The following is a 230,686-nucleotide window of genomic DNA, read 5'->3' as shown; positions in this document are numbered from 1 at the left end:
TTTCTTTGACTGTTTCAGAAGCCTTTTTATGCGTTTGCCACAGATGAAAAACCAGACAAATAAAAATAATTGAGCTAACCGCAAGCACTAACGCTTCATTATAGATGCTATAAAATGAAGTTTGTGACGCTACTATTTGAGGTGCGGGTTGCGTCTTAGCCGGCTGAGGAGAAAGATAAATCCAGCGCTGTTCAATTTCATCTTTTTGCGCGGCTGAAAGCATAGCGAGAGATTTATCTAAAATATCGCGCAATAAAACAAGATCGCCTCGTACCCCCATGCGGCCAATAATGGGTAAATTAGGGACCTTACTTGAATAAAAAAGTATGCCCCGGTACTTTGTCTTCATTAAATGATGAAAATTCATGCCAAAGCCTAACGCTGCATACGCCTTGTTTTTGGCTACAGCGGAGAGCGCGGCTTCTGGCGAAGTCACCTGTAATACTTTGATATCGGGGTGATACTGACGCAACCAGTACGCGTAAAATGCACTGTTACTAATGGCCACCACATGGCCGGCGAGTTGGCGCAGATCTCCGGTTACCGGGGTCTCACCCTTGGTAATCACAACACTTGAGCCGCTAAAATAAGGACGCGTGCAACGCACATAGCCCAGCGCCTCATCAACCTCAGGAAAGCCATAAGCAACCGGCAATAGATCAACCTGGCCGGCTCTTAATTTTTTGAGCGATGCTTGCAAAGAGCGGGTAGGGACGAGCTGAAACTGTAAGCCGCTGATTTGTGTAATAGCCTGTAGGTAGCCAGCGGTTAAACCTTGATGCTGGCCATGCTCAATAAATTCAATCGGCCCCCAATCCGGCGCTACCGCGATCCGCACTACTGGGCGCTGCTCAAGCCAAACCCGCTCTTCAGCAGAAAAGCAAATTTTTTTCTCAGCGCTATACACGTGAGTCGAGATTATCAAGGTAACCGCTAACCACAACGAGTAGCAAAGTTTGCGGTCCAAATATATGCTCATTCGAGGTGTTTGGGGAGAGATTTGCGTAAGAGCCAAAACGCTAGAATCTATAAGCAAAGGGCAGGATCATACCGGAGAGACGGCCAATGCAGTATGCATTAATTGCTATATAACAACAATCTTTTGTTTGGGGTGGAAGTTATGGTTAAGCGTGAGTGGGTTGATACTTGTTTAATGTTGTAGGGAGATAATCTAATTCGGCTTCGTTTACTTTCGAACCATTATTTTAAGTTAGAGTTTAAGCTGACATGAAAAATTAAAAAATATGGGCAATATGTTAAGGTAGATTAATATTGCCCATATCAGAGAACTAGAGAACAAAAAAATTAAATTTTATTTGATATTTTTGATCAGACTTTAGACGGTACCCATATCGTTATAAAATCCAGTTTGTCCAGGCGGTACTTCAGAAGCAATTGGTAATCCTTCATTTCCCTCATCTGAATCATGCACACTTGAATCAGGTACTTCAGGTATGTCAAGCATGTCTAATTCTTCATCTTCTTCATCTAAATTATTTATATTAATGGGAGCGGTTCGAAAAGTACTTGCTATTGGCAGAGAACTTGAAAATGGAGCAGCACTCTTAGTCGCTTCCGATATATCATTTTGCATTGAAGGAGAAATATAAATATTTCCTTTTTTTAAATCTTTTTCTGGCATGTATGCTTTCAAAATTGACTGGAATTTTTCATCAAAAAATAATTCATCAATTTTACGATATTCTTCCGCTATTTGATGCTCATTATATTGCCTACCCTTAAGCATCGATTTGCGAACTTTTTCAATATCAATATAATTATGTTTCCTAACTCTATTCTTATAAATCCGATCGGCAAGCGTTGCCACGCGTAAATTTATCAAATCTGAATCTTTTTCATGCTTACTTTCTGATTCTTTTTTTATTTTCCATTTATTCAGCGCCTTTTTCATTTCCTTGTCAAGGGCAGACGGTTTTTTAAAATGAGCGGCAAGATAACTGTTACCAACAGAATAAATAGCTCTTCTCCTAAGTTTTTTTAAACCCATTTTCAGATCGCGTCTATTTTCAGATACAGCCTTCTCAGTTTTTTCCCTAATCGAAGAAAGATGCTCACTAGCGCGCGCTCTCAAATTATCTAAACCGATTTTCAAACTATCTATATTTTCAGATAAATTGTGTTTAATAGAAGAAAATTTTTGACTAGCTTGATCAGTAATTTTTTTTGTATTCTTTTTTATTTTTTTAAAAAAAATTGAAGGTTTGCCTTCTTTTGCAAGATCAGCAGCTTTAGAGCAATCAAATGAATCATTATCTTCGCCATTACCGCCATTCACGCTTTTGGTAGAGCCTGAATTAGGTCGCTTATTTGCGGAAGAGTTTTTTCTGGTTGATGAGCCTGGGTTTAAGCGAAAAGAATCGGGTACATAAGAACTAACATCTATGACCTTGTCGTCATCAGCTGCTTTATTTTTACCTTTATTACCTTTATTACCTTTATCTGACTTTATACGCATCTTAAAGAATAGCCCTTTTAATGGGCCGCCGGCGTTACTATCGTCGCTATTTGTAGGTTGGGGCCCCTCTTTTGGGCCTGATTTTTTCTCTTTTTGCTTTGAACTTTGGCCCGATTTGGATCGAATACTAAAAGATAAATGAGGCGCTCTAAACATCAATATACTCCTATAAAAATCGCAACTTTATATAAATAAGAGAAGGAATTTAGCAAACAATGCGAAGTAAAGTCGTATAAAACGAATCACCATATAGATGTTTCTTAAAAATTAGAAAAAAGTTAGCAAGTAGGCGCCCGCATTCGTTACTGATCGCGATATCAAAATCATTCCTGCCGATCAGGAATTCCCTGCCAGCGATTTAAGGGGTCAATCCACTGTGTTGAACGGCGTGAACGAAATGCTAACGGACTTAGCATGCGCAAGATTGCGAACGAACTAAAGGTATCAGTTAGTACGATATTTTACTGCGGAAAAAATCGTACGTTAGTAGAACGCTACGCCAGTACGATGCTTGCGAGGGCATACCAAAACTAGTCGTTTCGTGTTTGCTCGTAGTAAGTAGGGTATCAGGGAGAATCGTCCGTAAACACACGCAAAATACCTTGACAAATTTATTCACTAGTCAAATCATTAAGGTGGAGATTTATGTGCGCTATTTCCTCTCATGAGCTGGAAAGTTTTACAAGTCGTTTAACAAATTAAGCACAATATTATTTTGCGTAAGAGGACTTTAATGCCATTAGACCTTAATGCTTGGAAACAGCTTGAAGCAAAACACAATGTTGAACTGGTAGTTCCTATTTTCCAGAGTATTGATTCAGATTTCACTTACAAGGAACTTGAAGCAACGGGAATACGCTTGGGTTATTGCGCTGGACTAGCCACCCTTTGGATTTCGAAGCATTTCTGTCCAGAAAACGCCAAGTTGTGGGACACTTATGTTGGAATGAGACAACAAGAAGTACAAAATAGAACTGATCCAGACAGCCATAATAGCAATAATAATTCGGGTAGTCCGATCAGTAGAAATTCGAGGGTCCAGATTTTGATGGGTGTGCAAATGCGGCACAACGAACTGCAGCATCGTTACGTAGATGAGAGTAAGCTCTTAGATGCAAAGTATGTGGCGGAGCAGAAAAAGCTGACAGAAGAAAATGCGTTGTCGAATTCGCTATTATCTTGGGGGGCAACACTTATTTCTAATACGTTTACGTCTGATAAAGATACTCTTGATACTCTTTCGCCAGAGTTACAAAAAAAATATGAAGCTGAACATAAAGTAGAGCGTGACAAAATGTTCCGCTCAGTAGTCATTGGTAGCAGTGTTGCAGATTCTCAATACTATTCTCTAAAATCAGAATTTGTCCCGCGCGAACTTTTTCGGAGCGTTGACTTTCGAAACTATTGTTTAATCCGCTTAGTTCTAAGTATAGGGCCACTATCTACAAAATCAGGCCACGCGATTGCGGTTTATAGACATTTAGGGAATAGCTTTTTAGTTGATGCTAACAATGGTGTATGGACAGGAGGATGGTATAACATAGTTAGCCTGTTCGAAGAAATTTGGGAAACCCATTATAAGCCATACTGCAAGTTTGAAAATGCGGAACTAATCCATTTTAGTAGACCCGTAGTTTGAAATGGACTGCCGGATTTAACATAAGAAGGACTCCAGATAATTTACCTGTAAGGGCTAGATAGTAATGGCTCATTTGAAGTCCAGGTAACGATCGTTTTTTGGAAAGAATAATCGCAAATAATGTGGGTTTGCGCCGATGGATTGCAGGTCAAGGAGTTTTCAATTGCAGTTTGCTAGTGTGTCACAAATGTGTAGGGACGCGAGCCTCGGTCGCAATGCTGTATCGAAGATGAGGGCAGGCCCCTCGGAACCGGCGTACGGGCGAAGGTTCCAAACTACCTTGAGCTGCATCGGTAAAGGCATTCTTAACTGTCATGCAGCAGCACACCGACTTTAACGACTTGGCGAACAGGAGCGCGCTGGGTGTCGACGGCCTCGAACGACAAGTGCAAGCAGCTGTTTCTAAGATCCAAGAGATGCACCAAGCCCGCGACGTTCAGCAGACCCAGCAACAGGAGGAGCACAAGGCTCTAGTGAAACGTAAACTTAGCTGACTGTTGATGTTGTGTCCAAAACACGTCAAAGTGCCCTCTATCAACGGAAGCTGCGGCTTTTCGTGCTCAATGTACCGAGCAAATGAGATAAATCGACCAGGCGCTTGGCGACCAGATGGGTGATACTGCCTTGTCGCTGCCATACGCCATCTGCCGCAAGTAGCGTTGCATTAAGCGCTGCGTTGCGCTGACGCTCAAGCAATGAAGGCCATACAATCACGTTGACTTGCCCGGTCTCATCCTCAAGCGTCACGAACATCACCCCTTTGGCCGTGCCCGGACGCTGGCGTACTGCCACAATACCGCAGGCGCGCACAAGCTGTCCGTTGCGACACTGTGCCAGTGTTGTCGCCGGCAGTAAATTGTGTTTCAGCAGCCGGGTGCGTAACAACGCGAGCGGATGGCGGCCCAGCGTCAGGCCCAGCGCACGGTAATCGTGAGTGATTGTTTGTCCTTCGGTAAGCGGTGCGAATGCAGGTGTCGCGTCATCGATAGAGGCGTTGCGTAACAGCGCTGAATCAGGGACTGCCGCCATGGCGTGCCATAGCGCCGCGCGCCGATTACCGGCCAGCGAAGCGAGTGCATTGGCTGCGGCCAATGCCTGTAAATCGTGGCGACTCAGTGCGGCACGCCGCGCTAGATCCGCCACATCAGTGAAAGACTGGACTGCGCGCGCCAATTCGATGCGCGCAGCGGCTTCGGCCTTCATGCCGCGGATCAGGGACAGACCGAGTCGCACGGGCGCGCGCGTCCACGCGCCTTCGAGGGTAGAGTCCCAATGGCTGACGGTAATATCGACCGGCAAGACTTCGACCCCATGACGACGGGCGTCCTGCACCAACTGCGAAGGCGTATAAAACCCCATCGGCTGACTGTTGAGCAGCGCGCATAAAAAGGCAGCCGGTTCATGACATTTGAGCCACGCGCTCGCATAGACGAGTAGTGCGAAGCTCGCTGCGTGGCTTTCCGGGAAGCCATACTCGCCAAAGCCCTGGATCTGCGCAAAAATCGCTTCAGCAAAGGGCCGATCATAGCCGCGCGCGATCATGCCGTTGACGATGCGATCATAATACTGCCCGAGTCCGCCCTTGCGGCGCCAGGCCGCCATTGCGCGGCGTAACTGGTCAGCCTCACCAGCAGAAAAACCGGCTGCGAGCATTGCGACTTGCATCACCTGTTCCTGAAAGATTGGTACGCCGAGCGTGCGGGCTAGCGCCGTTTTCATCGCGTCGCTCGGATAGGTCACGGTCTCAAGCCCCTCGCGCCGGCGTAGGTACGGATGCACCATACCGCCTTGCATTGGACCCGGGCGCACCAGCGCCACCTCAATCACCAAATCGTAGAAACAGCGCGGACGCAAGCGCGGCAACATGCTCATCTGCGCGCGCGATTCGATTTGAAATACGCCCACGGTGTCGGCGTTGCACATCATGTCGTAAGTCGCCTCGTCCTTGGCCGGAATGTCTTGTAGCTCGAACGGTTCGCCCCGCTTCTCGGCAATCAGTTCGAGCGTGCGCCGGATGGCGCTGAGCATGCCGAGCGCTAAGATGTCGATTTTTAGCAGCCCAAGCGCGTCGATGTCGTCCTTGTCCCACTGAATGATCGAGCGATCCGGCATCGCCGCGTTCTCGATTGGCACGAGCCGGCTCAAGCGGTCTTGGCTGATCACGAACCCGCCGCTGTGCTGCGACAGGTGCCGCGGAAAGCCTAACAGCGCCGTGGCCAACGTCGCCCACTGCTGGATCATCGGCGCTTGCGTATCCAGCCCGGACCCGGCAAAGTGCTTAAGCAAATCGGTGCGGCTGTCAAACCACTGGTGCGACTTCGCTATGCGATCGACGATTAGCGCATCGATGCCCAGCGCCTTGCCAGCGTCGCGCAAGGCGCTGCGCGGCCGATAGGTCGTGACTGCGGCAGTCAGCGCTGTGCGCTCGCGTCCGTACTTACGATAAATGTACTGCATCACTTCTTCGCGGCGCTGGTGCTCGAAATCAATGTCAATATCGGGCGGTTCGTTCCGTTCCTGGCTGATAAAGCGCTCAAAGAGCAAGCTCGAGCGCGCCGGATCGACTTCGGTCACGCCGAGACAGTAGCACACTGCGGAGTTCGCCGCGGACCCGCGGCCTTGGCAAAGAATACCTTCGCTGCGCGCGAACGTAACAACGTCATAAACAGTTAAAAAGTATGGCTCATACCGCAAGCTCTCGATAAGCGCCAGTTCGTGCTCGAGCTGTTGTTGTACCGTAGGTGGGATACCGCTGGGAAAGCGGCGATGCGCACCGATATAGGTTTCCTGGCGCAGATAAGTGCTCGGCGTGTGTTCAGCGGGAACCAGCTCTTGGGGATATTCGTAGCGCAGCTCGTCCAATGAGAACTGGCACTGGCGGGCGATGCGGGTGGTTTCTTCGAGCGCATCGCGCGGATAGAGGAGGGCTAGCCTAGTTCGCGTGCGCAAATGCTGTTCGGCATTGGGCGCTAGTTCATAACCGCACGCATGCACAGGCTGATGGCGCTGGATGGCGGTCAGCATGTCCTGCAATGGCTTGCGTGAGCAAACGTGCATCAGAACTGCGCCCGTGGCGACCATGGGCACATTGTGCAACGCCGAAACGCGTTGCACGACGTCTCGATGAAGGTCGTCCAGCGCGCGTGCATGTAGCGTGAGCGCGACCCACGCGCGCGTGCCAAAAAGTTTCTTAAACCAGGTGAGTTGGTCGTGAAGGCGCTGCGCATTGGCAGGGTATTCTGGATTCAAAATGACCACACAATCCGGTAACGCGTGCAAGTGGGGGACATCTGCGTTGAGACAATCTAGATCCGCTTGGAATAACTGGTATTTGCCCTTCTCACTGCGCATGCGGCCCAGCGTAATGAACTCGGATAGATTGCCATAGCCATTGCGATTCATCGCCAGCGCTGTCAACGCGAGCGGATCGTCGCCATTCGGTTGAGTCAACCGAAAGTACGCACCCACAATCAACGGTAAACCGATCTTTTTTGCTTCGAGGTGGGCACGCACGATGCCGGCAAGCGAGCATTCGTCGGTGATGGCGAGTGCCGTGTAAGCAAGTTGCGAGGCGCGCGCGACCAGCTCCTCCGCATGCGAGGCACCCTGCAGAAATGAGAAGTTCGACGCACACTGTAGTTCTGCATAGTCAGGGTGTGCGCCGTATGCTGGCGTGTCCATACGCTAGCCAAATAGCCCATGGAGAAACCAGCGCGGTGTGCGCGAGGCGTTCACGCCCACCCGTTCACAATACACCCAGTAGTGCACATGATCCTCGGATTGCGCGACGTAATAGTCCCGCATCACAACGTGCCGGTCGTGCCAGCCCGCTTCGATCCGCTCGGCTGAAGAGATAAGGCGTAACGGCGTGCCGTAGAAAAGCCGATTGCCGCGTAGCATGATCTGGATCGGTTCTTTCAGTAGCCAGGCTGGACGCGGTAATGACGAGGGCGCAGAGATGAATGTCTTATCCACGGGTACCCAGCGAGAGGCCAACTCTGGGCGATGATCGGCGAGCGGTAAGGGTTGGAGTACATTCTCGCGGCCCAGGCGTGCGACGAGCAGCTCGAGTAGTCGCGCATGGTCGGTGGCTGAGCCGCCTGGCTCTGAAAAAAGCGTGTCGCTGTGCAACTGCACTGTGCGCACGTCTTTTGCAAGCAGCCGTATAGCGATAACCGGCGCGCGCAGTTCGGTGCGGGCAAGCCGCTCTTTGAGCAGGCGCACGAGGTGCGCATCGTGCCACATGGGTTCGCCCAGCGCGACCTCGATGATGCTCGGTTCGATCGCAGACCGGCCACGTTCGTGTTCGAGTACGACGGCAAAGCGCACGACGGCGAGCTGCTGGGCGGCGAGCCAGCCCGTCATCTGTAGGAGCAGCCGGCGCGTGGCAAAGAGCGCCGCTTCTGCTTGCTCGATTCGGTCCGGTAAATCGATGCGCGCCTCAAACTCGGGCGGGGCTTGTAGCCACTCGTACGCTTCGGGTGCGGTACCCAGTGCGCGATCGAGCACATCGAGCAGCGCGGTGCCGCACCGCTTATTCAGTCCCGCGCGTGGCAGGCAGCATAGATCCGCCATCGTGCGGCAGCCCAGACCCTCGAACCATTCAGCGTACTGTTGCGCCGGCGGCAAGATGGCGAGCGGTTGGCGTCCCAGCACCCGGCTGAGTGTCTTGAACGACAGCGCGTAGCCACCCCCTGAGCGCGCGAGCAGCCACGCGGCCTGACCCGTTGGGGCGACGGCCCAATGGGCCGACACGCCGAATGCCTCGATGAGCGCGCGCGCTCCGCGCTGCAACGCACGTATGCCCCCGAAAAGCCGAAGGCTTGCATACACGTCGAGTATCACGCTTGTCTCATCGGCCAGCACAACGTGCGGTGTAAAGCGCAGCAGCGCGAGCGCCGCGCTGCGCTGGAGAGTATGTTCGCGTGCGGGGTCACGCTCGCGTATCTGCGCGTGCGGCGCGAGCGTGAGTACCCCGCCGCGACGCATACCTGGCACGACCCCCAATGCCCGCGCGACGGTGTCGAGTTGCGCGACACGGTCTTTTTCCAGCACCACCCAACCCCGCGTATCAGAGGGAGACCACAATGGGCGGAATGACTCAAGCGGTAGGCAAGGCAGATGCATGCCAATCCACACACGCATATCAACTCAACAAAATAGGGCAGGGACTCAGCGGCACGCACAACGGCTCGTCTCGGGGCGAGCCGCGCCGCTTGAGGAGGGTCAGTTGGACGCCAGCGCTCGCGGGGGTTAGGGTAAGCCGAAGCAGGGCGGGTGAAGCGTTGAGCGCCGCGGAAAGCGGGCGTAGCAAAAAGCACAGCGCCTGGCCGTGTTGCGCTGCCAGAGACAGCCGGCGTAGTGCCTCGGCGCGCATGGTGCATTGCCACAGCAGCACCGCGCCGCACGAGTCGGCGCGCAGCGCCTGTTCGGCCGCCCACAACGCGTCAGCCGTCTTTGGCGCGTGCAGCACGCAGAAGGACGCACTGGCAAGACCCCAGTAACCTAGCGCCAGCGGCTGCAATAGGTGTGGTGGATTAATCAACATGACTGGACGGCTGCCCAATGCGCGCAGCGCTGGCACGAGTAGCCGCAATTCGCCGATGCCCGGTTGCTGGACAAGTAATTCCGTGAATGCGCCTTGTGGCCAGCCGCCTCCGGGCAATTCTGCGGTCAGCTCAGGGTGGCCTGTATCGATGCAGCGGCGTGTCGCGTGTGCGCGTTGCGCACCGCACCATAGCGTAGGATGGATGGACTCGGGAGAAAGAGATAGAGCAGGGCTCATGAATGGCATAATACTGTATAAATATACAGGTATACTACCCGTAAAAATGCGTCTTTTCAAGCCGAGGCAAATTTTTGTAGAGGGGCGTAGCGTGAGGTGGCCCATTAATGTGGGACGGCTGCACGCCTATTTTAATAATTATTTTTTAGTCAATTGATGAGAGGCACTATGAGCACTATGTCGCCACGCGTAAGTCAATCCCCTTCTGTAAAGAAAGATTGGTATCTCATGCGAGTTCGTCTCAAAAGTGAATTGAAAGCGCTCAATCTCTTACGAGAATTCATTATGCAATCCGGTTGTCTGGAAAAATTTGGCTCTGTTTTGGTGCCTACTCATAAAGTTAGAGAAATTAAACATGGCCGTAAAAACATTACCGAAAAAATATTTTGTCGCGGCTATGTGTTCATTGAAATGGAAATGAACGATATAACCTCGGCTATGGTACAAAAAACGGTCGAGGTGCAGGGAGTGGGTGACGGCCATCTAAAAGGTTCTCCACTCCGGCCCATTTCTCAGGATGAGGTAGATAAAATTTTATCCCTGATGCGGGCTGACGGCCCTCCCTCTGAATCAATCCGTTTTAATGTGGGAGAAACAGTACGCATTATAAGAGGGCTTTTTGCTCCCTTAAGCGGGTCTATTGAAGAAATTAATTCCGAACGTTTTCACGTAAGAGTCTCCTTCACGTTTGAAGGTCAGACGATGTCGACCGAAGTCCATTTCAAGGATGTGGAAAAGCTTTCCCAGAGCTAATCTTGGGGCAGACGCAGAATTTGGGGCTTAAGGTGCAGTGGAACGGTTAACCAGCATAAGGGTTGTTGCAGAACAATTTCCAGCAATAACACCCATGAATAGGCATGACCGAAACCGTTCCTTTTCGGATGACTTGGCGATCCATGTTTTTTTTGAAGATCTTCCGTATTTCAATGATTTATCGAACTGATTGCCTGTGCGTCCCACAAAATAGGCATTCCACCCCATGACAGGATTTTTTGCAAAAATCATTTGTCCATCGGTACAATTCGGAAAAATTGTGGATGAAGACGATGCGGTCTTTGAGCGGAGTACATAAAATATGCGCGTACTCCCTTATTTTCAGACTTCACCTATTGTTAAAAATCTTAAAAAATTCGGCTTTTCTACGTCGTTCGTTCATTGAACTCAACGGGAGTGAGAAAGTGCTGGCGCAAGGAACCCAATGCTTACACCGATCAATGGCATGTTGTCGAGATCCCATCCTGTTGCCCAGGGACAGCTTCCCTTGCAAACTCCGCAGCAGATACTTGAGCAAGTCGAACTGTATAAAACTTTAACGGATGAGTATACAAAAATCGGTCAGGTTGACGCAGCAGAAAAGCTCTATCAGGCGGCTCAAAAGCTTTTTGAAGAAGAAGCAGAAAAATTGTCTCTTGTCCCTCAGTCGGGAAAAATAATTGAGTCTATTTATTTAAGTTACGGCTTATTGTTAAATGAACAAGGGCGCAGGACCGAAGCAGAGACGCTAGAACAAAAGAGACAGCAACTTTTTGAGCGATATAGACTCAATAACGCTGGCTTTTCTAAAAAGCGACCGGTTGAGAGGGGGTCAAGTAGTTTGCATTTAAATAAGAAAAACCCTCCCGTTGCCATTGAACGACTTGCCGGGGTGGATGCTTCTTTATTCAGCTATCCCAATACAAAGCTCGAAGCCTTCCAGGAGAGTTCAGCTGAAGCCCAAACCTTCTCTTTTAAACCGATATTAACCGATTCAGCCGGTACCGATTATATTGGGGTGGAGACGCTAGTACAAAGCTGCCATGGCACGATTAATGCGCCAGTCCATGGCAAGAATAATACGGTCAACGTGCATTACTACTCACCGAATAGAGAACTTCTGCCGCACATCCAAGAAATCCATACGTCCGTTGGAGAATTAAAAACCGCCTATCTAGATCGGTTTAAAGAACAGCAAGCGCTAGAACTACGCTCGAAGAAAGAACCGCTGGCCATCCTAGGCCGCAATATCGAGGCAGAATATTTCACCGCGTGGGAAGAGCCGGGGGAGATTCAGGATGGCCTAGCGATGTATGTGGCCCCGCAGGCTACAACTGTCACAGACAAAAAGACTCTTTTTGATTTAGACGAAGCGGTAACCGCCTTTTTGACTCAAGCCCAGGATTCTAGCCAGAAAACCCAGGTACTCCTACTACGGGGCGAAGCGGGTTTAGGTAAATCGACTTTTAATCGGCACTTAGCGCGTCGCTTATGGCGAGACTATAGTGCGGCTTCGGGAGAGCGACCGATCCCCCTATACATCTCTTTACCGACGATAGACAGGCCCAACAAGAACTTGATCGGCCAATATTTATCGGATAAATGCGGTTTCTCGCCAGAGCAGATCGACGCGTTGCGAGCAAGCCAGCGCTTTATTTTAATCTTAGATGGCTACGATGAGATTCCTGCGGAACAACGAAATCTCTATGCGGATGAAAAACTTGACCAATGGCAAGCAAAAATCCTACTGAGTTGCCGGCCCGAGTATTTAACGGAGGGCTACAAAAACCATCTGCAGCCGCGAGGACGTTCACGTGTGCTGCTGGAGTATCAGCTTGCACCATTCTCGGAACAGTCGATCGAGGCGTATATTCATCAGTATGTTGAATATACCCAGGCTCAGTGGAGCGCTGAAGACTATCAAGACACGTTAGCGCGTATTCCAAATGTCAAAGAACTATTGGGTACGCCTTTTTTGCTTAAAATGGCTTTAAGCGTGTTGCCTACATTAAACGAAACTCGGCTCGGTCACCTGGCGTTAACCCGAATCAAACTCTACGAGCAGTTTGTGCAGACGTGGTTTGAGCGTTCGTTAGCGCGTTTAGATGCGATTCAGTCTAAATTGACGGATGCAGAGCAAAAGGTTTTGCGCAGTTTAAAAGACGAAGGCTTTATTGAGCATAGCCAAACATTTAATACACAGTTTGCGCTGAAGATGTCATCGGCTAAAACAACCGTAGCGGAATATTCCCCGATCGCTCGCCTAAATATGCCGCAGGGTAAGCGATATGAGACCTTTCTGAGCAATAAGGATGAAGAAAAGAATCTACTGCGTTTTAGCGCGTTACTGACTCGCCAGCAGCAGCAATATCGGTTTATTCATAAATCGATCCAGGATTATTTAGTGGCGCGCGCGGTGTGGGAAGAGCTGGAAAACTTCACGGAATTGGCGGCATCGGATCATTCTACCCCGTTAAACTGGGTAGGAAAGGTGCGGGTGTTATGGGAAGCGCTCAGCCCTCCTGTTGAAGTGGATGCTGCGGCCTTATTGAATACCTTCAATGTTGTGGAGGATTTAGCGATCCAGCGCTTTTTGGTCGAGCGAGTTCAACACAATGGAGGGCTGCTGAAACCGCTGTTGGCGTGGATCAAAGCGTCAACGAGCCAGAATAGCGTGAGCATGGCTGCGGCGAACGCGATCACGATCCTGATTAAAGCTGGGGTGCAGTTCTATGAAGCGGATTTAAAAGGAATCCAGATACCCGGTGCAGATCTGAGCTTTGGGGTATTCGATTCAGCGCAGTTGCAAGGGGCGGATTTAAGCCAGGTCAATTTTCGTAATAGTTGGCTTCGCCATGCGGATTTAAGCGCAGCCAAGATGGCTGGGGTGCGGTTTGGCGAATGGGCTTATCTCCAAGAGGAAAGCGAGGTGTATTCCTGCGCGTATTCCCCGGATGGGGAAAACTGTGCGGTAGGGCTTTGGAACGGCACGATCAGCCTCTATTCGACTTCGAATTGGGAAAAATCCTACACTTTAGAAGGACATACCCTCCATGTTACTAGCGTGGTGTATTCGCCGAGCGGTTTGCAAATCGCCTCGGGGAGTGATGACACTACGGTGCGTCTGTGGGATGCGCACAGCGGCGCGGCTGGACACACCTTAGAAGGACACACCGACTCTGTTTATAGCGTGGTGTATTCGCCGAGCGGATCGCAGATTGCCTCGGGGAGTCAGGACAATACGGTGCGTCTGTGGGACGCGCACAGCGGAGCGGCTGTGCACACCTTAGAAGGACATACCTCCGCTGTTGTGAGCGTGGTGTATTCGCCGAGCGGTTCGCAGATCGCCTCGGGGAGTGAGGACAATACGGTGCGTCTGTGGGACGCGTACAGCGGAGCGGCTGGGCACACCTTAAAAGGACATACCTCCGCTGTTAATAGCGTGGCGTATTCGCCGAGCGGTTCGCAGATCGCCTCGGGGAGTTGGGACAATATGGTGCGTCTGTGGGACGCGGAAAGCGGCACGGCTGGGCACACCTTAAAAGGACATACCTCCGCTGTTAATAGCGTGGTGTATTCGCCGAGCGGTTCGCAGATCGCCTCGGGGAGTTGGGACAATATGGTGCGTCTGTGGGACGCGGAAAGCGGCACGGCTGTGCACACCTTAGAAGGACATACCGCCATTGTTAAGAGCGTGGTGTATTCGCCGAGCGGTTCGCAGATCGCCTCGGGGAGTCAGGACAAGACTGTGCGTCTGTGGGACGCGCAGAGCAGAGCGGCTGGGCACACCTTATGCGGACATACCTCCACTGTTATGAGCGTGGTGTATTCGCCCAGCGGAACGCAGATCGCCTCGGGGAGTAGAGACAAGACGGTACGTCTGTGGGATGCGCAAAGCGACGCGTCTGGGCACACCTTAGAAGGACATACAGACACTGTTTGGAGCGTGGTGTATTCGCCCAGCGGAACGCAGATCGCCTCGGGGAGTTCTGACAAGACGGTGCGTCTGTGGGACGCGGAAAGCGGCGCGGCGGGGCACACCTTAGAAGGACATACAGACACTGTTTGGAGCGTGGTGTATTCGCCGAGCGGAGCGCAGATTGCCTCGGGGAGTTGGGACAAGACGGTACGTCTGTGGGACGCGCAAAGCGGCGCGCCCGGCCTCACCTTGACGGGCCATACCGAGGCTGTTTTGAGCGTGGCGTATTCGTCGAGCGGTTTGCAGCTGGCCTCGGGGAGTAGAGACAAGACGGTACGTCTGTGGGACGCGCAAAGCGGCGCGCCCGGCCTCACCTTGACGGGCCATACCGAGGCTGTTTTGAGCGTGGTGTATTCGTCGAGCGGTTTGCAGCTGGCCTCGGGGAGTTCTGACGATACGATTCGTCTGTGGGACGTGCGCAGCGGAGCGGCGGGTCACACCTTAGAAGGACATACCGACTCTGTTTTGAGCGTGGCGTATTCGCCGAGCGGTTCGCAGATCGCATCGGGGAGTTCTGACAAGACGGTACGTCTGTGGGAGGTCGCTTCGGGTGAATGTCTAAGAATGATTCAAGATTTTGCTGGGAGTGTCACTAGCGTAGCCTGGAAAGCGACGCCAGAGGGCTCCTATCTGTTGACAGGCAGTAGTGATAAGTGCGTTCGTCAGTGGGAGATAGCAGAGGGAGCTGAAGTGCGGGTTCGCCTGAGCTGGATGTCCCCGCATTCTGGATTGACAGTGAAGGGCGCATTAATAGAAGGCGTGGAAGGCTTAAGCGATACGAATAGAGCGCTGTTGAAGCAACGGGGCGCCGACGATGGGACTTTACTATCTGATCTGGAAGAGTCTGATGAAGAAGATTTTTCCGAAGAGGAAGAAGAGTATTCTTTTTGATAAGGGGGTCAAGCGATCAACTGGATGCAGGGGTTTTCCTGCATTTACAGGCAATCAACTTAACATAATCCATATTCTGGACAGTTTGAATGTAGCAGCTAGATAGTAATGTCTCACTTTAGCCAGATAGAAATGTCCTATTTCTAATCAGCCACCTTATGCTAAGCGGCTTATGTCGCTGATCTGAGGTGCATGATGGCTAAACACCATGGAAGCAGCCAATGCTTTTGTACCGCATTTTATTGCCGACTTTAATGCGCGCTTCGCCAAGCCGCCTAAAAATAATTTCAATGCTCATCGGCCACTGCGCAAAGATGAAGATCTCGATAAGATTTTGACATGACGTCAGTCGCGTTGTGTGACGCACTCGCTAACAGTGCAATATGATCGTAAGCGGTCAGCCGGACCACTGTTGACAGGTTATAAAGGAGGCGGTAAAGGGAGCAATTCGTCGATTCGCCGATGAGGCCAAGCAGGTAATTTTTCCAAAGTGTCTTTGAGCCATGCAGCGGGATCAAGCCCATTGAGCTTGGCTGTGGCAAACAGACTTTGAATCGCAGCGGCGCGCCGACCCGCACGTTCAGAGCCTATAAAGAGCCAATTCTTGCGGCCCACGGCAATGGGACGGATGATATTCTCTATGGCGTTATTGTCTATGGGCAGGTTGGCCGAATGGGCAAAGCGTGATAGCGCCTGCCAGCGTCTTAAACTGTAGTCGATCGCCCGCGCCAGCGCGCTGTTATCCGCTACCGTGACGCGAGTCTCCAATAGCCACTGATGGCAGGTCTGGAGTTTTGGAATCGTTTCTTTTCGCCGTAAGGCTTCGCATTCACCTGGACTGGCTCGCGCCCGTTTTTCAATTTCATAAAGCTCCCCAATCATTTCCAGAGCCTGCTGGGCAAGAGGAGATTGATTGGCAGCATAGAGGTCAAAAAATTTTCGTCGCGCATGGGCCATACACCCCACTTCGGCGATGCCTTTGCTAAATAAGGATTTATACCCTTTAAAATCATCCACAACCAGATCGCCTTGCCACTCTTGCAAGAAGGTCTGTGCATGACTGCCTGAACGACTCAATTGATAATCAAACACCGCAATGGGTGGCCCAGCGTCCAGATTATTGCCGCGGTAAGCCCACAGATAGGCGCGTTTCGTTTTGCCTTTGCCTGGATCAAGTTGAGCTACAGGGGTTTCATCTGCGTGTAAAACGGGACGCGCTCGCAATAAATCCGCCAGGCGTTCCGCTAGCGGCTGTAAAGCAGCACCAGTCTGTCCTATCCATTACGCCAGACTTGAGCGCGCTAAATGGACCCCTTGCCGTTCTGCAATAGCTTTGAGCCTCCATCCCAGACCAACAGCTTTAAGCGCGTACCACGCCGATTATGAAAGGCGTAAGCGGTTCCATTACACTGCTTTTTCCCTAGCGCTTGTTGGGCACGTTGCGATAACCCGTCTATCCCCAGACGCATATCCACTGGCTCTACCGCTAGCCATACCTGGCAAGGTTTCAGCATCACCCCAGCTCTCGCAACAACTGCCCTAACCAATGCGGGCAAACCTTCTGGGGCAATTCCAGTTGCCATCTGCTGGCTTCCCACACGGTCAACTTTGGCGACGCTTCATCTGTTTGCACTTTGACTGACACCCAGCTTAATCCTTGCGGGGGCTTAGTGGGCAAACCCCCATCCTTGCGTAACTTGACCACCCAATCTTTGAAGGTATTCAGCTTCAGTCCATGAACCGCGCAATACGCAGCCTGCGTTTGAACACTCCTTTTCCAATTCGAAACATGGCTTGCCCAATGCTCGCGCCTTTGCAATCTTGCCTCTGCTCTCATGCTTTCTTCCCTTAAATTTGGCAAGATTGCACCAGGCTACGGCTAGGATCAACGTGGGGCACACGGACGCTTACGTTGGGCCTAAGCCCTCGGCAGATCTTTCGCAATGGCCCCCCATTGCTACGTTTCCAGCCCCCGCCACATCAAACCGGACAAGCGGTTTTCCCGCATCCGGCTTTCCTGTTCGCTTCTCGTTAAATTTTATGTGACTTATCTTGCTGGGGTTGCTTTCAGCCTGTCTCGATAATCGAACGTCGGCACACTATGGCTTGATCGAAAGCAGACAGGGCAATGCGCTTCATATCAGGGATCTCTATTGTAGACTCTACGCCGACCGCAGTTTGCGACGATCTACGTATAGTCGCCATCATGTATTTGACGGCTTGGCAGCGGTGGTAATAATTCCACTGGATAGTTTTTTTGGTTTCACACTACATGCAATGGGTGAACTGCTGAGTTATGGGTGCTTTGGCCTTTCTTTCTTAGAGGGTTCGGTTTGCAAGACTTACATTCTCTTCGAAATACTTAGCGCGCACCTCTTCTTTGCTCTCCTCCCTGCCCCTCCTCAATCCGGATTGAATTCCATTCAATGACCTTCTAACAGCTAGGGTCAACGATCTTTAATTGATCATCTCAATGCCACCACGATGAGCAACAAAGAACGTCGCATCGGTCAGTGCCAGAGCCGCATGCTGCTCACCTTTGTTTAGCAGCAGACAATCACCAGCATGCAATTCCACTTCGCCAAATTTTACGATTCCTTCGATCATGAAGATTTGTTCCCATCCATTGTGATCGTGCATCGGAAAACGTGCGCCGGCCTCAAAGCGCACAAAATAACTGCCATCGCCATTTTCATCCCACACATTTGAAATGAGCATCCCGTCAATATCTGTTTTATTCCATTGCCGCGCAACCTCTCTTTCTAAAAGCATGATTTTTCCTTAAAGTTATTAGACGAAAAGCTAACGAACGTTAGGTTGCCTTAAGTTTCAAATCATGTCAAGTAATTAGTTGCGTTTACGCTTTTTCGACATTCCCTACTCTGATTGCACTCCGAGTGCGCTAAGCAAGCGCAAGAGATGTTCTTCGAAGATTGATGGCGGGTCAGTTTGCAGCAGTGAGAACGCCATAATGCCTTCTGCCGCTCCAAAGATAATCGGTGCGGCAGCGACGCCGGTAAGTGTCGACACAATACTCTTATCGGATCGCCCAAGCTCCCATGCGGCGGCTAACCAATCCATGTTCTGTGTGGTGAATAGACGAATTTCTTGCATTACCTCTTCAGGTAGTGAGTTGCGCTCGACCGCCAACATGAGTCCGAGACAGAGGCGGCGTTCGTCTTTCAATGTATTATTACTGAACATCTGAACGTAGCGGTGAAGCCGAACATTTCCTGCCGGTGCCTGATCGATTTCTGCCAGGTCCTCTCGTTCCAGCTGAGAATACAAAGCCATTGCTTGAAGGGCGACTGCATTCTTCGAATCGAAATGGCTATAAAGACTTGCTGCTTGTATGCAAGCGGCCTGTGCGAGTTCTCGCAAGCTCAACGCTGAAAAGCCATGTGTCTGCATCATGTCTACCGCTAAGCTGGTCAATACTTCCTTGCGAGAGCCAACCGTTTTATCTGTTTTTTTCATTGATCACTCGACTCATTGTATGAAATTTTATTCCTCTATGCGAATGATACAGATCTAGCCGGCACAAGCTTGAAGGTCTTGAGCCAGCCCTTCAGATTCTTAATATCTTCGAACGCAGCAAGATCATGCTCAAGGGCTCGGATGTTTTGCCGGAAATTTTTGATTTCAATGGCAAGATCTCGTAAAACAATATCTGGAGACAGTCCCTCGAAAGGCCTGATTCCATAAGTATGCCGAAATGTGGTTTCGACATGCAGGATTTCTTGGTCTAGTTCTCGAACTTGCTCTTTCAAAACCTTGTTGTAGTGTTTCAGCCGGTTTTCGCTGATGCCGTTGATCGAATGCTGATCAATATGCTCCAGCTCCAATTGCAGCTCCAACAACTGCAATAAATTATTCTTGGCATAAGCAGCATTGACGCGTTGCATCAGCTTGGTTTTTCGATCACGTTCTCGCGGATCAACTTCGCGATCGGGGTGTAGAGTACTGGCTAGTTTGCGATAGATTTCACGGATAGAAAGGCTGACCTGCGCCTGTTCTTCTTGTGCACGAGCTTCTGCCGCAAGTTGTTTGGGCGATTTTTTTCTTGCCGCCCGGCGTGCTTCCCGCGCTGTAGTTTTGGCTTCCGCTTTCACTTGTTCTTGCTCAATATGCGCCTGAGCATATTGCAACAAATCTTCCGGCGAGTTTATGTCTAAATCATCGCCTAGATCGACACCGAGCATAGCCTCCAATATCGACCTCATATCGTCGACTTCGTTAGCGGTTTCACTGTCGTAGTCGATCGGGTTGTATTTGTTGTAAATCGTTTTCAAGCTCTCCTCTTCGTCGATCAGATCACGCACCCGATCAACGATTACGGCAGCGGTCTTGCGACGTTCTGCTTGGGTAAGTTCCTTTTGGCTATAGGCACGATCAAGGCAATATACCATCTGAATTTGTAAAGCGGTCGAGGCCTGCTCAAGAGGTAGGAGCTCATTAACGTACTGTTGTTGGAACGCGGACGTCACGGTTTCCCAAGTGCCAAGCCGCTTGCGTCGCTTATCAATCTGTTTAATCAGAGAATTGAACGCCTTTTGTTCTTTCGACAGAGCGGAGTTGTTTTGATTCGGTGAAATATTAACAGACCAACTGTTTGTCTCGATCATAAGCCAGTTTTTTGCTAAAAGCAGGAGAAAATTAATGATTGCATAGATTTTAACCTGAATATTTGACTTAGTTGGAGCAAAGCTACAATAAGAAAGCTAACTTGAAAGCCCTATTTGTCCTATGCTATCTGTATTTCTTATGGCGCCCCAGTGCACGGCAAAGCATATTGCACACGAAGTTATCCGGCGCCGCACTGGCTTGATAAGTCAGTATACTTTTAAAGTCTCCAACCGCTTCTAAAGTAGCAACTGCGCAGCCGCGGACATAAATTGAGAGCATCATAAGCCACCACGTTCTCTGCGCAATTCATCAAGAGAGCCCCCAGGCACCGTTTTAATAAAGTAGAGTTCCATGCCAAGTACAGCGAGTACAGCCAGCAATTTACGCGAACCAAATTCGGGGGCATGCCCGCGTTCAAAACGTGAAAGAGATTCTTGGGCGATACCGGACTGCATAGCCACCATACCTTGCTTGAGGCCAAGGGCCCTGCGGCGTGCAGAGACAGCTTCTCCGAGTTCTTGAAGAGTTTTCATTTGATATTTATATCAAAAAATAGGCTATTAGTACATATTTTTGACGAAAATATCAAAATAAGCAAGCTCTAATATTCCGATCACTGCGAGGGGTTCGTTGAAGACATAGGCACATTGCAAAAAACGTTCAATGCGCGCTCACAATTTTAATGGCGAGCTTAGCAACCATGATCAACGCTGTGATAAAGAGCGCTGCCCCGATCAAAGCTGCAATCAATACATGAAACGGGTTGAGACGTTCAGCATCTTGCTTGGAGTCGCGGCTTTTGCGGATGCCCATAAAAGACCAGAATATAGCTTTGCTGGTTGCGCCAAAAGATGTCTTGCGATCAAGCGTTTTTTTCTCTGGAGAATTCATTCTCATCCCTATTTTCGGTTAGCTACAGTTTTAAGCGGCCAGGCACTGCGCCCTATATTGTAAAGTGACTTGGAAACTCATAAGTGTAGCGTAGCGTTTGATAACCGAATCTGGCGCATCATCCAGGACAGTTTTGCATAGGGTATATGCGTGCGCCAAAATTAGAGAAATTTTTCAAATTTTTTGATACATAAAATCTTAAAAAATGGATTCGCTTTACATAACCACTCATCGGCTTTCCAGAAAAAACTCTTTTTTTAAAAGCCAAAATAATTTCTAATTTAATTTTAAGAGCGTATAGGAGAATATTCATGAAAATATTCAGTAAAATTTCTGAATTTATCCCTTCTTCTAGTTTATTTACCTTGGGTCTGCCTCAGAAAAAATATGAAACTACGCCAGCCAAATCTAAAAGTCCATTTTTTTCTATTCCAAATAAACTGACTAATATAGGCAGAGGCGGTAGAGATTTAGACGCAACACCTAAAGCCGGAAAATCTAGTTTATCCTCTAAATTTAAGGCAATCCCCGCCAAAGGAAAAAAACAGGAAGCTAAGAAGCCGCCTTCTACACATGACCAAACTTCTCTGCATGACAACTCTGCTGAGTTTCTTCGCCCTCAGAAAAGTCAAGCCGTGCAACAACGATACGTACATTTCACTCGATTATCAGAAACTGATGTTTATAGCCCAGAACAAAGAATGAGGCTGGCCGAGGAAAAAAGAAAAGAACAAAGCAATGAAAATACAGTTCAATCTAACGCAGCAATCTATCAATATAAAAATTTTTCAAATTCCACATTACCAGAAATTCCGCGCACCGATTTTTATCTGTCTTTCTCAGAAGAATTCGGAAAGTTAAAGAATCGGAAATCTTCTGTTTTCTCCGATGAGTTTATGCAATCTTTTATACAAGAAGATGTTAATTATATACTTGATAAAATGAAGCCTGCTGCGAAGACGACTAGCGCGTCATCACTGAATGATTCACATAAAACAGACAACCCAAAAACGGTTACATTACAGCAAGCTAAAGCCTTTGAACCAAAAGTTATTAATAATTTGGCTCAAAAACAAAATAAGCGAACAACCGTCGAGTTATCCGCCCAGAAAGTTGTTTTTCGCAAGGCAGACGCATTAAAAGTGCCAAATCCTGCCTTAAAGAATAATAAAGATGAGGAAATTAGTAAGAACAGTCATAGAATGACCGTCGCGTCATTCGCAACTCGAGTTCCTATTGAATACGGACAGGAAGCTCAACCCGCAACCGCGGAATTAGTTCAAATAGCCCGAAGCGCATAAAGCCGAAAACGCTTAGCTTGATGCTCAACAGATTTTTGCGACGTGAGGCGCTTCAATCTTAAAAAGCCTAAAGAAATTGTCACTTGTTACGCGTGCCACTTGCTCTTCATTTTCACCCCGCAATTGCGCAACAAAACGGCCAACATGACTGACAAAAGCCGGCTCATTGACCTGCCCCCGGTGTGGCACAGGCGCTAAATAAGGTGCATCGGTCTCAAGCAGTAAGCGCTCTAATGGAACTTTTTGTGCCAGTTCTTGCAAATCTCGCGCATTTTTAAAAGTCACGATCCCGGATATGGAAATATAAAAATTCAGTTCCATAGCCGCCTGCGCGACTTGCCAACTTTCGGTGAAGCAATGCATCACCCCCCCTACTTTATCTGCGCCTTCTGCGCGCATTAAGGTGAGCGTGTCTTCCGCTGCAGCGCGGGTATGAATAATGAGTGGCTTATTCACCGCGCACGCGGCCCGAATGTGTGTGCGAAACCGCGCGCGCTGCCATTCCATATCAGCCGGCGCGCGCCCTTCTAGCCGGTAATAGTCAAGCCCAGTTTCGCCAATGGCGACCACTTTGGGATGCGCCGCCAGCTCAATGAGCTGCGCTACGCTCGGCTCTTGCACGTTTTCATAGTCAGGATGCACGCCCACTGACGCAAATAGATTGTCATGGGCTTGCGCTACAGCCAATACCTCTGGCAAAGTTTCGAGATCAACACTTACGCAAAGCGCATGGCTCACTGAATGAGTGCGCATGTTTTCAAGCAATTGTGGCAGCCGCTCGATTAGGCCTTTAAAGTTGAGGTGGCAATGTGAATCAACAAACATAGGTATTCCGGTTTATATTAATGATTAAACTCTGCGGCCAACAATAATAAGATCATGCTCTGTCTCATTCAGTTTGGCGACCCGCGGCAGTAGGCCCCAGTCAGAAAAGCCAAGGCTATAGAAAAGCTTTAGACTTGGTGTATTGCGCGCAAACACAAAGCCCAGCACAGTACTAATGCCAAGCTCTGGCGCTGATTCAAGGGCACAAGCCAAAAGATATTTGCCAAGCCCCTGTCCGCGCCAGCTTTCTTCAATATAAATACTCAGTTCTGCGGTCGCGCGATAGGCTGGCCGACCATAAAAATCTGAGAAACTGAGCCAGCCTAAAACAGCGTCATCGGCGCTTTCAGGGACTATTACCCAGACTGGTCTGGCCTTTGTTTCACGTTCCTTCAACCAGGTCACGAGACTTTCGACAGTAATTGGCTCTATGTCAGCCGAGATTTGATACGATGACAAAGTTGAATTATAGATAGCCACTATGGCAGGTAAATCGTCAAGTGTGGCGTCTCTAATATAGAAGTTGACTGACTGAGACATACTCTACGCCTATGTCAATGAATTGTAAAAATAGACCGGTACTCTAAAAACAGTTCTTCAAATACTAAACGCGCATTCAATGGATGGTTTTCAGCCACGCGGCGCAAGTTTACCGTACGAGCATAACGAACTAAGCGCAGCGGATTAAGGTGTTGGGCGCAGCGAGCTAAGGCTTGCTGATCAGCTGGGTGGTAACGGATCTGGTTCGCTAAGCGCAGTGCGGTAAGGTCATATAGCCAAGCTTGCAGCCAACTCAGGACGAGCGGAATCGGTACTTTATGCAAATTTGCGCCACAGGCAAAGGGATCGCATGCAATGCCTGCGGCTAGCTGATCGAGGGCAAAACGCCGTAATGCACCATTTTCGTCGCGGGCATCAGCCAATGCCGTAAGCGGTGAGCCGGCCGCATGCGCTAAAGCGCTAGCGGCATCTTCTAAACCCTGTTCGTGTAACCAATCTAACGCTTGAGAGGGTTCCGGTAGATGCATTGGCCAACGGCGACAGCGGCTAACAATGGTCGGCAGGAGTTGCGTAATTTGGGTGCAAATGAGGAGAAAAACTACATTGACGGGCGGTTCTTCTAGGGTTTTTAATAAAGCATTGGCAGCGGCGGTGTTAAGCGCCTCAACTGGGTGCAGTAAAATCACACGCCGACCGCTGCGATGCGAACCCAAGGCGCAAAAATCCAAGAGCGCCCTAACCTGTTCAATTTTAATTTCTTTACTCGGGGCGCGGGTTTTTTTCTCGGGTTCCTGCGCCTCTTCGCGGCTGGGCTGAGTTGCGGCCGTATCGCTGGCCGCGGGAGCCAGATTTTCTGGGCAAAGAATACGATAGTCGGGGTGATTGCCTGCGACAAACCAATGACAAGCCGCGCATTCGTTACAGGGCTGGCCGTCGGTCAACGGCATTTCGCAAAGCAACCCTTGCGCAAGGTAACGCGCAAAGCTAACTTTGCCGATGCCAGCTTGGCCGTGAAAAAGAAGTGCGGACGGCCATTGGGGGCGTAACGCATAGAGCCGCTGCCAGTCTTTGCGTTGCCAAGGGTAGAGGGTTGGAGTCATAAAAATACAATTACTTCATCTAATTTTTGTTGGATCTCTGCAATGCTTTGGGCCGCATCAATCAACACAAAACGCTCCGGCATTTCTGCTGCCCGGCGCAGGTATTCGGCTCGTACGCGGGTAAAAAACACCTCCGATTCGCGCTCAAATTTATCCGGCGCGCGCGCCAAGCCGCGTCGTTGATTGGCAAGCTCAGGGGAAAGATCAAAAAGCACGGTGAGATCCGGCTGAAACTCACCCTGCACCCAAGTTTCTAATGCGTTCAGGCGAGGCAATGCCAGCCCTCGCCCGCCGCCTTGATAAGCAAAGCTTGCATCCGTAAAACGGTCAGACAAAACCCAGTCGCCCCGCTCAAGTGCAGGCTCGATCACGGTTGCCAAATGCTCATAGCGCGCAGCAAACATTAATAAGGCTTCCGTTTCTAGCTGCATAGGCTGATGCAGCAACAACTCGCGTAGCGCTTCGCCTAGTGCCGTACCACCTGGTTCACGCGTGGTTATAACGGCCGCTTGCGTAGGCTTTAATTTGGCTTCAAGCTGCGCGCGAAACCAACTCAGATGAGTCGATTTGCCCGCTCCGTCGATCCCTTCAAAGGTAATGAATTTACCGCGTGCAGTCATTGCATACCTCGAATAAATTTGTCGACCGCGCGATTATGGTCGGCTAAGTTATTCGAGAATTCGCTCGTGCCATCGCCACGCGATACGAAATACAACGCAGCGCTTAGCCCTGGCCGGGTGGCAGCATCGAGTGCGGCTTGGCCTGGCAACGCAATCGGGGTCGGCGGCAAACCTGGGCGGGTATAGGTATTATAAGGCCCATCCATTTTTAAATCTTTTTTGCGCAGGCGGCCAGTATAGTCGTTTGCTAATCCATAAATAATGCTTGGATCCGTCTGCAATGCCATACCGATGCGTAACCGGTTGGCAAAAACCGCCGCAATAAAAGGACGATCAGTTGGCAGGCCAGTTTCTTTTTCAATTAAAGAAGCCACAATTAATACTTGATAAGGTGTTTTATAGGGTAAATCGGCTGCTCGAGTCGTCCAAGCAAGCATTAAACGCTCTTGCGCTAGTTCATAGGCGCGGCGATAAATACCGAGCTCGCTGGCGTTTTTTTCGAAAAAATAGGTGTCTGGGAAGAACAGACCTTCAGGCTGCGTTTCTCGCGCACCAATAGCTTGCATTAATTGCGCATCGGTCAGATCAGCCACATCATGCGTTAAAGCAGGATGTTGCGCAAGTGCAGTGCGCATTTGCGCGAAGGTCCAACCTTCAACCACGGTGGCGGCATATTGGCTGACATCGCCTTGCGCAATCTTTTGCAGCACTTGATACGATGTAACGCCTTGCTTAAACTCGTAGTTGCCCGCTTTCAGTTGGGTCGTCACTTTAAGCAGGCGCGCCAAAATTTCAAATGGCATTGCCTGCACAGGTAAGCCCTCGCTGCGCAACTGCGCAACTATACTTCTCACCCCGCTGCTGGCCTTGATGGTGACATCGAGCGTATGATGGGCGAGCCGTAATGGCAGGTTCGCCCAGATAAAGAAACCGCTTGCTAGCAGCACAGCAGATGTCGTCACAACGCACAAAAGTTTTACGGCATAAAGTCGCAAGCGCTTTTTTCTTTGCTGTTTAATCACAAGCCTCTCGTGCTTCATATTGAAAAGCCCATATAATACTTGCTTGTTTAGATGGAACGAAGTTTAGCGTAATCTTAAGGCAAAAAATGGAGCATATGACAACTTCTGCTGGCTGGAGCGAAGCACCTTCTCCGTCCTTTAAAAATGTTGCGGATCTTACAGCCGGCGCTTTTACGGTACTCGATCAATTTTCCACTTTGCAGGCTACAGGCCCCGATGCAGCGGTTTTTCTTCATGGCCAATTGACCAATAACATTGCAAAACTCGTAACGGAAAAAACCCAATTTGCCGGGCTGTGCTCAATTAAGGGTCGTTTGCTTGCGACTTTCCTAGTTTGGCGCGCAGCTCAACCCAACCCTGAGGCGGCGGCCGAAACGATTCAGCTTATGTTATCGCGTGATTTGCAAGCGGCCGTGCAAAAACGCTTATCCATGTTTATTTTGCGCAGCAAGGTCAAGTTGAGTGATGTGAGTGCTAGCCTTACGCTAATTGGCTTAACCGGCGCTGCGGTAAAGCTTTTGGCCCCGCTTTTTCCCAACCTGCCAGAGCAAGCGCACAGTAAAGTCGAAAGCGCAGCGGGCACCCTCATACGCTTGTCGGATGTGCCGCTTGCAGCTCAAACCCGCTCTTCCGAGAGCTCTGCCCAACCGACTCACTGCGCGCGTTACCTATGGGCTGCGCCGCAGTCTATCTATAATGCGCAGCGCGCTAGCTTGAGCGCAAACCTTGCCTCACTTACGCCGGCAATTTGGGACTGGCTTGAAATACACGCGGGCGAGCCGCGTATTACTGAGGCCACGCAGGATCAATTCGTCCCGCAGATGGTTAATTTTGAGGTGATTGGCGGAGTAGATTTTCGTAAGGGATGCTACCCGGGTCAAGAAATTATCGCGCGCAGCCAATATCGAGGGACGATTAAGCGTCGTATGATGTTAGCGCATACAGATCAGGCCGAACCCGGCGCAGAGGTATTTCACTCCGCCGATCCACAACAACCATGCGGGATGGTGGTGAATGCAGCACCCGCGCCGGGTGGCGGGGTGGATTGCTTAGTTGAAGTCAAACTCGCGATGCTTGATCCCGCAAGCGGCGGCACAATCCATGTAAAAACACTGGCTGGGCCAGTGCTTAAATGGCTTGCGCTACCTTATGCGCTACCCGCTAGTGGCTCACTTTAAGCGGCCCAGTGGCCGTTCTCGCAAAAATTTGAACGTGCCTAACGCTTTAGCTACAAAAGCACCATTATTATCGCGTACTTCGCCTTCACAATAGACCATTGTGCTGGACTTATGAAGTACGCGCCCGAATGCGCACAAGCAACCTTGCCCGGGTTGCATAAAGTTGGTTTTCATTTCTACTGTCACCACGCCGGTATTGGCTGGAGCGACGCTACGCGCAGCTAAAGCTAAGGCGCTATCCAAAAGTGTCATGGTGACGCCGCCATGCGCAATCTTCCAGGCATTCAGATGAAACGGCTCAAGTGGCAAAAGCAGCTCGCTCTCGCCGTTTGCAGCGTGGACTTGCTGAATGCGCAGCAGGTCGATAAATGGACTGGTAGGAGATTCAGCCGGTGATTTCATCCCGCTCTTTAGCCGCTCACCAAATAAGGCCGTAATTTCTCAGAACGGCTTGGGTGACGCGCTTTACGCATACCCTTAGCTTCGATTTGGCGAATCCTCTCACGCGTTACGTCAAATTGCTTACCAACTTCTTCGAGGGTGTAATCCGAGCTCATATCAATCCCGAAACGCATCCGCAGCACTTTAGCTTCACGCGGCGTCAGCGTATCCAATAAATCCTTAACAGAGTCACGTAGGCCGGAATACAAAGCTGCATTTTCTGGGGTGATAGTGTTCGTATCTTCAATGAAATCGCCCAGATGAGAATCGTCATCTTCGCCAATGCGGGTTTCCATTGAAATAGGTTCTTTCGCGATTTTTAAGATTTTCCTGATTTTGTCTTCAGGCATCGCCATTTCTTTGGCTAAAATAGCGGGATCAGGCTCGCGTCCAGTTTTTTGCAAAATTTGCCGCACAATCCGATTCAATTTGTTAATGGTTTCAATCATATGCACTGGAATTCGGATCGTGCGCGCTTGATCGGCAATCGAACGCGTAATAGCCTGGCGAATCCACCAAGTCGCATAAGTCGAAAATTTATAACCGCGGCGATATTCAAATTTATCTACCGCTTTCATCAAACCAATATTGCCTTCTTGAATTAAATCAAGAAATTGCAAACCACGATTGGTGTATTTCTTGGCAATCGAAATTACCAGCCGTAAATTGGCTTCCGTCATTTCGCGTTTGGCCTGACGAGCGCCTAACTCGCCCCGTGCCATTTGACGATTGGTTTCTTTAAGCTCTTTAAGAGGCAAGACGACACGCGCTTGCAAATCGATCAGCTTTTGTTGCAGCTCCTGAATAGCGGGCAAGCTACGCTCAAGCGTGGCGCTATATGGACGCCCTTTAGCGATGATATTTTTTGCCCATTCAAGATCCGTCTCATGTCCCGGAAAAATCGAAATAAACTCATCCCTCGGCATTCCGCATCGTTCCACCACAATCCGTAAAAGTTGGCGCTCAACCACGCGTACTTCTTCTACTTGCGCGCGCAAGGTCCCGCATAAGCGCTCAACCGTACGAGCCGTAAAGCGAATTGAAACGAGCTCAGCTTGCACTGCTTTTTGTGCTTTTAAATAAGCTTTTGATTGATACCCTTCTTTCTCAAAAGCATGACGCATTTTTTCAAACCAGTCGCCGATAACGGCAAATTTTTCCAGCGACTTTTGTTTCAATTCAGCCAACTGCGCAGCATTTGCCCGCTCGGCCGCAGCACCCTCGTCGTCCTCTTCCTCAGCATCTGCTTCGTCAGCGTCGCTGTCTTCAGCCTCGGTTGAATCAACCTCAGTTTCGACCAATTCATCTCCACCTTCGGCAGCTTCATCGACTAGGCCATCCACCAACTCATCGATCCGTATTTCATCGTTAGCCACGCGTTCGGCCATGGCGAGAATATCCGCAATCGTTGTTGGACATGCAGAGATGGCTTGAACCATGTTCTTCAAGCCCTGCTCAATGCGTTTGGCGATTTCAATCTCGCCTTCGCGCGTAAGCAACTCAATCGTTCCCATTTCACGCATATACATGCGGACCGGATCTGTCGTACGGCCAAATTCAGAGTCGACGCTGGATAAGGCAACTTCAGCCTCTTCTTCGGCTTCATCGTCGCTGGCTACCGCCGGCGCATTGTCGCTCAGTAACAGGGTTTCTGCATCAGGGGCTTGCTCATAAACAGAAATCCCCATATCGCCAAAAGTGCTGATAATATTATCTAGCGCTTCGGTTTCAACTAAATCGTCAGGTAAATGATCGTTAATTTCAGCGTAGGTAAGGAAGCCTCGTTCCTTGCCTAATTTGATCAGCGTGCGTAATTTCGCCCGCCGCTCTTCAAGTTCCTCAGTGGTGCCAGGCTGATGCGACGCAAAGGCATCTTTTAATAAAGCTTTCTCTTTGGCGCGACGATCGCGAGCTTTTGTTTTTTCACCTTTGCCGGAACTTTCTTCTTGCTGTAGCTCATCAGTCGCGACATCAGTAATCGGTTGGGCTGGCGCGGCCTCAACCACGGTTTTGCTTGATTTAGCTTTACCGGAGATAGCTTTCTTCTGCCCCCCGGTGACTTTACTGCTCGCCGTTTTTTCGCTTACCGTCTTTGCCATTACCATTCTACCTTTGCTTTTAAAAATAGCCAGCTAAAACCGACTATTTTAACATGTGAACTTATCTTAATTAAGACTTTATATCTTCTCTACTTGCGAAACCGCTAAACGTTGCTTAAGTTCTGCTGTTTGCTGTAACAATTTCGCAAACTCCACCGCTTCTTCAGCCGATAATTTCAATTGTCTGGCTAAATGCTCACGCCGCTCGCACAGCGAGCTGTAGCGTAACTTAATAATCGCCGCCCGCAATTCCACGCCCGCTAAGCGTTCTTGCTCTTGATAATAATCGGTGTCCATATGCGACATATCCGACTTGCCATGCATCAAATCACGTACATTTTCATCATAGACAAGAATTTCGCGAAAAATCTCCTCAAAAGCTGGCGCATTGCGAGAATTTCTCAATAAATCCGAAAGCACGCTAAAATTTGCTGTGCTGCCGAGCGCCTGAGCGTGTGATAACACCTCTCCAAAAAATGTTTTATGGCGCGTAATATGCATCAGTACATGCCGCTCCTCTTCATCTAAAGTATGCGCAATCCGTGGCCAAGCAATCAGATTACGTAACGCACGTTGCTCATTATCTGTCACGCGACGCCGTTCGCTGCGTACCGGCGCCGTGTGAATGGCTTGCGGCGGCGCGTCTTTAAACTTACATAAAGCCGTGACCTCGGCCAGCGGCAATTCAAGCTGGGCCGCTAATCGATGCAAGATTTGGGCGCGCAAGGCATTGGCCGGCAAGCTTTGCAATAATGGCTTGGCGTCAAATAACGCTTGCGCGCGTCCTTCTGGCTGCGCCAGAAGTTTGTTAGAAAGAATTTCGTTCAACAAAAATTGCGACAACGGCAACGCACCTTCAATCTCACGGGTTAACGCTGCGGCCCCATATTCACGTAAATAGCTATCTGGATCATGTTCCGCTGGCAAAAACAAAAAGCGGATGATCCGATTATCTGTTGCATGCGGCAAAGATGCTTCAAGCGCGCGCCGCGCCGCACGCCGGCCCGCAAGATCGCCGTCAAAACTAAAAACAACTTGATCCGTTTGCCGCAGTAGCTTCTGCACATGATTGGGGGTACAAGCGGTGCCAAGCGTAGCGACAACATTGGGAAAACCAAGCTGCGCCAGCGCGACTACATCCATATAACCTTCCACTACCAGTACATAACCTTTATCGCGAATAGCCATGCGAGCTTCAAACAACCCGTATAACTCACTTCCTTTATTAAATAAGGGCGTTTCCGGTGAATTCAAATACTTTGGCTCGCCATTTTCAATCACTCGCCCCCCAAAGCCAATCACCTGCCCCCGCGGATTACGGATGGGAAACATAATACGGTCGCGGAAGCGATCATAACGGCGCGGCTGGCCTTGCACATCGGTTTTTGGGCTATCAATCACCAAACCCGCCTGGCTCAGCTCAGGCGCTCGATATTCAGGAAATACCGCGTTTAAATTTTGCCAGTTAGCCGGAGCGTAACCGAGCCCAAAACGCGCCGCAACTTCACCGCTTAAGCCCCGCTTTTTCAGATAGTCAATCGCTTTAGTTGCGCCACGCAATTGTTTGCGGTAGTAGTCGCAAGCCTGCCGCATGCTATCTGTCAGGCTGCTTGCCAGATTGCGTGGGTTGGTGGCCACGCCCTGAGGGTGGGCATCCGCCCCATTAAATTGAGGTTCATGCGGAACCGTCAGTCCTGCAGATTGAGCTAACTCCGTCACCGCTTCGACAAACGCAAGCCCCGTATGCTCCATCAAAAACCCAATTGCGCTGCCATGCGCGCCACAGCCAAAGCAATGATAAAATTGCTTGGCCGGACTCACAGTAAAAGACGGGCTTTTTTCTGTATGAAATGGGCATAAGCCCATAAAATTCGCCCCCCCTTTCTTTAACTGCACATATTTACCCACCACCTCAACAATATCGATGCGGTTGAGTAAATCTTGCAAAAAAGCGTGGGGAATCATTATAGAACTGACTCCGATTGGATGAGATCGACTCTCTGGTTATCGGTAAGTGATTGATTAAGCGCTAATGGCTCACCTTGGTGAGCATATAGGCAGACGTTTGCCTAAAGAGAATAAGCGCAGCTCGTTAACGTGCGGATACTAAGGCTGACAGCGCCGCCTTAACCTGCATCGAAACTATAGTCATATCAGCTCGACCTGCCAAGCTGCTTTTCAGCAACGCCATCACTTTACCCATCTCTTGAGGGCCAGCAGCGCTGGTTTGCGTCAGTGCAGCTTGCACTTCGGCTGCAATCTCTTCATTCGTGAGCTGTTGCGGCAGATACACTTGCAAGATAGCAAGCTCAGCCTCTTCCTTAGCCGCTAAATCGAGCCGGTCAGCCTTCTGGAACTGAACGATAGACTCTTTTCTTTGCTTAACCAGCTTATCGATAACGCTCAGAACTGCTACATCATCTAGCTCAACGCGCTCGTCAATTTCCCGTTGCTGAATAGCGGCCAGCAGCAAACGGAGCGCTCCTAGCCGACCTGCATCACGGGCTCGCATAGCGAGCTTGATGTCCTCGTTAATCCGATTTTTAAGAATCACGATTCGCTTTCCATTCACAGTTTATTTCATTCAGAAAAGCAGCAGGCCGACAACGCCGAAAAGATTAGTAGAGCTTTTTAGGCAACATCTGGCTACGCAAACGCTTGAAATGGCGCTTGACTGCAGCAGCTTTTTTACGTTTGCGCTTAGCCGTTGGCTTTTCGCGAAACTCGCGTGCGCGCAGCTCAGTTAAAAGCGCATTTTTTTCAATGGTGCGCTTAAAGCGTCGCATTGCTACTTCAAACGGTTCATTCTCTTTAACGCGAATAGTGGTCATGTGTTTAGCGTAGGTTTATAAAATAGGGCCGTACAAAAAACATCGATTATAGCATATTGAAAGTAAAACGCTGACATATCATCTCAGACGATGCTTCAGAGTGATGTACTTAGGGACCAAATTGTTAGCAGAACTGCCTGGCAAGGGCAAAAATGCTCAGTGCTGATGCATCATTTTTGTGATGTCTTCATCAAAAAGGCCGGTCACTTTCTTGACAAAGGAAGATTCTAATCCCTCGGCCAGCATTTTTTTAGCGCTAGCGAGCGCTTTCCGGTACTCACCTTCCTGTCTCAATTTTTCGTTAAAATTCATAATACTCTCCTGCTTCTCAGGTAATGCTGCGCTTCATAGCTTAAATAACTCTTCAGCTGCTTGAGGGTGCTCAGTTTGATCATTTGAATTCATATACTCTCTAGCATAGCAAAAAAGTACGACCCTGTCGTATCAGACAGGGCCATATTTAAGACGTCCTACTTTGCCAACTTATTATCTCAAGACTCTTCCGCCCTGCGCATTAGAAAACAAAAGGTTCATTTTTCTCGCGCATTTGGCTATCATCCGTCATTTTTATGCTCGTTTTTGGCATCGAAAGTTCTTGCGACGAAACCGGCCTCGCATTTTATGATACAGAGCGCGGCTTATTAGCTCATGCCTTGCATTCGCAAATTGACATGCACCGCGCCTATGGTGGGGTCGTGCCTGAATTGGCTTCGCGCGATCATATTCGGCGGATCTTGCCTTTACTCCAACAAATCTTGCAGCAAGCAGCGATTACGCCTGCGCAGATTGACGCGATCGCTTTTACCCAAGGGCCCGGACTTGCCGGAGCATTACTGGTGGGCGCTAGCGTTGCAAATGGCCTTGGCCTGGCATGGGATAAGCCCGTGCTCGGAATCCATCATTTAGAAGGGCATTTGCTATCGCCGTTACTCGCGAGCACGCCCCCGGCGTTTCCGTTTGTCGCCTTATTGGTTTCGGGCGGCCATACTCAGTTAATGCGCGTTACCGATATTGGCAATTACGAAATGTTGGGAGAAACCCTCGATGATGCTGCAGGAGAAGCATTTGACAAGACCGCAAAACTGCTTGGGCTAGATTATCCAGGTGGCCCAGCCGTCTCGCATTTAGCGCTAAGTGGAACGCCAGGAGCGGTTACCCTACCACGGCCAATGCTTCATTCAAAAGACCTCGATTTCAGCTTTAGCGGCCTTAAAACGGCAGTGCTCACGCATTTAAAGCAATCGGACCAGCCACTTCAGGAGCCGGCCAAAGCAGATCTTGCCCATGGCTTTGTCGCGGCGATGGTTGATGTGCTGACTGCAAAATCTATAAAAGCGATGAAACAAACGGGCCTAGCTCGGCTAGTTGTAGCAGGTGGAGTGGGCGCTAATCAACAACTGCGCACCGCACTTACAGCTGCGGCGCAACAGCACGCATTTGAGGTTTATTATCCAGATTTAGCGCTATGTACAGATAATGGCGCCATGATTGCGCTAGCTGGCGCGCTCAGGTTGCAGCGCTGGCCAGAGCAAGCGCGCAAGCAGTACGCTTTTACCGTACGGCCGCGCTGGGATTTAGCTGCTATTTAGAGTTATTTATGCCAGTTTAAACAGATTTTAGCCCACTTTGCCGTTTGTCATGTTCAACCAGCGCGTAAGCGCTATGATTATGAATCGATTCAAAATTTTCAGCCTCTAGCACATAGGCGACAACCCGGTCATCTTGGTTGAGCCGACTGGCGACATCGCGCACCAAATCTTCGACAAATTTCGGGTTGTCATACGCGCGTTCAGTCACAAATTTTTCATCTGGCCGCTTTAAGAGTCCCCATAATTCACAAGATGCGGATTCTTCAGCAATCCGTATCAGATCCTCAACCGGTAGCTGATCATCTTGCAATTCTGCTTTAATAATCAGGTGCGAACGCTGATTATGCGCACCGTATAAAGAAATTTCTTTTGAGCATGGGCACAAGCTCATCACCGGCACAAGCACTTTCATAAAAATCCGGCTGCGCTCGCCCTGCGCTTCGCCAATAAAGCTTACTTCATAATCCAGCAAGCTTTTAACACCTGATATGGGCGCTGTCTTATTCATAAAATAAGGAAACGTGACCTCAATGCGTCCTGCCGTGCTCTCCAGTTTAGTCAGCATTTTCATCAGCATGACTTGGAATCCGGCAAGGTCAAGCACGATAGCGTCCCCCGTCACAGCATCTGCCGTGCTTTCTCCCAAGAGTGCGATAAAACGCGACATATGCGTGCCTTTTTGATTGCTTGGCAAATAAACATCAAGATCAAAAAGGCCAACCGTGGGTTGGCTAGCGCCAGTTGCGCTACGCACCGTAAGCGGATGACGTACCGCTTTGATACCGACCCGTTGAATTGGGATTTGGCGGGTGTCAATACTGCCTTGTACATCTGACATGACAGCCACAGAGTTCAATCCATTCATAAAACAATACTTTCCTGAGTTTTTTCTATGATTAATTCTGGCGCGCTTGGCGCGCCTAAATTTTCTGTTGCATGCGCCAAAAAACGCTGACGAATCGCCTGCGCAATACCGGCGCTATCTAAACCACAATTGGCTAAAAGCCGCGCTGGATCGCCTTGTGCAATAAAATTGTCAGGCAAACCTAATTGTAAAACAGGACAGTGAATACCCGCCGCGAGTAGACTTTCAATACACGCTGAGCCCGCGCCTCCCATCACACATCCCTCTTCAACCGTAACCAGGGCGTCATGCGTCTGAGCCAATTGATGCACTAGCGCTTCATCCAACGGCTTAATAAAGCGCATATTCGCTACGCTGGCATTCAAGGTCTCCGCCGCCGCCAGGCTTGGCGCCACCATTGAGCCAAAGGCAAGAATCGCGATCCGCTGCCCTGCCGGCTGAGTGGACTTACGCCGCATCTCGCCTTTGCCAAGCGGCAATGCCTTCATCTGCTTTTGTGTAGCAACACCCGGCCCAGCGCCACGCGGATAGCGCACCGCCGTAGGCCCCGATTGTTGCAGGGCGGTATACAGCATTTGCCGGCACTCGTTTTCATCCGAGGCCGCCATCACCGTCATATTTGGAATACAGCGTAAAAACGCAATATCATAAGCTCCCGCATGCGTTGCGCCATCTGCCCCCACGAGACCGGCGCGGTCTATGGCAAATAATACCGGCAGATTTTGCAATGCTATATCATGAATCAATTGATCATAAGCGCGCTGCACAAAGGTAGAGTAAATCGCTACCACGGGTTTTAAACCTTCAACCGCCAAGCCACCCGCAAAAGTCACCGCATGTTGCTCAGCAATGCCAACGTCATAATAGCGGTTAGGGAAACGTTGCTCAAATTCAATCAGGCCTGAACCTTCACGCATAGCAGGCGTAATGCCAATCACACGCTCGTCTTGCTCAGCTACATCGCAGAGCCACTCGCCAAACACCTGGGTGTAGGTTTTGCGAACTGCCGGAACGCATTGAATGCCCTCAGCCGGGTTAAATTTTCCGGGACCATGATAGAGCACTGGGTCGGCTTCGGCAAGGCTATAACCCTGCCCTTTTTTAGTCACCACATGCAGAAATTGCGGCCCCTTGAGTTCTTTGAGGTTGTGCAGCGTTGGAATCAAAGACTTCAAATCATGTCCATCAATTGGACCAATATAATTGAAGCCAAATTCCTCAAAGAGCGTAGCCGGCACCAAAATGCCTTTTGCATGCCCTTCCATGCGGCGCAAAAATTTAAGTACGGGTGGCGCAATGCTTAAAATTTGTCCAACGCCTTTCTTTGCCGCCGCATAAAAGCGCCCCGAGATAAGCCGTGCCAGATAGCGATTTAACGCCCCTACTGGCGGCGAAATCGACATTTCGTTATCGTTTAAGATCACGATGAGTGGCAGATCATCATAAATACCGGCATTGTTCATGGCCTCAAAGGCCATGCCCGCCGTCATTGCCCCATCACCAATCACCGCAATCGAAAAACGCTTTTCGCCTTTTAATTGGCTAGCGCGCGCCATCCCCAGCGCAGCCGAAATAGAGGTGCTTGAATGTGCTGTGCCAAATGCATCATATTCAGATTCAGTGCGGCATGGGAAACCAGAGAGCCCATTTAGTTGACGCAGCGTTGACATCGCCTCGCGCCGGCCCGTCAAAATTTTATGCGGATAGGACTGGTGCCCCACATCCCATACAATCCGATCATAAGGAGTGTTAAAAACATAATGCAGCGCGATGGTGAGCTCAACCGTGCCCAGATTAGAGGACAAATGCCCCCCTGTGCGGGCTACGCTATCCAGCACAAAAGCACGCAACTCATTGGCTAGACGCTCTAACTCACTGCGTCTCAGTTTACGGATCTGCGCCGGCTCATTGATCGTATTTAACAATTCACTCATCTTGATTCCATTTTTAATCGAAGCGATTTGTGCTTCTTCTAGCTAGGATCGCTCTGGCTGGGGCTAAAAAATAAAAGCTTAGCAGGCCCGCTCAATCACTAAATCAGCTAAATGAGCCAGCCAATCCGCTTGCTTTCCAAGCGGCGCAAGCGCCGCTTGAGCTTGCTGATGCAATTGTTTAACCAAGCGCTGCGATGCCTCAAGCCCAAGCACTGAGACGTAAGTTGGCTTACCATTTTGACTGTCTTTGCCTGCTGTTTTGCCAAGTGTTGCTGAATTTGCACTTACATCAAGAATATCGTCTACCACTTGAAATGCGAGCCCAATGGCAGCCGCATAATCATCTAGCGCTTTTTTATAAGCATCCGCATTTTGACCGCATAAAGCGCCCATGCGCACCGCGGCGCTTAGCAAGGCCCCCGTTTTCATCCGGTGCATCGTTTCAAGCGCCGCCAACGAAAGTTCGCCACCGACGCTTTGCAAATCGATCATTTGCCCGCCCGCCATACCCTGCGAGCCACTGGCCGCCGCTAACTCACGGACGAGGATTGCTTGCTGCACGAGCTCAAGCGGACTTTGAGTTAAAGTAATAAACGCCTGCGTCTGTAACGCATCGCCCACTAATAGCGCAGTCGCCTCGCCATATTTTATATGCACTGCAGGCTTGCCATGTCGCAAGTCATCATTGTCCATAGCAGGTAGGTCATCATGCACCAGCGAATAAGCATGAACCATTTCAAGCGCTGCGGCAGCGACGTCAAGCACGCTCGAGGGCGCTCCCGTGATTAGGCCCGCGGCGTGACACAGCAATGGACGGATACGCTTGCCATGTCCCAGCAGCGCATACCGCATCGCCTGATGAAGCTGACTAGGCGGCTCAGTGACAGCCGGCAGATAAGTCTCAAGCGCTTGCTCAGTGCGAGCGAGGATGGCCTGCCGCCAGATTGCAAAATCCGTCCCCATTCATACCCCTGAAGACAAGTCGTTCGTCTCAAGGGGCTTAAGCATTTCCCCCTCGAGCACGCGTACTTGCTGTTCTGCTTTTTCAAGCTGCAGCCGACAATAGGCCACTAAGCTTACGCCGCGCCGATAGGCAGTCATAGATGCCTCGAGGTTCAAACTGCCGTCTTCCATTTGCCGAATGAGGACCTCAAGCTCAGCCAAAGCTATCTCATAACTATGAGGCGGCGCCTCGACAGCGCTCTCCCCTACATCGTTTTCAGATTCAGGTTGAGCGGACGGAACTTTAACCATGGGTTTTCAAGTTGGAGTAAATTCCATATTATATGCCGATTGTTTACGCTAAATTAGTTGCCAAATTGTATTTGGCGCGCTTTCTCTTCTATTTGATGCTGAAATTTTGAAACCCATGCCCCAAACTATGGCGCCCACCGCTCTTCGCCCGGCCACAACCACGCCTGATATTGCACTTATCGGCGGTGGGCTGATGGGCCGCTTAATGGGTTGGCAGCTCGCCCGTAGCGGCTACCGCGTAGCGCTTTATGACCGTGGCGATGCAACTGGCGCTCAGGCCGCCGCCTGGGTCGCAGCCGGCATGTTAGCGCCGTTCGCAGAAGCCGCGCTAGCTGAAGTACTGATCGCTGAGCTTGGCATAGAATCACTGGCTCTTTGGCCTGCTATCTTGGCTCAATTACCAGAGCCCGTATTTTTTCAGCGCAATGGCACCTTAGTTGTTTGGCACGCTGCGGATCGCGCGCAAGCCCAGCTCTTTGAGCAAAGTATGCGCGCCCACCTTTCGGCCGACTTACAACAAACCGGTATCGTTAAACTGCAAGGGCCGGTGCTGCAAACCGCAGAACCCGCCTTGGGCACGCGTTTTTCGCAAGCCCTGCTGCTGCCGCACGAAGGTCAACTCGATAATCGGCAGCTCCTCGCCGCTTTAGCGGCAGGACTGGCTCAGCATAAAGCTGAATTGCATTGGGGCGTGACCATTGACGATCTGGCACTGCCTGTAGCTGGCCTGGTGATAGATTGCCGCGGACTGGGTGCCCAACCAAGCTGGCCTGCCTTACGCGGCGTGCGAGGTGAGGTCATTAGGATCCAGGTGGCCAACCTTGGTCTAACCCGACCGCTACGACTTTTGCACCCGCGCTATCCTCTGTATATTGCCCCTAAAGAAAATGGCATATACGTTATTGGCGCTACTGAAATTGAAAGCGAAGATCAATCGGCAGTCAGTGTGCGCAGCGCGCTTGAATTATTAAGCGCGGCTTTTTCAGTGCATCCAGGATTTGGCGAAGCGCGGATTCTTGAGCTTAGTACGCAATGCCGTCCAACTCTGCCGGATCACCAGCCGGCCATTGCCTGGGATGGTGCGCGCGTACTGCGCATTAATGGTTTATCTCGGCACGGCTATTTAATTGCACCGGCGCTCTGCCAGCAGGCGTTAGCCATGATTGAGCCACTTCTAGCCGGTACAATAACCGATGTAGACGCATTTGAAGCTTGGCGTCAGCGAACCCGCTGGCCCACCTTATTCCAAACCTTCCCTCTGCACCCTATAGGTTGACTTATGCAAATTATGATTAATCAACGCCCTTTTGAACTCCTCCAAGGCGCGAGCCTAGATGACGCCCTCGAGGCATTTGCGGCACATCCCCCATTTGCAGCAGCGGTGAATGGGGTATTCGTCGCACAGAGAGATTACCCTCAGCACCTGCTCAAAGATGGCGATTATATTGATGTTGTGCAGCCAGTTATGGGCGGCTAAGCATTAAACAGCCAGCACCCTGCCAAGGGCAAAAAATGTACACTGTCTACTTATCTTTTGAGGATTAAATGAATTCGAGCACCTCTACCGATACTTTAACGATCTATGGGCAGACCTTTAGCAGCCGCATATTCCTAGGCACGGCTCGTTACCCATCATTACAAATCCTCAGTCATTCGATTGAAGCGGCGCAACCTGCGTTATTGACCGTTGCCTTACGCCGCCAGATAAACCAAGCTGGGGCAGCGGATACTGGTTTTTTCACCACCCTTAAAAACCACGTCGTCTCTTTTTTACCCAATACAGCAGGCTGCCATACGGTACAAGAAGTTTTAGCTACGGCTCAGATGGCGCGTGAAGTGTTCGGTACTGACTGGATCAAACTAGAATTAATTGGCGATGATTACACCTTACAACCTGATGTAATAGGTTTGGTTGAGGCAGCAGCTCAACTCACGCGGCTTGGCTTTAAAGTTCTGCCCTACTGCACTGAGGATCTGGTGGTTGGACAACGCTTACTCGATGCTGGCTGCGAAGTACTCATGCCGTGGGGAGCACCGATTGGCACCGGTAAAGGGATTGTTAATCCTTATGGTTTACGTTTATTGCGCGAACGACTACCTGATGTGCCATTGATTGTCGATGCCGGCCTTGGCGTACCCTCTCATGCTTGTCAAGTCATGGAATGGGGGTTTGACGGGGTTCTGCTAAATACCGCAGTTTCTCAAGCCACTTACCCAGTACAAATGGCGCGCGCTTTCGCCGAAGCAGTCCGCGCCGGACGCGTCGCTTATCTGGCTGGGCCCATGCCGGTACAAGAGAGCGCCCAAGCCAGCACGCCCGTGGTCGGCATGCCATTTTGGCACCAAACGCCAACTCCATAAATAAGCATGAACAGGTCAATTTCTCCACACACTGTAGCAGGTCAAACAACATTTTGGCCACTTGATAACGCATTACGCGCAACCGCAACCCGCATTCGCGCTCGTTTAGGCCAGTGGCCATCGCCTTCGATACCATGGCGTTTATGCCGCGCCGTGCCCTCCTCTATTGAAGCGCATGATTTGATCATTCTGTATAGCACCACAGATGCCGCTCAGGCCGAATCGAGCTATTTTTCCGCTGCTGCCGGCGTGCTGACCGTCGCGGACAAAACCATCTCGCTCCAATGTGGCGACAAAATATATTCACTAGCCGGTGCTCGGTCAAACGATTGGCTCGCCGCCTTTGCTGCGTTTCTTGATTGTAATTTTATGCCGCATGATGCGCTTGTTTTGGCCCATGCGTGGCGCACTGATAATCTAGCGGCCAACGACGCCTGGCCCGTTGATTATGATTCTTTTCCGCGCGTGGTAGGGTTAGATCATTTGCGCTCAAACACCCCTTTTGCACCCTGCCCTTGGCAGCTCGGACTCTATCCCGTTGTGCCAAACGCCGATTGGGTTGAGCGTTTGCTTGACTTGGGCGTAACAACCCTTCAGTTACGCGCGAAAAACCTTGAGCACGCAATGCTCCAAGCGGAAATCAAACGGGCAGTGCAGGCCGCACGCCAGCATAATGCGCAGCTTTTTATCAACGACCATTGGCAGCTCGCCATTGAGGCCAATGCTTATGGTGTTCACCTAGGTCAAGAAGACCTCTGCACGGCGAACCTACAAACGATTGCTAACGCAGGATTAAGGCTTGGATTATCGACCCACGGCTACTATGAAATGCTGGTTGCTTACCACTTCCAACCGAGCTATATTGCAATCGGTGCAGTGTTTCCAACCACCACCAAGGTCATGCCGACTACACCGCAGGGGTTAAGTCGACTGGCGCGTTATGTGCAGTTGCTTAAAGAGAAAGTGCCGTTGGTTGCGATTGGCGGGATTGATCATGCTGTATTGGCTGATGTATTAGCGACAGGAGTGGGTAGTGCGGCAGTGGTGCGGGCCGTGACTGAGGCAAGTGATTTGCGGGAAGCGGTTGTGGCGTTGCAACAGGGATTTGCGCCAAATGCTGGTTTGGGCAAATAGAGTAAAGTCTCGATTCTGACGAATATAAATTATTTACGAATCAAACAGAGTATGAAATGCGTTTTTCCAGGGCAAGATTTAAATTATCGAGCAAGCAACGAGCGTTCAAGCAAGCCGATGTGATTGACATACTGATGGAGAAGCGAAAAAACTAAAGCGCAAATACATGCAAAAGTAGAATACCTATTGCAGGTTATTAAATGCCAATTTGACTATAGGGAAATACGTTACAGGGGGCCGAGGAATAACATACTAAACTGAATTAAATTTAGTGAGGCACGCGCTATTAATAAGCACAAGCCACTTTACCTTCGATAGAATTTATAATGATGTGCTCCTTATACAATTGAAAAATCCGGAAAAAACCCTTGCACCTCAATACCAATAAGATAAAAGAAAAATTTGAATGCAAAACCATGTTTACACTAGGTTACCGCCTGGGTCTTCTAGACATAAAAATTTTTTATCAATTTAAAATTAAACATAAGGATTTTTAATATGGAATTTTGGCTTGATACGCTTAATCTGGATATCATAAAAGAGGCTAGCCACCTAGGTATTTTAACTGGAGTCACAACAAACCCATCCATATTAAGCCAAACAGACGCTCTACCAGAAATAACAATTAAACGTCTTTTAGACATACAACCAGGTTATGTTGCTGCTCAGGTTGTAGCTACTGAGCTTGATGGAATAATGACGCAAGCCAGAAAACTAGCACAATTAGATAAACGCATGATTATTAAAATTCCAGCGCATGGCCACGGATTTAGGGCGATGGGATTGCTTAAAAAAGAAAATATCTCAACCATGGCCACAACAATTTTTGAGCCAAGGCAAGTATTGTTTTCCGCAATTGCAGGAGCAAAATACGCTGCGCCTTATTATGGCCGAATAGAAAAAACCGAAGGAAATGCTGACTCTGTACTAACGGCCATGCAAGATATTATCCATAAACAAAATTTCCCTCTGAAAATTCTAGCCGCAGCGATTCATTCACCCGCTCAGCTTTTACATTGCGCCCAAGCCGGGGTTGCGGCCGCTACAGTCCCTGAGAAAGTTTATAACATGCTATTTGAATCAAGCAAAGCAATAGACAACTCGTTAGAAGTATTTGAAAATGCTTGGCAAGCAAATACACTGTGCCGAAATTCAAAGTTGTTTTCTTGATCCTTTTTTCTTTTTAACTGTACTGATTTCAACGAGATCGTACCAGTAAGGCCCTTGCCTACTGTAGAGCCAGGTTGCAGGAGTCTATTTGCAGCGAGTTGAAACTACTAAAAATAACCTCTCTGAAAGACTACTATAAATATCCCATCACCCCCCATACCTTGCGATTTATTGCATCTATTGGAGACTCCAGCTCATCTTCAATTGCATTAGAATAATAATCAGGTCCATTAAATAATCTCTGCATGATACTAAAATAAATTCAATAAAAATATTAAATTGAGGAAAATTCTGAAAAATAAGAATATAAAAATATATTTTAAGCCTTTATCGGCGATCTGTAGGGTCTGAGCAATTGTATAAGAGCTGAGAGGACGGATTTATCTTAAGCAGACTGCATTGTCGTCCTCGCCATCCACAGATTACTCAATGCAAACAATGTGATGATCTGTGCGGTATTCTTCGCCAGTCCTTTATAGCGCACTTTGGTATAGCCAAATTAGCGCTGGATAGCCCGAAACGGATGTTCGACCTTAGCCCGTATGCGGGCTTTGACTTTCTCGAGCTGATTGAGCAAACTATCCACGTTACGGGTTCCTTTAAGGTGCGTCGCTTACCAGAGCGCATAGCGACATGCGATTGGATCTCGAATGCACGGGTTTCTTCGCGTTGCGCAACGCCTTGATATCCTGCAGCAAAGACATTCGTTTCTGCTCCATACAGCAGAACGTGGGCCTATGTGACGTCATGGGCATTCGCTGCTGTGCCGATAACGCTGCGCACAAGCCCCGATATGGCATCGACTTCATGTGTGCTTTTATACCGAAATGCCATTGCTTGCCTTTTTTAGTCGAGTGCATTTTGGAGTCACGTTGTCCTTGATTATTTTTTGTTGAACTCGGTGCTGAAATAAGCGTAGCATCAATGACCGTGCCGCTTTTAAGCATCAACCTTTTCGTACTGAGAATCGTATTAACGGTTTGCAAAATACGCAATGCCAGGTGATGCGTTTGCAGCAAGTGCCGAAAGCGCAGAATCATGCTCTCATCCGGCAGATAATTTATCTTAACTTCCAGGCCAGTGAAGGCTCGATAGAGCAGAAAATCATGCAGCGCTTCTTGCATCGCTGGATCAGATAATCCAAAACACTGCTGCATAAAGTGAATCTGCAACATCGCCCCTATTACATACCCAGGACGCCCTTCTTGACGACCGGCTTTCGGTGCATATGGAGCTCAACCAACGCTTCCAAGGCCGTCTACAGTACTACTTGCTCCATTTCCTCTAGAAATTGCTGTTTACGCATCTTCTTTGGCTTACGTTCGAATCCCGTTAATCCTAGGCTTTATTGTATATCTGATGATTCATTCAAAATTGCTATTGTAGTGGGGATATGAAAAATTTCCTAAAATCCCTCTGCTAAAAGATTTTCGGGTGCGATATTATCCAAGCGGAACCAAACGGTCCGTGCAGGCAGCTCACATCTATGCACAGCGTAACTACAAACTATCGCCCACGCAGAGTTACACCTCGGGCTCGACCCACGGCTATTGCTTACCACTTATAACCGAGCTATATTGCACTCAGTGCGGTGTTTGCGGCCAAGATCATGTCAACCGCACCACAGGGGTTAAGTTCACTGACATGTTATCTACAGCTGCTTGAGAAGTACCTCTGTTGCCATTAGCGATGGTTGATCGTGCTGTACCGGCTGATATATTAGCAACAGGAGTGAGCAGTGCGGCAGAGGTGCGAGCGATGACTGAGGCGGGTGATTTGCAACAGAAGGGGAGAATTTTACAACGAGCGTTTATAAGGAATTGCAATTTGGAGCGATAAATATTTGTTGCATTTGAGGGTATTTCCATTATGCATGATAGCTTCGTCGCTAAGGTCCTCAATACTCTAACTACCCGTCTGTTTAAGATAAAGGGGCAGTCAACCAGTTTAACTAAGAAGATTTAATTAAATGGCATAAATTTTAAATTCAATGATTATGCTCCTTTATATACATCCAATTCCAAGTTAAATTTTTTAAAAGTTAACTGATTCCATCTTAGCATTTATATCCACGTAAAAATTATAGAATTTAGCTTTTAGGGAATTTTAAATAATGTCATTTGAATTCAGAAAAATTACTGAAAACGATATTGGAGATTTTTATGACATTCGCTTTTCTGTAGCAGAAAATAAAATTTATCCGCATCAAGTCCATTTACTCGATAGAAATTTAATTTTAGGTGTGTTCCAGGAAGGCGGCAGCTGGATTTGTCTAGACGCGCACAAAAAAGTGGGAATTTGTTGCGCAACCTTAAATCCTTATCCACATATTTTTTCACTCTTTGTTCGCCCAGAATATGATGGGAATGGAATAGGTAAGCATCTATTAACTTTGTGTTTAGACTGGTTTCGTTCAAAAAATATTGAATCCGTTGAACTTATTACCGATCCTGGTTCTCGAGCGGATGGTTTTTATCAACACCTTGGCTGGAAACGTGGGGAGCTTGACGAATACGGCTGCCAAGTTAAATTCTTATTTGAACTTTGATTGCTATAATTTTTAGGGATGATTCAAAAAAAACCACATATTCATGTAGCCCATGAAATTATGTCTCCCACCAATGCTCCTACTCCATTGCAGACTATCTCCACTGCAATTGCCGTAGCAAACAAGATGGGAATTCCAGCACATATTGCATTGGCAAATAGCGGAGTGACTTTGGAGGATTTACAAACTCCAGAAAAGATGAAAATGGTCACGCATGCGCATGAGCTTACTGTGTTTAGCAATATGCTTGCTGCTTGTGGTGACACATCGATTGGTCTACGCATTGGACAGGCATTAGATATTTATGCTTATGGTATTCTCGGAGCTGCGATGTTAATCGCGCCAACTCTAGGGGAGGCTTTGCAATGTTTATTAGATTTCCCGCTACTGCAAGTTAGTTACTTTAAACAAACGTTAAGAGTTGAGGGTGCGATGGCGGTGGCCACTGCTAGCGGTTATCGTTATCGTCCAGATTTGACAGTAGTCAATACAGACATGTGTCTTGCCTCATGGTACATGCAAATGAGCGGAGTTTTAGGCGAGCCATTGGACGTTAAACGACTCACCTTTGCATATAAAGAGCGCCCTACGCATGAAACTCTTTACTCTAATGTATTTGACTGCAATGCCGACTTCAACTCGCTAGAAAACGCAATATATTTCCCAGCGAAACTACTCACCGCACCATTACGTCGATCTAACCCAACTCAATATCATATGATGCGTGGATATTGTGAGCATATACATCGGGAGTGGGCCGCCCAGCAGATTCATGACGTAACGACACAAATACTATTATTATTTCGCTCTAGCTTGCATCGCTATGGCTCTTTAAATGCAGCAGCTCAAGCGTTGCACATGTCGCCCAAAACACTCAGTCGGCGGCTTAGGCACGTTAATAGTTCTTTTCAAAATCTGTTGGACCATGCGCGACGCGACTTAGCTCTGGAATATCTGGCGCATAGCACGCTGTCGATAGGCGAAATTGCGCAAGAACTCGGCTACGCTGAAACAACTTGCTTCCGACGGGCATTCTTGCGTTGGACTGGCCAATCTCCTATCTACTATAGAGAACGCTTAAGAAAAGAAAAATCACATAAACTTTAGAGATATAACAATCAAAGCAATAGTAAGGATATGTTGCTAATACCTCGTCTTCATCACACGCCTTCCAGGTATCTAAAACATGAATATTTGGGCCATCCTAACGCATAATCGACGACGACTACTTAGTCCAGCAATGCTATTTTTATTAGGCGGCATAGTGCTGCCGTTGTTAATAATGGCAATTGCCTCGATATCAAGCGCTGCTGATTATGGAGGTATATTATGGGGAGAATTCTCAGCAAGTGCCTACACTAAACTCATATTTGAGCAAGATTTTGATGAACAAAAAGTATTCCATTTAGATTATTTGTTTGTTTTCTTACGCTCATTTGAACTGGCGTTGCTAACTACGTTTGGTTGCTTAATTTTAGGTTTTCCCGTCGCCCTTTTCATAGCATTACAGCCTATACACTACCGCAATATGCTGCTTATTCTGATCAGCATTCCAATGTGGGCAAATTTATTAGTTCGCCTCTATGCTTGGATTGTTTTGCTCCAAGATGGTGGTGGCGTTGAGCAATTGCTACATTGGCTTCACCTCAAAAAAGATGTGCTCGGACTACTGTACACCGGTACAGCAACAGCAATTGGTTTGCTCTATGCATTCGTGCCATTCATGATTTTGCCAATTTATGCTAGTTTGGAAAAGATAGATTGGCGCTTAGTGGATGCTGCTAGCGATTTGGGCGCAAATCGTTGGCAAACGTTGCGGCGCATCATCATGCCATTGGCTCTACCAGGAGTAATTTCAGGCTGCACGTTAGTTTTTGTGCCCGCCTTAGGAGTCTATATTATTCCAGACATCTTGGGCGGGAGTAGATTCCTCATGATTGGTAATTTAATTCACCTGCAATATACTAGTGCTCACAATTGGCCGTTTGGCGCAGCGCTAAGTTTTGTTTTGTTAGGATTCGCTCTATTGGGCATACTGTTGTGCCGATTTTGCTCTAGGAAAGCCGGGAAAATATATGAATGCGTTTAAATTACACTCTTTCCCGGGCATTCGGTCCATCACTGCGCTGATTTTTTTATTTTTGTACACCCCAATCATCGTGCTAGTGCTGTTAAGTTTTAATCAAGGCGAGTTAACAACAGTTTGGCAAGGCTTTGGTTTGAATGGATACATAGAAGTTTGGCGAGATCCTTATATCATCCTGGCAGCTAAAAATTCATTCCTCGTGGCGCTAATCGCCACCCTAATTTCGACGCCATCAGCCACGCTCGCTGCGCTTGCTTTATGGGAAGGTCAATTCGCCGACAGATCTATCATTACAACTTTAATTAGTCTGCCGTTGTTGATACCCGGAATTGTGGTTGCCGTAGCAACGCTAATGCTTTTTTCTCTTATTGGCTTAGAGTTAAGTTTATTCACGGTAATTATCGCCCATACTACCTTCTGCATCCCATTTGCATATTTTCCAATTAAAGCATGTTTATCAAAAATTCAATTCAGTTTAATCGATGCAGCAATAGATCTTTACGCTAATCCCTGGCAAGCTTTCTGGCGCGTTACGTGGCCCCAATTATTGCCAGGCATAATAGCAGGGGCACTGTTGGCATTCGTTATCTCAATGGATGACTTCATTATTACTTATTTTATTGCTGGTCCTGGCGCAACAACTCTCCCAGTTTATATTTTTGGAGCCATCAAACAAGGTGTTTCTCACAAAATTAATGCAATTTCAACACTCATTTTAGGAATATCGATACTGTTTATCGCAATATCTTATTTTATTATTCAACGAGGACGGAAATGAAAAAGCTAAAGTTTTCTGTTGCCGGCACTTTACTCTATCTGTGCAATATAGCAAATGCACAAGGTGCGTTGCATTTTGCTAGTGCTGAAAATTACTATCCACCTGAACTATTGCAAAAATTCGAACAAGAAACAGGGATCAAGACAACGTTTGACACCTATGACAGCGATACTACCTTGTCCACTAAGCTTAAAGCCGGTGGTGCCATATACGATGTTGTAATCATTAATCAAGCTCATGTTCCAATTCTGGTTAAAAGTCATCTACTTAGAAAACTAGAGGCAGAAAAATTACCGAATACTAAGAATATTAAACCTGAATATCTCTCCCCGTTGTTTGATCCAAAGCGAGAGTACACCATGCCTTATACCGTAATTCTAACTAGTTTCGCCTATGACTCTGCCCGAATTCCTGGAGGCAAATTGGAGGACAGTTGGGGGGCCTACTTTAAACCAGACAAAGCGCTATGGGGCAAGATCGGGAATCTGAATGAACCTGATGATCTATATGTCGCGGCCTCCTGGTATCTTGGTTTAGATGAATGTTCTGAAAATGCGAAAGATGCGAAAAAAGTGCTGAAGTTATTGAGCCACCAGAAACCGTATGTAATGACCTATAACAATGAAGGAACAATCCCCCGCCTCGTAAACCGAGAAGTTATTATGCAGCAAATATGGAATGGCGCCGCTGTAAGAGTAAGGCCCCAATTACCCACGATTGTATTTGCTTACCCAAAAGAAGGGGTTAGTCTTTCGTGGGATAATTTTGTCGTGCCTCGAAGAGCCAAAAACGTGGATGAGGCTCATCAATTTATTAACTGGATGCTGCAGCCGGAAAACATCGCTCAAGTTTCGAATAAATACAAATATAGTAATGCAATTATTGGTTCCGAAAAATTTACAGATCCTAGATTAGTCAATGATCCTGCGTTTAACACCCCCGATGAATTGCGTAACCGACTTAGACCATATAAGCTATGCTCGCCTAAAGCGTTAGCCTTACGCAGCAAGGTCTGGATGAAATTAAAGATAAATAATTAAAATTAGAAAATTATTATCAAGGTAATCCCCCATAAATTGGTAGGGTTTTAAAGTAAAGCTTTCTCCAATAATAAAGAGGAAAATTCTCAGAAAGCTAAATCATCAGTATCTTGAAGCAAGCAGAAATAGCAACACCGGTACCAGCGCTATGCAGTGAAACTGAGACAAGCTCATCGCTATTTTATAAATGGCGTAGCAAATAAGGTAGTATACATGCCTCAATGATCTAAAGACTTAAGCAGCCTGAAGTAGAAAATTGACGACCACAAAAATGTAGACGGAAAAAAGCTGAGGTCAGAAATTATTCAGGAGGCAATGCAAAAAAGAGAGCCATCTTGGCGCTGCAAGATAACTCAATGGGCGCGAAGCTAAGGACACGAGTATCCGGCTGACTGGTGAAGTGTTTGGGGCGAGCCAAACATGTTATCGTTTAAATCCAAATTTTTTTAAGAAAATAGAAAAATTTCAGATTGGTTGTTAGACTTGAGAAGGGTACAACGCAATTGGGGCTTCGCTTTATACTTTCTTTATCCGTGTAGTGTCAATAGTTTGAGCTGGAATCATGTACGCCTATCGTATCTACCGAGAGCTATGCTCGAATCTCCGGGCCCACAGTATCCTCGGGTACAGTGCACCAACTGAATTTGCAGCGATACATCAATTTAATTCCTCGGACTCTACCCAACTGAAATGTTAATTAGTCGTCGCTGAATAAATCGTTTTGTGAACTAATTAGAACCAAAACCTGAAACCAACAGCAAACGTAGGGCGGAAGAAATCGGATAAAAGTAAAACGTAAAAAAGCCGAAGCTTTCTGAGGATCATCCGTAAGTTATGCCCAGCGCCACAGAGCACAGCGTGTATGGCATCGCCTAATGCCCCTTTGAGCCAATTCCGACCAAGTTTCCCATCCGTCTTCATATGACCGATGATAGGTTCAATGGCACTGCGTCGTTTGATGATAGCACTTAGCGTACGTGTGATACCCCGGCGCATACCTGAGTGATAGATTTTTACGCCATCGACCTCAACCCCTTTGTAACCGCGATCTACGATCGCAACTTCGGGCGTCACATCACTCAGAATTGCGGCTTGTTCTAGTGCTTCAGCCAGCGTGTGACCGTCGTAAGGGTTTCCCGGCATCGAGCGCGCACCCAACACAAGTCCTTCCTGGTGAGTTGTCGTAATCGATACTTTGACACCGAACTCGTAGGGCTTACGTGCCTTGCCCTTGGCTATACACTCCACTTCCGGTGCATGCAGGGCATAAAGTTTGTTTTTATCCTTGGGGCTTTGCGAAATGATTCTTTTCGTACGGGCTATCAACTCTCGCAAGGCATCATGGCTTTTCTCCGCCACCGACTCGATTTGTCTCTCAACATCGCGCATCACTCGTCCCACTCGAGAACGCAGTGTGCCTAACGCTTTGTTCATCCGTTTGTATTGCTTCGCATGCGCATAACGGCTGACTTGGAGTGACAAACGGGGCGCCACTCGGTTGTAATTTTGTCGCAACTGCAAACCATGTTGGGCTGCCGCTTTCACCAAATGCTCTCGACAACGCTCGAGCAATCTGGAATCGGTCGGATGGGCTATCGCCTTCTCCATCACGGTGGTGTCTACGATCACTCGTTTCACGCTCGATGCTTTGATCACATCACTCCGTTTCGCCGCTTCGATCGTCTCGGCTAATAACTCTTCGACTCCCGCCTCGCCAAGACGTTTCCGCCAACGCGTTAGGCTTGATGCATCTATGGGCGCTTCTGTTTGTAAATACTCCTCTCCCGTGAATACTTGCCAATATGGGTTTTCTAGCCACGACCCAACGACTTCTTCATCAGACAAGTTGAACGCATATTGCAAATACAATAACCCCGCTATCAGGCGAGGGGACTTGGCTGGGCGACCTCTCGATGAGGTAAAACTCTCACTCATCGATTCGCTTAATTTCTCCCAATTGATCAAATCTCCTAAACCTACCAACTCATGTTTCAGATTGATCTGCTCTCTTAACGGTTGTCTGAACATATCTGCTTCAATCACTTGCGCCTTCGGTCTCATTCTTTTCTCATCAAAATTTGCAGGCTTTATTTTCTCAATATGCCATTTTCTTGCAATTTATGCCACTACATTTCGCTTAAAAAGTCTTAGCACATAAGGGCTTACGAATTATTCAGGGGCGACTAATTACGGAGAGCCGGTCACATTTTGTCCAAAATTACCGCCTGAATGTCTATTTATGATTCCCTTTCCTCAACCATCATTTGCTAGCATTTGTTTCAATCTTTTAAATGTCTAAAGTAAGTGTATCAGTAGAGATTTTTATTAAACATTTAATTTTCCTAAAAAATCTTTTGAATAGTATGAGACAGGTAATGCAAGTTAAATGGCCACAGGCTTCAGAAAAAAACATTTTAAAAGAAAAAGAATCTACCTCGCTTGCCACCAAGCCTATTTGCCTTACCATCAATGGTTTAAGTTTCTCATATCCCGAACAGACCAATGCTAGGGTACTCGATGACGTTTCATTAAAAATATACGAGAACGAATTTTTTACTCTACTCGGACCTTCTGGTTGTGGCAAAACAACTTTACTACGTCTTATCGCTGGTTTCCAACAACAAACCGCTGGCGAAATTTTGCTTGGCAACCATTCTTTGAACGATAAACCTCCATTTCAACGCCCAATCAATACAGTTTTCCAAAACTATGCTTTATTTCCACACATGACCGTCGCACAGAATGTAGCCTTCGGTCTAGAAATGAAAAAATTCTCTGCGGAGACCATTAAGGAAACTGTCAGTCATATGTTGTCATTAACACAACTGGAAAACGAAGCACACCGTTATCCTAAAGAACTGTCCGGCGGACAACAACAAAGAGTTGCACTAGCAAGAGCTTTAGCCTCACGACCGAAATTATTATTACTTGATGAACCGCTCTCTGCGCTTGATTTAAAACTGCGTAAAGAAATGCAAAGGGAGCTTAAACATTTACAACATGAAACGGGTACTACGTTCTTGTTTGTTACACATAATCAAGACGAAGCACTTTCCATGTCCGATCGTATCGGCGTAATGATAAATGGGAAAATCCAACAGATCGGGACCCCAGAGGAAATATATAACAGCCCTTTCAATCGCTGCGTTGCCGAATTTATTGGAGATATAAATTTTCTAGAGGGCGTTTCAGAACAAAACTCTATTATCCTTGCTGGCGGACAATTACTACCGGTTCAACCAGTTAATGATGGATTCGTCACCCTAGCCTTTCGCCCTGAGCATGCAAAATTAAATCGACAATCTGGTCTCTTGTCTGGCTATCTCAAGGAGATTGCTTATTTTGGTACAAGCACGCTCTACTATGTGGATTGCGAAGGACAGCCATTAATTCAGGTTCGGTCGCAAAATATAACGGATGAATGCACGCCATTTGCGATCGGTGAGAAAGTCCATGTGCAAATTCCCCAACACGCTTTCCGAGTGCTTGCGTCATGATGAATCTTTGGACCAGTTTAAATCCCCCACGGCGGCGGTTCTTGCTGCTTAGCCCAGTCGTGTTACTGCTATTGGGCGGCATGGTGTTGCCGATGGTTATCATGGCCATTGCGTCATTTTCAGGCGCTGCAGATTATGGCGGCGTATTGTGGGGGAAATTCTCGGCAGCTGCTTATGCCCAATTCTTATTTGAACAAGATTTTAGCGACCAATTAGTTTTTAATTCAGACTATCTGTTGATTTTTCTACGTTCATTCCAACTGGCGCTAGTCACCACCCTAGGCTGCTTTCTTTTAGGTTTTCCCACGGCACTTTTCATCGCCTCGCGGCCCATACAATACCGCAATATATTATTAATATTAGTAAGCATTCCATTTTGGACAAATCTGCTGGTACGCATTTATGCGTGGATCGCATTGCTACGCGACGGCGGTATTATTGAACAATTGTTGCACCATCTCCGCATCATAACAGCCCCTTCTCTTGGCTTAATGTATACCAACACAGCTACAGAAATCGGATTGCTTTACGCATTTTTGCCTTTTATGGTGCTCCCCATCTACGCTAGCTTAGCCAGGCTAGACTGGCGTTTAGTCGATGCAGCTCATGATTTGGGTGCGAATGGCTGGCAGGTATTACGCCGGATTATTATACCGCTCGCTCTACCGGGAATTATTTCAGGTTGCACGTTGGTCTTTGTTCCTGCCTTAGGTATGTACATCATTCCTAACCTTTTAGGTGGAAGCAAATTTTTAATGATCGGTAACTTGGTTCACTTGCAGTTTACTAATGCACACAATTGGCCATTTGGCGCCGCCCTTAGTTTTGTTTTGTTGGGATTGGCTTTACTAGGAATACTAATGCGCAGAGTATATTTTATAAAAGCTGGGGAGCATACTCGTGAACATGCTTAAATGGCGCACCTTTCCTGGAATTCAAGCAACCGCTGTGTTTGCCTTTTTATTTTTATATACGCCAGTCATCGTACTTGTATTTTTAAGTTTTAATCAAAGCGATCCAACCACCATTTGGCAAGGTTTTAGCTTCAATGGATATGTGGAAATTTGGCAAGATCCTTACCTCCTCCGCGCCGCCCAAAATTCATTAATCGTAGCCTCAATCGCCATGTTGGTTTCAACGTTAGCGGCAACGCTTGCTGCACTTGCGCTACGGGGACATGATTTTATTGGTAAATCAATCATAGCCACACTGATTGGCTTACCGCTACTTACGCCAGGGATTGTGATTGCCGTGGCCACCCTTATGTTTTTTTCTTTCACTGGCTTAGAGCCCAGTCTGATAACCGTCATTGTCACGCATATCGTTTTCTGCATACCCTTTGCTTATTTGCCGATTCAAGCACGTTTATCCAGAGCGAACCCTTATTTAATCGACGCAGCAAAAGATCTTTACGCCAATCCTTGGCAAGTCTTTTGGCGCGTTACTTGGCCACAACTAATGCCTGGCGTAACCGCCGGGGCCTTACTTGCATTCATTACGTCAATGGATGATTTTATTATTACATATTTTGTTGCGGGACCCGGCGCAAAAACTTTACCCATTTACATTTTCGAGACTATCGGGCGTAGTCTCTCACCCAAAATTAACGCCGTTTCAACCCTCATTTTAGGTGTATCCGTACTATTTGTTACATTGGCTTATTTTATCGGGCGGCAAAAACAGAAGTGACATTTTTTAGGGACTTCTATGAAGTTATTGAAATGGTCTATTGCCAGCATATTAATCTATTCATATCACGTTACAAATGCAGCAGGCAAGCTTCATTTTGCTTGCGCACAGAATTATTACCCCGCTGAGTTGTTGCAAAAATTCGAGCAAGAAACAGGAATAAAAATAACACTCAACCCTTATGATAGCGATGGTACTTTGGCCACTAAACTGAATATAGGCAGGCAAATGTACGACGTTATCGTTGTCAATGAAGCTTATGTGCCAACTCTAATTAAAAATGGATCTATTAGAAAATTAGACAAGGAAAAACTGTCTAATTTGAAAAATATCCAGTCCGAATACCTCTCCCCATCATTTGATCCAAAGCGGGAGTACACGATGCCTTATACAGCGATTTTGACTAGCTTTGCCTATGATTCCGCCCGTGTTCCAGGAGGCAAGCTAGAGGATAGCTGGGGGGCTTTTTTCCATCCAGATAAAGTATTCTGGGGCAAAATTGCTAACCTGGATGAACGAGATGATCTGTTTATCGCCGCCTCTTGGTACCTTGGCCTAGACGAATGCTCGGAGAACCCTAAAGATGCTGAAAAAGTGCTTCAACTACTACAACAACAGAAGCCATATGTTATTACCTATAGTAATGACAGGACGACTGCTCGTATGGCGAACAGGGAAGTTTTTATGCAGCAAGTATGGAATGGTGTTGCTGTACGAGTAAGGTCTAAACTAGCAACGACTATATTTGCTTATCCTAAGGAAGGAGTCATTCTCTCGCGAGATAATTTTGCAATGCCAGATAAAGCTAAAAATGTGGATGAAGCTCATCAATTTATTAATTGGATGCTACAGCCAGAGAATATTGCTCATGTTTCCAATAAATACAAATATACGAATGCAATTATAGGATCAGATAAATTCATAGATTCTGATTTGGTGAATGACCCAGCATTTAACACTCCCAAAGAATTCCGCAACCGGATTAAACCATTTAAGATCTGTTCGCCCAAAGTATTGGCTTTGCGTAACAAAGTTTGGGTGAAATTGAAAAAATCTGGAGGAAGTTAAAAACTATTTGTCATAAAGATTGCTCTGGCCAGATGCTTGGAGGCTATTGACCAGAGCAGCGCCAATCTCTCTTATTAAGGAAAGGGTAAGCAAAATGTATCATAGCATAAAGAAAGATGATCTATTTAATCTCAGTGATGCGCCACCGAGCGGAGCCCTCGAAGCTCTGGGTCTTTATACTACAATTTCCGTCCCTCCCCCAAATAGAGCTCGCCAGGCACCACTCTTATTTCATCCCCCCCGCGTAGAAAGCCAATGGCAACAATGGATGAATAAAAGCATCGGCATCATTCCACTACCTATTTTCTACATACTTTCTGCTAGCCTCATCCTCCTTCTTAGCATAAACGAGTTCTCAAGCGAGATCTCTCTGGTCTTCGCAGCGCTTACTGTACTAGGTTTTAGTTGTGCTGAATTAGGCGCGCGCTTACCCGGTTTGCGGCACATCGGTGGGACCGTTATCTTAACGATTTTGCTGCCGTCTTTCCTGGTGCACCATGCACTTCTGCCCAGCAAATTAGTGCAGTCGATTAATAACTTTTGGCATACAACAAATATTCTTTACTTGTTTACCGCTGCCGTTATTGTCGGCGGTATTCTCAGTATGGACCGGCGGCTTCTGATTAAAGGCTTTGCTAAGCTCTTTATTCCGCTGACGGCAGGTTCGATTGCCGCAGTTATCGTGGGTACCCTGACTGGCATAGCATTTGGCTTTAGCGCACACCATGCTCTTTTTTATCTGGTGATTCCAATTATGGCCGGCGGTCTTGGCGAGGGGGGAATTCCACTGACCTTGGGTTACGCTACAATTTTAAATGTACCGCAACCCCAACTATTTGCGCAGATTGTACCGCCCGTCGTATTGGGCAATTTAACCGCCATCGTATGCGCGTCCATCCTTCATCAACTCGGTAAACGTTATCCTCGTTATAGCGGAAATGGCGAATTACTGCGCACTTCTGACTCTGAGTCGCCGCCAGAGAACCATGCGTTTTCTTTTACGATTGAAACCCTGGCGGCGGCTGGCATGATTGCGATCAGTCTGTATTTAGTCGGCGTTGTAATTTATCATTGCACCGGTTTGCCTGCGCCATTGGGTATGCTATTGCTCACTGTAATCATCAAGTTAGCGCGTATTGTTCCGCCTAAATTTGAACATGGCGCTTATGCTATGTATCGTTTTTTCGCTGTCACTGCGGCCTATCCTATGCTGTTTGGAATTGGTTTGATTCTGACGCCTTGGGAGGCATTTTTAGCCACGTTAACACTGGGCCATTTTGTCACGATCCTCGCTACCGTAGCGACCTTAACTACGGTTGGTTTCATAGTTGGGCGCTGGACGGGTTTGCATCCCATTGAAAGTGCGATTGTGAATGCTTGCCACAGCGGCATGGGGAGCGTGGGGGATCTGGCGATTCTAACTTCAGCGCATCGCATGCAATTAATGCCATTTGCGCAGCTCGCAACCCGCATTGGCGGAGCCTTAACGGTCATGGTTGCACTTCTTATTTTTAGTCAAGTACCGGGCTAACGAACAAATCAAAATTATTCCGAATTACGGGGGCGTTGTTCGCTGAAGAGAGCGGTATAATTGCCGACTTTTTTAACGAAAAGTAGATGTTTAATCTGAGCAGCGCCCTGCCCAAGTTATCCTGCGAGCAACTCCCTGTTAGTGCTTATTTTGATGAGGCGCTTTACGAGCGCGAACTTGCAACGCTTTTTCAGCGCGGGCCTCGCTATGTCGGCCATGAATTGATGGTGCCTGAGGCTGGCGCTTATTTTACGTTACCCTGCGAACGTAATGCACGGGTGCTGGTGCGCCAAAAAAGTGGCGCGGTTGAGCTTTTATCAAATGTGTGCCGTCACCGCCAAGCTATTTTGTTAGAGGGCCAGGGGCAAACAGAAAATATCGTCTGCCCGCTGCATCGCTGGACCTACGCCTTAAATGGGGAGTTATTGGGCGCACCGCATTTTCCTGATCGTCCCTGCTTAAACCTGGATCGTACGACCCTGCATAACTGGCGCGGGTTGTTATTTGATACGAATGGGCGCAACCCGCTGCATGATCTGGCGATGCTTTCTAACTCTCATTTGGATTTCTCTGGTTACTTATTTAACCATGTTGAAGTCCACGAATGCAATTACAATTGGAAAACATTTGTCGAGGTTTATCTAGAAGATTATCACGTTGCGCCGTTTCACCCTGGGCTGAGTCACTTTGTATCTTGCGACCAATTAGAATGGCAATTTGGCGATTGGTATAGCGTGCAAACAGTGGGCACCCACCAAGCGCTTAGCCAAGCGGGCAGTCCAGCCTACCGAAAATGGCAAGATGCGCTTTTGCGTTTTAACCAAGGCAAGTTGCCGCAGCACGGCGCAATTTGGATGATGTACTACCCTAATCTGATGATTGAATGGTATCCACATGTGCTGGTGGTCTCAACGCTGATACCACGTGGCCCTCGGCATACAACCAACATCGTCGAATTTTATTACCCGGAAGAGATTGCACTGTTTGAGCCTGAATTAGTTGCGGCTGAACGCGCAGCGTATATGGAAACCGTAACTGAAGATGATGAAATTGCCAGGCGTATGGATGCTGGGCGTGCCGCCCTTATGGAACGCGGCATCTCTGAGGTTGGGCCCTATCAAAGTCCGCTAGAAGATGGAATGCGGCATTTTCATCAGTTTTTACGGCGCCAATTAGGTAATATAGAGGAGAGTTTAGCTGCCTAATGGGACCTTTTTATGTCTACTCCTCGCTATACAACATTAATCAGCGCGGCCCAGCTTGCAGCGCTGATAGCAAGCAAACCCGAAACCATCATTATTTTTGATTGTAGTTTCGATCTCACTGACGACACTGCGGGCAAACGTGCTTACAACACTGAGCACTTGCCTGGCGCGCATTATCTCCATCTTGGCGAAACTCTTTCCGGTCCTCGCACAGGACACAATGGACGTCACCCATTGCCTGAGCGCACCACACTGGCGCAGGCATTAGCGTCCTATGGCCTGCAAAATCAACATCAAGTAATTGTATATGACACCCAAGGCGGGATTTTCGCAGCGCGGTTATGGTGACTATTACGGTGGTTAGGCCATGCAGTAGTAGCTTTACTTGACGGCGGGTTACAAGCCTGGCGCAAAGTTGGGTTACCGCTTTCTGATACATTGCCCGACCTGCGTACAGGAGACTTTAAACCTGCTACGCCGCTAGCGCAGACAGTCGATGTAGCCACCGTAATGCGCAATCTGGAGACGCGTGAATACACACTTATCGATGCACGCTCTGCTGGACGTTATCGGGGTGAAAACGAAACGCTAGATGCGGTTGGCGGCCATATTCCGGGAGCGCTCAATCGGTTTTTTCAAGATAACCTGACCAGCGATGGTCATTTTAAATCAGCGCCTGTTTTACGCGATGAATTTAATGTGCTATTAGGCGACAAACCTGCGCAACAGGTTATCTTGCAGTGCGGGTCGGGGGTGACTGCTTGTTTGCATGCGCTAGCAATGGAGATTGCAGGTTTGCCTGGAGCAATGCTGTATCCTGGATCATGGAGTGAATGGTGCAGTGATCCCGAGCGGCCCGTGGTGACTGCTTCATCTTAATGCAACCTGACCCTTGTCATGAATCGAAAGACTCGAGGTAGCTATAAAGCGACGCCACAGCAATAAACCTGTAACCCCAAAACCAATACTGCGGCCAAGCCAAATTCCGTTTTCTCCCCAGTTTGCCCAATATCCGCATGCAACCATAGCTGGGATTCCTACTAGCCAATATCCGACAGATGTGTTTATAAGGCCTGTTTTGGTATCCCCAAGACCACGCAGCAAACCGATACAGATATTTTGCGAGCCATTAGCAAATTGGTGAGCGACCGCAAACCATAGTAAGCTCATAGCAACGGTAAACACGGCGGCCTCGCTAGCCGACCCTAGAAATGGAAATAATATCCATCTCGGCGCAAGCAGGTAGAGTATGCCAACGATCATCAAGAAGGCAAAGCTTAATTTGAACGTTCGACCTGCGATCCCGCGAACTTCATGATACCGATCATTCGCAACTGCATGACTTATAAGAACCGAAGAGCCGTGAGACAAACCAATGTTAATCTGATACACAACGGTGACGAGTTGATTAACCACATTTGAGGCCGCTAATGCAGTTGCCCCGAACATCCCTATTAAAATTGTCGCCACAGACGTAATTGCCGCTTCAGATCCGTAGATAAGAGCGATAGGTGCTCCCACCTTAAATAGTCAATCTGTTACTGCTTATAGTCATAGCGATTGCTTGGCTTGAGATTGGGGCACGTGCAGTTGCTTGTTTAGCTACCAACAAACTAGAGTCTAATAGCGGCTTGCCATTGGGTCCTAAGGTTCTTCCCGCTTGCGCTAAGTCAACATACAAAAACTCTTGGACCTAAACGGATCCCAACTTTTTCCTGAGAAAGTACTGCTTAACATCTGTTTTCTATACAAGGGATTCGTTTCTCAAGGGTAAAGCCAGTTCCACACCATTTGCCCTTCATGCCAAAGATCCGCTAAGAATTTCTCCTTCACGACTACTGGTTTTTTAGCTTCATATAGTAATCCTCAACAGACGCAATAAATTCAGGCAAATCTACTATGCAAGTCCAATGATAATCATCATGAGAGTACGATATTTCATAACCTTTGGTTGCCCGACCAATATAGACGTTATTTACATCAACCCCACGCAAGGCAAATACTAATCCATGGCGAGTTTTATAATCAAATACCAAATCCATGTCTGAGTCTTTGACAGTATCTAGGTCAACCAGATCAAGATAATTCCAAATTCCATATGCAATAGAAAAATCACTCTTAATCAAATCCAATGGAGATTCAAAAAGAATAGACTCTTTGTTTTCAATAAACCATCTCAATAAGCACATTACATCCCATCTAATATTGAATATATTTAATATTTTCCTTCCATCTAATAAAACGTCGAGTGAAATATCTGCATACACTTCGTCTTCAGAAGGGGTATCAATATATTGGCTAGGATCTAGCTTTTTAATCTTCAAGTCGAGCTTGTACATCATTTTCCTTTAGTTAATTTCTTGTATTCAGATTTGCTAATAAGACCTTGTGCGGATAATTGCCTCAGCACAGCGACGGGGGAGTATCCGCTCCTTGCATAGGATATGCCATGCCACCCGTCCATATTATCTGGCTGAAACTCATACACCCGCCCATTACATACTCCATGCGTTGAATTAAATTGTCCAAAACTTCCTTTGTTTTTATATCACTCAGATCCATTCTACTTCCTCATCCACCCAGTTCCTTTAGTTAATTTCTTGTATTCAGATTTGCTAATAAGACCTTGTGCGGATAATTGTCTAAGCACAGCGGCAGGGGCAGTATCCGCTCCTCGCATAGGATAGCCATGCCATCCGCCCACATTATCTGGCTGAAACTCATACACCTGCCCATTACGTACTCCATATCTTTGCTTACCATTTTGAATTGAATTGTCCAACACTTCCTTTGCTTCTGCATCACTCAGATCCATTCTGCTTCCCCATCCACCTAATTTATCGTGTTTAGAGGTAGGTGCATAATTAAGTGGAGGCTTATCTAGAGCATTTTCTCTATTATTATTTTCGCTAAAAATCAAATTCCCGAGTTTCTCTAGCGCTTCAGCAATCGGATTTATCAGGGGCGCTACCGTATATGCTCCGGATTGATTTGGCGTCGTCAAAGGCTGAACGATATGCTCCTCAGATTGATTAGGCATGCCTTCAGGCAACACTTCTTCATCCTGATGCCACTCCCTGCCTGGAATCTGAGACGGCTGTGGCGGTTCCGTAGGCGTGAACATCGGTGGTGGCGGTTGTATTAACTGATCGTCATCCTTATTTTCTTGATCTTTTTTATAAGTCTCATAGACGCCCCCTACCACTACGGCCGCAGCCAACGCGCCTAATACAGCAAGCCCGGGTGGAGTTACCACTAACGGTGCCGCTAGTGCCGCCACGGCATTATTTTCTGTTTCAATCTGCGCCGCATTCTGTGCTAATGCAGCATCTGCCCCCCCTGCACTTGCCATCCCTGCCACCAGACTAGTAACGATATTCTTGCGCGCGGCTTTTTCCTGTTCAGACAGACCTTCTACGGGGCCTAACAGGTTATTCACCAGGACACTTGCACTGGCACCCAAGGCAGCTGAGCCACCCGATTGGCCCTGTGCGACTGCGCCGCCATAAGCCAGAGCTCCATGCAAGGCAACGCGCATCGTTTCATTATTCAGGCTATCCGCAATATGCTTGATTTTTTCTGCGCCCAGGCTTTGCAAATAGTTTAGCGCCGCTGCCTGAGTAAACTGTGCGGTTGCACCCGTTACATTGCCAGAAGCCGCCGCGGTTAACGCTGTCAATATCCGCCGGTTTAAGCCACCTGGCCCCCATTGCTTATTCAGCACTTGCGCCTGGGTGCGCAATTCAACCGCCATTTCACGTAATGCCTGTTGCTGCTCTACCGGCATTACCTCTTCAGTGGCCCGTACCTCCATATCCCTGGCTTGCTCGATCTTATGATCCGCATCCCTGGCCCTATTGACGATGAATGTACTCGTTTCCCGACCTAATGCATTGACGATATCAAAGCCAGCTTCAATCTCAGTCCGTTTAAAAATGTGCTCTAACGCCGCATGACTCTGTGCCGGATTGCGGTTCAGGCTGGCAATTGTCTGTGCCGCGCTTTGCCCCGTCAGGGCCTTTTGCCGCGGCTCATTCGTAATTACAATTTCCGCACCGCTAATCGCACTTTGAGTAGTTGACGCGGCTTGACCCGAAGCCCGCATCGCTATCGGCATCGAGGCGCTAGCGCCTTTTAAACTCGTCAACTGATTACCGCTATGTGCCGGCGTAACCGCTTGACCGCGTTGGTTCGAACCCACGTCTTGGCCGCCTTTGCTGTACCCGATGCCTAAGCTCAGGCTGCTTGCGTCGTAGTGCGCTTGATTCTCTATACCCCTAGCCGCTAAAGTACCCGTTGTAAATTGATTCTTGCCCTCTTCAATCGCTTGATCTGTACTTGCGATCATGCTACCAAGCAGTTTCGTATCGCCTTTGACTTCAATCTGGAAGCCTCCTGAACCGGCTTGAATGCCCGCTTGCTCCGCTACGCTCAGATAATTACTGTTTAGCTTTTGTTGTGAGAAATTAATGCTCACCGCAGAGGCAGGGCCGGCTGTGGCGCTGCCGCTGATACTTTGATAGCGGCTGTTATATGCATTCGCGTTCTGCACGCTTTCAATTTCCAGGTTACCTTCGATGCTGGCTTCGACTTGCTGACCCGAGAGCTGAGCACCTTTTAAGTGAACATCGCTTTGTGTGGTTAAGACCAGCTTACGACCGGCTTTGATCTGAGCTGGCGTAAGACTGACTTCAACTCCGTCTGCGTGGCCGCATCCACTGCTGACTGCGGCCGAGGCACCTGCTGAGCTATGGACTCCGAGAGTTGCCACCACCCCTGCCGCGTTACTTTGACTGTGCTGCTCACTGTGCTGGGCAAAGGTATTAGGCGCTGCCTCAATTTTTAACAGACCTTCTACTTTGAGCTTAACATCTTGCTTGGCTTCAATTTGAGAACCTATGATATCGAGGGTTGATCTTTCGCCTAAACCTTCCATCTCGAGGACCACAGTACCGCCCGCCGTGATTGTGCTGCCCAATGCCATTGCGCTCAGCTGAGTTTGCTGAAATTCATGGCTACTTTCGCCCATCATTGCGCTGACGGTAGCGCCGCCGGCTGCTCTAGGATCTGCTTGGACCGCGTCATAGGCGTTTTTAAGCGCGAGTGCGCCTGCACCAGCGGCTAAAATTTGCATCCGTGAATCACTCACTTGAGTGCTGGCTTCAAGCATTTGCTGGCTGGTTTGCGCAGCAGCAAGCACCGGTGCGCCCGCGGCAACGGTCAAGCCAGATTGACGCAATTCGCTATGCTGCCAACGTCGGCCTTGTTCATGGACTGCATCGACTGTGCCTTTAAGCGCTTTAGCCCGGATATTGCCCGCAGGCGCGACCAGCTGGCTGCCGCTTTGTTGATATTCGCGGCCAGCTAGGGCCAGGATCTGGCCTGACACACTGCCAATTACAGTGCCGATATACGGCGTGCTTTCAGCTTCTAATGCCTCCGTTTGTTCGCGCTCGCCAATGGTGTAGCCTAAACCACCGCTGTCTAATAGCCCTGAGCGCTCTTTGACTGAGTAATGGCTCGCTTTTTCAATCTGCTGGGCCGCTTTTAGTTTGATGTCATTGTCAGCATATAAGTCCACATCACGCATACCGACTATGTTTGAGCCCGTAACACTGAGATCATGCCCAGCTTCCATCCAGACGGTATCGCCCGAGAAAGTCGTGTTCAATGCTTGTTTTTTATACTGCTGAGTTCGGCTTAATTCGCTCGAAGAAGATAATAAATGATTAAATTCATGGTATCGGGATTCCGCAAAAGCGTGCTCTTCATCAGCTGCGGCCAGGTTAATATCTCCGCCCGCTTTGATAGAAAGTGCTTCCCCTGCATGCACATGAGCGCCAAACGCATTAATATCATGGCCCGCCTTAAGCTCAAGTGACCCACCCGTTTGAATGTGCGTACCCACTTCGGTTTTTTTGCTTTGGCTTAACGAGTTATGCTCGTCCCATGTCAATTGTTGCTGCGCTGCGGTAGCGGCTGTGCCTAATGTGAGGTTATGTCCCGCTTCTAAAGTTGCAGCTTGACTGACCTCGATGTGAGTTGCCGCTAGGTTAAGATCCCTTTTAGCACGGGCCTCCAGTTGCTCCGCTTGAATACGGCTTAAGCCATCTAGCGTAGTCCGGCTACCGCTAGATGCGTGGGTCGTATGAGTTTGACTTTGTAGATGGATATCACGCCCGGCTTCCAGGGCAATTTGTTTGCCGGCAAGTGTGCCGGCGCGGCTGTCAATATCTTCGCTAGCATGTAAAGAGATATTATCTAAGCTGACGATTGCGCCGCGTTGGTTAACAATATTTTGCGCGTTAAGATTGATTCTCCCGGTACTGATCATCGTGCCGGCATTTCTAATCATGCCGTGGCTGGCCAAATCAATCTCGCGCGCGGCTATACCAGAGCCTCCTAGCCGCGGTACATTGATGCGTGCGCTGGAGAGATACAATTGCGGCGCGAGTACCGTTTGCTCAGAACCATTAGGCAGCCTAACCGTTTGCTTCACCAGCCAAACCATATCATGGGGTAACGACGCTTGCTGCTCAATCGTCAAGGGCATGCCTAATTGTAGGTTAGCCTGCTGTGCATATTCTGCGCCAGCTCTCATTAAAGCTTGGTATCCAGCTCTTTGATTCCTTTGATATGACAGTGCATATTGACCCACCAAGGCGATGCTTTGGTCACGTATGAGTTGCTGCTCATAAAAACCGCTCCCTAGGCGTTTAGGCGCGTGTCTCGGATTAATGCCAACCAGGCTTAATAGATAATTACTCGATAACGGTAAGTCAGCATGGTTAAAGCGCGGGTCGAGCTCGACTAAAAACGGATACTCAGGTGCAGTCTGCACAATATGCATGCCACTGGTAGGTAGGAGCGGGACAATTAAGCTATTCTGGCTTGTTGCATCGCGCACCATCACCGTACCGTTCGTATCGTGAGCTTGTATTCTTAATAGATCCGGTTTTTCGTGCTGAACCAGCCTACCTTCTGCCTGAGTGGCGAGATCTAATTTTCGTTGCTGTGTAATAGGAGGAGCTCTATAGTCAATAAAGTCACTATGCGTACGCTCTCGCCCTCTTAAATGGCCGCGCCAATCACTGCGCGTATAGCGAGAAAGTCCCACATCTATTTGGGTAATTAAGTTGATCGCGTCACGATTTTGATCCATCTCGAAACTGTCATCCAGATGGGAGATGTCGCCGCCTGCGATTATCTTGCTTTTGTCATTGCGAACCTGGCCAGACAATTTCATATCGCCGCCCGCTTGGATCGTGGCTGGCTGGATTTCTTCTACGACCGTATCTTTTACGATCCGCATATAGCCGTATTCAGTGTAGTCAGCGAAAGGAGCAGCACTTCCGTCTTTCACAACTTGACGACCTCCCCGGCTTGCATCCCATGTCAGTTGGTCAAGGCGATAACGCTGGGTTGAACCTTCAGGTTGCACTTCTACAATGAATTGCTCATCGATTACGCGCTCTCGAGTTTTGAAATAAGCCGTTTTATTGATGAGCCGAAAGGTATTAATCGAAAGTTGGCCTACCGCATCAATCGTTGCGGATGAGTTAGTTATGCGCAGCGCCTTATCCGTCGCTTGGTTTTGTGCATTAAGCCGCAGGCCAAGCGCCATATCGCCACCACTGAATAGCAGGCTATGATCTTCGTTTTTAAGCCAGTTAGCACCTATATTCAGGCTTTTATCTGCTGCAATGACGCTTGGCTTATATCCATTGACAGTATATTTTGTCTCAAAGTTACTTAAAGTCTGAGCGCTCAAGGCAACCGTGTCGCCATAGATCAGCCCTTTATTGCTCAACGTATCTTCTGCTTTGAGAAGCACCTGAGGCCCCGTAATCAGAGCCTCTGATTGGTTATCAATATTCATAGAGTGAAGCGACGTCTGCTGTCCGCTTTGCACTATTCCTTGATTAACAAAATCGCCTTTAGTTAGTACGGGTACATTGTCTTCATGGGGCGCATTAGATGCCCTTTTCGAGGAGACGGAAAGATCTACCATCGAGCGTCCCCCTAAGCCCTCATGAGCTACCTCTAGATTGAGATTTTGACCGGCCAACATCTGATTGGCTTGGCCATTCAATACACTCTGTGCAGTTATCGTGACATTGCCGTAACCCATTACCAAGCCTGGCCACTCGGCCTGCTCATCATGTACCGTATTATTTTTGAGTTGGCCTGCAATAATCCGTGTATCGCCACCGCCAGCATGCACGATATGCCCGCCGTCATTAGTTAACTCATTGACGGCTCTCAGTTCGAGTTTTGCAGGGGTTTTATCGAATGTCAGTGCAAGCTGATCGCTCACTTGCGCTGCTGGTGCTTGACACTTTTTAACCTCATCTATCCATGCCTTTCCTCTGTCAGCCATCGTACCGGCCGGTATCGCAGTCAGATCGCCGCGATAAATCGTGCTGAGTCGGTTTTCTAGCGTTTGCGCCCTGAGTGTGAGGTGGCCTGAACTTGCAATAACGCTGCTTGCGCCAACCTGACTTACTTTAGACCGCTCATCCTGACTGTCTGAGTAATTCACAATAGATTGAGCCGTGAGCTCTGTCTCGCCCGTGCCAAAAATAACACCAGCTTGAAGGTTCTCAATTTTTCTGGTCGCCGAAATTTGTGTTTTGCCGTTACCTCGGTTAATAATTTGCGCTGCGTTATTTTTAATTTCATCGGCCTTAACGATCAGCTTTCCTGTCTTGCTTGAGGCTTCAATTTTGCCGTTCTCATTACTTAAGAGTTGCGCCTCAGCCCTTACCGCCCCGCCACTTATCACGCCTTGGTTTTTGAGTTTTTCGGCTATAACGGTGGTACTAGTGCTATCGATTGAAGACTCTGCATGGGTTTCAATCTCCACTGCAGAAATTTGCATTTCCCCATGGCTATGCAAAGCGCTTTGGTTAATTAATTTACTCTTGGTCTGAAACGTTAAATGACGCCCTGCTTGCAAAGCTTGGTGGTCAGTATGCGTATAGCCCTCCTGTAGCGATACCGAGAGATCACGCTTGGCTTTGATGATGCCAGGATCTTCCAGCGCAGTTGCTTTTAACTCCAGATCGTTATTTGATCCAATGACTCCGGCCTGACTGTTCAAATAAGTTGCTTTAATTTCAACCTTTTTGCCTTCACCTTGATGGAGGATGCGTCCACTCTGGTTGCTTAAAGCTGCCACGTCTATGGTGAGTGCGCCCGTCCCCGCTGAGATATTGACCAAACCATGGTCATTATTGAAATTGCTGGCGCTATTCAATCTCAAATCGCCTTTATTTGTATGCAGGCTACCCCGATTCACTACGTCACCCGAACTCGAAACCCTGAGTCCTCTCTCCGCGCATACCTTAGCGTGTTGGGCTAGGATCAACTGGCCCGGATCAGGGGTTTTGGGGGGCTCAGTCAGCGGGCCAATGGCACGCTTCCAATAGCCAGTTTCCGCGTAATTAAGCCAGTTGGCTCCGCTGAATAAATGAATGCGCTTCGCCTGTACTTGACCTTCTATTTTGATGCTATAGGCAATTACATCCAGCTGTTCAAGCAACTTCAGTTTTGCCCCCGAACGGATTGTAATTTGCCCTTCGGTCACATGCAGTGTTTCAAGACCGCCGCTCTGTCCCCAAATCGGCGAACCTGTTGTCAACGCAATGTGGCCACTGTTAAGAAAACGGTAGCCCCAATAAGACACGCCATGAGCATTGACATAGGACATTTCGGCCGGCTGCCCAGCAATCTTAACGATCATATTGGGCTGAGATGGCATCTCTCCGGTGACTTCATTCAGGACTATTTTTAGCGTTAGGTCACTCTGTGGCTGTGGACTGCGCACAATCGCCCATTCTGGCTCAGTTGCCGGCAATGCGTTTTCTTCAGGCACAGGCTCGCGGGTATCTGCGGGGGACGTCGTCGGTTGGCGAACAGAAATTGAGGATGACTGAAAAAGCTGGGTCGTATTCTGAATGGGGTTCATGATCAGACTCTCCTTGCATATAGCAAAGCGCGCAGAAAAAAGCTGTGTTTTTTTGAAAAACCTCGAGGCCGCCCTCCCCAAGCATAGGGGGTCTGTCCATAACCATCACACATAATGCCTCTGATAAGCGGTGGCTCGGCTTCACGTTATGCTCTAGCCAAAGCATTATTTTTTAACTCACTAATTTTTTGCTTAAGGGCTTGGTTTTTTTCAATGAGCGCCGCATTGTCCTGAACCAGTTCAATACTCTCCTGAAGATGCTTTATCGTGCCTCGAATTTTATTAGCCTCTCCATTAAAACCATCTAGAATATTCAGGTCCTCTGTTGAAGAGAGTGGCGTTGCTAACCTTTCGTCATTTATTTTTCTTTGCAGTTGGACTGTATCTGCCGCCATTTCGGCTAAAATACTTTGCTCGGCTTCCATCTCTGCACCAGATTTTATTTTCTCTTCAATCTGTTCAACTAAATGCGTCAGGCGAGCCATCAGTGATAGCGTTTTACTTGCACAGACACCTACAGGAGTCATTAATGACTGGTTTAAATCACGTGCGATCCTTTCTAAATGTTCGGCCGTCGTCATTTTCCCAGGAGTCACTTTTTCTGATGAAAGCCCCTGTAGTACTTTATCCAATTCACGCGTAATATCCCTTAAGGGTCTTACCGTAGCTCGAGTTCCTGCACACGATACTGCTTGAAAAGCACTCATCATAATCCTCTAGATTCATATGCGTCATAAACACTGTCATATATTTACTTTTTTAAGTGAGTGACTATGTCCGATGATTTAAGGGGTTAGTCTAATAGTTGTCGTGATTTTTATTTTAGTCTTCTCTAGTTTTTCTGTAATTGGCATAAAAGTCTCAACACTGGATATGCAGTGCTGAGACCAATTTAAACAAATAAAAATCCAGATATAAAACCCTTAGATAAATTTATTATTGATCATTCACTAATGCATTTGCCCTATTCTCTAGCTCTCTCATTTCAGAAGAAAGAGCATAATATTCACGGGTAAGTGCTTGATTATTTAAAATAGCTTTTTCTTGATTTATAATCTCTTTTGCTTTATCCCGTATTTTAGCGTTTAACTCATAGGTCCTCCCCAAAATATTTAGCTTTTCTGCCTCACTTGCTGGCGTCTGTGAAATTTTTTCGTTTAGATTCCCTTGCGATTTCAAATACTCTTCTTCTGTGTTATTGAACGCCTCCTTTGCCCGTTCTCTTAACTGTGCCTCCATGGCTTGCACATCTGTATTAGTGGGTATGTCTACGTCTGGCTTTACTAAATCTAAAGTACGCCCCATCAGCAATATGCTCTCTTTTACAAACTCTGTTGTAGGCCTGAGTACAACTCTCTCAGTACCGCGTATAACCTGCCCTAAGGGTTTTATCGTTACTCTTTCCACATCACGCGCAACTTCTCCTAAAGGTCTTATCGCCTCTCTCTCCACAGTCCGCGCTACCTCTCCCAGGGGTCTTATTGTCACTTTTTCCACGTCACGCAAAACACTTTCTACAGCACCCATAGCTCTCTCCTTAGGTTTTAAAAATTAAGAAAGATTATCAATTAATGGTATCGACTAGTTATTGTCACTTAATTTATAAATGAAGTAATTTTTTTAATATAGGAGAGTTATTTTTTATTTTCAAGTATCCTCACAAAGGATATATTCTATATTTAAATCAAAATACTTTTTCAAAAAAGTATTTTTATAGACCAATCAAGTTTATAGTGCATTCCTCTGTAAATTTTCTTCTAACAACGATATGCCCAAGTCAATGCGCGCTTGCTTGGTCAAATTTATGTATAGTTCACGTAATCCTTCATCTATTTGGACTGGTATCCTATTTACTTCTTCTATATATTGTTGCTCCGTCATATTTTCAGGCCTGTTCGACCACGCATCCCGTAACGCCTTGCACCTGGTTTCATAGCATTCAAATTCTTCAGAATATGTTCTTTTTAGATAGTTTTGCCAAGCCGCATGATGCGCAAAGAAATTTAAAAGTTCAGCCCCTCGCCCTACGTTCTCTAATAATTGTCTTATTGCATCCAGCTCCGGAGTTGTCATGCCTGACAGCCTCGGGTACAACATATCTTGCTCTTGAATCAGTAAATCCCACAAATCTCTTAAGTTAATCTGGACGGCAAGATAGGTTTCAACCTGAGTAGAGGACGGCAAATGCTTTAATTTTTCGGAGATTACTGCCTCCAGTTTATTTAAACGAAATTGTTGAACAATAATGTTCACCAATTCATTTGGGCTAATCTCACCGCGTTCAGCTCTCGCATTAAGAAATGCCTGTTCAATACAGTTCAGCCCATGACTCACTCTATTGCCACATTCTCCCAAAGCCTCTTTTACAAAATCAAAGCAGAGTGGGCTTAAATCTTCATGTTCCTTTAGCTCCCGAAGCACGCAACGCAGACGTTGCTTAAGATGCTCTAAACCCACTCTGGTTCTAGCATCCGCTGTATCAGATAATCTTAGAAGGAAATCTGAAAAGTTTAACGCGTCCTTAGTAGTAATATGGGTGATCCAATTCTCGAAAGGTTTATTTTCCTTAGCGGAAGAGATGTCCAAGAATTGGAGGGTCCTAACAAGGTAGCGTCGCGCGATAAGCGCATTAATCTTATCCGCTGTGGCCTCCTCCAGAATAAAATGCTCCAAGTATTCTAGGTTGCGAGAATTATTAGCGTCAGAGTTAATTTTATTTTTAATTGAATCTGCTACTGGGTTGCCTCTGATATCAATCACAATATTATTAAAGCAAGAGGGGAAATTTTTCATTCCCCTAATTTCATTATTCGATATATCTAAAAAAAATAGAATTTTCAGCTTCTGGATGAAGCCTGGCAATTCACTTAATTTATTATTTTTCAAAATTATAAGGTAAACATTTTTCAAATTATCAAAATCACCCAATATTTCTGGCAAATCAGTCAAATTTAGGCCGCCAAGATCTAATATTCGGCAATGATGGCACTGCTGAATACGTAGGACAGCTTCTCCACGCTTTTCTCCGGGACTCTCCAAAGTCTGCCAATATTTTAATTTTGCCCAGTTATCGGGTAGCTCAACCAAGTCCGGGTTTTTAACGATTGTACTAGTCTTATTAGTACTCGTCTCATTATTTGAATTTTCACTTTTTCCAATATCTTGCCCTCCTTCGCCACACCCTACAAGGAGAAAAAATACGATCAATATAGATAAGAGAATTCGTTTCATGACGCTTTACCTCATTTCTTTATAGCACTCGCTACCTCTCTACGAACAAACTCGATGCTACTTTTCCTCAATCCATAACGCCGCACATATTCTGCTTGGATTAACCTTTTTTATCATCTTAATGCAGCTTTACTTTTGGTGCGGTCGAACGGCGTAACCAATGGGCTATAGTATCCGCCACCATCCATCCAAAACCATGTAATGCCGCAATATGCATCCGGTACAAAGACGTATACATAAAGCGTGCAAAAAGTCCTTCAATAAGCAAATTGCCCCCCATGATGCCGCCCATTAAATTGCCTACCGCGCTGAAGTGGCCGAGTGAAACGAGTGAGCCAAAATCTCGATAATGGAAGTTAGGAAGGGACGCGCCTTTAACGCGACGGGTTAATGCGCGCAGTAAAAAATTGGCCTGTTGATGCGCGGCTTGTGCGCGCGGAGGAACCGTGGTTTTTTTCTCAGGCCACGAACAACTCGCACAGTCACCAAATGCAAAGATGTCAGGATCACTTTCGGTTTGTAGTGTAGCGCGGACTTTAAGTTGACCACGTGGATTGGTCGCAAGCCCATCTAATTGACTCAATATGGCCGGCGCTTTAATGCCGGCTGCCCATATCGTGAGATCCGTTGCTAGCGTTTTGCCGCTTGCTGTCAAAAGTGCTCGTTCAGACACGCTCGCGACTTGCTCATTGACCATAATGTCAATATTGAGTTTGGCCAGTAAGTCAGCCGTGGCTTTTGAGACGCGTTCCGGCAGCGCTGGCAAGATACGCGGCCCCGCTTCAATAATAGCGATACAAATCTGTTTAGGATCAAGCGGGGATACGCCATAGGCGGCTAATATTTGGGCAGTTTGGCGCAATTGTGCCGATAATTCAACGCCGGTTGCACCACCGCCGACAATGGCAATTTGAAGCCGCGGCGGAGCGGCAGCTTGAGCCAAATTTGCCTGCGCGCGCATGCACGCCGTCAGTAAACGCTGGTGGCAGGCTTGCGCCTGCGCTACGGTATCCAACGCCAGTGCATATTGCTGAGCGCCCGCCACATCGAAAAAATGTGTAACGCTGCCGATGGCAATAACCAATGTGTCATAAGCCAGTTCGCGAGAAGGCAATAACTCAGCGCCGTTAGCATCATAGACAGCCGCCAGCGTGATGGTCTTCGCCGAACGGTTAAGACCGATTAATGCGCCAAGCCGGAATTCAAAGTGATGCCAATGCGCCTGCGCGGCATATTCAAGTTGATGTGTAAAGGGATCCATACTACCCGCTGCGACTTCATGCAGCACAGGCTTCCACAGATGAGTCGGATGAGAGTCAACCAACACAATGTGCGCAGTTTGGCGAGCGCCAAAACGGTTGCCTAAACGGGTTGCCAACTCAAGCCCGCCGGCGCCGCCGCCTACTATCACAATGCGATGCATACTCGTTATCCTAATAAGAAACGAAATTAAAGCTCGTTAAACGAAGTATAGCTTCGTTTGCAAATACGCTAACAAATATAATCTTTAACTTATTCAGGCATAAAAAATGTCTCAAAGTTTTTGTTTTTTTATGTTTTAAATGGTGTATCTATGTCACGAAATTTTTTTGTCTCTGCTTTCCCCCTTCATTCACCTATCTCATCTACAGAAATCTCTAAAGATCCCAAAAGCAAAGCCAAAAGACCCGCACTTATAAGAAGACCTTCTTACACTCTCGGGTGTCTTTCTCACTTTGCAAAAACAGCTTTTGAAAGGACTACCGGCACTTCTCCGATTATTATGCAAGCCCATGACAGTCAATCTGATGATTTTTTCTCACAACCCATTACGCCAGACTCCGTTTATCAATTTGTTCAATTAGAGAATCAGGCTATCACCTCAACCCCACTGGGTTCTCCTCAAGACATCGTAGCTTTTGGGGCCACCCTGGCTCGAGGCCCAGTAGCTCACTGTGTTGGCCAAAATGTTGCGCTTGCACGAGAAGGGTATAACTCAGAAAATGAATACTCAAGAGAAGCCTTGCTCGCGCTCAATTCGCCCTATTAATGCGCCTCTTCCCAATTTTTGCCTACCCCCACTTCAACCACCAGCGGCACGCGTAATTGCGCGACGTCGCCCATGAGGGTCGGCAAGCATGCGCGCACTTCCTCCAATTCTGCATCCGGCACTTCAAGCACAAGCTCATCATGGACTTGCATGATGAGCTTGGTTTGACGTACTCCTTGATACAACCACTGCTGCACGGCAATCATCGATAGTTTGATCAAATCGGCTGCAGTGCCTTGCATAGGTGCATTGATTGCCGCCCGCTCAGCCGCCTGACGGCGTGGCCCACTACCGCCATTGATCTCAGGCAACCATAAACGCCGGCCAAAGACAGTTTCGACATAGCCCTGCTCTTTTGCGCGCACGCGGGTTTCGTCCATATAACGCGCAACTCCTGGATAGCGATTGAAATAGCGATCGATATAAACCTTAGCGGCATCACGCGAGAGTTTTAGGTTTGCCGCCAGCCCAAATACGCTCATGCCATAAATTAAGCCAAAATTAATGGTTTTTGCGACACGTCGCTCTTCATCAGAGACCTGCTGTAGCGCAATGCCAAAAATTTCGGCGGCGCTGGCCCGGTGAATATCTTCACCACGCGCAAAAGCGCCCAATAAATTTTCATCGCCTGAAATATGCGCCATAATGCGCAGCTCAATCTGCGAATAATCTGCCGACACAATCTGAGATCCAGGTGCGGCGATAAAGGCTGCGCGGATACGCCGCCCTTCGGCCGTACGTACCGGAATATTTTGTAAATTAGGTTCATTTGAAGCAAGTCGTCCCGTGACTGCGACTGCCTGCGCATAATTCGTATGGACCCGCCCCGTTTGGGGGTTAACCATTTTGGGCAGTTTATCCGTATAAGTTGTTTTGAGTTTTGACAGCGTACGATGCTCAAGCAGCAATTTGGGCAGCGGATAATCTTCTGCTAGCCTTTGCAAGACCTCTTCATCCGTTGATGGCGCACCGCCCGGGGTTTTTTTGATAACCGGCAATTGCAGGCGTTCAAAAAAGATCTCACTGATTTGCTTAGGCGAGCTCAAATTAAATGGGCCACCAGCTAAGGTGTGCGCTTCTTTTTCTACTTGCATCAGACGCGTGCCAAGCTCATGACTTTGCTGAGCCAGTAATTGAGTATCAATTAGGACGCCGTTACGCTCCATGACGCGTAGTACACGCGCTGTGGGCATTTCAATCTCACGATAGACATGCAGCAAGCCAGGTTCTTTTGAAAGTTGTGGATAAAGCGCATGATGTAGGCGTAACGTCACATCCGCATCTTCCGCCGCGTACTGCATTGCCTGCTCAAGCGGGACTTGATCAAAACCAATTTGAGCTGCGCCTTTACCGCAAATGTCGACATATTTGATTGTATTCAGGTCCAGATGGCGCAACGCCAGACTATCCATATCATGGCTCCGATGCGATTCGAGCACGTACGATTGAAGCAAGGTGTCATGCTCGATGCCGGCCAGTGTGATGCCATAGTTGGCGAGCACTTGCTCATCGTATTTCATATGCTGGCCAACTTTCTTTTTAGTCGGATCTTGCAGCCACTCTTTAAGCCGCTCCAGCACAGCATCACGGGGCAATTGGGCACTCTCGCCGCCTATATCCGGCCCCCGATGGGCCAACGGCAGATAAGCTGCATGACCGACTTCGACTGAGAATGAAAGGCCAACGAGCTGCGCGCGCAGCGGGTCAAGCGCCGTCGTTTCAGTATCGAAAGCAGTTAATGTGGCGGTCTGGATTTTTTCTAACCAGATATCGAACTGCGTCCAGCTCAATATGCTCTCATAATGCGGAGCGTCTTCCAGCACGGGCGCGACTGAGTGGCTAGAAGCGCCGTTAGCAGGCCCTGCTACGCCTGCCGCTGCGAGTTCTTGCAACCAGCTTTTAAAGCCGTACTGGGTGAATAAATCTAGCAGTTCCGTTTGCGCTTCGGGACGCATCGCCAGTGAAGCTTCAATGGATTGAATTTGCGGCTCAAGCACGCAATCCGTGCGTACCGTGATTAGCTTGCGCGCTAAAGGCAAAAAATCAAGGGCACGGCGCAAATTCTCACCGACCGCGCCACTAATTTGCGCAGCATGTTCCACCACGCCCGCCAATGAAGCATATTGCGTCAGCCATTTGAGCGCGGTTTTAGGACCGCATTTTTCAACGCCTGGCACATTGTCTGAGGTATCGCCGATTAACGCCAAATAATCCACAATTAAGCCTGGCGGCACGCCAAATTTTTGCTTGACTCCCGCTTCATCGAGCACTTCATTGCTCATTGTATTGACTAGCGTAATTTGACTTGTCACTAATTGCGTCAGGTCTTTGTCGCCGGTTGAGATAATGACTTTCATGCCAGCCTGCTCAGCTTGCTGCGCTAAGGTGCCAATCACATCGTCAGCTTCAACTCCATCCACCATGAGCAATGGCCAACCTAAAGCGCGCACGGCGCGATGAATCGGCTCAAGCTGCTGAACCAGGTCTTCTGGCATCGAAGAACGATGCGCTTTATAAGCGGGATACCAGTCCTCTCGAAAAGTTTTACCTTTAGCATCAAACACACACGCGCTATACTGCGCCGGGTTGTCTTTGCGCAAGCGCCGCAGCATATTGATCATGCCGTATAGCGCACCAGTCGGTTCCGCATTGGGGCTGCGCAAATTGGGCAATGCATGATAAGCACGATACAAATAACTTGAGCCATCGACCAATAACAAAGTCTGGCCTTTTAAATTGGATTGCACAAACATATGAATACGCCAAACAATAGAAAAATGACGCCAAGCTTACGCGCAATTGCAGATCAAGAGCGTGCTACCGCAAAAAAAGCGCGTGCATCATGGCAAATGTTTACGATTATGGCAGAGTTCATCGAAGCCACTGAATATCTATCGGAAATCCGGCCCGCGGTATGTATTTATGGCTCCGCGCGCTTAAAACCCGATACGCCCTATTATGATCTCACGATAAAAATTGCCCGCAAGCTTTCAGATGCAGGCTTTGCGGTTATTTCCGGCGGCGGCCCAGGGCTGATGGAAGCCGCGAATAAAGGGGCGCATGCCGGCAAAGCGCCATCGGTTGGTTTAAATATTGAATTGCCGCATGAACAGCATGGTAATCCGTTTCAAGATATTTCACTGCGCTTTCGCCATTTCTTTACGCGCAAGGTCGCTTTCACCAAACATTCTGATGCGGTGATCGGGATGCCAGGGGGGTTTGGCACTTTAGACGAAATGGCGGAAGTCCTCACTTTAGTTCAAACCCGTAAGGCGCGGCACGTGCCGGTGATTTTAGTCGGCTCTAAATTTTGGCAAGGTTTGCTTGATTGGTTCCGCACCGCAATGCTGCCTATGGGGTTGATTAGCCAAACGGATCTGGATTTGATACAAGTTATCGATGATCCAGATCAAGTGCTCGATGCCATCTTAGCCTTTTACGAAGAACACACCATTCCCCCTGAAGTGGTTGAAGAATCGGCTGAGGTCACGCAAGAAACTAAACAATCCGATGGCGATCGCATGTTTTCAATTTAAGACTAGTTTATTGAAACGCTACTTCGGCGAAACTGCGCAGTTTACGGCTATGCAAGTTATCTAGGCCGTTTTCGCGCAGTAATTCCATCGCTCGCACGCCAATTTTTAAATGCTGGCTAATCTGCGTACGATAGAATGTATTTGCCATACCAGGCAATTTTAATTCTCCGTGGAGCGGTTTGTCAGAAACGCATAAAAGGGTGCCATACGGCACACGAAACCGAAAACCATTGGCCGAGATCGTCGCACTCTCCATATCCAGCGCAATTGCGCGGCTTTGCGAAAGGCGGCGTATCGGCTCCTGGTGACTACGCAGCTCCCAATTACGGTCATCGACACTGGCTACGGTGCCCGTGCGCATGACGCGTTTTAAGGCTAAGCCTTCGAGCTGCGTAACATCAGCCACCGCCCGCTCAAGCGCGACCTGGACTTCAGCCAAGGCCGGAATTGGCACCCAAAGCGGCAAATCCGCATCCAGCACATGGTCTTCGCGCACATAACCATGCGCCAACACATAATCCCCTAAGCGCTGCGAATTACGTAGGCCCGCGCAATGGCCTAGCATAATCCACGCGTGGGGACGCAACACCGCGATGTGATCAGTGATGGTTTTGGCATTAGAAGGTCCCACGCCAATATTCACCATCGTAATGCCCGAGCCATCCGCTCGCTTTAGATGATAGGCAGGCATCTGCGGCAAACGCGTCGGCGCCACTCCAGCTACGCTCGTCTTACTCCCCGGCCCAGCAAGGTTGGCATTATGCGTAACGACATCACCCGGTTCAATGAAGGCCACGTACTGGCTGCGATATGCACTCTCAACCGGATCACTGGCCGGCGCCATTAAGGTACGGCCAAGCTGAACAAATTCATCAATGTAAAATTGATAATTCGTATAGAGTACATAATTCTGAAAATGCGTCGGCGAGGTCGCCGTATAATGCTTGAGTCGATGCAAAGAAAAATCAACTCGCGGCGCAGTAAAAAGAGCCAGTGGGTGGGGTCCGCCAGGTAATGGTTGATAAGAGCCATTTACAATGCAATCATCAAACGCCGCTAAATCAGGCATGTCGAAAATATCGCGCATTTGGCTAAGCTGTTCGTAAGCTAGCGCACTTTCTAAATGAATACCTTCGGCAAACGCAAAATGAATCGGGATCGGTTGCTCGGATAGCCCCACTTCAAGCTGCACCGAATGATTGTTAGCCAATAAACTAAATTGCCGCTGGTAATAATAGTCGAATAAATCTGGGCGCGTCAGCGTCGTTTCAAAGACTCCAGGACCTGACACAAATCCATACGAGAGGCGTGAATCAAGTCGCGTGCTATTTTCAGTGCGCACTCGTACATAAGGATAATAAGCGCGAACTCGGCGCGTAAACTGCTCACCGCGTTGGTAACGCGTAAAGGCATCGCGCAAAGCGGTCGTGCTTATCTCATAGAGTTCGGCTACCCGTTTAACGGCCAGGATTGGATCTTTAATTTGCTCTGTAGCTGTCATATTTTTTGAATACATTTTTAAATAAATGCACACACCTTGAACCGTCCTGGCCTGGTAACCTGCCGCTTTACTTTAAGCCTGCCTATGGTAGAGATCGAGCTGCGCACAACAAGCTAAAGGAGTGTAGCATTCTTGCCGTACAAGCACGCGGTTTTGCATCCAGTGGATTCAGTAGGTTTGCTAAAATCGCCTTTTCCTTTCAATCAAGCTGTTATTTTATAAATCCGCATGGCTGTTTTCACCCCTGTTACCGACGCTCAACTTACATCTTGGCTACAACACTATTCTCTTGGACAGGTGCTCAGTTTGCGTGGCATTACGGCGGGGATTGAAAATAGTAATTTTTTTCTCACAACCAGCCGCGGCAGTTATGTACTAACGATTTTCGAAAAACTGGCTGCCAGCGAACTGCCGTTTTATCTCAATCTGATGCAGCATTTGGCAATGCATCAAGTGCCCGTGCCAGATCCCGTGATGCGTAATGACGGTACTTTATTTGGCGAACTGTGCGGCAAACCGGCTACGATCGTTACCAAACTGAAGGGCGTAGCTCAGCTCACACCGGGTGCACAGCATTGCGCCCAAGTCGGGCAAATGCTAGCGCAAATGCACCTAGCGGGGCGCACTTTTTCATTAGCGCAACCCAATCTACGCGGCCTAAATTGGCAACAACAAGCCGCCAGTGCAGTGGATCCTTTTTTGACCACGCCACAGCGTGAGTTATTACACTCTGAACTGGCGTTTCAACACACCTTGCAGAAGAGTCCTGATTATCTTGCCTTGCCTGAGGGGCCCTGCCATTGCGATCTATTTCGCGATAATGTGCTTTTTGCGCCAGCCAACACGACTCATCAAGCTGAATGTTTAAGCGGTTTTTTTGATTTTTATTTTGCAGGTGTGGATAAATGGCTTTTCGACGTCGCAGTTTGTGTCAATGATTGGTGTATTAATTCTCCAAGCGGCGAGCTTGATCCGGTGCGGGTACAGGCGTTTTTGCGCAGTTATCAAACGGTACGCCCTTTTACTACAGGCGAAACATTCTGTTGGCGCGCAATGCTACGCGCTAGCGCCTTACGTTTTTGGCTATCGCGCCTTTATGATGTTTATTTACCACGTCAAGCGCAAATGCTTGAGCCTCATGACCCTGCACACTTTGAGAAAATACTGCGTACTCATATAATGGGGACAGCTTTGTAGTCACTTTAATTTTTAGAATTTTTACGCCCATATATGCATATCAATAAACTCCCTGCCAAAGCAGGTTACGCATGGTTTAAACAAGGACTTTGGCTATTTGGGCAAAACCCATTTATTTTTTTAATTGGCTCTTTATGTAGTTTAGTTTTAATTCTGCCTCTTTTAATTGTGGGGGAACGGCTTTTAAGTCCACTCATACGAGTCGGCTTTATGGCAGTATGTCGCAAAAAGCTTAATCAAAAATCTACCCTACCCACAACCCAGATAACTCTACTTAGTACTTATAATAAGAAAACTGTGGCGCGACTGCTATTACTCGGCTTATATGAAATAATTGCCTTTCTGATCTCAGCAGTTTTAGCATTTTTAATAGTCTTAATCTGGACCACGCCCGATAATTTTATTAAAGATATGGTAGCAGAAAATTATGCGTCGTTTTATGTGCTATGCGTATTGGTGATCAGGCTAATAATTTACAGAATATTTTGTATCTTAACCAGATTTGCGCCAGCTTTAATCGCTTGGCACCGGATACCGGTACATAAAGCGCTAGGCCTTAGCGTGATTGCATGTTGGCGTAATTTTAGCGCCATTATGCTGAATTCACTGCTGTGGCTGCTATGTTTAAGCATTACCTATACTTTAGCGTTTGGCATACTCTTTATGTTAAACGCTAATCCGCCAGTGTATGCCGTATTAGCGCTTACCATTCCCATTAACTCGATACCAATTCTTTTGTGCATGAATTATGCAAGCTACGTTGACTGCTTTTCACACGATATTGAGTCTTTAAGGCGGGACTTAGCGGCTGAAAAAGCGTGACGAGGTTCTACCAGCTCAAGGGTTTGGCAGGGTTACTTTCACTCGGGGAGTACCTTGCTACGTGTGGCGGGCGCCCTTCTTGCCGTGATTCGATCGCTGCGGATAAAGGTCGCAAAGCCTTTTCAGATAAGGCTCAGCGGGCTTATGTATAACGAGCGTCCTTAAGCGCATAGCATCCCATGTCTGTGCATTAGGCGCTTTTTTTCAGCATGGGCATATTTGGGCGAAATTTGAGTGCTTTTATGCTACATTCGCTATTAGGGTTGCCGTGGTTGAGTTTAATATAACTTATGGACTATCGGAGCATGGGGAGCATTGCTTAGGTTAGAAGCATCAAACTAGCGTTGTACCCCCTCTTTTTTACCGCTTCTATAATTTATTTTTCAATAGGCATTTGCACATTTTATGCGAGCTATGTTGGCTGTTTTTCCTCTGGGCCAATACGCGCGACTGCGCGCCAGCAACTGACCTAACCTTTTATCCCAGCGGATACTCTGGGATGGGTGGTTGGCTCGTCAATTGGCTAACGCCAATTCAAACTGGCTTATGTACGCACATGGCAGCCATAACTTGGTTATAACTATCACTTTGAAAATCGCCCAATACTATGTATTTTAATCAAGTTACCGCCAAAACTGGCTATTTATGGTTTAAACAAGGGCTTCAGCTCTTTTGGAAAAATTTAACGACTTTTCTAATTGCCTCTTTGGGCTATGCGTTGTTAATGCTGCTCATTTCCTCTGCACCTGTGTTGGGCCATTACCTGCCGTTAGTTTTACTGCCGCTCGTAACGATTTGCTTCATGACAGTATGTCGCAACACACTCAATCATGAATCAACCTCCCCCCTCGCTTTGTTCACTAGCTTACGCGCCACTTTCAACAAGGGCGCTGTATGGCAATTGTTATTGCTCGGCCTATGCCAAGCGTTCGCTCTCTTCATTTTGGTACTCTTGATACAAAAGGTCGTATCGCTGAATGCCCAACCCAAAATCATGGAAAGCAGCCCTTCAATATTATTTATATTGATGTTGGCGATGATTCTAAGTTCTATTGCGAATGCGATGCTACTTTGGTTTTCTCCCGCTTTAATCGCATGGCGCCAAGTGCCTTTGCATAAGGCAATTTTCTTTAGTGTGGTTGTCTGCTGGCGGAATCTAACCGCGATTATTGTGCATGGATTACTGTGGCTAGGCTTTGCTTGTGCGTTGTCATTAGTCGTGTTCAGTATCTTGTCCGTACTCGGAAGCGCTGAGGAACAAATTAAGCAAAACTTAATATTTACTATGCAAATTATTTTAGTTCCGCTTTCTTTTTGTACCCGTTATGCAAGTTATATTAGCTGTTTTCCAACTGAACCGCCTGCGACTATGCAGCCATGATTTTTGCCGTCTAGGAGCGAGCTATTTAAGGGGCTAATCCAACCCTCAAAAAAACTCTTGCTTAATAGGGTTTATCTCCTACACTAAGAAATGCGCTGTGGCACTTTTAAGGTGATTTTTTTCTCGATGCCTTATGCGTGGATTGGTGTAGATATTGCCCGCCTGCATCGTGGGGTGGTTTGTTTTTAAATGTAAAAATAAGGAAACGATCATGACCAAGAGCAAAGAACTAAGCCAAGATATTCAGTTGGAAGAAACCCTAATGGAATTTTGCGCTTCTGAAGCAACCATGGGCGCGGTAGGAGAGAAAAACGAAGCCGGCTTTGGTAAATACGATGACGTGTAAATAGTCGGGCCAGACAAGCATGCTCACGGCTTGTCTGGCATTTTATTAGCGATGACTATACTCCAAGCGCGCCTGTCCTACGCAAAAACGATGAGAATTTGGTCACCGCGCAAACGTTTCCAGCAATTAATCCAAAATTAAACTCGGTTAGCCCTTCCCTCAAACGGGCGGAATGTCTGTGGGCGGTTGGAAATTGCTGACGATTCCTTTGAGCGTAGATCTGCTTGGAGTTGCATCTTAAAGTTGGAACTCCGTTATGACCATTCTAGGCTGCGTTTACCCCACACCACAAGAGCCATTAACGCCAAACCGAGACTGGTTTTTAACTTATGATAAAACAAGGCGGCTAGCCGGTGCGTTTTGGCAAGAGGCGGACGAATACCATAGCATGTGTACTTTGTTTAGCCACGACGAAACGCTTTTTTATTGTCTTTATGGGCAAGCGTTTTCAAAGCAAGACAATCGGGAAATTAACAAAAGTGACTTGCGTGAAATCGCCTTAAAAGGCCCTTCTTTATTAACGGCTAAATTTTGGGGCGCGTATTTATTTATCTGTTTCGACAAAATAGCTAGAAAATTCATTTGCTGTTGCGATCCAAGTAATCGATGGGCGGTATATTGGTCGTGGTCTGAGCGCCATGGATTATTATTTTCAGATACGATTACCTGTTTACATCAAACTCTGACTGAGATAGGTGAGCGCCCAAGCTGGAATAAATCGTTCTTTACCACTTGGCTGCGCACGAGCACAGTTCAAAGTGGTGCCTTGCCATTTGATAACATCTTGGAACTTCCGCCAGGATGCGCTATTTTCTATACTTATGGGCGCAAGCCAGAAATGTCGTCTGTTTGGGATCCGCTCAAGAGCCCAGTTCGTGATTCAATCTCTCAAAATCCGTACGATATTTTAAAAAACTACCTAAGCCTAAACGTGTCGCACAACGACCAGCCGGTGTTAGAGCTTTCAGGTGGCTTAGAGTCGAGTTCTATTTTGCTGGCCATGCAGGCATTAGCGCCTGTTACGCAACCGCTTTCTTGTGCTCATTATTATAATTCTGAGGTTGGCTCGTCTAACGAGCTTGAGCACGCGCGCCGCGTCGCTCAATATACGGGCGCCCGGCTTAACGAAATCGATAACAAAGTTTTATCATTCGCGCCTGTCAAGCTCATCCCACGCCTCGCAAAGCCCCACTTCCGCTCTAACTCGTTTGCATTTAATCAGCATATTGCCAGCAGGCTCGACGAATGTGAGAACACTATACTCATCAGCGGACATGGCGGGGATGCACTTTTTCTCGCGCCGCCTCCTTGCAGCGTGCTGGCCGATGCAGCGCTTACGTTGCACTGGCGGCATCTGATGCGTAGGGCGGTGGATTTGGCGTTAATCCGTAGAAAACCTCTTTCCCATATCGCGTGGTCTGCCATCAAATCTGTATTTTCTTCGGATCCGTTCGGAAATGTCAGTCGCGCGTTTAAGCTACTGTCTGATGCAGCTCAAGGAGAACCGCTCGATGGCTGGTCCCATTTACATCCATTTATTCAAAACACAAATATTCGCCTTCCCGGTAAATTATACCAGCTATTTCTAGCTTATTTATCGCTAGATGATGTAAGAACGCCGGCGCATCCATTCAAAAGAGGCACACATTATCCATTTCTGTGTCAGCCAATGATCGAATGCGCACTGTCGACACCTAGCTATCGTCACTTTGAGGGAGCCCATAATCGCATTATCCTTAGAAAGGCTGTCTCTACCGCAACCGGCTATCCGCACCTCTGGCGGCGCAACAAAGGTGAAACAACCGGCATCCACTTGCTTGGCATACGGCAACATAAAGCTCATGTGATGGCCCATTGCCTCGAAGGTTTTTTAGCTAAAGAGGGGTATATTGACCCAATTCGAACCCATGCTGCAATTTTGGAGAGCTGCAAAGGCCGCAACGAATATTTAACCGACATTTTTCATATTTATTCCGCTGAACTCTTTATTCAGGGATGGCAGTAGTCGGTGAGGCGGCTAAAAATACTCCAAGCCAAGGCGATTCGTTTTCTGCTTATGGTCAAATGAATCGTACACGCGCTTTCAAGTTATTGCAGCCCAGTAGCCGCGACCCATTGCGCATAAGCAGGATGAGCCGAAGTTGGCCAACTGAGAATTTCAGGCGTTTGATAAGGATGATGGCGCGCAATCCATTCTTTTAGCTTTGGCGCCATTTCAACCGTAGTTTTAAAAAGAAGCACGATCTCTTCGGTTTCTTCAAACTTGCCTTGCCAAAAATAACGCGAGTGCACGGGCGCAAATTGTGTAACACAGGCCGCAAATTTCGTGTCGAGCGCCTGGCGGCTCAATGTAGCCGCTGCTTCCGTCGAAGGTAACGTGGTGAGAATCAAGACTACGGTGTCTGTCATATGATCTAACCCCTGTGCATTGACGATATTGCTAATCATCAATCGGTTGCAATTTTGCTACCGCTAGCGCCAGCCACTTCGCGCCGTGCCGGCTAAAATTGACCTGCGCGCGTGCCTCAGCGCCGTTACCTTCAAGAGCCGCTACAGTGCCTTCGCCGAACTTTGTATGAAACACCGCTTGCCCTATCCAGAAGCCCGTAGCCGCCGTGCGCTGACGCGCCTCAAGGGCAGATGGCGCAACGCGCACCTCTTGCGTGGACTTTTTCGCAAACCAGTTACGCCCCCAACTATTCTCGTCACGGCTTCGCGTCATACTATTTTGGGCAAATGAGTCGCGCTTAGAGGTTAACCATTTCAGTCCCTCAGTAGGCAATTCATCGATAAACCGAGAGCCTACGTTATAACGCGTTTGCCCATGCAGCATACGGCTTTCCGCAAAGGATAGGTATAAACGTTTCTTCGCGCGGGTAATCGCAACGTACATTAAACGCCGCTCTTCCTCCAGGCTATTTGCGTCATTTGTGCTGTTTTGGTGAGGAAACAGCCCTTCTTCGAGGCCAGTAATAAAAACCGCATTAAATTCAAGCCCTTTTGCTGCATGCACGGTCATCAGTTGCACCGCATTTTGCCCCGTCTGTGCTTGGTTATCGCCCGCCTCGAGCGAAGCGTGGGACAGGAAAGCGGACAGCGGTGTCATCCCATCTGTGGCTTCAGCTGTCAAGCTGATTTGTGCCGACTCGTTTACCGGCAACTGAGCGGCCGGCGTAGCACCAGGCGCTAAAGGGATCGAACGCGCTGGCGTATTCAACTCATCCCCATTCTCCGCCACAAAAGCCACCGCCGCATTGACTAATTCACGTAAATTTTCAATCCGATCTTGCCCTTCACGCTCAGTTTCATAATGGGGAATCAGGCCGCTTGTCTGCGTAATATATTCAACGACTTCTGGCAAGCTCATGGCTTGCGTAGCATGGCGCATTTGTTCAATAAACTGGACAAACGCAATTAAATTGGCACCGGTTTTGCCGCCCACATAAGTGACGGCAGCCGCCAGCGAGCATTGATGCAAGCGCGCCATATCATTTAATTGCTCCAGCGCGCGCGCGCCAATTCCGCGGGTTGGGAAATTGACAACCCGTAAAAACGAAGTATCGTCATCCAGATTATCAAGTAAGCGCAAATACGCCAGCGCGTGTTTAATTTCCTGCCGCTCGAAAAAGCGCAAGCCGCCATATACGCGGTATGGAATTCCCTGGCTGACCAACATATGCTCAAACACCCGAGACTGCGCATTGCTGCGGTAAAGCAATGCGATTTGATCAAGCGCACCCCCTTGTTCGATCAAAGCATGGATTTCTTCACCCAACCAATTGGCTTCCCGCGTGTCAGTCTCCGCTCTATAGACTCGCACGGGTTCACCCGCGCCAGCTTCGGTGTAGAGATTTTTACCCAGACGCTGCGCATTATTGGCGATAAGGCCATTGGCGGCATCCAAGATGTGGCCATGAGAGCGGTAATTTTGTTCTAGCTTGATCAAATTACGCACTTCAAATTCACGCTGAAAATCCAGCATATTGCCAACATTAGCGCCCCGAAAGCCATAGATACTTTGATCATCATCGCCAACCGCAAATACCGCTCCTTTGGAACCTGCTAAAAGCTTTAACCACTGATATTGCAATCTGTTCGTATCTTGAAACTCGTCCACTAAAATGTGTTGAAAACGAGCTTGATAGTGCTCGCGCAGCGATACCTCGCGCGCGAGTAATTCATAACTACGCAGGAGCAGCTCTGCGAAGTCAACTGCACCTTCCCGTTGGCATTGAATTTCATAGGCTTCATAGAGTTCAACAAACTTACGATTAAAGGGATTGTCGACATCCATTTTAGAAGGTCGCAAGCCCTCCTCTTTTGCATGATTGATAAAGTTTTGTAACTGTTTGGGCGGGTATTTTTCGCTATCGAGATTGAGTCCTTTGAGTAAACGCTTAAGCGCTGACAACTGATCGGCTATATCGAGTATCTGGAAAGTCGCCGGCAAACCCGCCGCGCGGCAATGAACGCGCAGCAAACGGTTACACAAGCCATGGAAGGTACCAATCCACATGCCGCGAGGATTGAGAGGCAACAGTGCGCTTAAACGCGCAATCATCTCGCGCGCCGCCTTATTAGTAAACGTCACAGCTAGCACTTGCGCCGGATTAATACGGCCCGTCTGAATCAGCCAGGCAATGCGGGTTGTTAGCACCCGCGTTTTGCCACTGCCAGCACCGGCAAGGATTAACGCTGGTTCATCCGGCAAAGTCACTGCGGCCCGTTGCTCGGGGTTTAAATAACTCAGTAAATCAGCCATGGGGGGAACTTTTAGAATCGGTCCCCTTTATTATACGATGGACCATCGGCCCCTAAAGAAATAAACGTCCGTTATAGCCTAGCTAGATGGCCAATAGCTCTGATTGCTTTTGCTTAGAGAAAGCCAAGTTTGGTTTTTTTGTGTCAGAGGGCAAAGTTTGTATAGCGTGTTGCACAGCGGCGCATACCTTCTGATACATCGTTGTCCCACTGCCTAAGGTCGGCAAACATTTCATAACAAATTGAATCGCATCCAGTTGGGCTTTACCTTCAGTTACGATACTTTCCAGCACTTGCGCCCTCCCCGCAAGCGTCAAGCACGCTAAGCAAGGTTCGATTAAGTTAAAGATCTGTTTCCGTGAAGCTTGATCTAGGTTTAGCTTCTGCCAAGCAGAATGCAGACACGCAAGGGCTTGTGGCCGACTATCAATCGGCAGCGTGTCCACCAAGTTCAGGACTTGAGGCCATAATGCGCGGGGTATAGTCTCTAATGCTTGGGCCACTTTGGTAATAATTTTTCCAGCGACCTCCGGTTTAACCATGCGCAACTGCATGTCGAGCTCTTGCAATATTTTTTCACGCGCAACAGCCTGCACAGGCGCGACAAACTGCTCAACCAGTTGCATGACTTCCGCTTCAGATGCCTCCATGGCGATTTCCGCGCCCCAAGCGCCGGCTTGATAATCAGGCGACAACCATAGTGGAAAAATCGGATCATCCACTAATTCGTCCACTAATAAGGTTTTCTGCGGGCTAGACGGACGCTTAGGTAAACCAGCTAATTGCGTAGCCATCCCTCGCCTTGCCGGAAACGACCTATAAACGGGCGCCGCTTCAGTTTTGGGCGCTGCTTCAGTTTTTTTCGGAAATGAATGAGCCGAGAAAAAAGAATGAACTGTACGAAAAGTACCCATGATAACTACCCCGAGACTTGGTCAATAAATCTTTGAATTGCTTTTGCAATATCTATACGCTCAGCCCTGGCTCGCTCTATTTTTACAGAGCATCTTTTTCAAACCCAGCGCTGACCCCATTTCATTATGGTGCTTTAATAATAATGACGCGGATGTAACGCGAAACATCCAACAAAAAAACGAAGCAACGTCCCCTCAGCTCGATTAAACAAATCAGTTGTTGAGTTAAAGCAACAAATTCAGTATAATGCGCTTTGCTCACCATTTTATAATTTTTATAAGTTGGTCAGCATTTCAGCGTTTTGTTCCTACCCCGCCTGGAAACTGTTCCTCCGTCTAGGTCGTGCTTTGCACGGATTCCCCATTCAGAGGCTGTCGTTTTTAATACAGCTTCCAAACAATGCTCGCAACGTATAAACCTTGGGTTTTACGCCGTATCGCGCATTTCGGCATGGTATGACTTTAGCTTACAAATAGCCGACGCATTGTTTACTTTTAGGGATCCTCAATGAATTCTGATTCTTCAGCTAGCACACCTACACCTACGACCACAGATCAAGCAAAAAGCAATGCAGCCTTTGCGGCGCTTGGCCTATGCCCGGCCATTTTATCGGCTCTAGAGGCAACAGGTTATACCGAACCTACACCCGTCCAGCAAAAAGCGATTCCGGCTGCTCTCGCCGGCCGCGATTTGCTAGTCTCCAGCCCAACCGGCTCGGGCAAAACAGCTGCTTTTATGTTGCCCGCGATTCAGCGCTTTGCGCAAATGCAAAAGGAAGAAGCGCCTGCTGCTGCCGCCGCTCCCACTGAGCGCTCCCGTGAGCGCCGCGGCAATAGCCGCAATCAGCAGCAGCCGGCTGCCTACCCGGCTTTACTCGTCCTGACCCCTACGCGCGAACTCGCAGCGCAAGTGACAGCTGCCGCAACCACTTATGGCAAACATTTAAAATCTTTGCGCACCGTCAGCATCTTAGGCGGCGTGCCTTACCCTCAACAGCTTGCATTGCTAGCCAAGCAGCCAGAGATCGTCGTCGCCACGCCCGGCCGTTTGCTAGATCATCTTAAGCGCGGCCGCATTAATTTGTCTAAACTGACGATGCTCGTGCTGGATGAGGCTGACCGAATGTTAGATATGGGCTTTATCGACGATATTGAGACCATCGTCGCTGCAACGCCAGAAAATCGGCAAACATTGCTGTTTTCGGCCACCATCGATAGCCGGATTAGCCATTTAACCAAAAATTTATTAAAAACGCCTGAGTGTATTGAAATTACGCACCGCCCTGAACAACGCGCAAATATTACGCAAACGGTTCATTGGGTAGATGATCGCTCCCATAAAGACCGCTTGCTTAGACATTTATTGGCCGATCAAACCCTTGACCAAGCCGTGGTTTTTACAGCTACCAAAAGCGGTGCAGATGAGCTAGCTGATTTGCTTTTCGATGCGGGCTTCTCTTCAGCAGCATTGCATGGCGATCTGCCACAAAGCGCGCGGACTCGAACCATCCGTTCCTTGCGCGAGCGGCGTGTGCGGGTACTCGTTGCCACCGACGTAGCAGCCCGTGGCATCGATATACCTGGCATTACACATGTATTTAATTACGATTTGCCAAAATTTGCTGAGGACTATGTGCATCGTATCGGCCGTACTGGCCGCGCAGGACGCAGTGGGACCGCGATTAGCTTAGCTCACCACACTGAGGTGCAGGCCGTACGTCGGATCGAACGCTTTACAAAACAAACTCTGCCCGTGAATGTGGTTGCAGGCTTTGAACCCCGTCGCACGCCCTCAGCAGCACCATCGTCGCGCCCAAACAGCAAGCGCCCACCCTCACGCAATGCAAAACCAAATAACAATGGCCGACCTTCTAATAGCAGCAATGGCTACCGCGGTACTAGCAATAACAGCAATGCGCCAGGCCGCCGCAGCTCAAGCACTCGAGTTGCAGCACGTCAACGATAAACAATAACCGGGACCTTGGTGTGCGTTAACACGCGCTGCGTTTCACTGCCAATTAACAGCGCACTAAGTCCACTGCGGCCATGCGAGGCCATTAAAATGACATCGCAGCCGCACACTTGTGCGGCTTCAATAATTCCTAAGTAAGGCGACGAATGCGCACTGATATGGCTTGCGCATGGCACCTGCGCATTCCTTGCCGCTTCCTTAACCCGCCGCAGATACTCGTGTGCTTCTTTTTCTTGGCGCTGCCGAAATTCAACTGGCGCCTCAATCGACGCCTCGGCAAAGAGCGGATAAGGATATTGCAATAAACAAGTATACGCAGTAATGTGGGAACCCAGCGCCTTTGCGAGTTCAATCCCGCTGCTGATAGCCTTTTGTGACAGCTCAGATCCATCCGTTGGAATCAGAATATGCTTAAACATAATCTCCCCTTCTATGAACACCGCACCGCGCTTAGATCTAAAAAATACAACGAAAAATTACACTTACTACCCAATTAAAGAATAGGCGATATTAATCATTTTTGTCTATCAATAATCCGAGTCCTCAATCCAGGCCGCTTGAATAGCTTCAAGTATTTTCTCGCTTGAGCGCTGCGGGTCATCAGCGAAGCCAGCCAGCTCTGTAACCCAACGGTGCAAATCCGTGAAACGGACATATTGCGGATCAATCTCTGGGTGCGTCTCTGTTAATGCCATAGCGATTTCTTGAATGTCGACCCATTTCATCTTTCGTCTCCAGTTTTTAACTTATTCACTCATGCTGCAAGGCGGCTTTTTCTCTGCATGCCACCCCCCTCACTTTAAAGCTGGCGTCGATCTAGTACCGCGCGCGCAATCGTGCCGGCATCCGTATATTCAAGCTCAGCCCCCACGGGCACGCCACGCGCGAGCCGCGTGGTTGCCAAGCCTCGGACTTTCAGCATCTGACTGAGGTAATGGGCAGTCGCCTCCCCCTCATTATTAAAATTCGTAGCTAAAATTACCTCTTGCACTCGACCATCAGTAGCGCGCTGCATCAGACGCTCAAAATTAATCTCGCGCGGACCGATGCCGTCTAATGGACTCAAGCGTCCCATCAACACAAAGTATAACCCGCGGTAAGCTAAAGTTTGCTCTAGCATAAGTTGGTCCGCTGGCGTTTCAACCACGCATAGTAATGATGCATCACGACTTGGATCTGCGCAAGTCTCGCAAGTTTGAGCCTCAGTTAAGGTGTTACAACACACACAATGGCGTAAATTCTGCAACGCCTGCGATAACGCACTCCCCAGGCGGGCAGCGCCGTCACGGTTATGTTGCATAAGATGAAAGGCGATACGCTGGGCGGATTTTGGGCCAACCCCGGGCAATATGCGCAAGGCGTCAATTAACGCACTCAAGCTTGCGGGCGACGTCATTCAAAAACACTGATTAGACATAAGGTTGGAACTTAGAATGGCAGTTTAAAGCCTGCTGGCAAAGGTAAGTCGTTGGTCACTCTGCCCATTTTTTCTTGGGTTGCTTCACTGACTTTATGCACCGCATCATTAAACGCCGCAGCAATCAGATCTTCGAGCATATCTTTGTCATCGTCAAAGAGGCTCGGATCGATCACTACACGGCGCACTTCATGCTTGCAGGTCATGGTTATTTTGACAAGGCCTGCTCCTGATTGCCCTTCAATTTCAATCAATGCAAGCTCTTCTTGCGCTTTATTCATATTTTCTTGCATTTGCTGAGCTTGCTTCATCAGCCCGGCGAGTTGGTTTTTCAACATTAACGACTCCTCTTTAAATATTCGGGGTATTGGTGGAAGGCGTCGGCTTAACCGAGCCAGGTACGATGGTTGCATCAAAATCGCGCATCAGCGTTTGAGCAAATGAGTCTTGCGCCAACGCTTGCTCCGCCGCTTGCTGACGCTGGAGGTTGTGCGCTGCATCTAACGCTGCGGCAGTTTGCGTGACTGAACCAATCTCAGCGACTAATTTAAGCGGTTTGCCTAAATATTCAGTTAGCGCTGCGCATAGTTTATCCAATTGCCCGCGCTCAGCGAGCTGCGCTACCGAGACTTTCAAGGTCAACTTTGTCCCTTCAATGCGCACCAGCTCGCTACGATACGCAAGTTCTTTTACCAGACCACGCAATGGCAAGCGCGTAACCAGCGCTGGCCAATCATGCTCACATCCTAAGGCTGCGAGCGAATCTGTTTGGGCCGCATCCTCATGCTCAGGCATGGCGACCGCTAGATGACTGGCCGCCCGCGCTAGCTCGGGCTCGGGGTCCTTCGCTGCATTCGCTAAATAGCTTGCTTGGCTTGCTTGGCTTGCTTGGCTTGCTTGGCTTGCTTGGCTTGCTTGGCTTGCTTGGCTTGCTTGGCTTGCTTGGCTTGCTTGGCTTGCTTGGCTTGCTTGGCTTGCTTGGCTTGCTTGGCTTGCTTGGCTTGCTTGGCTTGCTTGGCTTGCTTGGCTTGCTTGGCTTGCTTGGCTTGCTTGGCTTGCTTGGCTTGCTTGGCTTGCTTGGCTTGCTTGGCTTGCTTGGCTTGCTTGGCTTGCTTGGCTTGCTTGGCTTGCTTGGCTTGCCTTGCTTGGCTTGCTTGGCTTGCTTGGCTTGCAGCAATTGTAGATGTTATACCCGCTGCCGCTGTAGTAGCTGGATAAAATGCCAGCATTCTTAACAGCGTCATCGTAAAACCCGCATATTCGTCCGGCGCCAGTCCAAGCTCGGAGCGGCCGATGGTCGCAATCTGATAATACAACTGCACCTGCTCCGGCGAGAATAGGCTAGCAAAGCGCCGAATATCTTGTGCTTCAGGCAATTCGTCAAGTACCGACTGTGGCGCGACTTGAGCCCATGCAACCTGGTGCAAGATTGTAGATAAATCTTGCAAGGCCGACAAAAATGATAAGCTGCGCGCGGCTAGTTCATCTGCAATCGCCAATACCGCAGCGCCATCGGCCGCTGCAATCGCGTCCAGTAGCCGCATCAAATAATGTTGATCAAGCGCGCCCAACATATCGCGCACCGCGGCTTCACTCACTTGGCCCGCAGCATAAGCAATCGCCTGATCTGTTAACGACAACGCATCGCGCATACTGCCATCCGCCGCGCGTGCTAACAAGCGTAACGCTTGCAACTCAAAGCTCAGCTTTTCTTCGGTTAAGATTTTTTGCAGGTGCTCCACAATATGTACAACCGGCATCCGCTTAAGATTAAATTGCAAGCAGCGCGATAGTACGGTTACCGGGATTTTTTGGGGATCTGTCGTAGCTAGAATAAATTTGACATGCGATGGCGGTTCTTCAAGCGTTTTTAACATTGCATTAAACGCATGGTTCGTCAACATGTGCACTTCATCGATCATATAGACTTTGAAGCGCGCATCGACTGGCGCATAAACAGCGCGCTCAAGCAAGCTAGCCATTTCGTCAACGCCGCGATTGGACGCCGCATCCATTTCTACATAATCAACAAAGCGCGCCTCATCAATCGCGCGACAGGCGTTACATTGACCACAGGGAGTTGCCGTAATACCGGTTTCGCAATTCAGCGCTTTGGCAAGAATCCGCGACAATGTCGTTTTGCCAACGCCACGCGTTCCAGTAAATAGGTAAGCGTGGTGTAAACGCTGCTGCTCAAGCGCGTGCGTAAGCGCCCTTACGACATGCTCCTGTCCAACCAGCGACGCAAAATCCTTGGGCCGCCATTTGCGCGCGAGAACTTGATAGGTCATTGAAAAATTTAAAATTAGGGGTGACGAGCCCAATCCTCGGCACTAGCGGGAAACGGTTGTGGCTGCTTCGTTCCCGACCTGACCAGATTGGCCGCACCGCCATGCGAGGAGGCCCGTCACCCTGGATTCTACCATCTCAAGGAAGATTCGTTGTGAACCAATATGTGATGGAGATCACTTAAATCATTTTTTTGGAGCTCAGTGCAAGTCACCCTCGCTGCTTGGATGAATGAAATTCAATGCAAATAAGAACAATCTGAAGATGGTTTAGGGTTAGATCCTATACAATCCCGGCTTAGCGCTAGGATAAGCCAAGTCTTTTTCGACTTACAGCGCATAGAGAATTATTTTAAAAGAGTGATGTAGAAAACGATGAATAAAGTAGGAATTTTACTAAGCCCCATAACACCCCCCTCAATATCGCGTGGCGGCAGCCCCCAGTCGCAAATAGATCTCGCCTCTGAAAAAAACGATCAATCCATCAAGCGCAAAGACTCTGGCATCGGACTGCCCCCCTCCCCGGCTGAGACAGCTCGCCAGCCAAGCAATTTTGTACAAAAAACTGATCCTCTCACTTATGTTGTACCGCCAGATAATACGTCCGTCAGTCAGAGACACAATTGGATGGCCCGCGCGAAGCAAGTCGTCAAGCCGTTTGCGCCAACCGAAAGCAAAAAATTAGTACGGGTCCAGCAGGCCGTAAGCCACGGTCTAAGCAGACTAAAGCAAATTTGGCTAGCTCCGCGCGCTAGCACTAAGCAAAACGTCTCTATGTCTTTTGCTTGGGCCCCATTTTGGCCAACTCCGCCAAGCAAACCATTAGCCAACATAATACCGAGCAAAGCGCAACGTTACACCAAGCTAGATACGGCACTATATCCATTAGCTCCGCTCAACCCGCGGCTACAGGAACTCTCGACACAAGCCCTTTCTCTAGCAAGTTTGCGCGATGCACTCTACCAACATTATGAGTACGCGAGCTTATCGACCCAGCCATTCTCAGATCAAAATGCAGCGCTTGATACCTGCTATGCCAATCTCACTCGGATTGAGCATCACCTTCAACCGCAACCCGAGCAAACAGCGCTGGCGCAGTCAACCACCGCTTTCGAGCCGCGACCTAACGGCGAGCCACACTCTACGAGGCTAGTTACGCTGAATCACCTCTTTGAGCCACAAACGTTACATGATGGCTCAAGCGGTCGACCTAAACGAGTTTTAATCTATGGGCAAGCGGGCAGCGGCAAAACCGTTGTATGCAAAAAGCTGGTCTCTGACTATCAGCACAAGGCGCTTTGGCACGATCATTTTGCTTGCGTATTGTGGTTGCCATTGGCGCAGCTCAAAACCGATCAGCCCCTCAATTTAAAAACCTTACTTTGCGAGCACTTTTTTGCGCACCAAGAAGACGCGCAAGCGTTAGCTCAAACTTTTGAGCGCCACCGAGCCCAAACTTTGTTCATCTTGGACGGTTTAGATGAGGTCATTGGCGAGTTGGATGAGGGCCGCCCTTTACGTCCACTCTTACAAGAATTACTCAGTCAAACTCATGTTTTAATAACCTCCCGGCCGGTTGGGGTGAACTCACGCGCCCTCGGTCAGTTTGATTTAGAACTAGAAACCACGGGCTTAAATTTGGATGATGTGCAGGCTTACGTTCAAAAGTTCATCCCTGAATCAAACCAAGCAACGATCCAACAATTGATGCAAAGCACCCCACTGACTCAGGGGCCGGCCAATCTTCCGCTTTTACTTGATGCGCTTTGTGCCAACTGGGGGAAACTCCGCGCAAACGAAGAAACCACTATAGCCATGCTATACGAGGCGATAGTCAATCAACTCTGGCGCAAAGATTGCATTCGCTTAAAAAAACGACATCAAGGCGCACGCCTGGAACCCTTAGCACTCCAAAATTTGCCTCAAGCCAAATTAGAAAAGCTCATCGCTACGGAACTCCACTCTTTAAGCTATTTAGCCTTTAAGGGATTAGAAACCGGAACCATTGCAGTGAATCTGGATACGCTAATTCAGGATAAAGCACGGCTAGGAATAAAATCGCCATTCTGGCTTATCACTGATTTGAAACACTCCTCCTTCTTACACACGACTGATGTTAGGCGTCCTGAAGTCGAGCCTACTTACCATTTCTTGCACCCATCCATTCAAGAATTTTTTGCCGCAAAGTTCCTGGCTCAGCATCTGCAAATTGATGCGCAAGCCGAGTCAGTGTCGGCCCAGGCAAACCTTGTACCCATCGATTCCGGTTTAATCCTCAGCCCAGCACAATTACGTACCTTTATCGCCGAACATAAATACGACCCTCGTTATGAGCAAATGTGGCAAATGTTGGCCGGGTTGCTTAAAGGCGCTGCCTTAGAACGCTTCTTTACGCTATTAGAAGAAGAGCCGCAGGACTTGCTTGGCGCTCGCCATCAACAACTGATGCTGGGATGCGTACAAGCAGCACGCGCCCAATTAGAAGAAAAAACTCTCACTAGACTAGAAAAAGAGTGGATGCAGTGGCTTTGCTTTGAGATGAGTCTTAACCTAGATGACGTAAGCACATTAGGGCTCCATCCGGGATTCCCAGAGCATCTGCTGCTCGCTTATCTGCATCAGCCTGAAAGCAAGAAGACTAGCATTATGCGCACTTTGGGAGCCCGCTCCGCTTTGTCTAACAATGCTACCCAGGCTATCATTTCATTGCTCCTGGATCAGACTGAAAAAAAAGAAACAAAAGTGCAGGCGGCCGAGACCTTAGGTCAACTGCAAACATTGTCTGGAGACGCGATTCAGGCCTTAAGCACAGTGTCAAAAAACACGGCTGAAGATGAGGATGTCAGAATTGCAGTAATTAAAGCATTAGGCCGGCAGAAACCATTGACCGAAGCCGTCATCCTGACCTTAATTTCAGCATTACTGGATGCGAACTGGGAGATCAGATATGCGGCTGGCAAAATATTAGGTCGTATAAAAGAGCTTCCTGACACAGCCATTCAAGTCCTGCTTGCATCATTACAGAATCAAGAAAAATATATTCGGTCTACGGCCGCTGAGGCATTAGGCCAACAACAGCCCCTCTCTGAAACCATTACTCAAGCATTGATCGCAGTCTTACAAAATAAAAGTGAAGACAAGGAAGTTAGAGCGATGGCCATCAATACATTCGGCCAGCAAGAAACCCTGCCTGAAGCAGCCATACGCGCCTTGCTCGCATTACTGCAAACTCAGGGTGAAAACGAAGATTTAAAGTCTGCAGCGGCCGAGGTATTTAGCTGGCGAGAGCCGCTTGATCCAAACATCATGCAAGTCTTGATCTCACAGTTACAGGATAGAAGCGAGAGAGAATATGTCAGATCTACCGCGGCCCAAGTATTAAATCGACGACAAATAGTCCCTGAAGCCGCTATTCAGGCCTTGTCCAGCGTGTTGCTCAATACAGATGAAAAAGAAAGTGTTAGATCTTCAGTTGCCAAAGCGCTAAACAATCAAGAAACGCTATCTGCTCCCCTCACTCAAGCCTTGCTCTCTGTTTTCAAAGGTGAGCATAAAAACGAAAATGGGTATTTCAGAATTATTGCTGCCGAGACATTAAGCCAAGAAACCATCCTACCTGAAACCATCATTGAAGGTTTCACCGAGGTGCTACAGAATAAAGAAAAAGCATGGCATCTCCGGTCCGCGGCTATCGAAGCATTGCATCGCCAATCCAAATTGCCAGCCGCCACTTGTGAGGCCTTAGCCATCGAGCTAGAAGATCAAAATGAAAAAATCAGGTCTGGAGCCGCCATGGTATTAGGCCGACAAGAAAAACTGTCTGACGAAATTAGGGACATCTGGCTCAAAGCGCTAGCGAGTACAGATCAAGCGCTTAAATCCAGAACCATTAAGGTGTTAGGCCAACACCAAAATTTGCCTAACCACGCCGAATCAGCTCTTATCAAAGCATTACAGGATCAAGATGACTCACTCAAAATCGAGGCTACAAAAATCTTAAGCCGGCAGAAGGAATGTCCTGAAGAGGCCATCCAGGCCTGGGATGCAATAGTACAAAATAAGGAAGAGAAAAAAACCCTTAGATCCATAGCTGCCGAAGCATTAGGACAACAAAAACAGTTATCAGAAACCGTGACTCAAACTTTAATGGCGGTGTTAGAAGATAAAAATGACGAAGAATATGTCATATCTGCAGTTGCTAAAGCATTAAACCAACAAAAAATACGGCCTGAAATCGTCATTCAGGCTTGGAACGCGATACTCAAAAACAAGGAAGGAGGGAAACTCGCCAAGTCTACAGCGGCCGCAGCACTAGGCCAACAAGAAGAGCTACCAGAAACTGTAATACAAACCTTAGTGGCTGTGCTAGAAGATAAGAATGAAGAAAAATATGTGAAATCCGCAGCGGCTCAAGCACTTAGCCAACAAGAAATATTACCCGATGCCGTGCTTCAAACTTTGGTCGCTATGCTAGCGAATAAGGAAAATGATCAAGCTACGATTACCAAAATTTTAAATTTACATATTGATCGGCTTTACACCTTGCTGCCAAACCTAACCCCTGGGCAGATACAGTCGCTCTATGCGAGCGTTTTATTTCCATGGAGTTGCACCCGTATTGCGCCACTTTATATTCGCAAGAATAGACTTTGTTTCTATACAACGGCTGGGCTAAAGAGCTCCATTTCTCTAACAGCTCAACAAATTGCTGTTTTTATGAACGCCTTGGCGGAGAGCGACGTACCATTACCCCACCGTTCCTCCAAAGAGATCCAGACAAATTCCCACGCTTATCGCTCGAGTCCTGTAGAGCCTTCTCTTATAAGAGAGCTGACATTCCCTACTTCAATCCCAAGTAGTGAGCTTTCCCACTTATGTACAGATATTCAGGGGCGGGCGCATTTAGTTTAATCTGCCGCGTAAGGTTTAGATATAGACTAATGAAAAATCTAATTTAGCTCGGACAATCGACTGACCTTGCCGCCGAGAAACGTCCCCCTTACTGAAGGCTAAAATTCATTAAAGGAAAAAATTGTCAAAAATCAAGCGGCCACGGTACATGCTGTAATACAAGATTGAGCGCTTACGCTGGTAGGTAATGATAAGGGTATGGCGGCAGTCAACGGGGGCAAGTTCATATCTTCTTCTCTAGGGAAACGCTGATTTACTCGCACTCCACATTGTTGCGCTAAACTCTTAAATCACCCGCCGTTATTTCTCATACGTATCTGTTCAATGGCTTTTTCAATCCGATCAACAGCAATGATCTCAAGCCCTTCAATGGGCTGTTTAGGGGCGTTTGCAGTTGGAATTAAAGCCAATGAAAAACCTAATTTCGCCGCTTCCTTCAAGCGCTCTTGTCCGCGTGGGCAAGGGCGAATCTCGCCCGCGAGTCCAATTTCGCCAAATACAACTAACCCATTGGGCAGCGGCTGGTTGCGCAGGGAGGATTGAATCGCAAGCAAGACCGCAAGGTCAGCAGCGGGCTCTGAAATTTTAACTCCGCCGACAGCGTTCAAAAACACGTCTTGGTCAAAACATGCAATGCCTGCATGACGATGCAACACCGCCAATAACATTGCAAGTCTGTTTTGCTCAAGCCCAACGGCAAGTCGACGAGGATTGGGCACGTGAGCAGTGTCAACTAGAGCCTGAATTTCAACCAGCAACGGCCGCGAACCCTCTTGCGTCACCAACACACAAGAACCCGGCACGCGATGTTCATGCTGCGATAAAAAAAGCGCAGATGGATTCGCCACACCACGCAAGCCCCGCTCGGTCATCGCAAAGACTCCGAGTTCATTGACTGCGCCAAAACGATTTTTAAAAGCGCGTACCAGCCGATAGGCAGAATGCGTATCTCCCTCGAAGTACAGCACCGTATCCACAATGTGCTCGAGCACGCGGGGCCCAGCTAAGCTGCCTTCTTTCGTGACGTGACCGACCATAATAATGGTGACGCCCAATTGTTTGGCTAAGCGCGTGAGTTGCGCGGCACATTCGCGCACTTGCGCGACTGAACCAGGCGCTGAGCTAAGCGCTTCTGAATAGATCGTTTGGATGGAATCAATCACCGCTACGGTCGGTTGTTCAGCCACAATAGCCGCTTGGATTTTTTCAAGTTGAATCTCGGCGAGTAAATGTAACTCGCTAGCGCGTGCAGCGTTGTCTATAAGACCTAAACGCTGCGCGCGCAAGGCGATTTGCGCACCAGATTCTTCACCGCTTACATACAATACACGGCGCTCACGAGCTAAGGCGGCAAGCGATTGCAATAACAACGTTGATTTACCGATGCCCGGGTCTCCGCCAATCAGGACCACCCCACCCGCGACTAAACCACCGCCCAACACCCGGTCAAATTCTTGTAAGCCGCTTGAAAAGCGCGGCACATCCGCCGCTTCAATGGTTGCCAGTTTTTGGCTTGGGGCAGACTTAGCTAATGCTTGATAACGATGAGCTACGGGCGTTTCAGCTACGGTTTCAATTAACGTATCCCATGCGTTACAGGCAAAACATTTCCCTTGCCATTTAGGCGATTGCGCGCCACAAGCGCTGCAGACATAAAGTGCTTTTTTCGCCATATTCATTACACAACACAGACGGAGACGCGCGGCGCGAGGGCGCACAACAATTCGTAACCCACGGTACCGCAAGCTTGCGCTACCTCATCCACCGACAGTTCCGCGCCCCATAATTGAACTTTTGAACCAATCCCAGCCATAGGCAGTGCCGTTAAGTCAACCGTTATCATATCCATCGACACCCGACCAACCAGTTGGGTCTTGATATGATCCACCATAATTGGTGTGCCAGAGGGCGCAGCGCGAGGGTAGCCATCTGCGTAGCCACATGCCACTACGCCAATCCGCATGGGCTTTTCCGCCTTATAGCTAGAGCCATACCCCACCGTATCTCCTGGCGCTAGGGTTTGCACCGCGACAATCTCGCTGGTAAGTGTCATCGCCGGCAAAAAGCTATGATTGGCAAGCGCAGCCGCTACACCAGAAGGCGATGCGCCATACAGCAAGATACCTGGACGCACCCAGTTAGCATGGGTGCGCGCATGCCACAACACGGCGGCTGAATTAGCTAGGCAGCGCGGGCCGGTTAGCTCTTTAGCGCCGCGTTCAAATTCACCCATTTGGTACTCGACACCTCGCCCATTATCGGCATCGGAAAAATGTGTCATAAGCGTGATTTGACCAATATTAGGGCAGGCGCGGGCGCGTTGCCAAGCCGCTGGATAAACCTCCGGCCGGTAGCCCAGTCGGTTCATGCCCGTATTCATTTTCAACTGGATATTAACAGGCTTGGTTAAGCGCGTTGCCTCCAACATTTGCAACTGTTCATCGCTATGAATAATGGTGGTTAAGCTGTATCGATCGATCCCTTCAAGATCGGTCGCATGAAAAAAACCTTCAAGTAGCAAAATTGGCCCGGCCCAACCCAACTCTCGTAATTTGATTGCAGCGTCAAGGTCGAGCACGCCAAAACCATCGGTTTTGCGTAGCCCCGGCAGAACTCGGGCTAGACCATGTCCATAAGCGTTCGCTTTAACGATAGACCAGATTTTTGACTGGGGTACAAGGCTGCGGATGGTGGCAAGATTATGGGCAAGTGCCGTAAGATCGATAGCAGCGGAAATTGGACGAGGCATGGATTCTAATGGTGAGGACAAATCGATTGTCCCAAGACGGTTCACTTAAAAAACCGTATTTTCGTGTTATAACGTCACGAAAACAACCCTCTTTTACATTACTTTTTTATCTTAGTAGGCTAAGCGATTCGATTTCAATGAAAAAAGGTTTTTACATTATTATGGCCGCGCAGTTCTTCTCCTCTTTGGCCGACAATGCTTTACTGATCGCGGCCATTGCGTTATTGAACGATCTGTTTGCGCCGCCCTGGATGACCCCGCTGTTGAAGCTTTTTTTTGTGCTTTCTTACGTGCTACTGGCGGCTTTTGTTGGCGCTTTTGCTGATTCTATGCTTAAAGGCCGCGTGATGTTTATCACCAACGCAATTAAAGTAGCCGGCTGTCTAACCATGCTGTTTGGCGCTCATCCACTGTTTGCTTACGGCATTGTGGGGTTTGGCGCAGCAGCCTATTCGCCAGCCAAATACGGCATCCTCACCGAACTTTTACCCCCTGAAAAATTAGTTGTCGCCAATGGTTGGATTGAAGGAGTCACGGTGAGCTCAATTATTCTTGGCGCAGCGCTTGGCGGCATTTTAATTAACCCCGCAGTTGCGCATTATTTGCTAGGACTGAACTTCCCTCTGATTGAAACCCGTACCCAAGCAGCAATTCTTGTGATTACCGGAATTTATATTTTGGCCTCCGTCTTTAATCTTGGAATTCCTGATACAGGTGCCCGCTACCCACAACAGCAACGCAATCCGCTGCGCTTATTAACGGATTTTGCCGATTGTTTTGTAACGCTATGGCGTGACAAGCTGGGGCAGATTTCTCTTGCCGTCACCACATTGTTTTGGGGCGTGGGCGCAAGCTTGCAATTTATTGTGCTGAAATGGGCCGAGGTATCACTGGGCATGAACCTATCACGAGCAGCCGCACTCCAAATCGTTGTCTCGATAGGGGTTGCCGCAGGCGCAATTATTGCGGCCGCCAAAGTCCCATTAAAGCGCTCGTTAAACGTCTTGCCAATCGGTATTTTTATGGGCTTAGCGCTAATTGCAATGGCCTTTATCACCAGCGATCTAGCGCCTAATAAGGGGGTAAATCTTGGCTCGATACACATCCCTCTTTATTTACTTTTAGCTAATCTACTCTTAGTCACAGTTGGCCTACTTTCTGGTTTTTTCTTGGTGCCGATGAATGCGCTGCTGCAACATCGAGGGCACGTTTTGCTGTCTGCGGGTCACTCCATTGCCGTACAAAATTTTAACGAGAATTTGTCGGTCTTGGCTATGTTGTGCCTTTATGCCGCCTTGATTTGGTTAGAGATACCCGTTACCTTAGTGATTATCTTGTTTGGCATATTAGTTTGCATCATGATGTGGGCATTAATGTGCTTACATCGAGCCAATCAGCGTCAATTTGATGCAGTGGCGTTGATTGGCGAAAGTAAACCCTAAATTTTGTTAAAGGTCAGATAAAGGAAGCTCTTTATGTCTACTTCCATCCACAATGTGCTGACTATCGCCGGTTCTGATTCCGGGGGTGGCGCTGGCATACAGGCTGATTTAAAAACTTTTTCAGCGCTGGGGGTATATGGAACAACGGTTATCACTGCACTCACGGCACAAAATACGCATGGCGTACACGGCGTTTATGCAGCGACGGCAGAATCTGTAAGCGCACAGCTTGATGCCGTCTTGAGCGACATTCCGATTGATGCGGTCAAGATTGGCATGCTCGCCACGGCAGATATCGTACGGGCGGTAGCTGCAGCGCTGCAGCGCTATCAACCCGCGCATGTGATTCTCGATACCGTGTTGCTCTCAAAAAGCCAGCATGCGCTGCTTGATAAAGAGGCTATTGCCATTTTACGCGCCGAACTTATCCCTCTTGCCGAACTGATTACGCCTAATCTACCTGAGGCGGCAGCTCTGCTTGAACAAGACTGCGCGACCAGCGAAGAAGAGATGGTGCTCCAGGGCGAAGCGCTATGTGCTCTAGGGGCGCGCGCAGTATTGATGAAAGGCGGCCACCTAGGTAGCGAGTTCAGCCCGGATTGGCTAATTGAAGCAAATGGCAATGCACGCCTTGGCGGCGCGCGTATTTTAAGTACTCATACGCATGGCACAGGGTGCACTCTATCCTCAGCGATTGCGGCCTTAAGGCCGCAACGGCTAGATTTAGAAAATGCGGTAAGCGATGCCAAAGCTTATTTAACCCAAGCATTGATAAATAGCGCAAAACTAACCGTGGGAAGCGGCACGGGTCCGGTGCATCATTTTTATCAGTGGTGGTAGACGTCGATAGCTCATTTTTTCGATTATGTGGAACATGCATCATCAGAAAAATTAGCCATTTAGGCTAGTATTCATCCTTGAGGCATCGCGGCAGAATGTTGAGCATTCTTAACTTCTTGCCGCGATACGTCGATAAACAAAATGAATGCTTTATCCATGCCGCATGATGCCTTATTCAAATTATTTTTGATGGATGTAGAATTTGCTAGAGAATTTCTACAAATCCATTTATCAAATTCTTTGCAACAAGAATTTGATTTCAACACCCTATCTCTCGCTCCAGGCGCATTTGTTGAAGACAATTTAAGCCAACATTATAGCGATATTGTCTATTCAATCCAAGTGATCAACGGTCAAGGCCTAGCCTATATTCTGTTAGAACATGAAAGCACAGTGGGTCAATTAACGCCTTTTAAGCTATGGCGCTATCAAAGCGCCATTATGAAACAACACCTTAATCAAGGTCATGCATTACTACCGGTGGTGTTGCCATTGATTTTTTATCGGGGTACAGGCCCATATAAAGGCCCACTCTGTCTTTTAGAATGCTTCAGACACAAATCAATAGCACAAAAAATATTTGCGTTAACAAACTCAATTCAATTGATTGCTTTATCAGCGATACCCGACGAGGTGTTGATAACCCATAAGCGTTGCGCAGTGATGAGTTTGGCGCAAAAGTACATCCATCGTTGGGACCTGACACAGCTTGCGCCTAAAATATTTGAGCTCTTTGAGCGTTATCCTATCTCAGTTGAAAAAAGAAATGGCATACTATATTATCTAGCAAAGGAAGGTCGAGGAATCGACAAGCAATTTGTCCAATCTATGATTAACATAGCACCACATTATCGGGAGAATATTATGTCTGCTGCACAATATTTAATGGAAGAAGGCCGGCAAGAAGGTTTAGAAGAAGGACGTAAAGAAGGACAGCAAAAAGGTTGGCAAGAAGCTGCGCTTGAAATTGCTAAAAATCTGCTAGCCTGTGGCGTAAAGCTCGATTTTATTAAACAAGCTACGCAACTTTCTGATGATAAAATCAAAGAGCTCAGTTGCCAGTAAATGAAGCGTGAACTAATGGTTCATGGCTTGATAAATCTCTTGCGCTCGGCATAGGTCTGCCCATGCTTTCGCTTTATCAGGTAAGTTACGCAATAAATAAGCTGGATGGTAAGTCACAATCACTGGCACGCCTTCATATTGATGCACGCGAGTCCGGAGCGATGAAATACTGGCATCGGTTTTGAGTAAGCTTTGCGCAGCAAAGCGGCCAAGCGCGAGAATGAGTTGCGGGCGGATGATCGCCAACTGTCGTTTTAGATACGGCTCGCATTGAGCCACCTCATCAAGTTGAGGATCGCGATTGCCAGGCGGGCGGCATTTGATCACATTCGCAATATAGATGCCATTTTCACGCGTGCGCCCTACTGCGCCCAACATATTATCTAGCAGCTTGCCGGCCTGCCCTACAAAAGGCTCTCCTAAGCGATCTTCATTGGCGCCAGGCGCCTCGCCTACCAACATCCAGCTAGCCTTTTCATCGCCAATGCCAAATACGGTGTGGTTGCGTTTTTCACATAACCGGCAACGCGTGCAATTGGCAACACGTGCTTTAAGAGTGTCCCAATCAAGCAGGCTAATAGGGGTTTCAGAAACCTCTGAGATCGGTTCAGAGATAACCTCAAATTCTTTTTTTGGCGCTTTAACGTCTACGCTTGGGCACGCTTCGGCCGCAGCAGATTCAGCCGCGCCTATTGTACTCGCGGTGCGCGTTCGCCAAACAGGCGTCAAACCTAGTTCTTCCAGGATCGAATCCGGCTCAGGCATGGGTGCCCTCCATGGATAAGGTAAGCTTCATCACAAGCGCATCTTCACGCGCACCATGCTGAGCTAAATAATATTCTTTCCGACGGCCAATAACTGTAAAACCAAACTGCTGATACAAGCGCAAGGCACGCTGATTGGAGGCTCTGACTTCGAGTAAAAGACGGTTTAACTTTGCTGTACGCGTAGATTGTACTGCTGCTTTAAGCAGCGTCTGCCCCATCCCTTGTCCTTGCAGCGCCGGACTAATGCACAAATTTAAGAGCTGCATCTCGTCCACGGCTGGCATTAAAACACAATAGCCCAATAAAACGCCACGGCTATCCCGCATGCAAATGCCGATATTATTATTCTCTAATGCGTCGGCAAAGTTAGCCTGGCTCCATGGAAAGGGATAAGCCATACACTCAAGCGCCATGACTTCAACCAAATCGATCTGGCGCATGGCAGTGAAGTGATACCCAGCAGTAACCATGACCGCATTCATTCTCTTACCCTCGCTGGGTATTGCGTGTTGTTACGCATGTGCGGCTCGCGCAAGGCGCTCCGCAGTCGTGAACGCAACTTTATTGCGAATATAAACCGGCATCGCATCTTCAGCGGATACCACCTGACCCGCGCGCAAAGCACTTAGGCCCAGCGTGGCGATCGCTGCCGCATGAGGCAGCGCCAATGAATCAATGCTAACCAGGTGCGGTGCGCGAGCAAGCTGCGCGCTTAAAAGCTCAGCCGCATTGCCCGCCAAGGTAAAGGGAGCATCTGGGAAATTAATTGCATCAGATGCCGTCAGAGTTACGGGTTGCACTGTACGCCAATTATGGGTTTCTAAGTCCAACTCAAACTGTGCCCAATATACTTCATGCATACGCGCATCTAGCACCGCCAGCACCCGGGTGAGCGCTGCGTCGCGGGCGCGGGCAGCTTGTGCACACGCCAGCAGAGTGCTCACCGGAACCACAGGTACTTGTAGCGCAAAGGCTAACCCCTGCACAACACCCGTTGCAGTGCGCAAGCCCGTAAACGAGCCTGGTCCTGCGCCAAAAGCCAGCGCCGTGCAAGCACTCAGATTCAGCTTGGCCTCAGCAAATACCTCTTGCACCATGGGTAACACGCGCAAGCTAGCTGTTGCCCCTGTCAGTTCATGCCGGCTATACAATTGAGGTGGTTCGTGCGCGGCCGAGCTTATTGCAAGCGCGACAGAACAAAATTCAGTAGACGTGTCAATTGCCAGCAAAATGGTCGGTCTGTGATTCATAGCTGTGCAAAATAGCCTATCCAAAGGGATCCATATACCCTGTATTTATATGATGATTCCATTGATTTTAATTAAGGTGCCTACAAAAATACCAACTCTTCATCGAGTAGTTGAGGTTTGAGTGCTTCAATCAACTTTTTTGGTAGGTCCCAAATAAAGTGAATGGTACCTTGCATATTATATATAACAAAGAAGATGTCGGAGCCTATCCTTACCACTCCGGCCCCAAACCTAGATGCCCGACCGAATTTATCGCTGGCCGTACCTTGGTCTCAATATCGTACCCGAGTCGGTTGAGGCATTCCATCAGCTTACACTCAGAAAGGTTGGCGAAGTCGCCACGCATCATGCCCGATACCTTCGGTTGCGGAATGCCCATGCGCCACCCGGCCTCTTCTTGGGTCAGGCCGAGGCGATGCACGGCGCTGGTGATCTCGACCACCAGCCCAGACTTGATCTTGAGTTTTTCGGCATCGGGCAGGCCAAGATCGGCGAAGACATTGCCCGAGCTAGCTTCGATCTCGAGGCCTTCAATCATGCTGTTTACAATGTCGTAGCTCCTTTGCCAGCGCCTCGGCAACCTTCAGTATGGCGCAAATAATATCCATGTCCTCTTGCAGCGTAGCGATCCCGCTCTTGCTCTCCTTCTGGAAGAAGAAAGTCAAAATGAAAGAGTATAGTTACATCTAATAAGCACAATGTAAATAACCAACGTTAAAGAAGAAGTTGCAGCGCGGAGAATCAACGATTTGCTTGCGGCCATCAATCATCAACAAGCCATATTACCGCCGCAGCAAACCGAAAATGGTTTGTATTATTTGTCTTCAGGAATTGAGTTCAATGAAGCTATTCAAACAGATCAAGCCCGCGCAGCCTACAATAAGGTTGTCCGACATCTCAAGGAAGTACTCCCGATTTTGAACGTAGCTGATCAAGGTGAACATTAAATCATCAATCAGCGCAATGATAGATGATTTTATTGAATGGTGTTCATTGTAGAACAATCAAAGCTTAGTGTTTTTGCACCTTGCGTTTTAAAAAAATAGATGGCACTGAAACTATCTATTAAAGAGGCAGGAATTTAATTAGATACTCATAAAAATGCTTGTAGCTAACCTCTGCCATCCGATAAAACCGCTTATAATCCAAGGGCCTGCTCATGCCATTGCAGATAAACGAAGCAAGGAATGAAAGGGTTGCCGCAAGATACAATAAAGTAGATATATATAAATTTTCTGTGTTGTTTAATAATTTATGAGGATAAAAATGAAGAAACAAATTTTGGCTGCTCTACTGGTTATGGGGAATTTGATCGCCGGATGCGGAGGCGGTGATGGAGGTGAAGCGCCGAAAACAAATAACTATACTGAGTGGGCTTCTTTACTAAAGAACACGCCCAACCATGGTATAGTAGGACAGCCTATGCTGAGTCTGGAAGATGGCCGAACGATAATTGGATTCAGAAATAATCCCTCGAATTTTCAAGGGCGGATAGACAGTATGGTGATACTACCATCCTCTTATTCGTCGAATCCGGAAAAATTTAAAACTACCATAAATCAGAAAAAAAATAATATTTACATCACATTAGATGAAAAAGCAGAAGATAAGCCTATAGCAGCAGAATATATTGGCAATAAAATCAAGTACAATAAAGAAAAACTTCAAGATATATATGACAAAACCAAGGTTCTTACCTTTGTCGGGAATGGGGGAAATCCAGTAAATATACCTGGAAAAGTAATTGAGACTCCAAAAGGTGAATATTGGGTCGAGTTCAGCTTGATTGGCTCAGGTGAGTATTTACCTAATTATCCTACTCCCGCTATCGCCAATAGTGCCTACCCTCAGTAACTCCTTATAAAAAGCTTTTAATCCAAGTGCCTGCTTGCGCCATTGCCAGCAGACACTGGCATTATAGGCATTAATTTCGGCCAGCTCAGTAAGCGAAATTCCAGCGGGTTCTCGGTCAAGCTTAGCGGCGAACAAAATGCGGTTGTGCTGAACCATCCGGTTTGCCTAATTCGAGGCTTCGAATGCCACCGGCGTAGTAAAAACACTCGCTTTAGGTCCGAGCTGACGTATGCGCTCGGCTAAGGGGTACGCCGCCTGTGAGCGCTTTGCGAGCGCCGCTGCCGCAGACGATTCAGAAACGAACTGAGCGGGAGTTCAAACAAACAACTGCGCTACGGGACGCGATCCCCGCGGTAACAGCGACAAATTCAAGTGTTAAGATTCTCAATATAGCGCCTGATTGTTAAATTTAGACTTTTTACGAGATAGACAATAATAATTCACAAATTTTAAAATTTGTCAATCCACCACCTAATTTTCTGTTTTACCTGTTAGCGCTTTCGCCACAAGTTGCTTCCTTGGCTAATGGAGAAACTCAAAATTTATTGCTTAACGCTTTTTGCCTTCTATAGTTAAAGAAATTTGTGGTGAGTTTTCCACTGGTTATTGGGGCGCTCTTCGCAATTCGTAACATAACCCAATGGTATGGAGGTTAGCATGACTGAAAGTGGCCTTTCTAATGTTTCTGGAAATATCCCAACTCAACGCATCTATCATCAGACCGTAGATAACCATTCCGCATCCAATGATAATACTCTTTCAGTGATAAATGATCAGATAAATAGGAGGATTGAAGAATTTGGAATTTTTAACAAGGAACGATTTTTACAAATAGAAAATATAATTAAAGACCAAAATCAAATAATTAAAGATTTAAATCAAAGAATTTCGGATTTAGAAAGGTCAAACAAAGATCTTTCTGCAAATGCAAATGCAAATGCAAATGCATCTATAAAAGATAATATTATGTTTAGTTTCGGTAGCCCAGCTACGTACGACTTAATCTATCGTACGCACGGATTTTACCAAAACAACTCTAAAGATGGTCGATGTGCTGGCAAAAATGAAGTCATGATTGAATTTGTTTCATCTTTTCCTGAAAAATTCACCCTTGACATCAAAGCTCATATTCCCCGACTTGACTGGGGTATAGAACAGGGTATTTTTGAAGCTCATATCGGCAAGCTTGATGAAAAACGTCATAAACAAGAGTTTCAATTAGTTAGAGAAGGTTGGAGAGACGAGTACGCCAAAGATTATGCCACTGTTTTATTTGAAACAGAGGATAAAGACAATAATACTATTTGGATTAAATTACCCGAATCCCCTTATGACGAGACCCTTAAACAATATAAACCCGTTGGAATGCGACTTTACTCTTTAAATTTTATTCCAAGAAAATAATTCACAATCGATTATATTTTTATGGGAAAAAATCCTATCCTTGGGTGGGATTTTTTCTAATGGGAATCAGACACTAAAAAATCTCATAGCCCCATCTTATCCATAATCTGCTCTATCCGCTTTTCAGGCTCTTTTGAAGAGTTCACAGCAAGCCGACCTAAGGTGGACGAACGCGAGCTAATCGGCGATGGGGACCTTGGTTGCGTCGCGGCAATTTGTATTGAATCGTAAAGCATACGGACCGCTGAGGCCTCTTCGTCTTCGCGTACCTACACCGATACCTACAGAATAGCTGTGTAACTGCGCTTAGCTGGGTTACTTTACCTTCAAAATTTAAAGAACCAACCCTAATTAAAGCCTTATTCTATATGGCTTTTAACACTATTCTGAGGAATTTTATTGAATGCTACTTGAGGTAAATGGCCTGCCCAGAGGGATTCGAACCCCCGACCCTCGGCTTAGAAGGCCGATGCTCTATCCAACTGAGCTATGGGCAGAAAAATGACATGAGGCTTTTTTATAAACGCGGATTCTAACACATGCTGCGCGACTAACGAGCCGGCAGATAGCGCAGCGGATTAAGCGAACGGCCCTGATAACGCAGCTCGAAGTGAAGCATAGCTGCCGTGCTGTCCGTGTTACCCATTTCTGCAATGCGCTGCCCTTTTTTTACATCTTGTCCTTCGGGAATATAGAGGGTCTGATTATGCGCATACGCGGTTAAAAAATCCGCATGGTGCTTAATAATCAGCAAATTGCCATAACCGCGCAACTTGTTTCCAGCATAAACCACCTTGCCATCGGCTGCCGCGTAAATAGGGTCGCCTGCTTTGCCAGCAATATTAATGCCTTTGTTATTAATGCCGTCAAAACCACGGATAATCGGCCCTTGCGCAGGCCAATCCAAAGCAAATGGAACAGCGGCGGGCATCTTTGCTATACTAGCGGGTAAAGCTGACGGCGCTTGCGTCAAACGGCGCGGTTGAGTGGCGGCGCGCAAGGGCGGTTTGTTCGAGGCAGGTGGTTTGACGCGCAGTGTTTGGTTTATTGCCAATACATTCGGTTTAGATAAACGATTCCACCGCGCGAGGTCTTTCGTGCTGGTTTTGTGGCGTTGGGCAATGCGGCTTAAAGTATCGCCGCGCTGCACTCGATAATAGCCTGCTGGCGCGCTGCAGGCCGTTAAGAAAACGGCGAGTAAAACAAAGCCTAAAACGGCTGACAGCCGGCGCAAAAATCCGTATTGCATTGCAGATGACTTACCCTTACCGTGTAGCAAAAAAGCTTAAAGGCACTCATTCTAACGCAGCCGCCCATGGCGGTGTTCGGAAAATGGGGGTGGCAAAAATGCATCCGTGCAGTCAGCTTAAATCAGCAAAACGGTACAATAGGAATAAATTGCCTCGGGTTTTTGGTTATGATGAAACGAACAAAAGCGTATCTGTAAATAGCCTTTGCTATATATACATTTGATATTTTTGATGGAAGCGACACAGTCATCGATGGAAAAAAAGGTGGGCGGCATGAACGCCCAGCAAGCGAAAATTGCGCTTGAAACTGCTTTAATATGTGCGCAGGAACCGCTTAAAATCGATGCTTTACGTAAATTATTCGCTGCTGAGATAACGTCTGATGAGGTGCGCAGTCTGCTTGAAGACTTGCGCGCTGACTGGTCGGGGCGAGGTATTGAACTGGTTTCGTTAGCCAGCGGTTGGCGTTTTCAGAGTAAACCCGCAATGCAGCCATTGTTAGACAAGCTGCATCCTGAAAAACCGCCCAAATACTCGCGCGCAGTCCTTGAGACTTTAGCGATTATTGCTTACCGCCAGCCAGTTACGCGGGGCGATATCGAGCAAATCCGCGGGGTGAGCGTGAATAGCCAAGTGCTCAAACAGCTTGAAGAACGCGGCTGGGTTGAAATCATAGGCCAGCGTGACACGCCAGGACGGCCAGCGCTTTATGCAACGACCCAATTTTTTCTTGATGATCTTAGTTTGACTGCGCTAGATGCATTACCCACTTTATCTAATTTATCGGCAGATCATCCCATTGAGCAACATACAATCGAATTTACAGATTAAAAAAACAAAGCGCGCTACTTTACCCATAGCGCCCCTACTTTCACTTTCCAGAGGTTGTTTTGAAACATAGTCAAGAAACCGATTTACTTAAGGTTAGTCAAGGCGAGACTGCGCCGGCTTCCGCTACGCCCACGACGGATGAGGCGAATACGAGTATGAGTTCAGCGGAGACGGCTTCCGCACCGACGCCAGCAGGCGAAGGACAAGTGCGGCGTGGTTTGCGGCGTGGCCCGCGGAGCTTAATTGCGCGGCGTCGAGCTGAGAAAACCAAAGGCGCGCAGCCGCCAGCCACTCCCTCAGACGCGGCACGCCAAGCGACTAACCCACGCCCGAAACGCCCGCCCAAGCCAGAAAAGAACTTAGCCTCTGGTGAAACCTCCCCCCAAAAAAATAGCCAAGCGGTAGACGAGGTTTTTTCTTATGTCACCTCGCCTGCTTATGACGCGGATAATGCCAGCGGAAGTGTGCGTGCTCCAATGCTTGGACGGTTGCGCAAAACCGAACCGCCAAAACGCGTGCTCGCGCCGGACGAAGATACTCCTAAGCTACACAAAGTATTGGCTGAAGCAGGCATGGGCTCGCGCCGTGAAATGGAAGAGTTGATTATGGCGGGCCGGGTCTCCGTCAACGGCGAACCAGCCCATATTGGGCAACGCATTATGCCAACTGACTTAGTGCGGATTAACGGTAAGCTGATCGCCCGTAAATTACCAACCCAACCGCCGCGAGTGCTGATTTATCATAAGCCCGCTGGTGAAATTGTGAGCCACTCTGACCCCGAGCAGCGGCCTTCCGTTTTTGACAGATTGCCTGCCGTAAAAATGGCTAAATGGCTTTCGATTGGCCGTCTTGACTTTAATACAGAAGGCTTGCTCTTACTCACCACTTCAGGCGATTTAGCCAATCGCTGCATGCATCCGCGTTACAACGTCGAGCGCGAATATGCAGTACGGATTGTAGGTGAATTGCCGGAAACTGCGCGCCAACAACTTTTGCGCGGCGTCACGCTAGACGATGGTCCGGCTCATTTTCTGCGCTTGCAAACAGGTGGCGGCGAAGGAACCAATCGCTGGTATCACGTCGCTTTAGCCGAAGGCCGCAACCGCGAGGTACGGCGCATGTTTGAAGCGGTCGGCCTCATGGTCAGTCGGCTGATTCGTACCCGCCACGGCCCCATTTCTTTGCCCCGCGGCCTAAAACGCGGCCGCTGGGAAGAAATGGATGAAGCGCAAGTACGAGCTTTATTAACGTCGGTGGGACTGAAACTGCCCAGCAACGATAAGTCCGGGCGTAATGCTTCGCAAACGGGCCGAGCTCAAGCCGCGCCGCGGCGGCGTCAACCGGATCCGATGCAGACTGCGCTTGGGTTTCCCGACTACAATAGCAATCCTGCACCGCGCCGTTACGGACAAACCCATACTCCTTTTAACGAAGGGGTACGCAGCGGCAATAGCAATGGCAATCGTTACAATAATGCTCCGTACGGAAATGGCGCCGGCACAACGCGTAACAATGGTGACCGCATCAGCCGCGGCAATTCTCGTCAGCGCCCGCGCGACCGTTAGCATTCACTCAGGAGAAAAAGCCTATGGCTGGTCATTCTAAATGGGCCAATATCAAGCATAAAAAAGCTGCTGCGGATGCAAAGCGCGGCAAGGTTTGGACACGTTTGATTAAAGAAATTACCGTGGCTGCTCGCTTAGGCGGCGGCGACGTGAATAGTAATCCGCGCTTACGGCTGGCGATTGACAAAGCCACTGATGCCAATATGCCCAAGGACAATATTCAACGGGCCACGCAACGCGGCGCGGGTGGGCTTGAAGGCGCCCACTATGAAGAAATCCGTTATGAAGGTTATGGCTTAGCGGGCGCTGCGATTATCGTCGATTGCATGACGGATAATCGCACTCGCACCGTCGCTGAAGTACGCCATGCTTTTTCCAAACATGGCGGCAACTTGGGACAGGATGGCTCCGTGGTTTTCATGTTTACGCACTGCGGGCAGTTTTTGTTTGCGCCGGGCGCGCCTGAAGAAAGCTTAATGACCATCGCTCTCGAAGCAGGGGCCGATGACGTCATGAATCATAGCGATGGCAGCATTGAAATTGTGTGTGTGCCAAGCGCTTTTAGCCAAGTCAAAAATGCTCTCGAAACCGCGGGCTTTAAGGCTGAATTGGCGGAAATCACCATGAAACCGCACAGCGAAATCGCCTGCACCGGCGAAGATGCAGTGAAAATGCAAAAATTGCTGGATACCCTTGAAAATCTCGATGACGTACAAGCTGTCTTTACGAACGCACTGATTGACGAAATTTAAGTCATCCCTAGGAACACATACGTATGAAGTTACTTGTTATTGGCTCAGGAGGCCGTGAGCATGCGCTGGCATGGAAACTTGCCCAAGCGCCCCGCGTACAGTTTGTCTACGTGGCTCCAGGCAATGGCGGTACGGCGCGCGACGAGCGGCTACGCAATATTGCTCTAACCGATTTGGAAGAGCTCGCCGATTTTGCCCAAAAAGAACGGGTCGCGTTTACGGTGGTCGGGCCAGAAGCGCCGCTCGCGGCGGGTGTGGTCAATCTGTTTCGTTCTCGCGGGCTTAAAATATTTGGCCCAACGCAGCAAGCAGCTCAATTGGAAAGTTCCAAGGCTTTCGCCAAGGCTTTTATGATGAGGCATCAGATTCCAACTGCCGCTTACGCTAGCTTTGAGGAAGCGACGGCGGCTCACCGCTACGTTGACGCACAAGGCGCGCCAATCGTGATTAAAGCGGATGGCTTGGCGGCGGGCAAAGGCGTTGTGGTCGCCACTGAACTGGCTGAGGCGCATGCCGCTATCGACACGATGTTGGCTGGAGGCAATGGCGCGCGGGTGGTGATTGAAGAATACTTAAGCGGTGAAGAAGCCAGCTTTATTGTCATGGTAGACGGTAAACATGTGCTCCCCCTGGCCTCTAGCCAGGATCATAAGCGTTTGCTCGAGCATGATGCAGGTCCGAATACAGGCGGCATGGGAGCCTATTCGCCGGCCCCGATTGTGACGCCCAAATTACATGCACGCATTATGCGGGAAATTATCTTGCCCACGGTGCAAGGTATGGAGCAAGAAGGAATTCGTTACACCGGCTTTCTGTATGCCGGGATTATGATCGATGCGCAGGGCAATCCCAAGGCGCTTGAATTCAACTGCCGTCTAGGCGATCCAGAAACGCAACCGATCATGGCGCGCTTAAAAGGGGATTTCTCTAACGTCATTGAACACGCCATTGCCGGCACGCTAGACCAGGTGGAGTTAGCCTGGGATCGCCGCACCGCGTTAGGGGTCGTACTGGCGGCGCATGGCTATCCAGAAGCGCCGCGGAAAGGAGATTTAATTTCTGGCATTCCAGCGCACACTGAACAGATCCAGACCTTTCATGCAGGAACCACCCTGGTTGATGAACGCCTGGTAACAGCGGGTGGCAGGGTACTGTGTGTCGTTGGACTGGCGGACACTGTGCGCGGCGCCCAAACTGCGGTCTACGATGTAGTGAATCGAATCGCTTTCGATGGGATGCAATATCGGCGCGATATTGGTTATCGCGCCTTAAATCGGAAACCATTAAATTAAAAATACTCAGCGCCGGGGTTGCGCCGTTTTCTATTATTTTTTATTTGATCGATAAGCTATCAAGGCATGGATTCTCAAATCGACTTTGCGCGCGTGCGCAGCTATTTACTTAATTTACAGCAACAGATCACAGCTTCTTTTGAGCAGCTTGATGCGCCGCGTTTTATCCATGATCCGTGGCAGCGTGCACCAAGCGAACACCTGCGTGGCGACGGCGTTTCATGCATTATCGAACCCGGTGGCTTGCTGGAAAGCGGCGGTGTTAACTTCTCTCACGTGAGCGGCGATACTTTACCGAGTTCAGCCACCTCTGCCAGGCCACAACTGGCTGGTTGCAGTTTTGAAGCACTCGGCATCTCACTCGTACTCCATCCGCATAACCCCTACTGCCCAACCGTGCATATGAATGTGCGTTTACTGGCGGCCATGCCCGCCGGCGCGCATACGGCTCCGGTATTCTGGTTTGGTGGTGGCATGGACCTTACACCTTACTATGGGTTTGCAGAGGATGCGCGCCACTTTCATCGTATTTGCCGTGATGCCGTTGCGCCATTTGGAGCCGATCTTTATCCGCGCTTCAAACAAGCCTGTGATGAGTACTTTTTTTTAAAGCATCGCAACGAGCCGCGCGGTATTGGTGGAATTTTTTATGATGATTTTTCCGAGCTAGGCTTTGAACAAGGGTTTAAGCTCATGCAAAGCGTTGGCGATGCCTTTACCAAAGCCTATTTGCCAATTATTCAGGCCCGCCGCCATCTACCCTTTGGTCCGAATGAAAAAGCCTTCCAAGCCTACCGTCGCGGTCGTTATGTTGAATTTAACCTCGTCTGTGACCGCGGCACGCTCTTTGGCCTACAAAGCGGCGGGCGGACTGAATCGATTTTAATGTCGCTGCCCCCAGTAGCACACTGGCGCTATAACTGGAAACCCGAGCCCGACTCGCCTGAAGCCCAGCTTTATAGCGATTTTCTGATTGCGCGCGATTGGCTATGATTAAATTGAATGGTTGTATGCAATTTGCCGTAAGAGATACCGTGCGCAGCGGGGTATTTTGTGCGCAATCCTCTGCGGGATGAGATTGGTACCTTCAATGACGCTACGTGTGGGTATTTTCGGTGGGACCTTCGACCCGTTTCATCATGGGCATTTGACGCTCGCTGCCGATTTTGCAAAACGTTTGCACCTTAATCAATTGATTTTGCTGCCCGCGGGGCAGCCGTGGCAAAAAGCGCATGGCGCCGGTCTCAACCAAGTATCGGCGGCCTCTCACCGCTTAGCGATGACGCGCCTGGGCGCAGCTCAACTAAAGTTACCTGAGACTGAAGTCATCGTCGCCACCGATGAAATTGAGCGCGCCAGCCCGAGTTACACAGTGGATACACTGGCTGCATGGCGTAAAAAAGTGGGCGCTCACGCCTCGTTATCGTTTTTGATGGGGGCCGATCAACTGATACGGCTAGATAGTTGGCATCAGTGGCCGCGGCTCTTCGATTATGCACATCTTTGCGTAGCAGCGCGCCCAGGTTTTTCGCTTGCCGCAGCCGCCCCTGTGATTGCCGCAGAGATTGCCCAACGCACAGCGCCCGCGCCCGCACTAAGCCAGCACACGCATGGCCTAATTTTACTCGATACCGAGTTCGCGCTTGAGATTTCGGCAACCCAGATCCGCGCTCAGCTACGAGAATCCAGAGCAACCTTAAATGCCGCAGCACCGCCATTTTTGCCAGCTCCCATCTGGCATTACATTCTTCAGCACCATCTTTATCAATCCACCTCGTAATATGAATATACGTACACTCCAACGCTCAATTGTCGACGGCCTTGAGGCAATGAAAGCGCAAAATATCGAAGTCTTTAATACCAGCCATCTCAGCGATTTCTTTGACCGGGTAATTATCGCCAGTGGCACCTCAAATCGGCAAACTCGCTCTCTTGCTTTGAGCGTGCGAGAAAACGTCAAAGCTGCTGGCGGCCAAGTCCTCAGCATTGAAGGCGCCGAAACGGGCGAATGGGTGTTAGTCGATTGCGGCGATGCAGTCGTGCATATTTTGCTCCCCGCGCTACGGCAATATTACCGGCTCGAAGAAATTTGGGGCGGCAAGCCAGTCCATATGAAACTCTCGGGGCCAGCACCCTTACAATGAAATTATGGATCCTCACTGTGGACCATAGCCCTCCCTATCGCTGCGCTTAAACCCCTAAGCGCGCTCGCTATTTTAAAAATAATTTCTGCTCAACATATAGGCTTAGATTCCCCGCACAATGATGAAGCAAGAAATTTTAATCAATATTACGCCGCAAGAGGCGCGGGTTGCAATTGTCCAACAAGGCGTGGCGCAAGAGCTCTATATTGAACGGACTTTGTCGCGTGGGTTAGTCGGCAATATTTACTTGGGTAGGGTAATACGAGTCTTGCCTGGCATGCAGTCGGCTTTTATCGATATTGGGCTTGGACGCGCTGCTTTTTTACATATTGCCGATCTTTGGCAGCCGGGCGGCAAAGAGCATCACGTAGCGCCTCAGCCGATTGAAAAAGTGCTCAACGAAGGGCAAACGCTGATGGTGCAGGTGATCAAAGATCCATTTGGCAACAAAGGGGCGCGCCTTTCAACGCAGATCAGCATTGCTGGCCGCACCTTAGTGTATTTGCCACACGAACCCCATATCGGCATTTCGCAAAAAATAGAAAGCGAGATCGAACGCGAAGCCATCCGCGCGCGCTTGGCAGAGGTTTTACCCGCCGCTGAAAAAGGCGGCTACATCATACGCACGATTGCCGAGGATGCAAGCCAAGAAGAATTGGCCAATGATGTACTTTATTTGCGTAAAACCTGGGCCACGATTCAAAGCCAAGCTCAACGCTCACCGGCGCCGCCCCTGCTCTACCAAGACCTTGAGTTGCCGCAACGCGTACTGCGTGATTTTGTAAATGAACACACTACAGCGATCCAAGTCGATTCACGCGAAACCTTTCAAATTCTGCTTGAATTTGCTGCAGCCTTCACCCCAGACGTGCAGGCAAAATTGCAACACTATGCTGACGAGCGGCCACTGTTTGATCTCTATGACATTGAAACCGAAATTCGGCAAGCCTTAGCTAAACGCGTCGATTTAAAATCCGGCGGCTATCTCATCCTCGATCAAACTGAAGCAATGACAACGATTGATGTGAATACCGGAGGTTATGTAGGCGTCCGTAATTTTGACGACACCATTTTTAAAACCAATTTAGAAGCAACCCATGCGATTGCGCGTCAGCTACGGCTACGTAATCTTGGCGGCATTATTATTGTCGACTTTATCGATATGGAAAACGCCGAGCATCGTGAAGCCGTGCTTAAAGAACTGAGTAAAGCGCTGGCGAACGACCGCATCCGTACCTCGCTGAGTGGTTTTTCTCAACTTGGATTAGTTGAGATGACGCGTAAACGAACTCGCGAAGCGCTCGCTCACCTGCTCTGCGAACCCTGTCCAACCTGCTCAGGCAGAGGCCAAATTAAAACCGCGCGCACCGTATGCTATGCCGTGCTGCGAGAAATTTTGCGCGAAGCACGGCAATTTAATCCACGCGAATTTCGGATTATCGCCTCGCCAACGGTGATCGATCTGTTCCTGGAAGAGGAATCGCAAAATCTTGCCATGCTCTGCGACTTCATTGGCAAGCCTGTTTCATTACAAGCCGCCGCCAGTCTAAGTCAAGAACAATACGATATTGTTTTGCTTTAAATAGTTTGGCGCGATTCGTGCTGAAGCCGATAAAGCTGCGCATATCGTCCGTTTTGACGCAATAGTTCGCTATGTTTGCCCTGCTCCACAATCTGGCCAGCTTCAAGCACCAGAATCCGATCCGCGCGTTCGATCGTCGCTAACCGATGCGCGATCACAAACGTGGTGCGGCCGTGCATCAAGACATCTAAAGCGGCTTGCACATGGCTCTCAGACTCTGCATCCAGCGCCGAAGTCGCCTCATCAAGAATCAGAATCGGCGCATCCTTATAAATTGCGCGCGCCAGCGCTAGCCGCTGACGCTGGCCGCCCGAGAGCCGCATGCCATTACCGCCAATTTGGGTCTCCATCCCATCCGGCAGCTCCGCGATCAACTCCATTAAATGCGCGGCCGCAAGCGCCTGCTCAACACGCCCACGGTCAATCGTTTGCCCATAAGCAACATTGGCAGCGATGGAATCATTAAACAGCACCACCTCTTGGCTGACAAAAGCAAGTTGATTGCGCAGATCAGCCAGCTGATAAGCCGTCAGCGGCGTTTCATCAATTAAAATCTGCCCAGCGCTGGGGTCGAAAAACCTTGGCAGCAGGTTAATCAAAGTGGTCTTGCCACTGCCAGATTGCCCCACCAACGCGCACACCTCGCCGGGCGCTACGGTAAATGAAAGATCACGCAACGTGGGCGGATGAGTGGCTCCGTAACTAAAAGAAACCTGCTGGAACTCAACCTTGCCCTGCGCCCGCGCTAAAGTGCGCCCACCGCCAGCAGGTTCAGCCGGCTCGTCAATTAAGCCAAAAATCAACTCTGCCGCAGTGATCCCCCGTTGCAACGGCTGGTTAATATCAATCAGATGTTTAAGCGGCGAGATAATCAACAACATGGCCGTGACAAAGGCAACAAAACCTCCAATCGTAGTTTGATCAGCCGCCGCCTGCATCACCGCAATCGCCAGTACCAGCGCCAATGCAATAGAAGCCAAAAATTGAGTCAACGGCTGAGCTAGCGCGCCAGAAACCGTCAAGCGCATCGCATAACCGCGCAGACGCGCGCTCATTGCCGCAAAACGCCGCATTTCGTAAGGCTCACCATGATGAACCTTAACCACCTTATAGCCTGCTATAGTTTCCTCAACGATATAAGAAAGTTCATTGGTTAATTTTTGGTGCTCGCGATTTAAGCGGCGCAAACGCAGATTAATTTTGCCGACCAGCCAGCCGATGATAGGTAAAATCACCGCCAAAATTAAAGTCAAACGCCAATTTAAATAAAATAGATAGCCCAGCAGAAAAAAAACCGCTAATGAATCTCGCACCAACGTAATTAATACGCCCGTGAGGATACTCAGCACCTGGTTGACTTCAAAAACAATCGCATTCATGATCGTGCTGGCGGTCTCGCGCTGAAAAAAGAACGCACTCGCATGCAACATGCGTTGAAACATATGTAAACGCAAATCGAGCAAGACCCGATTAGAGAGCCACGACAACAAATAATTAGACGCATATTGCGCCGCGCCGCGCACTAAAGCTAAAACAACCACCGCCAACGGCACCAGCCATTTGACCTGCGCCGCTTGATCTTTAGCGCCAAAGCCTTTGTCTAACAAAGGCTTAAGTAACGCAGGAATCCCGGCCTCGCTTGCTGCCACCAGCGCCATTGAAGCAACCGCCAACACCATAATCCAGCGATGCGCTTTGAGATAACTCCAAATACGCGTTAATGTTTCAGTAACAGTAGAAGATTTATTCATAAAGGGGAAATAAGCTATAATTTTCGGCTAAGCTAAAAACGTAATCCCTCTATTATGCCTGGCACAAAAGTTTCTGTTTCATATCCGCTAGCAAGCGCCCAACTATTTGCGTTAATTGCGTTATGGTGTGTGCCTTTTTCAACTGCGTTGACGAATATCGCGCTTGGCTTGTTCGCGATTGCAGCGTTGCTAGCGCCAGAATTATGGCGTAATTGGCGAAATGCCCTGCGCCACCCTGTCAGTATTGCTACGCTCGCCCTCCTTGGCGCGCTCGCGATCAGCGTGCTCTATAGTTCTGCGCCGTTTGAAGAAAGCATAAAATGGCTCGCCAAATACCGGAAGTTACTTTTTATTCCATTATTAATCGCTGTGTTTCAAGGCAGACCGCTCGCCAACGTTGCCCGCCTTGGTTTATGCGTTAGCCTAAGCTTTGTCTTACTCCTCTCAATCAGCAACTATCTTGGGCTAACCACTATCGGACCGCTCTATAACGCAGACGATCCCGTAACCCATGCTTGGGTCTTTAAAAATCATATTACGGCGGGACTTTTTTCAGCGTTACTCTTTAGCCTAGCGATGGATATAGCTGAAACGGCATCATCTGCACGCGCGAAAGGACTCTATTATTTACTTTCGCTACTAGCGCTGGTTAACGTATTAGTCATGTTGCAAGGCCGTACCGGCCAAGTCGTTATTATCATGCTTGCCATTTACCAAATAGTGTGTAAATTGAGAAAGATCAACTTCCGCCATGATCGCCGCCTGATCGCTGCTCAAGCTGTGTTTCTTGCTATTTTAATCGGTACGACAAGCGCTTCGCTCTATTTTAAGAGTACTCGACTCGCTGATACCGGCTCTGAAATCAGCGCGTACCAGCAACACAACCAGTCTAATGCAACCGGCTTGCGCCTTGAGTGGTATCGTAAAAGCATGGAGTTAATTACCCAGCGTCCGTTTTTTGGCTACGGTGCAATGGGAGTGCATGAAGCATTCAAGCAATTAACTGACGGCTATAGCGGCGCCCGTGGCGCGGTTACTGCTAATCCGCACAATCAATATCTTTTGTTTGCGGTCGAGCTAGGCCTAGTTGGCTTAGGACTTTTTATCTATTTGCTGGTGCAAATTGCACGGGCCGCAGCCCGTCTTCCCACCCAAAGTCGTCAACTACTCAGTACTTGGCTATTCATCTTTACCATGGGGTGTTTGGTGAATTCTTTATTACTTGATATTTCAGAAGGCTATTTATTTGTTCTCTTAAGTGGGATACTAATTGGCTGCGCTAATCGGCCCAACCCGCACAATACAAAAAGCTTATGAAGCGCGCCACCCTTAGCGTTATTGTGGTTGCCATGAATGAAGCACATGATATTGGCGATTGTCTTGAATCAGTACAGCATTGGGCTGACGAAATCATTGTTTTTGATTCAGGAAGTACGGATGGAACACCTGCGCTTTGCCGTGAATTTGGTGCGCGCGTCTTTGAAACCGATTGGCCTGGCGACGGGCCTCAGAAAAATCGTGCACTGGCGCAGGCTTGCTGCGACTGGGTCTTGTGTCTTGATGCTGACGAGCGTGTGAGTCCCGAATTGCGTGCAGAAATTGACTGTATGCTAACAGATGGCTCCGCTCATGCCGCTTTCTCAACGCCACGCCGGTCAAGCTTTTGCGGCCGCTTTATGAAACACTCAGGCTGGTGGCCCGATCGCATTGACCGACTGTTTAGGCGAGGCCAAGCGCGTTTTACTGATGTGCGGACTCATACTCGCTTGATCATCGATGGCACAGTCGGCAAATTGAATGCACCGATCATTCATCTTGCGATTCCGGATGTGCGCGAAGCACTCGACAAAGCCAATGCTTATTCAAGCGCTGGAGCGCAAACTCTTTTTGAGCGTGGCCAACACGCCTCACTCAGCCAAGCAATCGGGCATGGCTTATGGGCTTTCATCCGCACGTATTTAGTGCGGCTCGGTTTTCTGGATGGTAAAGAAGGCTTTATCTTGGCTGTCGCTAATGCCGAAGGCACATATTACCGTTATCTCAAGCTCATGCTCATGCATCGGCAAAACAGCAAAAATGGCGCACGCTAACTTTCTGATCTCGGTCATTATTTCAACCTATAACCGGCCAGATGCACTAGCGTTAGTGCTTGACCAGTGCCTGGCCCAAACCGACACGAATTATGAGGTGATTGTTGCTGACGATGGTTCTGGTGAGCCAACCCGCGCTGTAATTGAAGCTGCAACAAATCATACGAATATTACAGTAAGTCATGTTTGGCAAGCTGACCAAGGGTTTCGGGCAGCGGCTATTCGCAATAAAGGCATTGCCCAGGCACGCGGTGAATACCTAATCTTTCTCGATGGCGATTGCGTACCGCAGCGTGATTTTATTGCTTGCCACCGAGCGCTTGCCGAAACAGGATGGACGGTTACTGGCAGCCGTATTTTATTGAACGAAGCGCTCACTTCAGACCTCTTGGCGCAACGTTTATCGCTTACGCAAGCCAATTGGGGTTTTTGGGTCCAGCAGCGCTTTGCACAGCGAATCAACAAGCTTTTGCCTTTATTGGTGAAGTTACCCAATTTTGCACAACGCCGCGTCAACGGCTTCAAATGGCGCGGCATTAAAAGCTGCAATCTTGCGGCATGGGCCGCTAATGTGCATGCAATCAATGGCTTTGATGAAGATTTTAGCGGTTGGGGCCACGAGGACGCCGACTTTGTCGCGCGTTTATATAATGCCGGCGTGTGCCGTAAAAGAGGTTTCTATGCTACTGAAGTATTGCATTTATGGCATCAAGAGCAGCCGCGAGATTCTGAAAATATAAACTATCAACGTGTGCTTGCGGTCTTGCAGAGTAAACGCACATGGGCTAAAAACGGGTTGGATCAAGCATTAATGAGTGTGCGCTCGATGCGCCCTATTCATGCAACGCCACCCACGGCCAAGCCGTTTTGACGCCGATAGCTGTCTAGTCAGCGAAACCGTTACCGCTCCCTTCTTAATCAAGTTGGCCAGCCGCAGAATTTAATCCCAATGGGCGCATCCCTGCGACCATTAAATTTTTTGTATAGTACACAAAATTATTTTTCAAAGAAAGTATCTTTCAATAAGATATTATTTAAAAATCAGAATAAAATAGATTATTTTAATAATACAAAATTTCGCACTTGCCAATAAAAAATTAATTTGACCTTTGCTATATTAATTATAGAAATTTAAAAAGTAATTTATTTTTATATTTTTTATCATTTTTAATAAATGGATATAATCATGTACAAAAGCAAGATCTCATCAACCCCTTTTCCTCCACCCAATCTAACTCCAGAATAAAGGGAAAATAGTACAATTCCTGCGACAAAGCTCCCCATAAACCACCATGTGTTTGGACCTATTTCAGAGGTTCCTTAAATTGAACATTATCTCATCGAGAAGCGCAGGGAAACCTCTGCGCACTTCTCTGCTTACTCCTCTATTAAAAATCGTGTTTCATCGGGTAAACGCTCAATCCCCTCTTCTTTTTGGGCTGCGCTAAAGGCTTGATTCAGCTTTTCGACTTGCTCTGATGTCAGTTTAATCGGTTGCCCAGGACCCGTTGCCGTATAAAAGTGAAGGTGGCGATCTTGAATATAGAGTGGCGCAATGCGTTCGCAACTGCGTGGTAACAAGATTTGAAGGTAGAGAGCTTTTATTTGCTCTGGCGATAAATCGGGAAGCATTCTGTAACACTGATTAAGATGCCTGCCTAAGGTAAATTTTGCACTAGACTTGACAGACGCGTTTTCATCCTCCAAAGCCGAGATCGAGGCCGAGACGGCGTCTAACGATAGCGTAAAGGCTGCACGAGACTCGATAGACTCCTTTTTACTATGGCGCTCTAAGGCAGAGATTGCACGAGACCTGACAAACGCGTTTTTATCCTCCGATGCCGAGATCAAGGCCGAGATGGCGTCCGACGATAGCGTACTCTGGCGGTCGAAGGCATCGACTACACTCAACCTGACATACAAATTTTTATCCCTCAGTGCCGAGATCAAGGCCGAGATGGCCTCCAACGACAGCGTACGCTGGAGACCTAAGGCAGAGGCTGCACGAGACCTGACCACCTCGTTTTCATCCTGCAAAGCCGAGATCAAGACCGAAACGACCTCCAACGACAGCATACTCTGACGGCTGAAGGCAGAGGCTGCACTAGCTCTGACAGACGCGTTTTCATCCCTCATTGCCGAGATCAAAGCCAAGACGACTTCCGACGACCGCGTACACTCACTGCCTAAAGCATAGGCTGCTCGAGACCTGACCGACGCGTTTTTATCCTCCGATGCCGAGATCAAGGCCGAGACGGCGTCCGACGATAGCGTACTCTGGCCGCCTAAGGCAGAGGCTGCACCCAACTTAACAGACGCATTTTCATCCTGCAAAGCCGAGATCAAGGCCGAGATGGCCTCCAACGACAGCGTACGCTGGCCGCCTAAGGCAGAGACTGCACGAGACCTGACATACTCGTTTTCATGCCTGAACGCCGAGATCAAGGCCGAGATGGCCTCCAACGACAGCGTACGCTGGCGGCCTAAGGCTTCGGCTGCACGAGACCTGACAGACGCGTTTTCATCCTGCAAAGCCGAGATCAAGGCCGAAACGGCTTCCAACGACAGCGTACGCTGGCTGTATAAGGCAGAAGCGGCACTCCACTTGACATCCACATTTCTTCCCCCCAACGCCGAGATCAAGGCCGAGACGGCGTCCGACGATAGCGTACTCTGGCCGCCTAAGGCAGAGGCTGCATGAGACCTAACCTCCTCGTTTTCATCTTCATCCTTCAACACCGAGATCAAGGCCGAGATGGCCTCCAACGACAGCGTGTCCTGGCGGCCTAAGGCATCGACTGCACAAGCCCTGACCTCCTCGTTTTCATCTTCATCCTTCAACACCGAGATCAAGGCCGAGATGGCCTCCAACGACAGCGTACGCTGGCTGCCTAAGGCATCGACTGCACTAGCCCTGACCTCCTCGTTTTTATCCTCATCCTTCAACACCGAGATCAAAGCCGAGACAGCCTCCAACGACCGCGTGCCCTGGCGGCCTAAGGCAGAGGCTGCTCGAGACCTGACATACTCGTTTTCATATTCATCCTTCAACACCGAGACCAGGGCCGAAATAGCGTCGGATGATAAAGTCTGGCGACTACCTAACGTTTCAATAATTTCTATCTTTTCATCTTCGGGTCTACGTAAACCCGTGATCAGTAGATTCTCAGGGAAAGTACTTTGGCGACCTAAACGGCTGTAGTTGTAGCAATCATCTATCCTATTTTTGAGCTCGAAATCCAGCCACTGCATTAATTCAGTTTCCAGCCTCAGGATTCTCGTTTCTCTCAATTGAGTTCGAGCTTCGTTCAAACATCCCATCATCACCTGCTGATGACGCATGCCAATCAGGTCATGTGGTGCCTGCTCTAACAATCTAAAGAAAGGCTCTAATGCTGCGTTCTCCAGTAACCCTGCCACCATCCACCACACAATCTCATAACGTGGGTTATATTTATGCGTAGCAATAAATGTTTCGAGTTCTTCTTGGCTAGGCATTACACCTAAGCTGGTAGAGGCAACTTTTTCAGAAGAAAATATTCTCTCTGTTTTTGCAGGCTTTTCTAGATGCCGGACCAGAAATTTAGCCGCAAAGAATTCCTGAAACGTTAAATGCAGAAAGTGATAGTGACGCTCCGATTCGGGGCGATGCCTATCTGCTGTGTCTAAATACGACGTCTTTTTCAAATCCGTTGTAAAGCTATAAGACAGCTCGATCCCCTCGGGCATTTGAGCTTCGAGTTCCTCTTGACGCTGATTTAACTCATCTAAACTGAACTCTATTTTTTCCTTCTCTAATCCCTTAAAGGCTAAGTATTCTAAATAATGAATTTCATCGGCCATCAGCTTTTTTAGCTTTGTATTAGACAACGTTTGGATGGCTAGTGGGCTTAATGGCTTGCCCTTGTTTTCTTTTTCTAAGCGTTCACAGTCTTTACGCAATAATTTATCCACCATAGCCCGATAGAGTATCGCCATCGTCACAGTTTGACTTTTAGGTAGCTTATCCCAGCTATAACAGAGCGCATCGAGTTGGATCGGGATATTGACCAATCCCTGAATCAACGGCGTATCCTTTATAAACTGCTGAATAGCCGATTGCTGGGGTTCTGGCGCAAATTTTTGAATATACTTCTGCACATCATCCTGACTAAACCCGACCGTTTCTAATTCTAAATCCAGCTTATTCAGCGTGTTTGCATCGATTCCGTTAGGCCGGGAAGTGATAACAACATGCTCCTGATCAAGTAATACCTTTAAAAAGGCTCCTAACCGATCGGCTCTACTCAGTTCGCTCGTAACCTCATCTAACCCATCTAGAATAAAAAGAGTCTTGTCTTGATGGGCGTGCAACACTGTCGATAAAGCCTGCGCTTGGCTATTTTCATGACCCACAAAATACTGATCGCACAGCAAGTCTTCTAAGCGTTTAGGGGGATGCGTTTTGAGGTACCGTAAGGGGATCCACAATACGCTCTCGAATTGATCTTGCCACTGTCCATTCTGATGATATTCATACACCATCTTTTTACATAACGTGGTCTTGCCGATCCCAGCTCGCCCCTGAATCAAAATCCGCTTGGGCACTCCTTCTGAGCCATCTCGTAATTTCTGTACTTCAAAAAGCTTTTTGAGCTGAATCAATTTGTTGGGATTGGTCGCCTCAAGCCGCTCACTGCTGGGCAGGCGTTCAAAATTCGCTTTTTGCTTTTCCAGCTCTTTTTTATCATTTTCGCGTTGTGCCTGACTTTCTACGATCGCCAGATTGATATAGCAATCAGCTAATGAAATTTTTTTATCGCTGGATACCCGCTGAATCCATAGATTGGAGCGTTGGTAATGCTCGTAGAGCGCTTTACGTAAATCGGCCAACGAGGCAATAGTCGCCGTTGGGCCATGAATCATGGTGACGGTGTTACCTGAGCCGTTGATTTGGGCATTCTGCACACCACTGCCAATGATTTGTGTAATCGATCGCTCTTCTGCTACTAAGTTATTGATTGGCTGGGAAGATCCACTACGAATGGCCTCCTGTCGAGTCCTATCTTCCTGGACCCGCTGAACGGTTTCTTGGAGTACCTGATCTGATTGAACTCCTTGCCTTCTAGAAATCAAATATTAACTGTAAGAAAGGCCAATGTTTTGGAGCAAAATCTGAATTTCGGGTTGATGCGGCTCTAATTGATATGCGTCAAGCCCGTATCTTTTGGCTTCTTGATAGGCATTTCCAGCCTCGGCGGACTTACGCTGCTTTTCCAATAAACAACCATAATCTAGATTGATCTCAGCAAGAGTTTGATACATTTTGGTTTCAGACGGATTCATACCCTGTGCTTTTTCCGCCGCACACAATGCTTTAAGGTAGCAAGCTTGGGCGCTTTCCAGTTCACCTCGCTTCTCATAAGCACGCGCTTCCTGGTGTAAATCTCTCGCTGACTTGGGAGAATCACGTCCTCCCCAAAAATTGATGGAGGTCTCCCTCCATACATATCTGATGCTTTCCACCCTTTTCCCCTTAGCCTGTTTATTCAAGACGCACCGATCTCAATCTGTGCGGATTTTTTCTTAGGCGCGATTTTAGCAGCAGAGTCTATCTGTAGCTTTGCTCGCTAAATGGTACGGACTATCAGAAGTATTTGACACACTATGTCGCGCTGTGTGATGCACAGCGTTGCGTATTTCAGAGCATCGTGACCGGTCATTTCAAAATGATTGTGACCGATTTTAGGAAGAATTTTTGAAATCGTGCTGGTTGAAATGAGTAGCGACTCGATAAAGAAGTAGGCAAGCGAAGGCAATTTGAATAACCGGGTATCGTGATGCGCTTTTTTGGTGCTCGATTGGTGTTGCCCCCCTCTCACGGACAGTAAAGTGTTTCCATGAATCAATTGGAAATTGGTGTTGACGACCTTTGACGCATTACAGACTCCTTTTAGGTAGTTTAAAAGTGTCCGTCAAAGGTCGTCAACACCACACTCGATCGTTCAAAAGATCTGCTGCAGTAATGGGCGTTTTGGTTGTGTAAAGCTTAGCTGCCGCCCACTTCGAGTAGGTATCCACGAAGGTTTGCTGGTAGATTCGGCCTACACCCTTGATCGTGCCAACATAAAATGTATCCTGGCTGCCAAGATAACCAGGATGAGCTGTTTCGATCTCACCGTGCGCTACGTCAGTCTTCCTGCTTTTTTTCGAGCGCAACAACCTGTGCTTCAGTCAGAACACGACCTGTTGCAGCAATGTGCTTCTCCAGCGCTGAAAGGCGCTTTTTAAATGACTCTAAATCGCGCCGTAGCCAAACTGACCGTACTCCCGATGGGGAAACAAAAATACCCCGCTTACGCAGTTCGTTGGAGACTCGGACTTGGCCAAAAGCAGGTTGTTCCAAAGCAAAGTCAGCTACCGCTATTTCGGTGGCTTCTTCAACACGATTTCTAAGGTTGGGCTTTCTACGATTGGCATCGATCAGAGCATCCACTCCGCCTGTTTCTACCGCCGTTTGATACCGATAAAATGTATCGTGGGAAAATCCCATCACCTTACAGGCGCGAGACACGTTACCAAGTTCTGTTGCCAAATTGAGCAAACCGACCTTGTGTTTAATGATATTTTGATGAACACTATACATGGGGTTATTCCTACGCGCTTACGCGCTGGTTTAATAAAGATTCGCACCTCTATCAAACCGGATAACCCCACCATTTGGCAATGGCCTTACTGTACGATCAAGTCGGAACTAATACAATTAAAATCATCAATGACATTGAGCAGCCGGATGCTTCTTCCGTCTGAGAGTTGGTCTTGCATAAAATCCATTGACCACACCTCATTAGTTTTTTCAGGCTCCGCAAGCGGTTGAGGTTTTTCGCGGAGCAAGCGCTTTTTCGGTTTGATTCGCAGATACAAAAAGCATAAACCAAATCCCCAATTGCGCTGCGTGCTTGTCAATCGAATCAACCATTCTGCAATTTGGTTATTTTCTGAAGAATGTTTGCGTTGATAATGTACTACGGCCCGGAATATGTAAGTATCGCGATGCAAACTTGGGCGCGGCAACGCTGTATCACTTTGGAATTTATCCAGCCAGGTAACCCACAGCAAAACGCTTATATTGAGCGTTATAACCGGACGGTCCGCTATGATTAGCTAGCTCAGGATCTATGCGATACGCTCGAACAAGTACAAGAGTGCGCCACCCGTTGGCTATGGTTTTATAATCATGAACGGCCCAACATGGCCATTGGAGGCATTCCCCCAAAACAAAAGTTAGCTCTCGCAGCTTAGTGTTCTACTTTTAAAAACTATTAAAAATGGGGGATTACCCATCCGCGCTTGAGCGGAATTTTTATGCATTATGCGGGGGGCAATTGGCTCAAAATGAGCAGCGCCAGCATCACCGTAAGCGCTCCGCCAATGCGGGTCGCAAGCTGCGCAAACGGCATTAATTGCATGCGGTGCGACGCGGTTAAAATCGCCATATCTCCTACGCTCCCCATGCCACTATGACACGCATTAACAATTGCACTTTCAACTGAATGCAAGCCCGCCCAGCGTCCAACCACAAAACCAACTACAGTTAGGGTGACTACCGTAGCAAAGATGGTGACAAAATGCGCTAGCGTTAGAGCTTCTAACAGCGCATCCCAAGGCGTTAAAATCAAACCAATCCCAAACAAAATCGGGTAAGCGGAAGCCACAGCAAAAAAGTGGTACATTTTATGCGCGCCCTGCTCAAACTTAGGCGGGATAACGCAGGTTAGTTTAACCAGCACCGTGAGCAACAACATGCCTAACGGCGCTGGCAAGCCAGTAAATTGATAAATCACCGTACCTGCCACATATAAGCCAAGCGCAATCATCCCGGCCGCAGCTATATGTTCAACGGTTACTGAGCATGGCTTTTCCTCAAGCGATAAAGCGGGCGCTGTTACTGGCAATAAATGACCATTACCACTGAAGCGCGGATAGCGCTTGCCAAGCTGATGAAAAAGCGCTGCACATACAATGGCCGTCAAATTACCCAACACCACAGGCGGCACAACTTGGGCAAATAGCTGAGATTGTGGGATTTGTAAAATCGCTGCATAACCTAGCGTGAGCGGAATCGCACCTTCGCCAAGGCCGCCGGCCATAATCGGAATGACGAGATAAAAAAAGGCATGGTGCGCACTGAGTCCGAGCGCCATGCCAGTTAGTGTACCGACTACTGCCGCCGTAATCGACCCCGCAGCCAGCGGGATGAAAAGCTTAGCAAAACCTTTAATTAGAAGTTGCCGATCCATACTCAAAATACCACCGACGATAACCGCAATGGTAAATAGATAAAGAATATTCGTAGCCTGCCAGAAGTCGCTCACAGACTGCACGAGTTGAGTTGGCAACAGCGAACGATGGACCAGATAAGAGGGCAGCAATACGGTCAAGATAACCGAGCCACCAATTTGGCGCAAACCTGGGATGCGTGCACCCAATTCAGCGCAGCCACAACCCAGTACCGCAAGCATGGCGAAGATAACCGAGATTTCGCTTGAAAATTTTTCTATTGCTAGGAGAGCCCCAAGGCTCACGAATAGCACGCAATAAATTGGCAGCGGAATGACGCTAATACGGTGCTCATCCATGATCCGCCACCAGCGGATCGCCTTTAATTCTGATTTTGATTCTGATGAAGCCAATGCTGAAGCATCAGTAAGCAATGAATTCTGCTGCATTTAAAGGTCTCCACTGTAACTGATCCTATTATCTAACCGTTGACAGCATATGTAGAGAGCGCCGATAAATTAAACTGATGCTTATTTAGCATTCCTACATAAAGTACAAATTTCTTTTTTCATTTTGTGAGGCCGTACTTACGCTAAAAGCGTACAGCGCCCTTTCGCTTGAAAATGTACTGAAGACTCTGTGCAAAAGATACTGGACTCAATCTATTCGTCAACTTAAGTCCAGCATATAAGGCGTTGACTTAATAAATCACTTCGACTGAAGTCGCCCAAGCCTCAGCTTTCAACTCAACCAGCAACTCATCCGAAGGCTTAACGCGCCATCCATCCCCCAGCGTAAACTCACTGCGTAGCGCTTGGTTACAGTAATCGATCAGCACCGGCAAACCGCTATTGGGTTCTCTTTTTGGAGGGTCGTAGGCGCGCCCGACCGGCTTATGCATTGGATTGCTAGACGAGCTTAGATCGCTCACTGCCTTGTGCGATTGCAAAAGCTCATGCAATCTACGCGAGTTAACTTGGTGATTCACTGAGATACGCAGAACTCGCGCAAAAGAACCGCGCGCGCGCGCCAAATCTAGCACCGCACCAGCGCTTAAGCGAATGCCACCGGTGAAGCTATCATAGCGCGCATTGCCTGTGACGATCAGCAGTTCATCTTCTTTGAACAACTCTCGGTTCGCGTCATAAAGCTCATTAAACACTGTCACTTCACATTGTGCTGTACCATCATCCAGCATCACCATAAGCATTTTTCCGCGCGGCGTCAGCTGCGTACGGATACTGTTAATCACCCCGGCAACCAGCTTATCCCGCCCTTCCTGCAAATTATTCAGTTTTTGTTTAGCAAAACGACTGACTTCGCTGCGATAGGCATCAAATAAATGTCCAGATAAATAAAAACCTAAGGCCGCTTTTTCTTCCTGCAACAAGCGTTTTTTTGACCATGCAGGTTCAGCGACAAGCTCGCAACCGTCGGCAAGCTCAGTCTGGTCAAATAAACCCGCTTGCAATTCATGCGCACACCGCTGCTCAGCAGCGCCTAACGCAAGCGTTACGGAGGCCAATAATTGAGCGCGATTGGGATGCAAGGCATCAAATGCCCCAGCGCGAATCAAGGCTTCAATCGTGCGGCGATTGACAATACGGCGATCGACCCGTAAACAAAAATCGAACAAATCGGTAAACGGCTTTTCAGCGCGCGCGCGCAAAACATCTTCAATCGCGCTTTGGCCGCTTCCTTTAATCGCGCCAAGCCCATAATGAATAGTGCGCGCCGGCTGCCCCGCGCTTTCTGCGGCGGGTTCAAAACGGTACACTGAGCGGTTAATATCAGGTGGCAATACCGTTAGATGGTTCAGTTGACAGTCTTCAAATAAAATTTTGATTTTATCGGTGTCATCTAGCGCCAAGCTCATATTAGCCGCCATAAATTCAGCCGGATAATGCGCTTTGAGCCAAGCGGTCTGATATGCAAGCAGCGCATAGGCCGCCGCATGTGATTTGTTAAAACCGTAACCGGCGAATTTTTCCATCAAATCAAAAATTTCGTCGGCTTTTTCGCGCATTAACCCATTTTGCGCCGCGCCCTCGCGGAAGAGTGCGCGATGCTGCGCCATTTCTTCAGGTTTTTTCTTACCCATAGCGCGGCGTAATAAATCAGCGCCACCTAATGAATAACCACCGATGATCTGCGCCATCTGCATGACCTGCTCTTGATAGACCATAATGCCATAGGTCTCTGCCAGCACGTCTTTTACGCGTGGATCAGGATAATCGACTTTCTCGCGGCCATGCTTACGGGCGCAAAAACTCGGAATCAGATCCATTGGCCCAGGACGGTATAGCGCAACCAGCGCAATAATGTCTTCAAAGCGATCAGGCTGAGCATCCTTCAGCATCCCTTGCATGCCGCGGCTTTCAAGCTGGAACACAGCCACTGTATTGGCTTTTTTTAGAAACGAGAACGTCGCTGGATCGTCCAATGGGACTTGTGCCAGCGACCAATCAGAACGATTTGGATCAAGTCGGCGAATATCGCGCTCAGCCCAATCTAAAATCGTCAGTGTGGTTAACCCTAGAAAATCGAATTTGACTAAGCCAACGGCTTCAACATCATCTTTATCATATTGGCTGACTACCGCCCCACCATGGGCTTGGCTGTCAGTCAGGCCCGCGCCATTTTCCGCCAACGGCATATGTTGCGTATAGAGTGGACAAAAATGCGTGAGCTTGCCGGGTGCAATCAGCACGCCACCGGCATGCATGCCAATATTACGGGTTAATCCTTCAACGCGCTGCGCCAACTCAAGTAATTGTTGCACCTCATCTTCATCTGCCAAACGTTGCGCCAACAACGGCTCTTCTTTAATCGCATCGGCAATCGTCACATGCTTGCCGGGCTTAAAAGGAATCAGCTTAGCGACCCCATCCGTAAAGTTATAGCCCAGATCAAGCACCCGGCCAATATCCCGCACCGCCGCTTTAGCCGCCATCGTGCCAAAAGTGGCGATCTGCGAGACGGCATCTGCGCCGTATTTACTCTTCACATATTGAATCACGCGATCACGCCCGTGCTGACAAAAATCAATATCGAAGTCCGGCATCGAGACGCGCTCTGGATTTAAAAAGCGCTCAAACAATAATTTATAGCGCAGCGGGTCAAGATCTGTAATGCCTAACGCAAACGCCACCAGCGAGCCCGCTCCGGAGCCCCGACCCGGGCCCACCGGAACGCCATTTTGTTTAGCCCAATTGATAAAGTCAGCGACAATTAAAAAGTAGCCGGGAAAGCCCATTTTGATAATCGTTGCGCATTCAAATTCAAGGCGTTGACAATAAGTGGAGCGCTCGCGCTCACGCTGTGCCACGTCAGCAAATAACTGCTCTAAGCGCTGCTCTAGCCCTTGCCGCGCCTCTTGCATTAGGTAATCATCCAGCGATAGACCGGCTGGGGTTGGGAAAAGTGGTAGCTTGGGCTTGCCCAGCTCTAACGTCAAATTGCAGCGCTGAGCAATTTCAACCGTATTCGCTAGCGCAGAAGGCAAGTCCGCAAAAAGCTCCGCCATTTCAGCTTGAGTGCGAAAATACTGAGCCCGCGTAAACGGTCGAGCGCGGCGTGGATCAGCCAATAAATTTCCGGCGGCGATACAAACCCGCGCCTCATGGGCAGTGAAATCATCTGGCGTCATAAATTGCACTGGGTGCGTCGCCACTAACGGCAACTGCAACTCAGCGGCAAGCGCCGCGACTTGTTGGATATAAAGCGCCTCGCCAGGCAGCTCGGCACGCTGCACTTCCAGATAAAAACGCTGAGGAAAAATCTGCGCCCAGCGTTGCGCAAAGCGCCGTGCAGCCTCTTCATTACCGGCTGCAAAAGCCTGCCCAATATCGCCCGTAAGTCCGCCGGATAAAGCAATTAAACCCTGCGCCAAACCACTCTCAAGCCATTCAATTTGAATTTGAGCGCGACCTCGATGTTGATTCGTTAACCAGGCCCGACTTAACAATTCGCAAAGATTTAAATAACCTTGCAACTCGCATACGAGCAGCAAAACCCGACTGGGTTTGTCGCCATCTAACGGGTTAGTCAGCCATACATCGCAACCGATGATAGGCTTAACGCCTGCGCTACGCGCTGTTTGATAGAACTTGACTAGACCAAATAGGTTGCCCAGATCAGTGAGCGCAAGCGCTCCCTGTCCATCAGCTGCAGCTGCTTTAACTGCATCATCAAGGCGCACAATGCCATCGGTGATTGAATATTCGGAATGAAGGCGGAGGTGAATAAAGCGAGGATTTAGCATAGCCGCTATTGTACCTAACCCCCGGGCAGTGCAGCTCAACTCGGTGGCTAACGCCACCATAGTTGTGCGATTTTTTCGAAAATTAAGTTGGCAAAATAGCGCCTGTTGAAGTTGAAATATTTATCACTTTCCCTGTTTCCATTTCGGTCAGTGAAAGTACCACTTGTTCATCATTAATAACTCATTCAGACTAACCGCAATATGCTTGATTTCTTCTGCGTCCAGACTTTGAAAATAGTCCCGTGCTGCAGCCTGAGTAAACTGTGAGGTTGTCCCAGTCATATCGCCAGAGGCAGAGGCAGCCGTTCTATAAGAACCAATTCATTTTCAGATTGTTTTTTTGAAACGTACAATAAGGTTTTCACATGCTTTTGGCGCGAATGATTTAGCCCACTCTTCAGCGCTTTTAAATTCTGAATGCGGGCGCATTTGACCTGCTCCCCGTAATTAGCTACATATCTGAGTAGAATCCGAGGGTTTAAATTGATATATAGCCGCAAACTCAGTAGGCGTGTTATACGCAAGGGCACTATGGGGGCGAGTAGAATTGTAATCTTGCCGCCTACCCTCAATAAGAGTACGTGCCTCATGCAAACTCAAGAACCAATGGTCATTGAGACACTCATCTCGAAAGCGCCCATTAAAGCTCTCGATATAGGCATTCTGGGTTGGTTTTCCAGGTTGTGTGAAAACTAGGTTGACGCCGCGCTTATGTGCCCATGCATCAAGCATTTGGCTGGTAAACTCGGGCCCATGATCAACGCGAATCATCTTTGGCAAAGCGCGATGTTGAGCGATACGATCCAACACCCGAGTGACTCGCAGCCCAGAAATTGAGGTATCGACTTCTATGGCTAGGCTCTCCTTGGTAAAATCATCGACCACGTTCAAGTAACGTATGCGTCTCCCATTAGCCAAAGCGTCATGGACGAAATCCATAGACCACGCATAGTTCGGCTGTTCCGGTAATTGCAAAGGCACACTTTTAGTTAAGCCAATTCGTTTGCGATGACGCTTCCTCACCGCCAAGCCAGCCTGCCTATACAATTTATACACTCGCTTAACATTGATGGCCCAGCCTTCTCGTTTCAGGAGTATATGGATGCGCCGATAGCCAAAGCGCCTCCTCTCGTTACCCAATACGCTTATGCGTTCTCTCACCTGACCATCGGAATCGCCTTTGGACTCATAACGCAGTACCGAAGTCGATAATTTGACGAGCCCACACGCTCGGCGTTCTGACAGCTGCCACTCCGCTTTTAGAAGCGCTACTGCTTCTCGCCTAGCTTGCGGGCTCACCACTTTCGGGAGACTACGTCCTTCAACGCCGCATTATCCAGTAAAGCTTCTGCCAATAAACGCTTTAGTTTGTTATTTTCCCCTTCCAAAACTTTCAGGCGTTTGGCATCTGAAACCTCCATCCCCCCGTATTTCGCCTTCCATTTGTAATAGGTCGACTTAGAGAAACCATGCTGCCGGCACAATTCTTGCACTCCTAAGCCCGCTTCTCCATCCCTTAAAAATCTTATGATTTGCTCTTCGCTAAATCTTCGCTTCATGGTCCTTCCTTATTGCTATGGACTCCATTATCTTATGAAGCTAATTTAAGGGGCAGGTCAGCTCAAGTATCTGCTGCGGAGTTTGCAAAGGAAGCTGTCCCTGGGCAACAGGATGGGATCTCGACAACATGCTATTGACAGGTGTAAACATTGTATCCTTTGTACCGGTATTTCTCACTCCCTTTAAGTTTAGTGGACGAATAGTGTAGAGAATTCCAATTTTTTAAGATTTTTAACAATAGGTCAAGTCTGAAAACGGGAATGCGGGCATATTTTGTACACTACGCTCAAAGGCCGCATCGTCCTCATCAACAATTTTTCCAAATTGTAACGATGGACAAATGATTTTTGCAAAAAATCCTGTCATAGGGGTGGAATGCCTATTTTGTGGGACGCACAGGCAATCAGTTCGATAAAACGTTGAAATACGGGAAATCTTTTTCAAGAACACGGATCGTCAAGTCGTCCGAAAAAGAACGATTTCGTACATCCATATTCACGGATGTTATTGCTAAAAATTGTTCTACAACAGCCCTTATGCCGGTTAACCGTTCCACTGCACCTTAGGCCCCGAATGCAGATCTGCCTTTGTCTCCGAAACAGGCTGCAGAGCCAATAGGTATAAAGCTTGTTGGGCTCTGTCAATCATACAGGGAATATCGAGCGGCCTTTTCTTATTACCATTGCTTTTAGGTATGTAAATTGGCCTCCAGGGAGTAATGGAACCGTTAACCGACTTAAGGGGTATTCAAAGGTAGTTTGCTTTACTTAGTGACTGTAATTCCCCATGCATAAGAGCTTTATAGCTTTGAGAACAAGTGACGTTTAACTCATTCAAGCAAAATAGTTCGATAAAGTTCATATTTTGCTGAACACTTTATTTTATGGGTCAAAAGGCTCCCGTGCGTACAGAATTGTGGCATCTAAGCAAAATAAGTTAACTCTTAAGGCGGTTAACGGTTGCATTACTCCTCGGAGGCCAACTTAAAAACGGCTATCAAAACGCACGACACCATCGGCGACTGTGTGACATGGGTATGAATCAAGTCCTATTTCCTGCTTCTCCAATTATTCTGTGGATGGGCGGTAAGCATCGTTTAGCTCAAAAGCTCTTTGCGCTATTTCCACCGCATAATTGCTATGTTGAGGCTTTTTGTGGCGGGATTGCTCTGTATTGCTCTGTATTTCCTACGGCCTGAACCCGCACATATTGAAGTAATCAACGATACGAACGGTGAATTGATTAATTTATATCGTGTCGTACAGCATCATCTTGGATTGCCAATTTATTCAAAATCAACTCCTTAGTGCAGCCTCACCATACACGTATAGTGAGGCTGCAGAATGCTTAAACAACCTCAATGCTCTTCTGGATCGATTCGCTGAGTTCGCCGGGAATGTCCACGCACAAGGGGTGCTCATCTATAGACTCTTGACTCCACCATGGATTCTTAGCCGCGATTGATATAAGGTCACGCCCTTCGACATTGCTCATCTGTCCAAGGAACATTGCAACATAAACCATGAAGAAGTGTGCGAAATAGAATTTCTGGAAAAAATCCTCTTGATTAAGTTGAATATCGAAAAATTCAATATTCATGTTCTGAGGAATTGACTTATCTCCAAACAATTTTCTGAGTGTCGCCACTTTGTTCTTTGTGTAATCATCATCCTCAGAATCCGACAGGATGATGATCGCCTGTTTCTCCACTGGATTCGAATAGGCCGCCACTTCAGTATGAGAGAATTCGTGGAGCAGGTTCCGATGTGTAGGAACCATTGCAATCTCATTGAAGAACATAGTAGTCTGCTTGAGCAATTGAACATACCACTTCGAGGTCGAGAGAAGTACAATGCGGCTTCCCTGTAATTTCTCGGCCATAGCGTATGCCTTATCTATCAGCGAGCTATCGAATTTTTGCTTCAGATATGAAACCGCATCCCTCAATTGATCTTCGTAATCAATCTCAAGGATGTTGAGTTTGTGAAATAGGTCAAGAAAAATCGAGAAAAATTGCTGTACATGATAGAGAGGGTATTCTCTATCTGCGTGTCGCATTCTGTATTCAATGACCGAATTTCCATCATTTTTTGCCATCTTCGCAATCCGCCCGCCTCCGCTTAAGACGATCAAGTTGAGCGCACCGTTCAGACGTTTCATTCGCTCATAAAAAAGGCACGGTTCCACAGACCATCCTGAATAGCAAACAATAAAGACAAGGGTTTTGTCGCGAGTTAAATCTTTGTCGGTCACAAACCATTCGGTATCGTAGTCATTGACTACTTCAACATCAATGGGTATTTGATGGGTAATAAAGAATCCCTTTACGATGTCAGAGACGACTGAGGAACAACCCATCCCATAGAATATGAATTTGTCAAAATGACCTGATTTCACTTGAGCGGTCAACATCTCATTAAGGTGGTCCAACGTGTATTCATGTCCCCATAGGGTACTTTCGAATATTGGCGCACCAATAATTTTACTAAGGCGTTCCACGCGAGGTTGCATGGGTTGATTGATCATCTTGATATTCATGATGTCTTCCTTCGTTGGTTGTAAAACTCGTCCTCAGACGAAAACGGAGTCCAATTTCGCATGGACCCACATATAGACTATTAGTGATTCGCTGATCATTTAATCCACATCCTAAGTATAATCACCATTTTAAAATTAACACTTTAAAATCATAAAATTTAAAAAAATAAGATTTTGAGTTAAGCAAAACCATACTAAGCGCATTAATCTATTTATCTTCGCACTAGAAAATACAAAAATCTTTCACCCAATTAAAGTTAACTATTCCAAAACGCAAAATAATAGCATTAACTAATATGAGTGATGAATTTGTTTATAAAAAAATGGAGGGATTTTCCGAGTCTCATTTACTCCATAACAGATCCAGGGCAAGACATTTTTACACTTATCTCATAATATTATACAACATTTAATCTCCCGCCTAGGCCAATTAACCGCCATCAAGTATTAAATTCAAGAGATTTAAATCTAAATCTGAATAAATATCTCAAACAAACTGAAATAGTCACAGAAGAAACCATGAAACATTTAAAGATTTGTTCAGAAGTTATTGCGGAAGTTAAAGATATTATGCATTATGGCTCTGGCAGTAAGTTATTTAGCATACTTTACACAGGAGGAGAAAGCACCATACGCAAAAAAATGTGTCGAGAATCAATCAAAGAAGCTGCAAAAGAAAGTTCAGCAGATAAAAGTCCAATAGGAAAAACCGAACGAAAAATAAAATATTCTATGCAATATCAAGCTGGAAATTGTGACGAAATGAACGATATAGCTTTTGACATACTTAAGACCAAAGGGCTAAAGGTGCCATTATTCAATATGGCGTCCACTATTGACGACCTAGCTCAACTCTCCCTACAAACCTTGCAACAGACTCCCTGGAACTTATAAATCGCCCCCCTTTTTTATTTTGTAAATCGCGTATGTTGATCTATAGTGAAATTCGTGTGGACTGCTATTCGGAAGGATAAAAGGTGGAGCCGGTATTTCAGGCTACCAAGAGCATAAGGTGTCGTGCTAAAAAGTAATCATTTTCCATAATGACCATGGGGAATAAAAGATGCTTTCAAGAATCACTGCAAAAATAACTGAATCATGGCAGCCACCAGAGACGGCGGTTGAACGTGGTGAAGCCGCTCTACAGGCCGCCGATAATTATTATAAGGAAGGTCGGCAGCTTAGCGGTGCGAATCAAAACCAGGCATTCGAGCAGGCACTGGGCCACTTCAATACGGCGAAAGCCGCGCTGAAGCGTGGGGTCCGATGTGGCAGAGAAGCGGAAAGCAGGCCGGTGCTTGGCGAGGTGTATCAAAAACAGGCAGAACTCTGGCGGCAACAAGGCGCTGATGTCGAGGTCGTGCGTGAGAGATATAGAAAAGCGCGAGAGTATTTTTCAGATCCAGAGCGACGGGCTGCGGTGCAGGGAATTTTGAATCTTTTGTCAGGCGCGCCGGCGCCTGGTTTACCTCAGATTAGACGCCCGATTTCCTTACGACCTTCGTCTGTAACGCCCGCCTCCACTCTTGACTCCACGGGGATACCAGCCCCCTTTTTTGAGAATCATGAGCCTTCTGCTTGTCCTCCTTATGCGCTGGTAGAGCCCGCCGCCATTACTGATACGCAGCACCTAGCCTGGTGCTTGCAACAAACCTATGGTAATGGTCCGCAACAGGAACTACAAACACGAGTATCGCGGCTCGTGACCCCAATCCTGAAAAAATTTGGAAAATCAGATAAAACGCTGTTCTATATGCGAGAAGCCGCTGCGCTGGCAACGATTCCGCAGGCAGAAACGTATGGCCTGTTAGTTGACCACACATTGGAGGCGCTTGGCCCTAAGCACGCTCTAAATATAGCTGCGGTACAGGGCCTGGTCGTGATCGTGCAGAATTGCCCAACCATCACCTTCCTTACAAGTAAATGGACCAAGGTGTTTCAGACTTTGCGGGCCATTCTCAATAACATGGATAAAGAAAATCCTGTGCCTGTGCTGGAATTAATGCAGGCCATCTCACAACTATTGGATACGATGGGGCAAGCGGGCGTATCCGGCATTAGCCGTGAGAGGCTACAACAGCCGCTCTATCAAATGCTTCGCGATGGAAATTGGCTAAATCCCACGGAAGATGTAGCGTTGTCCTGGCAAATTCGTTATGCGTGTGAAGCCCTGGCCTATATTCCCAATGATGAAAGTAAGTTGGAGGCTGTGTTGCGGTGCTTCTCTGAGGTGAGCAAGGTGGGCTTGGCGACTCAAACTCTGAATGTGAATTTATTGCGGCGGAACTTTGGAAACTTTCATGACGCATTGACTGATCTCGTAGAGGTCGTCAGCAGCAGCACCGCTACTAAATGTAATCAATTAAGAGAAGCCGTTCAGAATGCACGGAATGCAGAGGCAGAGCTTGAGAGGGGTAGGCTAGACACCCAGAACAGACGGCACCATAATAGGTGGTATGTTGCGCTGCAATATGTAGAGTTGCTGATTCAGGCGAATCAGTTAGAGAAGTTCGAAACACTGGTGCGTAACAGCGCCTATCGTCAGAGCGCCGATTTTTTACAGGGAGTATGTCAGTGCCTGGAGCGTCTGGCGTGTACCCAGGAAAATACGGATGTCCCGAGGAAGGCCATCCAATTTTTACAAAGCCTGCGGGATGACACTGCTCACTGGATGCAAAAAGAAGGGGTACTGAGTCAAGTACAGCAAAGTGCCGCTGTCGCTCGTCTGCGACAAGGTGTAGCCAGAGAGCTGAATAAGACGCTTGGTACGTCGCTTATGTTTCAGCCAGAGGTAACTCAAGTCAACCAGTACGCGGCAGCTACTTTAGCACGGCTGGAGGCACGTGCCGACCCGAGCAATACTTATGTGCCCCCTGCTTGGGATCCGTTTTGGAAGGGACGTCCAGATACGGAGTTGCTAGAAGCTGCTCGCAGGAAGTTAACTATCCCGCTGAAGGATCGACTGCTAAAAAGCCTGTCTGCCGATATTCAGAAATTGCAGATAACGTATGTAACAGGTCAGGAGCAGGATAACGAGATCCGAGATGCGCTGGCGCATTATGTATCACCAGACGGTGTGCTGATAAACGCCCCGAATTACGATGCAGAAAATCGTTTTAATTTATACAATAAGGTGTGTGATTTTCTGGAGCTAGACACGAAGAAAGTATTGCTTTTGCAGGGCGAGGCGGGTTTAGGCAAATCGACCTTTAGCTGGCAGTTCGCCCGTAGCCGGTGGAAGGCGTATATCAGCCTAGAGGATGCCCCCATCCCGGTGTTTATTACGCTGTCGAGCCTGAAAAGCGCCAATCACAATCGGGTCATCGCTTTTTTTGAAAGCCTGGGCTTTTCGACAGAAGAGATACAGACGTTGCGCGCCACCGAGCGCTTTGTTTTTATTCTGGATGGCTTTGATAATAAAATTGAGGAGCGTCAGCGCTCATTCTATACAGATAACGAGCTGGATAAGTGGACACAAGCCAAAGTGATCATCACCAGCCGTCCGGAATATTTGGGCTCTGGCTATCAGCGCAAATTTTATCCGTCCGGCCAGCCCGAAGCCCTTCAGGAATACCGGTTAGCGCCGTTTTCGGAACCCTTAATTGAGCAATATGTTGATAAATATAAAAAAGCCCACCCACAATCTGAGTGGACTGCTGATGAATATAAAACAAGGCTCAAGCGGTCGGATTTAAGTACGCTGGTTAGTAACCCGTTTGTGCTCAAAATGGCGTTGAGCGGGCTATCCAAGCCCGGTGATTGGCTGCCATTTACGCGTATTGCACTCTATGACCGGTTTGTTCAGGACTGGTTTAAGCGCTCGCAACAGCGTCTTGGATCGATTGAATTAACCCCAAATTTTGTCATAAACAGTGTTGACTTCAGCAAACGGTTTGCAACCGCCCTATACCGTGCCAGGGATGAGGTGACTACCTATGTGGCTGCAGAGCATGCCCCCTGGGAAGAGGCTAACATCGCATCGCAGCAGCCAGACTGGCGCGATGAGTTTTTGGGGGATGGCGATGTCATGACGGAATTGATGCGCCTAAATACTTCACTGATGCGCCTGAATGCTCCGCTGATACACCAAGGCGATCAGTACAAGTTTATCCATAAATCGATAAGGGATTATTTTGTAGCGCGCTCGATATGGGAGTCGAAGCTGGAATTATCATTGGTGAAGAAAACCGTATTACTGAACCAGAGCCTGGTGAAGGACCCGGCCGTTCTCGACTTTTTAGTCGAGCGCGTGCGGCAGGAGCCAGAATTTAAAGCGCAGTTACTGAATTTTATTGAGCACTACTCGAAGCGGGAGGATATGCAAATCGCCTCGGCGAATACGCTGACTATTCTGGTCCGGGCAGGAGTGCCGTTTAGTGCAAAAGATTTTAGTGAAATATGGGCGGCTGGGGCGGATCTAAGCTATGGGATATTTGACCATACCAAGTTCAACGGGGCAGATTTAAGTGGCGTTAACTTGCAAGGGGCATGGTTACGGGGCGCACAATTGCACGGAACGAAGCTAGCTGGCGTTGAATTTGGAGAAAAGCCCACTTTAAAGGTGGGGGCCGAGGTTCGTGCTTGCACGTATTCGCCCAATGGAGGTTGGTTGGCGGTTGGCACAGAAGAGGGTTGGATTCAATTGTATGAGGCTGAGAGCTTAGAGCTGTTGGACACGTATGAGGGGCATCGGGCTAGTGTGACGAGTGTGAGCTTTTCTCAAGACGGGCAGTGGCTCGCTTCTGGGAGCGATGACGGAAGTGTGAAGTTATGGAGCGTAGCGCCCGCAACGCGTGGCCTGCCGCCGCATACGTACGAAGGGCATGCTGGTGTGGGTGTGACCAGCGTGAGTCTTTCTCGAGACGGGCAGTGGCTTGCTTCTGGGGGCGATGACGGAAGCTTGAAGTTATGGAGTGCAGCACCCGCAACGCGTGGCCTGCTGCATAGGTATGAAGGGCATAGTTCTGGTGTGACGAATGTGAGTTTTTCGGAAGACGGGAATTGGCTTGCTTCTGGGAGTGATGACGGAAGCGTGAAGTTATGGAGTGCAGCACCCGCAACGCGTGGCCTGCTGCATACGTACGAAGGGCATAGTTCTGGTGTGACGAATGTGAGTTTTTCGGAAGACGGGAATTGGCTTGCTTCTGGGAGTGATGACGGAAGCGTGAAGTTATGGAGTGCAGCACCCGCAACGCGTGGCCTGCTGCATAGGTATGAAGGGCATAGTTCTGGTGTGACGAGTGTGAGTTTTTCGGAAGACGGGAATTGGCTCGCTTCTGGGAGTGATGACGGAAGCGTGAAGTTATGGAGTGCAGCACCCGCAACGCGTGGCCTGCCGCCGCATACGTATGAAGGGCATGCCAGAGTGATGAGCGTGAGTTTTTCTCAAAACGGGGATTGGCTTGTTTCTGGGAGTTCAGGCCACAGTGTAAGGCTATGGAGCGTAGCGCCCGCAACGTGTGGCCTGCCGTCGCATACATATGAAGGGCATCGGGCTCGTGTGACGAGTGTGAGTTTTTCTCGAGACGGGCGGTGGCTTGCTTCTGCGAGTTCTGACGAGAGTGTGAAGCTATGGAGTTTAGCGAGCGCAACATATAGTCTAGCGCATACGTATGAAGGGCATCGGGCTAGTGTGACGAGTGTGAGTTTTTCTCGAAAGGGGAAGCAGCTTGCTTCTGGGAGCGATGACCAAAGTGTGAGGCTATGGAGCGTAGAGAATGCAAGGCATGGCCACACGGTTGGACGGCATAATTCTGGTGTGACGAGTGTGAGTCTTTCTCGAGACGGGCAGTGGCTCGCTTCAGGGAGCTCAGACAACAGTGTGAAGATATGGTGCGTAGGGAGCGCAATGCGTGACCCAGTGGAGATGTATTGGCACAGTGGTGTCGTGACTAGTGTGAGTTTCTCGCCAGACTCGAATTGGCTCGCTTCTGGGAGCTCAGACAACAGTGTGAGGCTATGGAGCATAGAGAGGAGCGAAATGCGTGGCCATACATATAAAGGGCATAGCGCTAGTGTGAATAGCGTGAGTTTCTCGCCAGACTCGAAATGGCTCGCTTCTGGGAGTGATGACCAGAATGTGAATCTATGGAGTGTAGAGAGCGCAACGCGTGGTGCGGTGTGCACATATCCGCATAATAGTGCTGTGACGAGTGTGAGTTTTTCGCCAGACTCGAATTGGCTCGCTTCCGGGGGGTGGGATGGCAGAATTAAGCTATGGTTGGGCTCAGGAGAATGTGTAGCGACCATTGAAGATTGTAATGGTCCTGTTCGTTCGGTTGCGTGGCAGGAGGAGGAAGCGGCAAAAGGTTATCCTATGCTAGCCATAGGAGGAGAAGATAAAGCGGTTCGCCTATGGCAAATAGAACAGGAAGGCAGCCGCATTCGGGTTATTTTAAGTTGGACTTCCTATCAGGCCAAGTTAACCGTTAGGGGCGCGTCCGTTATACCCCCCATTGAACCCTCAGAGCGCTTGAGCTCGATGAATGCCCGCCTGCTCCAACAGGGAGGTGCGGTGATGTCTTCCGAAGAAATCCCTTTCGGGATTTGAACCCCGGAGCGGCTCGGCTCGTGCGCAATATGCTCCGGGACGGGCTTATAAACCCTAGGGAGGGGACGGGCTACACAAGCGTTGCCAAACCGACATTTGCCTATGAATTGATGGACGATATCCATCCTTCTATTTTAATTGAAACGATGTCTATGAATCACACAAAGCGAATTCCATATGGCACGCTTTGAATCTATTAAAATCCAATATAAATTTCATTTACTCACTTTTCTGCCTTTTGCTTTATCAGTCTTGTCTCGATTAACTGTGCCATCAAATTTTAAAACATGGCTGAATTCTTTAATACTGTCAAAAACTTCCAAATGATTCATGAGAGCTGTATCTATGTAAAAAAAGTCGCCCATTCTTATTACGCCTTTAATTTTATCGATTGCTTTGTATAATTTTGCTCCGTTAAAAATTTCTTTAGTAGGATTAGATATGTGATTCAGCGTCCTCTCCAGCTCTGTTTCATTAAAAAAATCATCCATCTGATCCACAGATCCGGCATTCGGAACATACTCCTTGTCTTTATTGGCTTTTTTCGCTCTTTACTAAATACAGATTTTACGGTTTATCAAAAATTGATATTTATTTAAAACACGCAGTAAAAGTAGAAGGCCCTGCATAAAGGGTATACAAAACCTCTCCTGTTCTTAATATTGCAAAATTAGTAGGAATTGAAAAAATCAAACAATCGTTAAGACTCATTTCAAATTCACTAGCATTTTGGAATTTTTCAATAGAATATTTATTAGACGGAAATTTAATAGCTTTAATATTACTAAAATCAGATAAAATATTGAGAGTTGTCGCAACAAAAAAAGAGTCACATCCAAATTTTCTCATTGCCTCTTCAAAGTGAGTTGATTCTTCGTCAAAAATTGCTTTATCATCTATATAAAAAATTTCCCATCCGAGTTTACGGATTTCCACATAATCAAATTGCTGTTCGGAATAGAGTAGTAACTTAAGTTTATATCCTATATCAGCCTCTATTTTTACTAACTCATGGACGGCCATAACGTATCTCCCTTATAGTCCTATTAGATGATTGAAACTCAATAGTTGGCCTCCCATCACGGCTTGGGCGAACAATAACAGTTGTCCCATCAGGTAGATTTCCAACCCGCCCTTGGCCGTAATTTGTATCAATAGCACGGATATCACTTAAGCCAAGCGCATCGAAATCTGCATCTGCTGTAGTCCTCGTTCCATCCGGGATGCTTTCCACCTTGGTTCCTCTAGATGTAATATTTTCTAAACTAGTGCGATTACCACCAAATATTTTATTTACTAACCGCTCATCAGTTTTTTCTTCTTTAACCCCCTTACTAAAAATAACCGTGTCAAATATATCCAACTCCTCACCAAGCGGCCTCACCATCACATTACCTGCTGATTGAACTTCCCTTGGCATCACTAAAGGTTGAACGATATGCTCTCCAGATTGATTCGGCATGCCTTCAAGCAGCACTTCTTCATCCTGATGCCATGCCCTGCCGGGAATCTGGAACGGCTGCTGTGGCTCCATAGGCATGACCATTGGCGGTGGAGCCGGTTGTACTATCTGATCCTCATCCTCTCCGGGTTGCTCTACATTATTTGCTCGATCTTTTTTATACCATTCATAAGCACTCCCTACCACTATGCCCGCAGCCAACGCGCCTAAAAAAATAAACCCAGGTGGGGTTACCACTAACGGCGCCGCCGCCAGCGCTATGGCATTATTTTCTATCTCAATCTGCGCCGCATTCTGCGCAGAGGTCGCATCTGCCCCTCCTGCATCCGCAAGCCCCACCACCAGGCTGGTAACTAAACTCTTGCGCGCTTCTTTCTCTTCTTCAGAAAATTCGTCTACAGGACCTAACAGATTATTCACCAATACACTTGCACTCGCGCCTAAGGCGGCTGAGCCACCCGATTGCCCCCGTGCGACTGCACTGCCATAAGCCAATGCCCCATGCAACGCAGCACGAGTCGTTTCGTTATTCAAGTTATCCGCAATATGCTTGATTTTTTCTGCGCCTAAACTTTGCAGATAATTCAGCGCCGCTGCTTGGGTGAATTCTGCAGCCGTCCCCGTCACATTGCCCGATGCCGCTGCCGTCAGCGCAGTGACGATTCGGCGGTAGGTTCCGCCTGCTCCCCATTGCTTATTTAAGATCTGCGCTTGCTCGCGCAACTCTGCCGCTGCTTCGATTAATTCCTGCTGCTGCACAGGCATCGACTCATTACCAGCTAGTACTTCCAAACGCTCGGCTTGTTCAATCTTATGATCAGCCTCCCTGACCCTATTCAAGACAAACGTCCCCGCTTCCCGACCCAATGCATTGACGATATCAAAACCCACCTCAATCTGATTCCGATCAAAAATCGGCGCTAACGCCTGATGACTCTGCGCCACATTACGGTTCAAACCCGCTATCGTCTTTGCTGCACTCTGCCCCGTCAGCTCTATCTGCCGAGCTTCATCCGTAATGACAATCTCCGCACCACTGATCGCACTGCGGGTCATTGACCTCGCCTCACCCGAAGCACCGATCACAAGCGGAATTGCCGGCGTTATCCCACCTCGGCTCGCCAACTGATTGCCACTATGCGCAGGCGTTGTGACTTCTCCCGATTGTTTCGAACCCACCCCTTTGCCATTTTTACTATACCCAGCCCCTAAACTAATACTTGTTGCATCATAATTCGCCTGATTCGTCAGGTCGGATATTTGCAAGGTCGCTGTTGTCAGCGTGTTCCTTCCTTCTCGCACCGCCTGATCACTCCCTGCAATCACGCTGCCTAAAAGCTTCGTATCACCCTTGACCGTGATCTGAAAGCCCCCATCTCCGGCCTGAATCCCCGCCTGCTCTGCAGCACTCAGATAATGACTATCCATCCTGCGTTGTGAGAAATGCAGGCTGACTGCTGAAGACGGCCCCGCGCTCGCACTGCCGCTGATACTTTGAGAATGACTATGGTAAGTCGCTGTGTCTTGCACACTTTCTATTTCAAGATCCCCCTCAATCTGGGCTTTCACCTGCTCTGCTGCAATCTGCGCACCTTTTAAGCGTACATCGCTTTGCGCATTGAGCATCAGCCTGCCCCCCGCCTGGATCAAGGCCGGCGTATAGTTGATTTGCGCCTCATCGGCATGACCATGGCCGGCACTGACTGCCATTGAAGCGCCTATTGAGCTCTGGCTGCCAAGCGTTGCCGCCATCCCCACGGCGCTGCTCTGACTACGCTGCTGACTCTGCTCAATTAGACTATTCGGCGCAGCTTCTACATTCAGTCGGCCTTCTACGTTCAGTGCAATATCCTGTTTTGCCACTATACGAGGGCCAATCAGATCCAGCGTGGATTCTTCCCCTAAGCCACTGATCTGGATCGATATATTGCCACCGGCCGCCAGCGTGCTGTTCAGCGCTGTCTTGCTCAGCTGCATCTGCTCGGTTTCACAATGGTCTTCACCAATCATCACGCTTACTGTCGCACCACCCGCGGCCTTTGGATCCATTTTGATCGCATCGTAGGCATTTTTTGTCGCCAGTGCCCCCGCACCCGCTGCTAAAGCTTGCATCCGTGGATCGCTGGCTTGGGGACTGGCTTGCAGCATTTGATGATTCGTTTGCGCCGCCGCAATCACCGGCGCACTCAACGAGGCCATCAAACCTGATTGATGGTATTCACTGTGCTGCCAGATCTGTCCCTGCTCATAGGCCGCATCTATCTTGCCTTTGGCTGCCTGTATCTTAATATCCCCTGCCGGCACAACCAGCTGACTACCGCTTTGCCGATATTCATTACCTGCCTTGACATAAACATCGCCTGATACGCTGCCAATCATTGTCCCAACTTGGGGCGTATGCTCGCTTTCTACCTGGCTCTTCTGTTCACGCTCACCTACCGCATAACCGAAATGGCCCGCATCCAACAGCCCTGAGCGCCGCGTCACCGTATAATGGCTGGCCTCGGCAATCTGCGTAGCGGAATCGAGCACAACATCTTGACCTGCGGACAAATCGGTACGTTGCTCACTGAGGATCTTGGAACCCACCGCATTTAAATTCCGCCCCGCTTTTAATTCGACCTTATCGCCTGAAAAAAGGCCGCTTAGCGCCTGTTTTCCGCGTTGCTTAGTCTGGGTTAATTCACTCGAAGAAGAAAACAAATGATCAAATTCATGATAATGGGATTCTGCAAAAGCCTGTTCTTCATACGCCGCTTCAAGATTAATATCCCGTCCAGCCTGGATAGAGAGATCGCCTCCGACGCTCACATATGTGCCAGCTGCATTGAAATCATGCCCTGCCTTAAGCTCAAGTGAAGCGCCTGTTTGAATGTGAGCGCCGACTTCTGTTTTTCTGCTTTGGCTCAACGAGTTACGCGCATCCCATATCAATTGCTGCTGCGTCGCTGTCTCGGCTGTGCCCAAGTTTAGATCATGTCCCGCTTCTAAAATAGCGGCCTGGCTGACTTCAACACGAGCTGCTGCCAAATCAAGGTTTCTCTTGGCCCTGACTTCCAGTTGCTCAGCCTGAATATGGGTCAGCCCGTCTAATGTGGTCACACTACCGCTAGCAGCATACGTTGTCCGGGTTTGGCTTTCCAGATGAATATCCCGTTCAGCCTGCAAGGAGAGTTGTTGACCGGCAAATACGCCAGCACGGCCGTCTATATCTTCGTTCGCATGTAAAGCAATCCGGTCCAGACTTACAATGGTGCCGCGCCGATTATCAATATTTTGCGCGTCAAGATGAATTTTCCCCGTGCTAATCATCGTACCGGCATTTTTAATCACGCCCTGGCTGACTAAATCAATCTCGCTGGCGGCGATGCCGGAGCCGCCTAGCTGTGGGCGATAGGCGCACGCGCCTGACAAATACACTTTAGGCGCGAGTACGATTTGTTTCGATCCATCAGGCAACCTGACGGTTTGGCTCACTAACCAGACCATATCGTAGGGTAATAACGCCTGTTGCTCAGCCGTCAATGGCGCGCCTAACTCAAGCTGCGCCAGCTGTGCATATTCTGCGCCGGCTCTCATTAAAGCCTGGTATTCGGCTCTTTGATTCCTTGAGTAAGACAGTGCATACTGTCCAGTCAAGGCAATGCTTTGAGCACGTATGAGCTGCTGTTCATAAAAACCACCGCCCAGACGTTTGGGCGCATTTCTCGGGTTAATGCCAAGCAAATCTAACAGATAGTTACTTGAAAGAAACGCTCCAGCATGATGAAAGCGCGGATCAATCTCAACTAAAACAGAATGCTCAGGCGCAGTTTGCACAATATGCATGCCGCTTGTTGGCAATGATGGGACCATCAAGCCATTTTGGCTGGCATCTCGCACCCTCATAGCGCCACTCATATCGTGCGCCTGTATTCTCAATAAATCCGGATTTTCATGCTGAACGATTCCACCCTCTGCTTGCAGGGTGAGATCCAATTTACGCTGTTCCGTAGAAGAAAGCCGATAGTCGATAAAGGCGCTATACGTGCGGTCCCGCCCTCTAAGGTAACCGTGCCACTCACTATGCGTATAGCGGGATAGACCTATATCCGTTTGGGTAATCGTGTTAACCGCATCGCGATTGTCTTCCATCTCGAACGTATGATCCAGGGGACGGATTGCTCCACCTGCAATCAACTTGCTTTTGTCATTCAACACCCGGCCAGACAGGGTGATGTCCCCACCTGCCTGGATCGTCGCAGGTGCACATTCTTCGACCACCGTATCTTTTACAATACGCATAAAGCCGTACTCAGTATAGTCAGCGAAAGAGCCCGCAGTGCCATCTTTCACCACCTGGCGGCCTCCCTTGCTAGCGTCCCATGCAAGTTGGTCAAGGCGATAACGCTGGGTCGAACCTTCGGGTTGAACTTCTATAATGAATTGCTCATCCACCACCCGTTCTCGGGTTTTAAAATAAGCGGTTTTATTGATTAACCGAAAGGTATTGATCAAAAGCTGACCGCCTGCATCAACCGTGGCCGATGAATTCGTCGTGCGTATCGCCTTGCCTACCGCCTGGTTATGCGCATCCAGTTGCAGGCCAATGGCCATATCGCCGCCACTGAAAAGCAAACTATGGTCTTTGTTTTCAAGCCATTTAGCGCCTATATCCAGGTTTCTATCCGCGGCAATGACACTGGGTTTGTAGCCGTTAATCGTGTAATTTGACTCGAAATTACTTAAAGTCTGAGCCCCCACTGCAACTGTGTTGCCATAGATCAGCCCTTTATTGATCAACTTGCCTTTGGCCTTGAGCAATACCTGTTCTCCCTTAATTAAAGCCTCGGTTTGATTATCAATCTGGTTTGCGTCAAGCGAGGTTCGCTTTCCACTGACGATGACACCTTGATTCACCAAATCGCCTTGAGCCAGGAGGGGGGATTCTGCGCTCGATGCGCTTTGTAAATCCGTTACAGAGGAAATTTGCCAGTTCCCTCCGGCCAATAACTGGCCGCTTTGTCCATTCGATACACTGTGCGCCTGCAGCGTGAGATTGCTATAACCAATCACTAGACCTGGGGACTCAACCTGCTCATCATGCCCGGCGTTATTTTTGAATTGGCCGGCGGTAATCTGTGTGTCGCCTCCGCTCGTATGGATGATGTGTCCGCCGGTATTCTCTAACTCGTTGACAGCGCGCAACTCGAGTTTTGCTGCATGTTTATCGGCTAGCAATAAATTTTCAGCTTGATCCGCCTGACGTTTTTTAACCTCGTCTGTCCAGAACTTGCCTCTGTCATCCATCGTGCCAGAGGGTATCGTGGCAAGTGCGCCCTGGTAGATCGTGCCTAGCCGGTTTTCCAGCTTTTGCGCGTTGAGGGTGAGCGCACCTGAACTCGCGATAACGCCGCCCTGATTCGTCCTGCTCACCTCTTGGCGCTCAGAGTGATTAACGATAGATGAAGCCGTAAGCTGGGTCTCCCCTTTGCCAAAAATAACGCCGGACTGACTATTCTCAATGGTTCCAGTCGCCGAAATGTGGGTTTTTCCGCGGCCACCGTTAATCATCTGCGCAGCACTATTTTTTATCTCGTCCGCTTTGAGGATCAGTTCCGCTATCTCACCTACGGCCTCAATTCTGCCTTTTTCATTATTCAGTAGCTGCGCTTCGGCTTTGACCGATCCTCCTCTAATCACCCCCTGATTTATGATTTTCTCTGCTTTAATTGTGGTGCTAAAGCTATCGATTGAAGAATGTGGATGGGTCTCGATCTCCGCCGCAGAAATATGCATTTCTCCGCTGCTATGCAAAACACTTTGGTGAATCAATTTGCCTTGGGTCTTAAAGGATAAATGACGACCGGCCTGCAAAGCTTGGGGGTCGGTATGCGTGTAATCGTTCTGTAGCGATACCGAAAGATCACGTTTGGCCTTGATCACGCCAGAACCTTCCAAGGCTCTAATACTAAGCGTCAGGTCGTTATTCGATCGAATAGCTCCGGCCTGATTGTTCAAATCAGTGGCTTTAATTTCAACTTTTTCTCCATCTCCTTGATGAAAGATGTCTCCACTCACGTTACTTAGAGCAGCAACATCTACGGTGAGTACGCCAGCCCCCTTTGAGATTTTGACCAGACCACCGTCATTAGTGAATGTGCCTGCGCCTGTCAAGCGCAGATCGCCATGATCTGTACGCAGAGTACCCTGATTGACCAAATCGCCTTGGCTTGATATCCAGAGCTCCCGCTCAGCCCGCACTTTTGCTTGTTGGGCCACGGTCTGCCGCCCTCGATCTGGTAACTCGGTTTGACCAGCAAGTTGTGGACCAAACACATTCTCCCAGCCTCTCGCCTCCGTGTAATGAAGCTGATTCGCTCCACTTAGTAAACGAATACGCTGAGCCTGTACTTCACCTTCTATTTTGATGCTATCAGCAATTAAATCTAGTTGCGCAAACCGCTTCAGCTTAGCTCCATAGCGGATTGTCATTTGTCCTTCAGTCACGCTGAGCGCGTCAAGGCCACCATTCTGCCGCCAAACCGGTGAACCTGTCGTCAACACCACCCGGTCATGATTAAAAAAGCGATAGCCCCAATATGTCGTGCCATCCGCCTCGACGCTGGACATTTCCGCCGGCTGCCCAGCAATCTTGATAAAAAGATTGGGCTCAACAGGCATCCGGCCGGTGACTTCATGCAGGACAATCTTTAGCGTAAGGTCACTCTGTAATTGTGGGCTGCGTATAATCGCCCATTCTGGCTCAACTGCCGGCGGAATGTCTCGCTCGGGTATAGGCTCGCGATTCGATGAAGTGGTTTGTTGGCTAGCTGTTGAGGAAGATGGTTTGGAAAACTGGGGTGGTATATTCTGAATCGGATTCATGGACACTCTCTCCTTGCATTAAGCAAAGCGCGCAGGAAAAAAGAAGTTGCGTTCTCTGAAAAACTCCAAGGCTGCTCGCCCCGACCATCGGTGCACCCGTAACTTTCAGCCATCATGTCACTTTGATTAAATGAAGGCTCAACCTCATATAATGGCTGAGCAGCCAGGCTTATCAATATGAAAAAAAACATCTGGCTCATGTAGCCGGCCCCAAAGCGAGATGATGAAAAAGGCTTTAGCTGACGCATCGTGAATACCCTGTTGCACTTTATGCTTTATCCAAGACCTTGGTTTTAAGTGCACTTATTTTTTTCTCAAGCGCTTGTTTTCTTTCAAGCAGTACTGCATTGTCTTGGATAAGCTCAACCTTTTTTTGAAGAGACTCTATTACACCTCGCATTCTGTTCGTTTCTTTACCTAAACCATTTAGGAACATTAGACTTTCTCCTGCAGTAGGAGGTATCTCAGATACCGCTCTATTTATTTCTCTTTGCAGTTGAATTGCATCTGCAGCCATCTTATCGAGAATGACTTGCGTGTTTTTCATATCAGGGCTTGGCCGCATTATTTCCTCTGCTCGTCCAACTAAATTTACCAGGCAGGCCTGTAGCAGCACGGTTTTATTTGCAAGGCCACCTAACGGTTCGATTAGCGACATTTCTAAATCGTTTCCAATTTTCTCTAAATTCGCGGTTATTGATCCATCTCCATTAACGCTCAACCCTGATAAAATTTCAGTAGATACTCTTGCTAACTCACTTGTAGCTTTACTTAAAGGACTTATCGTCGTTTTCGCTATTTCGTGTGATATGCCATCTATTGTGCCCATCAGAATCACCTTAAAAATAAAAAATATTTTATAGTTTCATTTCTTTCTATTTCAATTTACTTTCTACCCCATACGTTCACTATATAATAAAATAAATTTTTATCAGATGCTTATTAAGCTTAGCACCACAAAGCGGTGCTAAGCTTAATTAAATATGAAAAATAATTTAAAAAAACATTTTTACCAAGTCTATCCTAGCTGCTTTATTGTCTCATTCAGCTCATTCTCCTCATAAGTAAGCCTTTCGCAGGCACGATTAAGCTCTTCATTCTGCTTCATTAATTCATCATTACTTCTCGATAAATTCTCAATTACCACAGTCATTCCCTCAAGCATACTTAAAAAAGCTAACGTTTCCCCCGCATTTGATGGCGTTTGCAATATCCTTTCTCTTATATCTCCTTGTAATATTTTATTTTTTTCCTTTAATTGACTTATATCGTTTGATTTTGCCATTTCTCTTATAGTTGATTCCATACCTTGCATACCTGTATTAGCTGGTATACTCCTGTCCGGCTTATAGATATCTAAGGTACGTCCTATCATTGACGCAGTTCTTTCTACAAGATCTTTCGTAGGCCTTATAGCTTCTTTCTCTACATTACGAGCGGCTTGTCCTAAAGGTCTTATTGTCACTTTTTCGACTTCTCGTGCAAGTTGCCCTAAAGGCCTTACCGTTACCTCCTCTACAGTGCGCGCCACTTCCCCCAAAGGCCTTATTGTCACTTTTTCAACTTCACGTAAAGTACTTTCTACAACGCCCATTGTTATCTCCTTAGGACTCAAAAATTAGAAAAAATTGCCAATTAGCCACCTCCCTCTGGATATTATTATTTAACCATGAGAGAAGCGACTTTCATCAATATAGTCTAATTATCATTATTTACAAATTTTTATTAAAAAAATTTCAAAAACTAAATTTCAATAATAAAAATTATGCCGATAAGATGCTTTCTTATAGCACTGGCCGGCTTATATCAACTAGCAGATTCTATTGCAGTGTAATACGTAGCCCTACTTCTCCGTCATTTACTTTATACACTGTACTTAGGTTAATTTTATTGACATATAACTCGTCCTCTATTTTTATCGAATACGCAATGACATCAATCTTCTCATGCCCTTTTAGGATTTTTTTTTGGATTATTATTTCACCTGTTTTCAGACGAAAGCTCTGAGACTTGCTGTCACTATTTAAAACTGGTTCCCTATTGTGAGTACAATACGGCCGGTATGGAGAAAATGATAACCTCATCTATCCATGCGATTGGCATTAGAAAAAATAAGCTGGATTGGTCCTCCTACGATTTTGATAACGCTATTCAGGCTTTGTGGTACAGCGTCAAAATAAAAGTGTTAATGTGCAAAGTCTAAATGATAATTTTTAAAACACCAAATAAACTTGTATAATTTCTTTTATTTAAATAATCTTTTTAAGAAATTTATTATTGATTTGAATCATTTTTGGCAGGGACTCCGTGCGCAAAACACGAGGCAGACTCGACCACAGCCCCCACCCATTTGAAGCGCCTGACGCATTCTGTTATCCTCACTGCTTATTTTTCGTCAGGCTAAAGCTAACTTTTAGCAAACAATTTGGCAAAATGAGACAATGCTAAGTTCTGTTTACAACAAAATTCACTACACTGATTCGTGTCATGACTTCGATCGTTAATCTCGCTGCTTACCGCTTTTTCACCCTCAACGCTCCCGCCGAATGGCGCACGCCAATACGCGCGCGTTGCGATGAGCTCGGCCTGCGCGGCACTATTTTATTAGCGCCTGAAGGGATCAATTTATTTGTTGCCGGCACCCGCGCTGCGGCCGATGCCTTTACGCACTGGCTACGTACAGATCCGCTTTTTGCCGGTCAGTTAGTCGATCTACAGTTCAAGGAAAGTCTCAGCGCTAAACAACCCTTTCGGCGCATGCTAGTTAGATTGAAAAAAGAAATCATCACCATGCACTCCCCAGCCATCCAGCCAGGCCAGGCCCGCGCCCCTGAAGTGAGCGCGCAAACGCTTAAAAAATGGCTTGACCGTGGGCAAGATGATAACGGCCGCCCAGTCGTTATGCTGGATACGCGGAATGGATTCGAAATAGATGTCGGCACGTTTGCTGACGCACTAGATTACCGACTGACCAAATTTAGTGAATTCCCTGCCACAATCGAAGCGCATCGTGAGGATTTCACTGGCAAAACCGTAGTGTCTTTTTGTACCGGCGGGATTCGCTGCGAAAAAGCTGCCTTACATATGCAAAATATTGGCATTGAATCTGTCTATCAATTGGATGGCGGGATCCTCAAATATTTCGAGGAAGTCGGGGGCGCGCATTATAACGGCGATTGTTTTGTGTTTGATCAGCGCACCGCTTTAAATCCAGAACTTAAGCCAACGGCTATGCTACAGTGTTTTGGCTGTCGCGCAGTGCTCACGCCAGAGGATCAACGCTCGCCTTATTATGTGCCCGGTGAACACTGCGCGCACTGTTATTCTAGGCAGGCCGCTGCGTAGCTAGTTAGATACGCGCCAACGCCCCCTCCTGGGAGGAAGCATGCACCGGCTTTTACCGGTTCGCCTTAGGCTTATAAGACATGCCACCTAGCAGGGCTGCTAACGGACGCTTTGGCGCTACTTTCGGATGATTCGCGTGAGTACTGTCTGCCCCTGCCGAATTGGCTGGCAGGATGGGATTAGAGGGCTGGTAAGGTTTACTGAAAAAATCGTCCAGCTCCGCCGTTTGCGCATCGAACGCAGATCGCTTACCCGTTGCGTGACGCGCGGAAGAAGGATGATCTCGATGGCGCGTACGACTTGGTACACGCGCCGTTTCAATTATCAGCGATTCACGCTCAAGCGCGCGCTGAATAAGTTTCTCAATCTCTGCTAGATGCTTAGATTCATGTGGGCTGCACAATGAAAGCGCTTCCCCAGAAGCCCCCGCCCGGCCAGTACGGCCAATTCGGTGCACATAATCTTCTGCATTAAAAGGTAGATCAAAATTAATCACTGCAGGTAGCTCAGCAATATCCAGTCCACGCGCAGCGACATCCGTGGCAACCAGCATTTCGAGAGCGCCCTGCTTGAAAGCATCGAGCGCTTGCATCCGTTCATTCTGGGTTTTATCGCCATGAATGGCTGCTACGATGATCCCTTCGCGCTCCAATTGCCGCGCCAGTCGGCTCGCGCCGATTTTGCTATTGCAAAAAATAATCGCTTGCTTTAAACCACGCTGGCGAATTAATTGGACCACCGCTGCCTGCTTATCGCCGTCCGCCACTTCGTAGACAATTTGGCGGACATTTGTAGCAGTTGAATTACGCTGCGCGACTTCGATCGTAATTGGGTTCTGCAAATAACTGGCGGCTAATTTTTTGATTTCATTTGAAAAAGTCGCAGAAAACAGCAGAGTCTGCCGCTCACGCGGCAAGAGATTTGAAATGCGCTGCAAATCAGGCAAGAAGCCCATATCTAACATTCGATCTGCTTCGTCCAACACTAATATTTGGACTTGGTCCAATTGGACGTTTTTTTGCTGTATATGATCTAACAGGCGTCCAGGCGTGGCAATCAAAATCTCGACGCCACGCCGTAATTCAGCCACTTGCGGCTGCATATCCATGCCACCAAATACGACAGTGCTGCGTAATGCCGTATGTTCGGCATAGGTCCACACATTTTTAGCTACTTGGTCGGCTAACTCACGCGTAGGCGTTAATACCAATGCACGCACTGGATGCCGTGCCGGAGAAGCGCTGGTATTCGCAAACGGCACAAGCTGTTGAATTAACGGCAATGAAAAGCCTGCGGTTTTGCCGGTACCCGTTTGCGCTACGCCCATCACATCATGGCCCGCAAGAATCACTGGGATTGCCTGCGCCTGAATCGGTGTTGGCGTCGTGTAGCCTTGCCCAGCCAATGCTTTTAAAATATCGGCATGGAGGCCAAAATGGTCAAAACACGGCGAATCCTCGACATAGGTTTCAGAAGCGGACGAAATAAGTGTTTCAGACATAATGGCGTTTATTTAAAGTAACGGCAGACATCGCACCATGGTTTGGCGGCGGTCCCTCAGCATTGCATCCATCGCAAAAATAGATGTCAGAGTTTACGCACCGGTGCGCTCTGCTCGCCGCCGCTCATTTTCTTTTAAGCAGCGCTTACGCAACCGGATCGATTGCGGTGTAATTTCCACCAGTTCGTCGTCTGAAATAAATTCAACCGCATATTCGAGAGAAAGTTGGACTGGCGTAGTGAGGTCGATATGCTCATCCTTGCCTGACGCGCGCACATTCGTGAGTTTCTTTTCACGAATTGGATTCACCACCAGATCGTTATCGCGGCTATGAATACCGATAATCATCCCTTCGTATAAAGCATCGCCAGGGCGCACAAACATACGTCCACGTTCTTGCAATTTCCAGAGAGCATACGCTACTGCCGCGCCGTCATCTTGCGAAATCAAGACGCCGTTACGGCGCTCGCCAATCGTACCTTCACGCAATGGCGCATAGGAATCAAAAATATGGCTGATCAAGCCAGTGCCTCGTGTCAGCGTTAGGAATTCGCTTTGCAAACCAATTAAACCCCGCGCCGGCACACGATATTCAAGGCGCGTACGACCGCGCCCATCTGATGCCATATCCAGTAACTCGCCCTTGCGGCGGCCAATCTCTTCCATGACTCCACCTTGGTGGCTATCTTCAACATCCACCGTGAGCTGCTCAAGTGGCTCGTGCATGACGCCATCTATCTCACGCAATACCACGCGTGGCCGCGACACGGCTAATTCATAGCCTTCGCGCCGCATATTTTCAAGCAAAATAGTTAAATGGAGTTCGCCACGGCCCGAAACTTCAAAGACGGTTTCATCGGACGTATCTTTCACGCGCAATGCAACGTTGTGATTAAGTTCGCGCATCAACCGCTCACGCAATTGCCGGCTGGTTACGAATTTACCTTCACGCCCGGCTAAAGGCGAAGTATTAACGCAAAAATTCATGGTTAAGGTTGGCTCGTCTACACTAATAACCGGCAACCCTTCCGCCCGGGCCGGATCGCATAGCGTTGCGCCAATACCAATATCCTCAATGCCATTGATCAGCACAATATCACCCGCTTGCGCGCTTTCTACATTCACGCGCTCAAGCCCTTTGAATTTTTGGATCTGGTTGATTTTGCGATTCAGGGCTTCACCCTCAGGGCCCATCACTAAGGCCACGGCCTGACCTACCCGTAGTGTGCCACGCGCAATCCGGCCAATCCCAATACGCCCGACATAAGTTGAATAATCAAGCGAGGAAATTTGCAATTGCAACGGAGCCTCTGGGTCATCTGCGCGCACCGGCACAAAGCGCAAAATCTCGTCTAGTAGCACCCGCATATCGCCAGCGCGCACGTTTTCGTCAAGACCCGCATACCCATTCAAACCAGAAGCATAAATCACAGGAAAGTCTAATTGCTCTTCAGTCGCCCCGAGTTTGTCGAATAGATCAAAAGTTTGATTCACGACCCATTCGGCGCGCGCCCCGGGCCGATCAACTTTATTCACGACTACAATCGGTTTTAGGCCTTGCGCCAGCGCTTTTTTTGTGACGAAGCGCGTTTGCGGCATAGGTCCTTCGACCGCATCGACTAGCAGCAGTACGCTATCTACCATCGACAATACACGCTCAACCTCGCCCCCAAAATCGGCATGCCCCGGCGTATCTACAATATTGATATGTGTGCCAGCGTATTCAATCGCGCAATTCTTGGCGAGAATCGTGATGCCCCGCTCTTTCTCAAGGTCATTTGAATCCATGACCCGTTCGATCATATGTTGGTTTTCTCGAAACGTGCCAGCTTGACGGAGTAGCTGATCAACTAAAGTGGTTTTGCCATGATCAACGTGAGCGATAATAGCGATATTGCGAAGCGCGCGGGTCATATAGATATTCTAGAAGGGGAAAAGCCAGAGCGTGCCGGCATGTACCGCCGCATCGCTTGCTTAAAAGCCGTATATTTTAGCACAGAATAGATCTGACTAATGGAGAGGCGCTCAGAACACCTCTATTCCCGCTGCTTAGGGCCTAAATAGCGCCTCTAACGAGAATCAGAATTTTAGTCAAAACACGCATTTTGCGGCGCCTAACACTTAAGACTCGGTATAAAAAATCAATAAATTGAGTTTTTTAGCCACAGCCAAAATAAAGTATGGCAATTGAAGGGGCGGCGGCCATTTTATAAACGGCCACCTCCTTAACAAGGCCGCTCTATTCGTTGACCCATAATTTATAAACCAAACCAATTCCTATCAAAAGTGTTCAAAAAACGCTATTTTGTCAAACCTCATTTCAGATATTGTAGCGTCACCAAAGTTGAAATGTCGTGATTTCTAGGCAATAGTAGAGTGCGTATGCTACGTTAAAAACAGATCAAATTAGACATAGCGGTTATCGCTGTCGCGGTGAGCAGCTTTACAGGTTTCCCTACCCCACCTTTTAAAGGAAAGCCAAATGTTTGGTACATCTCCCATCAACTCCTTTAAGCCGATTACAAATACTCTCCGTCTATCACCAGCAGCTGCCTTGGAAAAAGCATTGGCACAGCCCGAATCTGCTGCTGCGCTTGGTAATACGTTATTGAAAGAGGCTTTTTTGGATGCTTCAGAAAATGAGAATTTTCAAATATCTTATTTTAAAGAATTAGATAAAATTAATCGCTGGGCGCTTCGGGAGAGACTTCGAAAAAATATCGATTTCCAAGGTTGGCTGTCGCATCACTTTAAAAATGTTATTGCTGATCTGCAAGCAGTAAGTAAGCAGCCCGCTGTATTTTGGGAAAAAATAGAGTTTTTTCCCACGGTTAATCAAGATGAGCGTAAGCCTGCCAACACTAAAATCTCCCACATTATTTTGCATCATACTGCAAGCAATAGTGCGGCTAAGGCAATCAAATCAATGGCTGAGAATAACGTAAGCGCGCATTATTTAATCGATCATAATGGCACGTTGATGTGCTTAGTTCCTGATAAATATCGGGCTTGGCATGCTGGCGTATCGCAGTGGCAGGGAGTGAAAAATGTAAACTTTTGCTCAATTGGTATCGAACTGGTCAATAATGGATTTGAATCTTTTCCAGATGAACAAATCAACATGCTATTGGAGTTACTTGAAGATCTTAAAGATCGTCACGCTATCCCTCGTGAAAATTTTATTGGTCATGCTGATATCGCGCCGGGGCGAAAAGTGGATCCGAATTGGTTCTTTCCTTGGCGTCAACTTGGCGAAAGAGGGTTTGGGTTGTGGCTGAAGTCAGAAGAACAACATAGCGAACCGCCGGATAATTTTGACGCCGCTGATAATTTAATCACATTAGGTTATAAAGTAGAACCGCTTAGGAATGCAATCCAGGCTTTCAATCTGCACTACTTGGGACATAAGGAAAAATTTGAGCTTGATGAGGAAGGCAAGCTCAAATTGTATAACCTTGCAATAAAAATACGTGACACAGCCAATGAGTGTCAAAGCAAGGGTAAGAACGCCATGAACCCCGAGCTTATCGCTTAAAGCTAATAGACCCCCATACTTGCTACATCTAAATATTGATGGGGCGAGCATAAAGATGGCAATAGAGTTCTCGCCAGCCCATATGGGGGTGGTCAAATTCGATGGGAATAGGGGCAAGCTATATAGTCAGCTTGTATTACTACGCCATGGGCTCAAACACCAACTGTTCATCTTGATAATCGACCGGAATCAGATCTTTTGGGCCAACTTTTCCTGAAAGGATTAATTTTGCAATCGGGTTTTCAATTTCCTGCTGAATTGCGCGCTTCAGTGGACGCGCGCCAAATAACGGGTCATAGCCGACTTTGCTGATGTGTTTCAGCGCTGCTTCAGATATATCAATTTGCATATCGAGTTTAGCTAGGCGCTCAGTCAAGTTAGCCAATTGAATTTTCGCAATCGACTCAATCTGCGTGCGATCCAAGCCATGGAAAACTACCACTTCATCGATCCGATTTAAAAACTCGGGTTTGAAATGTTGTTTGACTTCAATCCAGACTGCATCACGCACGCTCTGATGAGACTCATCGACCATCGATTGAATCAGCTGCGAGCCTAAATTAGAAGTCATCACAATCACGGTATTTTTGAAATCAACCGTGCGTCCTTGCCCATCCGTCATACGGCCATCGTCTAGCACTTGCAATAGCACATTGAAAACGTCAGCATGCGCTTTTTCAATTTCATCCAGCAAAATAACGCTATAAGGTTTGCGCCGAACGGCTTCCGTTAAATAGCCGCCCTCTTCATAACCGACATAACCGGGGGGCGCGCCAATCAGCCGGGCAACGCTATGCTTTTCCATAAATTCGCTCATGTCGATGCGAATCAAATGCTCCTGTGAATCGAATAAGAAGGCGGCAAGCGCTTTGCATAACTCAGTTTTACCGACCCCCGTTGGCCCAAGGAACAAAAAGGAGCCGTAGGGCCGCCCTGGATCCGCCAAGCCAGCCCGCGAGCGTCTAATGGCGTCGGCCACCGCACGAATGGCCTCATCCTGGCCGATGACGCGTTCATGTAGCTTGGCTTCGATGTGCATTAGTTTGTCTCGCTCGCCTTGCATCATGCGCGCTACTGGAATCCCGGTAGCACGTGACACCACTTCGGCAATTTCTTCTGCGCCAACTTGCGTACGCAATAACTGCGGGCGAGCGCCGGCCTGCCCTTTTTCAGTTTCAGCTTGGCTCACTTGTTTAAGCTGCGCCTCAAGCTGAGGCAGTTCGCCATATTGAAGCTGCGCCACCTGATCCAACTTGCCCTCGCGCTGTAAGCGCATAATTTCAGCGCGGGTGCGCTCAATTTTTTCTTTGAGCTGCGCACTGCCCTGCACAGCGGCTTTTTCGGCATTCCAAATTTCTTCGAGATCGGCATATTCCTTGCCAAGCCGGTCAATTTCCGCCTCGATCAGTTGCCAGCGCTTTTGCGAGGCTTCATCGGGTTCTTTTTTAACCGCTTCGCGTTCAATTTTTAATTGGATCAGTCGACGTTCGAGTCGGTCCATGGACTCTGGCTTAGAATCAATTTCCATTTTGATCTTGGCCGCGGCTTCATCGATTAAATCGATGGCTTTATCCGGCAGAAAACGGTCCGTGATGTAGCGCTGCGAAAGCTCAGCCGCCGCAACAATGGCTGGGTCAGTAATCTGAATCCCATGATGCAATTCGTATTTTTCTTGCAAGCCCCGCAAAATTGCGATGGTGGCTTCTACCGTAGGCTCGTCAACTTGCACCTTCTGAAAACGACGCTCCAGCGCTGCATCTTTTTCAATATATTTCCGATATTCATCCAGGGTGGTAGCGCCAATGCAATGCAACTCGCCGCGCGCTAGTGCAGGCTTAAGCATATTGCCGGCGTCAAGCGCGCCTTCCGATTTGCCAGCGCCTACTACCGTATGGATTTCATCGATAAAAACGATCGTCTGGCCTTCGTCTTTGGCCACATCGTTGAGCACGGCTTTGAGTCGCTCTTCAAATTCGCCGCGGTATTTTGCGCCCGCCAAAAGCGCTGCCATATCGAGTGATAAAACCCGTTTATTTTTAAGCGACTCGGGGACTTCACCGTTAACGATGCGTTGCGCCAAACCCTCGACAATCGCTGTCTTGCCCACCCCAGGCTCGCCAATTAAGACCGGATTATTTTTTGTGCGGCGCTGCAAAATTTGGATTGAGCGACGGATTTCATCATCACGCCCAATCACCGGATCAAGCTTGCCAATTCGCGCGCGCTCAGTGAGGTCTAGCGTGTATTTTTTAAGCGCTTCGCGCTGGCTTTCTGCTTCTGGATTACGTACCGCATCACCGCCACGCACGGCGGCAATCGCGGCTTCTAGCGCCTTGCGCGTTAGGCCGTGCTGACGTACAAGTTGGCCGATTGCATTTTTATCGTCAGCCAGCGCAAGTAAAAACATTTCGCTAGCAATATAGCTATCACCGGCTTTTTGCGCTTCTTTGTCGGTCTGATTTAAAAGGCCTGTGAGATCACGGCTAAGTTGCACATTGCCATCGCTACCCTGGACTTTGGGGAGATGCTTAAGCGCGCTGCTGAGTGCTTGCTGCAATGCCGAGAGCTGCACTCCCGCGTGCGCCAGCAATGAACGCGCCGCGTTATCTGGCTGCTCAATCAGCGCCAACAACAAATGCGCCGGCTCAATATATTGATTATCATTGCCCACGGCAAGACTTTGCGCATCAGCCAGCGCTTGCTGCAACTTGGTAGTGAATTTATCGATTCTCATGAAAAGCCTCTATCTTGGTTAATGCACCTCAGATTAGGGTCACCTACAAGTTTTTCAAGTCTGGCTGAGCAATACCACTGCTTGCGCGCAAATACCTTCGCTACGCCCCAGAAAGCCCAGTTTTTCGTTGGTTTTTGCTTTGACATTCACACACTCAAGCGGCACCTCCAGATCCGCCGCAAGATTGGCGCACATCCCAGCAATATGAGGCGCTAGCCTAGGAGCTTGCGCAATCACAGTACTATCTACATTCCCCACGGTATAGCCCGCTGCCCGCACTCGACTGAGCGTCTCGCGCAGTAACATGCGGCTATCAGCGCCCGCAAATTGCGGATCAGTATCGGGGAAATGCCGCCCAATATCGCCCAGCGCCGCCGCGCCTAATAGCGCATCAATCACCGCATGGAGCAGTACATCAGCATCCGAATGGCCAAGCAAGCCACGCTCGCAGGGTACGTGCACACCACCAATGATCAGCGGCCGCTCTGGCGCTAATTCGTGAATATCATAGCCTTGTCCAATACGAAATTTCATGATGAATCCCCTTTTTGTGAGCTCTTTTGATGACTGAGCATGGCTTCGATGACCTCGAAATCATCTGGATAAGTGACTTTAAAATTACGCAGGCTGCCGTGCACGAGTTTAGGCGCATACCCTAGCCGTTCAAAAGCGCTTGCCTCATCAGTTAGTATATGCCCTTCTTGCTGCGCCCGCAGCAATGCTTCGCGTAGCATCCCGACTCTAAACATTTGCGGTGTCTGGGCTAGCCATAAATCTGCGCGCGCTTCCGTGTGCATAATCAAAGGTGCTGACGGCACGGCCACAGCGTCAAGCGCTGGCGCCTGGCGTTTTAAAGTATCCGCCAGGGGCAAGGCCATGATGCCTCCTACTGGGTCATCACGCACGGCACGAATCAGCAAACGGATCAACTCCGGCTGGATGCCCGCCCGCGCGGCATCGTGCACTAAGACCCAATCATCTGCGCGCGCACCGAATTCTGCCAACGCATTCAAGCCGTTTAACACCGATTCTTGGCGACTCTTGCCACCACAACGGCGCACCGCAAAACGCAAACCGCTAAAATGACGGGAGTCAAAGTGCGCATCATCACGCGCCAATACGACAAGTGTCTGCGTTAACTCAGAACAGGCGTCAAAAGCCGCGAGCGTGTGATACAGCAAATGGCGGCCAGCCACTATCCGATACTGCTTTGGCAATTGAGAGCCGGCTCGTTTCCCCATGCCAGCACAAGGGATCACTACAAAAAGACGTTCCCTTACCGCCACTTTAGGCTCCAACCAAATAAAAAAATAGATTCAGCTTTTATAATAGCTCCCTTTGCGTCGGCGGTTGTGCAAAAACTTACGCCGCTTTTTTGTATTATGCCTTGTCGCCTTATGCCTGAAAACATTACGCTTGCTTCCTCTTATACGCCTAGTTTAGTTAAAACGGGGCAACGCTTTGTCTTTGATGGCGCATCCGGTTCATCGGATGCGCTCGCGCTCGCGCGCTATTTCACCGCCCATCGCGCGCAGCTCCCCTTGCTGGTCGTCTTTTGCGCTCAAGCCACCGATGCTCAGCGGCTGCAGCATGAAATCGCTTACTTCGCGCCAGAGGCACGCGTACGTCTTTTGCCGGACTGGGAAACCTTGCCTTATGACGCTTTTTCGCCACATCAAGATTTGGTTTCAGCGCGGCTTGCCACCCTGCATGATATTAGCGCCGGCCATTGCGATATCGTGCTGGTACCAGCCACGACCGCCCTTTACCGCATGGCGCCGCCGTCGTTTATGGCAGCCTATACATTTAAATTTACGCAGGGCGAGCCGCTAGACATTGCGCAACTTAAAGCTCAATTCCTTCTCGCCGGCTATGAACACGTCAGCCAGGTGATGCGGCCGGGTGAATATTGTGTGCGCGGCGGGCTGATTGATCTCTTTCCAATGGGCTCCGCCTTACCTTACCGGCTTGATTTATTTGATAATCAGATTGATTCAATCCGCGCATTTGACCCCGATACACAACGCAGCCTTTATCCAGTGCCTGAGGTTAAGCTCTTGCCGGGCCGCGAGTTTCCATTTGATGAACCTGCCCGCACAGCCTTTCGCAGCCGCTGGCGCGAGCTCTTTGATGGTGATCCAAGCCGGGTTCCACTGTATAAAGATATTGGGGTTGGCATACCCAGCGCAGGCATCGAATATTATTTACCGCTTTTTTTTGACGCAACGGCCACGCTTTTTGATTATCTACCGCCAACTGCTCATCTAGCCTTTATCGGCGATCTAGATACAGCCATCAAGCAATTCGCCAACGATACCAAACAGCGCTACGCGTTTTTATCTCATCATAGAGAAAGGCCCATTCTCGAACCTACGCGCCTTTTTATTTCAGATGAAGATTTTTTTATCCTAGCTAAACCTTTTGCTCGTCTGGTTCTAACGCCATCGCCTGCAAGCCAGCCGCAACGCAATCGTTGGGCTGAACCCCTGCCAAGTCTCTCGATCAATCGTCAGGCCGGTGACCCGGTCGCTGCGCTGCGTAGCTGGTTAGCCAACCCATCCCCACGTGTATTAATCGTCGCCGAATCTGCTGGACGGCGGGAAACCATCCTGCAAATGTTGAACGAGCATGCGCTCAAACCCACACTGCTGGATTCCTTTGATGCTTTTACCCAGGCTGAAGCGGTACGCTTTGCGCTCACGACCGCCCCGCTTGCGGTTGGCTTTGCATTACCCGCTGAAAATCTCGCCATCGTCACCGAGACTGAACTTTACGGCGGACAGGCGCGCCGCATCGGACGCCGCCGGCAAGAGCGAGCGAGCGATGTCGATGCCATGGTGCGCGATTTGTCCGAACTTAAAATTGGTGAGCCTGTCGTGCATAGCCAACATGGGATTGGACGTTATCATGGGCTAGCGTCAATGGATTTAGGCGAGGGTGAAACTGAATTTCTGCACCTTGAATATGCAGCCAATAGCACGCTTTATGTACCCGTTTCACAATTACATGTGATTTCGCGCTATAGCGGCGCTCAACCAGAACAGGCGCCACTGCATGCGCTCGGCTCCGGCCAGTGGGACAAAGCAAAACGCAAAGCTGCACAGCAAATCCGTGACACCGCAGCCGAATTACTGAATTTATACGCGCGCCGCGCCGCGCGTGAAGGGCATGTTTTTTCTCTCTCGCCAAATGACTATGAACGCTTTGCGCAAAGTTTCGGTTTTGAAGAAACGCCAGATCAAGCGGCCGCCATCGCGGCTGTGATGGCCGATATGACCAGCGGCAAACCTATGGACCGGCTGGTCTGCGGCGACGTTGGTTTTGGCAAAACAGAAGTCGCATTACGCGCCGCCTTTATCGCGGTGCTGGACGGCAAACAAGTCGCGATACTCGCACCTACAACCCTGCTTGCCGAGCAGCATTTCCAGACTTTTTCCGATCGCTTCGCTGATTGGCCAGTGCGGATTGCCGAGCTATCACGCTTTAAAAGCGCGCAAGAAATTACTCAAGCCATCAACGCGCTCAATGATGGCACCGTCGACATTGTGATTGGCACGCACAAATTACTCTCGCCGCAAATCAATTTCAAACAACTTGGGCTCGTGATCATCGATGAAGAACATCGCTTTGGTGTACGCCAAAAAGAAGCCCTCAAAACTTTACGCGCGCAAGTCGACATACTAACGCTCACCGCGACCCCAATCCCCCGCACGCTAGGCATGGCGCTCGAGGGCTTACGCGATTTTTCCGTGATTGCCACCGCCCCTCAAAAGCGACTTGCGATTAAAACTTTTGTGCGGCGCGAAGACCACAGCACGATCCGAGAAGCAATGCTGCGCGAGCTTAAACGCGGCGGCCAAATCTATTTTCTGCATAATGAAGTTGAAACCATCCATCAACGCCGCTTAATGCTCGAAGAACTCATGCCTGAAGCTCGCATCGCCGTGGCGCATGGGCAAATGCATGAACGTGAGCTAGAGCGCGTCATGCGTGACTTTGTTGCGCAGCGTGCCAATGTGCTGCTATGCACTACCATCATCGAAACCGGAATTGACGTACCCAGCGCCAATACCATTTTGATGCACCGCGCCGATAAATTTGGCTTAGCTCAATTACACCAATTACGAGGCCGAGTGGGCCGTTCGCACCATCAAGCCTATGCTTATTTATTGGTGCATGATCCAGAAGCGCTAACTAAACAGGCGGCGCGCCGGCTTGAAGCAATTCAACAAATGGAAGAATTAGGCTCAGGCTTTTATCTTGCCATGCATGACCTTGAAATCCGCGGCACCGGCGAAGTGCTGGGTGACAAACAGTCGGGAGAGATCCATGAAATTGGTTTTCAGCTTTATACTGAAATGCTGCAGGATGCAGTGAATTCACTTAAAGCAGGCAAAGAGCCTGACCTAAGTGCGCCGCTTGCGGCTGCAACCGATATCAACCTACATGTTCCAGCACTTTTGCCAGCAGATTACTGCGGCGATGTGCAACAACGGCTGTCCTTATACAAACGACTGGCAAGCTGCGCTACTGATGATCAGATTGATGCGATCCACGAAGAGTTGATCGACCGCTTTGGTGCACTTCCAGCGCCAGCCCAGGCGCTGATTGAAACACACCGGCTACGGCTAGTGGCGAAAGCGCTTGGCATTGTAAAAATCGACGTGTCAGAAAGCGCAATCACCCTGCTTTTTGGCCCCAATCCCTCTGTCAATCCAGCCGCTATCATTGCGCTAGTGCAAAAGCACCGTCACATCAAACTGGTTGGGCAAGACAAGCTGCGGATTGAAACCCAGGCGCAGGACCTATCAGCGCGGCTGACGACGCTTAGAGTGACATTACGTATGTTGTAATGGACTAGGATGATTTGCGCGCCTCGTGTAAATCGTCTCTGATGTAGCCTGGTTGGTCGGCTTAGCGGCGCAACGTGACCCTTTGAACACGGTGAGACCATCTGAACTATAAATGCCACGTGCATCGGCACCACGGCTCTTGCAAAACACTTCAAGATCCGTGGATTTAGGCTCCACTGTCGCCAATTTTCGACTCCGCACGAAGCCCCTTGCTAACTAAAGCCAAGAATCGAATCATGCAGGTTGGAATCCCAAGCTGCGAGGGTTTGAATCCCTTTTAGGCTAACCCGAGTTAGATACTGTGCCTGCGCAATTTTTGCCATATTTAATCAATTATTTACAATCCTGTTAATTGCTCAACTCTTTTATTTACTAGGGGCTTCATGCGGATGCCCTGGTAATTCCGACTTGATCTGACTTTTCTTCTTTCCTCTGAAATATAATTGCAAGGTTAACTTAAATCCTGATCTTTAAAATTTAGGCCACGCCGCGATTTTTTTCCTATAAGTGCAATCGATTTAAAAAACCTGTTTACACTTTCCCAAAGCGCCCTTCTGCGGCATTGCAAAGTAGCCGGAGCTCAGTAGAAATATTATGCCCTCATCCAAAACCATAACTGTCGATAATCTAATCACGCTTGGCGCTGAAAGACTTGCAGCTATGATGTACTCTCTATCGCAATACGATACACACATAGAGCACAGGCTATGCCTTGCCTTGGCTGAGCAAACTAGAGTCGAAACAGTCGTCGCCGAAGTGAAAGAAAGTCTAGCCTCATTGAAACATGCGTATGCTTTTATCGATCGCAAAAGAGTTCATGCATTAACCCACGAGGTCGATTTGCAACACGAAACCATTGTGGAACGTATTGCGCCCAAGCGACCTGATCTGGCGCTTGAGTTATTGTGGTTATTTCTGGAGCTTGCTCCCTCAGTTTATGAGTGCGGCGACGACAGCAACGATATCTTAAGCGCGACCTTTCATCAAGCTCTCCGAGAACTTGGCGATATTGCACAGCGCGCAAATGCTGCACCGATTGCGCTAGCCAATCAGATCTTCACTGCCATCACGGCCGATGATTACGGACAATACGTTGGCATCACCGACATACTTTTTCCCGCACTGGGGCAACAGGGGGTTGCGCATCTTAAAGCAAAGATCAATGCTGCGCTCGCGCTCCATCCTAAGCGACAAGATAATCAATTTGATTACCAAAAACGTGTGTTCGTGGACGCGCTAAAAGATTTAGCTGATCAAGAAAAAAATGCCGATGCCTAAAGTAGTAAAAGAACATTTAAGCAAAGGGAATGGTAGTCCCCTCCCATCTGAGGTTGACGATTCTGCGCGGCCCTACGCTAACTCTAAAGAAAGTGCTCTGGCCCTTAAAATATCTCCGACGGGACACATCCATCTGGCGTCTGTTGCAGAGCATTCTGATTTATCCCCAGCGGCCGCCACGCGCATCCGCCAAGCATTCGAGCGCAGCAGCAGCCACGGACTACTCCACTTGGGCGCAGTGGAATTGGCAACGTGGTTGCCGTCTTCTCTGGCATTTGGTCGCGAGTTAGGCCATCTATTCATGGCACGTTTGTGTGCGATTCCGGATTTAACGCATCAGTGGGACAGCGCCGAGATTGTCCCCCCTCGCTATGAACTGGAAAAGCTAGCAGCGTCCATTCCACTGATGATCGGAGCACAATATCTGGATGTAGCCGGCTTGGAAATTCTTTGGGCTGATCTGCACGCCGCGGCGCGCACAGAAATCTCAGACGAAAATGGCGACGTACAGATATGGCTGCAGCGTAAGCACTCAAGTTGGAATTTGGTTGGACGCGTTTGTTTTCATCTCGCTGAAAATAAAAATAATGAGCAGGCACCATTCGCCTTTCTCGCTACCTATGCAGCGGGCGTATCACAACAATCACAGGTGCAGCACCAAGCGCTAGGAAAAGCGTTGCAAGAGTACGCTGGCGTAGGCGACCGCAACACCCTACTGAGGCTGCTGCTGCCGGTGAACAAGGCAGCCGAGCAGAGTCCATGGTTAAAAGTGCTGGTGGACTCCGGCGCTATTTTTCGTCCAATCGCGTGGACACCCTCTGACGCTTATCAATTCCTGCGTAACGTTCCACTCTTCGAGGCGTGTGGCATCGTGGTGCGCATTCCCGATTGGTGGAAACCCCATCAGCCGTCACGACCGCAGGTACAGGTGAATATTGGTAGCCGTGCCGCCGGTATGGGGCTGACTGCGATGCTCGATTTCAATGTGTCGCTGTCGCTCGATGGCGAGGTGCTTTCGTCTGCTGAATTGGAACAGCTGCTCGCTGCCGGCGATGGCTTGGTGCGATTAAAAGGACGCTGGGTTGAATTCGATCGAGAAAAGCTCGATGGGGTACTCGCACATTGGCAAAAAGTAGAGCAAGAGGCGGCTGGTGAGGGTATTTCGTTCCTGCATGGTTTACGCTTGTTAGCCGGTGCCGCAGTGGAAGGCAATGATATAGCCGCGCTATCGCACAATACTGCAGATTGGTCTACTGTCGTAGCGGGTGACTGGCTAAAGGACGCGTTGGAAGGGCTGCGCAACCCGCAAAATGCGCACCGCAAAGCGCATCCCGGACCGGAGCTAAAGGCACAGCTACGCTCCTACCAACAAGATGGCGTGCAGTGGTTATGGTGGTTGAATCGCCTAAGCTTAGGAGGATGCCTGGCGGACGATATGGGTCTAGGAAAGACCGTGCAAGTCATCGCACTGTTCTTACTGGCAAAACGGGAAGCCGATCCCGGTCCGCATTTGCTGGTATTGCCCGCATCATTGATCGGCAACTGGCAAGCTGAAATGGCCCGCTTTGCGCCTACCTTACGCACGTTTGTTGCACATTCCTCTGCACGACCAGGCAAAGCCCTTGCGACACTATTTGCCGGACAACTCACCGAGTGGGATGTTGTGATAACCAGTTACGGTAACTTGATCCGGCTACCCTGGCTACTCGAGATCCACTGGTCGCTGGTGGTACTGGATGAAGCACAGAGCATCAAAAATCCGGGGGCACGGCAGACGCAAGCGGCCAAGGCATTGAAGAGCCGGGTGCGGTTTGCATTGACTGGGACACCCGTGGAAAACCAGCTGACCGATTTATGGTCACTGTTTGATTTTATTTGTCCTGGTCTATTGGGCTCAGACAAAACGTTCAGTCGTTTCGCACGTCTTCTAGAGCAAAACGAGAAGGTTGGTTACGCGCCGTTGCGCAAACTGGTTCAACCTTATATTCTGCGCCGTCTGAAAAGCGATAAGCGCATTATTTCCGACCTGCCGGACAAAACTGAGGTTAAGGCTTATTGCGCACTCAGTCGACTGCAAGCCAGCCTATACCAAAAAGCAGTCGATGCGCTGGCCAAGCAGATCGAAAACCTGGATGGCATCGCCAGGCGAGGGGCAGTGCTGGCTTTCCTGCTGCGCTTCAAACAGATCTGCAATCATCCATCCCAATGGCTAGGCGATGGTGCTTATGCGCCGGATGACAGCGGAAAATTTGCCCGTTTGCGCGAACTTGCAGAAGCCATCGCGGCACGGCAAGAAAAAGTTCTGATATTTACCCAATTCCAGGAAATGACGGGACCGTTAATGGAATTTTTACAAGAGGTGTTTGGGCGACCTGGATTGCTGTTGCATGGCGCGACACCTGTCAAAACACGCAAGTCGTTGGTTGATCAGTTTCAACAAGAACAAGGACCGCCGTTTTTTGTACTTTCCATCAAAGCGGGGGGCACTGGTCTTAATCTGACGGCGGCATCGCACGTCATTCATTTCGATCGCTGGTGGAATCCTGCGGTGGAAAATCAAGCGACCGATCGTGCCTACCGCATCGGCCAGAAAAAAAATGTGCTGGTCCATAAGTTCATTTGTCGCGGCACTGTCGAAGAAAAGATCGATGAGCTAATCGAAGCCAAGCTTGGGCTATCAAATGATATCCTTGCGGGCAGTGGTGAGATGTTGCTGACCGAAATGAATAATGAGGCATTACTGAAGCTTGTGTCGCTTGATATTAGCAGCGCCATTGAGGATAAATAAATCCGCTTTGCGGCTTGTCATGTGGAATAAAATATGAGTTTTTATGAGGGTGGTTGGGCACCTTATGTATCGGTCGCGGAACGACGCGCCAAAGCGCAACGAAAACTGAAATCGCTTGAAAAAAAAGGGCGAGTCTGTCAGCCAGTCACCATTGAGGGGCGCGCTATCGCTCGTACTTTCTGGGGCAAGAAATGGGGCGACAATCTCGAAACCTACAGCGATTATGCTAGCCGATTACCGCGTGGACGCAGCTACGTGCGGCATGGTTCAGTGGTTGACCTGAAAATCAAAGCAGGCAAAATTACGGCGCTGGTTTTTGGATCAGAAATGTACACTGTTAACATTAGAGTAGACGCATTGGAGGCGGAACTCTGGCAATCGATTTTGCGTGAATGCGCGGGTCAGGTTGCATCGCTGGTGGAGTTGTTGCAGGGGCGTTTGTCGAACTCCGTTATGGAAGTGGTCACGCGTCATGGCGCAGGCTTGTTTCCGCTCCCGCAGCAGATTGATTTTGATTGCAGCTGCTACGATTCAGCGTCCATGTGCAAACATATTGCCGCGACATTGTATGGTGTAGGTGCTCGCCTTGATAGTCAGCCGGAATTGTTATTTGTTTTGCGCCATGTCGATCCGCTGGAATTAATTCGGCAAGCGGGTAACGTAGCGCTAACCGATGCACAGTTGGAACCGCACCAGCAACTGGATACATCAGATCTGTCAGCATTATTTGGTATCGAATTGAACGAATCACCGGTTACGATATCTTCATCTTCTTTGGCGGCGAAGGCTCCTGCTGTCACGGCCAAGCGCTCTGGTAAGCCGGCCCGCTCGCTTGACCCAAAGGTGGTTACGAATAAAGTAACGCCGGTTCAGCCTGAACCGGCAAAGAAAAAAATGACAACCCTGCGCCAGAAATCAGCAAAGACCGTCACCCCAAGTGGTCTGATGGTGCGCGGCATACCTCGCCATATGCAGCAAAGCTGGCTCAAATCTGGCATCCTGCTACATACTGACGAACGCGGCGTATATCGCACAACAAAGCACACAGAAAGACGAATCGAGGATTATCTAAATTATAAGAAGCACACGGCAAGAGCTGGCCCTAACTCGGGTTAGCCTAAAAGGGATTCGAGCCCTCGCCGCTTGGGATTCCAACTTGCGTGATTCGATTCTTGGCCTTAGTGAGCGGAGGCCCTGTAATCCACCCCAACTAACCGATACCCCACCCCAGTTTCAGTCAGAATATGCTCAGGCTGCGCCGGATCGCGTTCTAATTTTTGGCGCAAATGTCCCATATAAATCCGCAGATAGTGATTGCTTTCGACATGTGAGGGTCCCCAGACCTCACGCAATAGCTGGCGATGCGTGAGCACACGCCCAGCATGGCGAATCAGCGTTGTGATGAGTCGGTACTCAAGCGGCGTTAGATGGATCACCTCGCCCGCGCGTTTAACTTGCCGCTGTGCCAACTCAACCGTAATTAAGCCAAATGTCACGCTAGACGCAGAATTTGCCTCAGCGCGGCTATAACGACGTAAATGCGCGCGTATCCTAGCCATTAACTCAGATACCCCAAAGGGTTTAGTCAGGTAGTCATCCGCCCCCGCATCCAGCGCCGCGACTTTTTCAAGTTCTTGCGTTCGCGCGGACAATACGATGATGGGTAGCTCACTCCAACTGCGCAATTCGCGAATCACATCTAAGCCATCCATATCCGGTAGCCCAAGGTCGACGATCACCAGCGCAGGATGGCGCGTGGCGGCAGCAATCAACCCTTGCTGGCCAGTGTTCGCCTCATGCACCACCATTCCTTCAGCTTCAAGCGAAATCCGCACAAAGCGACAAATCGATTTTTCGTCTTCAATTAATACAATGTTGATAGCAGACTCGGCCATTAGCTTGCTCCTTGCTGCTGGGCTGCATTTTCTGTAGCGCTAGAGAGTTTAATTTCTGCCACGATGGGGTCCGATGTTTCTAGCGGCAAGGTAAACCAGAAGCGAGCTCCGCTGGGCTGCGTTGAGCCTTTGGTTTGATAAAGATTTTCGGCCCCCAGCGTACCTTGATGAGCCGCTACAATGGCACGACAAATCGCCAAACCCAGGCCAACCCCAGACTGGGTTAACTCTTTTGCGCCGCGCGTGAATTTTTCAAAGATACGCGTCTCCATTCCTAGCGGTAGACCCAGCCCCTGATCGTCAAGCGTAACGCGCACCATAGGCTGGCCCTGGTCCACAATCGAGGTCGCGCTAATTTCAAGCCGCGTTCCGCGCGGTGTGTACTTAGCGGCATTTTCCAATAAATTCACCAGTAAGCGTTCAATCAACACAGCATCCAGTTTCAACAAAGGCAAATCAGGCGGTAGTTGCACTTGGGTTAAATGCCCAGCCAGCAAATGACGGCACTGATGCAAAGCGCTGCCAATCACTTCTTCGAGCATCAACCACTGGCGATTGAGCTGAATTTCGCCGGTTTGCAAGCGCGCCATATCCAGCAAATTCGTGACCAGCCGATTCATTGCGAGCGCCTCATCGTGAATCGCTGTAACCAGTTCGCTATGGGTGGCGCGCTCTAGCGTCTTAGACATTAGCATTGAGGCAAAACCTACAATTGAAGTGAGCGGCGTGCGCAAATCGTGCGAAATTGCGGCAAGGAGCGCGTTACGCATCCGTTCCGACTCCATCGAGACTAACGCATCTTGCGCGACTTCAACGTAATGCACTCTCTCTAGAGCCAACGCAACCTGTGCCGTTAGGGTATCTAGCAACTGCTTCTGCTCCGGCGCACTGAGCTGCTGCCGGGGAATCAGCGTGAGCACGCCACGCGTGCGCATGGGAGCCTTAAGCGGCAAATAAAGCGCCGGCGCAGCCATTAAGGTATCCGTGCCTTGCCCTGCCGCTTGCGCCTGATTATAGGTCCACTGCGCAATCCCAAGATCAATTTGGTCTTCGTCTAAGTTCCAAGGTGGATTCGGCTTTTCAATTTTTTGACGCACTCTATCTAGACTATCCGGCAGCAAGATCGAGACCTTGGCTTGAAATATCTCGCTTATATGACGGCTGCCAATTTCAATAATCTGCTCCGTCGTCAGCGCTGCCGCTAACTCGCGGGTCATTGCATACAGCGTGCTGGTGCGCTGTTCGCGATACGTGGCAATGCGCGCTTCGCGCCGCAAGTTAGAGGTTAAATGACTGATCACCAGCGAAGTCGCCAGCAGCCCTAAAAAGGTGAGTAAATATTCTGCATCCGACACAGCTAAAGAAAAACGAGGTGGCACAAAAAAGAAATCGAAAGCCGCTACGCTCAAAAATGATGCGCATACACCCGGCCCACGCCCCAGCCGAGCGGCGGCAAAAATCACGCCAAGCAAGTAAAGCATGGCCAAATTGGTCAAATCAATATGCGCCAAAAACGTAGTGGCTAGCCATGTAATCAAGGCACACATCGCCCCGGCCTTCAAATAACGATGGTAGACAAAATGGCTTGAGGGCGTGGCTGTCTTTTTATCGGTGCGCCTAGAAAAATTTGAAGTCGCCGGCGCCTCTTTGACATCTGTCGCAATCAATATCAAATCAATATCCGCGGCCTGCTGCAGCAATCTCATGCTCAACGGTTGGCTAAGTCTATTTGCTAAACGCGTACGGGACGGTGCGCCCACCACAAACTTTGACACGTTGCGTAGCCGTGCATAAGCTGTGAGCTGGGCCGCTACGTCGCTGCCATTCGGCGTCACCGTTTCCGCTCCTAATTCTTGCGCCAATTTGAGCGCAGCAAAGATGCGGGTCCGTTGCGCGTCACCCAGCCGCTGCAATTTTGGGGTTTCGACGTAAGCCGCAATCCAATCCGCCTTCAAAGCAGCCGCAAGACGCGCCGCCGCGCGTACTAAACTGAGGTTTTCTGGGCCAGGCCCAAGACAAACTAAAAGCCGCTCACGCGCTTGCCAAACAGATTGGATCGAACGATCCGCGCGATACTCGCGCATCTGCGCGTCCACGCGATCCGCCGTGCGCCGCAAGGCGAGTTCACGCAGCGCAATCAGATTGCCTTTACGGAAAAAATGTTGCGTCGCCCGCTCCGCCTGTTGGGGCAAATACACTTTGCCATCGCGCAAACGCGTCAGCAGCTCTTCCGCCGGCAAATCTACCAACATCACCTCTTCGGCTAAATCGAATATATGATCAGGCACGATTTCGCGCACTTGAATACCCGTGATGCGGCCCACGATGTCGTTTAAACTGCCAAGATGCTGAACATTAATCGTAGTGTCTACATCAATGCCGGCTTCCAGTAATTCGCAAACATCTTGCCAGCGCTTTAAATGACGCGCACCCGCCACATTGGTATGGGCCAGTTCATCCACTAAGATTAAAGCCGGCTTGCGCGCTAACGCTGCATCTAGATCAAATTCAGATAATTGGCGCCCGTGCTGGATTAATTTTTGGCGTGGCAGCACCTCTAAGCCGGCTAGCAAGTCAGCCGTTTCAGCTCGGCCATGGGTCTCTACAATGCCGACCACCACATCCTCGCCTTCTGCTTGACGGCAACGCGCAGCTTTTAGCATTGCGAAAGTTTTACCAACGCCAGCACATGCGCCAAAAAAAATTTTAAGCCGGCCGCGCCGCTGTTTTTCTGCGCTACGTTGCAGTTTATCCAGTAGCTCATCTGGATCAGGTCTTTCCACACTGTTCTCCCAGGTTCTCTCGCTTAATTGTTAGTATGTACGCTGGACTGGCGCGCGCTTAATTCATCTAGACCTTGTTTAAATAAAACCGAAAGAGGCGTTAAAAGGTCCTCAGGCAAGGCCAATGAAGGCTCTAACCTAGGCTCAGCACGACTCAGCTGCGCCACCCGGGCGCGAAACATCTGCGCTGTCGCGTCATCCCAACGCAGCGCCCCAACTCCACTTGCACTAGTCACGCGCTGAGCCGCTAGGCCCCATGCAAAACCTTGCGCTTCTTGGTGCTCTACCGCTTGCTCAGAATAAAGCCCGGACGGCAACCAGTGCGTCTCATCATTGATAATCTCCGTCGCGCAGTGTCGATAGTAATCAATTTGATTTTGCAACGCACCTTTAACCTTTGGCGCGGAAGCGCGCGCATGCTGCACCTCTAAAATATTCACTAATGCGTGAAGCCCGTCCAGCTGTTTGACCGCCAGTGGCTCCATTTTCCAGCGTTCGACCAAAGCACAGTGCGGCTGATTGGAGGCAAGCTGTTGATCGATAAATGCCTGTAGTTTTTTTCCTTGCTCGGTGGACTGCCATTCTGGCGTGTTTAAGATCGCTTTTTTTATACTATAAATGTCTGAATAGGCGACCTCGCGTAACATCAGCTCTGGAATGTAGCCAGCTTCATCGCGCGTCATTGAATAGGTTGTAGAGACGCCCGCTGTAAAAAATTCGACGCCGGCAGTATATAGTGGATTCAGCGGCAAGCTCAGCGCTGAAGGCTGCTCTGCACCGCCATTGATGGCTAGGTCTGGGTTAGCCAACGCGGCCGATAATGAGGCGGAAAGACTCACGCCACTTTCTATGCTGAAGGTCTCGTTACGGAGTCGTCCACTGTTATCTTGCTGACGACGCTGCACAAATGGATCATAGCTTATGGCAACTGAAGAGGTCGCACTTAAACGAGGTGGCAGCGCGGCGCGACCAAGGTCGACACGCGCACTCAAAAACAAAGAGCTGCTCAAGTTAACCCCTGAACTTTTGGCTGCGCGCCAAGCGACTGAAAGATTTGAGTCAAAGAAACGGTCGACCAAGGCGTCCCACACGTCGCTTTCGTCAAGCTCGGCTTGGCTCGCGCGCGCTATTTCATGCGCCAAAAAGTCTGTTAAAGCGGCCATCTCGGCACGCCAATCAGCAGACTTTAATTGAGCTGGGCGACTGGCAAAGTGACTCGGCATTTGTAGGCTGACCCCTGTAAAATGAGAAGACTGGCCGCTTACGCTTACGTCAAGGCCGCCGCCTAGTAAAAACCCGGGAATTGTAAGCCCGGCCATCGTTGCAACTCCGGCCCCTCCTTTATATTGGTCTTCAGCGCCAAACTCGAGGATGCCTCCGGCTGGCTGCGCGCCCATTTTAAATATGCCATGCCGGCCTTTCAGGGCTGTTAGGTAGGGAGTAATCGACCAAATCCCTTGATTAATCGAGAGTCCGGCATTGTCCAAACCACCGTTTGCGCCATCGGTAAAAATCACCTGGTTGTCGCTCTCGCTATGTATGCGTTGCGCCAATGCGCTTAGGGTTTCTTGTAGCTTGGCTGCAAAAGTTTTTTCATTGGAACTTGGATGGGCATCAAACAAGTGTTTGATCATTGGCTTAAACGGGGTTTTATCTTTGCCCAACAGGCTCCGTATTTTAAAAACCACCGTTTTCGACTTGCGTTTCTGCGCGCGTTGCGCCCAGCGCCCCACCATCTTGTGCCAGCGCCCTCGCATACGCGATAAATCGGTATGCCGGCCCTCTTGCACAAAACCTTGCCGCCAACTGAAATACGCATTTTTTTCCTGACGCTTAAGTCCAGCATGCTCTACGCGCGGCTCACGCCATAATTTTTGTGCCGCGCGCAGCGCTGACTTTGCAAGCGCATCAGATGCTTTACTCATCTTTAAATCACGCGTGCGCAAATAATCTCCTGTTTGCAAAAAAATCGCCAACGCTTGTGAGCGGCGCTGTTGCATTTGCACACGCTCAACTTGAGAGGAACTGAGTTCGCCCTCTTGCATGGCAAATGGTGCGTGATGAGATGGGAGGATTTTTTCCAATGCGCGCAAGCCCTCTGGCGCACGCGATAGCGCCTGAGCAGTATGCCAAATAGCACCGGTTACTTTAGCATCTTGCTGGTAGAAACGATCAATCTCCAGCTCCGCTATTCCTTTTTGCCTCAGCTGTTTTAATACTTGAGTGGCCAACTCAATATCGCCTTGCGCCCCCTCAGCTAACGCTTCTACCAAGCAGGTCCGAGCGGCGAACGGCAACTCGACATCTTCCCTCTCATTAGGCCAGATTTCGTGCACTATATCGCCTAGTGCTTGGACCTGGGGACAGTCAATTTTTACCTGAAATAACTGCCGCAGATGCGCCAACCAGGCGCTCTTACTCAGCATTGCGTCAAGCCGAATTTGCGCCATACCCTGCGCGATTTTTTTACGGGTGCTGGAACGTTCCTTGCGACGCAAACGCGCCGGCCGCGTTTGCAAGATACTTACAAATGGCGCAACCTGACTTTTAAAGATGCTAGGTTTTTTAAACTCAAAACTCAAATCCTCCGTATTTGCTGTAGTGTTATGACTCGCCTTTTCCGGTTGCTGGAGGGCGAATTGAATCGGATTATCGGCAGCGGATTGGTGAGTTTTAGTTTGAGTATGAAGGCCCGGCCCAACCGTTTTAGTGACACTGATGAGTTGAAAACGGTTGCTCCATTGCTGGATTTTTTTAGGATAGGCGCGGAACCGCTGTAACGTTTGAGAAATCCGCGATGTCGGCGGTGTAGTCGAGCGAGGGGAACAGGTATTCTCTGCGACATCACTCACGCTAAACGAAGATTTACTTAAATTAGTTAAAAATTTAACCACGATAGCCATCCCATCATAGCTTAGTGCTTAGGGTTACTGCGTTTTTTTCTCGTCCAGCGCTAAATTCAACAGCAATACATTAACCCGGGCTTCCCCTAATAGGCCAAACTGCCGCGCCTGAGTATGGCGCTGAATCAACTGCTCGACCTCAGCTAAGGGCAAATGGCGGACCTGCGCTACTCGAGACGCCTGATACTGAGCGGCAGCTACGCTAATTTCAGGATCTAAACCGCTGGCTGAAGCGGTCACCAAATCAATCGGTAGCGGTTGGGTCTGGCGCGGATCGACGGCACGCAATTTTGCTATCCGCTGCTTCACTCCATCCGCTAGCGCAGGATGCGTTGGCCCCCAATTGGAACCACTTGATGACTGAGCATCGTAGGGAACAGACGCGGTCGCCGAAGGACGTCCCCAAAAATAGTGAGCGGCATCAAAATGCTGGCCGATTAATTTGGAGCCTACGACTTTGCCATCACGATAAAGCAAGCTGCCCTCCACTTGCGCGGGAAAAGCCAAACGCCCCAACCCGGTAACCACAACTGGGTACAGAACCCCCGTGAGCAGAGTAAGGACCGCAAACAAGACGAATAAAGGACGAAATAAATTTTTCATGATGTGACTTCCATTCAGCTTTGATTTTTTAAGCTAACCCCAACCCAGCAAGCACCCAATCGACTACCTTAATCCCAACAAAAGGGGTCAAGATGCCGCCCACACCATAGATCAGTAGATTACGGCGCAATAAAGCGGCAGCGCCTAACGGGCGATAACGCACGCCCTTTAATGCCAGTGGAATCAGCACGACAATAATTAATGCATTGAAGATCACCGCCGATAAAATGGCTGACGTTGGACTGGCCAATTGCATGATATTCAGCGTGTTAAGCTGTGGATAGGTAGTCGCAAACGCAGCCGGAATAATGGCAAAATACTTGGCGACATCATTGGCGATTGAGAAGGTGGTCAACGCACCGCGCGTCATGAGCATTTGTTTGCCAATTTCAACAATCTCAATCAGCTTAGTTGGGTTTGAATCAAGATCCACCATGTTGCCGGCTTCTTTCGCCGCCTGGGTGCCGCTATTCATGGCGACCGCGACGTCGGCTTGCGCCAAAGCCGGCGCATCATTGGTGCCATCGCCCGTCATTGCGACCAGCCGCCCCTCCGCTTGAAAACCGCGGATAGTTGCCAGTTTCGCCTCCGGCGTGGCTTCCGCTAAAAAATCATCGACCCCCGCTTCGGCGGCAATCGCCGCCGCGGTGAGTCGATTATCGCCCGTCATCATGACGGTCTTAATCCCCATTTTGCGCAATTCTGCAAAACGCTCTTTAATCCCACCTTTAACAATATCTTTTAATTCAATGACCCCCAACGCGCGCCGCTGACCTTCTAATTGCTCGGCAACCACCAATGGCGTGCTGCCTCTACGCGCAATTTCATCGATCGTGGCCTGCAACACGGGTGCAAAGGACATGCCGCCCTCAGCCAGGTATTGGTTTATCGCCTCAGCGGCTCCTTTGCGGATCTGACGCGTCGCTAAATCTACGCCGCTCATGCGAGTCTGCGCCGTAAAAGGCAGAAAAGCCGCCTGCAACGCGCCCATCTCCCGCTCACGCAGATTAAAGCGCTGTTTAGCCAACACTACGATACTGCGCCCTTCTGGCGTCTCATCCGCCAATGAAGCCAGTTGCGCTGCTTCAGCTAGCGCTTGCTCACTCACCCCCGGGGCTGGGCAAAACGCGGCGGCTTGCCGATTGCCTAACGTGATGGTGCCGGTTTTATCTAACAGCAACACATCAATATCCCCCGCTGCTTCGACGGCGCGCCCGGAAGTCGCAATCACATTAGCCTGCATCATACGGCTCATCCCCGCCACACCAATCGCTGAGAGTAAACCGCCAATCGTAGTGGGGATTAAGCAAACAAAAAGCGCGACCAGCGCCGTCAGGCTCACCGCCTGCCCCGCTTGCATCGCCTGCACGCTAAAGAGCGAAAAAGGCAGGAGGGTGGCAGTGGCTAACAGCAACACGATTGTGAGCGCTACTAAAAGAATTGTCAGCGCGATTTCATTCGGCGTTTTTTGCCGTTTAGCCCCTTCAACCATCGCAATCATGCGGTCAAGAAAAGCCTCGCCCGGATTGACCATAACCCGCACGATAAGCCAATCCGAGAGCACCCGCGTGCCCCCTGTGACTGCGGAAAAATCTCCTCCAGCCTCACGAATCACCGGCGCAGACTCACCCGTAATGGCGGACTCATCGACTGCCGCCAGCCCTTCAATCACTTCTCCGTCCGCCGCAATCGTGTCACCCGCCTCAACTAAAATCAGATCGCCTTTGCGTAGCGCGTTGCCGCTTACCGCATGATGCGGCGAGCCATAATGAGGTTCACTGAGCTGCTTGGCGATTAAGTCACGTTTTGCGCCACGCAGCGAGGCCGCCTGCGCCTTACTGCGGCCTTCTGCCAACGCTTCGGCAAAGTTCGCAAATAAAACCGTGAACCATAGCCACAGCGTCACGGCCAAAATAAAACCCGCCGTCGGGGTGGCTTGAACCAGCGCAACCAGCCATAGCAGCGTGCTTAAGACACTGGCGATATAAGCGCAAAACATCACTGGATTACGTAATTGCGTGCGCGGCGCTAACTTTTTAAAGGCCCCAACTAGTGCAGGCTGGATCATTTCTAGCTTAAATATTGAGGAAGTGCTTATATGACGATTCATAAAAAACCTCGTAACTAGCGATAGCTCATCATGATTAAATGCTCGACGATAGGCCCGAGCGCTAATGCTGGAATATAAGTTAGAGCGCCTACTAGCAACACGGTGCTCAGCAATAGCAAGACAAACAATGGACCATGCGTAGGCATGGTGCCAGCTGACGCCGCCATGCGTTTTTTCGCGGCCAGCGCGCCAGCTAATGCCAGCACCGGAATGATTGCGGCAAAGCGACCAAACCACATCGCCAGCGCCGTGGTCAAGTTATAGAAAGGGGTATTTACCGAGAGGCCTGCAAACGCGCTACCGTTATTGTTCGCCGCTGAGCTAAACGCATATAAAACTTCCGATAGGCCATGAGGTCCAGGATTAGCAATCGCCGCTACGCCAGCGCCAACTGACACGGCAAGCGCAGTGCCCAGCAACACTAAAAAAGGCGTAAGCAATACAATGATCGCGACCATTTTCATTTCATAGACTTCGATCTTTTTGCCGAGATACTCTGGGGTACGGCCTATCATTAAACCGGCGATAAAAACTGCCAGCAAAGCGAAAATCAGCATGCCATACAGACCCGAGCCGACGCCCCCGAAAATCACTTCACCCAACTGCATCAGGAGCAATGGAATCAGTCCGCCCAACGGCGTTAAAGAATCATGCATTGCGTTCACCGCACCACATGACGCGGCTGTGGTGACAACCGTAAAAATACCGGTTTGCGTGATCCCAAAACGCGTTTCTTTGCCCTCCATATTGCCGCCTGGCTGGCTTGCCTGCATCGTTTGATCCGCACCCAAGGTAGTCAAAATTGGATTGCCCGCCTGCTCTGCCGCGACTTCAGCCAGAGTAGCCACGCTTAAGGCAAGCGCCATCGCGGCAAATAAAGCCCATCCTTGCCGTCTGTCGCCCACGATGCGCCCAAACGAAAAACATAAACTAGCCGGAATTAATAAAATCGAGAGCGTTTGAATCAGATTCGATAAAGGAGTTGGGTTTTCATACGGATGTGCAGAATTCGCATTGAAAAAACCACCGCCATTGGTGCCAATCAACTTAATCGCTTCTTGTGATGCAACCGGACCCATCGCTAGGGTCTGCGTCGTCCCTTGCAGCGTAGACACCGCGCGGTATGCTGAGAAATTTTGCAGTACGCCTTGGCTCATAAACAACACTGAGACGATGAGCGCGAGGGGCAACAAGATATACAACGTAATTCTCGTCAAATCCACCCAAAAATTCCCAATCGTCTGCGCGCTATGACGCGTGAAACCACGGATTAACGCGAACACCACTGCAATCCCAGTCGCGGCCGATAAAAAATTTTGTACGGTCAGCCCTAACATTTGCGTGAGATAGGTCATGCTGCTCTCACCCGCATAATTTTGCCAATTGGTATTGGTCACAAAACTCACCGCGATATTAAAAGCCGTCGCTGCCGAGGGGGCAGAAAATTCAGGCCCACTGAGAGCAAACAAACCTTGCATGCGCAGCAACAGATACAATGCCAAAACACCCAACCCATTGAAGGCAACCACCGCCACCGCATAATGCCGCCAATTCATTTCTGCCTGCGGATGAATCCCAGCAAGCCGGAACACTCTATCCTCAAGCGCTCTGCCAAAGCGGCGCACAACCCAAGAAGTCCCCTCCATAATCCCCGCCATATAGCGCCCGAGAGGAACCGCCAGTGCTAGCAAAAGCACCAGATAAAAGGCCATTTGCGCAATTTGATTGGTATTCATTCAAATGCCTCCACCCATAACAAGGCATAGACAAGATAGGCAAAAAGCAGTCCAGCACTGATTCCCGCCACCCAAATCATGACCGCTCCTCGCGTTTAACGCGCAATTGAGCGCAACCCATAATTAATGCAACATTTACCGTGCTAAAAAAAGCTAGACAAGCCAAGTACAACGCATCCATTTTTTATTCTCCATTTGTTCTTTAAGACAAGCTGAAGGTTAGGCTAATACGTATAAAAGAAGAGAAAAAGTTATGCTAAAAAGCATAAAGAAAGTGTAAAAACGCTTATTTTATTTAGTTTATGGCGCGCCCGGCTGGGATCGAACCAGCGACCTTCGGCTTCGGAGGCCGACACTCTATCCACTGAGCTACGGGCGCTTCGCAAAATCAGAGACTGCTCGGCGAAACCGCAAGGATACCCGTTTCAGGACACGAAGTCCATGCGTCTGCATGGTTAATCTGAATGGAACACGCCACCCGCAGGGCGGAAAATTCTAACCAGCCCTACAGACAGGGAGCCGCAGACAAACAACAATCTATTTTTACGTCAAGTTGAACTATTTTGAGAATATTTAAGTCAATCTGCACTATAAACTAATCCAGTTTAGCGCATTGAGCGCAAATGCGTAGTAAGCGCCATAGGCGTTCAATCAGTAATCTGTAGCTCTTAAAAATTGAATTGCAACTGGCATGATCAAATTTGATATTTGAAAGGTTGTTAATGAAGCAATTCAAACCACTAACAGGATTCTCTAATCCTTCAACTCGGCCCAACGATTCTGCGCCATCCGCTCCGCCGCCCAGTGGTTCGTCCAAAAGGAAACAGGATTCTCAGGAACGTCTTTCAGGAACGCCCCCTGTAGCAAAAAAGAAAAAAGGAAGCGGCGCTCGCCCATCGCTTGCCAATTTTCCTGCGCTGACCTTACCGCGGCATCCCGTACTTGATCTAAATTCTATAAAAGGCGATAGCTTGATTTTAGAGAGTCCACTCACTCTTTTGGAGAAAAAAGGATGGAACCTTAGAGAATATGAGCGTTTAGCTGACCAAGCGTATCCTCATCAACTGGCTCAAAGGCAGGTCATTGGTCCAGGCATTCAATTAAACAATCAAAACTCTAGCCGCTACCATCCAGATCATTATTTATTTACCTTAGCTTATAAAGTAGGACACGCAAACAATACAAGTCCCATTCCAATTGAAAACCGTGATCAATATAGCCAAAGCCGCTTGCAGCGAGACGCTCATAGCATCCAAAATAATTTCACGCTACGGAATGAAATGCTGGCTGAATATGGTAAAGATAGTTGGCAAAATCAAGCAATAACGTTTAACTCCTCTGCTTTGGAAGAGCTATACCAGCATGCATATTTGAACTCAACAACCTTATCGATCGACCAATTTGAACAAATCCTAAGAGAACTTGAAAGCCCTAATAAGAACGCAAGTGATGCTGAAATCTATAGCGAAGAAAACACTAAACAGACTTCTCTAGAACTCAAAAAAAACGAGCCGATAATTTTTAAAATTACACAAATCTATTTTGATAAAACGAATCAAATATTAAAACCAGAACAATTAAAATTTTATACTTCTGATCTGAATGGAGATCTTAAATGGTTAACTACGGAGCGAGCGCTAGAGATAGAAAATTCTTGTGCAAATAATTTACAAGCTATCGGTATTTTCAATTCTGATGAAATTTATAGTCTGATCAAAACTGGCTTAACTTCTGCTGCAGGAGAGCCGGCACCCGATATTGGCGAAGGTTGGCATTGTTATAATTTTTATTACGCAGGCACGATTTTAGATCTGCTCATACAATCCGATAAAAAGTCAGGCGAAATTTTAAATTTGTTTGTGCCAACTACTCAGCCTTACAAAGTAACCCAAAGCTATATACGACAGCTTTCGTCAGAATCTTCTAATTGCGAGGGTGTTGAGGCCATTTTAGCAGGCAAGCATCACCATACATTTAGGGAGTGGGCAGCTACAGTGAATCTGGAGCCTAGCCAATTCTTAAAAGAATTGATGCGACCAGAAAATTGCTGCCGCGCCAGCTTAGAACTGCCTGGCTTTAACGTGTATAGGAAAACTCTAAAAAATAGAGAAAATGAAACTTATACCTATACTCTTACTGGAATAATAAAAGACAAAGACGGGGAAATTATTGACGCTACCCCAGGAACCGAGCTTGATGAACTATTTTCTCATTTCTCGGAGCTAGAAAAAAGTTATTCAAAATTAATAGAAGATGGCTGGACCATTCAATTAAATCCTCAGCACTCAAGTTACTGTAACAGAGAAAAAAAACAAATATGGATCGGATCTAATAATTTAGAGTCTCCTATCATGACTTTGATCGTGCTAAGTCATGAGATAAGCCATGCCAAATATCAACCCAAAGAAATACACTCTGAAAAAGAGAAAATTCATGAATGGATGCTAGATGAAGGCCATGCATTATTTCAAGAACATATGCTTCTTGATCAGGCAAAAAATAATATAATAAAAGAAATGATTATACATTCAATGTATAAGACAACCGGCAAAGAAATCATTGACGCACAGATAAAGGTTTATGAAAAATGGCAGAATTCACCGAAAGAAAACCAAGATAAGATGGCAGCTATCGAAGCCTTTGGAAAGTTATATGCAACTTATCATCCTTCTACTTTTCCAATTGGCGTGGATTATCGATCAGTATGGAAAACTCAAGCGTCAATTAATGCACCGAATGGTGATCAAAATCGCAACAACCTTCTCACCGAACTATTAAGCTACGGCGCTATCCCATTAAATATTCCATCTGAAGACCTTCAATCTCCCAAATTAGCCTCTGCCAAAAATATTATAGTTATTCTACGGTTACCTAAACAGAGAGCAGAAAACACCAAGAAAATTGTTTTTATGAGTGTCTACGATTTCCCTGAAGAGCTAAAAAATAAAGATCCTAAGCGGATACGCAAACTCGCTAGCTTAATAGAAATGAGTCTATTATACGGTAAGCTCTCGATTCATAATAATGATAATAAATTAAATACCAAAACAGTTAACTCAAAATTTAATCTGAATAATATTGATTGTCATATTCAGTATATATTGCATGACTCTGGCCAATTGTCCCATTTCAAAATTATTTCACCTCAAAATCTTAGCTTGATCTCTAGAACCGATCTAGATTGAGTTTACTCTTATAACTTAGCAACCTTGCATAAAATGGGAGCTGCTCCCATTTTATGCAGCAGCATCGGATCGACAAAAATGGCACGACTTCTTGCCAATCACGCTGCCAAATGGGGCACAATCTTCATTTCCGTATCGCGAAAACCACAAGCCTGGTAAAGCGGAGGGCCCCCAAGTGCGATCGCCATCCGTATGCTCGCTCCCATAATCGCTCTTACAACAAGCATTTAAACTTATAATTTGTTAATATCGTTCAACAAAGGAGACAAAACTAACATGAGCGAAACCTCTCACGACACTCTAATTAAAACTCCGCGGCAGCTTATCCAAGTTGTGATCGCCTCTTTTTTGATTCCAGTCGTAGGCATTCTCTTGCTGATTGAATATGTTGATAACACCTATCGCGCAGGTGCAGGCACCGATGCGATGTCGCAAAATGCTATCGCTCAGCGCATCGCCCCGATTGCGCAACTTGAGATCCACGAAGCAGCAGCGCCAGCGCCAGCCCTAGCCGCAACTGTAACGCCAGCCCAGGCTGCACCCGCTACCGCCTCCGCTGCAATGGCCGCGCTCTCTGCACTGCCAACCCCATCCGCCTCTGCCAGCGCGCAAGGTGCTGATCTAGCGCAAGCAGGTAAAGCGCTCTACTCAAAATTTTGTATCGCCTGCCACGGCACGGGCGTAATGGATGCTCCTAAATTGGGTGATAAAACCGCCTGGGCGCCTCGCTTAAAAGAGTCAATGGAGACCATCTATAACTACGCCTTGCATGGCAAAGGCAATATGCTGCCTAAAGGCGGCTCAAATGCCCCCGATGCTGAAGTTAAAGCAGCCGTTGATTATATGATTAATGCAGTTAAATAAAATTGCTCTGTATATAAAAGGCTCGGTCAATTCAGCAACGCTTTCAAACTTGCCAAACGATCTTTCGGCGTCATCGGTGCAACTTCCGGCACACCAGGCGCCGTTTCGTCTAGCTCCATTTCTGCGATAAAACGTGAGGGTTCGCATACTTGCGTTTGCTGCGCATATTTGCGTTTAGTGCAATACGTAATATGCAGGCTGCGCTTGGCGCGAGTAATGGCTACGTACATCAAACGCCGCTCCTCCTCGATCCGCGCGTCATCCATTTCACTTCCCTCACTACCTCGATGCGGCAAAATCCCCTCTTCGCACCCCATTAAAAATACATGCGGATATTCCAGCCCTTTTGCAGCATGCACAGTTGATAGCCTAACTACATCGGGGTCTTCATCGCGCCCATCAAGCATTGACATCAAAGCCACCATTTGCACTAATTGCAATAAATTTCTACCTGTATCGGCTAAGCCATCGGCTGTATCAAAGCCGGTCGCTGTTTGCTCTTCCCGCTCAGGCTGAGTTCCTTTGCGCTTAAGCCAATCAAGAAACTCAAGGACATTTTGCCATTTTGTGCGCGCCTGGCGATCATCGTATGTGTCGTACAGATAAGCTTCATATTGAATGCCCGCCATTAAGTCATCTAATAAAACCGACGCCGGCTCTTTAGTAGCGCGTACCCGCAAACGCTCAATAAAATCGCAAAACGCGCGCAGTGGCTCAAGCTGGCGCGCCGCAAGCCGCGCTTCAAGCGCTCCCATGTAAACCGCCTCAAACAGCGAACTCTTCGCTTGCCCGGCAAAAGCGCCCAGGGATTCTAGCGTGGTGCTGCCAACGCCGCGGCGCGGGGTCGTCACCGCTCGGATAAAAGCGGGATCATCGTCCGCATTAGCAATCAGCCTTAAATAGGCGCATACATCTTTAATTTCAGTGCGCTCAAAAAACGACTGTCCTCCTGATAAAACATAGGGAATTCGCTCACGGCGCAATACCTGCTCCAATACTCGCGCCTGAAAATTACCCCGATACAGAATTGCATAATCCCGAAACTGCGCGCGCCGCTCAAACCGGTGTGCGGAGAGCCGAAAAACCACTGACTCAGCCTCATGCTCTTCATCATTGGCAGCGGTGACCGTAATCGCATCGCCTATTCCATATTCGCTCCACAACTTTTTTTCAAACAATTTGGGATTGTTGGCAATCACATTATTCGCCGCATCCAAAATACGCACCGTCGAACGATAGTTTTGCTCAAGCTTGATCACCTTAAGTACCGGAAAATCAATTTGCAATTGCTTAAGGTTTTCTAAGGTCGCGCCGCGCCAACCATAGATGGCTTGGTCATCATCACCCACTGCTGTAAATGCTGCACGCGGCCCAACTAACCACTTGAGTAACGTATATTGGCAAGTATTCGTGTCCTGATATTCATCAATCAGCAAATAACGCAGCCGGTTTTGCCATTTATCGCGCACCGCCTCATGCGCCGCCAAAAGTTCAGCCGGAATTCGAATCAAATCATCAAAATCCACTGCCTGGTAAGCGTTAAGCGTTGCGACATAATTACGATAGATCAGTGCAGCTTGATGCTCATCTTCATCGCTCGCATTGGCCAGTGCGTGCTCTGGCGTCACCAGCGCATTTTTCCACAGCGAAATCGCGTTTTGAATACGGCGGATCAGCGCCTTATCCGTGGTCGCCGCTTGTTCTTGGAGCAGCGTAAAACAATCTTGCGCATCCATGATTGAAAACTGCGGCTTCAACCCAACCTGCTCAGCTTCTTGCCTAAGCATTTGCAAGCCAAGTGAATGAAACGTACACACGGTGAGCTGCTTAGTAGGTATCTTGCGCCCCTCCTTGCCAGGGGCAGACAGGGTTTTACCTTCGAGCAATTGCGCAACGCGCTCCCGCATTTCAGCAGCAGCCTTATTGGTGAAGGTCACGGCAGCAATATGTTTAGGCTCAAACCCTCGCGCTTCAATCAGATATGCGATTTTTTGCGTAATTACACGCGTTTTGCCACTGCCCGCACCGGCCAGGACTAAACAAGGACTATCAAGATAATGCACAGCTTCGCGCTGTGCCTGGTTTAAACCGGCGGACATTTTAGGATAAAGTGCACTGCATGAAAAAAGGGGATGCTAACATGCAAGCCAGAAGTTTTTAACCCAACTTTTTAAAGAAAAAAGCGCGGGCTAGAATGAACCTCAAATCTGGGGCAGGATCAAATTGCTATGGACTCCATTATCTTATGAAGCTAATTTAAGGGGCAGGTCACTCCCCGCGCCGCGCTGCTTGAGAAGCTGCTGATTCACGGGGCTTAAACCTAGGACATCTTGGATAGAAGTACCAGACACCATAAGCGCGGTTTGCGCCGAACTCCAGCATAGAAGTGCTTTATAGCTGTCTCCCTCTTGGATAATTCGCCACTGCCGTACGGCGTTATCTTCACTGCCAGTCACCAAATAGTGGCCGTTGGAAGCCTCTTTCCAAGCGATACTCTGGACTGGCTTGTCAAAACTTTGAATGATTATCTGACACCGACCGGTTTCTACGTCCCACAGCCGAACTGTATGGTCATAACCCCCAGAAGCAAGCTGATCCCCTTTCGACGAATATATAACGCTATAAACTGGACCTTTATGGCCGTTCAAGGTATAGCAAACAGTACCAGTTTCTACGTCCCATAGCCGCACGGTATTGTCCTCACTGCCAGAGACGAGCTGATCCCCTTCCGACGAATATACGACACTCGTAACCGCTCCACTATGGCCGATTAAGGTGTGGCGTATCGCGCCAGTCTGCGCGTCCCACAGTCGAATTGTTTCGTCATGACTGCCCGAGGCAACCTGAGTACCGTCTGGCGAATACGCGACGCTATTAACAAAATGACTATGGCCGCTTAAGATGTGGCGAACCGCCCCAGTTTCCACGTCCCATAACCGCACTGTCTTGTCCCAACTGCCCGAGACAAGCAGAGCACCGTCTGGCGCATACGCAACACTTCTAACCGTGTCTGTATGGCCATATAAGGTGTGTCCATCTCCGGTTTTTATGTCGAATAGTTGTATTGCATAGCTACTCGTGTAGGGGTAACGATAGTTGCCGCCAGAGGCAATCTGATCTCCTTTCGGCGAATACGCAACACTATAAACCCCATGTGCATGACCGCTTAAAGTATAGTGAGCCGTACCGGTTTCCACGTCCCACACCCGCACTGTGTCGTCGAGACTGCCGGAGACAAGCTGAGCGCCGTCTGGCGAATACACGACACTGCTAACCATGTCGCGATGACCAATTAAGGCGTGGCGGGTAACGGCGGTTTGAATATCCCACACCCGCACTGTGTCGTCGGAGCTGCCGGAGGCAATCTGAGTGCCGTCTGGCGAATATACGATGCTATTAACTCCACTACGATGGCCATTTAATATGTGACGAGAGGCTCCGGTTTCCACGTCCCACACCCGCACTGTGTCGTCGAGACTGCCGGAGGCAAGCTGAGTGCCGTCTGGCGAATACACGACGCTCATAACCCCACTACTATGGCCAATTAGGATACGAATGGCAGCACCGGTTTTCAAGTCCCACAACCGCACAGTATGGTCCAAACTGCCGGAGGCAAGCTGATTCCCCCTCAGCGAATATACAACGCTCGTAACCCCCCTACTATGGGCCAATAGGCAACGCACGGTCATCCCGGTTCTCACATCCAATAGCATTACGCCAAGGGCTGTGTCATGACTGCCAAAGCCAATCTGATTGCCATCCGGTGAATACACAATGCTTCTAACCCTACCAACAGAGCTTGTTAGGATGCGGCCAGCACCAGTTTTCAGATCCCACAGCCAAATTGTTTCGTCTAAACTGCCCGAGGCGAGCTGATCCCCTTTCGGCGAATATATAACGCTCGTAATCTTATCGCTATGGTCGAAAACGCGGGGGATAGCACGGGTTTCCAGGTCCCACAGCCGCACCGTTTTGTCATCACTGCCGGAAGCAATCTGAGTATTATCTGGCGAATATGCAATATTATTAACCTGATACCTATGGCCTCTTAAGGTCCAGATTTTTTGCCAGTCCGAAGTCGTATACACACTGATATGACTACTCGTAAGACCCGCAGCAAAAGTTTTCCCATCAGGTGAATACGCACAGGAATTCACACTGCTCCATTCTTGGAGCAATGGCCGTTCTCCAAACTGTACACCCGCCATCTGCGCGCCGCTTAAATTGGCCTGACGCAACCAACTATTATGAAGTTTGACCTTTGTTAAATCCGCACCTTGTAACTGAGCCGAATCGAATACCCCAAAACTTAGATCCGCCCCTGGAATTTGGATACCCTTTAAATCTATTCCATTCAACTGCACACCCGCGCTGACCAAGACCGTAATCGCATTGGCCGCAGCGGCGCTGACTCCCTTTTCCGTCTTGGATGCTTTGATCCAACCTAATAGCGGCTGGATGAGCACCCTTTCCTGTCGCACGCGCTCAACGACAAAACTCTGCACAGCGGGATCTTCAACAACGTTCAGTGTGTTGAACAGCGCTGACGGATCGACTCTCACAGAATCACTCAGTGCTTCCCACAGCGTTCGTGTCTCTTTCATGACGCTCAGTGGGTTAGAATTATTGGATTGTTCAACTACAGACAGTTTTTTTAGCTCTTCCCACAATGCTCTCGCCACAAAATAATCCCGCAACGATTTATGAATAAATCGATATTCCTTACCTGAATCATTTGGCCTGTCCTGACAGATTAAGGGCGCATTTAAGCGCATCAACACTGTCGTTGTATCTTCATTGCTCAGTAATCGCTTGCGCCAATCCGCCTCTGTAGAAGTATCATTTTTTTTCCATCTCGCATGGGTTACTGCCTGATAAGGCGTTATCACTTCCCCAGCTTTATACATTTCCAATGCCAGTTCCTTGCTAAAATCCACTCCGAAACCAGTAAAGCCTTCTCTTTCCAAATCTTTGAATTCTTTTCTTTCTTTGGAGCCAACCTCAAGTATTTGATTTAGCCTCTGTTGCGAACGGTCAAACCAGCTTTTTACAAATTGATCATAAATTGCAATTCGAGTTAAGCGCTGATTCTTTACTTGGCCTCTTTGACTCAATTCAGGCAACACGCTCAAGGTTATTTTCAGCAAAAATGGATTACTGACTAATTCTTTTAAGCTCGACTCGTCTAAGGCTTCTTTGTATCGCTCTGCACTCCATACCGCGTGAGGATAAGTTTCGCTATAACGGTCAATATACCGCTTTATCGTTTCTTCCGAAAATGGCGCTAACCGATACTCCTGTAACGCGCTACGCTCACCTGACGGACGAAATTTGTATTGATAGTTTGGTCCTAAATATTCTGGGCGACTGCTGATTATGATTTTCGAGCCTTTCCAGTCATCTAATTCATTATCTTTATAAAATACCTGCTGCCGATGCTCGATCTCATCAAAACCATCCAGAATTAATACAAATCGATATTTACTTTGTAATTCTTTGATCTGCTCTTTCGAGAACCCTTGCTTCTCAAAAAAAGCGCTCACTAGATTCCGATCCGGCCCTGACAAGCTCGATAACCCTATGAATACGGGAATTGGCGTATCCTTTGTTTTATCCTTCTGGGTATAGGCCTCCCACAAACTAATCGCAAGGTCCCGGTTAAACGTCGATTTGCCTGAACCCGCTTCACCTAGCAGGAGTAAGACTTTTTTGTCAGAGTTCAAAAAAACTTGAACATTACTTTTTAAATCGAAACGGGTTGAATCATAAAGCCCCATTCCTTCTGGCGCTACATAGTTCGACAACGCATCTTTGATTTCGTTATCTTCCTGTAGACCCCTCAAATACTCTTTCCGCAACTTTTCAATAGTCAAGTCTAGGTTGGCTAAAGGGGCAGTATTCGGTTGCAAGGCAAAAATATGCTGCAGCATTAGCGTTTCTAACAACTTGGAATCTGACGCCGCTAAATATATATGGTTATTCGCTGTATTATTTGTGCCAATAACTAAGTTATTCATTAAGCCATTACCGATTTGCAAGTTGCTTTCACTTGAGTCATCGGTTCGTGCTTGCGTACTAGAAAAAGACGAAGCTATTTGAGGGAAATATGAAGCTAAGGAAGGAAGAGTATTTTGGCTTGGATTAATCGGTGACATGCTGGCTACCCCTTTCTAATAATTTGTATTTAACCTATATCTGAGTGATTTACCATCGGATAAAAATTCAGCCTTCATTGAATAAAACCTATCTGCCCAAAATCATGAAAGCATGGGCAATATCAGAAACTCTGAAAGCGATCGGCTTAAAGATTTTTCATAGGCAGATGCAGCAAGCTCATAGGAAGTTATCGTCAACTCTTCCCACCTTTCTCTCCATTTCTAAAGAGGCTGAACGTGCTGAATAAGTTTTCCTTTTCAAGGGAAACTCAGCCCCAGACCTGCTCTCTTCAACAGTGTCTTCCTCATCACAGGACATTTCGCCAGGTTTTGCCAAAACTGGCAAGGATTCGCTTTCAATGATTACTCTATTCGAAACGTTTAACTCTCTCCCCTGTTCTAGATCGGTAAAGGGCAATCTCCAAATACGATCAATTTCAACCGCACTTACATCCAGGTTTTCTTGAATCGGCACGTTAGCTAAATTGAGTTTGTTTTGAGATAAATTTTCTAACTCAAAAGATCGATTCATATTGAATTCATCAAAATTTTCCTCTTCAGAGGATACTTCACCAGATTCTTCCGACTCGGAGGATAATTCATCAGAATCTTCTTCTAAAAATTCTGCGGCAACTCTTTGTCTTTGTTCAATCAGGCGCGCATTCATTGGGCTTAAACCCTGCGCGCCTTCAATCAATAAATCGGCTACGTACAACTCGTTTTGATATGAGGTCCAGCATAAACTCGATTTCCAGCTCTTTCTTTTCTGTTCTAGTTGAAAAATACGAATCGTATTATTTTCCCCTCCCAGCACGATTTTCGCTGAGCCCTCGACAACCTCTCGCCAAATAATTGAATTAACGCACCCAACAAAACCCTGAATCGTCGTTTTAGCTTCATATTCGCCTGTGTCTAACGCCCACAACTTCACTGACCTATCTCTACTTCCGGACGCTAACCACTTGCCGTCTGGTGAAAACGACACACTCATCACCGGTTCATCATGCCCTTTAAGCGTATGACGCAACTTTATCGTGCTTCCTAGCCCCCATAGCTTCACTGAATAGTCCCAATCTCCCGAAGCCAGCCATTTGCCGTCTGGTGAAAATGACACACTCGACACGGCCCCATAATGCCCTGCCTCATGAGGCCCTTCAAGCGTATGACGCAACACTGCTCCTGCGCTTTCTAGCTCCCACAGCCTCACTGAATAGTCATCACTTCCAGACGCTAGCCATTTTCCGTCTGATGAAAAAGACACATTCCACACATTTTCATAATGCTCATCAAGTGTCTGGCGCAACACAGCCCCCGCGCTTCCTAGCTCCCACAAATTTACCTTACTGTCCATACTCCCCGACGCCAACCAATTACCATCTGGCGAGATCGACACACTAAACACCTTATCACTCACCTCGAGCGTCTGACGCAACACCGCTCCTGCGCTGTCTAGCCCCCATAGCTTTACTGTTTTGTCAAAACTCCCAGACGCTAGCCATCTGCCATCTGGCGAGATCGACACACTTCGTACCCAATCACTATGCCCCTCAAGCGTGTATAGCAGTTTTCCTTGCACTGTCCATATTTTGATAGTTTTGTCCCTACTACTTGAGGCAAGCCATTGAACATTTGGCGAAAACGTAACGCTTAAAACCTCAGCGCTGTGCCCTGTCAATATATGCTGTAACTCACCTGCCGCAACTGACCACAGCTTCACAAGCGTGTCGTCACCGACTGAGGCCAGCCATTGGCTATCTGGCGAAAACGCTACGCTGTTTACCCCTTCACTATCCTCTCCAGCATGGGGCCTTTCAAGAGCATACTTGAACTCTAATGTTTGCGCCTGATATAGCTTAATATAGCCTTTCTCCGTTGTACCAACAGCTAGCCAGCGGCCGTCTGGCGAATAACTGCAAACATTCACCCAGTTTCCTACCTCTAACGCTGGCTTTTCCCCAAATTCAATGCCATTCAGGTTCGCTTCGCGCATATTGGCCCCGCGCAGCCACGCACCTCGCAACGTCACTCCACTTAAATCCGCACCTTCAAATTGGGTATGATCAAAAACTCCGTAACTTAAATCAGCACCAGGTATCCGGATTCCTTTTAAATTTGCTCCAATAAACTGGACTCCAGCTCTCACTAAAACCGTTATCGCATTCGCCGCTCCCACTGTCACAGCAGCATCACGATCTTTAGAGGATTCTATCCATGCATGCAAATGCCCTTTAAAGCTAAAGTGCTGCTTGACTCGTTCTACTAAAAAATCGAGAATCAACGGTTCATCTACCAGTAAGAATCGATTCAGCACCGCATGAATGTCCGGTTTAGCATCTTTAAATTGCGGCCCACAAATCGCTCGGGCCACACAATAATCCTGAATCGATTTATGGATAAAACGATAGTTTTGTCCTTGGTGAATCAGTGGCGCATTAAAAAGTAATAAACGTTTTTCTACCTCATTTTCATCAAGGTACGTCCGCCAGGCTTCTGGAATAATTTCATCCTTTTCAGGGTCATAGGAGGCTTGTATGAGTCTCTTTTGAGTTAGAGCAATCGCCATCTCTTGGCTCGCTCTCAGCCCTTTTGCAACCAGATGTTGCCCCAACTTACGTCGTGCTTTTTCCTCTTCATCGGTCAATTTAATATGCAGCAATCGTTCTTCTGAGCGATTCCACCAACGCGATATAAATGCGTCATACAGCGCAATGCGAGTCATCGGCGCTGACTTGCTTTCGGCCAAATCGGGTAAAAGATCAAGCGCCATCCGCAGTAAAAATGGACGGCGGATCGCTTCTTTTAAAGTCGGTAAATTATTTAAGGTGTTTTGATACCGTTTTAGACCCCATCCAGTGCGTTGGGTATGCTGAATATATTTTTGTATATAGGCGGTGATCCAATCATCTGAAATCGTAGAAAGCCAATATTCTTGTACAGCGGTAGTTTGACCCCGCTTCTGAAACTGGCTGCGATAATTTTCTCGGAGATACTCAGGGCGTGAACTAATAATGACTTGAGCATTCTTCCAGTGATCAAGTTTATTCTGCGTATAAAATGCTTGTGTGCGATCTTGAGTTTCATCGAAACCGTCTAAAATAAAAACCAGCCGTTTTTCTTTCCGAAGCAGAGCAATCTCTTCTGACGTGAACCCTTGTTCCAGCAAATAACTCTCTATTAAATCATCGCAAGAGAGCCTATGCTCGGCAAGCGCAATAAACAGGGGAATGGGTGCAGTAGGGGATTGCGGATATTCCTCCCAGAGCGTGCGCGTTAAATATCGGTTAAAAGTTGATTTACCTGAACCTGCCTCGCCGAGCAGTAGAAACACTTTTTTGTTAGATGATAAAAAATCGCGTACTTTGTCAATGAGCGTAAAGGAGGTTTTGCTATCCGCCGTTTCTTGCCCTTCAGAAGGAATATATAACGCGAGGCCATCTCTTATTTCATCAACTTCTTCGAGCACATTGAGGTAGGCAGTTCTTAGTTCCTCAATCTGCGTGCCTAATTGGGCCAAAGGTTTGTAACGCGAGGCCTCTGCATGGCCATTCAATTTTTCAAATATCAACTTGGTATTTGAATCGGAAGCCGTTAAGAAAAAGTTCGTTGTGACTGTATGGCTCTCTCCATAGAGTTGATTGCTCACCACACAGTTTTCACTGGCTTGCACAATACTCTGCCCCTCTCCGTTCGCTTGCTCATGAATTGCATCAATCTGTGTTAGCAGATTGGAGCGAGTTGAAGTATTGGAGATAGGGGGGACGTTTGAACCTGAAATTGGCAACATTGCTGACTACTCCTTTTTATATTTTGTGTTTACTTATCTCTGAAAACACCAGTCAACAATCTGGCTTTTATCAAATAAAACTCAATGCTTCGAGCTAGCGCTTAGGCAATAACAAAATCTCCCAAAGAACGACTTTTATTTGAAGTTTTACTCATGCAATTCTAAGTCAAATTTGCTTCGGAAAGCTCATGCTTAATTCGCCTTAATAAGGCCTAAAAACCCTTAATTTGGCTATTGCTCCGAAGCAAAAAAAAGTAACTTCTCAATAACCCGGCGCAAACGTCGGCAAACTGCTTAAGCAGAGGCAGTGATGCGTTGTTCGACGAGATGAGACAGAAGAGGGATTTAATCGCTGCATGAAATACGGTCGGTCAGGTAATCCCAGAACGAGATGCCCAGCTTGCGGCAGGTCTTCTTTAAACTAAAAAAGGTATCGCGACATTGCCGACCGAGTTCGCTTCGGGTGCCGCCGCTGATCTTTTGCTTTTTCACGTAATCGCGAATGTCGCGTTCACTGTCGTTGGTATGGAGTGGAACCTCCGGGCGCTCTAACACTAGCAGTAACTCGGATTTGTTCAGGTGAATCCGCCTGAGCAGGCGATTGAATGTTGCGTAGCGGGTTTTCTGGGTGAAGATCGCATCAAAGCGCGCAGACCCCGCTTTCTGAAGACGTTACCTCTGCTTACGACTCACGCAAAGAACGCATCCGTTATAGCAATTGGAAAGTCGATTTAGCTATCGCTGCTACGCATTTGTGACAGTCCTACTGAACTAATCATCCCACTTATCTTTATGCTAAAAAACATGAAAAACGGTTTGCAAAAAAGTGAAAGTCGAGTCACCCAAAGGCCCCCCCCCTTCAGGTGCTCACGGAACCGGACGTGAACGTCTCCGCTCATCCGGCTCTTCCCACTGAAGCCTGTTTCCATAGCAATGGCCAGTGTGCAAACATCCAAGTATGTTTACGTGCAATCCGCGCCAGCCAGTGACGTGCTCGGCGACGATGTCCACGCAAACGTTTGTATTTTCGAGTAGCCCACAATGCTAGTTTAGTGTCGATCTGCACAAGGGTCGGATACAGCGCCGATTTGTAGAAGGCACTGTAGTAGTTCACCCATCCACGGATCTTCGCATTAAACATGCGCGCCAAGTCGTCCAGCGCCTTATCACTGCGTAATTGCAGTTTCCAGCTTCGGACCTCTTGACGTATCGCTTTCGCAGCTTTGGCACTCACTGCTGGACTGAAGTTGACGAAGTGCTTACCCCACCGCGTCCTAGACAACCGAGGCCTAAATGTATAGCCCAGAAAGTCGAAGCATGTGTCGGGGTAGTCACCTCGCCGATCTGCATCTTTACAGTACACTACGCGAGTTTTCTGCGGATGCAATTCCAACCCACAGTGTTCAAAGCGTTTGCGTAGCTGTTCCATAAGCACTTGGGCTTGCACTTGACTGTGACAATGGCATACCGCATCGTCAGCGTACCGCTCAAACGGTATGCTTTTGTGATGCCGTTGCATCCATTTATCAAAGGCATAGTGCAGAAAGAGATTCGATAATAATGGGCTGATCACACCACCTTGCGGCACGCCACGCGTGCGTTGCTGGGTGGTCCCATCTGGCATTTGCACTGGCGCTTTCAACCAGCGCTCTATGTACATCACCACCCACCGCTCTTTGACATGGTGGTGCACTGCTTTGAGCAGCAGCTCATGGTCCATATTGTCAAAGAAGCCTTTGATATCGAGCTCTAGCACCCATGCATATTTCCAGCAACGTTGCCGCGCTTGTGCCAACGCTTGATGCGCTGATTTCCCCGGTCGATAGCCATAGGAGTCTTCATGGAATAGCGGATCTACAATTGGCTCCACTATTTGCTTGACCACCATCTGGGCAATGCGATCCGCTACGGTAGGTATACCCAGCGGCCTCATCCCTCCAGCGCCTTTGGGGATTTCCACACGTTTGACTGCTGGCGGCATATAGCTGCCTGAAGCCAGTCTGTTCCAGAGTTTATAGAGGTTATTGCATTCCTCTGTTCTAAACTCATCCAGTGTCTGACCGTCGACACCTGCTGCTCCGCCATTGGCCTTTACTAGCTTATAGGCCTCCCATACTTGGCGTTTGCTTATAGGAAGCGGCTTTGCTCTCGCTATTGCAATCCTCCCATATGCATTGCTGCTTGTGGTTGTTGCTGTAGCTTCAGCACAATGGGGCAAGTCCTTCGCTCCAGACCCATTACGGTCCTTCTTTGCTAATACAACTTGCTCCGCCCCTGTACCCCGCATTGGTACTCTAACGCTCATGGAACCTCCATTTGCGTCTCTCCCTTTGCATCGGGATGACAGGTTCCCACGTTCCGCACAAGAGCCTGAATCGACTTCACGCCGCCTTCATGCCGGATGCCGCGCAGGCAGTCAACAGGCCGCCCCCTGCGCTTATCCCACAGCAACATCACCCCCGTGGTTTCGACATCATCTTTATACTTTCGACACTTCATCAGCGGTTCACTTGCGTTCGTCTCTTCGATTCATACCTGATCGAGTCTTGCTCAACCTTTTCCCAACTCGCGCACCACCACGTCTCTTAAACGCAGCAGCAGTGGGTAGTTTGGTGCCTGCGCCTGTACGCCGACACCGATGGGCCTACCATCATCTCTTGTACAGCATGGCTGCTTAGAAGAAATTCCTTCCTTGCGCCTTCGTGGCGCACCGATGTCTGTAAATCGCACACCTAAGGATACGGCGCGCTTGCGGATGCTGCATCACTATTCTGAGTGCATCCCGTGCTTCATCTTCGGGGTAGCGTTCAATGCGCCGTCCTACTGCTGATTTCGTGCAGCGCGTGCGTAAAGCACAACCCTCGCATGAGGTAATTGCATAATTGCATAAATGCGGCGTGCCCGCGTTAGTGCTGTCGGCTTGGTTTGTGTTATCACATGCAAATCCTGGCCTGCGGGGCAACGATAGGTATCCTGGATAGCGTCATATTGAAATTGTCCCTTACGAAATTTTTTCTCCCCTTCAACCTCTTCGGAGGACTTATCTGGCGAGCATAATAAGCTGATCTCTCGATCCAAAGTACATTGGATAACCGTATTATCGAAATACCCTGATCGAGCAGCAGTTCTGCTGCATGCTGCCCTGTAGTGCGTTTCAAGCATTGTAGCCATGACTCGGGTTTCACTTGAGGCATGCAGCGCATGTGCAACCACAATGCGATCTTCATTAGCAAGCACCGATGGTTTATAGGAAGCTGCAAAGCCACGGCCTCGCTTTAAACGCTGTACCACCGCTTTAGGCTCTTGGGCACTGATAAACACTTCGCCTTTACCATTATGGATTTTACGGGCAGCTAGGCGTTCATCAAACAGTGCCTGGCATTGCCTGGCTCTCTCTAGCTCCTTTTGTCCAACTTTACTATCTGGCGCCTTCTCAAGTGCCTGGTGTGCCTTGATTATACGTTCACGCACCGCTTCTTCTTTCAATAATTTATAGTGTGAACACGCTGCTTCAATGATCGTTCCATCACCCGCTAAACGCTTTCCATTTGAATGGCTCGCTTTCAAAATCGATCCTGTCAAGGACTCAAAAAAACCCTGTGTGTGTGACTCTTCATGCATCACGATGAAACGCCCGATATTGGCGTGATCTGGCGTAATTCCACCCGCAACCCACATACATCCCAAATCGAGTCGCGCGAGCTTCTCTAATTCTCGCAATGAGCTCACTCCTTGCATCACCCCATACAGAATCAAACCCATCATATAACGTGGACTATACGGAGCACGCCCCGTCGCAGCATATCTCTGTTCAAAAGGCGCCCAGTCCTGGGCATCCAGTAACTGCGATACGATCAAGGGTGTGCGCTGATTGGCGTGCTTTAAATAATCTTCTAGTCGCATACTACCAAGGTAAATCTCTCGCGCACCGCACGCTACAAACCGGCGGCCCGTCTTCACCGACGTTTGTAACTTCACTCCTTTTGATGCAGCAGGTACCCCTTCAAATAAATCAAACTGCTTATTATCAGCAAAAGGTATTTTGCGCGATGTGCTCATCTTTATTGGATTAACTTAGAAAATTAAATTCTAACGCTCGAGAAGCTTTCGCGACACCCTCTTTATCTTTCTTCATCAGAAACGTTAAGTCCAAGATCACTTTGATGGGCAACATTTTCTGCTTGGCTAGTGCGCGAGCAGCATCATAACGCTCATTTCTATCTTGATTATTTTGTAACCTCTTTATCAAAGTCAGAATGGCATCATTAGAAAGCACTTCTGATTGGTCGGATCTACTTTACATATTATGTGACTTGATATTTGAGAAAAAATTATAAGAAAAGCTATTTTCTAATAAACTCTTTACCAGAACTTTTACGTGAAAAAAAATTCTGGCGTTTGTGATGAATACAAGCCATCAAGCATTTCTCTACTGAAAACCTTGGCTAATACCCGCTCTGAAAGAACGTGAACTCCATCGCTGAGCACAGCACATTCCACTTCTATATTCCCAATTTTAATAACGCCGCTGTGGTGGGCCTTTGTAACGCCCTCATAGCGGCTGATATCCCATCTTGCAGCAACAGCTTTTTGCAATTGCTTTGTGCTCCTCACTGGTCAATGATTTAGCTCTGGCTATACCGCAAATGGCTTTCGCGGTGTAATTTATTCTCAGACATATTGACCTGCCCCCGAAATTAGCTTCATAAGATAATAGAGTCCACAGTAATAAGGAAGGACGATGAAGCAAAGATTTAGCGAAGAGCAAATCATAAGATTTTTAAGGGATGGAGAAGCGGGCTTAGGAGTAGAAGAACTGTGCCGGCAGCATGGTTTTTCTAAATCGACCTACTACAAATGGAAGGAAAAATATGGAGGAATGGAAGTTTCAGATGCCAAACGCCTAAAGGCTCTAGAAGGAGAAAATAACAAACTGAAGCGTTTATTGGCAGAAGCTTTATTGGATAATGCAGCGTTGAAGGACGTAGTCTCCCGAAAGTGGTGAGCCCGCAAGCTAGGCGAGAAGCAGTAGCGCTTCTAAAAGCGGAGTGGCAGCTGTCAGAACGCCGAGCGTGTGGGCTCGTCAAATTATCGACTTCGGTACTGCATTATGAGTCCAAAGGCGATTCCGATGGTCAGGTGAGAGAACGCATAAGCGTATTGGCTAACGAGAGGAGGCGCTTTGGCTATCGGCGCATCCATATACTCCTGAAACGAGAAGGCTGGGCCATCAATGTTAAGCGAGTGTATAGATTGTATAGGCAGGCTGGCTTGGCGGTGAGAAAGCGTCATCGCAAACGAATTGGCTTAACTGAAAGAGTGCCTTTGCAATTACGGGAACAGCCGAACCATGCGTGGTCTATGGATTTCGTCCATGACGCTTTGGATAATGGGAGACGCATACGTTGTTTGAACGTGGTCGATGATTTTACCAAGGAGAGCCTAGCCATAGAAGTCGATACCTCAATTTCTGGGCTGCGGGTCACTCGGGTGTTGGATCGTATCGCTCAACATCGCGCTTTGCCGAAGATGATTCGCGTGGATCATGGGCCCGAGTTTACCAGCCAAATGCTCGATGCATGGGCGCATAAACGCGGCGTCAACCTAGTTTTTACACAACCTGGAAACCAACCCAGAACGCCTATATCGAGAGCTTTAACGGGCGCTTTCGAGATGAGTGTCTCAATGTTCATTGGTTCTTGAGTTTGCATGAGGCACGTACTCTTATTGAAGGGTGGCGGCAAGATTACAATTTAGCTCGCCCCCATAGTGCCCTAGCGTATAACACCCCTACTGAGTTTGCGGCTATATATCAATTTAAACCCTCGGATTCTACTCAGATATGTAGCTAATTACGGGGAGCAGGTCAATACTTTCGCTCCATAAGAATGGAGTTTGCATAAATATTATTTTATACGCAAGTAGAGAGGTCCGCCGAATTTTTGTAGAGCATTATGAAATGCACTATGAAATTCAAGGTTCCACGCTCTACATATTGCGTCTTTAGTATACGCGTGAAGACCGTTAAGGTGAATGAAGAGATTATCCGCTGCGCTGCAGCACATACATTTGGGGCGAGCCACGCCATAGCTTAAAACGATTAGTTTTTATAATTTATAGTTAAAAGCTGTCAAGAATAGGGGCTTATGTTAAATGCCCCTATCCTAACCCGACTGCCCCCCAACAGTCGGATTGGGCCGAGGCCCGACTCCCCACGCCAGGCCGTCCTGTTTGAAGCGCTCAGCGATCATGCACCGCCGACTGCCCCACGCTGCTTCAAAAGACGTCTATTCATCTCGCTTAAGCCTTGCACCCCTTCAATCCGCATCTCCGTCACATTCAGCACGTCATGCCTAGTACTCCAGCACAGTTTCGCCTGATAGCCGGCGCCGTCTTTTGGGATCTCCCAGTGTCGCACGGACTGATCTTCGCTACCTGTCACTAAATACTGGTGTCCATTCAACTCCGTCCAGGCCACACTATAAACTGAACGACTAAACGTCTGAATCACTCTGAGACACGTGCCCGAGGTCACTTCCCACAGCCGCACCGTTTCGTCCTCACTGCCCGAGGCAATCTGATCACCGCTCGGCGAATACACCACGCTCGAAACAGTGGAGGTATGTCCTACTAAAGTGTGCCCAGCGGCGCCGCTTTGCGCGTCCCACAGCCGCACCGTATTGTCATCACTGCCCGAGGCGATCTGCGCGCCGCTCGGTGAATACACCACGCTCCAAACAGCGTCGGTATGGCCTTCTAAGATGTGTCCCGCCGCGCCGCTTTTCACATCCCACAGCCGCACCGTATTGTCCTCACTGCCCGAGGCGATCTGATCACCGCTCGGCGAATACACCACACTATTAACAGAGTCTGCATGCCCTTCTAAGGTGTGCCCAGCCGCGCCGCTTTTCACATCCCACAGCCGCACCGTATTGTCCTCACTGCCCGAGGCGATCTGCGCTCCGCTCGGCGAATACACCACGCTATTAACAGAGTCTGCATGCCCTTCTAAGGTGTGCCCCGCCGCTCCGCTTTGCGCGTCCCACAGACGCACCGTATTGTCCCAACTGCCCGAGGCGATCTGCGCACCGCTTGGCGAATACACCACGCTAAAAACAGAGGAGGTATGGCCTTCTAAGGTGCGCACCGCCGCGCCGCTGTGCGCGTCCCACAGCCGCACCGTATTGTCATCACTGCCCGAGGCGATCTGATCACCGCTTGGCGAATACACCACGCTCAAAACAGAGTCGGTATGGCCAGTCAAGGTGAGGTCGAGCGCCTCGCCTTGAACGTCCCATAACCGCACTGTCTTATCATGGCTGCCCGAGGCAATCTGCGCGCCGCTCGGCGAATACTGCACGCTCAAAACTGGACCTGTATGTCCGTCTAAGGTGTGCACGAGGGCACCGCTGTGCACGTCCCACAGCCGCATCGTATTGTCCATACTGCCCGAGGCGAGTTGCCCTCCATCCGGCGAATACACCACGCTCCTAACGGAGGCGGTATGGCCTTCTAAGGTGTGCCCCGCCGTGCCGCTGTGCGCGTCCCACAGCCGCACCGTCCTCTCACCACTGCCGAAGGCAATCTGCGCGCCGCTCGGCGAATACACCACGCTATAAACAGAGGAGATATGTCCTTCTAAGGTGTGCTCCGCCGTGCCGCTGTGCGCGTCCCACAGCCGCACCGTATGGTCACCACTGCCCGAGGCGATCTGCGTTCCGTTCGGCGAATACACCACGCTCAAAACAGCGGAGGTATGCCCTTCTAAGGTGTGCCCCGCCGCGCCGCTGTGCGCGTCCCACAGTCGTACCGTCTTGTCATCACTGCCCGAGGCGATCTGCGCTCCGCTCGGCGAATACGTCACGCTATTAACAGAGGAGGTATGCCCTTTTAAGGCGCGCCCCGCCGCGCCGCTGTGCGCGCCCCACAGCCGCACCGTCCCGTCCTTACTGCCCGAGGCGATCTGCGCTCCGCTCGGCGAATACACCACGCTATAAACAGAGGAGATATGTCCTTCTAAGGTGTGGATTTTTGCCCAGCTTGAGGTGTCATAGAGGTTGATCTTGCCGTTTGCAAGACCCATCGCACAGGTTTTCCCATCCGGTGAATACGCACAGGAATGGACCGTGCTCTCTTCTTGCAAATACGCCCATTCACCAAACTGCACCCCAGCCATCTGCGCGCGGCTTAAATTCGCCTCGCGTAGCCAGCTTGTACGAAGCTTCACCCCGCTTAAATCCGATCCCTGCAACTGCGCTGAATCCAACATCCCAAAACTCAGATCCGCTCCAGGGATCCGGATCCCCTTTAAATCCATTCCATTAAACTGAATCCCCGCTCTGACCAGGATTGTCATGGCATTCGCCGCCCCTTGACTCACGGAGTCTGTCTGCTTTGAGGCTTTGATCCACGCCAGCAGCGGCTTCACCAGCCTCCTGTCCTGCTCTACCCGCTCCACTAGAAAGCCCTGAATCGCGGCATCCTCCACCAGATTCAACCGGTTCAATAACCTCTCTTGATCGATCTGATCCGAATCTTTCAGGTCTACCCATAAATCTTCCACATTTCTCATCCCATTCAACGGCTCAGAACCCGTCGATACATCTACTCCAGCCGAGTTATCCAACTCTTCCCATATTCCGCGCGCCACTAAATAATCTTGCTGATGTTTAAGATGTTGCTGTTGTTGCTGCACAGTCAGGGCAAGCGCGTTGTGCAGCGCTCTTTCTATGTTGCCAAAGATGCCGTCTACGAACTCGACAAACTCAAACCCGCTCAATGTTGAAGACTTATCCTTTAACTGAAAAATACACTCGCTGTACCCCTGCCAAAACTTGTTCAGAAATGTTTGGGCTTCATGGCGATCCACTAACAGCCGCTCGATCAGTTTAAACAGCACCCAGTGCCGGCTTTGATTCGGATACACTTCTTGTCCTGCTCGAGCTTGCGCCTCAAATCGGGGAATATCCTCCATGTGAACGGTGGTCTGAGAAATAAAATGCCCCAGGCATTCCTTAGCGCTCTTTGGGGCGAGCGAAACCGGGATAATGCCGTGCTGATTTTTGCGCTGCTCTGCTCGGATTTGCAAAAAAGCCATTTCCGTCAACACATGATGGAACCCTACCTTATAGTCTTCTTCTTGTGAAAACCTTCTCACCACCTCACGAATGGCAAAAGTACCTGCTTGTTCACAGTCTTTGTGATAAGCTTTTTGAAGTTCCTGATAAAAACTTTCATAGTACGGCCATTCTTTCAGGTATTTTTCTAATACCTCAGAACAACACACCACGACCTTATCAACCGGTTCCACATCGGCTCTTAATCGAGTTGGCAACAAACAGAGCTGACTGGTTAAGATATCCTCTAGCTTGCCATCCCTTTTCAACTCCTCCGAGGCCCTTGAATCCGGTTGCGCCATCGGCGTTTGATCTGAATAGAGATTGACCCGAATTTGAGATAACTTCTCGATTAAATATTGAGACGTCTGTGCATCCGCCTGTCCACACGCTGGATTATCGTGCGCATACACCAGAAACAGGCTGGGTGTATTGTGCAACGCTAAAGAACCCAGCATCGACAATACCTTTTCAAACAAATAATCCACCTGCTTGCTTTTTTCCTGGTTAAATACGGCACCTAGCTCTGGAAGCCTATTCAAAGAAGGGAAGTATTTATTATGTATCGCCTCTAAGTTTTGTTTTGCTTGCGGATCACCCGAATTTTTTTCATACTCAGCTTTAGCCTTCTCTACCCCATCTCCGTACAGTTTTTCGGCTTCTTCTTGATTTTCCGCTTGCGGCTGACGCTGTGAGAATGTGATTGGCGATAACGGGCTCCCTACCGCACCGCACTGCTTTAACAACTGCGCATTCACCAAACTTAACCCCTGCACGTTTTGGATAGAGGCACCGGCGGCTGTAAGCGCTGTTTGCGTTGAAGCCCAGCGTAAAAGCACGCGCAGCTGGCCGTCCTGTTGCTTCACTTGCCACAGACGAACCGCTTTATCCCCACTGCCCGTCACCAACCAATTACCTTCAGCGATGGTTTTCCAAGCAACTGCCGTGACGTCCCCATTAATGCCTTCAATGGTGGTAAGCAACTGACCTGAGTCGACCGACCACAGCTTGACGGTCCGGTCAAAACTCCCCGAGGCGAGCGTTTTGCCGTCCGGCGAAAACACCACGCTAGTAACATATAAGGTATGCCCCTCGAAGGTTTTCAGGAGATGTGCCCCGTCCTCCACCGACCACAGCTTGACGGTCATGTCACTACTGCTCGAGGCAAGCGTTTTGCCGTCCGGCGAAAACACCACGCTAGTAACCTCATGGGTATGCCCCTCGAAGGTTTTCAGAGGACACGTCTCGTCTTCCACCGACCACAGCTTGACGGTCATGTCACTACTGCCCGAGGCGATCTGCGCACCGCTTGGCGAATAAACCACGCTAAAAACAGAGGAGGTATGGCCCTTAAAGATTTTCTGCCGGTTCTTTTCACCATTTACCGCCCACAGCCTAACGGTATGATCATCACTCCCCGAGACAAGTGTTTTGCCGTCTGGCGAAAACGCCACGATCTTAAACCCGCCGCTATACCTATACCCCTCGAAGGTCTTCAGGAGACGCATCCCGTCCTCAACCGCCCACAGCTTGAGGGTAGAGTCCCCATCACTCACTGAGGCGAGTATTGTGCCATCCGGCGAAAACACCACGCTAGTAACAGATAAGGTATGCCCCTCGAAGGTTTTCAGGAGACGCATCCCGTCCTCCACCGCCCACAGCTTGACGGTCATGTCATAACTGCCCGAGGCAAGCATTTTGCCGTCCTTCGAAAACACTACGCTATTAACCCTGCCGGCATGACCGGCGAAGGTTTTCGGGCTGTGCATCTCACCGTCCACCGACCAAAATTTAACAGTCCGGTCCTCACTTCCCGAGGTAAGCGTTTTTCCGTCCTTCGAAAACACCACGCTATTAACCCCGCCGGCATGACCGGCGAAGGTTTTCGGGGAGCGCGTCTCGTCTTCCACCGACCACAGCTTCACGGTATGGTCCGAACTTCCCGAGGCAAGCGTTTTGCCGTTTGGCGAAAACACCACGCTCTTAACCCATAAGGTATGCCCCTCGAAGGTTTTCAGGAGGCGCATCTCGTCCTCCACCGCCCACAGCTTGACGGTATGGTCATCACTGCCCGAGGCGAGCGTTTTACCATCCGGCGAAAACACCACGCTCTTAACTGACCAGGTATGGCCCTTGAAGGTTTTCAAGAGAGCCGCCTTGTCGTCCAACGACCAAAGCTTAACGGTCCGGTCGCTGAAATCACTGCCCGAGGCGAGCGTTTTACCATCCGGCGAAAACGCCACGCTCTCAACCGAGGCGGTATGCCCCTTGAAGACTTTCAAGAGAGCCGCCGCCTTATCATCCAACGACCAAAGCTTAACGGTATGGTCCCGGCTCCCCGAGGCGAGCATTTTGCCATCCGGCGAAAACACCACACTATTAGCACCCTGGGTATGTCCTTTGAAGGTTTTCAGGAGGCGCATCTTGTCTTCCACCGACCACAACTTGACGTGGTCCCAGCTCACCGAGACGAGCATTTTGCTATCCGGCGAAAACACCACGCTATTGACCATCGAGATATGTCCTTCGAAGGTGTAGATAAGTTCCAGGGCGTGCGCATCATACAGCTGGATGGTATAGTCCTGTGTGACAGCTAACCAGCGTCCATCGGGTGAATAACAGCACGCTCTAACACCTGCTGCAAGCAGTAAAGAAGGCTTTTCCCCAAACTGCACCGCTTCCATCTGTGCGCCGCTTAAATCTGCACCGCGCAGCCAAACCCCTTGCAAGTTGACCTTCCGGAGATCTGCCCCCGAAAATTGCGTGTGATCAAATATCCCATAACTGAGATCGGCTCCAACAATTCGAATCCTCTTTAAATCCGCTCTCGTAAACGGCACCTCTGCTTTGACTAAGATCGTGATGGCGTTGGCTGCTGCTGTGCTCGCGCTTTTTTCGGTCGTTGAGGCTTTGATCCAGGCCAACAATGGCTTCACCAGTGCTCTGTTCTGTTGAAGACGCTCGACTAAAAAGCCTTGGATGGCTAAATCTTCCACTAAATTGAAGTGGTTCAATAACGCGGATGAATCCACCTGAATGGAAGCGTCGAGTTCTTCCAATAACAGGCGCATCGCTTTGATCCCGCTCAGCGGCTCCACACCCATGGACACATCCCGTCCGCTTGAGTTTTCGAGCTCTTCCCACACGGCTCGCGCCACTAAATAATCTTGAATCGATTTATGAATAAATCGATAGTGTTGGTTCTGACGAATCAGCGGCGCACTAAAACGCAGTAGATTTTTCTCTTCATCTTTGCTGCTCAGAAAGGCCTCGTACTGTTTATTTTGTGGCGCCCCTCTGCGAGGGATGGCTGAATACTCCGCGACGGTTGTTTTGGCCTCATACATCGCCAGCGCAAAATCGGCGTTAAAACGCTCGCTATGCTCGGTAAAGCCTTCTTCTTTTAAGCGCTGAAAAGCCGTCTTCTGGGCCTGCGTCAATCGGATCCCATCTAGACGAGCGAGAGAACGCTCAAACCAAGTACGCATAAACTGCTCATATAACTTGATACGCGTTAGGCCCTGTGTTGCGTCTTCTAGTGTGGGCAGAACAATCAAGGCCATTTTGAGCAAAAAGGGCGTGCCTAATAACTCTTTGACATTGGGAATACGGTCTAATGCGTCTCGATAGGCTTGCGCATTCCACGGGGGGCGAGCATGCTTAACATACTGATCAATATAGTTCTCAATCACTTGTTCCGAAAACGGGGCAAGCTCATACTCCAGCAAAGAGCGCGAATAACCTCGCGGCTGAAAATGGTTTTGATAGCCTTCTGATAAATACTCAGGCCGGCTACTGATCATGATTTTAGCTTGCCATTTGTCTAGTTTTTCATCGGCATATAAGTTGCGGTGTTCCGCCGGAATTTCATCATAGCCATCCAAAATCAAAATAAAGCGCTGGCTTTGGCGCAAGACTTCGATCTGCTCCGGCGAAAAACCGCACTTCTTCGATAAATACTGGCCGATCAGATTTTCGTTCGGCTCTTTCACCGTTGGCAAAGAAATATAAAGCGGGATTGGTAGCTTATCCGGAGCAGGCGCGGCACTGTATTCTCGCCACAAGCGGCGCGCCAACTGTCGGTTAAACGTCGATTTTCCTGCCCCCGCTTTTCCCTGCAGCAGCAGCACCTGCGTTTTCTGACCAGAATCATTCTTTTGCGTCAGAAAGACCCTAACGGCTTCCTCTAAATTAAAAGTGGTCTGTCTATCCGTGATGGTCGTCGCGTGCGGGACAACATACATCGCCAGGCCATCCTGAATTTCCCCCGGCTCTTCCCAAGCCGCGAAATATTCTTCTTCGATATTTTCACCTAAGATCGCCAGCGGCTCTTTCTTCGATCTCAACTCTATTCCTTGCTGATGCTTAAGTTGTTGGTGTTGTTGCTGCACGGTAAGGGCGAGTTCGTTATGCAGCGTCCTTTGTATGTCGCCGAAGATGTCGTCTACGAGCTTGACAAACTCAGACCAGCCAAGCGGTGAAGACCCACTCTCTAGTCGGGAAATACACGCGCTATATCCCTGCCAAAATTTGTTTAGAAACGTTTTCGCCTCACCACTGCTCACTAAAAGTCGCTCGATTAACTTAAACAGCACTAGGTGCCGGCTTTGATTCGGGTACACTTCTTGCCCTGCTCGGGCTTTCGCCTCAAATCGAGGAATATCCTCCATGCGAACCGTGGTCTGGGAAATAACATCCTTTAGGCATTGCTTAGCGCTCTTTGGGGTTAACGAAACCGGAATAATGCCGTGCTGATCTTCGCGTTGCTCGGCTCGGATTCGCAAAAAAGCCATTTCCGTCAATACATGATGGAAACCTATCTTATAGTTTGGCTCTTGTGAAAATGTTCTGACCACTTCGCGAATGGCTGAAGTGCTCCGTTGTTCACTATCTTTGCGATAGGCAACTCGGAGTTGCTGATAAAAACTGTCGTAGTATGGCCATTCTTTCAGGTATTTTTCTAATACCTCAGAGCAACACACCACCACCTTATGGACCGGCTCCACATCGTCTCTCAATCGAGTCGGCAACAAACAGAGCTGACTGGTTAAGATATCTTCCAGTTTGCCGTTCTCTTTTAACGCTTCCGAGGCTCTTGAATGCGCTTGCCCCATCGGCGTTTGATCGGAGTACAGGTTGACTCGGATTTGAGATAATTTCTCGATTAAATATTTAGACGTCTGTGCATCCGCCTTTCCATATGCTGGATTGTCGTGCGCATACACCAGGAACAGGCTAGTTGTATTGGACAACTCTAAGAAGCTCAATGTCGACAGCGCCTTTTCAAACAGATAATCCACCTGCTTGCTTTTTTCCTGGTTAGCCGCTGTCCCTTGCTCTTGACGCTCACTTAATGGAAGCCCACTTAAAAAAGTGAAGTATTCCTCACGTATCGTATCGAAGGTTCTTTTTGCTTTTAAATCACCAGGATTTCTTTCCTGTTCGGTTTTAGCTTGTTCTACCGCCTTTTCGTACGATTTTTTGGCTTCCTCTAAATTTTCTACGGTTTTATATGCTCGCGCTTCGCCTAAAAGATGCTGCGAGGATATACCTAGACGCGGTGAAGACAGGGCGGGCGATGACGGACGCATTCCAGCGATGAAGTTAAGCAATTTGTTCTCCTGCCCATTCGAGCGGCTATTTTAGAAAGCGGTGACTCGGTAGTAACGGCGAAGGATGTCAGTACCCCCGCCATCCTCGTCAATCAATGGTCCAAATTGTAGAGGGAGGGGCGATTTTGACAAAGCTTTTTTGAGGACTTTGTTACACGGGTGCGCTCGATTGGGGTGAGCGGGGGGTGTTTGAGGTGGCGGTCAAGGTTGTCGGGTAGCAGCAGTACATTACTGCACCACCGCCCCCTTGTATCTTGGTATCGGTTTTTGAAGTTGATTTTTTTTGTTCATAGTAGGAAGCTGTAGAGCTTGTGGACGCAGGGAAGCGCGGTGGGCAACGCAAGCTTACTAGTGCGCCATAAAGCGCATTGTCCACAAGTTCCACAGTATGGTGTTGGTGTCGGTTTGGTAGAGCCCGTGCAGCTTGAGGTCCCCTGGGGTTTGCAGCCCGTTTCTTAGCAAATGGCGCACGGGCCGAGCCGCTCATCGAAAGCCCGAACAGTTGTCTGAACCCAATTCGCATGTACAAGGAGGGATAATGAAGAGCTTGCCAGATACGAATCTAACACCGATCACGGTTGGTATTGACGTAGCTAAGATGACGCTGGATGTGGCGATTGGTCTCCAGTCTCCTCCCTTTAGCATGTCCAATGATAAGGGCGGCTTCGATACTCTGTTGGCAAGGTTGGCGGAACATCGGGTCGCGCTGATTGTGCTTGAAGCCACGGGCGGCTTTGAAATGCCTGTTGCCTGTGCGTTACAAGCTGCCGGGCACGCGGTAGCTGTCGTCAATCCCCGCCAGGCGCGTGACTTTGCGCGTGCGATGGGGCAGCTGGCTAAAACGGATAGCATTGATGCGCGTGCCCTTGCCCAACTCGGCGAAGTGATCGAGCGTCATCCTGAGCGTGAGAAGTTCGTCAAGCCATTGCCAACGTCGGCGCAACAGATGCTGGCCGCCCTGGTCATGCGCCGCCGACAGTTGATTACCTGTGCGATTTACAGACATCGGTGCGCCACGAAGGCGCAAAGAAGAAGCAATTACTTCTAAGCAGCCATGCTGTGCAAGAGATGTCTGTAAATCGCACACATAAAGGCCGTCACGGTCTTTCACCTTATAGAGTTTGTCCTTTGGTTTGAGATTACGCAGCTTCGTATCGGTAAGCATTTTTTCATAGGGTTAAAAATACCATGATCGAATAATTGCTTTTTTTCACCCCTCAAATCCTTATAAAAAAAGGACTTGAGCCATTTCAATACCATGAGACGTTGGAAAATCGTGGCATGGTATTGAGCATTCGTCATGATGTTGAAAAAAATAATACCATGCAAAATGCCATGAAAAAATGATGCTTGAAGCTGCTATTTTGTGCCAGAAAATGCTAAACGCAGACGCAAAAAAGCCCGCAGTGACGCGGGCTTACGGGGTGTTTCGTGCTGCTTAGCGCCAGCCTTTGCTGAACGTCAAATCATTCCCATTCAATAGTCGCCGGCGGCTTACCCGAAATATCATAAACCACACGATTAACGCCACGCACTTCATTAATGATCCGGTTTGAGATCTGGCCCAATAATTCATGCGGCAGATGCGCCCAATGTGCGGTCATAAAGTCTTGCGTTTGCACTGCGCGCAGCGCCACAACATATTCATAGGTACGCGCATCACCCATTACGCCAACGCTTTTAACCGGCAGAAAAACCGCAAACGCCTGGCTGGTGAGCTCATACCATGACTTGCCTGTGTGCGGATCGATCGTATTGCGCAACGCATCGATAAAAATTGCATCGGCCTGCGCCAGCAAAGCGGCATATTCGCGTTTAACTTCACCTAAAATCCGCACGCCTAAACCTGGGCCCGGGAATGGATGACGATAAACCATCGCCGCTGGCAAGCCCAGTGCAATGCCTAATTCACGTACCTCATCTTTAAACAGTTCACGCAAAGGCTCGAGCAACTTCAAATGCAAGGTTTCGGGCAGCCCCCCTACATTATGATGGCTTTTGATTTTCGCTGCGCCTGGTTTGTTGCTACCAGCCGATTCGATCACATCTGGATAAATCGTGCCTTGCGCAAGCCATTTCGCATCAACCAACTGCTGGGCTTCGTGCTGAAATATTTCGACAAACTCCGCGCCGATAATTTTACGCTTTTGCTCAGGGTCAGTTACGCCGGTCAGCTTCTGCAAAAAGGTTTCGCTTGCATTGACATGGATAACATTCACCCCCAGGTGATTTGCAAAGGTCTCCATGACCTGCTCCGCTTCATTCAGCCGCAGTAGACCATGATCGACGAATACGCAGGTTAGTTGCGCACCAATCGCCTTATGCAGCAAAGCTGCCGCGACCGAGGAATCGACTCCGCCAGAAATGGCTAAAATCACTCGCTCATTGCCGACCTGCCGGCGAATCCATTGTATGGCTTCCTCGACATAATCGCCCATAATCCAATCAGCACGCGCGCCGCACACCTCACGCACAAAACGCGTAAGAAGCGCTTTGCCCTGCGGCGTATGGGTCACTTCTGGATGAAACTGAACCCCATAAAAACGCCTAGCGTCATCTGCCATAGCCGCAATCGGACAGGCATCCGTTGACGCAATCAGCGTAAATCCGGGCGGCATTGCGTTTACTTTATCGCCATGGCTCATCCATACTTTAAGCACGCCTTGGCCCGCATCCGTATGAAAATCTTCTAGACCGTGCAAGAGTTTGGCATGACTATGCGCTAGAATTTCTGCATAACCAAATTCTCCCACATGACCGTGCTCGACCTTACCGCCAAGCTGCTCGGCCATCGTCTGCATGCCGTAGCAAATCCCCAACACAGGCACACCCAATTCAAACACAACCTGCGGCGCACGCGGCGTATCCGCCCCGGTCACTGAGTTGGGGCCACCCGATAAAATAATGCCTTTTGGCGCAAAATCCCGAATAAAAGCTGGGTCTACATCACAAGGATGAATTTCCGCATATACATGAGCCTCGCGCACACGGCGCGCGATAAGCTGGGTAAACTGCGAACCAAAATCGAGAATTAAAATTTTGTCATGCATTTGCATTTATTCCACTTGATAGTTCGGCGCTTCTTTCATAATCTGTACATCATGCACATGCGACTCACGAATGCCTGCCGAAGTAATTTCAACAAAGTTAGCCTGCTCGTGCATTTCTTCGATGGTGCGGCAACCACAATACCCCATGCTTGCGCGCACACCGCCCACGAGCTGAAATAAAATAGCGCTGACGCTCCCTTTATATGCAACCCGGCCCTCAATGCCTTCCGGCACTAGTTTATCGATATTCGCCGAATTATCCTGAAAATAACGATCGGCAGCGCCATCTTTCATAGCGCCTACTGAGCCCATGCCACGATAAGATTTGTAAGAGCGGCCTTGATATAAAAATACCTCGCCCGGGGCTTCTTCAGTACCTGCCAGCATGCCGCCCATCATCACACTATGCGCGCCCGCGGCTAGCGCCTTAGAAACATCTCCTGAATAGCGCACTCCACCATCTGCAATCACCGGCACCCCAGTACCGGCAAGCGCGGCAGACACATTGGCGATCGCCGAAATTTGCGGCACCCCAACGCCAGCCACAATCCGAGTCGTACAAATGGAGCCTGGGCCAATCCCTACTTTTACGCCATCTGCGCCATATTCAACCAAAGCGCGGGCCGCGTCAGCCGTAGCGATATTGCCACCCACTACTTCAATCTGCGGAAAACTCTGCTTAACCCAGCGCACGCGCTCGAGCACGCCTTGGCTATGGCCATGAGCCGTATCCACGACCAGCACATCAACCCCGGCTTGCACCAGCAACTCAATGCGCTCATCGTTTTCTGGACCGACCCCGACAGCAGCGCCTACTCGCAGTTTTCCCTGCTCATCCTTGCAGGCATCCGGATGTTCAGTCGCTTTTAAAATATCTTTAACGGTCATTAAACCGCGTAATTCGAACGCTTTATTCACCACTAACACGCGCTCAAGCCGATGGTGGTGCATCAACTCTTTAGCTTGCGCCAGGGGTGTGCCTTCCGGCACCGTAATCAAACGCTCACGCGGCGTCATCACGGCGCGCACAGGCTCGTCTAAGCGAGTTTCAAAACGCAGATCGCGGTTCGTTACGATACCAATCAGCTGCGTGCCTTCCACCACCGGAACACCCGAAATGCCGTGCTGCCGCGAGAGCGCAATCACGTCACGCACTTTAAGATCAGGCGGCGCCGTAATCGGATCGCGCACGATGCCAGATTCAAAGCGTTTAACTTTCGCTACTTCACGGGCTTGCTCAGCCGCTAACAAATTTTTATGAATCACGCCAATCCCGCCTAGCTGAGCCATTGCAATCGCAAGTCGGCCTTCGGTCACGGTGTCCATGGCCGCAGAGACCAGCGGCATATTCAATGTGATGCGGCGGGTGAATTGGGTTTTAAGGGAGGTTTCTCGCGGCAAGACATTGGAAAATGCAGGCACGAGTAATACATCGTCAAAGGTCAAGGCTTTCTGAAGAAGGCGCATAACATATCCTAGAGGCGCAAAAACGGATTATACGCGCTTCAATGCTTACCTAGCAATTATCGCTATGAATCATTTTTCTGTTTTAGGTGCGCCACCTACGACCTTCAGGACGCCCCATGCGCGCCTTTTCCGCGCGCCGTTGCCGCGCTAGTTTGGGATCTACTTTTAAAGGACGGTAAATTTCAACGCGATCATGCGCCGCCAATACGGTTTCTAATGATTCAATTTTCCCCCAGATCCCAACTGCTTGCTGGGTTAAATCTAGTTCTGGATGGACCTGTGCAATACCCGATGCAGCAATCGCTTGGCCCACCGTTGCGCCGGCTGGCAGCATAACCTTCAGCACCGTCTGGCGCTCAGGCAAGGCATAACAAATTTCGACTTCAAGCTGGGGGAGCATACTTAATTTGTGCGCGCTTTACAAAAGATTCAACGAAAGAATTCGCAATATGATGGAACACTGGCCCAATCAACTTACCTAAGATCATACTTGCAAATTCATAATGCAAGGAGAATTCAACCTTACAGGCATCCGCGCGAAGCGGCGTAAAACACCAGTAACCCGTAAATTTTTTAAATGGGCCATCAGCAAACACCATATCGATGCGGGCCGGCCGCTGCTGTGTATTACGCGTTGCAAAATGCAACTTAATCCCTTTAAAGTTAATATCAATCCTTGCTCTCATCTCGCTTTCGCTGCGCTCAAAGATCTCGACCCCAGCACACCACGGCAAGAAATTTGGATAATCGTCAACATCATTAACAAGGTCAAACATTTGTTCGGCCGCATAGCGAACCAAAACGGTTTTTTGGACATCCGGCATAAAAATTTACTTAAGAAACTGCGCAATTTGCGCAAATCAGCCAGCACAAGGCAAGCGGCTTTGTTAGAATGATTATTTTAGCCGAAGCATATACGTTTCTCCCATCATGAGTATCAGCAACAATAAAAAAGTGCTCTTCGATTATTTCATTGAAGAGCGTTACGAAACCGGCCTTGTACTCGAAGGATGGGAGGTGAAGGCTATCCGCGCTGGCCGCTCCCAGATCAAAGAAGGCTATGTCGTAATCCGCAATGCTGAACTCTTTCTAATCGGCGCACATATTAGCCCACTTTTAAGCGCCTCGACCCATATTCGGCCAGATCCCGTGCGCACTCGAAAGTTGCTCATGCATAGAACGCAAATCAAACGGCTCATCGGTAAAGTCGAACAGCGGGGTTATACGCTCGTGCCGTTAGATTTGCATTATACGAAAGGGCGGGTCAAGTGTGAGATTGGTTTAGCCAAAGGCAAGAAGATGCATGATAAACGAGAGACAGAGAAAAAGCGGGATTGGGAGCGGGAGAAGGCTAGGTTGATGCGTCGGGCTGAGTGAGTTTGAAAGCGCGAAATACAATCAATGAAACCTGCACTCTCGCAATGCAACATAGCTTAAAGTAAAGATCAAAAAATTCTACTTAAAGTCACTCTTCACTCTTAAAAAGAGCCGCCCGCCTCTACTTACCCTTTAGAGGCTTGCAGAAACGGCGCTCAAAAAAAATTCAATGGGTTATTTTATTTGACGAGCAGTTTGTCATTGCTTCAAATAATTCGGAAACATTGAATTTTAGCTTCCGTAAATAGAAATCCTAACCCGTTTAATTATTGACCCTCGGCTATCGCCAACTCATCGACGATGCTATCTGCGGACGCACTTGCATTTTCTTTTGCCCACCCGCCATACTCGCCTGGATGCAATGCGTCGACCACAACCCAACAATTATCACTATTTAGATCCCCAACCAACTCTATAGATAGTTTGTCTTTTCCATTAAAGAAAAACTCTACTGAATTATTGAGTTTTTCTGCTAAATCTTTTAGTGATGTCTGTTTTAGGGAATCAAGCGATTCCGCAGGGAAAATTTGCAATAAATTTTTTATAGAAATATGCACAGCTAATTTAGGATGCTGATTTTCATTATAATAATTTGCCCCGTTTAATTGCTCAATTTTATATTGATATTTACCGTCCTCAAATCCATCCTCATCTTTTAACAAAGAAGCAAAACCCAATTCTGAGTCTGATGAATCTGATTTTGTAAAAATAAGCATAGCGTTAACATTTTTCTGTGCATCTCGAGATAAATGCGCAGCAATGCCATTTTCAGAAAATGTATTATTTTCATTATTTTGATGCCATTTTACAAGCCGACTATCTGTAAGTTGAAGTGAACGTTCTTGGTTAGAAAGTTCAGTAATGCTATTATCCCCACCGCATCCGCTAATCCAACTTCCCATAACTAGTAAACCTATTAAAACCTGTTTTTTCACGCTTTTTCCAAAAAATCAAATTGCTAAAATTCTTTAACCAGAAGTTAAGTTTTTAAATAAATCAACATGCATAAATCGACAATTAACGCCAAAAAATGCCGAAAATACACCTCATTACCCCCCTTAAATTAGCTTCATCAAATAATAGATATTTCTGCCTCAATATTAGTTCCATTCTAAAATAGAAAAATATGGCTCCTGCCCGTGCCATTAGGTTTGCATTATACGAAGGGGCAGGTTAAGTGTGAAATCGGTTTAGCCTCAGGTAAGAAGATTCATGATAAACGGGGGATGGAGAAAAACGGGATTAGAGAAGGCTAGGTTGATACGTAGAGTTAGGTGATTTTTAAGAAAAGAACCTGCCAGAAATTTTGTATGTTTGAAACCAAAATTTATAACAGGCTTCCGTTCCTTTATAATTCTGTGATAACCGACCCAAAACGTACAGCAACCTCAAAATTTGATGATAAATATATTGGTGCCACGCATATACTCAAATTTTAGTCTGCCCTGGCTACACGATCTCGAGGTTCAAAAAGATGCTTTCCCAATATTGCCTTCTTTTTGCTTGCAATACATTGATCTCCATCCAAATCCCATTTTATATTTTGCTCGAGTAACTCCCCTTGTTCAGCATAAAAATATTTTATCCCTTTGCGTACTATGGACTCTGCCCTCTTTTTGTTTTTCGAACTCACCCCACTTTCTAGCCAAATCCCTTCCAACTCAGGTAATACTCTTATTAAAGCCGCTCTTGGAAGAATAAACTCAAATTTAGTGGAGTCAGCATTTACCATTTCACTATAATTATCTGTTGCTTGAATTTGAAATCCCGAGCTGTATTCATCAACTCCATTCCTCCACTCTTCCAAAGTAATTTTTAGACCTGGCGCCTCTGCTTGCAAGGCAAAAGTCAGCTGAGCGCGAAGGAAAGAATCAGAAGTAAGTACATGCTGCGAATCCTTGAGCATACTTGAATCCCAAGCCCATGTTCCAGTCCACTCGGACATGGAGGTAGTTGCATGTGCATCTCTTTCGGGACTAGCTTCACGAGCATCCAATACTGAAGCTTCGGAGCCTCCTTCTGACGTAAAATTTACTTCAGAAGGATCGTCTTCTTGCGAAAAAATTTCACTTGTATCTAGTAAATCCTCACCATTTTCTGATAGTGTGCCTTCCTCTGATATAAGATTTACTTTGGAAGGCATTTCTTCTGATACAAGCTTTTTACTCGGCTCCGATAAAGCCCCCGCATTTTTTATAGAGCTATCACCACCACAGCCCGAAATCCAGCTTCCCGTAACAAACAAACTCATTAAAATTAACTTTTTCATATTTCTTCTATACTCCGCTTTACTCAGGGTTAATTTTTTAAAAAAATTACTTTTCTAATAAATAATCCATTAATACTTAATTAAAAAATATTTTTTAATTTTCCTGCTAAAATAATTTTATTAAAATAGAGCATTCATATCAAATTTACCATAAATTTCTGAATTCTCTCTTATCAAATTGTAAAAAAACAACTATAAACTTACTCTTACTTCCCCTGCTTAAAGATCGACAACGCCGCTCCAATCATCGTACTCACTTCGCTCAAATTCGCTGGCACAATTAACGTATTGCCGGTCTTAGCCAAGTTACCAAAAGCACTCACATATTGCTCTGCAACTTTTAAATTCACCGCCTCAGTACCGCCGGCCGATTGAATTGCGTGGCCCACCTTTGCAATTGCTTGCGCATTCGCTTCGGCTACGGAGAGAATCGCTGACGCCTGCCCTTGCGCTTGGTTAATCGCAGCTTGTTTTTCACCTTCCGATTTTTGAATCGCGGCTTCGCGCGCGCCAGTGGCTAGGTTAATTTGCTCTTGCCGTTTACCTTCGGAGGCAGCAATCAATGCGCGTTTTTCACGTTCAGCAGTGATTTGCGATTGCATTGCATGTAATATTTCTTTGGGGGGCGTGAGATCTTTGATTTCATAACGCAATACTTTAACGCCCCAATTGGCCGCCGCCTCGTCTAATGCTTCAACGATGCTGTGGTTGATGACCGCGCGCTCTTCAAAGGTTCTGTCGAGTTCGAGCCTGCCAATCACCGAGCGTAATGTGGTTTGCGCAAGCTGCGTGATGGCGAGAATGTAGTTGCTTGAGCCATAAGAAGCTTTCATCGGGTCAGTGACCTGAAAATATAGAACGCCATCCACTTGCAATTGCGTGTTATCCCGCGTGATGCAAATCTGACTCGGTACATCGAGCGGAATTTCTTTTAAGATATGCCGATAGGCGACGCGGTCAATAAATGGCAGCACAATGCTTGCGCCTGGCGTTAGCGTGGCATGATAGCGGCCAAGCCGCTCCAGCACCCAAGCATGTTGTTGTGGCACAATTTTTACGGATTGCGCCGCAATCACAATCGCGATGATAAATATAATAAGCGCGAGGAAGCTGGTATCGAGTAACATAATTTTTCCTTACAAATAAACCCACTGATTAACTACGCTTGGCCACAACAATCAAAAGATTGCCGCGCATTTCTTTAATTTCATACCATTCGCTGGCTATATTTTCTCCCTCTGCCAGTTCAACATCCCATTGCGTGCCACGATAAAATGCGCGCGCGCGGCGTCCTTGCCAAGCCGCTACTTGCAAGGATGCCCCTAGATCGAGATTATTGCTGGGATTATTGAGCGCCTGGCGCCCTCTCGCCGCCGCGAAACGGGAACGGCGTAACAGTAGCAATGCGCTCAGTGCGACCGCGGCCGCCATGGCCAGTTGCTCGGCGACCGAAAATCCTAGTAAGGTCATCGCGCCACCCGCTAGACAGCCCAACGCAACCATTAATAGGTAAAAGGTGCCCGTGAGCAACTCGGCAATCACGAGCCCCCCGGCTAAAAGCCACCAGACTAGGCTTGCTTGCATCATAAAAGCTCCTTGATTAACCTGAAAAGCGTAGGCGCTTTAAAAAACCTCTAATTTGTTTTCACGAGCGCGCGCCAAGTCTCGATGACGGTATCGGGATTCAGCGAGAGTGACATGATGCCAGCGTCCATCAGCCATTGCGCAAAATCTAAATGATCTGACGGCCCTTGCCCGCAAATGCCGACATATTTATTTTGCCGTTTACATTCATCAATTACGCGGCTTAGCATAAAACGCAGCGCCAAGTCGCGCTCATCGAAGTCTTGCGCCAACAATGGCATGCCAGAATCCCGGTCCAGTCCAAGCGTGAGTTGGGTCAAATCGTTTGAGCCAATTGAAAAGCCGTCGAAATATTGCAAAAATTCAGCCGCCAAAATCGCATTCGATGGAACTTCGCACATCATAATCAAGCGTAAACCATGGTCGCCGCGTTTTAGACCAAATTGCGCCAGCAGCGCCACTACGCGCTCGGCCTGCGCCAGCGTACGCACAAAGGGCACCATGATCTCAACATTCGTTAAGCCCATTTCTTCACGTACGCGCTTAAGAGCAATGCATTCCATCTCAAAAGCGGGGGCAAACTCCTCAGAAATATAGCGCGCCGCACCACGAAAACCTAACATTGGGTTTTCTTCGTCAGGTTCATAGCGTGAACCGCCAATCAACTTTTTATATTCATTTGACTTAAAGTCGGACAATCGCACGATAACTGGCTTTGGATAAAAGGCAGCGGCAATGGTGGAGATCCCTTCGGTTAGTTTTTCGACATAAAATGCGCGTGGCGAGGCATGGCCGCGAGCGATGCTCTCCACTGCTTTTTTGAGATCCGGCGCAACATTAGGGTAATCCAGCACAGCTTTTGGATGCACACCAATATTATTATTGATAATGAATTCGAGCCGTGCCAGGCCCACTCCAGCATTCGGCAATTGGCAAAAGTCAAAGGCCAGTTGCGGGCTGCCAACGTTCATCATGATCTTCACTGGCAAAGCGGGTAAATCACCCCGCTCAATCTCAGTAACCTCCATCTCAAGCAGACCATCATAGATCTTGCCTTCATCGCCTTCGGCGCACGAGACGGTGACCAGCGCGCCATCTCGTAATAGGTCCGTAACCTCGCCGCAGCCAACCACCGCAGGCACGCCTAATTCGCGTGCAATAATAGCGGCATGACAAGTCCGCCCGCCGCGGTTGGTGACAATAGCGGCAGCGCGTTTCATCACCGGCTCCCAATTCGGGTCTGTCATATCGGCGACGAGCACATCGCCAGGCTGTACGCGTTCAATCTCGCTCACATCGCGAATCACACGCACTGGACCAGCACCGATTTTCTGACCAATGGCTCGGCCTGTAGCCAATACTGGGGCAACATTCTTAAGTTTAAAACGTTGCTCACGTTTACCGTCGGCTTGGCTCTTGACCGTTTCAGGCCGCGCTTGCAGGATATAGAGCTTGCCATCGCGCCCATCTTTGCCCCATTCAATATCCATCGGGCGGCCATAGTGCTGTTCAATAATCACTGCGTATTTGGCAAGCTGGATCACATCTTCATCGGTAATCGAATAGCGATTACGTTGCGCGACTTCTACATCGACCGTTTTGACCCGCTCCGCGTCATCTGGCGGCGCGAATTCCATTTTGAGCAATTTTGAGCCAAGCGTACGACGAATAATTGGGTCATGGCCGCTCGCCAGCGTGGGCTTGAAAACATAAAATTCGTCCGGGTTCACCGCACCTTGCACCACGGTTTCTCCCAAGCCATAGCTTGAGGTAATAAAGACCACATCTTTAAAGCCGGACTCGGTGTCTAGCGTAAACATCACGCCAGCAGCGCCTACATCTGAGCGCACCATGCGCTGGACCCCTGCCGATATGGCAACCTCTGCGTGCGCAAAACCCTTATGCACGCGGTATGAAATCGCGCGATCATTGTAGAGTGAAGCAAAAACATGTTTGATGCGGTCAAGAATTGAATCGATGCCAACCACATTAAGGTAGGATTCTTGCTGGCCAGCAAATGACGCATCGGGCAGATCTTCAGCAGTTGCCGAGGAGCGCACAGCAAATGACAATTCCGCTGCATCTTTTTGTAGCAGCTCAAAATGTTCCCGAATTTCGGCGACTAATCTAGCTGGCAACGGCGCGTCGATAATCCACTGGCGAATTTCACGTCCAGCTACGGCGAGCGCCTTAACATCATCAATATCTAGATTTTGCAATCGTTGCGCAATGCGCGTGCTCAAATTATTGAGTTGTAGAAACTCACGAAATGCATGCGCGGTTGTCGCGAAACCAGCCGGCACACTCACGCCAGCAAGTGTAAGCTGGCTAATCATTTCACCAAGTGATGCATTTTTACCACCGACGATCTCAACATCCGTCATGCGCAATTGCTCAAACGGCACCACGTAAGCATTGCTATCCACTGCCCTATTCATCACAGTCCCTAAAATGTAAAAAAGCTTTATTGACGCTCAAAAACCGCTATTCTACCGTGCTATGCGTGTCTCGCCCAATGGGCAATAACACAGCCTGTCCTATCCATGCTTTAAATTGACTGTAATACAACACTATGCCACCTACTGCATTTATTGTTTCTGATGGAACCGGCATTACTGCCGAAACCTTTGCGCATTCAATTCTTTCACAATTTGATCTGAAATTTCGTTTAGTGCGCGTGCCTTTTGTGGACTCGTTAGACAAGGCTTATGCCACGCTGAATGAGGTTAACCATGCCGCTGAGTTGAGTGGCAGCCGGCCGATTGTTTTTACCACGTTAGTCAATAGCGAATCAAATGAGATTGTGAAGCGCTCAAACGCCCTTGTGCTAGATATGTTCCAAACTTTTATCGAGCCGCTTGAGCACGAACTTAAAGTTAAATCCAGCCATGCGATGGGGCGTGGGCACCAAGCAGCAGATACTGAGGCTTATAAAAACCGGATTGAGGCAATCAATTTTTCTCTGACCCATGATGATGGCCAGTCCCATCTTAACCTTGAGGACGCCGAGGTTATTTTAGTAGGCGTCTCACGTAGCGGGAAAACGCCAACCACGCTCTATTTAGCCATGCAATATGGGATAAAAGCCGCCAATTATCCGCTTATTCCAGAAGATTTTGAGCGTGGCAAGCTGCCTACGCCCCTGCTTCCTCATAAGTCGAAAATTTTTGGCTTATCGATCGACTCTAGCCGGCTTGCGGAAATCCGCAATGAACGGCGTCCTGGCAGTAAATATGCCTCGCTTGAAAATTGCCGTTATGAAATCAATGAGGCCCAAGCGTTGATGCGTCGCGAAAATATCAAGTGGCTTTCTTCTACGCATAAATCAATCGAAGAAATCGCTGCAACTATTTTGCAGGAAATTAGGCTTGATAAACCATCGTATTAAATATTAAAGAGCTGAAATTGACTCTGCTAAATCTCGATTAGAAAGCTTGGTGAGCTCTTTAATCCTATCGAGCGGCATTCCCGTAGCTAACATATTGCTGACAATTTCAAGAATTGTTTCACGCCTACCTTTTTGGTAGTCTTCTTGATAATCTTTTTGCTCTAACTGTTGACCAAGTGTCATAATTTCCTCACGATAGTTTGACGCAATTTCAATCACCAACTGAATGAACTGCGAATAATCAATACATTTTCCTTCTTTTACAAGATATTTTAGTATGCTCTGCAAGAGTTCATCTGGATCTAGCGGTCCTGGATAAGAGCTGGTCTGCCCGCGATAAAAAAGCAGGGGCACGACGACGGGCAATAATTTATTGCCTTGATCAAGATGCTGTTGCATGACTGCAGTTTGATAACGCAAAAGCTTAAATGGCGGTAATCTGCCTACCGCACTCTCGTGTTCAATCACAGCATAAATATACCCAGGCGCGCCTGCAACATTCAATGTATAGACAATATCTGAGAAATCTTGCCTCAGATGAGTGTCTACAAACGAACCATTGGCAATCTGAAGGGTATTAAAGTCGCAATTTTGTTTTACCGAAGTAGGCAAATATACTTCTAAAAAAACCTTAGCCAAGGTGACATTGGACATAAATTTTTTAAACAGTGCATCACCAGGAATAGACAAGGAACGTTTCATCGGACAAACCTTTAATAAAAACGGCGGCTGCCGTCATGGGTTGAAAACGTCTTTGATTGTTCCCGAAAAGGTGTAATTAGGCAGGGGTTTGCTTGCCACAATATGTGGCAAAGTTTTGCACCCATAATGGGGGGCAAAATACAGAAATGTTGCTGATTTACTACGATCTAATTGAGCTTAGCGTCGGACGATGGCCGAGAGCTGTAAAGAAAAGTCTATTGAGAAAAGTTTACATTCAAGCGTGCTCTTTCATTGTCCCCAATATTTATTTACGCAGCAACAATTTGCCTGCACAACATTTTAAAAACTATGCCAGCACAATTAAGCGGTGCGCTGCCGGCGTTGCTCAAATAAACACACCGCGGCAGCCGCCGCAACGTTGATTGACTCCATTCCCCCTGCTTGCGGGATAGTCACGCAGTCTGTAGCGTGTTCACGCCATACTGTGGAAACGCCTGCGCCTTCGTTGCCCCAGATCCAAGCGCAAGGCTTGGTTAAGTCTTGCTCGTAAATTGAAGCTGTGCTGTGCGAATCTGTGACGATTAACGGTATCGCAAAATGCGGCACAAGTTTTTCGATTTCAATTTCTGTAAAAATGTGCAGAAAAAAATGCGCGCCCATCCCCGCGCGCAATACTTTAGGAGACCAGGCGCACGCGGTGCCTGGAGCGCAGAAGACAGATCGAACACCAGCGGCAGCGGCGCTACGCAAGATAGAACCGACATTCCCTGCATCTTGTACGCCATCGAGAATCAGGCAATCATGGGTAATCTGCAACGGCAATTCGGGGGCTGGAATATCGATTAAAAAGATTACGTTGCCACACTGCGCTGCCCGCGCAAGGGTCGATAATTGCGCAAACAATGGATCCGTTAGCACTACCATCCGCGATGGCTCAATGCGCGCCATGATGGGCTGCAAAGGGTGCTGCATTTTATGCTCGGATAATGCGCTCTCG

Annotated in this window: 154 protein-coding genes, 2 tRNA genes, 1 other RNA gene and 14 pseudogenes (2 of these 171 only partly in view); 67 read left to right on the top strand and 104 right to left on the bottom strand. The window is 48.5% G+C overall.

Features of this window, described 5'->3' with window-relative positions; all coding sequences use genetic code 11:
- Both MCB1EB_RS05310 and MCB1EB_RS05305 read right to left on the bottom strand, forming a co-directional pair.
- Positions 1 to 967 carry the start of an ATP-binding protein gene (locus tag MCB1EB_RS05310; protein WP_161566182.1) on the bottom strand. Its footprint begins 1,565 nt before the window's first position, so the window shows 967 of its 2,532 coding nt (coding positions 1–967); it begins with the start codon at positions 965 to 967; its stop codon lies off the left edge, out of view.
- 369 nt (positions 968 to 1,336) lie between these two features.
- Complete coding sequence (locus tag MCB1EB_RS05305; RefSeq protein WP_126353899.1) at positions 1,337 to 2,632, bottom strand: hypothetical protein; 1,296 nt, start codon at positions 2,630 to 2,632, stop codon at positions 1,337 to 1,339.
- A gap of 577 nt (positions 2,633 to 3,209) precedes the next feature.
- Here MCB1EB_RS05305 and MCB1EB_RS05300 point away from each other — a divergent pair.
- Together MCB1EB_RS05300 and MCB1EB_RS12355 are read left to right on the top strand one after the other, a co-directional pair.
- Positions 3,210 to 4,115, top strand: a complete 906-nt coding sequence (locus tag MCB1EB_RS05300) for a hypothetical protein (protein ID WP_045362380.1) — start codon at positions 3,210 to 3,212, stop codon at positions 4,113 to 4,115.
- A gap of 314 nt (positions 4,116 to 4,429) precedes the next feature.
- Positions 4,430 to 4,609 carry a hypothetical protein gene (locus MCB1EB_RS12355; protein ID WP_045362383.1) on the top strand — a complete coding sequence of 60 codons (180 nt, stop codon included), beginning with the start codon at positions 4,430 to 4,432 and terminating at the stop codon, positions 4,607 to 4,609.
- A 40-nt stretch (positions 4,610 to 4,649) separates the two neighbouring features.
- Here MCB1EB_RS12355 and MCB1EB_RS05295 read toward each other — a convergent pair whose 3' ends face one another.
- Genes MCB1EB_RS05295 through imuA form a run of 3 tightly spaced genes read right to left on the bottom strand, consistent with a single transcriptional unit; the run spans position 4,650 to position 9,900 of the window.
- Entirely contained in the window at positions 4,650 to 7,796 is a 3,147-nt protein-coding gene (locus tag MCB1EB_RS05295; protein WP_045362386.1) for an error-prone DNA polymerase, read from the bottom strand.
- A gap of 3 nt (positions 7,797 to 7,799) precedes the next feature.
- Positions 7,800 to 9,260, bottom strand: a complete 1,461-nt coding sequence (locus MCB1EB_RS05290; protein WP_045362388.1) for a Y-family DNA polymerase — start codon at positions 9,258 to 9,260, stop codon at positions 7,800 to 7,802.
- 1 nt (position 9,261) lies between these two features.
- Complete coding sequence (imuA, locus tag MCB1EB_RS05285; protein ID WP_045365618.1) at positions 9,262 to 9,900, bottom strand: translesion DNA synthesis-associated protein ImuA; 639 nt, start codon at positions 9,898 to 9,900, stop codon at positions 9,262 to 9,264.
- 168 nt (positions 9,901 to 10,068) lie between these two features.
- Between imuA and nusG the strand changes: the two genes are divergently transcribed.
- Together nusG and MCB1EB_RS12350 are read left to right on the top strand one after the other, a co-directional pair.
- On the top strand, positions 10,069 to 10,653 hold the full coding sequence (gene nusG, locus MCB1EB_RS05280; protein ID WP_161566181.1) for a transcription termination/antitermination protein NusG: 585 nt from the start codon (positions 10,069 to 10,071) through the stop codon (positions 10,651 to 10,653).
- 5,069 nt (positions 10,654 to 15,722) lie between these two features.
- Positions 15,723 to 15,863: pseudogene (locus MCB1EB_RS12350) on the top strand (ISNCY family transposase); the annotation flags it as partial.
- Positions 15,864 to 15,943: 80 nt separating this feature from the next.
- Here the strand turns inward: MCB1EB_RS12350 and tnpC are convergent.
- The 8 genes and pseudogenes from tnpC to MCB1EB_RS05230 form a co-directional block, all read right to left on the bottom strand.
- Positions 15,944 to 16,867, bottom strand: a pseudogene (tnpC, locus tag MCB1EB_RS05265) (IS66 family transposase); the annotation flags it as partial.
- On the bottom strand, positions 16,825 to 16,992 hold the full coding sequence (gene tnpB, locus MCB1EB_RS05260; protein WP_232034160.1) for an IS66 family insertion sequence element accessory protein TnpB: 168 nt from the start codon (positions 16,990 to 16,992) through the stop codon (positions 16,825 to 16,827). The pseudogene tnpC and the gene tnpB, both read right to left, overlap by 43 nt.
- 44 nt (positions 16,993 to 17,036) lie before the next feature.
- Positions 17,037 to 17,360 (bottom strand): IS66 family insertion sequence element accessory protein TnpA, encoded by a 324-nt coding sequence (tnpA, locus tag MCB1EB_RS05255; protein ID WP_052393690.1) that lies wholly within the window; start codon positions 17,358 to 17,360, stop codon positions 17,037 to 17,039.
- 620 nt (positions 17,361 to 17,980) lie between these two features.
- On the bottom strand, positions 17,981 to 18,295 hold the full coding sequence (locus tag MCB1EB_RS05250) for a cupin domain-containing protein (RefSeq protein WP_026920644.1): 315 nt from the start codon (positions 18,293 to 18,295) through the stop codon (positions 17,981 to 17,983).
- A gap of 105 nt (positions 18,296 to 18,400) precedes the next feature.
- Positions 18,401 to 19,000, bottom strand: a complete 600-nt coding sequence (locus MCB1EB_RS05245; RefSeq protein ID WP_045362396.1) for a TetR/AcrR family transcriptional regulator — start codon at positions 18,998 to 19,000, stop codon at positions 18,401 to 18,403.
- A 35-nt stretch (positions 19,001 to 19,035) separates the two neighbouring features.
- The gene (locus tag MCB1EB_RS05240; RefSeq protein ID WP_045362398.1) at positions 19,036 to 20,148 is read right to left on the bottom strand and encodes a J domain-containing protein; all 1,113 of its coding nucleotides are present in this window, start codon (positions 20,146 to 20,148) and stop codon (positions 19,036 to 19,038) included.
- Positions 20,149 to 20,427: 279 nt separating this feature from the next.
- Positions 20,428 to 20,682, bottom strand: a complete 255-nt coding sequence (locus tag MCB1EB_RS05235) for an XRE family transcriptional regulator (protein WP_052393693.1) — start codon at positions 20,680 to 20,682, stop codon at positions 20,428 to 20,430.
- Positions 20,683 to 20,809: 127 nt separating this feature from the next.
- Positions 20,810 to 21,040 carry a DUF2970 domain-containing protein gene (locus tag MCB1EB_RS05230; protein ID WP_026920647.1) on the bottom strand — a complete coding sequence of 77 codons (231 nt, stop codon included), beginning with the start codon at positions 21,038 to 21,040 and terminating at the stop codon, positions 20,810 to 20,812.
- 311 nt (positions 21,041 to 21,351) lie between these two features.
- Between MCB1EB_RS05230 and MCB1EB_RS05225 the strand changes: the two genes are divergently transcribed.
- Positions 21,352 to 22,341: a hypothetical protein gene (locus tag MCB1EB_RS05225; protein WP_045362403.1), complete on the top strand. Its 990-nt coding sequence runs from the start codon at positions 21,352 to 21,354 to the stop codon at positions 22,339 to 22,341.
- Positions 22,342 to 22,365: 24 nt separating this feature from the next.
- Here the strand turns inward: MCB1EB_RS05225 and MCB1EB_RS05220 are convergent, their stop codons facing one another.
- The 5 genes from MCB1EB_RS05220 to mltG are packed head-to-tail and all read right to left on the bottom strand — an operon-like array spanning position 22,366 to position 26,427.
- Positions 22,366 to 23,166, bottom strand: a complete 801-nt coding sequence (locus MCB1EB_RS05220; RefSeq protein WP_045362405.1) for a TatD family hydrolase — start codon at positions 23,164 to 23,166, stop codon at positions 22,366 to 22,368.
- A 24-nt stretch (positions 23,167 to 23,190) separates the two neighbouring features.
- Positions 23,191 to 23,706: a GNAT family N-acetyltransferase gene (locus tag MCB1EB_RS05215; protein WP_034956344.1), complete on the bottom strand. Its 516-nt coding sequence runs from the start codon at positions 23,704 to 23,706 to the stop codon at positions 23,191 to 23,193.
- Between the two features lie 14 nt (positions 23,707 to 23,720).
- Entirely contained in the window at positions 23,721 to 24,767 is a 1,047-nt protein-coding gene (locus tag MCB1EB_RS05210; RefSeq protein ID WP_045362409.1) for a DNA polymerase III subunit delta', read from the bottom strand.
- Entirely contained in the window at positions 24,764 to 25,387 is a 624-nt protein-coding gene (gene tmk / locus MCB1EB_RS05205; protein ID WP_045362412.1) for a dTMP kinase, read from the bottom strand. Before tmk ends, MCB1EB_RS05210 begins: the two co-directional genes overlap by 4 nt.
- A complete protein-coding gene (gene mltG / locus MCB1EB_RS05200; protein WP_052393697.1) occupies positions 25,384 to 26,427 on the bottom strand; it encodes an endolytic transglycosylase MltG in 1,044 nt (347 codons plus the stop codon). The genes tmk and mltG overlap by 4 nt, the downstream gene beginning before the upstream one ends.
- Positions 26,428 to 26,504: 77 nt before the next feature.
- On the opposite strand from mltG, the gene ygfZ reads away from it, so the two are divergent.
- Complete coding sequence (ygfZ, locus tag MCB1EB_RS05195; protein WP_045365633.1) at positions 26,505 to 27,587, top strand: CAF17-like 4Fe-4S cluster assembly/insertion protein YgfZ; 1,083 nt, start codon at positions 26,505 to 26,507, stop codon at positions 27,585 to 27,587.
- On the opposite strand, the gene MCB1EB_RS05190 is transcribed toward ygfZ, so the two are convergent.
- The 6 genes from MCB1EB_RS05190 to MCB1EB_RS12010 form a co-directional block, all read right to left on the bottom strand.
- Entirely contained in the window at positions 27,579 to 27,989 is a 411-nt protein-coding gene (locus tag MCB1EB_RS05190) for a PaaI family thioesterase (protein WP_045362415.1), read from the bottom strand. The genes ygfZ and MCB1EB_RS05190 overlap by 9 nt on opposite strands.
- Before the next feature lie 8 nt (positions 27,990 to 27,997).
- Complete coding sequence (gene rpoD / locus MCB1EB_RS05185; protein ID WP_045365636.1) at positions 27,998 to 30,007, bottom strand: RNA polymerase sigma factor RpoD; 2,010 nt, start codon at positions 30,005 to 30,007, stop codon at positions 27,998 to 28,000.
- A gap of 198 nt (positions 30,008 to 30,205) precedes the next feature.
- Positions 30,206 to 32,092: a DNA primase gene (dnaG, locus tag MCB1EB_RS05180; protein ID WP_045362418.1), complete on the bottom strand. Its 1,887-nt coding sequence runs from the start codon at positions 32,090 to 32,092 to the stop codon at positions 30,206 to 30,208.
- A 127-nt stretch (positions 32,093 to 32,219) separates the two neighbouring features.
- Positions 32,220 to 32,681 (bottom strand): GatB/YqeY domain-containing protein, encoded by a 462-nt coding sequence (locus MCB1EB_RS05175; RefSeq protein WP_045362421.1) that lies wholly within the window; start codon positions 32,679 to 32,681, stop codon positions 32,220 to 32,222.
- Positions 32,682 to 32,745: 64 nt separating this feature from the next.
- Positions 32,746 to 32,958 carry a 30S ribosomal protein S21 gene (rpsU, locus tag MCB1EB_RS05170; protein ID WP_026920659.1) on the bottom strand — a complete coding sequence of 71 codons (213 nt, stop codon included), beginning with the start codon at positions 32,956 to 32,958 and terminating at the stop codon, positions 32,746 to 32,748.
- A 156-nt stretch (positions 32,959 to 33,114) separates the two neighbouring features.
- On the bottom strand, positions 33,115 to 33,270 hold the full coding sequence (locus MCB1EB_RS12010; protein ID WP_161566180.1) for an Rpn/YhgA-type helix-turn-helix domain-containing protein: 156 nt from the start codon (positions 33,268 to 33,270) through the stop codon (positions 33,115 to 33,117).
- Positions 33,271 to 33,527: 257 nt separating this feature from the next.
- On the opposite strand from MCB1EB_RS12010, the gene tsaD reads away from it, so the two are divergent.
- Positions 33,528 to 34,547 carry a tRNA (adenosine(37)-N6)-threonylcarbamoyltransferase complex transferase subunit TsaD gene (gene tsaD / locus MCB1EB_RS05165; RefSeq protein WP_045362424.1) on the top strand — a complete coding sequence of 340 codons (1,020 nt, stop codon included), beginning with the start codon at positions 33,528 to 33,530 and terminating at the stop codon, positions 34,545 to 34,547.
- 16 nt (positions 34,548 to 34,563) lie between these two features.
- Here the strand turns inward: tsaD and folE2 are convergent, their stop codons facing one another.
- The 4 genes from folE2 to MCB1EB_RS05145 all read right to left on the bottom strand — a co-directional run bounded on the left by folE2 (position 34,564) and on the right by MCB1EB_RS05145 (position 38,600).
- Positions 34,564 to 35,412 (bottom strand): GTP cyclohydrolase FolE2, encoded by an 849-nt coding sequence (gene folE2 / locus MCB1EB_RS05160; RefSeq protein ID WP_026920661.1) that lies wholly within the window; start codon positions 35,410 to 35,412, stop codon positions 34,564 to 34,566.
- A complete protein-coding gene (dxs, locus tag MCB1EB_RS05155) occupies positions 35,409 to 37,346 on the bottom strand; it encodes a 1-deoxy-D-xylulose-5-phosphate synthase (RefSeq protein ID WP_045362426.1) in 1,938 nt (645 codons plus the stop codon). Before dxs ends, folE2 begins: the two co-directional genes overlap by 4 nt.
- Positions 37,347 to 37,424: 78 nt before the next feature.
- Entirely contained in the window at positions 37,425 to 38,309 is an 885-nt protein-coding gene (locus MCB1EB_RS05150) for a polyprenyl synthetase family protein (protein ID WP_045362429.1), read from the bottom strand.
- On the bottom strand, positions 38,310 to 38,600 hold the full coding sequence (locus MCB1EB_RS05145) for an exodeoxyribonuclease VII small subunit (protein WP_045362432.1): 291 nt from the start codon (positions 38,598 to 38,600) through the stop codon (positions 38,310 to 38,312).
- Between the two features lie 115 nt (positions 38,601 to 38,715).
- Here MCB1EB_RS05145 and MCB1EB_RS05140 point away from each other — a divergent pair, with 115 nt between their 5' ends.
- The 5 genes from MCB1EB_RS05140 to MCB1EB_RS05120 all read left to right on the top strand — a co-directional run bounded on the left by MCB1EB_RS05140 (position 38,716) and on the right by MCB1EB_RS05120 (position 43,265).
- Positions 38,716 to 39,876: an FAD-dependent oxidoreductase gene (locus MCB1EB_RS05140; RefSeq protein ID WP_232034152.1), complete on the top strand. Its 1,161-nt coding sequence runs from the start codon at positions 38,716 to 38,718 to the stop codon at positions 39,874 to 39,876.
- Between the two features lie 12 nt (positions 39,877 to 39,888).
- Positions 39,889 to 40,077: a sulfur carrier protein ThiS gene (gene thiS / locus MCB1EB_RS05135; RefSeq protein WP_431311533.1), complete on the top strand. Its 189-nt coding sequence runs from the start codon at positions 39,889 to 39,891 to the stop codon at positions 40,075 to 40,077.
- Between the two features lie 68 nt (positions 40,078 to 40,145).
- Positions 40,146 to 40,961 (top strand): thiazole synthase, encoded by an 816-nt coding sequence (locus tag MCB1EB_RS05130; protein ID WP_045362437.1) that lies wholly within the window; start codon positions 40,146 to 40,148, stop codon positions 40,959 to 40,961.
- A gap of 6 nt (positions 40,962 to 40,967) precedes the next feature.
- A complete protein-coding gene (thiE, locus tag MCB1EB_RS05125) occupies positions 40,968 to 42,095 on the top strand; it encodes a thiamine phosphate synthase (protein WP_045362439.1) in 1,128 nt (375 codons plus the stop codon).
- A gap of 498 nt (positions 42,096 to 42,593) precedes the next feature.
- Positions 42,594 to 43,265, top strand: coding sequence for a transaldolase family protein (locus tag MCB1EB_RS05120; protein ID WP_045362442.1), 672 nt, complete (start codon positions 42,594 to 42,596; stop codon positions 43,263 to 43,265).
- A 385-nt stretch (positions 43,266 to 43,650) separates the two neighbouring features.
- Here the strand turns inward: MCB1EB_RS05120 and MCB1EB_RS05115 are convergent.
- Positions 43,651 to 44,571, bottom strand: a pseudogene (locus MCB1EB_RS05115) (IS5 family transposase).
- 807 nt (positions 44,572 to 45,378) lie between these two features.
- On the opposite strand from MCB1EB_RS05115, the gene MCB1EB_RS05110 reads away from it, so the two are divergent.
- The 5 genes from MCB1EB_RS05110 to MCB1EB_RS05090 all read left to right on the top strand — a co-directional run bounded on the left by MCB1EB_RS05110 (position 45,379) and on the right by MCB1EB_RS05090 (position 49,717).
- Positions 45,379 to 45,813 carry a GNAT family N-acetyltransferase gene (locus MCB1EB_RS05110; protein WP_045362445.1) on the top strand — a complete coding sequence of 145 codons (435 nt, stop codon included), beginning with the start codon at positions 45,379 to 45,381 and terminating at the stop codon, positions 45,811 to 45,813.
- Positions 45,814 to 45,831: 18 nt separating this feature from the next.
- On the top strand, positions 45,832 to 46,920 hold the full coding sequence (locus MCB1EB_RS05105; RefSeq protein WP_081953470.1) for an AraC family transcriptional regulator: 1,089 nt from the start codon (positions 45,832 to 45,834) through the stop codon (positions 46,918 to 46,920).
- A 79-nt stretch (positions 46,921 to 46,999) separates the two neighbouring features.
- On the top strand, positions 47,000 to 47,902 hold the full coding sequence (locus tag MCB1EB_RS05100; protein ID WP_045362448.1) for an ABC transporter permease: 903 nt from the start codon (positions 47,000 to 47,002) through the stop codon (positions 47,900 to 47,902).
- Positions 47,889 to 48,677, top strand: coding sequence for an ABC transporter permease (locus MCB1EB_RS05095; RefSeq protein WP_045362451.1), 789 nt, complete (start codon positions 47,889 to 47,891; stop codon positions 48,675 to 48,677). Before MCB1EB_RS05100 ends, MCB1EB_RS05095 begins: the two co-directional genes overlap by 14 nt.
- A complete protein-coding gene (locus MCB1EB_RS05090; RefSeq protein ID WP_045362454.1) occupies positions 48,674 to 49,717 on the top strand; it encodes an extracellular solute-binding protein in 1,044 nt (347 codons plus the stop codon). The genes MCB1EB_RS05095 and MCB1EB_RS05090 overlap by 4 nt, the downstream gene beginning before the upstream one ends.
- Positions 49,718 to 50,449: 732 nt before the next feature.
- Here MCB1EB_RS05090 and MCB1EB_RS05085 read toward each other — a convergent pair.
- Positions 50,450 to 51,778, bottom strand: a complete 1,329-nt coding sequence (locus MCB1EB_RS05085; protein WP_126353842.1) for an IS5 family transposase — start codon at positions 51,776 to 51,778, stop codon at positions 50,450 to 50,452.
- 230 nt (positions 51,779 to 52,008) lie between these two features.
- On the opposite strand from MCB1EB_RS05085, the gene MCB1EB_RS05080 reads away from it, so the two are divergent.
- The 7 genes and pseudogenes from MCB1EB_RS05080 to MCB1EB_RS05050 all read left to right on the top strand — a co-directional run bounded on the left by MCB1EB_RS05080 (position 52,009) and on the right by MCB1EB_RS05050 (position 59,586).
- Positions 52,009 to 53,214, top strand: a complete 1,206-nt coding sequence (locus tag MCB1EB_RS05080; RefSeq protein WP_197721986.1) for an ABC transporter ATP-binding protein — start codon at positions 52,009 to 52,011, stop codon at positions 53,212 to 53,214.
- Positions 53,214 to 54,128, top strand: a complete 915-nt coding sequence (locus tag MCB1EB_RS05075) for an ABC transporter permease (RefSeq protein WP_081953583.1) — start codon at positions 53,214 to 53,216, stop codon at positions 54,126 to 54,128. Before MCB1EB_RS05080 ends, MCB1EB_RS05075 begins: the two co-directional genes overlap by 1 nt.
- Positions 54,121 to 54,903 carry an ABC transporter permease gene (locus MCB1EB_RS05070; RefSeq protein WP_045362460.1) on the top strand — a complete coding sequence of 261 codons (783 nt, stop codon included), beginning with the start codon at positions 54,121 to 54,123 and terminating at the stop codon, positions 54,901 to 54,903. Before MCB1EB_RS05075 ends, MCB1EB_RS05070 begins: the two co-directional genes overlap by 8 nt.
- An 18-nt stretch (positions 54,904 to 54,921) precedes the next feature.
- Positions 54,922 to 55,971 carry an extracellular solute-binding protein gene (locus tag MCB1EB_RS05065; protein ID WP_126353895.1) on the top strand — a complete coding sequence of 350 codons (1,050 nt, stop codon included), beginning with the start codon at positions 54,922 to 54,924 and terminating at the stop codon, positions 55,969 to 55,971.
- Positions 55,972 to 56,065: 94 nt separating this feature from the next.
- Positions 56,066 to 57,502, top strand: coding sequence for a 2-hydroxycarboxylate transporter family protein (locus MCB1EB_RS05060; protein ID WP_081953471.1), 1,437 nt, complete (start codon positions 56,066 to 56,068; stop codon positions 57,500 to 57,502).
- Positions 57,503 to 57,588: 86 nt separating this feature from the next.
- Positions 57,589 to 58,707: an aromatic ring-hydroxylating oxygenase subunit alpha gene (locus MCB1EB_RS05055; protein WP_045362461.1), complete on the top strand. Its 1,119-nt coding sequence runs from the start codon at positions 57,589 to 57,591 to the stop codon at positions 58,705 to 58,707.
- A 12-nt stretch (positions 58,708 to 58,719) separates the two neighbouring features.
- A pseudogene (locus tag MCB1EB_RS05050) lies at positions 58,720 to 59,586 on the top strand (sulfurtransferase).
- Here MCB1EB_RS05050 and MCB1EB_RS05045 read toward each other — a convergent pair.
- The 7 genes from MCB1EB_RS05045 to MCB1EB_RS05015 all read right to left on the bottom strand — a co-directional run bounded on the left by MCB1EB_RS05045 (position 59,578) and on the right by MCB1EB_RS05015 (position 73,331).
- Positions 59,578 to 60,228 carry an MATE family efflux transporter gene (locus tag MCB1EB_RS05045; RefSeq protein WP_081953472.1) on the bottom strand — a complete coding sequence of 217 codons (651 nt, stop codon included), beginning with the start codon at positions 60,226 to 60,228 and terminating at the stop codon, positions 59,578 to 59,580. The pseudogene MCB1EB_RS05050 and the gene MCB1EB_RS05045 sit on opposite strands and share 9 nt — an antisense overlap.
- A 314-nt stretch (positions 60,229 to 60,542) precedes the next feature.
- Positions 60,543 to 61,046, bottom strand: a complete 504-nt coding sequence (locus tag MCB1EB_RS05040; protein WP_045362463.1) for a hypothetical protein — start codon at positions 61,044 to 61,046, stop codon at positions 60,543 to 60,545.
- 224 nt (positions 61,047 to 61,270) lie between these two features.
- Positions 61,271 to 68,677: a hemagglutinin repeat-containing protein gene (locus tag MCB1EB_RS05035; protein WP_045362465.1), complete on the bottom strand. Its 7,407-nt coding sequence runs from the start codon at positions 68,675 to 68,677 to the stop codon at positions 61,271 to 61,273.
- A 146-nt stretch (positions 68,678 to 68,823) separates the two neighbouring features.
- Entirely contained in the window at positions 68,824 to 69,384 is a 561-nt protein-coding gene (locus MCB1EB_RS05030; protein WP_152034316.1) for a hypothetical protein, read from the bottom strand.
- A 229-nt stretch (positions 69,385 to 69,613) separates the two neighbouring features.
- A complete protein-coding gene (locus MCB1EB_RS05025) occupies positions 69,614 to 70,204 on the bottom strand; it encodes a hypothetical protein (RefSeq protein ID WP_045362469.1) in 591 nt (196 codons plus the stop codon).
- Between the two features lie 201 nt (positions 70,205 to 70,405).
- Positions 70,406 to 71,908, bottom strand: a complete 1,503-nt coding sequence (locus tag MCB1EB_RS05020; protein ID WP_045362471.1) for an NEL-type E3 ubiquitin ligase domain-containing protein — start codon at positions 71,906 to 71,908, stop codon at positions 70,406 to 70,408.
- Positions 71,909 to 72,026: 118 nt separating this feature from the next.
- Positions 72,027 to 73,331 carry an NAD(P)/FAD-dependent oxidoreductase gene (locus MCB1EB_RS05015; protein WP_045362472.1) on the bottom strand — a complete coding sequence of 435 codons (1,305 nt, stop codon included), beginning with the start codon at positions 73,329 to 73,331 and terminating at the stop codon, positions 72,027 to 72,029.
- Positions 73,332 to 73,670: 339 nt separating this feature from the next.
- Between MCB1EB_RS05015 and MCB1EB_RS05010 the strand changes: the two genes are divergently transcribed.
- A complete protein-coding gene (locus tag MCB1EB_RS05010; RefSeq protein ID WP_045362474.1) occupies positions 73,671 to 73,937 on the top strand; it encodes a hypothetical protein in 267 nt (88 codons plus the stop codon).
- Here the strand turns inward: MCB1EB_RS05010 and polA are convergent.
- Positions 73,934 to 76,690 (bottom strand): DNA polymerase I, encoded by a 2,757-nt coding sequence (gene polA, locus MCB1EB_RS05005; RefSeq protein ID WP_045362476.1) that lies wholly within the window; start codon positions 76,688 to 76,690, stop codon positions 73,934 to 73,936. The two genes, MCB1EB_RS05010 and polA, sit on opposite strands and share 4 nt — an antisense overlap.
- A gap of 24 nt (positions 76,691 to 76,714) precedes the next feature.
- Between polA and MCB1EB_RS05000 the strand changes: the two genes are divergently transcribed.
- Positions 76,715 to 77,473, top strand: a complete 759-nt coding sequence (locus MCB1EB_RS05000; RefSeq protein WP_045365651.1) for an LOG family protein — start codon at positions 76,715 to 76,717, stop codon at positions 77,471 to 77,473.
- Between the two features lie 7 nt (positions 77,474 to 77,480).
- On the opposite strand, the gene MCB1EB_RS04995 is transcribed toward MCB1EB_RS05000, so the two are convergent.
- Positions 77,481 to 78,989, bottom strand: coding sequence for an AMP nucleosidase (locus tag MCB1EB_RS04995; protein ID WP_045362479.1), 1,509 nt, complete (start codon positions 78,987 to 78,989; stop codon positions 77,481 to 77,483).
- A gap of 213 nt (positions 78,990 to 79,202) precedes the next feature.
- On the opposite strand from MCB1EB_RS04995, the gene MCB1EB_RS04990 reads away from it, so the two are divergent.
- The 5 genes from MCB1EB_RS04990 (at position 79,203) to MCB1EB_RS04975 (ending at position 84,725) form a co-directional block, all read left to right on the top strand.
- Complete coding sequence (locus MCB1EB_RS04990) at positions 79,203 to 80,171, top strand: homoserine kinase (protein ID WP_045362482.1); 969 nt, start codon at positions 79,203 to 79,205, stop codon at positions 80,169 to 80,171.
- A gap of 33 nt (positions 80,172 to 80,204) precedes the next feature.
- Positions 80,205 to 80,993, top strand: coding sequence for a BPSS1780 family membrane protein (locus MCB1EB_RS04985; protein ID WP_045362485.1), 789 nt, complete (start codon positions 80,205 to 80,207; stop codon positions 80,991 to 80,993).
- Positions 80,994 to 81,600: 607 nt separating this feature from the next.
- Entirely contained in the window at positions 81,601 to 82,374 is a 774-nt protein-coding gene (locus MCB1EB_RS04980) for a BPSS1780 family membrane protein (protein ID WP_045362488.1), read from the top strand.
- Positions 82,375 to 82,585: 211 nt separating this feature from the next.
- Positions 82,586 to 82,720: a burhizin family lasso peptide gene (locus tag MCB1EB_RS12345; protein ID WP_232034150.1), complete on the top strand. Its 135-nt coding sequence runs from the start codon at positions 82,586 to 82,588 to the stop codon at positions 82,718 to 82,720.
- A gap of 256 nt (positions 82,721 to 82,976) precedes the next feature.
- Positions 82,977 to 84,725, top strand: a complete 1,749-nt coding sequence (locus tag MCB1EB_RS04975) for an asparagine synthase-related protein (RefSeq protein ID WP_045362490.1) — start codon at positions 82,977 to 82,979, stop codon at positions 84,723 to 84,725.
- Between the two features lie 83 nt (positions 84,726 to 84,808).
- Here the strand turns inward: MCB1EB_RS04975 and cutA are convergent, their stop codons facing one another.
- From cutA to MCB1EB_RS04960, 3 genes are all read right to left on the bottom strand, one after another.
- The gene (gene cutA / locus MCB1EB_RS04970) at positions 84,809 to 85,168 is read right to left on the bottom strand and encodes a divalent-cation tolerance protein CutA (RefSeq protein ID WP_232034149.1); all 360 of its coding nucleotides are present in this window, start codon (positions 85,166 to 85,168) and stop codon (positions 84,809 to 84,811) included.
- Complete coding sequence (locus MCB1EB_RS04965) at positions 85,161 to 87,482, bottom strand: UvrD-helicase domain-containing protein (RefSeq protein WP_045362494.1); 2,322 nt, start codon at positions 87,480 to 87,482, stop codon at positions 85,161 to 85,163. The genes cutA and MCB1EB_RS04965 overlap by 8 nt, the downstream gene beginning before the upstream one ends.
- Before the next feature lie 82 nt (positions 87,483 to 87,564).
- Positions 87,565 to 88,275, bottom strand: coding sequence for a hypothetical protein (locus MCB1EB_RS04960; RefSeq protein ID WP_045362497.1), 711 nt, complete (start codon positions 88,273 to 88,275; stop codon positions 87,565 to 87,567).
- 628 nt (positions 88,276 to 88,903) lie between these two features.
- On the opposite strand from MCB1EB_RS04960, the gene MCB1EB_RS04955 reads away from it, so the two are divergent.
- Complete coding sequence (locus MCB1EB_RS04955; protein ID WP_081953473.1) at positions 88,904 to 90,361, top strand: DEAD/DEAH box helicase; 1,458 nt, start codon at positions 88,904 to 88,906, stop codon at positions 90,359 to 90,361.
- On the opposite strand, the gene MCB1EB_RS04950 is transcribed toward MCB1EB_RS04955, so the two are convergent.
- From MCB1EB_RS04950 to ffs, 7 genes are all read right to left on the bottom strand, one after another.
- Positions 90,352 to 90,786, bottom strand: coding sequence for a universal stress protein (locus tag MCB1EB_RS04950; RefSeq protein ID WP_045362499.1), 435 nt, complete (start codon positions 90,784 to 90,786; stop codon positions 90,352 to 90,354). The two genes, MCB1EB_RS04955 and MCB1EB_RS04950, sit on opposite strands and share 10 nt — an antisense overlap.
- Positions 90,787 to 90,894: 108 nt before the next feature.
- A complete protein-coding gene (gene iscX / locus MCB1EB_RS04945; protein WP_026920702.1) occupies positions 90,895 to 91,092 on the bottom strand; it encodes a Fe-S cluster assembly protein IscX in 198 nt (65 codons plus the stop codon).
- A gap of 74 nt (positions 91,093 to 91,166) precedes the next feature.
- A complete protein-coding gene (gene recR, locus MCB1EB_RS04940) occupies positions 91,167 to 91,763 on the bottom strand; it encodes a recombination mediator RecR (RefSeq protein WP_045362501.1) in 597 nt (198 codons plus the stop codon).
- A gap of 32 nt (positions 91,764 to 91,795) precedes the next feature.
- Positions 91,796 to 92,122: a YbaB/EbfC family nucleoid-associated protein gene (locus tag MCB1EB_RS04935; RefSeq protein WP_026920704.1), complete on the bottom strand. Its 327-nt coding sequence runs from the start codon at positions 92,120 to 92,122 to the stop codon at positions 91,796 to 91,798.
- 13 nt (positions 92,123 to 92,135) lie between these two features.
- Positions 92,136 to 92,579, bottom strand: coding sequence for a DNA polymerase III subunit gamma/tau C-terminal domain-containing protein (locus tag MCB1EB_RS12340; protein ID WP_232034148.1), 444 nt, complete (start codon positions 92,577 to 92,579; stop codon positions 92,136 to 92,138).
- 62 nt (positions 92,580 to 92,641) lie between these two features.
- Entirely contained in the window at positions 92,642 to 94,075 is a 1,434-nt protein-coding gene (gene dnaX / locus MCB1EB_RS04930) for a DNA polymerase III subunit gamma/tau (protein WP_232034147.1), read from the bottom strand.
- A 19-nt stretch (positions 94,076 to 94,094) separates the two neighbouring features.
- Positions 94,095 to 94,193, bottom strand: an RNA gene (gene ffs / locus MCB1EB_RS04925) — signal recognition particle sRNA small type.
- Between the two features lie 254 nt (positions 94,194 to 94,447).
- Here ffs and MCB1EB_RS04920 point away from each other — a divergent pair.
- Positions 94,448 to 98,983 carry a HEAT repeat domain-containing protein gene (locus MCB1EB_RS04920; RefSeq protein WP_045362504.1) on the top strand — a complete coding sequence of 1,512 codons (4,536 nt, stop codon included), beginning with the start codon at positions 94,448 to 94,450 and terminating at the stop codon, positions 98,981 to 98,983.
- A 290-nt stretch (positions 98,984 to 99,273) separates the two neighbouring features.
- Here the strand turns inward: MCB1EB_RS04920 and radA are convergent, their stop codons facing one another.
- On the bottom strand, positions 99,274 to 100,656 hold the full coding sequence (radA, locus tag MCB1EB_RS04915) for a DNA repair protein RadA (RefSeq protein ID WP_045365660.1): 1,383 nt from the start codon (positions 100,654 to 100,656) through the stop codon (positions 99,274 to 99,276).
- A gap of 5 nt (positions 100,657 to 100,661) precedes the next feature.
- Positions 100,662 to 101,732: an alanine racemase gene (gene alr, locus MCB1EB_RS04910; protein WP_045362507.1), complete on the bottom strand. Its 1,071-nt coding sequence runs from the start codon at positions 101,730 to 101,732 to the stop codon at positions 100,662 to 100,664.
- 137 nt (positions 101,733 to 101,869) lie between these two features.
- Between alr and lplT the strand changes: the two genes are divergently transcribed.
- The 3 genes from lplT to MCB1EB_RS04895 all read left to right on the top strand — a co-directional run bounded on the left by lplT (position 101,870) and on the right by MCB1EB_RS04895 (position 105,079).
- Entirely contained in the window at positions 101,870 to 103,174 is a 1,305-nt protein-coding gene (lplT, locus tag MCB1EB_RS04905; RefSeq protein ID WP_045362508.1) for a lysophospholipid transporter LplT, read from the top strand.
- A 33-nt stretch (positions 103,175 to 103,207) separates the two neighbouring features.
- Positions 103,208 to 104,014 carry a bifunctional hydroxymethylpyrimidine kinase/phosphomethylpyrimidine kinase gene (thiD, locus tag MCB1EB_RS04900; RefSeq protein WP_045362510.1) on the top strand — a complete coding sequence of 269 codons (807 nt, stop codon included), beginning with the start codon at positions 103,208 to 103,210 and terminating at the stop codon, positions 104,012 to 104,014.
- Positions 104,015 to 104,155: 141 nt separating this feature from the next.
- Positions 104,156 to 105,079 (top strand): Rpn family recombination-promoting nuclease/putative transposase, encoded by a 924-nt coding sequence (locus tag MCB1EB_RS04895; protein ID WP_081953474.1) that lies wholly within the window; start codon positions 104,156 to 104,158, stop codon positions 105,077 to 105,079.
- A 12-nt stretch (positions 105,080 to 105,091) separates the two neighbouring features.
- On the opposite strand, the pseudogene MCB1EB_RS04890 reads toward MCB1EB_RS04895, so the two are convergent.
- From MCB1EB_RS04890 to MCB1EB_RS04875, 4 genes and pseudogenes are all read right to left on the bottom strand, one after another.
- Positions 105,092 to 105,658: pseudogene (locus MCB1EB_RS04890) on the bottom strand (uracil-DNA glycosylase); the annotation flags it as partial.
- 178 nt (positions 105,659 to 105,836) lie between these two features.
- Positions 105,837 to 106,328, bottom strand: a complete 492-nt coding sequence (rimI, locus tag MCB1EB_RS04885) for a ribosomal protein S18-alanine N-acetyltransferase (RefSeq protein WP_045362515.1) — start codon at positions 106,326 to 106,328, stop codon at positions 105,837 to 105,839.
- Positions 106,329 to 106,358: 30 nt separating this feature from the next.
- Positions 106,359 to 107,096 (bottom strand): tRNA (adenosine(37)-N6)-threonylcarbamoyltransferase complex dimerization subunit type 1 TsaB, encoded by a 738-nt coding sequence (tsaB, locus tag MCB1EB_RS04880; RefSeq protein WP_045362518.1) that lies wholly within the window; start codon positions 107,094 to 107,096, stop codon positions 106,359 to 106,361.
- Between the two features lie 211 nt (positions 107,097 to 107,307).
- Positions 107,308 to 107,634, bottom strand: a complete 327-nt coding sequence (locus tag MCB1EB_RS04875) for a helix-turn-helix domain-containing protein (RefSeq protein ID WP_045362521.1) — start codon at positions 107,632 to 107,634, stop codon at positions 107,308 to 107,310.
- A gap of 211 nt (positions 107,635 to 107,845) precedes the next feature.
- Between MCB1EB_RS04875 and MCB1EB_RS04865 the strand changes: the two genes are divergently transcribed.
- The 3 genes from MCB1EB_RS04865 (at position 107,846) to MCB1EB_RS04850 (ending at position 110,354) form a co-directional block, all read left to right on the top strand.
- Positions 107,846 to 108,043, top strand: a complete 198-nt coding sequence (locus MCB1EB_RS04865) for a hypothetical protein (RefSeq protein WP_045362524.1) — start codon at positions 107,846 to 107,848, stop codon at positions 108,041 to 108,043.
- Between the two features lie 319 nt (positions 108,044 to 108,362).
- Complete coding sequence (locus tag MCB1EB_RS04855) at positions 108,363 to 108,950, top strand: hypothetical protein (RefSeq protein ID WP_126353893.1); 588 nt, start codon at positions 108,363 to 108,365, stop codon at positions 108,948 to 108,950.
- Between the two features lie 657 nt (positions 108,951 to 109,607).
- Positions 109,608 to 110,354 (top strand): hypothetical protein, encoded by a 747-nt coding sequence (locus tag MCB1EB_RS04850; protein ID WP_045362531.1) that lies wholly within the window; start codon positions 109,608 to 109,610, stop codon positions 110,352 to 110,354.
- 420 nt (positions 110,355 to 110,774) lie between these two features.
- On the opposite strand, the gene MCB1EB_RS04845 is transcribed toward MCB1EB_RS04850, so the two are convergent.
- Positions 110,775 to 110,851, bottom strand: a tRNA-Arg gene (locus MCB1EB_RS04845).
- Positions 110,852 to 110,904: 53 nt separating this feature from the next.
- Entirely contained in the window at positions 110,905 to 111,603 is a 699-nt protein-coding gene (locus MCB1EB_RS04840; RefSeq protein ID WP_081953475.1) for a peptidoglycan DD-metalloendopeptidase family protein, read from the bottom strand.
- A 274-nt stretch (positions 111,604 to 111,877) separates the two neighbouring features.
- Here MCB1EB_RS04840 and scpB point away from each other — a divergent pair.
- From scpB to rng, 8 genes and pseudogenes are all read left to right on the top strand, one after another.
- Positions 111,878 to 112,432: pseudogene (gene scpB, locus MCB1EB_RS04835) on the top strand (SMC-Scp complex subunit ScpB); the annotation flags it as partial.
- A gap of 158 nt (positions 112,433 to 112,590) precedes the next feature.
- A pseudogene (gene rluB, locus MCB1EB_RS04830) lies at positions 112,591 to 113,991 on the top strand (23S rRNA pseudouridine(2605) synthase RluB); the annotation flags it as partial.
- 32 nt (positions 113,992 to 114,023) lie between these two features.
- The gene (locus MCB1EB_RS04825; RefSeq protein WP_045362533.1) at positions 114,024 to 114,752 is read left to right on the top strand and encodes a YebC/PmpR family DNA-binding transcriptional regulator; all 729 of its coding nucleotides are present in this window, start codon (positions 114,024 to 114,026) and stop codon (positions 114,750 to 114,752) included.
- A 23-nt stretch (positions 114,753 to 114,775) separates the two neighbouring features.
- Positions 114,776 to 116,044, top strand: a complete 1,269-nt coding sequence (gene purD / locus MCB1EB_RS04820; protein WP_045362534.1) for a phosphoribosylamine--glycine ligase — start codon at positions 114,776 to 114,778, stop codon at positions 116,042 to 116,044.
- 66 nt (positions 116,045 to 116,110) lie between these two features.
- A complete protein-coding gene (hemF, locus tag MCB1EB_RS04815) occupies positions 116,111 to 117,037 on the top strand; it encodes an oxygen-dependent coproporphyrinogen oxidase (RefSeq protein WP_034956369.1) in 927 nt (308 codons plus the stop codon).
- A 97-nt stretch (positions 117,038 to 117,134) separates the two neighbouring features.
- Positions 117,135 to 117,824, top strand: coding sequence for a nicotinate-nucleotide adenylyltransferase (locus tag MCB1EB_RS04810; RefSeq protein WP_045362537.1), 690 nt, complete (start codon positions 117,135 to 117,137; stop codon positions 117,822 to 117,824).
- 1 nt (position 117,825) lies between these two features.
- Positions 117,826 to 118,188: a ribosome silencing factor gene (gene rsfS, locus MCB1EB_RS04805; protein WP_045362540.1), complete on the top strand. Its 363-nt coding sequence runs from the start codon at positions 117,826 to 117,828 to the stop codon at positions 118,186 to 118,188.
- A 121-nt stretch (positions 118,189 to 118,309) separates the two neighbouring features.
- On the top strand, positions 118,310 to 119,770 hold the full coding sequence (rng, locus tag MCB1EB_RS04800) for a ribonuclease G (protein ID WP_045362542.1): 1,461 nt from the start codon (positions 118,310 to 118,312) through the stop codon (positions 119,768 to 119,770).
- On the opposite strand, the gene msbA is transcribed toward rng, so the two are convergent.
- Positions 119,767 to 121,521 carry a lipid A export permease/ATP-binding protein MsbA gene (msbA, locus tag MCB1EB_RS04795; protein ID WP_026920723.1) on the bottom strand — a complete coding sequence of 585 codons (1,755 nt, stop codon included), beginning with the start codon at positions 121,519 to 121,521 and terminating at the stop codon, positions 119,767 to 119,769. The two genes, rng and msbA, sit on opposite strands and share 4 nt — an antisense overlap.
- A gap of 54 nt (positions 121,522 to 121,575) precedes the next feature.
- Between msbA and MCB1EB_RS04790 the strand changes: the two genes are divergently transcribed.
- The 3 genes from MCB1EB_RS04790 to MCB1EB_RS04780 are packed head-to-tail and all read left to right on the top strand — an operon-like array spanning position 121,576 to position 124,482.
- Positions 121,576 to 122,838, top strand: a complete 1,263-nt coding sequence (locus tag MCB1EB_RS04790) for an O-antigen ligase family protein (RefSeq protein ID WP_045362545.1) — start codon at positions 121,576 to 121,578, stop codon at positions 122,836 to 122,838.
- Positions 122,835 to 123,611 (top strand): glycosyltransferase family 2 protein, encoded by a 777-nt coding sequence (locus tag MCB1EB_RS04785; RefSeq protein WP_045362548.1) that lies wholly within the window; start codon positions 122,835 to 122,837, stop codon positions 123,609 to 123,611. The genes MCB1EB_RS04790 and MCB1EB_RS04785 overlap by 4 nt, the downstream gene beginning before the upstream one ends.
- Positions 123,598 to 124,482, top strand: a complete 885-nt coding sequence (locus MCB1EB_RS04780) for a glycosyltransferase family 2 protein (protein WP_045362551.1) — start codon at positions 123,598 to 123,600, stop codon at positions 124,480 to 124,482. The genes MCB1EB_RS04785 and MCB1EB_RS04780 overlap by 14 nt, the downstream gene beginning before the upstream one ends.
- A 506-nt stretch (positions 124,483 to 124,988) precedes the next feature.
- Here MCB1EB_RS04780 and MCB1EB_RS04775 read toward each other — a convergent pair.
- The 4 genes and pseudogenes from MCB1EB_RS04775 to MCB1EB_RS04760 all read right to left on the bottom strand — a co-directional run.
- A complete protein-coding gene (locus MCB1EB_RS04775; protein ID WP_126353892.1) occupies positions 124,989 to 128,726 on the bottom strand; it encodes a HEAT repeat domain-containing protein in 3,738 nt (1,245 codons plus the stop codon).
- Between the two features lie 3 nt (positions 128,727 to 128,729).
- The gene (locus MCB1EB_RS04770) at positions 128,730 to 129,116 is read right to left on the bottom strand and encodes a hypothetical protein (RefSeq protein WP_045362557.1); all 387 of its coding nucleotides are present in this window, start codon (positions 129,114 to 129,116) and stop codon (positions 128,730 to 128,732) included.
- Positions 129,117 to 129,584: 468 nt separating this feature from the next.
- Positions 129,585 to 130,236 (bottom strand): annotated as a pseudogene (locus MCB1EB_RS04765) (helix-turn-helix domain-containing protein); the annotation flags it as partial.
- Positions 130,237 to 130,352: 116 nt separating this feature from the next.
- Positions 130,353 to 130,610: pseudogene (locus tag MCB1EB_RS04760) on the bottom strand (IS3 family transposase); the annotation flags it as partial.
- A 9-nt stretch (positions 130,611 to 130,619) separates the two neighbouring features.
- On the opposite strand from MCB1EB_RS04760, the pseudogene MCB1EB_RS04755 reads away from it, so the two are divergent.
- Positions 130,620 to 130,892: pseudogene (locus MCB1EB_RS04755) on the top strand (integrase core domain-containing protein); the annotation flags it as partial.
- Between the two features lie 68 nt (positions 130,893 to 130,960).
- Here the strand turns inward: MCB1EB_RS04755 and MCB1EB_RS04750 are convergent.
- From MCB1EB_RS04750 to MCB1EB_RS04740, 3 genes are all read right to left on the bottom strand, one after another.
- Positions 130,961 to 132,319 carry a 2-hydroxycarboxylate transporter family protein gene (locus tag MCB1EB_RS04750; protein WP_052393704.1) on the bottom strand — a complete coding sequence of 453 codons (1,359 nt, stop codon included), beginning with the start codon at positions 132,317 to 132,319 and terminating at the stop codon, positions 130,961 to 130,963.
- A gap of 251 nt (positions 132,320 to 132,570) precedes the next feature.
- A complete protein-coding gene (gene dnaE, locus MCB1EB_RS04745; RefSeq protein ID WP_045365675.1) occupies positions 132,571 to 136,134 on the bottom strand; it encodes a DNA polymerase III subunit alpha in 3,564 nt (1,187 codons plus the stop codon).
- Between the two features lie 447 nt (positions 136,135 to 136,581).
- A protein-coding gene (locus tag MCB1EB_RS04740; RefSeq protein WP_126353891.1) for an IS3 family transposase occupies positions 136,582 to 137,693 on the bottom strand; the annotation gives its coding sequence in 2 pieces (ribosomal slippage) (positions 136,582 to 137,435 and positions 137,435 to 137,693; 1,113 coding nt in all).
- Between the two features lie 1,037 nt (positions 137,694 to 138,730).
- Here MCB1EB_RS04740 and MCB1EB_RS04730 point away from each other — a divergent pair.
- Positions 138,731 to 138,968, top strand: a pseudogene (locus MCB1EB_RS04730) (DNA adenine methylase); the annotation flags it as partial.
- A gap of 73 nt (positions 138,969 to 139,041) precedes the next feature.
- Here the strand turns inward: MCB1EB_RS04730 and MCB1EB_RS04725 are convergent.
- A complete protein-coding gene (locus MCB1EB_RS04725) occupies positions 139,042 to 140,232 on the bottom strand; it encodes an SIS domain-containing protein (RefSeq protein WP_045362565.1) in 1,191 nt (396 codons plus the stop codon).
- Positions 140,233 to 140,751: 519 nt separating this feature from the next.
- Here MCB1EB_RS04725 and MCB1EB_RS04720 point away from each other — a divergent pair.
- Positions 140,752 to 141,126, top strand: a complete 375-nt coding sequence (locus MCB1EB_RS04720) for a hypothetical protein (protein ID WP_045362568.1) — start codon at positions 140,752 to 140,754, stop codon at positions 141,124 to 141,126.
- A 169-nt stretch (positions 141,127 to 141,295) separates the two neighbouring features.
- Positions 141,296 to 146,782, top strand: coding sequence for an NACHT and WD40 repeat domain-containing protein (locus tag MCB1EB_RS04715; RefSeq protein WP_126353890.1), 5,487 nt, complete (start codon positions 141,296 to 141,298; stop codon positions 146,780 to 146,782).
- A gap of 215 nt (positions 146,783 to 146,997) precedes the next feature.
- Here the strand turns inward: MCB1EB_RS04715 and MCB1EB_RS04710 are convergent, their stop codons facing one another.
- From MCB1EB_RS04710 to MCB1EB_RS04690, 5 genes are all read right to left on the bottom strand, one after another.
- A complete protein-coding gene (locus tag MCB1EB_RS04710; protein ID WP_052393709.1) occupies positions 146,998 to 147,273 on the bottom strand; it encodes a hypothetical protein in 276 nt (91 codons plus the stop codon).
- Positions 147,274 to 147,373: 100 nt separating this feature from the next.
- Entirely contained in the window at positions 147,374 to 147,805 is a 432-nt protein-coding gene (locus MCB1EB_RS04705) for a hypothetical protein (protein ID WP_045362573.1), read from the bottom strand.
- The gene (locus tag MCB1EB_RS04700) at positions 147,792 to 155,111 is read right to left on the bottom strand and encodes a hemagglutinin repeat-containing protein (protein ID WP_045362576.1); all 7,320 of its coding nucleotides are present in this window, start codon (positions 155,109 to 155,111) and stop codon (positions 147,792 to 147,794) included. The genes MCB1EB_RS04705 and MCB1EB_RS04700 overlap by 14 nt, the downstream gene beginning before the upstream one ends.
- Positions 155,112 to 155,379: 268 nt before the next feature.
- Positions 155,380 to 155,940 (bottom strand): hypothetical protein, encoded by a 561-nt coding sequence (locus MCB1EB_RS04695; protein ID WP_045362581.1) that lies wholly within the window; start codon positions 155,938 to 155,940, stop codon positions 155,380 to 155,382.
- 189 nt (positions 155,941 to 156,129) lie between these two features.
- Positions 156,130 to 156,705, bottom strand: a complete 576-nt coding sequence (locus MCB1EB_RS04690; protein ID WP_126353889.1) for a hypothetical protein — start codon at positions 156,703 to 156,705, stop codon at positions 156,130 to 156,132.
- 893 nt (positions 156,706 to 157,598) lie between these two features.
- Between MCB1EB_RS04690 and MCB1EB_RS04685 the strand changes: the two genes are divergently transcribed.
- The gene (locus MCB1EB_RS04685; RefSeq protein WP_045362590.1) at positions 157,599 to 158,456 is read left to right on the top strand and encodes a sulfurtransferase; all 858 of its coding nucleotides are present in this window, start codon (positions 157,599 to 157,601) and stop codon (positions 158,454 to 158,456) included.
- A 52-nt stretch (positions 158,457 to 158,508) separates the two neighbouring features.
- Here the strand turns inward: MCB1EB_RS04685 and MCB1EB_RS04680 are convergent, their stop codons facing one another.
- Entirely contained in the window at positions 158,509 to 159,957 is a 1,449-nt protein-coding gene (locus MCB1EB_RS04680) for a DEAD/DEAH box helicase (protein WP_045362592.1), read from the bottom strand.
- A gap of 93 nt (positions 159,958 to 160,050) precedes the next feature.
- Complete coding sequence (gene typA, locus MCB1EB_RS04675) at positions 160,051 to 161,871, bottom strand: translational GTPase TypA (protein WP_045362595.1); 1,821 nt, start codon at positions 161,869 to 161,871, stop codon at positions 160,051 to 160,053.
- 568 nt (positions 161,872 to 162,439) lie between these two features.
- Between typA and MCB1EB_RS04670 the strand changes: the two genes are divergently transcribed.
- Positions 162,440 to 163,492 carry an N-acetylmuramoyl-L-alanine amidase gene (locus tag MCB1EB_RS04670; protein ID WP_052393711.1) on the top strand — a complete coding sequence of 351 codons (1,053 nt, stop codon included), beginning with the start codon at positions 162,440 to 162,442 and terminating at the stop codon, positions 163,490 to 163,492.
- Positions 163,493 to 163,631: 139 nt separating this feature from the next.
- On the opposite strand, the gene clpB is transcribed toward MCB1EB_RS04670, so the two are convergent.
- The 3 genes from clpB to ispD are packed head-to-tail and all read right to left on the bottom strand — an operon-like array spanning position 163,632 to position 167,524.
- Positions 163,632 to 166,226, bottom strand: coding sequence for an ATP-dependent chaperone ClpB (gene clpB / locus MCB1EB_RS04665; RefSeq protein WP_045362598.1), 2,595 nt, complete (start codon positions 166,224 to 166,226; stop codon positions 163,632 to 163,634).
- A gap of 54 nt (positions 166,227 to 166,280) precedes the next feature.
- Positions 166,281 to 166,760, bottom strand: coding sequence for a 2-C-methyl-D-erythritol 2,4-cyclodiphosphate synthase (ispF, locus tag MCB1EB_RS04660; RefSeq protein WP_026920745.1), 480 nt, complete (start codon positions 166,758 to 166,760; stop codon positions 166,281 to 166,283).
- Positions 166,757 to 167,524 carry a 2-C-methyl-D-erythritol 4-phosphate cytidylyltransferase gene (gene ispD, locus MCB1EB_RS04655; protein WP_269471772.1) on the bottom strand — a complete coding sequence of 256 codons (768 nt, stop codon included), beginning with the start codon at positions 167,522 to 167,524 and terminating at the stop codon, positions 166,757 to 166,759. The genes ispF and ispD overlap by 4 nt, the downstream gene beginning before the upstream one ends.
- Before the next feature lie 99 nt (positions 167,525 to 167,623).
- Between ispD and mfd the strand changes: the two genes are divergently transcribed.
- Entirely contained in the window at positions 167,624 to 171,079 is a 3,456-nt protein-coding gene (gene mfd / locus MCB1EB_RS04650; RefSeq protein ID WP_045362605.1) for a transcription-repair coupling factor, read from the top strand.
- Here mfd and MCB1EB_RS12850 read toward each other — a convergent pair.
- Complete coding sequence (locus tag MCB1EB_RS12850; protein ID WP_498070655.1) at positions 171,065 to 171,229, bottom strand: DUF4357 domain-containing protein; 165 nt, start codon at positions 171,227 to 171,229, stop codon at positions 171,065 to 171,067. The genes mfd and MCB1EB_RS12850 overlap by 15 nt on opposite strands.
- A gap of 444 nt (positions 171,230 to 171,673) precedes the next feature.
- Here MCB1EB_RS12850 and MCB1EB_RS04645 point away from each other — a divergent pair, with 444 nt between their 5' ends.
- From MCB1EB_RS04645 to MCB1EB_RS04635, 3 genes are read left to right on the top strand one after another with little or no spacing between them, the layout of a single operon-like run.
- Positions 171,674 to 172,357: a DUF6880 family protein gene (locus MCB1EB_RS04645; protein WP_052393713.1), complete on the top strand. Its 684-nt coding sequence runs from the start codon at positions 171,674 to 171,676 to the stop codon at positions 172,355 to 172,357.
- The gene (locus MCB1EB_RS04640; protein WP_232034146.1) at positions 172,344 to 175,145 is read left to right on the top strand and encodes a DEAD/DEAH box helicase; all 2,802 of its coding nucleotides are present in this window, start codon (positions 172,344 to 172,346) and stop codon (positions 175,143 to 175,145) included. The genes MCB1EB_RS04645 and MCB1EB_RS04640 overlap by 14 nt, the downstream gene beginning before the upstream one ends.
- Positions 175,146 to 175,178: 33 nt before the next feature.
- On the top strand, positions 175,179 to 176,261 hold the full coding sequence (locus MCB1EB_RS04635; RefSeq protein WP_045362607.1) for an SWIM zinc finger family protein: 1,083 nt from the start codon (positions 175,179 to 175,181) through the stop codon (positions 176,259 to 176,261).
- 62 nt (positions 176,262 to 176,323) lie between these two features.
- On the opposite strand, the gene kdpE is transcribed toward MCB1EB_RS04635, so the two are convergent.
- The 7 genes from kdpE to MCB1EB_RS04595 form a co-directional block, all read right to left on the bottom strand.
- Entirely contained in the window at positions 176,324 to 177,040 is a 717-nt protein-coding gene (gene kdpE / locus MCB1EB_RS04630) for a two-component system response regulator KdpE (protein ID WP_045362609.1), read from the bottom strand.
- Positions 177,040 to 179,823, bottom strand: coding sequence for a DUF4118 domain-containing protein (locus MCB1EB_RS04625; protein ID WP_045362610.1), 2,784 nt, complete (start codon positions 179,821 to 179,823; stop codon positions 177,040 to 177,042). The genes kdpE and MCB1EB_RS04625 overlap by 1 nt, the downstream gene beginning before the upstream one ends.
- Positions 179,824 to 179,846: 23 nt before the next feature.
- On the bottom strand, positions 179,847 to 182,675 hold the full coding sequence (locus MCB1EB_RS04620) for a hypothetical protein (RefSeq protein ID WP_152034315.1): 2,829 nt from the start codon (positions 182,673 to 182,675) through the stop codon (positions 179,847 to 179,849).
- A 75-nt stretch (positions 182,676 to 182,750) separates the two neighbouring features.
- Positions 182,751 to 183,329: a potassium-transporting ATPase subunit KdpC gene (kdpC, locus tag MCB1EB_RS04615; protein WP_045362616.1), complete on the bottom strand. Its 579-nt coding sequence runs from the start codon at positions 183,327 to 183,329 to the stop codon at positions 182,751 to 182,753.
- 28 nt (positions 183,330 to 183,357) lie between these two features.
- Entirely contained in the window at positions 183,358 to 185,439 is a 2,082-nt protein-coding gene (gene kdpB / locus MCB1EB_RS04610; RefSeq protein WP_045362628.1) for a potassium-transporting ATPase subunit KdpB, read from the bottom strand.
- 14 nt (positions 185,440 to 185,453) lie between these two features.
- Positions 185,454 to 187,175, bottom strand: coding sequence for a potassium-transporting ATPase subunit KdpA (gene kdpA, locus MCB1EB_RS04605; protein WP_045362631.1), 1,722 nt, complete (start codon positions 187,173 to 187,175; stop codon positions 185,454 to 185,456).
- Between the two features lie 303 nt (positions 187,176 to 187,478).
- A tRNA-Arg gene (locus MCB1EB_RS04595) sits at positions 187,479 to 187,554 on the bottom strand.
- A 343-nt stretch (positions 187,555 to 187,897) separates the two neighbouring features.
- On the opposite strand from MCB1EB_RS04595, the gene MCB1EB_RS04590 reads away from it, so the two are divergent.
- Positions 187,898 to 190,360, top strand: coding sequence for a hypothetical protein (locus MCB1EB_RS04590; RefSeq protein ID WP_126353887.1), 2,463 nt, complete (start codon positions 187,898 to 187,900; stop codon positions 190,358 to 190,360).
- Between the two features lie 276 nt (positions 190,361 to 190,636).
- Positions 190,637 to 191,224 carry a c-type cytochrome gene (locus tag MCB1EB_RS04585; RefSeq protein WP_045362638.1) on the top strand — a complete coding sequence of 196 codons (588 nt, stop codon included), beginning with the start codon at positions 190,637 to 190,639 and terminating at the stop codon, positions 191,222 to 191,224.
- A 26-nt stretch (positions 191,225 to 191,250) separates the two neighbouring features.
- Here the strand turns inward: MCB1EB_RS04585 and MCB1EB_RS04580 are convergent, their stop codons facing one another.
- The 8 genes from MCB1EB_RS04580 to MCB1EB_RS04540 all read right to left on the bottom strand — a co-directional run bounded on the left by MCB1EB_RS04580 (position 191,251) and on the right by MCB1EB_RS04540 (position 205,759).
- Positions 191,251 to 193,323 carry a UvrD-helicase domain-containing protein gene (locus MCB1EB_RS04580; RefSeq protein WP_045362641.1) on the bottom strand — a complete coding sequence of 691 codons (2,073 nt, stop codon included), beginning with the start codon at positions 193,321 to 193,323 and terminating at the stop codon, positions 191,251 to 191,253.
- 144 nt (positions 193,324 to 193,467) lie between these two features.
- A complete protein-coding gene (locus MCB1EB_RS04575) occupies positions 193,468 to 197,379 on the bottom strand; it encodes a WD40 domain-containing protein (RefSeq protein WP_052393714.1) in 3,912 nt (1,303 codons plus the stop codon).
- A gap of 178 nt (positions 197,380 to 197,557) precedes the next feature.
- Positions 197,558 to 201,163 (bottom strand): NACHT domain-containing protein, encoded by a 3,606-nt coding sequence (locus MCB1EB_RS04570; RefSeq protein ID WP_052393717.1) that lies wholly within the window; start codon positions 201,161 to 201,163, stop codon positions 197,558 to 197,560.
- A 345-nt stretch (positions 201,164 to 201,508) separates the two neighbouring features.
- Complete coding sequence (locus MCB1EB_RS04565) at positions 201,509 to 201,799, bottom strand: IS66 family transposase (protein WP_197721990.1); 291 nt, start codon at positions 201,797 to 201,799, stop codon at positions 201,509 to 201,511.
- A gap of 259 nt (positions 201,800 to 202,058) precedes the next feature.
- On the bottom strand, positions 202,059 to 203,468 hold the full coding sequence (gene ltrA / locus MCB1EB_RS04560) for a group II intron reverse transcriptase/maturase (RefSeq protein ID WP_045362644.1): 1,410 nt from the start codon (positions 203,466 to 203,468) through the stop codon (positions 202,059 to 202,061).
- Positions 203,465 to 203,662, bottom strand: coding sequence for a hypothetical protein (locus tag MCB1EB_RS12005; RefSeq protein WP_045362647.1), 198 nt, complete (start codon positions 203,660 to 203,662; stop codon positions 203,465 to 203,467). The genes ltrA and MCB1EB_RS12005 overlap by 4 nt, the downstream gene beginning before the upstream one ends.
- Before the next feature lie 321 nt (positions 203,663 to 203,983).
- A complete protein-coding gene (locus tag MCB1EB_RS04545; protein WP_126353886.1) occupies positions 203,984 to 205,222 on the bottom strand; it encodes a transposase in 1,239 nt (412 codons plus the stop codon).
- A gap of 315 nt (positions 205,223 to 205,537) precedes the next feature.
- A complete protein-coding gene (locus MCB1EB_RS04540; RefSeq protein ID WP_126353885.1) occupies positions 205,538 to 205,759 on the bottom strand; it encodes a hypothetical protein in 222 nt (73 codons plus the stop codon).
- Positions 205,760 to 205,904: 145 nt separating this feature from the next.
- On the opposite strand from MCB1EB_RS04540, the pseudogene MCB1EB_RS04535 reads away from it, so the two are divergent.
- Positions 205,905 to 207,015 (top strand): annotated as a pseudogene (locus MCB1EB_RS04535) (IS3 family transposase).
- A gap of 395 nt (positions 207,016 to 207,410) precedes the next feature.
- Here the strand turns inward: MCB1EB_RS04535 and MCB1EB_RS04525 are convergent.
- Complete coding sequence (locus MCB1EB_RS04525; protein WP_126353884.1) at positions 207,411 to 215,891, bottom strand: pentapeptide repeat-containing protein; 8,481 nt, start codon at positions 215,889 to 215,891, stop codon at positions 207,411 to 207,413.
- A 538-nt stretch (positions 215,892 to 216,429) separates the two neighbouring features.
- Here MCB1EB_RS04525 and MCB1EB_RS04520 point away from each other — a divergent pair.
- Positions 216,430 to 216,873, top strand: a pseudogene (locus MCB1EB_RS04520) (IS110 family transposase); the annotation flags it as partial.
- A gap of 484 nt (positions 216,874 to 217,357) precedes the next feature.
- Here MCB1EB_RS04520 and guaA read toward each other — a convergent pair.
- From guaA to MCB1EB_RS04495, 4 genes are all read right to left on the bottom strand, one after another.
- On the bottom strand, positions 217,358 to 218,941 hold the full coding sequence (gene guaA / locus MCB1EB_RS04510; RefSeq protein ID WP_045365697.1) for a glutamine-hydrolyzing GMP synthase: 1,584 nt from the start codon (positions 218,939 to 218,941) through the stop codon (positions 217,358 to 217,360).
- A gap of 6 nt (positions 218,942 to 218,947) precedes the next feature.
- Positions 218,948 to 220,408 (bottom strand): IMP dehydrogenase, encoded by a 1,461-nt coding sequence (guaB, locus tag MCB1EB_RS04505; protein WP_026920761.1) that lies wholly within the window; start codon positions 220,406 to 220,408, stop codon positions 218,948 to 218,950.
- 82 nt (positions 220,409 to 220,490) lie between these two features.
- Positions 220,491 to 220,808 carry an RnfH family protein gene (locus MCB1EB_RS04500; RefSeq protein ID WP_026920762.1) on the bottom strand — a complete coding sequence of 106 codons (318 nt, stop codon included), beginning with the start codon at positions 220,806 to 220,808 and terminating at the stop codon, positions 220,491 to 220,493.
- Positions 220,792 to 221,232 carry a type II toxin-antitoxin system RatA family toxin gene (locus tag MCB1EB_RS04495; RefSeq protein ID WP_045362660.1) on the bottom strand — a complete coding sequence of 147 codons (441 nt, stop codon included), beginning with the start codon at positions 221,230 to 221,232 and terminating at the stop codon, positions 220,792 to 220,794. The genes MCB1EB_RS04500 and MCB1EB_RS04495 overlap by 17 nt, the downstream gene beginning before the upstream one ends.
- 106 nt (positions 221,233 to 221,338) lie before the next feature.
- On the opposite strand from MCB1EB_RS04495, the gene smpB reads away from it, so the two are divergent.
- Positions 221,339 to 221,785 (top strand): SsrA-binding protein SmpB, encoded by a 447-nt coding sequence (gene smpB, locus MCB1EB_RS04490; RefSeq protein ID WP_026920764.1) that lies wholly within the window; start codon positions 221,339 to 221,341, stop codon positions 221,783 to 221,785.
- A 266-nt stretch (positions 221,786 to 222,051) separates the two neighbouring features.
- On the opposite strand, the gene MCB1EB_RS04485 is transcribed toward smpB, so the two are convergent.
- Complete coding sequence (locus MCB1EB_RS04485) at positions 222,052 to 222,720, bottom strand: hypothetical protein (protein ID WP_126353883.1); 669 nt, start codon at positions 222,718 to 222,720, stop codon at positions 222,052 to 222,054.
- Positions 222,721 to 222,924: 204 nt separating this feature from the next.
- Between MCB1EB_RS04485 and MCB1EB_RS12000 the strand changes: the two are divergent.
- Positions 222,925 to 223,041: pseudogene (locus MCB1EB_RS12000) on the top strand (SsrA-binding protein); the annotation flags it as partial.
- A 179-nt stretch (positions 223,042 to 223,220) separates the two neighbouring features.
- Here MCB1EB_RS12000 and MCB1EB_RS04480 read toward each other — a convergent pair.
- The 4 genes from MCB1EB_RS04480 to ppsA form a co-directional block, all read right to left on the bottom strand.
- Positions 223,221 to 224,054: a hypothetical protein gene (locus tag MCB1EB_RS04480; RefSeq protein WP_045362666.1), complete on the bottom strand. Its 834-nt coding sequence runs from the start codon at positions 224,052 to 224,054 to the stop codon at positions 223,221 to 223,223.
- Positions 224,055 to 224,260: 206 nt separating this feature from the next.
- The gene (locus MCB1EB_RS04475; protein WP_045362668.1) at positions 224,261 to 225,181 is read right to left on the bottom strand and encodes an SPFH domain-containing protein; all 921 of its coding nucleotides are present in this window, start codon (positions 225,179 to 225,181) and stop codon (positions 224,261 to 224,263) included.
- Positions 225,182 to 225,209: 28 nt separating this feature from the next.
- Positions 225,210 to 225,641, bottom strand: a complete 432-nt coding sequence (locus tag MCB1EB_RS04470) for an NfeD family protein (protein ID WP_026920768.1) — start codon at positions 225,639 to 225,641, stop codon at positions 225,210 to 225,212.
- A gap of 47 nt (positions 225,642 to 225,688) precedes the next feature.
- The gene (gene ppsA / locus MCB1EB_RS04465; protein ID WP_045362670.1) at positions 225,689 to 228,076 is read right to left on the bottom strand and encodes a phosphoenolpyruvate synthase; all 2,388 of its coding nucleotides are present in this window, start codon (positions 228,074 to 228,076) and stop codon (positions 225,689 to 225,691) included.
- A 134-nt stretch (positions 228,077 to 228,210) separates the two neighbouring features.
- On the opposite strand from ppsA, the gene ppsR reads away from it, so the two are divergent.
- Positions 228,211 to 229,026 carry a posphoenolpyruvate synthetase regulatory kinase/phosphorylase PpsR gene (gene ppsR / locus MCB1EB_RS04460; RefSeq protein WP_026920770.1) on the top strand — a complete coding sequence of 272 codons (816 nt, stop codon included), beginning with the start codon at positions 228,211 to 228,213 and terminating at the stop codon, positions 229,024 to 229,026.
- Between the two features lie 3 nt (positions 229,027 to 229,029).
- On the opposite strand, the gene MCB1EB_RS04455 is transcribed toward ppsR, so the two are convergent.
- Together MCB1EB_RS04455 and MCB1EB_RS04450 are read right to left on the bottom strand one after the other, a co-directional pair.
- Positions 229,030 to 229,728 (bottom strand): Rpn family recombination-promoting nuclease/putative transposase, encoded by a 699-nt coding sequence (locus MCB1EB_RS04455; protein ID WP_052393720.1) that lies wholly within the window; start codon positions 229,726 to 229,728, stop codon positions 229,030 to 229,032.
- A 321-nt stretch (positions 229,729 to 230,049) separates the two neighbouring features.
- Positions 230,050 to 230,686, bottom strand: the 3' portion of a protein-coding gene (locus MCB1EB_RS04450; protein ID WP_045362673.1) for a TrmH family RNA methyltransferase. The gene runs 164 nt beyond the window's last position; 637 of the gene's 801 nt are visible here — the last part of the coding sequence; the start codon falls outside the window, past its right edge; it ends in the stop codon at positions 230,050 to 230,052.

The sequence above is a fragment of the Mycoavidus cysteinexigens genome, from assembly GCF_003966915.1.
Lineage (GTDB): Bacteria > Pseudomonadota > Gammaproteobacteria > Burkholderiales > Burkholderiaceae > Mycoavidus > Mycoavidus cysteinexigens.
Note: the sequence above shows the minus strand (reverse complement) of the source record. Positions and strands in the feature narration are given on the sequence as shown.

Bases quoted from the DNA above. Each gene is read 5' to 3' on its own strand.
- MCB1EB_RS05025 (WP_045362469.1), bottom strand. From the start codon at position 70,204: ATGGGTGCTGTAGAAAGTGTTTTGCGTGACGTGGAAAAAGTGACAATA.
- MCB1EB_RS04790 (WP_045362545.1), top strand. From the start codon at position 121,576: ATGCCTGGCACAAAAGTTTCTGTTTCATATCCGCTAGCAAGCGCCCAA.
- MCB1EB_RS05225 (WP_045362403.1), top strand. From the start codon at position 21,352: ATGAAAATATTCAGTAAAATTTCTGAATTTATCCCTTCTTCTAGTTTA.
- MCB1EB_RS12340 (WP_232034148.1), bottom strand. From the start codon at position 92,579: ATGCCTGAGCATGAGGATGCGGCCCAAACAGATTCGCTCGCAGCCTTA.
- typA (WP_045362595.1), bottom strand. From the start codon at position 161,871: ATGACCCGCGCGCTTCGCAATATCGCTATTATCGCTCACGTTGATCAT.
- MCB1EB_RS05240 (WP_045362398.1), bottom strand. From the start codon at position 20,148: ATGATCGAGACAAACAGTTGGTCTGTTAATATTTCACCGAATCAAAAC.
- MCB1EB_RS04585 (WP_045362638.1), top strand. From the start codon at position 190,637: ATGAGCGAAACCTCTCACGACACTCTAATTAAAACTCCGCGGCAGCTT.
- MCB1EB_RS05030 (WP_152034316.1), bottom strand. From the start codon at position 69,384: ATGAGTGCTTTTCAAGCAGTATCGTGTGCAGGAACTCGAGCTACGGTA.
- ppsA (WP_045362670.1), bottom strand. From the start codon at position 228,076: ATGAATAGGGCAGTGGATAGCAATGCTTACGTGGTGCCGTTTGAGCAA.
- tsaD (WP_045362424.1), top strand. From the start codon at position 33,528: ATGCTCGTTTTTGGCATCGAAAGTTCTTGCGACGAAACCGGCCTCGCA.
- alr (WP_045362507.1), bottom strand. From the start codon at position 101,732: ATGCCTCGTCCAATTTCCGCTGCTATCGATCTTACGGCACTTGCCCAT.
- MCB1EB_RS04645 (WP_052393713.1), top strand. From the start codon at position 171,674: ATGCCCTCATCCAAAACCATAACTGTCGATAATCTAATCACGCTTGGC.
- MCB1EB_RS04965 (WP_045362494.1), bottom strand. From the start codon at position 87,482: ATGGCTGATTTACTGAGTTATTTAAACCCCGAGCAACGGGCCGCAGTG.
- MCB1EB_RS04850 (WP_045362531.1), top strand. From the start codon at position 109,608: ATGACTGAAAGTGGCCTTTCTAATGTTTCTGGAAATATCCCAACTCAA.
- MCB1EB_RS05010 (WP_045362474.1), top strand. From the start codon at position 73,671: ATGCAAGCCCATGACAGTCAATCTGATGATTTTTTCTCACAACCCATT.
- iscX (WP_026920702.1), bottom strand. From the start codon at position 91,092: ATGAAATGGGTCGACATTCAAGAAATCGCTATGGCATTAACAGAGACG.
- MCB1EB_RS05210 (WP_045362409.1), bottom strand. From the start codon at position 24,767: ATGACTCCAACCCTCTACCCTTGGCAACGCAAAGACTGGCAGCGGCTC.
- imuA (WP_045365618.1), bottom strand. From the start codon at position 9,900: ATGAGCCCTGCTCTATCTCTTTCTCCCGAGTCCATCCATCCTACGCTA.
- clpB (WP_045362598.1), bottom strand. From the start codon at position 166,226: ATGAGAATCGATAAATTCACTACCAAGTTGCAGCAAGCGCTGGCTGAT.
- thiE (WP_045362439.1), top strand. From the start codon at position 40,968: ATGAACAGGTCAATTTCTCCACACACTGTAGCAGGTCAAACAACATTT.
- MCB1EB_RS05295 (WP_045362386.1), bottom strand. From the start codon at position 7,796: ATGGACACGCCAGCATACGGCGCACACCCTGACTATGCAGAACTACAG.
- kdpC (WP_045362616.1), bottom strand. From the start codon at position 183,329: ATGAAAAATTTATTTCGTCCTTTATTCGTCTTGTTTGCGGTCCTTACT.
- MCB1EB_RS04980 (WP_045362488.1), top strand. From the start codon at position 81,601: ATGTATTTTAATCAAGTTACCGCCAAAACTGGCTATTTATGGTTTAAA.
- MCB1EB_RS05250 (WP_026920644.1), bottom strand. From the start codon at position 18,295: ATGCTTTTAGAAAGAGAGGTTGCGCGGCAATGGAATAAAACAGATATT.
- MCB1EB_RS04810 (WP_045362537.1), top strand. From the start codon at position 117,135: ATGACGCTACGTGTGGGTATTTTCGGTGGGACCTTCGACCCGTTTCAT.
- mfd (WP_045362605.1), top strand. From the start codon at position 167,624: ATGCCTGAAAACATTACGCTTGCTTCCTCTTATACGCCTAGTTTAGTT.
- msbA (WP_026920723.1), bottom strand. From the start codon at position 121,521: ATGAATAAATCTTCTACTGTTACTGAAACATTAACGCGTATTTGGAGT.
- MCB1EB_RS04695 (WP_045362581.1), bottom strand. From the start codon at position 155,940: ATGGGCACAATAGATGGCATATCACACGAAATAGCGAAAACGACGATA.
- MCB1EB_RS04700 (WP_045362576.1), bottom strand. From the start codon at position 155,111: ATGAATCCGATTCAGAATATACCACCCCAGTTTTCCAAACCATCTTCC.
- dnaX (WP_232034147.1), bottom strand. From the start codon at position 94,075: ATGACCTATCAAGTTCTCGCGCGCAAATGGCGGCCCAAGGATTTTGCG.
- MCB1EB_RS04875 (WP_045362521.1), bottom strand. From the start codon at position 107,634: ATGATTGAAGGCCTCGAGATCGAAGCTAGCTCGGGCAATGTCTTCGCC.
- MCB1EB_RS04670 (WP_052393711.1), top strand. From the start codon at position 162,440: ATGTTTGGTACATCTCCCATCAACTCCTTTAAGCCGATTACAAATACT.
- MCB1EB_RS05095 (WP_045362451.1), top strand. From the start codon at position 47,889: ATGAATGCGTTTAAATTACACTCTTTCCCGGGCATTCGGTCCATCACT.
- MCB1EB_RS04750 (WP_052393704.1), bottom strand. From the start codon at position 132,319: ATGCAGCAGAATTCATTGCTTACTGATGCTTCAGCATTGGCTTCATCA.
- MCB1EB_RS05090 (WP_045362454.1), top strand. From the start codon at position 48,674: ATGAAAAAGCTAAAGTTTTCTGTTGCCGGCACTTTACTCTATCTGTGC.
- MCB1EB_RS05230 (WP_026920647.1), bottom strand. From the start codon at position 21,040: ATGAATTCTCCAGAGAAAAAAACGCTTGATCGCAAGACATCTTTTGGC.
- MCB1EB_RS05070 (WP_045362460.1), top strand. From the start codon at position 54,121: ATGCTTAAATGGCGCACCTTTCCTGGAATTCAAGCAACCGCTGTGTTT.
- MCB1EB_RS04580 (WP_045362641.1), bottom strand. From the start codon at position 193,323: ATGTCCGCCGGTTTAAACCAGGCACAGCGCGAAGCTGTGCATTATCTT.
- MCB1EB_RS05220 (WP_045362405.1), bottom strand. From the start codon at position 23,166: ATGTTTGTTGATTCACATTGCCACCTCAACTTTAAAGGCCTAATCGAG.
- MCB1EB_RS12345 (WP_232034150.1), top strand. From the start codon at position 82,586: ATGACCAAGAGCAAAGAACTAAGCCAAGATATTCAGTTGGAAGAAACC.
- MCB1EB_RS05145 (WP_045362432.1), bottom strand. From the start codon at position 38,600: ATGGTTAAAGTTCCGTCCGCTCAACCTGAATCTGAAAACGATGTAGGG.
- MCB1EB_RS04475 (WP_045362668.1), bottom strand. From the start codon at position 225,181: ATGTTACTCGATACCAGCTTCCTCGCGCTTATTATATTTATCATCGCG.
- MCB1EB_RS12005 (WP_045362647.1), bottom strand. From the start codon at position 203,662: ATGAAGTGTCGAAAGTATAAAGATGATGTCGAAACCACGGGGGTGATG.
- dnaE (WP_045365675.1), bottom strand. From the start codon at position 136,134: ATGCTAAATCCTCGCTTTATTCACCTCCGCCTTCATTCCGAATATTCA.
- MCB1EB_RS04635 (WP_045362607.1), top strand. From the start codon at position 175,179: ATGAGTTTTTATGAGGGTGGTTGGGCACCTTATGTATCGGTCGCGGAA.
- MCB1EB_RS05075 (WP_081953583.1), top strand. From the start codon at position 53,214: ATGAATCTTTGGACCAGTTTAAATCCCCCACGGCGGCGGTTCTTGCTG.
- MCB1EB_RS04920 (WP_045362504.1), top strand. From the start codon at position 94,448: ATGAATAAAGTAGGAATTTTACTAAGCCCCATAACACCCCCCTCAATA.
- MCB1EB_RS04680 (WP_045362592.1), bottom strand. From the start codon at position 159,957: ATGTCTGAAACACTTATTTCGTCCGCTTCTGAAACCTATGTCGAGGAT.
- MCB1EB_RS04480 (WP_045362666.1), bottom strand. From the start codon at position 224,054: ATGAAAAAGTTAATTTTAATGAGTTTGTTTGTTACGGGAAGCTGGATT.
- MCB1EB_RS05065 (WP_126353895.1), top strand. From the start codon at position 54,922: ATGAAGTTATTGAAATGGTCTATTGCCAGCATATTAATCTATTCATAT.
- MCB1EB_RS04575 (WP_052393714.1), bottom strand. From the start codon at position 197,379: ATGTCACCGATTAATCCAAGCCAAAATACTCTTCCTTCCTTAGCTTCA.
- smpB (WP_026920764.1), top strand. From the start codon at position 221,339: ATGAGTATCAGCAACAATAAAAAAGTGCTCTTCGATTATTTCATTGAA.
- MCB1EB_RS04935 (WP_026920704.1), bottom strand. From the start codon at position 92,122: ATGTTGAAAAACCAACTCGCCGGGCTGATGAAGCAAGCTCAGCAAATG.
- MCB1EB_RS04725 (WP_045362565.1), bottom strand. From the start codon at position 140,232: ATGAATATCAAGATGATCAATCAACCCATGCAACCTCGCGTGGAACGC.
- recR (WP_045362501.1), bottom strand. From the start codon at position 91,763: ATGACGTCGCCCGCAAGCTTGAGTGCGTTAATTGACGCCTTGCGCATA.
- nusG (WP_161566181.1), top strand. From the start codon at position 10,069: ATGAGCACTATGTCGCCACGCGTAAGTCAATCCCCTTCTGTAAAGAAA.
- rng (WP_045362542.1), top strand. From the start codon at position 118,310: ATGAAGCAAGAAATTTTAATCAATATTACGCCGCAAGAGGCGCGGGTT.
- MCB1EB_RS04705 (WP_045362573.1), bottom strand. From the start codon at position 147,805: ATGGCCGTCCATGAGTTAGTAAAAATAGAGGCTGATATAGGATATAAA.
- MCB1EB_RS04840 (WP_081953475.1), bottom strand. From the start codon at position 111,603: ATGCAATACGGATTTTTGCGCCGGCTGTCAGCCGTTTTAGGCTTTGTT.
- MCB1EB_RS05235 (WP_052393693.1), bottom strand. From the start codon at position 20,682: ATGAAAACTCTTCAAGAACTCGGAGAAGCTGTCTCTGCACGCCGCAGG.
- MCB1EB_RS04855 (WP_126353893.1), top strand. From the start codon at position 108,363: ATGAAGAAACAAATTTTGGCTGCTCTACTGGTTATGGGGAATTTGATC.
- MCB1EB_RS04720 (WP_045362568.1), top strand. From the start codon at position 140,752: ATGAAACATTTAAAGATTTGTTCAGAAGTTATTGCGGAAGTTAAAGAT.
- polA (WP_045362476.1), bottom strand. From the start codon at position 76,690: ATGTTTGTGCAATCCAATTTAAAAGGCCAGACTTTGTTATTGGTCGAT.
- MCB1EB_RS04975 (WP_045362490.1), top strand. From the start codon at position 82,977: ATGACCATTCTAGGCTGCGTTTACCCCACACCACAAGAGCCATTAACG.
- MCB1EB_RS05130 (WP_045362437.1), top strand. From the start codon at position 40,146: ATGAATTCGAGCACCTCTACCGATACTTTAACGATCTATGGGCAGACC.
- MCB1EB_RS04995 (WP_045362479.1), bottom strand. From the start codon at position 78,989: ATGTATTCAAAAAATATGACAGCTACAGAGCAAATTAAAGATCCAATC.
- thiD (WP_045362510.1), top strand. From the start codon at position 103,208: ATGTCTACTTCCATCCACAATGTGCTGACTATCGCCGGTTCTGATTCC.
- MCB1EB_RS04955 (WP_081953473.1), top strand. From the start codon at position 88,904: ATGAATTCTGATTCTTCAGCTAGCACACCTACACCTACGACCACAGAT.
- MCB1EB_RS05105 (WP_081953470.1), top strand. From the start codon at position 45,832: ATGATTCAAAAAAAACCACATATTCATGTAGCCCATGAAATTATGTCT.
- MCB1EB_RS04990 (WP_045362482.1), top strand. From the start codon at position 79,203: ATGGCTGTTTTCACCCCTGTTACCGACGCTCAACTTACATCTTGGCTA.
- MCB1EB_RS05020 (WP_045362471.1), bottom strand. From the start codon at position 71,908: ATGAAACGAATTCTCTTATCTATATTGATCGTATTTTTTCTCCTTGTA.
- ppsR (WP_026920770.1), top strand. From the start codon at position 228,211: ATGCCACCTACTGCATTTATTGTTTCTGATGGAACCGGCATTACTGCC.
- cutA (WP_232034149.1), bottom strand. From the start codon at position 85,168: ATGATTAGCAATATCGTCAATGCACAGGGGTTAGATCATATGACAGAC.
- MCB1EB_RS04570 (WP_052393717.1), bottom strand. From the start codon at position 201,163: ATGTTGCCAATTTCAGGTTCAAACGTCCCCCCTATCTCCAATACTTCA.
- MCB1EB_RS04960 (WP_045362497.1), bottom strand. From the start codon at position 88,275: ATGGCTACGCAATTAGCTGGTTTACCTAAGCGTCCGTCTAGCCCGCAG.
- rsfS (WP_045362540.1), top strand. From the start codon at position 117,826: ATGAATATACGTACACTCCAACGCTCAATTGTCGACGGCCTTGAGGCA.
- MCB1EB_RS04495 (WP_045362660.1), bottom strand. From the start codon at position 221,232: ATGCCGGATGTCCAAAAAACCGTTTTGGTTCGCTATGCGGCCGAACAA.
- tmk (WP_045362412.1), bottom strand. From the start codon at position 25,387: ATGACTGCACGCGGTAAATTCATTACCTTTGAAGGGATCGACGGAGCG.
- MCB1EB_RS05035 (WP_045362465.1), bottom strand. From the start codon at position 68,677: ATGAACCCCATTCAGAATACGACCCAGCTTTTTCAGTCATCCTCAATT.
- tnpA (WP_052393690.1), bottom strand. From the start codon at position 17,360: ATGAGAGCAGAGGCAAGATTGCAAAGGCGCGAGCATTGGGCAAGCCAT.
- radA (WP_045365660.1), bottom strand. From the start codon at position 100,656: ATGGCGAAAAAAGCACTTTATGTCTGCAGCGCTTGTGGCGCGCAATCG.
- thiS (WP_431311533.1), top strand. From the start codon at position 39,889: ATGATTAATCAACGCCCTTTTGAACTCCTCCAAGGCGCGAGCCTAGAT.
- dxs (WP_045362426.1), bottom strand. From the start codon at position 37,346: ATGAGTGAATTGTTAAATACGATCAATGAGCCGGCGCAGATCCGTAAA.
- MCB1EB_RS04825 (WP_045362533.1), top strand. From the start codon at position 114,024: ATGGCTGGTCATTCTAAATGGGCCAATATCAAGCATAAAAAAGCTGCT.
- ispF (WP_026920745.1), bottom strand. From the start codon at position 166,760: ATGAAATTTCGTATTGGACAAGGCTATGATATTCACGAATTAGCGCCA.
- MCB1EB_RS04685 (WP_045362590.1), top strand. From the start codon at position 157,599: ATGACTTCGATCGTTAATCTCGCTGCTTACCGCTTTTTCACCCTCAAC.
- MCB1EB_RS05120 (WP_045362442.1), top strand. From the start codon at position 42,594: ATGGAATTTTGGCTTGATACGCTTAATCTGGATATCATAAAAGAGGCT.
- MCB1EB_RS05055 (WP_045362461.1), top strand. From the start codon at position 57,589: ATGTTTAATCTGAGCAGCGCCCTGCCCAAGTTATCCTGCGAGCAACTC.
- MCB1EB_RS04895 (WP_081953474.1), top strand. From the start codon at position 104,156: ATGAATGCTTTATCCATGCCGCATGATGCCTTATTCAAATTATTTTTG.
- MCB1EB_RS05245 (WP_045362396.1), bottom strand. From the start codon at position 19,000: ATGAAAAAAACAGATAAAACGGTTGGCTCTCGCAAGGAAGTATTGACC.
- MCB1EB_RS05140 (WP_232034152.1), top strand. From the start codon at position 38,716: ATGCCCCAAACTATGGCGCCCACCGCTCTTCGCCCGGCCACAACCACG.
- MCB1EB_RS05150 (WP_045362429.1), bottom strand. From the start codon at position 38,309: ATGGGGACGGATTTTGCAATCTGGCGGCAGGCCATCCTCGCTCGCACT.
- MCB1EB_RS05190 (WP_045362415.1), bottom strand. From the start codon at position 27,989: ATGAAATCACCGGCTGAATCTCCTACCAGTCCATTTATCGACCTGCTG.
- MCB1EB_RS05100 (WP_045362448.1), top strand. From the start codon at position 47,000: ATGAATATTTGGGCCATCCTAACGCATAATCGACGACGACTACTTAGT.
- MCB1EB_RS04500 (WP_026920762.1), bottom strand. From the start codon at position 220,808: ATGCTCCCCCAGCTTGAAGTCGAAATTTGTTATGCCTTGCCTGAGCGC.
- MCB1EB_RS04715 (WP_126353890.1), top strand. From the start codon at position 141,296: ATGCTTTCAAGAATCACTGCAAAAATAACTGAATCATGGCAGCCACCA.
- MCB1EB_RS04690 (WP_126353889.1), bottom strand. From the start codon at position 156,705: ATGGGCGTTGTAGAAAGTACTTTACGTGAAGTTGAAAAAGTGACAATA.
- MCB1EB_RS05290 (WP_045362388.1), bottom strand. From the start codon at position 9,260: ATGCGTGTGTGGATTGGCATGCATCTGCCTTGCCTACCGCTTGAGTCA.
- MCB1EB_RS05060 (WP_081953471.1), top strand. From the start codon at position 56,066: ATGTATCATAGCATAAAGAAAGATGATCTATTTAATCTCAGTGATGCG.
- MCB1EB_RS05040 (WP_045362463.1), bottom strand. From the start codon at position 61,046: ATGTACAAGCTCGACTTGAAGATTAAAAAGCTAGATCCTAGCCAATAT.
- rpsU (WP_026920659.1), bottom strand. From the start codon at position 32,958: ATGACCACTATTCGCGTTAAAGAGAATGAACCGTTTGAAGTAGCAATG.
- MCB1EB_RS05215 (WP_034956344.1), bottom strand. From the start codon at position 23,706: ATGTCTCAGTCAGTCAACTTCTATATTAGAGACGCCACACTTGACGAT.
- lplT (WP_045362508.1), top strand. From the start codon at position 101,870: ATGAAAAAAGGTTTTTACATTATTATGGCCGCGCAGTTCTTCTCCTCT.
- tnpB (WP_232034160.1), bottom strand. From the start codon at position 16,992: ATGCGTCTGGGGATAGACGGGTTATCGCAACGTGCCCAACAAGCGCTA.
- purD (WP_045362534.1), top strand. From the start codon at position 114,776: ATGAAGTTACTTGTTATTGGCTCAGGAGGCCGTGAGCATGCGCTGGCA.
- ygfZ (WP_045365633.1), top strand. From the start codon at position 26,505: ATGACAACTTCTGCTGGCTGGAGCGAAGCACCTTCTCCGTCCTTTAAA.
- hemF (WP_034956369.1), top strand. From the start codon at position 116,111: ATGGATTCTCAAATCGACTTTGCGCGCGTGCGCAGCTATTTACTTAAT.
- ltrA (WP_045362644.1), bottom strand. From the start codon at position 203,468: ATGAGCGTTAGAGTACCAATGCGGGGTACAGGGGCGGAGCAAGTTGTA.
- MCB1EB_RS05000 (WP_045365651.1), top strand. From the start codon at position 76,715: ATGACGCCAAGCTTACGCGCAATTGCAGATCAAGAGCGTGCTACCGCA.
- guaB (WP_026920761.1), bottom strand. From the start codon at position 220,408: ATGCGCCTTCTTCAGAAAGCCTTGACCTTTGACGATGTATTACTCGTG.
- MCB1EB_RS04785 (WP_045362548.1), top strand. From the start codon at position 122,835: ATGAAGCGCGCCACCCTTAGCGTTATTGTGGTTGCCATGAATGAAGCA.
- MCB1EB_RS04640 (WP_232034146.1), top strand. From the start codon at position 172,344: ATGCCGATGCCTAAAGTAGTAAAAGAACATTTAAGCAAAGGGAATGGT.
- kdpA (WP_045362631.1), bottom strand. From the start codon at position 187,175: ATGAATACCAATCAAATTGCGCAAATGGCCTTTTATCTGGTGCTTTTG.
- MCB1EB_RS04985 (WP_045362485.1), top strand. From the start codon at position 80,205: ATGCATATCAATAAACTCCCTGCCAAAGCAGGTTACGCATGGTTTAAA.
- MCB1EB_RS12355 (WP_045362383.1), top strand. From the start codon at position 4,430: ATGCAGCAGCACACCGACTTTAACGACTTGGCGAACAGGAGCGCGCTG.
- MCB1EB_RS05110 (WP_045362445.1), top strand. From the start codon at position 45,379: ATGTCATTTGAATTCAGAAAAATTACTGAAAACGATATTGGAGATTTT.
- kdpE (WP_045362609.1), bottom strand. From the start codon at position 177,040: ATGGCCGAGTCTGCTATCAACATTGTATTAATTGAAGACGAAAAATCG.
- MCB1EB_RS05305 (WP_126353899.1), bottom strand. From the start codon at position 2,632: ATGTTTAGAGCGCCTCATTTATCTTTTAGTATTCGATCCAAATCGGGC.
- MCB1EB_RS04590 (WP_126353887.1), top strand. From the start codon at position 187,898: ATGAAGCAATTCAAACCACTAACAGGATTCTCTAATCCTTCAACTCGG.
- MCB1EB_RS04780 (WP_045362551.1), top strand. From the start codon at position 123,598: ATGGCGCACGCTAACTTTCTGATCTCGGTCATTATTTCAACCTATAAC.
- MCB1EB_RS05015 (WP_045362472.1), bottom strand. From the start codon at position 73,331: ATGCATCGCATTGTGATAGTAGGCGGCGGCGCCGGCGGGCTTGAGTTG.
- MCB1EB_RS04545 (WP_126353886.1), bottom strand. From the start codon at position 205,222: ATGAGCACATCGCGCAAAATACCTTTTGCTGATAATAAGCAGTTTGAT.
- MCB1EB_RS05300 (WP_045362380.1), top strand. From the start codon at position 3,210: ATGCCATTAGACCTTAATGCTTGGAAACAGCTTGAAGCAAAACACAAT.
- mltG (WP_052393697.1), bottom strand. From the start codon at position 26,427: ATGAAGCACGAGAGGCTTGTGATTAAACAGCAAAGAAAAAAGCGCTTG.
- MCB1EB_RS04950 (WP_045362499.1), bottom strand. From the start codon at position 90,786: ATGTTTAAGCATATTCTGATTCCAACGGATGGATCTGAGCTGTCACAA.
- MCB1EB_RS05080 (WP_197721986.1), top strand. From the start codon at position 52,009: ATGTCTAAAGTAAGTGTATCAGTAGAGATTTTTATTAAACATTTAATT.
- kdpB (WP_045362628.1), bottom strand. From the start codon at position 185,439: ATGAATCGTCATATAAGCACTTCCTCAATATTTAAGCTAGAAATGATC.
- dnaG (WP_045362418.1), bottom strand. From the start codon at position 32,092: ATGATTCCCCACGCTTTTTTGCAAGATTTACTCAACCGCATCGATATT.
- tsaB (WP_045362518.1), bottom strand. From the start codon at position 107,096: ATGAATCACAGACCGACCATTTTGCTGGCAATTGACACGTCTACTGAA.
- MCB1EB_RS05085 (WP_126353842.1), bottom strand. From the start codon at position 51,778: ATGAGACCGAAGGCGCAAGTGATTGAAGCAGATATGTTCAGACAACCG.
- guaA (WP_045365697.1), bottom strand. From the start codon at position 218,941: ATGCATGACAAAATTTTAATTCTCGATTTTGGTTCGCAGTTTACCCAG.
- rimI (WP_045362515.1), bottom strand. From the start codon at position 106,328: ATGAATGCGGTCATGGTTACTGCTGGGTATCACTTCACTGCCATGCGC.
- MCB1EB_RS04710 (WP_052393709.1), bottom strand. From the start codon at position 147,273: ATGGATGATTTTTTTAATGAAACAGAGCTGGAGAGGACGCTGAATCAC.
- folE2 (WP_026920661.1), bottom strand. From the start codon at position 35,412: ATGAATGGATTGAACTCTGTGGCTGTCATGTCAGATGTACAAGGCAGT.
- MCB1EB_RS04455 (WP_052393720.1), bottom strand. From the start codon at position 229,728: ATGAAACGTTCCTTGTCTATTCCTGGTGATGCACTGTTTAAAAAATTT.
- MCB1EB_RS04470 (WP_026920768.1), bottom strand. From the start codon at position 225,641: ATGATGCAAGCAAGCCTAGTCTGGTGGCTTTTAGCCGGGGGGCTCGTG.
- MCB1EB_RS12010 (WP_161566180.1), bottom strand. From the start codon at position 33,270: ATGAATTTTAACGAAAAATTGAGACAGGAAGGTGAGTACCGGAAAGCG.